The organism is Pseudoduganella sp. GW821-FHT05F09, assembly GCF_059419605.1.
In genome coordinates this window covers 224,777-449,453 of record NZ_JBWKSD010000003.1, presented here as the reverse complement: position 1 = coordinate 449,453, position 224,677 = coordinate 224,777, and the positions used below count along the sequence as shown (strand labels likewise).

Sequence of the window (224,677 nt, the reverse complement as noted above, 5' to 3'; positions counted from 1 at the left end):
TAGCGGTCCAGCGCCACGCCCACCGGCAGCTGCACCAGCGCGAACGAAAAAAAGTAGGCGCTGGTGAGCAGGCCCAGTTGCGCCGGCGTGAGCGACAGCTCGGCCATCAGCTGCGGCGCCAGGATGGCGTTCACATTGCGCAGCAGGCTGGAGATGTAGTGGCCCAGCGCGAAAGGCAGGAACACCAGGAAAAACACCTGCACGCCCGGCAGCGAACCGGGTGTGCGCACGCGGCCGATAACGGCAGGCACGCCATACGCCAGCCAGGACGGCGCCCTATCGGCAGCTCTCATGGCGTCAGGCGGCGTTGCTGTGGGAGCCGCAGCCCGAGGGCGGCAGCACCGCCTCGCCGCGCGCCGTCGCCAGGCGGATGATCTTGCGCGGCGCAGCTTCGCCCTCCTCGAAGAAGAACTTGTCCTTGCCGAAGGCCGGCACCAGGTCGTCCATCCAGGTCGCGTCCGGATCGTACTTGGCGTAGAAGGGCTTGCGCACCCAGTCCGCATTGCGCGCCTGCAGGAACTGCAGGGCAAACACCTTCTCGCCGGCGATGGTGGCCACGCCGTCTATCACCACCTTGCCCGGGAAGGCGCTCATCGAAGGCCCGCGCACCGTGCGCGACAAGCCGGACACCATCTGGTAAGCCTGCTGGAAAATCTCGTGCGCGCGCGCCAGCGGCAGCTGGAAGTATTCGCGCGGGCCGGTGTCGCGCTCCACGAACATGTAGTACGGGATCGCGCCCAGCCTCACGCCGGTGGTCCACAGTTCGGCCCAGCTTTTCGGGTCTTCGTTGATATGCCTGATCAGCGGCCCCTGCATGCGCAAGGTGGCGCCGGTGCCGACGATGCGCTTGACGGCCTTCTGCGCAATCTCCTGCCGCAGCTCCACCGCGTGGTTGTAATGCCCCATGATGGCCATGTTCTTGCCCGAGTTGACCACGCGCTCGAACAGGCGCAGCAAATCGTCCGCGTCCTTGTCGGACACGAAGCGCTGCGGCCAGTACGCCACCGACTTGGTGCCGATGCGGATGTTCTGGATGTGCGCCAGCTCCGGCGCCAGCAGCGGCTCGATGAACTCGACCAGCGAACGCGTGTTCATGATGAGCGGATCGCCGCCGGTGATCAGCACGTCCGTCACTTCCTTGTGCTCGCGCAGATAGGCCGCCAGCTGCGTGGTTTCCTTGGCGTCGAACTTCATGTCGTCCATGCCGACGAACTGCGGCCAGCGGAAACAGAAGGTGCAGTAGGCGTGGCAGGTCTGCCCCGCGCTGGGGAAGAACAGCACCGTTTCCTTGTACTTGTGCTGCAGGCCTTTCAGCGGCGCGTCGTTCACGCGCGGCACGTTGTGCGTCATCTGCCCTGCCGGGTGCGGGTTCATGCGCATGCGGATGCCGTGCACATATTTGGCGATGGCCGCGTCGTCCTTCTTCACCAGCACCAGGTCGCGCAGATGGGCGTACTCCTCCGGCGGCAGCATGTCGCGGTGCGGGAACACCAGCCGGTAGATCGGATCGTCCGGCACGTTGTTCCAGTCGATCAGCTGGTCCAGCACATATTCATTGGTGCGGAAGGGCAGCACGTGCGACACCACTTGCGTGGCTTCGCGCAGTTCCTCCGGCATCCATTCCCACTGGCGGGCCTGCTTGATGGTCTGGCGGGTGTAAGGCTTGAACTTCACGGGCATGGCGTCTGCGGTCATTGCGATCTCCTGTCTGAAGTGGTTGGCGGGCACTTCATCGTAGTTTTCAGGCGGCCATTCGCGTTGCCTTACATCAATTTGCAACCGGCTATTTTCTAGAAAGTAAGAAATCTTTGACGCATCTGCATGGCGCGAACATGACTTGCAGCAAGCTTGCGTTATCGCAATTCGGACTACGCCTGCCGAGCGTAAATTAATCCGACACACACACCCTTGGGAGTAAAGCCATGAAACGACTGATGAACACCGCCCTGCTCTGCCTGGGACTGGCCGCCGCGGCGGCTTCGGCTTCGGCCTGGGCCAGCAATGAACCCACCGAAAAAGACGCCATCGCCATGGCCGAACGCGGCGCCGCCTTCATGAAGGCGAACGGCAAGGAGGAAATGATGAAAAAGATCAGCGGCAAGGATCCGGAGTTCCTGCAAGGCTCGCTGTACGTGGACATGCGCGACATAAACACCGGCATCGTGCTGGCGCACCCGGTCAACCCCGCCATCGTCGGCAAGGACCTGACCGACGTGCCGGACGCCAACGGCAAGAAGTACCGCCGCGAGATCATCGAACTGGCCGCGAAGAAGGGCAAGGGCTGGGTCGACTATATGTACAAAAACCCCACCACCGGCAAGATCGAACCGAAGACCACCTACATCCTGAGGGTGGGCGACGTGGTGCTCGAAGCGGGCATCTACAAAAAATAAGCCTTGGAGGCAGCCATGCTGAACAAAATGCGGATAGGACCGAAACTGCTGCTGGCGCCCGGCCTGGTGCTGGTGCTGCTGGTGGCCACGTCGGCCAGCGCCTGGTACGGCATGGTGCGCCAGAACACGGCCATGGAGAACCTGGTGCAGGTGCGCGCCGCGCGCCTGCAGGCCACCGCCAGCGTGATGGGCGACGCCCGGCTGGCGCACGCCAACATCTACCAATTGCTGGCCTGGATCAACGGCAGCTTTGCGCAGGCGCGGCTGGACGCGCTGGGCGCGCAGATCAAGTCGCGCCATGCCGGCGTGGACAAACAGCTGGCCGCGCTGGCCGGCGTGGCCGATACGGCCGAACGCGCCATTGTCGACGCGTCCTCACAGGCGCTGGCGGCCTACCGCAAGCAGGTGCTCGAGACCATGGAGATCGCGGCGGTGGACCAGTCCATCGCCACCAACTCCATGGCCAAGGCCGAGGCCCAGTTCGTGCTGCTCAACGAGCAGCTGGGCAAGCTGGCCGCGCTGGAAAAGACGCTCAGCGTGCAGGCCCACGCGGAAGCGCGCGCGGGCTTCCATGCGCTGGGCGCGACCATGGCCGGGCTGGTGCTGCTGTCGGTGGCGCTGTCGCTGCTGGTCACGATACGGGTGCGCGCGGCGCTGCTGCGCGACGTGCAAGCCATCGGCGGGGCGGTGCAGGAACTGGCGGCGGGCAGGCTGGTGCTGGGCCGCCGCAACGAAGGCCGCGACGAGATCGCCGACACCGCGCGCGCGCTGGACCAGACCATCGCCAACCTGAACCAGACCCTGCTCACCGTGACGGGCGCGGTGCAGGCCATCGACACCGCCTCGCACGAAATCGCCAGCGGCAACCTGGACCTGTCCAACCGCACCGAACGCCAGGCCGCCTCGCTGGAGGAAACCGCCAGCGCCATGCAGAACCTGACGCAGGCGGTGCGGCAGAACGCCGACAACGCGCGCCTGGCCTGCGACCTGGCAGCCAGCGCCAGCGGCCTGGCCAGCAAGGGCGGCGAGGCAGTGGCGCAGGCAGTGCACAGCATGGATACGATACGGGCCAGCTCGCGCAAGATCGTCGAGATTATCGGCGTCATCGACGGCATCTCCTTCCAGACCAATATCCTGGCGTTGAACGCGGCGGTGGAGGCGGCGCGCGCCGGCGAATCCGGGCGCGGTTTCGCAGTGGTGGCGTCCGAGGTGCGCACGCTGGCGCAGCGCTCGGCCGGCGCGGCCAAGGAGATCAAGGCGCTGATCGCCGCGTCCGTGGCCACCATAGACAGCGGCAGCGCCTGCGTGAACCAGGCCGGCAGCAGCATGGACGACATCGTGGCCTCGGTGCGGCAGGTGAACGACATCATCACCCGCATCAGCGACGCCAGCGCGGAGCAGGCGCAGGGCATCACGGAGGTGAACCAGGCGGTGGAGCGCATCGACGACGTGACGCAGCAGAACGCCGCGCTGGTGGAGCAGGCCGCCGCCGCGGCAGCCAGCCTGCAGGAGCAGACCGCGCACCTGTCGCAGGCGGTGGGCGTGTTCCAGCTGGACCAGGGCGGCGAAGCCGGGGAGCCAGCGCCAGCACCCGCCGCGCAGCACGGCGAGCGCCGCGCCCCGGCCAGCCCGATGCGCGGCGTGGCGGTGGTGGCGCCCGTGCCGCGCCAGCGCCCCGCCGGCGGGTTGCGGGCTGCGCCCTAAGCCGCCATGCCCGCTACCGGAACGGCTTGCTGAGAAACCGCGAGCCCGCCTCGCCGAAGCGCCACGGCAACTCCACCGCCTTGGAAATACCGATGCGCGGCCCCACGGCCAGCGCCACCGGCCCGGCGGGCGGCAGCAGCGCGAACGGCGGCGCCGTCAGCGCCAGGCCGTTGTGCGCGCGCGTCACCGCCATCGCCTGGCACAGCTTGCCCGGTCCGGAGCACAGCATGCGCACGTCCTCGCCGCCGCGCCGCACCCGCATCGCGTCCAGCCCCGCCAGCGGCTCGATGGCCCGTATCAGCACCCCGGCCCCGTGCCCCGGCTCGCGGCACACAAAATTCAGGCACCAGTGGATGCCATGCGATAGATACACATAAGCATGCCCCGGCGGCCCGAACATGGAGGCGTTGCGCGCGCTCGGCCCGTTGTAGGTGTGCGCGGCCGGCTCGCTCATGTCGTAGGCCTCGGTTTCCACTATGCGCCCGCCCACGCCGTTCACCAGCACTGTCACACCGATCAGCTGCGGCGCCACCTCGTGCGAAGGTGCGCTAAAATCTATCCCGGCGATGAAAGTAGTCATATCGGCAATGGTAGCGCGCCACGCGGTGCCCAACTGCCAATATTTCAATGTAACAGCCCGCATTTACATTTTTTTTCTTGGAATTTTGCGCTATAGCAACGCGGAACAAGCGATAATCAAAGATCCACGCCGATCCGCCTTTGTCCTAAACATCATGACCTCAGTTGCAGCCCCCGCCCCGGTAATCGAAACGACGGTAGAAGACGCCCTGCTGCGCTCCATCCGCATACCGCCGCGCCCCAGCCTGCTGGTCGACCTGCAACGGGAACTGGCCGAGGCGGACCCGTCGCCGCGCCGCATCGCCCGCATTATCGGCAACGACGTGGGCATGTCCGGCGCGCTGCTCAAGCTGGCCAACTCGCCCTACTTCGGCGCCGCGCGCAAGGCCAAGTCGGTGGAACAGGCCATCAATTTCCTCGGCATCAACCAGTGCGCCGCGCTGCTGACGGGGCTGCTGGCGCGCCAGGCCATCGACGGCAAGGACGGCAACCTGGACAGCTTCTGGGAAGTCTCCGCGCGCCGCGCGCAGGCGCTGGTGTTCACTTCGCGCAAGCTGCGCATCGCCCCGCCGGACATCGCCCACACCTTCGGCCTGTTCTGCGACATCGGCGTGCCGCTGCTGATGAACCGCTTCGCCGACTATAAAGACACCTTCGCCCTAGCCAGCCGGGACGCCGAGCGCAAGTTCACCGCCATCGAAGACGCCCGCCACAGCACCAACCACGCCGCCATCGGCTGCCTGCTGGCGCGCAACTGGGGCCTGTCGCCGGACGTGTCATGGGCCATCCTGCACCACCACGACTACGCCGTCATGACGGACGACGCCACCGACGACGCGGTGCGTTCGCTGGTGGCGCTGTCGGTGCTGGCCGACAAGGGCATCCAGCGCTTCCACGGCAACAGCGCCTCGCTGGAATGGGACAAGGGCGGCGAGATCGCCTGCGCCCACCTGGGCCTGTCCGAAGACGAAACCGACGACCTGCTCGACGAGCTGCACGAAACCTTCCACATCGAACACTAAACACGCCTTACGCGCACACATGCCTAAAAATAAGCGCCCCGCTCCCCGCAAGAACAGCACGCCCCCCGAAGACAAAGAAGAATTCCTGGCCGAGGCGCTGTGCGCCGCCGCCCTGGAACTGGCCGAACAGGAAGACAGCGACCAGCTGAGCGCCGAGCTGCGCCAGAAGGCCGCCGAGTTCCCGCGCCAGGTGCGCAAATACGTGCAGCAGAAGAAGGACGAGCTGCTCTACAGCGCGATCGAACTGGCCCGCTTCGAGGACGTGGACGCCTACCGCCTGCTGCGCGACACGGTGGAAGAAGCGGCCGGCACGGTGCTGGTGCGGCGCGAAGGCCAGCCCGACGTCGAGATCAACGCCTTTGCCATTCCGCTGTTCGTGCGCAGCACGGGCGGCCTGGCGCAGGCGCAGGAATTCCAGGACGAGGCGGCCTTCGAGGCGCTGCTGCAGAGCTTCACCAAGGGCGGCCTGGAGAGCCCCAAGGCCAAGGTGGTGCTGGTGCAGCACGCCTACGACCTGGACGAGATCGACCGCGTCAGCTACAGCCAGCTGAACGCCATGGTGCGCGAAGCCACCACCTCGATGACGGACAAGAAAATGCACGCCGCGCCCGCGCTCGAGCGCAGCATGGGCGGCTGGGCCGCCACCGCCTTCGGCGCGGACGACACCGCGCTGGAGCTGCGCTTCCTGCTGGGCTTCGCCATGAAGCGCGCCGACGACCCGTTCTACCTGGCGCCGGAAGGCGAGCAGGAGCAGGACGACTACTACGCCGCCCGCATGGAGCGCTACCGCCAGTGGACGGTGGACGCCGCGCCGCTGGTGCAGCGCTGCCTGGCCGGCGCCCGCCCGCTGGAGCTGAACTTCCTGTACCAGGACCTGTTCTACGGCGCCAAGGAGCAGGCGCAATCCGAATACGCGCTGCTGGACACGATGGCCAAGCTGGGCCAGGCGCTGGCAGCGCATCCCGGCGCCAGCGCCGTGATCGCCCCGGCCGACGTGCGCGGCAGCATGGTGCTGCGCGTGAACCTGTACGGCGCGCCCGGCACGGCGCCGCTGCTGTCCTGCGACCAGCCGATCGACCTCGGCTGCGACCTGCAGCTGGAAGTGGACAATATCGCCGACGCGCTGGCCACCATAGGCTTGCAGGCGGTGTCCGTGGCGCAGCGTTTCGACGCCCAGGGCCAGCCGGTGGACGCCCGGCCGCTGGGCTGATCCGCAGCGCGGCGCCATGACGCGCCGCCGCATAATTGCCGTTTGACAGTCACAAAGCAGCCGAGGATACTTGTTTCATGGAGGTGTGCCATGAAACGCTTTGCTGCCCTATCGCTATTCCTGCCGCTGCTGGCGGCGCTGCTGTCCGGCTGCGCCACCGCACCGCCTCCGCCGCCGCCCCCGCTGTTCGCCGACCAGCTGTTCAGCCGCCCCAGCGAAAGCACGGCGCCCGAGCAGATCTTCGCGGTCAATCCGGAAATGCACGCCTACGCGGACGCGCTGCGCGTGGCCAACCACAAGCGCCCCATCCAGCAGGTGCTGTTCGACGCGCTGTACCGGAAAGAACAGCTGCAGCTCGAATACGACTCCACCATGACACGCAACGCCGCCCAGACCTTTGCCGCGCGGCGCGGCAACTGCCTGTCGCTGGTCATCATGACGGCCGCCATGGCGCGCGAAATGGGCATGACGGTGCGCTACCAGTCGGTCACCACGGAGGAAACCTGGAGCCGCAGCGGCAACCTGTATTTCGCCAGCGGCCACGTCAACCTGGTGCTGGGCAAGCCGCGCCTGAAAGACATCAACGCGGTGGACAACAACCACTACATGGTGGTGGACTTCGAACCGCCCGCCGAGGGCCGCAAGATGCTGGTGGAGGAGATCAGCGAGCAGCGCATCATCGCCATGTTCATGAACAACCGCGCCGCCGAATCCCTGTCGCGCGGCGAACTCGACAATGCTTACTGGTGGGCGCGCAAAAGCGTGGAAACCGACCCGTCCTTCCTCAGCCCCTACAACACGCTGGCCATCGTCTACCAGAAGCACGGCAACCTGCCGCAGGCCGAGGCCGCGCTGCGCTATGCCGGCGTGCTGCAGCCGGGTAACCTGATCGCCATGTCCAACCTGGTGACCGTGCTCGAGGGCATGGGGCGCCGCGACGAAGCGGCGGTGCTGCGCAGCGAGCTGGTGCGGCGCGAGCCCAATCCGCCCTTCCACTACTTCAACCAAGGCCAGCTGGCCATGCAGGCCGGCGACTACACCAAGGCGCGCAACCTGTTCGCGCGCGAGGTGGACCGTTCGCCCTACTACCATGAGTTCCACTTCTGGCTGGCGGTGGCGTCCTACAAGCTGGGCGACCTGCCCACCGCCGACAAGCACATGAAGCTGGCCATGGACAACAGCACCACGCGCGGCGACCACGACCTGTACGCGGCCAAGCTGGACCGGCTGCGCATCCAGGAGCGCCAGCGCAACGCCTATACCAATTGACGAGGCAGGCAAGGGGCGGGTTACACTGTCGGACTCAATCCCGACACGGTAACCGCCCATGACCGCATTGCGCACGCCCATCTCCGCCCTGGCCTTCGGCCTGCTGCTGGCCTACAGCGGCGCCCACGCCGCCGCCGCTCCCGCACCGGCCGCCGCCACCGACGAATACTCGGTGCGCGAGCACTACACCAAATACGAATACCGCATCCCCATGCGCGACGGCGTGCGCCTGTTCACCGCCGTCTACGTGCCCAAGGACACTTCCAAACGTTATCCCTTCCTGGTGCAGCGCACGCCCTACAGCGCCGGCGTGACCGTGGACGAGAAGCTGCGCTACGGCGTGGACTTCTATCCCAAGCACGTGGGGCCGTCGCGCGAATTCGAGACCAGCGGCTACATCTTCGTCAAGCAGGACGTGCGCGGCCGCTTCATGTCCGAAGGCAAATGGCAGGAGATGACGCCGCACGTCAATCCCGGCCGCAAGCCGGGCGAAGGCAATGAGAGCCAGGACATGCACGACACCGTGGAATGGCTGCTGAAGAACGTCCCCAACAACAACGGCAAGGTCGGCATCCACGGCATTTCGTATCCGGGCTTCTACACCTCCGCCAGCATCATCGATTCGCACCCGGCCATCAAAGCCGCCTCGCCGCAGGCGCCGGTGACGGACCTGTACATGAACGACGACTCCTACCACGGCGGCGCCTTCATGCTGGCCGCCAATTTCGACTTCTACGCCGCCTTCACCGAGGAGCCGAACCCCACGCCGCTGCCGGCCACCTGGACCGATTTCGACTACGGCGGCAGCGACGCCTACGACTTCTTCCTCAAGCACCGCACCCTGGAAAAAATCGGCGCCACGATGACGGACAAGCAGCGCGCGCTGTTCTGGCCGAACGTGGAGCACAGCACCTACGACGCCTTCTGGCAAAGCCGCAATATCGCGCCGCACCTGAAGAACGTGCGCGCCGCCGTGCTCACCGTGGGCGGCTGGTTCGACGCGGAAGACCCGCAAGGCCCGTTCACCACCTACCAGTCCATCAAGCGCAACAACCCGGCCATCTACAACGGCCTGGTGATCGGACCGTGGGTGCACGGCGGCTGGGCGGCCGACGAGGGCAAGCGCCTGGGCCATGTGCGCTTCGACGCCAAGACCTCGGACTACTACCGCCAGCAGATCCTGCTGCCCTTCTTCGAGCAGCACCTGAAAGACGAAAAAGGCCCGGCCCCGGCGAACGTGCGCGTGTTCGAAACCGGCAGCAACGTGTGGCGCAGCTACAGCGCGTGGCCGCCGCAGCAGGCCAAGGCGCGCACGCTGTACTTCGGCGCCAACGGCACGCTGGGCTGGCAGCAGCCGGCCGCCGCCAGCGGCGCGGGCTACGACGAGTATGTGAGCGACCCGGCCAAGCCGGTGCCCTATATCGGCTACCCGGCCACCGGCGTGCCGAAGGAATACATGGTGTCGGACCAGCGCTTCGCCGCCTCGCGGCCGGACGTGCTGGTGTACCGCAGTGAAGTGCTGGAGGAGGATGTGACGGTGGCCGGCACGGTGTCGCCCAAGCTGTTCGTGTCCACCAGCGGCACCGACGCGGACTGGGTGGTGAAGCTGATCGACGTGTATCCGGACGACTATCCGAAGCAGGAGGCGGGCAAGGACGAGGAGCACGACGTGGGGCCGCCGCAGGTGAACATGGCCGGCTACCAGCAGCTGGTGCGCGGCAATCCGCTGCGCGGAAAATTCCGCCGCAGTTTTGAAAAGGCCGAGCCTTTCGTACCGGGGAAAGTGGAAGCGCTGGACTACAGCATCGGCGAAGTGAACCACACCTTCCGGCGCGGCCACCGCATCATGGTGCAGGTGCAGAGTTCATGGTTCCCGCTGGTGGACCTGAACCCGCAAACCTTCATGGAGATTCCGCGCGCAAAGCCGGAGGACTTCAAGAAAGCCACGCAGCGCGTCTACCACGCGCCGGGCATGGCGTCGGGTATCGCGCTGCAGGTATTGCCGTAAAGCGAGCTGAGCCGCATTCGGGGGCTGACGGGGACGCCGAGTTCCCGAATGCGGCTCAGCTTGGTAGGCGCGCGCGGCTTAGCGGCGGCGCGGGAAGCTCTGCGTCGGCGCCGGGCCGCGTTTTTCGATGTGGCGGAAAATGATACGGCCCTTGCTCAGGTCGTATGGCGACAGTTCCAGCGTCACCTTGTCACCCGCCAGAATGCGGATGTGGTTCTTTTGCATTTTGCCCGAGGTGTAGGCGATCAGCTTGTGGCCGTTGTCCAGGTCCACGCGGAAACGCAGTTCCGGCAGCGCTTCGGACACCACGCCACTCATTTCGATCAGTTCTTCTTTAGCCATGCATTTACTCCTGTGTGGGCGCTGCTGCGCCAATTCGGGGACCAACGGGGGGAGGACGGGAAGGTAGGAAAAAAAAAGCCCGCTTGCTGCGGGCTTCGTTTCAATGTATTGCCAATAATGCTACAATCGCTGCTTGGCCCGTGCTATCTGCGCGGTGCCGGAGCTTCGGACGCCCATGCTATCTGCATAGTGCCTCCAATGTGTAAACCGACTATCGTATCTTGAACTACAATCCCCTCCGGCCTGATGAGCTTCGCTGCTTTACACACGCGGCACCGGCTGTCCCGTAGGGGGCGGCGGGGTTCAACTCCACCGAAGACGCAAGTGTAACACACATTTGTGCGCCGCACAAAACTATTTCTCAGAAAAAATCATGGATTCCTCCAGCAGCACCGAACTGCCCTTCCGGGCCACCACCGCCGAAGCCTGCGCCTGGCTGGCGCAGCAGACCGCCACCCCTTGGACGCTGGCCCTGCTGATCGAGCACGGGCTCACGCCCTACGTGTGGCTGGACTACGACGCCGCCTACCCCGAGCTGTTCGGCGACGCCAACGGCGGCTACGCCGCGCCGATCTTCTACGAGGGGGACACGCAGCGCCTGGCGGCGGGCAGCGAGGACGTGCTCATCACCATCACCAAGGACGCCTACAAAATCGTCACGCGCCTGCCGGAGCCGGGCTTCCGGCGCGCCTTGCACGAACTGCGCTTCCTGAAGAAGGAAGTGGAGAAGCTGGCGGGACGGATCAAGCACGAGGCCGAGGAAGCGGCCAGGCCGCCCAAGGTGGAAACCGCGCGCGAGTCGCAGTTCGGCATCCCCAAGGCCGAGGTGCTGGCCGCGTTCGGCCGCCTGGCCAAGCTGGATATGGACAAGGCGCTGGACGGCGCCATCGGCATCTTCGGCGACGACGGCGCGCGCGTGAAAGCCAGCGCCAGAAAGTCCAAGCGCAACGCGGTGTGGAATCCGGTCACCCTGGCGCTCGGCCTGCACGACGTGTACGGCGTGCCGATCGGCTCGCTGAAGCGCGCCTTCAAATCGCACGACTTCCTGTACGACTGGAGCGGCGACTGGGAGCAATCGCTGGCCTTGCTGGGCAAATAGCCTCTAACGCGCCAGCAGGCGGCGCAACTGGGCGGCCTGGTAGGCGCCGAAGGTGTCGCTGAACAGGCAGCGGACCAGGGGATCGTCGACCGCGTCCACCTCCTCCTCCTCCGCCAACTCCCGCTCGGTGGCCGCGTCGAACACGGCGTCGTTGATGCGCATATACATGGACGTCAGCGACTCGCCCAGCTCCAGCGCGGCGTACAGCTTGGCCGCCGGGATTTCCGTGGTCCAGCCCAGCGGCCCGGCGCCGCCGTCGGCCAGGGCCGCGCCGTCCGCCTGCAGCCGGTAGCGGAACTGCGCGCACTCACCGCCATGGCCGTAGACCGACAGCTGCCAGATGCGCGGCGCGTCGAAATACCCGGACGATGCTTCCACGTCGCCGTATTTCTCCACCAGGCCCACCCGGCAGTATTCCATCACCCGCGCGTGCTGCTCCGCCGTGAGCGGCGCGAAATGGCGCGCAATGTCGGCGGTGGCTGGCGGCGCGGCGTTGCCTTCATACTGGTAGTCCACGTCCTGCCCGCCCACCGGCGCAATCCAGGGCAGCGGCGGCGCGGCCGTCAGCGACGCGCCGTCCAGCAGCACCGACACCGAGGGATTGAGCCGCACCACCTGCGCCTGCGGCAGCGCCGCGCCCACCTCCTGCGTGAACTGGCGGTAGCTGATGGGGAAGAAGGCGCGGTTATACCAGGACCACGGCTCCTGCAGGAACTGGCAGGAACTGGGCACCACGTAGCGCGGATTGAGCACCTTCAGCTGCGCAATCCATTCCTCGGGCAGCTCGGGCGGCGCGGCGCTGCTGCGCGACGGCTGCAGGACTTCGATCTCGCGCATGGTCTGGAAGGGCCACAGCACCATATCCCACGGGCCTTCCCGCGCCAGCTGGGCCAGCGTGGCGTCGTCTATCCACGAGTCGACCACGTTGAGCACATTCATGCCGGCCGCCTTCACCTGGAACATGGAATCCACGTCCGCATCCATCGCCTCGCGCGGCACCACCTCGAACGGGCCGATACGCACCGGTACGTTCAGCCGCAGCTGCTGGACGTTGACAAAGCCGAGCTGGCGCACCATGTCGAACAGCTCGTCGAAGATGCAGTAGATGTACAGCGGCGTGGCGCGGTCCAGCAGGTCCAGGCTCTCCAGCGAACAGTGGTCGTCATGGAAGTGCGAGATGAAGACGGCGGCGAATTGCTGGCGCCGGATCTGCTCGTGGTCGAAGCGCACGTCCGGGAAGGCGTGGCAGTTGCGGCTGAAGGGATTCTCGAAGATGGTGTCGAACGCGATCTGCGTGCCCTCGCACTCGAACACATAGCCCGCGTGCAATATTCTCGAAATTTTCAGCATGCCACCCTCCTCAGTTGGCGGCATTCTACCTCCTCGCGCACCGCACAAAACCGCTTGACGCCGAATTCTTGCGGGCCTATATTAACCCTTATGGGTGAATATAAAACAAATCAGCTCGATGAACTGTTCGCGGCGGTGTCCGACGGCACGCGGCGCGCCATCCTGGCGCGGCTGGCGCAGTCCGATGCGCGCGTGACGGAGCTGGCGAGCGCGTTTCCGATTTCGCTTAATTCCACCTCCAAGCACATCCGCATCCTTGAACGCGCCGGGCTGGTCACGCGCAGGGTGCAGGGCCGCGAGCATGTGCTGTCGCTGAACGCCGCGCCGATGGCGGAAGCCGCCGAGTGGATGGAGTTCTACCGCCGCTTCTGGGAAGGCCGCCTGGCCGCGCTGGAAGACTTTGTACTCAAAAAACGCAGCACGGACAAACCCGGGAGCACACAATGAACCAATCAGCCCAAGGCAGCACCACTATCGTCGTCAAACGCACCATCGCCGCCACCGTCGACGAGCTGTTCGACGCCTGGCTGGATCCGGACAGCCTCGCACAATGGATGCATCCCGGCACGACTGCGCGCAGCACCGCCAGCGTGGATGCGCGCGTGGGCGGCGCCTTCGAAGTGCTAATGCACTACCCGGACCAGCCCCTGCGCCACCACGGCGTGTACCGCCAGATCGAGCGCAACCGGAAACTCAGCTTCACCTGGATTTCCGACGCCACGCACCACACGGAAACGCTGGTGACCGTGGAGTTCAACATCGCCGGCGCCGGCACCGAGATCGTGCTCACGCACGAGCGCCTGCCCGGCCAGGAGGCCTGCGCACAGCACACGCAGGGCTGGACGCTGGCGTTCGACCTGCTTGCGGACCTGGCCGCCAAGCCGCTGGTGCTCACCACCTTCGACTGGGTGCCCGAGATGCCGAGGGGCTTCGTGCGCGACATCCGCGTGCGCTGGGCGCTGGAAGAAGCCGGGCTGCCCTACCGCGTGCAGGGCGTGCCCTTCAGCGACAGGAATGCCGAGCACTTCTCGCACCAGCCCTTCGGCCAGGTGCCGTGGCTGACAGACGGCGACCTCTCCATCTTCGAAACCGGCGCCATCCTGCTGCACCTGGGCGAGCGGAGCGAGACCCTGCTGCCTGCCGCCCCGCGCGGCCGCGCCGAGACGCTGGAGTGGCTGTTCGCCGCCCTCAATTCGGTCGAGATGGCCAGCCTGCCCTGGTCCCTGCTGCAGTTCTCGGGCAACAATGACGGCACACCGGGATGGAACATGATGGACAGCTTCCTCAAAAAATCCCGCCTCGCGCACCTGGAGCCGGTGCTGGCCAGTCGCGAATGGCTGGCCGGCCCCTTCTCCATCGCCGACATCGTGATGGCCGACGTGCTGCGCCTGGTAGACCGTTTCGACGGCCTGGCCGACTATCCCGCCTGCCGCGCCTACCTCGCCCGCGCCACCGCCCGCCCGGCCTTCATCAAAGCCCACGCGGACCAGATGGCGCATTTCGCGGCAGCGGACTAGTCCTGGCTTGCAGCTGGCAATTGCATGGTTGGACTCCTTGGAAAAGGGCTGCGATCCTTGTTAGTACAACTCAGAGCAACCGTTTCCAATGCTCCAGCTTTTGTGCCAGCGTTAGCGAAGCATGAGCGGGAGAGGTCGAAGGCAGCACCAGCGTGCGGTAGCCCTCGGCGGCGAATTGGGGGGCGAATTTGCCCGAGGTTAGTCCGTTGAAGCCGACCGTTTCCAGCGCGGGGCACAGCTCGCGCAGACGGGCGAAGTCGTTGGCGGCGGGTTTGCGGATGGCCGAATCCAGGCTGCCTTCGCGCTCGCAGGCGCCCAGTACATCCCACAGGCCGAAACCGTGCGCCAGCAGGCGCGGCAGGCGCTCGGCGTATGGCAGCCCGGCCAGATCCTCCCCCGTCAGCGCCGACAGGATAGGCCACAACGCATTGCGCGGGTGGGCGTAGTATTGCTGCGCCGCCAGCGAGGCGGCGCCCGGGAAACTGCCCAGTATCAGGATGCGCGTGCGGACGTCGATTACCGGGGCCAAGCCGGCCAGCGCCGGGGTTTCTTGTTTGTTCGTCATGGCGTCTTGTGAGGGAGGGGTTACAGTGTAGAATCGAACGGTAGTACTGAACAATAACAATGCTGGAGATTCTGAGCATGAGTGAACCGCGTCCCATCGATGTCCTGCTGGCCAAGTATAGCGAAAGCCATCTGAACCACACCAACGAGATCATCCATTTCGTGTGCGTGCCCGCCATCGTGTTTTCCCTGCTGGGCCTGATCTGGTGCCTGCAACCCATGGCCGCGCTGGGCGTGGTGCTGCTGTCGCTGGCGTATTACGTGCGCCTGTCGATCCCCTTCGCGGCCGGCATGCTGGTCATGTCGCTGCTGATGCTGGGCGTGCTGTCGGTGTTGCCGCCACCGGCCATCCTGCCGCTGTCGGTCGCCATCTTCGTGCTGGCCTGGATAGGCCAGTTCATCGGCCACAAGATCGAGGGCAAAAAACCGTCCTTCTTCGACGATGTGCGCTTCCTGCTGATCGGCCCGCTGTTTGTGCTGGGCTTCCTGTACCGCCGCCTGAAATTGGCTTACTGACGCTATCTCCCAAGCAAGATGCAGCGAAAATCCGTATACTGCGCGGATGTCCTCGCCTATTCTCTTCGCCATCGCCTGCCTGATCTGGGGTTCCACCTTCTGGGCTATCACCTTGCAGCTGGGCGACGTCGCCCCGGCCGTCTCCATTGTTTACCGCTTCGGCCTGGCCTCGGCCACGCTGTTCGCCTGGTGCCTGCTGCGCGGCGACCGCCTGCGCATGCCGTGGAAAGTGCAGCGCTGGATGCTGCTGCAGGGCGTGGCCACCTTCGCCATCAGCTATGTGTGCACCTACACGTCGGAACAGTACCTGGTGTCCGCGCTGGTGGCCGTGCTGTTCGTGCTGATGGTGTTCTGGACCCCGATCTGCAACCGCTTCATGTTCGGCACGCCGCTGACCTGGCGCATGTGGAGCGCGGCGGCGGTGTCGATCTGCGGCGTAATCCTGCTGTTCTATGAGGCCATCCACCACGCCTGGAACGACATCCTGTCCGGCGGCAGCGGCCATTTCCTGCTTGGCCTGGCGCTCGCGCTGTGCGCCACCGTGGCCAGCACCATCGGCAATGTGGTGGTGGTGAAGGTGCGCGAGGAGTCCTCGAATGTATTCCTGACCATGGCCTGGGCCATGTTCTGGGGCACCCTGGCGGTGGCCTGCTGGGCGCTGCTCAACGGCCAGGAATTCCGCCTGCCGTCGCGCGCCAGCTACTGGGCCGGCCTGGTCTACCTGTCCCTGTTCGGCTCCGTGATCGCCTTCGGCGCCTATTTCACGCTGATCCACCGCATCGGCTCGCAAAAGGCCGTGTACATCGGCGTGGTGACGCCGGTGATCTCGGTGCTGCTGTCCATCCAGCTGGAGCACTACCGGCCCGGTGCCATGGAGTGGTTCGGCATGGTATTGTGCTTGTCCAGCGTGGTGTGGGCACTGAAGGCGCCCGCATCCTCCGCCAAACCCGTAAAAACCGTCCCTTTAGAAAACCAACTTGAAGCGCAATGAACTCTACTAGCCTGTCCATCCGCCCCGCCCTGCCTGAAGACGTGAACGCCATTTTCGGCATGATTTTTGAGCTGGCGGTGTTTGAAAAACTGGAGCACATGGTGGTGGCCAACGAGGCCAAGCTGCATGAGAGCCTGTTCGGCGACCATCCGGCCGCCGAGGCGATCGTGGGCGTGGAGAACGGCGAGGTGGTCACCTTCGCGCTGTTCTTCCATAACTTCTCCACCTTCCTGTGCCAGAAGGGCTTGTACCTGGAAGACCTGTATGTGAAGCAGAATTGCCGTGGCAAGGGCTACGGCAAGCAGATGCTGGTGGCGCTGGCGCAGCTGGCGGTGGAGCGCAAATGCGGCCGCTTCGAGTGGTCAGTGCTGGACTGGAACGAGAACGCGATCAAGTTCTACCAGGGTATGGGCGCCACCGTGATGCCGGACTGGCGCATCTGCCGCGTGACCGGCGACGCGCTGTCGCAGCTGGCCACGGATTGATTATCGGCCGGCGCGGCCCGCCGGCGCCGCCCAGCGTTCCAGCAGTTCAAACAGGCCTTGCGTCAGCAGGGCCAGCACGGCGGCGGGCAGCGCGCCCGCCAGCAGCATGTCGTTGTCGTTCAGCGCCAGGCCAATGGTGATGCGTTCGCCATAGCCTCCGGCGCCGATGAAGGCCGCTATCGTGGCCGTGCCCACGCTCATCACCGCAGCCGTTTTCACGCCCGCCAGTATCACCGGCATGGCCAGCGGCAGTTCCACATGCACCAGCTGGTGCCATCCTCCCAATCCCAATGCCTGCGCCGCCAGTTTCAGGCCGGACGGGACCTGGCCTATGCCGGTGCAGGTGTTGCGCACAATGGGCAGCAGCGCGTACACGAACAGCGCCACCAGCGCGGGCGCCGTGCCTATGCTGCCCAGCAGCGGGATCATCATGGCCAGCAGGGCCAGCGAGGGGATGGTCTGCAGCACGCCGGTCAGCGCGAGCACCGTCTGGCGCAGGCGCGGCACGTAGGCGGCCAGCACGCCGAGCGGAACGCCCACGGCGCAGGCCAGCGCCACCGCCAGCAGCACCAGGGTGATGTGCTGGCGTGTGAGCGTCCACAGGCTGGCGTCGAAGATTTTCGCGAGCAGGCCGGGACGCGCGGCCGGGGCCGGGGCGGCGGCAGGTCCGGCGCCGGCCGCGTGGGCGGCAAGCCAGGCGCTGGCGACCGAGGCGAAGCTCTTGCCCTCGACTTCGGCGGCGGCGTTCATGGCGATCATGCCGTCGGCGGAGATGCGGCCTTCGAGCTGCTCGATGGCGCGCCAGGCGGCGGGGAAGCGCTGCACGGCGTCCAGGCGGTAGAGCAGCACGGCGTCGTAGCGGGGGAAGTAGCCTTTGTCGTCCTCCAGCACGCGCAGGCCGTATTGGCTGATCTTGGCGTCCGTGGAGTAGATGTCGATGACGTCCACCTGCTTCTGCGCCAGCGCTTCGTAGGCCACGCCGTGATCCAGTCCCACCGGCTTCTGCGCCAGGCCGTAGCGCCGGGCGAGCCCGGGCCAGCCGTCGGCGCGGCCGATGAATTCGTGCGACAGGCCGAACTTGTAGCCGCCCTGCCCCGCCAGCGCGCTCAGTGTGCGCACGCCGCCGTCTCCACGCGTGGCCAGGGCGTAGGTGTTGTTGAAGCCCAGCGGCACCGCCACGCCCAGCCCCATAGCCGCCAGCTCGCGCCGCAGCTGCTCCAGCGGCGCGGGCGTGCTGCGCTTCAGGATTTCGAACGCGATGGTGCCCGTGTATTCGGGATAGACGTCGATCGACCCCGCCTTCAGCGCGGCCAGCACGATGGCGGTATTGCCCAGCCCTTGCTTGTGTTCCGCCGTGGCGTGCGGCGCGGCGGTCTGCAGCAGCACTTCGCCCAAGATGTAGGATTCGGTGAAACGCTTGGAGCCTATGCGCAGAACGCCGTCGTCCGGCGCAGCCATCGCCGGGGCGGCCAGCAGGGCCAGGCCGAGCGCCAGGGCGACGGCCACATACAGGAACGCGCACAGGCGGGCGTACAAGCAGGTCCGCAAATCAGACGCCCGCGCGCATCATGGGCGCTTTCAAGGCCTGGGTCAGCGTTTCATAGCACTCGGCCAGGTGGGCTCTCGCCTCGTTGCTGATGGAGCCGGCGCTGGACAAGGCGCCGCGTATATCGCGCTGCAGCGCCAGCGCCTGCTGCCGCTGCAGACTGCGCGCGTCGGCCCGCATGCCGGGCGTAACGCGCAGCAGCGACGAGGCCACCCGCTTCAGGTGTTCGCGCTGCAGATTGCGCCGCATGCTGTTGATGTCCTTGCCGGTTTTGAGCTCGCTCCACACGGCCGACTGCACCGTAGTGTAAAGCTCGTCCAGCGCCAGCGCCTTCTTCGGCTTGTCCACCTTTTCCTGTGAATCGAGCAGGCGGCCGGCCACCAGGTCGGACATCAGCTGGTCCAGCGCGGTCGATTGCAGCGACAGCACATAGCTGCCCACGGAAACGTCCGGCTTGAAACGCGCCGTCAGCTGGTCGCCACCCAGGCGGCTCACCATGTCAGGCGCGAACTTGAAGCTGTCGGCACGGAACAGGTTATTGGTCAGCAGCTTGAGCGCGGTGCGCTGGCGCTCCACGGACACCGGCGTGAACGTGGCGCGGCCGGTTCCCGCGTGGTCGCGCAGGTGCGTTACGCCGCCCACGTACTTCACCACCACCGGCATCACGCGCGCGAATTGCGAGAAGCCGAATTCAAAGCTGCGCCGCAGCGACTCGTAGCTTTCACCCGGCTTCAGGCGGCGGTTCTGCACGCGGTCCCACAGTTCGCGCGACATGGCCAGCCGGCGCTGGAAGTAAGCCAGCGGATCGTCGCCCAGGTCGAAGACATTCACGCCGGGATCGGACAGGCCGCCATAGGCTTCCTGGTCGGTGCCGAAGGCCAGCTGCGTTTCATTGGAGCGGCTGGCGATGCGCGCCAGTTCGTCCTTCTCCTGTTCCGGCGCGATAGGCTTGTAGGCGTATTCGATGGCCCAGTAGTCGTATGGCCCCAGCACGGAGGTGACGTACTCGCCCTGCTGCTCGCCCTTCACCGCCAGGTTGAAGGGCGTGTAGTCCATGACGGAGCCGGTCATGCCGTTTTTGGAGGTGAAGGCCTTGTCCTGCAGCTGCTTCAGGCTGTAGATGGTGGACGAACGGAAGTTGTGACGCAGGCCCAGCGTATGGCCCACCTCGTGCATGATGATGGAGCGCACATAGGCTTGCGCCAGCGCCTCGGCCTGCGGGCTGTCCATTTCAAATTCGCCGCGCGCTTCCATCAGGTCCATCGCGAAGCCCATTTCCTGCGCCGACGCCATGCCGTAGTCGCAGCGCGCTTCATTGTGCTCCTGGCCAAACTGCTCGGCGCCGAAACGCGTGTCTTCGCTGGCCATGCGGCGCGCGCTGCGGGCGAAGGAATCGCTCATACCGATGTCGGCATCAAGGATTTCGCCGCTGCGCGGGTCCACCTGGCTGGGGCCGATGGCGAAGCCCGCGTCCACACCCGCATACCAGCGCACGGAGGCGTGGCGCGCATCCATCGTGTCGAAGTTATCCGTGGCTTCCTGCTGCTTGACCACGATGGCGTCCTTGAAGCCGATGCGCTCGAAGGCCGCGTTCCACGCCAGCACGCCCTGCCTCACCGACTCGCGGTATTTCTCGGGAATGTTCTTGTCCAGCCAGTAGACGATGGGCTGCCGGGGTTCGGACAGCGCCAGTGCCGGCTCCTTCTTCTCCAGGCGCCAGCGGTTCACGGCATGGCTGGCCTGCTCGGGCTTGAGGTCGTCCGTGAAGTCGAAGCTGGTGCTGACGAAATGGCCGATGCGGTCGTCCGCCGCGCGGGCCGGCATGGGCTGCGCGGGCAGCGGCATGAAGCTGTAGTAGAAGCCGAGGAACATGCTGCGCGGGTCCGGCAGCGTGAACGGCGGCGGTGCAAAGAGCGCGGTGGGCAGGACCACCAGCGGCGTGGCCGCCACGCGCGGCACAAAGTAGTGCGCGTTCACGTGCAGGCCGGTCATGCCGTCGTCGCTGCGGATATTGCCGAAGCTGCTGTTGCGCGGGTCCAGGGTGTAAGCCATGCGGAAGGACGATTCCAGCCGCGTACTGTAGCCGGGAATGTCGGCGAACAGCAGCGCGTTCGCTTCCACCAGCACGCCCTTGCCTTGCGGGTTGGGCGCACTGGCCACCGGCGCGGCGCTCAGCAGGCTGTCCGAAAAGCCCTGCGCCACGGCCAGCGCCTGCGGCGTGCCCAGCTTGGCGCGATAGGTGGTGTTCACGGCGATCAGCTGCACCAGGCTGCCGATCTTGCGGAACATGACCACGGCGCTGCGCGTCATCTGCCCGCCGTAGACACCGCGTTCGCCTATGCCGCTGGCGGTGTTGACGGACATGAAGAAGGGCTGGTCGAACTGCTCGGGCTTCAGCTCCAGCCAGACCTTCTCGTCCTTCTGGTACAAGGCGAAAAAGCCCGGCAGGCGCTGCGCTCCCTTGATGACTTCAGCGAAGGGCTTGGGAGCGGCGGCGTCCGGACGGGGCGCACCCGGCGCGGTGGCGGGCACGGCAGGCAGCGCGGGCGTGGTGGCCACCAGCGGCACGTCGGGGACCGGCGGAGTCTGTGCGAAAGCGGAGGTGCTCAGGGCCAGCAGGACGGCAAGGCGGATCGGTCGCATGATGTGTGTGCCAATGGCGCAGATGGGATTGTATTAATGTACACGATCGGCAACTGTCCGGAAGGAAATTTACCGGCCTCGCATCAGCGCCGAGCCACCGCCTGCGGCAAGCGCCACACCCCGCCGTTGACCACGCCCCGGCACGGGTTATAGCCGAACGAATAGGACAGGTCCGCCGGACGCGCAATCTCCCACAGCGCGAAATCGGCGCGCTTGCCTACTTCCAGCGTCCCGATCTCGTCCTGCCGCCCGAGCGCGCGGGCGGCATGCACGGTGCAACCCGCCAGCGCTTCGAGCGGCGTCAGCCGCCACAGCGTGCAGACCATATTCATCGCCAGCAGCAAGGAGGTCATCGGCGACGTTCCCGGATTGTTGTCGGTGGCGACCGCCATCGGCACGCCGGCCGCGCGCAGCTCGGCCACCGGCGGCGGGACGGTGTCGCGCAGGAAGTAGTAGGCGCCAGGCAGCAGCACCGCCACCGTGCCGCCCTGCTTCATGGCAGCGATGCCTTCCGCGCTCAGGCGCTCCAGGTGGTCGGCGGACAAGCCGCGATAATGCGCCACCAGTTCCGCGCCGCGCATGTCCGACAGCTGCTCGGCGTGCAGCTTGACCGGCAGGCCCAGCGCAGTGGCGGCGCTGAACACGCGCGCGGTCTGCTCCAGGTTGAAGCCTATGCATTCGCAGAAGGCGTCCACCGCGTCCACCAGCCCTTGCTCAGCCAGCAGCGGCATCATGGCGCAGACCGCGTCCACGTAGTCGTCCGCGCGGCCCGCGAATTCCGGCGGCACCGCGTGCGCGCCGAGGAAGGTGGTGGCCACGTTCACGGGCAGCAGCTCACCCACGCGGCGCGCCACGCGCAGCATTTTCGCTTCGGATTCCAGCGTCAGCCCGTAGCCGGATTTGATCTCCAGCGTGGTCACGCCTTCGGCCAGCAGGCTGGCGATGCGCGGCAGGCTTTGCGCGTAAAGCTCCTCGTCCGACGCGGCGCGGGTGGCGCGCACGGTGGACATGATGCCGCCGCCGGCTTTGGAAATGTCCTCGTAGGTGGCGCCGTTCAAACGGGCCTCGAATTCGTCGCTGCGGTTGCCCGCGTGGACGATGTGGGTGTGGCAGTCGATCAGCCCGGGCGTGAGCCAGTTGCCGCCGCAGTCATGCACTGCCGCAGCTGTATCAGGCGCATCGCCCGCCGCGCCCAGCCAGGCAATGCGCCCGTCCTTCACGGCGATGGCGCCGCCGCGCAGTTCGCCGTACCCTTCCACCATCGTGGCCAGATGCACGTTGGTGTACAACACGTCCCAGGCAGCGCTCATTTACTCGTCTTCTTCGTCATTGGGGATGATATCGACGATAAACACCGTGGCGCTTGCCGCCTCCAGCGTCCATACGTCCTCGGTGCTCAGCACCACCGCGTCGTAGCGCACCATGGCCACGCGCTCGTCGGCGCTGATGATGGCCAGGCTCTCGCCCTCGGCCAGGAACACGATGGTGGTGGCGCTGCGCCGCTCCAGCGTGGAAAAGCCGCGCACCACGCGCCGCTCCAGCTGGTGGGTGCAGCGCGCGCGCCGCGTCATCACGTTAAAGTCGGTGGTGGGCGCGTCGCCCACGGTGGCCGATACAGCGGTCTCGCCCGGGAAGGCCACCACCGGCTCGCGTTCGCTGAGCGCCACCTTGCGCTCATTGCCCACGTCCAGCACCACGCACGGCCCGCTCACCAGCGTCAGCGTGCGGTCGATGCCGGGGAACAGCGAGAACGGCCCGCTGTGCGCGATCGTGGCCAGGCTGATGCGCCAGTCGAAGTTGTCGAACGTGGCGCCGTTGGGCGCGATGGCGATCTCGGTGGTGCTGCCGCCGCCGTTCTTCCATGGCGTGGCGTGCAGGCTTGCGTACTGTATCAGCTTGCTCATTACCGGAACTCCCGCAGTTCGGCCAGCGTCTGTTTGAAACGCGCGGCGATGGCCTGTTGCGCCGCGTGCTTCTGCTCGCGCACCACCCACTGGCCGCCAGCCAATACATGCTTCACCAGATTGTCGTTACCGCTGAATACCAGCGTGCCGAGGACTTCGTCCGCCGCCACGCCGTACAGATTGGGGTGGCCGTCGTCGAGCACGACGATGTCCGCCCGCTTGCCCGCCTCCAGCGCGCCCACCGCGCGCCCCGCCGCCTGCGCCCCGCCTTGCAGGGCCGCTTGCCACAGGAAGTCGCCCACGTTGCGCTGCGTGGCCGACACCGCGATATTGCGGCGCTGCTGCATCAGGCGCTGGCCGTATTCCAGCCAGCGCAGTTCCTCCACGGCGCTCTGCGAAATATGGCTGTCGCTGCCGATGCCGAAACGCCCGCCGTGCGCCAGGAAGGGCTCCAGCGGAAACAGGCCGTCGCCCAGGTTGGCTTCGGTGGTCGGGCACAGGCCCGCCACCGCGCCGCTCCGGGCGATGGACTGCACTTCCCCGTCCACCAGGTGGGTGGCGTGCACCAGGCACCAGCGGCTGTCCACCTGCACCTCATCATACAGGTATTGCACCGGGCGCCTGCCGCTGAAATCCAGCGACTGCCGCACTTCGCCCTGCTGCTCGGCGATATGGATGTGCACCGGGCGATTGTGCGGCAAGCTGGCCAGCACTTCTTTGATCTGGGACACGGAAGCGGCGCGCAGCGAGTGCGGCGCCACGCCCACTTCGGTCTGCGCGTCGCGCAGCGTTTCCAGCCCGCCGATAATCTTCAGCACATCCTGCGCGTCGGTCTTGAAGCGCTGCTGCTCGGGCTTGAGCGGCTCGCTGCCGAAGCCGGCGTAGCTGTACAGCACCGGCAGCATGGTCATGCCGATGCCGGCCAGCCTGGCGCCAGCGATCACGCGCTCCGCCGTTTCGGCCGGGTTGGCGTACATGGCGCCGTCCGGCGCGCGCTGCACGTAATGGAACTCGCACACCGAGGTGTAGCCATGGCGCAGGCATTCGCTGAACAGCTGCGCGGCGATGGCTTCCATGTGTTCGGGCGTGATGTTGCGGGCAAAGCGGTACATCAGGTCGCGCCAGGTCCAGAAGCTGTCCGTGACGTTGCCGCTTGCGGCGCCGGCCTTCTCGGTCAGGCCGCCCAGCGCGCGCTGGAAGCTGTGCGAGTGCAGGTTGACCATGCCGGGGATGGCGTATTCGGCCAGCTCCACGCCGGCCGGGTGCAGCGCGTTCGGCGTGACGTCGACCAGCTCGCCGCCCGCGTCCCATTGCAGCAGCACGTCCTGCGCCCAGCCGGACGGCAGCAAGGCGTTGCGGGCGAACAGCGCGCTGGCGGCGGCCCCGGATGCGGACGCGCCGCTCATTGCCCCTCCCCGCTGGCCCACGCCGCGGCGGCCTGCGTGAGCTGGCGCAGCAGCGGCTGCACCTGGGCGGCCAGGTCCGGACGGTAGCCGTAGGGCGCCGCCTCGTCCATATAAGTGGACTGGCACATCTCCAGCTGGATCGCGTGCACGTTCCGCGCCGGCTTGCCGTAGTGGCGCGTAATGTGGCCGCCCTTGAAGCGGCCGTTCACGGCCACGGTATAGCCGCCGTGCGCCAGCGCCAGCGAGGCGATGGCGTCCGCCATGCCGGGCGCGCAAGAGGCGCCGTCTGCGGTGCCGAAGTTCAGGTCGGGCAGCTTGCCTTCAAAGAAGCGCGGCACCACGGACGCGATGGAGTGCGCGTCCCACAGCACCACGCGGCCGTGGATGGCCAGCAGCCGGTCCAGTTCCGCGCGCAGTTGGCCGTGGTAGGGCTGCCAGTACAGCTTCAGCCGGCGCTGCACTTCCGCCTCGTCCGGCGCGCCGCCCTCGGGATACAAGGGCGCGCGGCCGAAGGTGTCGACCGGGCACAGGCCGGTGGTGTCCTGCCCCGGATACAGATTGGTGTTCTCGGGCGGACGGTTCAGATCGATCACATAGCGCGACCAGCGCGCCGACAGCGTGGACGCCCCCATCTCGCGCAGGAAACCGTACAGCTGCACCAGGTGCCAGTCGGTATCGGTCCTGACGGCGGCGGCGGGCGCGAAGCTGGCCGCGATATCGTCCGGGATGTCGGTGCCCACGTGCGGCATCGACACCAGCAAGGGCAGGCTGCCTGCCGTGAATTGAAAATCCATCTGCTCGTCCCTCCGGGCCGGTTAAGGATGCAGCGGCGTGAACAGGTGCTTGCAATTGGCGCTCAGGTCGCCCTTCAGCACCAGCTGCTTGGCCGCCTCGATGTCCGGCGCGAAGAAGCGGTCCGCGTCGAAGAACGGCACCTGTGCGCGCAGCTGCGCGTGCACATGCTCCAGCTGCGGCGAGGTCTTCAGCGGACGGTGGAAGTCGATGCCCTGCGCCGCCGCCAGCAGCTCGATGCCGAGGATGACAGCCGTATTGTGCGCCATGTCGTCCAGGCGGCGCGCCGCGTAGGTGGCCATGGAGACGTGGTCTTCCTGGTTGGCCGAGGTCGGGATGGTGTCCACGCTGCCCGGATGGGCCAGCGACTTGTTCTCGGAGGCCAGCGCGGCGGCCGTCACGTGGGCGATCATGAAGCCCGAGTTCACGCCCGGATCGCGCACCAGGAAGGGCGGCAGGCCCGACAGCGTGGCGTCGATCAGCAGCGCGATGCGGCGCTCGGAAATGCTGCCGATCTCGGCGATGGCCAGCGCCAGCGTGTCGGCCGCGAAGGCCACCGGCTCGGCGTGGAAATTGCCGCCCGAGACCACCACGGCGCTGTCGCCGTCCTTGAACAGCAGCGGGTTGTCGGTGACGGCGTTCGCTTCGATCAGCAGGGTGCGGCTGGCGTTGGCGATGATGTCCATGCAGGCGCCCATCACTTGCGGCTGGCAGCGCAGGCAGTACGGGTCCTGCACGCGCTCGTCGCCCACCAGGTGGGACGCGCGGATGGCGCTGTCCGTCACCAGTTCGCGGTAAATGGCGGCGGCGGCGATCTGGCCCGGCTGGCCGCGCACTTCATGCACGCGCGCGTCGAACGGCGAATCGCTGCCCTTGGCGGCGTCCAGCGACAGCGAGCCGGTGACCATGCCCGCTTCCAGCAGGCGCTCGGCCATGAACAGGCCGTGCAGCGCCAGTGCGTTGGACACCTGGGTGCCGTTGATCAGCGCCAGGCCCTCTTTTGCGGCCAGCACCACCGGGGCGATGCCGGCTTCCCTCAACGCGTCCAGCGCGGGCATCAGCTTGCCGTGGTAGCGCACCTCGCCCACGCCCAGCATGGCCAGCGTCATGTGCGACAGCGGCGCCAGGTCGCCGGAGGCGCCCACCGAGCCCTTGGCCGGGATGGCGGGCATCACGCCCTTGTTGTACAGCGCCAGCAGCGTGTCCACGATGAGCGGACGCACGCCCGAGTAGCCGCGCGCCAGGCTGCCGATTTTCATCAGCAGGATCAGGCGCACCACGGCGTCCGACAGCAGCTCGCCGGTGCCGACCGAGTGCGACAGGATCAGGTTGCGCTGCAGCTGCTCCAGCTTCTCGTCCGGGATGCGGGTCTTGGCCAGCAGGCCGAAGCCAGTGTTGATGCCGTAGGCGGCGTCGCCCTTGGCCACGATGGCGCGCACGGCGGCGGCCGACGCTTCAATGACGGGATAGGCTTCGGCGGCCAGCGCGACGGGCGCGTGCGCGGTCCATACGGCGCGCAGTTCGGCCAGCGTCATCTTGCCGGGGTTCAGGGTCCAGGTGCTGTTTTGTGCTTGAGTCATGTGGTGCTCGCTTACTTGATCATTGGGAGGTTGAGGCCATTGCGCTTGGCGCAGGCGACTGCCGTTTCGTAGCCCGCGTCCGCGTGGCGCATCACGCCCGAGCCGCTGTCGTTCACCAGCACGCGCGCCAGGCGCTTGGCGGCGGCGTCGGTGCCGTCGGCCACGATCACCACGCCGGAGTGCTGCGAATAGCCCATGCCCACGCCGCCGCCATGGTGCAGCGAGACCCAGGTGGCGCCGCCGGCGGTGTTCAGCAGCGCGTTCAGCAGCGGCCAGTCGGACACGGCGTCGGTGCCGTCCTTCATGCTTTCGGTCTCGCGGTTGGGGCTGGCCACCGAGCCGGTGTCCAGGTGGTCGCGGCCGATGACGACAGGCGCTTTCAGCTCGCCGTTGCGCACCATCTCGTTGAAAGCCAGACCGGCGATATGGCGCTCGCCCAGTCCCAGCCAGCAGATGCGCGCCGGCAGGCCCTGGAAGGCGATGCGCTCGCGCGCCATGTCCAGCCAGCGGTGCACTTGCGCGTGGTGCGGGAACAGTTCCTTGATCTTGGCGTCGGTCTTGTAGATGTCCTCCGGGTCGCCGGACAGCGCCACCCAGCGGAACGGGCCGCGCCCTTCGCAGAACTGCGGACGGATGTAAGCGGGCACAAAGCCGGGGAAGTCGAACGCGTTTTCCACGCCGTGGTCGAAGGCCACCTGGCGGATGTTGTTGCCGTAGTCGACCACTTTGGCGCCCAGCTGCTGGAACTCCAGCATGGCCTGCACGTGGGCGGCGCAGGAATCGGCTGCGGCGGCCACCAGGCGCGGGTGGCGCTCGGGGTCCTGCTGCGCGGCCTTCCAGTCCGCCACGCTCCAGCCGCGCGGCAGGTAGCCGTTGACCAGGTCGTGCGCCGAGGTCTGGTCGGTGACCATGTCCGGCACCAGGCCGCCCGCTTTCGCGCGCTTGACCAGCTCCGGCAGGATCTCGGCGGCGTTGCCCAGCAGGCCGATGGAAATCGCGTCCTTGCGTTCGGTGTGGTGCTTGACCAGTTCCAGCGCCTCGTCGATGGAAGCGGCCTGCTTGTCCAGGTATTTGGTGCGCAGGCGGAAGTCGATGCTGCTCTGCTGGCATTCGATGTTGAGCGACACGGCGCCGGCGAAGGTGGCCGCCAGCGGCTGCGCGCCGCCCATGCCGCCCAGGCCCGCCGTCAGTATCCAGCGGCCACCCAGGTCGCCGCCGAAGTGCTGGCGGCCCGCTTCGGCGAAGGTCTCGTAAGTGCCCTGCACGATGCCCTGGGTGCCGATATAGATCCAGGAGCCGGCCGTCATCTGGCCGTACATGAACAGGCCGGCGCGGTCCAGTTCATTGAAATGTTCCCAGTTGGCCCACTTCGGCACCAGATTGGAATTCGCCAGCAGCACGCGCGGCGCGTCCTCGTGGGTCTGGAACACGCCGACCGGCTTGCCGGACTGGATCAGCAGGGTCTGGTCCGCTTCCAGGTCCTTCAGCGATGCCAGGATCTGGTCATAGCACGCCCAGTTGCGGGCCGCGCGGCCGATGCCGCCGTACACCACCAGGTGCTGCGGGTTCTCGGCCACTTCGTTGTCGAGATTATTCTGCAGCATGCGATAGGCCGCTTCCGCGCCCCAGGTCTTGCAGACACGCTCAGGCCCGCGCGGTGCGCGGATATTGCGGCTGGCGTCGAAACGTGGATCGTTGGCGAGGGAAGTGCTCATATCGTCTCCTTGGTAGCAGGTGATGCGGAGGAGCATAGGACCGCCACGCGCCCTCCGCGCATCTTCCCAGCATAAGTTGTATAGACAACCAAGTCAACCCATTTCTAACACCTCAGACGGACTGAGCCGCATTCGGGGTCTGACCCCGAATGCGGCTCAGCTCGGCTTGCGGCGGGTTTGCTTAACGTTTGTATACTTGCTTGCCGGCGACCCAGGTTTGCAGGACGGTGATCTTGCCGATCGCCGTCGCCGGGACTTTGAACAAGTCGGCGTCGGTGACGATGAAGTCGGCCCATTTGCCGGCTTCCAGCGAGCCCACTTCTTTTTCCTGGCGCGCGGCGTAGGCGGCGTCCAGGGTGAAGCAGCGGAAGGCCTGGGTCAGCGTCATGGCTTCGTTCTTGTACCAGCCGCCGGCCGGCAGGCCGCTGCCGTCCTGGCGCGTTACCGCCGCGTGGATGCCGGCCAGCGGATTCGGCGATTCAATCGGGAAATCCGAGCCGCAGGCGATCTTCGAGCCTTGCTTGAGGAAGGTGTGCCAGGCATACGCGCCCTTGATGCGCTGCGGGCCGACGCGCTGCTCGGCCATGTTCTGGTCCGAGGTGGCGTGCGTGGGCTGCATGGACGGGATGATGCCCAACTCCTTGAAGCGCGGGATGTCGGCCGGCGTCACCACCTGCGCATGCTCGATGCGGTGGCGCTGCGCGGCGGCGGCCGGGTATTTCTTCAGCAGCGCGGCGTAGGCGTCCAGGATCTGGTGGTTGCCCGCGTCGCCGATGGCGTGCACGTTGACCTGGTAGCCGGCCTTCATGGCTTTTTCCATCTTGGCCAGCATTTCCTCGTTCTTGTAGAACAGCAGGCCGTGCGTGTGCGGCGCGTCGCTGTAGGGAGCGATCAGCGCGGCGCCCCGGCTGCCCAGCGCGCCGTCCGAGTACAGCTTCACCGCCGACAGCGCGTACAAGCCGTTGGCGTAGCTTTGCATCGGCCCCTGCTTCGACAGCTGGTCGAAGTCGGCGGTGGTGTCGCCTATCATGGCGTAGATGCGGGTGGTGAGCTTGCCGTGGTCGGCGTAGTCGCGGAACAAGCGGTCTTCGCGCACGCCTATGCCTGCGTCGTGCGCGCCGGTCAGGCCCATTTTGGCCATCAGCGCCAGCGCGCCATCGAGCGCACCGCGCGATTCGGCCTCGGTGGGCGCGGGCAGCACTTTGTTCACCAGGTCCATGGCGCCGTCGATCAGGATGCCGGTGGCGTTGCCTTGCGCGTCGCGCTCGATCTTGCCGCCGGCGGGGTCCGGCGTCTCGCGCGTCACGCCGGCCAGCTGCAGCGCCTTGCTGTTGACCCAGATGGCGTGGCCGTCCACGCGCTCCATGACGGCGGGACGGTCGGCCACCACGGCGTCCAGTTCCGCAGCGGTGGGGAAGCGGCCCAGCTTCCAGATTTCCTGGTTCCAGCCCTTGCCCATCACCCAGGCGCGCTGCGGATTGGCTTTGCTGAACGCGGCCACCGACTGCAGCGCCGCCGCCAGCGTGGCGGGGCTGTACAGGTCCGCGCTGGTGGCCACTTCGCCCAGGCCGAACACGTGGCCGTGCGCGTCGATCAGGCCGGGCAGCACGGTCTTGCCCTGCATGTCGATGCGCGCCGCGCCTGCGGGGGCCTTGGCCGCCACCGCCTTGCTGCTGCCCACTGCGATGATCCTGCCCGCATCGTCATACGCCAGCGCGGTGAACTTCACCAGTTTTCCGGCCGCGTTGAGCGTGTAGCCGTTGGCGTTGTCAATCACGGTGGCGGCGTTGGCGGCGGCAGGCAGGGCTGCGGCGAGGGCAAGCATCAGGGTGGTCAGGCGCATCAGGGCATCTCCATTGGATTCAAAAGCAAGATGGAGAGTGTAGCGAAGTTTTGCCCTGGCGGCCCTTCTTAATTGGCATCGTGGAAGATGATGCCGAGGGTGTGGCGCGAACCGCTGCGCAGGCGGGACACGCCGTGCCGCATGTTGACGCGGTAGCTGCCGCGCGTGCCGTTCACGGGGCGGTGGAAGACGGGGAAGATGACCATATCGCCCTGCTCCAGCGGCACCACTTCGGCGCGCGACTGCATGCGCGGGCGCTGCTCGGTGAGCACGAATTCGCCGCCTTCGTAGTCCGCGCCCGGCTGGGACAGCAACACCGCCGCTTGCAGGGGGAAGACGTGGTCGCCGTACAGGTCCTGGTGCAGGCAGTTGTAGTCGCCTGCGCGGTATTGCAGCAGCAGGGGCGTGGGACGGGTCTGGCCGGCGGCGTGGCAGCGGCCGATGAAGTCCGCATGCGCGGGCGGGAAGCGCGGCTCCAGCTGCATGGCTTCGTACCAGCGGTTGGCGATGTGCGCCAGCGGCGGGTACAGGGCGGCGCGCAGTTCGGCGATGGGGCCGGGCAGCGGGTAGGCGAAGTATTGGTATTCGCCCTTGCCGAAGCCGTGGCGCTCCATCACCACGCGGCTGCGGAACAGCTCGGGCTTGGCGTAGGCGCCGGCCAGGCGGACGCACTCGTCCCGGGCCAGCAGTCCGGGGACGAGGGCGCAGCCGTGGGCGTCCAGGTCGTGGGCGATGCGCGGCCAGTCCAGCGCTACGCAGCGCGCGCCCAGGCCGGTGAAAGCGCGCGGCGCGGGGCCGCCGGCATGGCGGGTCAACGGACCCGCCCTACGGGAGTCGGACGGGATGGAGGCGCTCATTTGGCGCCTTCGCGCTTGAGCAGTTCGGCCTTGCGCTCAACGCCCCAGCGGTAGCCGGAAATGCTGCCGTCGTTGCGCACCACGCGGTGGCAGGGAATCGCCACGGCGATGGCGTTGGCGGCGCAGGCGCCCGCCACGGCGCGCGCGCCGCGCGGCGCCCCCACGCGCTCGGCCAGTTCGGCGTAGCTGACGGTCTGCCCGGCCGGGATCTCGCGCAAGGCTTGCCAAACGCGCTGCTGGAAAGCGGTGCCGCGCACGTCCAGCGGCAGGGCCAGGCCGATGCCGGGCGCCTCCACCATGCCGATTACCGCCGCCACCACCTGTTCGTAATCCGGCTCGGCGCCGATCAGCTCCGCTTTCGGGAAGCGGTCCTGCAGGTCGCGCGCCAGCGCGTCCGGGTCGTCGCCGATCAGGATGGCGCAGATGCCCTTGTCCGTGCTGGCCACCAGGATGGCGCCCAGCGAGCACTCGGCCACGGCGAAGCGGATCGCCGCGCCGCTGCCGCCGGCCTGGTAGGCGGTCGGCGTCATGCCCAGGGCGCCGGAGGACTGCGCGTAAAAGCGCCCGCTGGAGTTGAAGCCGGCGGCGTAGATGGCGTCCGTCACGCTGGCCTGCCCGGCCAGTCCGGCCTGGATGCGGCGCTGCTTCACGCCGGCCGCGTAGGCCTTGGGCGTGAGCCCGGTGTGGGCCTTGAAGATGCGGTGGAAATGGAAGCGGCTGATGCCGCCCGCCTCGGCCAGGCTGGCCAGGTCCGGCTCGCTCTCGGCCTCGTCGATCAGGCGGCACATGCGCGCCACCAGGGCGGCCTGGCGCTCGGCCAGCGGCGGCTGGTCCGGCTTGCAGCGCAGGCAGGGGCGGAAGCCGGCCGCCTCGGCCTCCTGCGCCGTGGCGTGGAAGCGCACATTGCCGCGCAGCGCGGGGCGCGAGCCGCACGACGGGCGGCAGTAAATGCCGGTGGTGCGCACCGAATAGTAAAACTGGCCGTCGGCCTGGCCGTCGCGCTGCTGCACGGCGGCCCAGCGCTGCTCGTCATTGGTGAAGATGGGTTTCATGGCCTGCTCCGTCATGGTGTCATTATGGGGCCATGCTATCGGGCCGCCAAGGCTGCCGCACTCCGGCTCTTGCTTTTGAATTCATGCCCTGATGCCCCTGCGCAATGCTAAAATCACCACATGAACCAGCACACCAGCGAACAGGCAGCCGAAACCACTCCCATCTTCCAGCGCATCAAGGACCATTTGCTCGAGCAGATCGCCGCCGGCGTGTGGAAGGAAGGCGATGTCATCCCGTCCGAACAGGCGCTGGTCAAGCAGTTCGGCGTGTCGCGCATGACGGTCAACCGCGCCGTGCGCGAACTGACCGCCGAGCAGGTGCTCACCCGCCGCCAGGGCTCCGGCACCTATGTGGCGCAGCAAAAATACCAGGCCACGCTGCTGGAAATCAAAAGCATCGCCGACGAGGTGCGCGCGCGCGGCCACGCCCACCGCAGCAGCCTGCAGCTGCTCGAGCAGAGCAAGGCCGGCGACCTGCTGGCCAAGCAGTTCGAGCTGCCGCCCGCTTCGGTGCTGTTCCATTCCGTCATCATCCACTTCGAAAACGGCGTGCCCATCCAGGTGGAGGACCGCTGGGTCAACCCGGCCTGCGCCCCGCTCTATATGAGCCAGGACTTCGCCGCCGTCACGCCGAACGAATACCTGATGGCCGCCGCGCCGCTGCAAGGGGCCACCTACAGCATCGAAGCGCTCAGCCCGCCGCGCGACATCGCCGACATGCTGGCCATCGACACCCGCCAGCCCTGCCTGGTGCTCAAGCGCCAGACCCGCTCGGCAGGCCAGGTGGCGTCCACCGCCACCATGTGGCACCCCGGCCACCGCTACCAGTTCGCCGGCAGTTTCGCCTGACGCCGGAGGGCCACGGCTTGCATGCCGCTAGCCGGCTGCAAGCTTGTGCCCGGACGGCAAGAAGTAAACGCTTTTGTTAAAACTTCGATGCTATAGTTGACTGGACATGACGGGGCTGCTGCCCCGCTCCATTGTGAAAGGGAAGCTCTTGCCGCACCGCCGTCTTCAGCCCAGTTTGCCGCCCGGCCGGCGCCGCCTGCGTTGGGCGGCCGCACTGGCCTGCGCGCTGGCCGGCGCCCTGGCGGCGGGCGGCGCCGGGGCGGCCGAACCCATCACGGTGCAGCTGAAATGGCTGCACCAGTTCCAGTTCGCCGGCTACTACGCGGCGCAGGACAAGGGCTACTACCGCGACGCCGGGCTGGACGTCACCCTGCGCGAGGCCCAGCCCGGCACCGATCCGGTGCAGGCCGTGCTGGACGGCAAAGCGCAGTACGGCGTGGGCAACAGCACCCTGCTGCTCAAACGCGCGGCCGGCCAGCCGGTGGTGGTGCTGGCCTCCATCTTCCAGCACTCGGCGGCGGCGCTGCTGGTGCGGCGCGGCGAGGGCGGCAAGCCGTTTGACTGGCGCGGCAAGCGCCTGATGCTGGCCAATAGCAACGACGAACTGCGCGCCTACCTGAAGCAGCAAAAAGTCGACCTGGCCGCGCTGCACAACCTGCCGCACAGCTTCAACCTCGACGACCTGATCAACGGCAAGGTGGACGCCATGTCGGGCTACACCTCGGAGGCGCCCTATCTGCTCGACCGCAGCAATCTACGCTACGACATCGTATCGCCGCGTTCGGCCGGCATCGATTTTTACGGCGACAACCTGTACACCACCGAGAGCGAGCTGCGCGAGCATCCCAAGCGCGCCGCCGCCATGCGCGCGGCCACCCTGCGCGGCTGGCAGTACGCCATGGCCCACCCCGGCGAAATCGCCGACCTGATACGCGCCCGCTATCCCAACAGCCACAGCCGCGAGCACCTGATGTTCGAGGCCCAGCAGACCGGCGCGCTGCTGGAGCAGCGGCTCATCGAACTGGGCTACAGCAATCCGGCGCGCTGGCGCGCCATCGCCGACACCTACGCCAGGCTGGGCATGATGCCGGCCGGCTTCACGCTGGAAGGTTTCCTGTACCAGCCCCCGCCCAGCACGCTGGCCTGGCAGTACGGCGCCGGCCTGGCGCTGCTGGTGCTGCTGCTGGCGGTGGCCGGCTCGCTGCGCCTGCGCCGCCTGGGCCGCGAGCTGGCCGCGGCCGGCGAGCGCGCCCGCAAGGCCGAGCAGCTGACCAGCTTCGCGCTGGAAGGCACCGGCGACGGCGTGTGGGACTGGCTGCCGCAGGAGGACGAGCTGACGCTGTCGCCGCGCTACTGCGAGATCCTGGGCTACGACCCGGCCGAGTTCAAGCCCGACACCCAGGCCGTGATGGCGCTGGTGCATCCGGACGACCTGGCCCGCGTGGGCAACGAATTCATGCTGCCGGCGGCCGAACCGGCGCCCGACGCGGCCGAGCGCACCGCGCTGTCCTGCGAGTTCCGCATCCGCTGCCGCGACGGCAGCTGGAAATGGGTGCTGGCGCGCGGCATGGTGGTGGCGCGCGACGGCAGCGGGCGCGCGCTGCGCCTGACCGGCACGCTGGGCGACATCAGCGAGCGCACCGCCGCCGAGGAGGCGCGCGTGGCCGCCATCCTGGAGGCCACGCCGGCCGCCATGCTGCTAGCCGACCGCCACGGCCATGTGCGCCAGGCCAACGCCGCCTGCGCCCAGTGCTTCGGCTACGCCCCGGAACAGATGGCCGGCCTGTCGCTCGAGCAGCTGGTGCCCGACACCATGCGCAGCGCGCCGGGCCGCCCGCGCGAGCTGTTCAGCCGGCACGGCCTGCCCGGCCGCGTGCTGACCGCGCGCCGCCAGGACGGCAGCCATTTCCCCGCCATGGTGCAGCTGGCGCCGCTGCAAATGGCCGGCCAGGGCCTGGCCGTGCTGTCGCTGCGCGACATGACCCAGCGCCAGCGCGCCGAGGAGGCGCTGCAGGCCAATTCCGAGCGCTACCGCCTGATCGTGCAGACCGCCGCCGAAGGCATCTGGATGACCGACGCCAGCGACCAGACCACCTTCGTCAACCCCACCATGGCGCGCATGCTGGGCTATGAGACCGAGGAGATGGTGGGCCGGCCGATGAGCGCCTTCATGGACGAGGACGGCCAGGCCATGCTGCTGCGCCACCAGCGCCGGCGCAGCTCCGGCCAAGCCGAGCAGGGCGACGTGCGCTTTTTCCGCAAGGACCACACGCCGATGTGGGGCCTGCTGTCGACCACCCTGGTCAACGACGGCAGCGGCGCCTACGCCGGCACGCTGGCCATGATCACCGACATCAACGACCGCCGCCTGGCCGACCAGGCGCTGCGCAACTCCAGCCGCCGCATGGCCTCCGTCTTCAACGCCGTCACCAACGGCCTGGTGGTGCTCAACGGCGACGGCCTCATCCTGGAGAGCAACGCGGCCGCCGCGCGCATGCTGGGCACGGCCGCCCACCCGGGCGCCGGCCTGTGGCCCGGCGTGCACGAGGACGGCCAGCCCTTTGCGCGCGACGCGCATCCGGTCTACCTGGCGCTGGTGTCGGGCCAGTCGGTGCGCGGCGTGGTGATGGGGGTGCGCCAGGCGGACGGCGGCCTGAGCTGGCTGTCGGTGAACGCCGAGCCCATGCGCGACGAGCTGGGCGCCACGCCGATGGCGGTGGCCAGCCTGACCGACATCAGCTACCGCAAGCGCAGCGAGGACGCGCTGCGCCAGGGTGAGCAGCGGCTGCAGGAAATCATCAAGATGATGCCCACCGGCCTGTTCATCAAGGCGCCGGACGGCCGCTTCCTGCTGATGAACCCAGCCTGCGAGGCGCAATTCGGCTACCGCTTCGACGAGCTGATGGGCGGCGACGACAGCGCCTTCCACTCGCCCGACGAGCTGGCCGCCTTCCGCGCGCGCGACGCGGCCGCCTTCGCCGGCGGCGTGATGCTGGACTACGAGGAAACCGTGTGGAACCCCACGCTGCGCGACCAGCGCCACCTGCGCACCTTCAAGAACCCGGTGTTCGACGAGCGCGGCCAGCCGGCCTACCTGATCTGCATGTCGATCGACATCACCGACAGCAAGCAGGCCGAGCAGGCGCTGCGCGAGCTGAACGAGCACCTGGAGGAGCGCGTGGCGCAGCGCACCGAGCAGCTCGACCAGGCCAAGCAGGTGGCCGAGGAAGCCAGCCTGGCCAAGGGCCAGTTCCTGGCCAATATGAGCCACGAAATCCGCACCCCGATGAACGGCGTGATCGGCATGGCCTACCTGGCGCTGAAGACCGACCTCGACCCGCGCCAGCGCGACTACCTGGAAAAAATCCGCTTCGCCGGCGAGCACCTGCTGGGCATCATCGACGACATCCTGGACATTTCCAAGATCGAGGCCGGCAAGCTGGAGATCGAGCAGGTCGACTTCGCGCTCGACCATGTGATCCAGACCCTGACCACGGTGGTGGCGCCCAAGGCGGCCGGCAAGGGCCTGAACCTGCTGTTCGAGCTCGACCCCACCTTGCCGCCGGTGCTGCGCGGCGACCCGCTGCGGCTGGGCCAGGTACTCATCAACTACACCAATAACGCCATCAAGTTCAGCGAACAGGGCCACATCGTCGTGAAAGTGGTCAACGCGGTCAGCGACGCGGCGCACTGCCTGGTGCGCTTCGAGGTGCGCGACCACGGCATCGGCCTGTCGGAGGAGGAAATGGGCAAGCTGTTCCAGTCCTTCCAGCAGGCCGACACCTCCACCACGCGCGAATACGGCGGCACCGGCCTGGGCCTGGCCATTTGCAAGCAGCTGGCCCAGCTGATGGGCGGCGAGGTCGGCGTGCGCAGCGCGCCGGGCCAGGGCAGCACCTTCTGGTTCACGGCCAGTCTGGGCGTGTCGCCGCGCGCGGTGCCCGAAATTATCAACAGCGTGAGCGACGCCGCCGCCGAGCTGGTGGCCAGCGCGCGCAGCGCCGCCGTCATGGCCACGCTGAAGGACGCCCGCATCCTGCTGGTGGAGGACAACACCTTCAACCAGCAGATCGCGCTGGAAATGCTGGAGGAGGCGGGCAGCTCGGTATGCCTGGCCAACAACGGCGAGGAGGCGCTGGCCCTGCTGCGCCAGGCCAGCTTCGACTGCGTGCTGATGGACGTGCAGATGCCGCTGATGGACGGCCTGGAGGCCACCCGCCGCATCCGCGCCGACCCCGCGCTGGCCGAGCTGCGCGTGCTGGCCATGACCGCCACCGCCACCAGCGACGACCGGGTGCGCTGCCTGGACGCCGGCATGGACGACTTCATCTCCAAGCCCATCCAGCCGGCGCTGATGTACCAGACCATCGCCAACTGGCTGCCGGCCCAGCGCGCCGGGGAAGACGGCGGCCAGTCCGACGGCGGCGCGCCCGCCCCCGCGGCGGCGCCGCGCCCGCGCCCGCGCCCGCCGGCCTTCCGGCCCACGCTGGCGGGCGACCCGGCGGTGATCGATTTGTCGGTCCTGGCCCAGCTGCTCGGCTACAATCCGCAAAAGATACGCAAGTTCGCCTTCAAGTTCCTGCAGACCACGCAGGCCGGCTTCGAGGAGATCGACGCGGCGCTGGCGCGCGGCGACGTGGTGCGCTTGCGCGAACTGGGCCACCGCATCAAGTCCTCGGCGCGCACCGTGGGCGCCTTCGGCATGGCCGAGCTGTGCCTGGCGCTGGAACAGCTGCCATCGGTGCCGGGGCAAAGCCCGCAGGACGAGCTGGCCCAGGCGCGCGCGCTGTGCGCCGGCCTGTGGCCGCTGCTCGACCAGGTGACCGAGGTCATCATGAACAACACCACTTTCGCCAACGATAACTAAAAAGCGTGCAATGAGTAGTCAAGAAACAAGCCAAGAAACCAGCACCGCCCAGGCCACCCCGCTGCGCGTGCTGCTGCTGGACGACGACAGCTTCATGCTGGCCCTGCTGGAAGACATGCTCGACGAACTCGGCAGCTTCGACGTGGCCGGCGCCAGTTCCGCCAAGGCCGCGCTGGCGCTGCTGGCGCAGGCCCCGCCGGACCTGCTGATCTGCGACCTGTCCATGCCGGACATGGACGGCATCGAGTTCCTGCGCCTGGCGGCCGAGGCCAGCTACCGGGGCGCGGTGGTGCTGCTGTCGGGCATGGACGCGGGCGTGCTGCGGGCCGCCGAGCGCCTGGCCATGGCCCAGGGGCTGGCCATCCTGGGCGCTTGCAGCAAGCCGGTGGCGGTGGCCGAACTGGAGCGCCTGGTGGCGCTGGCGGCCGCGCACCGCCGGTCCGCGCCGGCCCGTTAAAGCGTTGCTGTGCAACAACAGCAGCATTTTCCGCACAGGCGGCAAAAATGCGTTATTATTTGAGCTATCTCCCGCCTGTTATCCTCTTGCCATCTTTTAGGGCATCTGTTGAATTCATGGAATACGTCTCCATCTGCGGCCTGTAACCCGGCAGCGTCCAGACGATATCCAGCGACAATGGCTAATCATCCAGGCGTAACTAACCCCTAGCTCCCATTGAGGGAAAAACATGAGCGAAAACATCAAACACATTTCCGATGCCTCCTTTGAAGCCGACGTGCTGAAATCCGACCGCCCAGTGCTGGTCGATTTCTGGGCCGAATGGTGCGGTCCTTGCAAGAGCATCGCCCCTATCCTGGAAGAAGTGGCCAAGGAATACGACGGCAAGCTGACCATCGCCAAGCTGGACGTGGACTCCAACCAGGCCATTCCGGCCAAGTTCGGCATCCGCGGCATTCCAACGCTGATCCTGTTCAAGAACGGCGTGCCGGCGGCGCAAAAAGTCGGCGCGATGGCAAAAGGCCAGCTGACCTCTTTCATCGACAGCAATATTTAAGTAAGATAGGCGGCGCTGCGCCCGCAGCACCGCCTGCTTGGCCGGGAAATGGGCCACACCAGTTCCCTCTTTGATCAACCCCACGCAGTTCCCTCCCCTACCTTTTTCTTCCCGTCACGGGACACTCACACATATGCATCTATCTGAACTCAAGGCCTTACACGTCTCCGCTCTGCTGGAGATGGCGATCGGCCTGGACATCGACAACGCGGCCCGCCTGCGCAAGCAGGAACTGATGTTCGCCATCCTGAAGAAGCGCGCCAAATCCGGCGAGCAGATCTTCGGCGACGGCGCACTGGAAGTGCTGCCGGACGGCTTCGGCTTCCTGCGCTCCCCGGACGCGTCCTACATGGCGTCGACCGACGACATCTATATCTCGCCTTCGCAAATCCGCCGCTTCAATCTGCACACCGGCGATTCGATCGAAGGCGAAGTGCGCACGCCGAAAGACGGCGAGCGCTATTTCGCACTGGTCAAGGTAGACAAGGTCAACGGCGAATCGCCGGAAGCCTCGAAGCACCGCATACTGTTTGAGAACCTGACGCCGCTGCACCCGAACGAGCCGCTGCGCCTGGAGCGCGAGATGAACGGCGCCGAGAACATCACCGGCCGCATCGTCGACCTGATCTCGCCGATCGGCAAGGGCCAGCGCGGCCTGCTGGTGGCCTCGCCGAAGTCCGGCAAATCGGTCATGCTGCAGCACATTGCGCACGCCATCACCGCCAACCACCCGGACGTGACCCTGATCGTGCTGCTGATCGACGAACGTCCAGAGGAAGTGACGGAGATGCAGCGCTCGGTGCGCGGCGAAGTGGTCGCCTCGACCTTCGACGAACCGGCCACCCGCCACGTGCAGGTTGCCGAGATGGTGCTGGAAAAAGCCAAGCGCCTGGTCGAGATGAAAAAAGACGTGGTCATCCTGCTGGACTCGATCACCCGCCTGGCGCGCGCCTACAACACCGTGATCCCTGCCTCCGGCAAGGTGCTGACCGGCGGTGTGGACGCCAACGCGCTGCAGCGTCCGAAGCGTTTCTTCGGTGCGGCCCGCAACATCGAAGAGGGCGGCTCGCTGACCATTATCGCCACCGCGCTGATCGAAACCGGCTCGCGCATGGACGACGTGATCTACGAGGAATTCAAGGGCACCGGCAATATGGAGGTGCACCTGGAGCGCCGCCTGGCCGAGAAGCGCGTCTACCCGGCGATCAACCTGAACAAGTCCGGCACCCGCCGCGAGGAACTGCTGATCAAGGCCGACCAGCTGCAGAAGATCTGGATCCTGCGCAAGCTGCTGTACTCGATGGACGAGATCGAAGCGATGGAGTTCATCCTCGACAAGATGAAGGCCACGAAGACCAATCTGGAATTCTTCGACATGATGCGTCGCGGCGGCTGATTCGCCACGCAGCAGCATGACAAAGCGGCAAGCACGCGGGGGCAACCCCGGCGGCTTGCCGCTTTTTTTTATCCGCTGTATAATCGACGGTTGTTTTTAACCACCGGCAAGTGAGCGGCAATCGGGTCAAGAAGCTGGACGACCGACGAAGTGCTGTTTGGCTACCCACACCTAGAGAGAAGCACATGAAACCAGAAATCCATCCAGACTACCGCGAAGTTGTGTTCCACGACCTGTCGTGCGACTTCAAATTCATCACCCGTTCGACCATCGGCACCCGTGACACCATCACGCACGAAGGCAAAGAATACCCACTGGTGAAGATCGAGGTTTCCTCGGAATCGCACCCGTTCTTCACTGGCCAGCACAAGATCGTCGACACCGCCGGCCGCGTGGAAAAATTCCGCCAGAAGTTCGGCAAAGTCGGTTCCAAGACCGCGATTGCAGCAGGCTAATCTGCCTCAATGCACGAAAAAAGGCAGCTACGGCTGCCTTTTTTTCATTCATACTCATTCCTTTTTGCGCCCCTGCCGATGAAGCCTGTCCGTCTGCCCGCCGCCGCCACGCTCGCCCTGCCCCGCTGGGCCATCTACGCCCTGTTCCTGCTCTACATCCTGCCGGGCCTGATCGGGCGCGAACCGTGGAAGAGCGACGACGCGGCCAGCTTCGGCATCATGTGGACCATGGCGCAGGGCGGCCTGCAGGACTGGCTGTGGCCGAACATCGCCGGCCTGCCCATGCCCGACGAAGGCCCGCTGGCGTTCTGGCTGGGCGCCGCCTGCATCAAGCTGTTCAGCTGGCTGCTCGGCGACGTGCTGGCCGCGCGCGTGTCGACCATTTTCGTCTTCCTGCTGGGCGTGCTGTCGCTGTGGTACGTCACCTTCGCGCTGGGCCGCCGCCAGGACGCCCAGCCCCTGAAACTGGCCTTCGGCGGCCAGCCCGCGCCGGACGACTTCGGCCGCACCCTGGCCGACGCGGCCAGCCTGATCTACCTGGGCTGCCTGGGCCTGCTGGTGCAGAGCCACGTCACCACCGCCGAGCCGCTGCAGGTGGCCCTGCTGTCGCTGCTGCTGTACCGCTCGGTGCGCTACATGGAACTGCCCTCGCTGCGCAACGCCGCCCTGATCGGCCTGGCGCTTGGCCTGATGGTGCTGGCGCGCGGCTGGCTGGCGCCGGCCTTCCTGCTGCTGGCCCTGTTCCTGTGCGCGCAATTCCTGGCCATGCCGGCCCGCCGCACCCTGCGCGACCTGGCCGTGGCCGCCGCCGTGGGCGCGCTGGCCACCCTGCCGTGGCTGCTGCCCGCCGTGCTCACCAACGGCGGCGAGCAGCTGGCCGCGTGGATGCAATGGAACTACGCCCAGATCAGCCTGCCGTCGCCGCAGTCGCTGGCCTATTTCCTGCGCGTGGGCGTATGGTTCTTCTGGCCGGCCTGGCCCTTCGCCGCCTGGGCCGTGTACGCCTGGCGCCGCCAGACCCGCGTGCTGCACATCGTGGTGCCGGTCACCTTCGCCAGCATGGCCGCGCTGCTGGCCCTGTTCCATCCCGCGCCCGAGCAGGGCCAGCTGCTGCTGCTGCTGCCGCCGCTGGCCATCATGGCGGCCTTCGGCCTGCTGACCATGAAGCGCGGCGCCATCAACGCCATCGACTGGTTCTCCGTCATGGTGCTGACGCTGTGCGCCGCCATCCTGTGGCTGTTCTGGAGCGCCATGCTGACCGGCTGGCCGGCCAAGGCGGCCCACAACGCGCTCAAGCTGGTGCCCGGCTTCACGCCCGAATTCCACACCCCGGCCGTGCTGGTGGCCTTCTGCGCCACCGTGGGCTGGTTCCTGCTGGTGCACTGGCGCCTGTCGCGCCAGCCCGCCGTGCTGTGGCGCGCCGTGGTGCTGTCGTCCGGCGGCCTGATCCTGGTGTGGGTGCTGGCCATGACCTTGTTCCTGCCGGCCGCCAACTACAGCAAGAGCTACGCCACCGTGGCGCGCCAGGCCGCCGCCGCGCTGCCGGCCGGCGTCGGCTGCGTGGAAACCAATGTGGGCCCGGCCCAGCGCGCCGCCTTCGTCTACTTCGGCAAGCTGCCGTTCGGCAAGCCGGGCGCGCATTGCCCATTGCTGTTGCTGCAAGACAACATCCGCATCGAGGACAGCCTGGAGCTGGCGCCGCAGTACCGCGCGCCGCACTGGGAGCAGATCTGGGACGGCCGCCGCGCCTCCGACCGCCAAGAGCGATTCAGGCTGTACCGCCGCGTGGAGTAAGGGCTCGCGCGCTGTTGCCGTGCTATGCTGTGCGCAATCACGAGAATCGTCATGGCAATAAGAGTTACTTTACTGGCAATGTGTTTCAGCGCCGCGCAAGCCTTCGCCGGCCCGCCGGAAACGTTGTTCATTGCTGGCGAGCATAGTCCGCCCGCCAGCTGGAAGGACGGCGAGCAAGTCACCGGCCGCGAAACGGAGAAAGTGCGCGAGCTGCTGGCCCGCGCCGGCGTGCCTTACCAGATCGACATCCTGCCCTGGAAGCGCGCCTACACCCTGGCGCAACGCCAGCCCAACACCTGCGTCTACTCCACCTCCCGCACGCCCGAGCGCGAACAGCAGTTCAAATGGATAGGCCCCACCGACGAGGCCGAATGGGTGTTCATCGGCCGCACCGACCACGCCTTCCCGCTGCGCACGCTGGAGGACGCCCGCCCGCTGCGCATCGGCACCTACAACGGCGACGCGCGCGACGAGTTCCTGCGCGCGCGCGGCTTCAACGTGGAGCCGGTGCAGAACGACGCCTCCAACCCCAAGAAGCTGCTGCTCAAGCGCATAGACCTGTGGGCCATCGGCATGCGCGCCGGCAGCAACGCGCTGGCGCAATTCCCCGAAATCGAGCGCGGCGAGCTGGCCCCGCTGCTCAGTTTCCACAAGGTTAAAGTCTACCTGGCCTGCAACCCGGCCCTGCCGGACGCGCTGGCCGACAAGATGAACGCGGCCCTGGACAGCATGCGCCGCGACGGCACCCTCAGCCGCCTGGAACGCAAGTACGCACAGTTGGAAAAACAAAAATAGTCCTTGTAATCAAGGCATTATCAAGCTGTCCACGTGTCGCCGCAGGCTGATATTTCTCGCGCAAACTGCACACAAAACAGGCAGAGCACGCTATAGTGCTGGCTAGCAATGCTGGTCACCGCCCCACCCTGCGCCCAGCCCCATACGACATCCCGGCCCCAGCCCGCCGGCAGTCCGCAGAGTCCAACACCATGTTCAACATCTACAAGCTTCAGCTCGCACTCAGGAACACCTGGGTCCGTGTCGCCCTGCTGGCCGTCATTGTGCTGGCCATCGCCATCGCCGCCTGGCGCAGCAATGTGGAGCAGGACGGCGCGCCGGTGCTGCGCTCGCAGAACATCGCCGAGATCACCGCGCTGGCCGGCCAGCGCGCGCGCCTGGACTACCTGCTGGTGGCCAAGCCGCTGTCGGACGCGCCGCGCTACATCTACAAGTTCAAGGACGCGCCCGAGCTGCACGTGGTGAAAGTGCCCAGCACCTCCCACCTGAGCCTGGAGCGCGAAGTGCTGCTGCGCAACGCCATTCCCTACGGCATCGCGCAGGAAGACTGGCTGGCCAGCCACAAGGCCGTGCTGCAGGACGACGGCGGCGCGCTCGCGCCCGCGCGCGACTTCCTGCAGCGCCACGCGTTCGACATCACCGTGGTGCTGCTGCTGTTGCTGGGGCTGAAATTCGGCCTGCCCGGCATGGGCATGAACGCCAGCGTGATCACGCCGGACCAGCTGAAGGGCAGCCTGGACGACCTGATCGGCATGGACGACATCAAGCAGGAAGTGCTGCACCTGGAGGACATGATACGCAACCGCCGCGTCTACCAGTCGCACAACATCGACAAGCCCTTCAACGTGATGCTGACCGGCCCGGCGGGCACCGGCAAGACCAAGCTGGCCGGCTACCTGGCCAAGCGCCTCAACATGCCGCTGATCCAGGCCTCCGGCTCGGCGCTGGAATCGGGTTATATCGGCGGCGGCTCCAAGGCGCTCAACGCGCTGTACAAGAAAGCCTGCGCGCGCGGCTCCTGCATCATCTTCCTGGATGAGGCGCAGGGGCTGTTCATGCCGCGCGGACGCGGCGAAAAGAAATGGGAAGACGACACCGCCAACACCCTGCTCGGCCTGCTCGACGGCGTGAAGAAGGAAGAAGGCGCGCACGTGATCTGGGTGGTGGCCTCCAACTTCGACGACAGCAGCTCGCAGATGGACGAGGCCATGCTGCGCCGCTTCTCGGTGAAGATCAACTTCCGCCTGCCGAACAAGAACGAGCGCGCGCAGCTGCTCGCGTCCTTCCTCAAGCGCAAGCAGGAAGGCTGCGTCGACTGGCCCAAGCTGGACCTGGACCAGGTGGCCGAGATCACCGCCAACCTCAGCCCCGCGCTGCTGGAAACGGTGGTGGAGCGCGCCAGCATGATCGCCATCCAGGAAGGCAAGATCATCGACACGGACCTGATGTTCCGCGCCTTCGAGCGCGCCACCATAGGCCTGACCGACCGCGCCACCACGGCCGAAAAAACCCGCCAACGCGAGCGCATCGCCTTGCACGAGCTGGGCCACTTCTTCATGCAGATCGACCCGTATCTGCGCCAGGGCCTGCCGCTGCACGAGGTGAAGGAAAAATCGCACCTGCTCAAGATCAGCACCGAGTCGGTGTCCAAGCTGGGCGCGCTGGGCTATGTGCTGTCGGCCGGCGACGACATGGCGCTGCGCACGCTGGAGGAACTGGAACAGGACGTGATCCAGCTGTACGGCGGCGTGGCGGCGGAAGAGCTGTTCTACGGCGCGCGCGGCATCTCCGTCGGCAGCCAGAACGACATCCAGAAAGCCACGCGCCTGCTCGACACCATGGTCAACCAGCTGTCGATGTACACGCGCTCCAAGCTGGACTACAGCCAGTTCAAGCGCGACAACAACGAGCACACGATGGCCGAAGTGGAAGCCAAGGCGGACCAGCTCTACAGCTACACGCTGGGCGCCATCGGCGACTACCGGGCCGCCATGGAGTCCATCAAGGACGAGCTGCTGGAGCGCTACGTGCTGTCGAAGGACGACATCTTCGCGCTGCTGGAAGAAAGGCTGGACACGGCGCCGCTGCAGCGCGCCGCCTGAGCCGGCGCCGCTAGCGCGACGCCATCATCACCGTATCGGCAGGCAGCGCGGCGCTGGTCGCCAGCCGTTCGTAATTGCGGATGGTGACGGCGGCGCCCTTGTTGCTGAACTCCACGCGCGTGCCCGCCGCGGTGGCAAACACACCCGGCGCGCGCGGCAGCATCTCCATCTGCGCCTCGCCATAAAGGTGCACGAAATAGCGCTGCCCGCGCGAGAAGAACGCAATGCGCTGGCCATTGCTCAAGTCGTAGGACGCGGCGTAATCATCGAACTCGCCGGGCGCCAGCCGCACGGTCTGCGGCGCCTTGATCTGCACGCTGTCCGCCTGCGGTTCCGCATACGCGCCGGGCATGCCCAGCCACAGGGCCGCGCACATGGCGGCGCCGAAATAGATTCTCATGGTGCACTCCAATCAGCGGATAGGCCGCTGCCGCATCACTCCATACTAGCAGTCATGCGGCGGAGCGTAACTTCCGATTGCACTGATTATTTCTATCCCGGCACACCCGCTGATAGCCCTTAGGTAAAGGCGCGCTTCAACGACGGGCCAGTACCGTCACACCGGTGGCGGGCATCTTGTGCGCCATCGGCAGGCGTTCCAGGTTGTCGATGGCGACCACGTCGCCGCCTTCGCGGAACTCGATGCGGGTGCCGGCTGCGGTCCGGAACACGCCCGGCGCCTGCGGGTACATTTCAGTGCGCGATTCGCCCGGCACTTCGGCGTAGTAGCGGTTGACGGTGCTGGAGAATTTGATCTTGCCGCCGCCGTCGAGCACGAACAGATTGGCGTACTCATTGAACTCGGCAGGCGCCAGCTTGTAGCCGTTGCGCTTGATCTGCACGCTGTCGGCGTTGTCGCCAACGACCTGCGGGCCGGCGATGGCGCCGCTGGCGAAGATGGAAAGGGCGGCAGCTGCTGCCATTGCGACGAATGCTTTTTTCATGATGCTTCTCCGTATGCTGGTTGACCTGGTGGTCACCGCTGTTCTCGTTGTAGCGGGGACAGGTTCACAATAGCAAAGCGGATTTTGCACCGCACGCGGCGCGCGACAAACGGCGGATTTGCGGGGGCGAACTGCAGTCCGCGCGGACAGGCGGTGAAGCGGCGGAGTAAGATAAGCGCATGCAGATCCGACCTTACCGGCGCGGCGAAGAAGCCCAGCTGCGCGCCATCTTCCACGCCTCCGTGCACGGCCTCGCCAGCCGCCACTACACGGCCGAGCAGCTGCGCGCGTGGGCGCCCGAGCAGTACGATGCCGCATTATGGGAACAGCGCATGCGCGCCAACCAGAGCTGGGTGGTGGAGCTGGACGGCGTGCTGGCCGCCTTCGCCGACCTGCAGCCGTCCGGTTATATAGACATGTTCTTCGTGGCCCCGCCGTATGCCGGGCGCGGCATCGGGCAGGCGCTGCTGCGGCATTTGTTCGGGCTGGCGGCCGAGCGCCGCATCGCCGTACTGCGCTCCGACGTCAGCCTGACCGCCGAGCCCTTCTTCACCCGCCACGGCTTCTCCGTCGAAACCCGCAACGAAATCCCCACGCGCGGCGAACTGCTCTCCAACGCCACCATGCGCAAGCTGATGCCCGCGCCATATACCAACTAAGCCAGCTCGCGCAGCACTTCGGGATACTTCAACGCTATCTTCAACAAGGTCTGCGCCGCGCCGGAGGGATTGCGGCGTCCCTGCTCCCACTCCTGCAGCGTACGCAAGGACACACCCAACAGCCTTGCAAACGCAATCTGCGACAAACCCGACTGCAGGCGCACAGCAATAACCGGCGACACCGGAATCGGCGTACCCTGCCCTGCCAGCATTTCCCGCACCGACTGTTCCAACTCCGCCGCCAAGTCCCTGGAGTTTTCCCAAGCCGCCAGCGCTTCAGCGTCCATAGGCTTTTTCGATGGCATTCCTCAACTCCCTTAACTTTTCCCCAGCGATCGCGTCAAATTCGTTTTTCGCATAAATGAACAGCAGTATGATCTGGCCGCTGGCGAGCCGGTTGTAATAGATCACTCTGACGCCGCCTGATTTTCCACTGCCTGCCTTACCCCAACGAACTTTGCGCACCCCACCCGAGCCTTTTACAACATCCCCTGCCTCAGGAAATTGTGCAAGATGAGCCGCAAACTCCGCCCGCTGGTCTTCAGTCCAGTATGAAGGCCAGAGGCGCTGAAACGTCGGAGTTTCGATTATCGTCAGCATGGCCCATTGTACGTCTTTGACGGACTTCGGAAATTACACCTTCATCGGCAGAATCACCATCTGCAAACCCTCCAGGTGCAGGCGGCGCTGGATGGCGAGGGAGGCCTGGTTGTGCAGGGCGCGGGTGAACCAGTTGTCTGCGGAGAAAATGAGCTTGCTGGTAAAGAAGATCGCGTTCGGGAATTCATTGCTGATTTCTTCGCACATGCGCGTCACCTCCTCCACCGCCTCGGTGCCGAAGCCGAGATAGGACGAGGACGCCATGCCGTGGCTGTGGCAGAAGTCCACAAAGTATTCCAGCGTGGTTTCCGCGTCGCTGCGCATCTGCTCCAGCGCGCCCTCGCCGCCGTAGGCGTGCGAGTCCACCGTGCGCGCATTGATGAACAGGAAGTTCTTGAAGTGGCCCGGGAACATGCGCTGCACCCACAGCAACGCGTGCAGGCCGCCGCCGCGCGAATTGCCGACGATGAAGACCGCCGTCTGGTCCTGCGGGTCCGGCTCCACCGCTTCGGTGTTGCTGCCGAATGGCTGGCTGGCGAACACCTCGTCCACCGAATGGATGGCGCGCTTGGTTTCGCGGTAATGGTTGCGCACCACCACGCACATGGCGGCGATGGCGCCGATAATCAGCGCCGTCGCCCACCCGCCCTCGGCAAAGCGCTCGATCAGCAGCAACGCCAGGATGCCCGCGCAAATCGTGAAGCCGACCAGCGACAGCAGGAAGCGCCCGAACCAGCGCCGGTTCTTCTTGCGGTTGCGCACCCAGTACAGGCACAGGCCGAACAGGGAAATGGCAAAGGTCAGGAACACGGAGATGGAATACAGCACCACCAGCAAGGTGACGCTGCCGCCGGTCCACCACAGGACGGCCAGCGCGGCCAGTCCCATGACCAGGATGCCGTTTTGCGTCACCAGCCGGGTCGACAGGTAGCGGAACTTGTGCGGCACCCAGGAGTCCGCCGCCATATTGGCCAGCACCGACGGGCCGCCCAGGAAGCCGGTGTTGGCCGCCACGAACAGCAGCCCCGCCTCGAACGCCAGCACCACCGCCAGCAGCAGCTGGTTCAGCATAGGCCCGCCCAGCCCCATGTGGTTGATGATGCTCTTGAAGGTGGACGCGTTCAGCGTTTCGCCCGCCACCGGCTGCGCGTCCCACAGCAGGTAGAGCATGATGATGCCGCCCGCCGTCACCGCCAGCGAGAGCGCCATGTAGAGCATGGTCATTTTGCCGGTGCGCACGCGCGGCTCGGCCAGCAGGTTGACGTTGTTGGACACCGCCTCCAGCCCGGTATAAGTGCCGCCGCCCTGAGAGTAGGCCAGCAGCAGCATGCCGGCCACGCCGGTCCAGCCTATGCCCTGCGCCAGGCTGACGGTTTCGTTCAGGGTGCTGGGCACCAGGCCGGGCAGGTTTTCCGCGTGCGCGTAGACGCCGTACACGATCAGTATCAAATGGGTGATGACGAAGCCGACGAAGATAGGCAGCAGGATCTGGATCGCTTCCTTCAGGCCGCGCAGATTCATCACGATCAGCAGGCCGATGAAGAACACCTCCGCCCACAGCTTGTAGGGCTGGAAGCCGAGCGGCAGGAAGGAGGCCAGCGCGTCCACCCCGGAGGCGATGGAGATGGCGATGGTGAGCACATAGTCGAGCACCAGCGCGCAGCCGGAAATGAGGCCCATGTAGGGGCCCACCAGCTTGGTGGCCACGCGGTAGCCGCCGCCCCCGGTCGGGAACAGTTCGATCACCTGGTTGTAGGCCAGCGCGATGATGAACACGGTGATGGCGGTGGCGACGGCCATATACAGGCCGAGGTGGGTGTGCGCGCCCAGCGCGCGGAAGGTCTCTTCCGGGCCGTAGGCGGACGAGGACAGGCCGTCCGCGCCCAGTCCCACCCAGGCCAGGAAGGCCACCAGCGCCATCGAGTGGCGGGTCTCGCTGCGCATCGGGTCGAGCGCCTTGCCGAGGATAAGTTCGCGTATCTTCTTGTTTTTCATGCCTTTGGCGCCCGCTGGGGGCGGTTTGCATCGGTAGCGGGAATGATGACACAGCCGGACCATGCGCAGGCTTACAATTTCAGCGGGGCTGGACTATAATGCATGCCTTGCGCGTACCGTGCCGCCCTGGTGGTGGAACTGGTAGACACAGCAGACTCAAAAGACGCCGCGTCGGCACTGTCGGCATGCGTTAAGTTGTTGAAGTATAAGAATTTTTACTGTCGAAAAATCTAAGGAAATGCTTGTATAGATTTGTATAGTTTTTGACAGAATTAGCAGCCACCTGAGCGTGCTGTATGATGTTGAAGTTGATGTAGCAAGACCCTGCCTCGGTGGTGAAACTGGTATACACAGGAGACTCAAAATCTCCCGCTGAAAGGCGTGTCGGTTCGATTCCGACCCGAGGCACCAAGATTGAGTAGAAAAGCACCGACTTGTTCGGTGCTTTTTTCATTTCCGGTCGCCGTATTTGCCGCCATACCTTCCGACCAAGTTGGTCGGTTTGGTCGGTTTGGTCAGCTACATTTCCGCCCTACTGCTTCCCCTGAATTTTCTGCTGCGCGTATTTCAGCGCAGGAGTCGGCTACGCGCTTTTTGTGCAGCACACCTGATGAGTGGGATTTGCCCAGACCGACCACAGGCGAACACACCAAAATCAGGATCAGGAAGGGCACATCATGTTTAGTCGTTCTGACATGATCTGGCAGCGCGTGTCATTTCAAGTCTAACTGGGCTTCGTTCGCAAATCCTTGATTGCCTCCATTAGCCGAGCGAGCTGTTTATATTTGGCATGCGCGATCCAGCCCTCTGCGCGCAACAATGTCAACTGACTAGACAAATATCCGGATAGCTCACGCCACTGCTCTCGTGCAAAGGCAACAGCATCCTCAGCATCCAAAGTCTCGGACAATAGGTATTCTGACCAGTCGTTCGCACAGCCCAAGCGATACTCTTGCAAGAAGCGAACAATCCCGAATAATGCAATGTCTGCAAAAGCGTTGCGGTCATATGAAACGCCGATCTTCATCTGGAAGACAGACGCGATGCGAGGCTGCAAAAATTCCGCGTCATCGAGCTGTTTGCGCGCATCCGGCTGATATGGAGGACCACCACCGCCATCATCGAAAGGCATCGACCGTCGATATACCTTCGTCAAAATTCCAAGCACCAGCGCGCAATCCGGGTCGAGAAACAATTGGTTATTGCGAATAAGGATTTGTACCGCTTGGTAGCTTTGCTCTGGGACCGGGCCAGCAATATATGTCTCTGGATCGTAATTTCCCCACCATTGTTCAATGGTGGCGGCGGTTTCATTTAGAACCGCCTTAAATGCTTGCTGTTGATGATCAAAGAAGAGCGACGTGCGAAGTTGACCGATCTCGTTAACATGCGTGATTTCCTGCAACTTTGCGTCTAGCATACCCTTTTGATCTTGCAACTTTGCGTCAAGCGCACCTTTTTGATCTTGCAATTTCTCGTCCTGCACGCGCTTGTGTTCCAAAAGTGCAGCGCCATATTCGTGCTTAATAGATTCACTAAGCCTTGCGGATATCCAAGTACGTGCCAACCAAACACCACCGAGACTGACGAAAGTGGAGAGCGCAATTGGTGGAATAAGATCAAGCAAACTAGACGGCATCGTGTGCATCTTTCGAAGAAGGAACAGCGACAGGCACGGCGCAGCCTCGCTTACTACTGCCGTCTCTGCCTGCGTTGCTGGCGGGTTAATGTAAAGAGCAAAGCTAACTGCAAGTCCGCCGACAGGACACTGCGAAGGAGAAAATAGACTTCAGTTACTTCTTTCCTGACTGTCTATTGTCTTCGACCAGAGAGCCGAATTTCTCTTTGAGGGCAGCGACCATGTCATCGTCGATCGGCATTCGGTTTTGTACCTCACTGGTGAGAGCCTGCTCGATCACATACTCGGGGACCGAATCAGCACCGAGGTTCTTTTGTAACATCCGCAAGAAGTCGATACCGCTAAACATCTCTTGGATTGATTCGAACCCTCCCACCCCGGAGGTGCCTTCATGCGAGGTATTGGCTGAAACCTCCCAACAGAAACCCATCACCGGGTCACGGCGTAAAAGTACGCTTACCTCCTGCCCCCGGCTATTAGCGCGCTTACCATCATGGCTCATCACTGCTCCAATTTATGAATGTGGTTGATCTCGGAACCATTAGCTAATCCATCCTTAGCCTCAGTGCTTTCCTCTGTTTTTATTGCGCTTGACCATTAAACAAGGGGAGTTGAGTTGTCTGCATCGCCCCCAGTTTTTCAAGGTAGAGTTCATCTAAATCGGGCGGATACTCCAGCCTACCCATTGCTGCGCTGATGTCTTCCAGTGTCAGCAAAGCCACTTGGTGTTGAGCCAAAAATTCGTTTTCGTTCACGATTGACGTAAGTGGTTGGTTGACAAGCAAGATAGCCATAACCTCACGGTTAATTCCGTACTTGCTTTCCGCCGCAATTAGCCCCTCCCTTCTCCCAACAAGTTTTCCGACCTTTTCGCGAATGTTCTCCACTTTGGTTGTACATTCGACCAGCGCGAGTTTCTTATTTGGCGTCTCAACGATAACATCCGGCGTATCGCTCCCCGGCGGATTCAAGCTCGTTGCACCTATCAGATGTAAGAGCGCAGCGGTTCCAACTTCGAGTTGGCGAGCATCCTTAGGCGAAAACAGATATTTGTTAAGCTGAGTTAAATTCGGGTCGAGGTATCGGTAATCGGTAAGACGAGGATTTAGACTCTTGTGCGGGTCAAGCACGAGCAGGCGGCGCACAGTGAATCCATCGACAGCAACCATCAATTGCGCTGTCGCGCAATCATCAAGATCCATTTCAAGTCGCCCAGACTCGAATCCTGGCCGATCAGCAGGAGTCCATGTGACCTGTGCACCAATTTGCCTACGACGTGCAGTGGTGGGGTTGGGAAATTGCCGCAATCCAATTGTGAGTTGTTCTGGTTTGAACACTGTCCGCTTGAGGACGTGCAGCTTTAAGTGATTTTCCTCAAGGCTGCAATCGCTAATAATAAGGTCAGCTGGCGGATGCAGCTTGATGGAGATTGTCGGGCGCATCGGAATATGGCCGGTTATCCCGAACCCGAACAAAGAAAGCAAGTCAGCAAGCCCGTCAAAAGGTATCGTATTGCAGCGGAGTTCTGCATTGGTCTGCGCATAATCAAATTGGTGACTGAGCATGATATTGCTGTTTGTCCTTACCTCCAGTTCGACAACACCGAATTCTGGCTCGTTTAGCGATATCGGGGCGTAGTTATAAATGCTCTCATCCCCTGGGAGTACCATCGCCAGACCAGCTATTTCAATCTTCCCCTGTCGTGCCTTACCCACGAATGACACTAGTTCAGCGGTATCAATCGGTATCGCAATTTGACCGACTTTAAGTTTGCTTGTAGAGACAATCTCCGTAATCGGGGTAGCGCATACGAATGGAAGAAGCTTTATCTCCGCAGATAGAAGCAACCACGAATCATTGACAAAAACGCAAAGGAATCGCATCTCAAGCTGCACGACAGCGGCCTTCCAGCTGTCGAAGATACGGTTGAAGTGTTCGACTTGAAAATCTGTTGGTGTATTCATGATGTTCTTGAACTGAGACGCTGACACAAATGCCCCTACAGCAGCAGCTTTTGGCAAAATTGCGGGCTACTGAAAATGTAATGAAATACACAATTCATTACATTCGCACGCAACCGCTTGAAATCATTGAAGAACATGGTGCGGATCATTCCGGTTGCCCGACCACAATATCAGAAAATACACTGTTGCTATAGAAAACATTAGATTTGGTGGCAGCAATGAAGCAAGCAAAGACCCTCACCCACGCAGAGCTGAAGCGTGTGCTGGCTGTAGCAAACGCTGAACGGCACGCTGAACGCAACAAGCTCGCCATCATGCTCAGCTACTACGCGGGCCTACGGGTCAAGGAAATCGCGGCGCTCACGGTCGGCGATGTGTTCACGGCAACCGGCGAAGTCAAAAGCTTCATCGCCCTTACCGCTGAACAGACCAAAGGCAGCCAAGGCCGTACTATCGTTTTCAGCACAAAGCTGATTGAGGCGTTGCGCGTCTACTTACGCACTTCCAAGCTCAAGCCACAGGATACAGGCAAGCCACTGCTGTGTTCACAAAAAGGCTCGGCTTTTTCGGCAAACTCGCTTTGCCAGTTGTTTGGAAGGCTGTACGCCGTAGCTGGACTTGAAGGAGCCAGCAGTCATAGCGGGCGAAGGACGTTCATCACGAACCTGGCCCACAAAGGCGTCAGCGCCAAAGTGCTGATGACGCTCGCCGGGCACAAACACATGTCGACGACGCAAAGGTACATTGACGTCAATGACGCTATGTTGGCGCAGGCTGTTGAGCTGGTTTGATCCAGTCGCCATACATCGTCGCTTGAAGCGACGCTACATGACGGCATTCATCAACCCGATGTAGGCCTGCTCCATTTCTTCCGTGAAGAGTTGACGCTGACTCTCGGTGTCGATCTGAACGTATGCGCTGCTGAAGTCCTTCAGGATGCGGCCTTCCATGTGAATCGGAAGGATGCCAAATCGTGTCGCCAGCGGTTTCGTCCACGTATCAATGTTGCCTAGCAATGGCACAACCCATTGATTGCTCTCAGCGCCATTGTCCAGCAACTCGATCAAGCCTCTGGCCGGATCGTAGCTAACGGGGATTGCGGACTCAACGCCGACAGCGGCTAACACGAGTCGCTTTGCAAATACGAAATGCCACTGTTGCTGTTCGCCCATTCTTGTGCTCCATGGTTCGGGATTTGCAAAATGCTACACCCATGGAGCCAAGCAGCTGCTTTCTTCAAGCAAGGAACCGTGCCAACGCCTTGATATTGCTGCCTATTTTCCCCTATCGTGTCAGATGTAGGCCATAATATGCTGCGATGCCACTGTGCAACTCGCTGTATGGCCTATACGGATAAATCTATGATTGACGACATTAAAAAAACACTTTGGGCGACGGCTGACAAACTCCGCGCCAACATGGACGCCGCCGAATACAAGCACTTGGTGCTCGGCCTTATCTTCGTTAAATATATCTCCGATACATTCCAGTCACGCCGCGAAGAACTAACGCGGCGTTTTGCTGACCAGAACGATGACTACTTCCTGCACGACGCTGATGCTGAGCTGCTCGTCGAAGAGTTAGAAGACCGCGACTACTACCGCGAAGTCAATGTGTTCTGGGTGCCAGAAGCTGCACGCTGGGAAAGCATACGCGCCAATGCCAAACAGTCCGACATCGGCAAACGCATTGATGATGCACTGTCGCTGATCGAAGTTGAAAATCCCAAGCTCAAGGGCATTCTGGACAAACGCTATGCGCGTGCTCAGCTGCCGGATGGCAAGCTCGGCGAACTGGTTGATTTGGTGTCGCAGATTGGTTTCGGCGTCGATGCCAGTACCGCTCGTGATGTGCTTGGACAGGTCTATGAATATTTCCTTGGCATGTTTGCCAGTGCAGAAGGTAAACGTGGCGGGCAGTTCTACACGCCAGCCAGCATCGTTAAAACACTGGTTGCTGTGCTCGCTCCGCATCACGGTAAGGTATATGACCCCTGCTGCGGATCGGGCGGCATGTTTGTACAGTCGGAGCGTTTCATTGAAGCGCATGGCGGTAAGCTCGGCGATGTCAGCATTTACGGCCAAGAGGCCAACCCAACAACTTGGCGATTGGCAGCGATGAACCTTGCCATTCGCGGCATTGACTTCAACTTTGGCCGCGAACCTGCCGACACATTCACTCGCAACCAACACCCAGACTTGAGAGCAGATTTTGTGTTGGCTAATCCTCCCTTCAACATCAGCGATTGGTGGCACGGCAGCTTAGAAGGTGATCCGCGCTGGGAATATGGCACGCCGCCGCAAGGCAATGCTAACTATGCGTGGTTGCAGCATATGCTGCATCACCTGAAACCAACAGGCCGCGCCGGTATCGTGCTCGCCAACGGCAGCATGAGTTCCAGCCAGAACAGCGAAGGTGACATACGCCGCGCAATGGTCGATGCCGATGTAGTAGAAATCATGATCGCGCTGCCCGGCCAGTTGTTCTTCAACACGCAAATCCCGGCTTGCTTATGGTTCCTTGCAAAGCAAAAAACGAAACGCCGGGGGGAAGTGCTGTTCATCGATGCCCGCAAGCTGGGCAGCATGATTAGCCGTGTGCAGTGCGAATTCACTGATGATGTAATTGATGAACGCATCGCGGCAACGGTTGCCGCTTGGCGTGGCGAGAGCACAGAAGGCTACAAAGATGTGGCGGGGTTTTGCCGCAGCGTGAAGCTTGCAGAAATTGCCGAGCACGGCCATGTTCTTACACCCGGCCGCTATGTCGGCGCGGAAGAAGTCGAAGACGACGACGAAGCAATATCCGACAAGATGCAGAAGCTCACTGAGAAGTTGGGCGAGCAAATGGCCAAGGGTGCAGAACTGGATGCTTTGATCCGCCAGAAGCTTGGAGGGCTTGGCTATGAGTTCTGAATGGACAGAAATCGCATTGGGAGAGTTCGCCGAAGTTAACCCTCGGCGCAGCATTCCGAAAAATGAGTCCGTGCCATTTGTTGAAATGGCCGCTCTTCCCACTAACAATAGGGACATCGATTCGAATGCGATAGCTGCAAAGGTATTCTCTGGCGGCGGTGCAAAGTTCAAGAACGGCGATACGCTCGTCGCGCGAATTACGCCGTGTCTAGAAAATGGGAAAACTGCATTTGTAGATAGACTGCCTGAAAATGTCTGCGCCTTTGGATCAACGGAGTTTATTGTTCTTGGACCAAAGTCTCCCGGTGACAAACTCTTCCTCTATTACTTAGCAAGAAGTGAGGAATTCAGAAGCTACGCAATTTCACGCATGGAAGGAACATCCGGGAGGCAGCGAGTACCGAGCTCTGCGGTTTCTGCTTATCGATTCGCTTGTCCCCCTGATGAAATCAGAACGGAAATCGGAAATATTCTCGGCGCACTTGACGACCGCATCACCCTACTTCGCGAAACCAACGCCACGCTTGAAGCCATCGCTCAAGCATTGTTCAAGTCATGGTTCGTAGATTTCGACCCAGTTCGTGCCAAGCTGCAAGGCCAACTGCCGGAAGGCATGGACGAAGCTACAGCGGCACTGTTCCCAAATACCTTTGAAGAGTCGGAATTCGGATTGGTGCCGAAAGGATGGCAGTTTTTACCGTTAGCAGATGCTTATCAACTCAATCCGACACGTAAACTCAAGAAGGGCGACGTTGCGCCCTATCTCGACATGGCGAGCGTCAATACAAACGGACACTCCGTCAGCGGCACAATTGCACGTGAATTCGGTTCTGGAACGAAGTTCATCAACGGTGACACGCTGCTTGCGCGCATCACCCCTTGCCTCGAAAATGGAAAGACTGCCTTCGTAGATTTTTTGGCAGGCGAGCAAACTGGTTGGGGATCGACCGAGTTTGTGGTGTTGCGACCGAAAGTGCCGTTACCGACATATCACGGTTATCTGTTGTCGCGTCATTCGGCATTCCGCGAGCATGCTATTCAAAGCATGTCAGGCACCAGCGGGCGGCAGCGAATTCAAAACGATGTTCTTGGTCGCTTTCCCGTCGCCGTTCCATGCACGGAAATTGGCACGGCCTTTGGTGAAATCTCTGAAGGGATACAGCTAAAAATTGCTGCGAGTCACGAGCACGCCCAGACACTCATCACCCTTCGCGACACCCTGCTTCCCCGCTTGATTTCTGGTCAGTTGCGCATTGCCGATGTCGAAGGTGCATTTGAAGCAAGCGAGGTGTTATGAAATGGCTTGAAGCAAGGTTCAAAGAGGACTTATCCAGTGAAGAAAACCTGAGCGTCAGCAATGGGCAGGTTTTCGTTCGTAGCCGCTCGTGGACAGCGGCTGAGCTTGTCGATTTCATTGGCATGCCAGATGACTCTGGCAAAAACTTACTGTTCGACGAGCTGTTTGATGACTGGCTTGCTGAATATAAAGAACGCCAAATCGAACTTGCCGACGACATTTTGCGCCAATTCGAATTGGAAGATCGCTTCCTTCTTCTCTCTGAGGCCCACCGCGCTCACACTGTCATGCCGTTCGTTGGTGCAGGTCTTTCAATGCCAAGCGGCTATCCGGGATGGACGCACTTCTTGCGCAAACAGCGAAGGCAAACTGCAATAGTAGAGGCTGACATGGAGGCGCTGTTGGCGCAAGGTCAATATGAACTTGCAGCACAACAAATCGCAAATGCACGGGGAGTCGCTTTCAACGAAGCCGTAGATAGCGCATTTGGTTGTTCCCGTGACTTATGTGGTCCGGTTGAAATGCTGCCGTATGTGTTCCCGGACAGCGTGGTGACGACTAACTTCGACAACACTCTGGATCGTTCATATCAAAACGCAGACAAGGCATTCACCGAAAAGCTAACTGGCGCAGACTCTCATCAGATTCGCCGCCGGATGTTAGCAGATGAGCGCATTCTGTTGATGCTGCATGGTAAGGCAACGTCTGGGCGCGACAGAATTTTGACGCAAGGGGAATACGACCAGCATTACACCAATGGTGCAACTTTGGCATCAACGATTCACGCTCTTTGCGACTCCCACAATCTGCTGTTCTTAGGTTGCAGCTTGACTGTTGATCGAACCTTGACGGCCATCAAGGCGAAAGTGGACGAAGTTGGACACGACAACTTACCGCGACACTATGCATTTCTGGAAGAGCCGGAGACTGAACAGATTCGGCTTCAGCGGCAAGATGAACTCGCTGAATGCCATATTTATCCGATTTGGTATCCAGCAAATACACATGATGAATCTATTGAAGCACTCTTAGTGAAGCTCCACGAGGCCAGTCAATGATGACCGAAGACCAATTAGAAAACGAAGCCTTGGGGTGGCTGCAAGAGGTCGGCTATCAATACCTGAATGGATACGCCATTGCGCCGGATGGCGATACTCCAGAACGCGATAATTATCTACAGCCGCTGCTGATTGAGCGTGTACGTGGTGCCATCAATCGTTTGAACCCTACCGTTCCGCTGGTCGCCCGCGATGATGCGTTGAAGCAGGTGATGGACTTGGGCGTGCCGGTCATGCTGTCCGCTAACCGTCATTTCCACAGCTTGCTCGTCAATGGCGTGCCGGTGCAGTATCAGAAAGATGGCGAAACACGAGGCGACTTTGTGCGCTTGGTCAATTTTTCCGATTTGGCTGCGAACGAGTGGTTGGCGGTCAATCAATATACGCTCAAAGGCCCCAAGCATACTCGCCGCCCTGACATCATCTTGTTCGTGAACGGCCTGCCGCTGGTGCTACTGGAACTGAAGAATCCAACCGACGAAAATGCCGACATCTGGAAAGCGTTCGACCAGATACAGACGTATAAAGAGCAGATACCGGATGTCTTCTATTACAACGAAGTGCTGGTCATTTCGGATGGCACCGAAGCGCGCTTAGGCTCCCTGTCGAGTAACGCTGAACGCTTCATGCAGTGGCGCACGATTGATGGCGTCACGCTTGATCCGCTCGGGCAGTTCAACGAACTGGAAACCTTGATTCGCGGCGTGCTCGCGCCAGCATACTTGCTGGACTACCTGCGCTTCTTCGTGCTGTTCGAGGATGACGGCGGACTGATCAAGAAAATCGCTGGCTATCACCAGTTCCACGCTGTCCGTGCCGCCATCGAACAAGTTGTATCCGCGTCACGACCTGGCGGTAGCCATAAAGGCGGTGTTGTATGGCATACGCAAGGCAGCGGCAAGAGCATCACCATGACCTGCTTTGCTGCGCGTGTAATGCGTGAATCCGCGATGGAAAACCCAACCATCGTTGTCATCACTGACCGCAACGATCTGGATGGGCAGTTGTTCGGTGTGTTCTCGCAGGCGCAAGACCTACTTCGTGAGCAGCCTGTGCAAGCGGAAACTCGTGGCGATCTGCGCGCCAAGCTCGGCAACAGGCCATCGGGCGGCATCGTGTTCGCCACCATCCAAAAGTTTATGCCCGGCGAGGATGAAGACAGCTTCCCTGTCCTATCTGACCGCAGCAATATCGTTGTGATTGCCGACGAAGCGCATCGCACACAATACGGCTTTGAAGCCAAATTCAAGGGTGATGCTAAGGGCTTTCAGGTCGGCTACGCCCAACACCTGCGTGACGCGCTGCCTAATGCAACCTTCGTCGCATTCACCGGCACTCCTGTTTCCAGCGAAGACCGCGATACCCGCGCAGTGTTCGGCAACTACATCCATGTCTACGACATGCAGCAGGCCAAGGACGACGGCGCAACGGTGGCGATCTACTACGAGTCACGCCTTGCCAAACTGGACTTAGAGCCAGCAAAACTTGATGACATTGACGCTGAAGTAGATGAGCTGGCAGAAGGCGAAGACGGCGACGAGCAGTCCAAGCTGAAAAGCAAATGGACTGCGCTGGAAAAGGTTGTTGGCGCTGAGCCCCGTATCGCTCGTGTTGCTGCCGACTTGGTCACGCACTTTGAAGAACGATCAAAAGCGCAAAGCGGTAAAGCGATGGTTGTGGCAATGAGCCGCGAAATCTGCGTCCACTTATACAACGAAATCATCAAGCTGCGCCCAGAATGGCACGACGACGACCCGGCCAAGGGTGCAATCAAGATTGTTATGACTGGCTCCGCCAGCGACAAGCCATTGCTGCGCCCTCACATCCATTCCAAGCAGATCAAGAAGGAACTGGAAAAGCGGTTTAAAGACCCGGCTGACCCACTACGCATCGTCATCGTGCGCGATATGTGGCTGACAGGTTTTGACGCGCCGTGTGTGCATACGCTGTATGTAGATAAGCCCATGAAGGGCCATAACCTGATGCAGGCCATTGCGCGGGTAAACAGGGTATTTAAGGATAAACAAGGCGGGCTGGTGGTCGATTACATCGGCATTGCCAACGACCTCAAGCAGGCATTGAAGGAATATACCGCCAGCAATGGCCGTGGTCGCCCGACTGTGGATGCACACGAGGCCTATGCCGTGCTGGAAGAAAAGCTGGAAGTGCTGCGGGCCATGTTGCACGGCTTTGACTACAGCAACTTCCTGAGCTGCGGTCACAAGCTGTTGGCCGGTGCTGCCAATCATGTGTTGACCGACAACGATGGTAAGAAGCGATGGGCTGACCATGCGCTGGCGATGAGCAAAGCGTTTTCCTTGTGTTGCACACTCGATGAAGCCAAGGCCGTGCGTGAAGAAGTCGCTTTCTTCCAAGCTGTGAAAGTGCTGCTCACCAAACGCGAAATTAGCACCAAGAAGAAGACCGACGAAGAGCGCGAACTTGCAATCCGGCAGATCATCAGTTCTGCCGTTGTATCTGATCAGGTAGTGGATATTTTCGATGCGGTCGGTTTGGACAAACCCAACATCGGCCTGCTCGATGCCGAGTTCCTGGCCGAAGTGCGGAACCTGCCTGAGCGCAATTTGGCGGTCGAACTACTTGAGCGCCTACTTGAGGGGGAAATCAAGAGCAAGTTCGGCGGTAATGTTGTGCAAAACAAGAAGTTTTCCGAACTGCTCGCCGACGTCATCAAGCGCTATCAGAACCGTTCCATCGAAACAGCACAGGTCATCGAAGAACTGATTCAGATGGCGAAGAAGTTCAAGGATGCTGCGAACCGCAGCGAATCCCTTGGACTGACCGATGATGAAATCCGCTTCTATGACGCTCTCGCCAATAATGAATCTGCTGTCCGTGAACTCAGCGACGAAACGCTAAAGCTGATTGCCCATGAACTGACTGAAAATCTGCGCCAAAATGTCAGCGTTGATTGGTCGCAGCGCGAAAGCGTCCGCGCCAAGCTGCGCCTGATGGTAAAGCGCATTTTACGGAAATATAAATATCCACCAGACCAACAGGAAGATGCAATTCAGATTGTCTTGCAGCAGGCGGAAAGCCTTAGCTCTGAATGGGCTTGAGCTGGCTGCCCGACTACAGAAGCGTCGCTTAAAGTGACGCTTCTTCTGGTACCACCATCGCATCAGAATAAACAGAGCATTCAGCTAATGCTATCCCAATCGAACAAATCAGACAGCACCGGCGCTACCGGCGAAATCAGTTTGAAGTTGCAGGACACAAAACTGGTAGCCGTATACCCGTCTTCGTCATCGAGAACGACCATATGATATGGCGATGAAAACTGTATAAACGATTTATCAAGAATTAGATCAATGATAGCCTGACTTCTCTCTGTCCATTGTTCATCTCCTTGCAGATTTTGAACCTCATCAAACATATCGGACAACCTTTCGGCACTCATCCTGGCCAGCATCCGAATATAGTTGTAGGCCAGACCTGACATATGTCCCTTATAAAACCAATCAACAGGACCTGCCTCCAAATACCAGCGCCGTTCAACAACTTCGACCGAGACCAACGGTGAGTTGGCCAGCAAGGAAGCATTCAAGTCTTCGCCGGTCACGCCGAGCTTTTTGTTGTTAGCCATGATCAGCCTCCAACAAAGGAGCGTTCAAGCTTGCAGCCTCGTCCATCTCCATTCGATAATTTCCAACGGCCGTATCCAGACGCATCAAATATCTCCGGTTATCACGATGATGCGCGACCTCCGTAAGTAAGCGCAGCACATCGTCGTCGCTCGCGTCGAAACCTTCCTGCTCCAGAATCCATTTGGCGCGAGGAAGGAACTGCGCTGGACTGGCCGCTTGGATTTCCAAGATTTCGCAGCGCGAGCGGATCGAGCGATCAATCTTCATCGGCGCATTGGTCGTGATGATGACCATGGAATCCTTCTGAATCCGTTCGATCTCAGTCCAAAATCGGCTACAGCTTTCGTGGCTGAACGCGAGTTCTTCAACGACTAAGTAATAGCGGCCGAACTTTCCACCCGCAAACGGCGCGTGGTTACGGTTTCCAGCAATTTTTGCGATCAGTTCATCGAAGTCCTTGATTGCCGATGCGTGAATTTTATGAATTGGAAAATCAACGCCTTCGATGATATTGGGCAGCAAGTTGGCAATCGAACTTTTTCCGCTGCCTTGTGCTCCCCAAAGCATCAGGTGCTCACTTTTGTAGCCCTTGGCGTAGAGGTTGATAATTTTCTCAGCATCAGGCGATGCGAAGACAATGTCGTGTAGCGACGACGGCGCATATTTTGTTAAAAATGGAACTGACATTATGTATCCTTAGAATAATTTTCTTGTTGGCGGGTGAGTCAACTGACGGATGAGATGAGCACCCGTCAGTTGATCAGACTCGCCGCTGGTTAGACTTGGTTGTTGTCTGCGTTGACTTGCAGCTTAGGCTCGTTCAGCGTTGCTGCCGGCACAGACAAAGACTGCGCAGCGCTGACACGCGGACGCAATTTCAGACTTGCGACCGGCACAGCTTGCGTGTCGATGCCAAGCGCTTGTGCTTTCTCGATGTTCTCGGCTTCGAGCTTGCCCATTTCCTGCTGCACGCGCTTGAGCAGGCCTTCGGCTACATTGGGCAGCACACCGACGATCCGCACTTCTCCATTCGGAGTTTTGTCGGCAATGAACAAGTTCACATCGCCAAGCTCGATTGGCTGGTTAAAAGAAGCAGTGCCTAATGCGTCAATACGAGCAGTGGTCAGATTTTCAGCGACGATTTGAACCGCTTCGGCCAAGGCTTCGCGCTTCTTCAGCGTATCGTCGGACAGCACAACGTTGCGCTTCACTTCTTCAACTCCACCAGCATCCTTGACCCATTGCGCAAAGGTCGCTTCGGTCTGCCCATCAGCAATTGCGGCACGCAGCACCGATGCATACTTGTCCGCACGCTTGCGGTCGCTGCCGAACACAAACTTGACGAACAGGTTGATGGTTTGGCTGGTGCGCTGAACTTTGATGCCAAGGCCGCCCAAATGCGCCGCGATGTTGGCGCGGATTTCCTTCTGCACGGTCTCAGTGCTGTTCTGGAAGGTTTTTACATATACGCCAAGGCAGCTTGCAAGCAGCCGATAAAGCGTTTCGTTTGCGCGTGCGTATTCACCTGCTTCCCAAGCCATGCGCTCACTCGAAAGCTGAGCGAGGGTATCGTTGATAGTTTTTACAGCGCGGTTATTAGTAAGATCTACTTTCATGATTTTCCTTTGCCCGATGCACTTGTTTAGATTTGCGCAGCAGGCGTTGACATGCACTACATGCAGTTGTCGCTCAGCTCCAATGCTGAGCGCAGAGATGTAAAGGGCATAGGGACATTGAATCAGATGAAAAATTCGGTGGCAACTAAGAGCAATTTGCAGCTATACGAATTTCGTGGAATTTTGGAGAGAAATAAAAATAGTTTTATGCAGCAATCAGATTCTTTGCTGACATGAGATTTTTACGCATTTATTGTGTAGTTTTGGCAGGTATAGATAGCGGGGCAATGGGGCGCCAGCGAAGCAGGAAACGCAAAGACGCTGGCCGACTGAATGCCTTTTTTGCAAAGTGTCGCTTTAAGCGACGATGCTACCCTGCGCAGTTGCGTTGCTGCATGGAACCGGGTAGCGAGCTGCGCTTGTAGGGCGTCTACACGCTGTCGTTGCAGCTCCGGGCTGGCATGGGTAGCTGGAATTTTCGAAAGCGCGCTGTAGGGCTGCTGTGGGAAGCTGCGCGAAAGGCGGCGTGTTTCGCGCTGGGTTCAGCAATGTCGCCGTTTCCAGTCAAATCAAACCTCGCACGTCCAAGCGCATCGTGCGGGATAGTCCGCTGCGGCTTTTTCCTGAATCTGCATAAACGCTTCGTGCTCGTTGTCCTTCTGCTGATATCTATTTCTAACAGTCCGCGATACATATTTGGATTGCTCCAACTGAATGAACGACTTGTCCGTGATGAACGGCAGGCGCATCAGCCACCAAATACTTTGATGATCGACTGAACAATCAAAGTAAGCACCATCGTGCAAGGGTAGCAACAACGTCGCACCTTGCGTTGTGGCTCCACAAACGAACTGATCCAGAATTACGCTTTCGAAATGCTGATAGATATGAGCCAGCAGTTGTTTCGATGTCATAGCTGGATCAATGCACGAATTGGTTTTCAAATAGTCGTTGAATTCGTCGTTGTGCTTATATGAAATCGCAACTACCTTCGCCGCCAGTTCGTATTCCGCGATGATGTCCTTCGCCAGCCTGTGGGTCAAAAACGCCTCGGCTTGGGTGCCAAGTATCTCTTTGAGTGATGATGTATGCCAATTTCCCGCAGCATCCTTCCACGAGCCGCCTACAGTCTGCCTTGCACCAAAGCCTATTGCTGTAAAGGCTTCCTTGACCTTTTGATAGCCGTAGAATTCCTTGATATCGTCGCAGTGCTTTGCATCCTTGTAGATATCTCGTGTAATCGCTGAGCGTATCTCATTGCGATGCTTAATGTATTCCTTGATGGCGTGGAATTTCAATTCGCCAGCAGTGAATCCATTTGCCAATGCCGCAAATACGCCCAAAGCGCCGCAGCGCATATCGTATGCGACTGACCGACCCAGTGCCGCGTGTCGGACCTCTTTTGGTGCCGTCTGCAAATTCACGCCCTTAAGATACAGGCGACCAGCGGCAGATGTGCTTGCTTCTTGCCATAGCTGGCCGTTGTCATCAATGCTGTTCACGATAGAACTTGCGTAGCCCAACTGGTATTCCAACTTTCGGCGCTTGTCCTCAATAATTCTGTCCATCGCTTCATCACTTATGTGCGTTGCCTTCGCCAGTTTCTTTCTCAACTCCGCTACATATGATTTCGTTCTGAGCTGCTTGGCAACGTCGCCAATGTAGTGGCGCAGTGATGACAGGTCGATACTGGTGACGCAGTAATTGGCGTCCTCATTCACGACCGCTTCAGCATCTGCCAGCTGCACTCCTTGCTCTCGGCAGACATATTCAAGAATCGCATTGACTACGACGGGCTTGGTGAATTGAACCGCCGACGCCGTCTGCGTTGTATTGCTGCCTATGTGCAGTTTCGTAAAAAGGTATCGTGACAGGAGCGCATTCAACCACCGCTGCTTGCCGTCGATCTCTATGCGTCCCCACCCACGCTCGATTGTTTTTGATAGCATTACCTTGATATCTGGATTGCTGGCAAACCAGTTATGTCGTGCCTGACTAAAATATACTTGCGTCAGATCGGCTAAGATGATTACGTGTTTTTTTTCGACACATCGTTCAATCTTGCGCTGATGTTCTTCTCCGCATTCGGCAATCAGTGCCTGCGTGATGTAAGCAACGAATGCGTCTATTGCTGTGGCTGGTGTTTCTGGTTCTTGCGTCATATCCTTTCCTGTTGTTATTCTGATTTTTTTGCATCACATCGGCAGCAACATCATTGCTGACATTGGTGTCTTTCGCCTTCGGCTTGTTTTTCTGTCGTTGCCTGCATCGGTTCGGCTACATATACGATATTAGCGCTACTATTTTTTTGTGCCACATAATAGTAGAGCTACTATTTTTTGCTCTTCTGTCGTTCCTGTTGCTGCCGTTGATCCTGAACTGGTGTAGAGACAGGCACGCACATTTTCCTGTCTTTAGGCATCGTCCTGTACGGCCAGTTGCGTCTGTAGCGCTACTACTATTTATGCCTGATCGTGACAGACCAGCGCGAATCTTGTTTGCGTAACGCCGCGATAAATAGTTGCTCAACGAAGGAGTGACGACGATGAAGATACAAGCGATTTATGAAGAACTGAAGCGAGAGCGACTGGTCAGGTCAGCATACGATTTCAGCCAAAACTATATGGGCCGTGACAGAAGCTATTTCGCAGTGCTCAAGGCGCGAGCAAAAGAGCCGAGCGTTGAGTCGTGGCAAATGCTGAGCTGCGCGCTACAGCAGCGAGCCATCGCATTCGGCAGAAGTGACTATCAGCCGCTGCGTGACAAGGGTGTGAAATTGGCGAAACTACAGACTGACATAGCAGCGGCCTTGATGAGCGAATGCGCTGAAAGGTTACGCTAACCAAGATGGCCTTTTTCGGTAGACGATGCTGGGATACGACCACATACTTACTCCATGACAACAACTTTTAGGAGTAAGAAATGAGCAAGTCGATCATGGGCAGTCTGAAAATTATCGCTATGCCAGCGAAAACCACCAGCACCGATCCAATCGTTGCGCGCCGTGAAAAGCTGCTGACCCGCTTGCTGGAACAAAAGGCAATGGCATTATGTTTTGTTGACGGTAAGCCGTATGTAGCCCCGGACAAGCAACGGGTCAAAATCAACAAGGAAACTGGCGAAAAAACCGTAGAATCTACGCCGAAGCGTGTCAAGGCTTGGTTCAGCGGTGACGCTGACAATATGCTGCTGGAGGTTCGCTACGGCAATGTGCCGATTGAGTTCGCGCCAGGTAAGACGGCGGTGGAAGTGGGAAAGGCTGCCCGACTGGTGCCGACCATCGACACAGTTCTTGAGGCCGTCAAGGCAGGTGAAGTTGATGAGCTGCTGAAGGCGATTAAGAAGCCCGCCAAGTCCTAACTATGCCTGCCTTAGACACAAGCCCGCCGCGTGCGGGCTTTTTGTTGACTGGCTGATCTGTACAGGCTCAGACTTCATCTGACATCGGCTGATAGATGAGTTAAAGTTCTAGGACGCAACGCCCCTCACTCACGATAACGTTAGGCTTCAAATGCCACTTCCCCTAGATTTCCTGCCTTCACTTTGCGCAGCCACGATTGAAGAGATTGTGGCCAAAACTGAACATGACCGAAGCGACGGCAATCAACGGGCTTTTCTTGAATTGCGGAATGAAGTGACGCCGCTTGAGCTGTTCTGCTATTTGGGTGCGCGTTTTGGCCCACCAAACGGCATCCAGAACCTACTGAGAAACGATCACTCGGATAACCTTGTCCACTGGGATTGGACACTTAAGTATAAAGACGTTCTGATTTTTCTCTGGGGAACCAACTTTCGCACCGATCTATTTATTATTGGAGACCTTCCATTTACCGACGTGGAAAAGAATGAGCTGGTCCAAAAAATTCGAGAAGATCTTAAAAACTTTGGCCCACAGATGAGCGAAGTTCGGAAAAAACTTGAACGTTGGACCGAATTTGTAAATCCACACTGGCGCCTCACCCGAGCTATAAATTCATTACAACGTGAGTTGGCGCAGTTGAATCTTTCGTCTGAACTTTCCGATGCCTTCAACACACCAACCACTGCCATCGACCAGTCCAGTCTCTGGCAAGAAGTCAGCAACACATATAGCAAGGCATTCGGGCTTTGCTTTGGACTCCGATCCATGCTGCCGGTATGGGCGGAGTCCTTCATCAATCTCTTGATTTTTGTTCAAGCACGCCCAGATATCAAAGCAGATTCCCGGCTTCTAGAAAGCATTTTTCGGCAACAGATTGATATCCGTGTAAAGAGCTTACACATAAATTGCCTTGGCTTTGAAAAAGCCGTGGACTATTCCAGTCCCGAATGTAAACGATTCCATACTCTTATCAATGAGCGCAATGATCTATTACATGGAAATGTAGTGCCTGAGAAGCAAAAATTCAATGAGGTCTATTTCCTGGGAAAAATCCCTGTGTTCAACGAATATAAATCCCTATGGGATCGAACTCTTGCTGTCGATAGCAACGCCGTTGGCATCGACCGGTTGGAAGCCGACACCACAGCAGTTACTGAGTTCGTTGAATACGTATTGTCGTGCTTGAAGCCTAAGGTCGGCGAACTCATGCGTAGCATTTCAAAGAAGCGTGACCTTGCCAAGAATCACGAAGATGGCCGATTCGGAATTTTGTTCCCAGACCATCTTATCGACTCACGTCCAGTATTTAAAGCAAAGGAAAACTAACGTTCACTATTCATCACCGAAGTCCACGATTTCGGAGTTGTATTGATGAATGAGCTTGCTGATCTTCGAGGTTTCCTTGATCAAATCGTCAGCAAAATCTGTCGCCGATACATGGCTATAGAACCGCTGAATCATTTCGATGCTGTTGCCGCACTGCTTGGCCAACGCATAGATGTCCATCTTCTCTTCCAGCTTGAACGTGATGTAGCTGTGACGCAAGCAGTAGAGTGTTCTTGCGCCATCAAGGCTGTCATACAAATCAGTCTCTTTCAGCAAAGCCGTGAAGTTGCGGGACAACTCCTTAGTCGGCAATCCATCAGGCAGCACGAACAGCGGCTTGTCGTTGTCCTCCAGCTCATTCCAGAGGATCATGTCAGACACGATCTTCTTCACCTTATCGTGACCGACAACGCGCCGCGTTCCGGTATAGAGCGTGGTTTTCCCTTTGCGCACCTTGAAGATAATGTGGTTGGCCTTGTCCTCGATATCGTTCACGGTGAGTTGGTCCAGCTCCTTTCCTGGGCGCATACCTGTATTCAGGGCAATCTGAACATAGTAGTACAGCAGCTTGCGGATGTCGCGTGTGATCGCCTTACGGCTGCTCCCAATAAACGCAGGGAATGCTTCAAGAATTTTGTTGATTTCTTGGTGGGTGAAATGGCTTCGGCGCAGGTTTGTGCTGCCCTGCGATGTGGTCAGGCGCGGCACCTGTGATTCTGTCATCCACTTGTTGATCATTGCCTCTTCAAAGACGCGTTGAAGCGCGGCATTGTGCGATTTCAGTGTCGATTGCGCCGGGTTCTTCCCCAGTTTTTTTGCGCGCCATTTGTCAAATTCGCCGAGCTTGTCGTAGTCGATGCTGGTGATGTAAGTGCGGTCGAAAAACGGGATATGGTACTTGTTCAGGATTTGCTCATAGTCTGTCATGGACACATAGCCCTTGGCCCCTTTGGGCACTGCGCGCATCCGCACAATCGCCCGCTGGGCCACATCCTTGAACGACTTGGTTTGGATGGCGATGCCGTGCTTGCTCAGGATGTCGCACTCGGCCTTGATGCGATATGCTTCCTGAACCGCTTCGTCACGGTCGCGCTTTTTTGTGGTGCGCGCCATCCACTTTCCGGCGATGCTGAATCGAGCAAACCAGCGGGTGCTATTCTTCAGTTTGTAGATGTACAAGCCATCGTTGATAACGTGTTTGTTGGGCGTTTCATTCATAGCGTAAAGGGCGAAATTGTTTTACGCATAGTAGCAGAGCGCAGCGGACTATTTTTGTATAGTTTTTGTATAGCGAAGAAACGGAAGCGTAAGCTATTGAATATAAAACACATTTGTAGACGCTACGTTCTCAAAATCTGCCGAAGAAATTCGTGCCGGTTCGATTCCGGCCCGGGGCACCATTACCGCACAGCTAACCGCAGCACCCCAACTCAGAACCCGCATGTCTTCCAGGCAGTGCGGGTTTTTTGTTTCTTGCACTGCATCACCCTATCCCATTGCGTCGAAATACCGTCATTTCGTACCTGTTCCGTTCCCGAACGGCGGCAAGCGTATGCGGAAGCGGCTAGCTAAATGATATTTGCAAATATTTGAAAATGTGGATTTTCGATAGAATTGCAACGCAATCCCTGCAGTACAGTTGCGCTGTAAACAACAATGCACATCTCCGCTCTTACATAAAATGGAATAAAAATGAAGAAAGAGTTGGCTATTTTCATTTCTGCGATCAATTTCTTGAACCCTGCGTTTTCGGCACCAGTGAAAGACGATACGATGCAAAGAGCGCAGCAGGCCGCAATGTGCAACTTTATTAACGCCCGCCTGCATGAGACAATTTCTGAATTGACAGATCAGAAAAAAAATGAAATCAAGCTCAACAACATACTCTCCTACGATACGGCAGCCATTCGTGTTAGCTTTATCAGAGGTGAAAAAGGCCCATTGATCGTATCAGTAAAATACTCAAAAAATTATTTTGATAGGAAAATACAAAAAAAGGATATTTTCCTCAAAATTTTACTAATGAACAGCTCTGACGCGAAAGATGAGATTGACAATGGATGTGACACCAATAATATAAATATTAAATTCCTTGATGATGAAGTTCAAGAAGTTACAATTACCTCGCACTACCTGGAGTAATTTATCCACTTGAAGTTACTCCGCAGTGTTGTCCGTTGAATGGGAAGTGCCCTGCAGGATATCCGACCCACCTGCACTCAAAGGACAAGCATGCATTCCCCCCCCTGGACAAGACCGCCCGCAACAGCGCGGCGGCGATGGCGCTGGCAGCGCTGGCGGCCTCGGCGCAAGCCGGCACGCTGACGCTGGACCTCAAAGGCGTGCAGGACGGCCAGGGCACGCTGGTGATTGCGCTCTACAACAACAGCGAGGACTTCCTGAAGAAGCCGCTGCGCAAGCTGACCGTGCCGGCCGCCAGCGCGGCCATGCGGGTCGAACTGCCCGATGTGCCGGCCGGCGACTATGCCGTGTCGCTGTACCAGGACCTCAACAGCGACGGCAAGGCCATCCCCATCGAGCTGCACAAGTAAGGCTTGCTGTTGTTTGCCGTGCGCGGCCGCCCCCCGCCCATTGGACAATACGGCATTGATGCCGCTATAGTCGGTCATCCGGTTTCCTTGGGTGTTTCGTGCTCCGCTTATTGACCGCCAGCTTGTGCCTGATCGCCTGCAACGCTTCCGCCCTGACGGTGCGGCTGTGCACGTTCGACCGTCCGTTCGCGCCCTACACCATGCCCGACGGCAGCGGCCAGACGCAGGAGCTGCTGCGCCGGGCCGCCAAGGGCGGCGAGATCAGGATAGAAAACACCTTCGCGCCGCGCGCGCGCTGCCTGGCGCAGCTGGAGCATGGCGAGACCGATGCGCTGATCGCCGCCTACGCGCCGGAGCGGGTGGGCTACGGCGTGATTCCCATGCAGGGTGCGCAGCCGGACGACGCGTATGCGCTGGCCATCACGCGCTTCATGGTGTACCGCCGCATAGGCAGCGCCGTGCAATGGAACGGCAAGCAGTTCAAAGGCCTGGGGCCGCAGCCGGTGGGCGTGCAGGCCAGCTTCATCCACGGGCCGCTGCTGCGCAAGCTGGGCGTGGCGGTGGACGACGGCGCCAAGAGCGCCGACCAGAACCTGAGCAAACTGGCTTTTGACCGTCTCTCGGCCGCCATCGCGCAGGAGGCGGAAGCGGGGTTTTATATCAACCAGGCCTACAAAGGCCGCATCGAGGCGCTGCCCACGCCCTTCCATCTCACGCCGCTGTACTTAATGGTGAACCGCGGCTTCTACAACCGCAACCGCGCCGCCATCGACGCCTACTGGCAAGCCATCCGCACAACCCGGCAAACGCCGGAATACCAGGCGTATTTGCGCCAGTGGCGCTAGCGAGCGCAGCCGTGGTAACAATGTGACTTATTTCCATGTGGAAATGTGATACTGTATGTAGCTATCCTTTTTTGCAACAGAGATTATTCACCAGCCAACTGCCATGAACACAAGCTCGCTGCTGCAATTGTTCTCGCCGCCGTCCGATCCGGCCCTGCTCACGTATGGCCAGTACGACCCCGCCCTGGTGGCGCTGTCCGTGCTGGTGGCGGTGTTTTCCTCCTGGATGGGGCTGCAGCTGGCGGGCCAGGCGCGCGGCGGCGGCAAGCGCATGCTGCGCACCGTGGCGCTGCTGGCCGGCAGCCTGGCGCTGGGCTGCGGCGTGTGGTCCATGCACTTCATCGGCATGCTGGCGTTCAGCCTGTGCACCAGCGTCAGCTACGACCCCTCGCTCACCATCCTGTCCCTGCTGCCCAGCCTGGGCGCGTCCTGCGTGGCGTTGGCCCTGGTGCGCCGCCGCCGGATGACCGGTGCCACGCTGGCCTGCGGCGGCCTGCTGGTGGGCCTGGGCATCGCCGCCATGCACTACTCGGGCATGGCGGCGATGGAGTCCACGCTGGTGCTGCGCTACGATCCGCTGATGTCGGCCGTGTCCATCCTGGTGGCGGTGGCGCTGGGCACGGCTGCGCTGTGGGTGCGCTTCGGCCTGCGCGGCGCCACGCGCCTGAAAAGCGGCGGCCGCCTGGCGCTGAGCGGACTGTTCATGGGCTGCGCCATCGCCGGCATGCACTACACCGGCATGGCGGCGGCGCGTTTCGTCGGCGTGCCGCCGCCCGGCTCGGCCGCCGGCCCCGGCAGCGGCTTCCTGGCGCTGGCCATCTCCGTTATCACGGTGGCGTTTACGGTGTTCGTCGCGGGCGCCTACGGCCTGCTGCGCTACCGCGAACTGTACCGCACCCTGCGCCGCAGCGAGAGCTCGATGCGGGCGCTGCTGACCACCACGGTGGACGGCGTGATCACCGTCGATGGCGACGGCGTGATCCAGGAATTCAACGCCTCGGCCGAACGCATCTTCGGCTGGCGGCGCAGCGAAATCGTCGGCCTGAACGTGGCCGTGCTGGTGGCCGATCCCGCGCGCTCGGAGCAGGACGGCCTGCTCTACCATCTGCGCCAGCGCAATGCGGTCGAAGCACCCACCAGTCCGGCGCACGCGGGCGCCGAACTGGTGGGCGTGCGCAAGGACGGCAGCCTGGTGCCGATCCGGCGCGCGCTGGGCCACACCAGCACCGGCGGCGAGGACGTGTTCGTGCTCTTTATCACCGATATCTCCGAGCGCCGCGCCATGATGCAGGCGCTGGGCGAAAGCGAGCAGCAATTCCGTTCGCTGATCGGGCACATACCCGGCATCTCCTTCCGCTGCCTGGCGGGCGGCGAGCATCCGCTGGTGTTCCTGAGCGACGGCGTGGAGCTGGTGGCGGGCTATCCGGCGCGCGACTTCACCGGCCCGGAAGCCTGCCGCACGCTCACCAGTTTGATCGTGCCGGCCGACCGCCAGGGCGTGCTGGACGCGCTGGAACACACCATCGCCAGCGAGCAGCCCTACCTGATCGAATACGCGCTGCAGCATGCCGACGGCGGCCTGCGCTGGATCTGGGAGCACGGCGCCGTGGTGCGCGACGCGCAAGGCCAGGTGCGCTGGATAGACGGCGTGATGCTGGACATTACGGAGCGGCGCCGGATGGAGCAGGAGCTGCGGCGCGCCAAGGACAACGCGGAGCAGGCGGCCGCCGCGCGCGCCAGCTTCGTGGCCAATATGAGCCACGAGATCCGCACGCCGATGAACTCCATCCTCGGCTTCACCGACGTGCTGCTCGACAGCGAGCTGCCGCCCGAGCAGCGCCGCCACCTGAACACAGTGCGCAACGCGGGCCGCTCGCTGCTGCGCCTGCTCAACGAAATCCTGGACACGGCCAAGCTGGACAAAGGCGCGGTGGAGCTGGAGCAGGCCGACTACGACTTCCTGGCGCTGGTCGACGAGCTGACCTCGAGCTGCGGCGCCAGCGCGCGCGCCAAGGGGCTGGCGATGGAGGTCAGCTATGCGCAGCAGCTGCCTGCGCGCCTGCACGGCGACGAGCTGCGCATGCGCCAGATCCTCACCAACCTGCTGGACAACGCCATCAAGTTCACCGCCCACGGCTCGGTGGCGCTGCATGCCGCGCTGCGCGATGGCCAGCTGCATCTGGCGGTGCGCGACACCGGCATCGGCATTGCGCCGGACCGGCTGGAGGCCATTTTCGATCCCTTCACGCAGGCCGACCCGTCGATGACGCGGCGCTACGGCGGCACGGGCCTGGGCACCACCATCAGCAAGCAGCTGGTGGAACTGATGGGCGGGAAGATCTGGGCCGAGAGCACGCAGGGCGAGGGCACGGTGTTCCACGTGCTGCTGCCGCTGCGGCCCGCGCTGGCGCAGGCGGCGCAGGAGGAACAGCAGCCGGGCGCGCTGCCGCTGCCGCCGCTGAAGATACTGGCGGCGGACGATGTGGCGCAGAATCTGGAGCTGCTGCGCCTGATGCTGGAAAAGCGCGGCCACAGCGTCGCCACTGCGGCGGACGGCGCCGCCGCTGCACAGCTGTCGGACAGCGAGGATTTCGATGTGATCCTGATGGACGTGCAGATGCCGGTCATGGACGGCCTGGCCGCCACCCGCGCCATCCGCATGCGGGAGGCGCAGGCCGGCCGGCGGCGCGTGCCCATCATCGCCATGACGGCCAGCGTGCTGGAAGCGCACCGCCAGGCCAGTTCGGCGGCAGGCATGGACGGCTTCGCATCCAAGCCGGTGGACTGGCCGCAGCTTTCGCGCGAACTGGCGCGCGTGCTGGCGCTGTCCACGGCGGCTAGTATGCCAGCCAGCGCGCCGGCCGGCGCGCCGGCCGAATTGTACGAAGCGCGCGCAGCCCTGGGCCTGCATGTGCTGAACCGGGCCGCAGGCCTGCGGCGCTGGGACGGCAGCGAAGCGGCCTACCAGGCGGCGCTGGCCCATTTCATCGCCGAGCACAGCGACGACGCGCAGCGCTTCGACGCCCTGTGCGCCAGCGGCGACCATGCCGCCATCCAGGCCCTGGCCCACCGCGCGCGCGGCGTGGCCGCCAACCTGGGGCTGGAGCAGCTGGCGCAGGCGCTGGCTGATATGGAGGAGCAGGCCGAACGCATCGAACCCGGCGCGGCCGGGATTGCGGCGCTGCCCACCATGCTGGAACCCGTACTCGCCAGCGCGGCGCTGCATCTGGCGGCGGCGCTGAAGGCGGTCCGCTCGCAGCTCAAGCTGCAGGAAAAACACGGACAGCACGCGGCGGCGGCCCCGGCCGCATTGGCCGCGCTGGCGCTCGACATCGAGGCGGCGCGCGGCGATGCGCAGCGGCTGCTGCAATCGCTGCGGCGCGGCGCGCTGGACGACGCGGCGCTGGCCAGCCTGTCGCAGCGCGTGCAGGCCCACGTCCCGCCCTCCACGCTGGCGCAGCTGCACCAGGCCGTGGCCGATTTTGACTTCTCGCTGGCGCAGGATAAACTGGATGCCGTCATGGCCGATGCGCTTCCCCCCAAACCAGAAAGCACGCAATGAACCAAGCCCTTTCGCTGCCGCTGATCCTGGCGGTGGATGATGAAGCCAGCAATCTGCAGCTGCTGCGCCACATCCTGCAAGACCATTACCGCCTGCTGTTCGCCAAGGATGCGGCGCGCGCGCTGGAGCTGGCGCGCCAGGAAACCCCCAACCTGATCCTGATGGACGTCATGATGCCCGGCATGACGGGCTACGAAGCCTGCCGCATCCTGAAGGCCGATCCGGCCACCGCCGCCATCCCCGTCATCTTCGCCACCGCCCTGAACGACCCGGACGACGAGGTCACCGGCTTCGAGGCCGGCGCGGTCGACTACATCACCAAGCCACTCAGCCCGCCAATCGTGCGCGCGCGGATACGCACGCATTTGTCGCTGGTGCGGGTGGACGAGCTGAAGGAAACGCGCTTGCAGATCGTGCAGCGGCTTGGCCTGGCGGCCGAATACAAGGACAACGAAACCGGCCTGCACGTGATCCGCATGAGCCACTACGCGCGCGTGCTGGGGCTGGCCGCAGGCCTGAGCGCCACCGCCGCCGAGGACCTGCTGCACGCGGCGCCGATGCACGACGTGGGCAAGATCGGCATACCGGACCGCATCCTGCAGAAGCCGGGCGCGCTGGACAAGGAAGAATGGGCCATCATGCAGTCGCACGCCACCATAGGCGCGGACATTATCGGCGAGCACGCGCACGGCATGCTGGCACTGGCGCGCAATATCGCGCTCACCCACCATGAGAAGTGGGACGGCAGCGGCTATCCGCGCGGCCTGGCGGGGCTGGATATTCCGCTGGAGGGGCGCATCGTGGCGATTGCCGACGTGTTCGACGCGCTGACCTCGGCGCGCCCGTACAAGGCGCCGTGGCCGGTGGAGGAAGCGGTGCAGTACCTGCGCCAGCAGCGCGGCCAGCATTTCGATCCGGAGCTGGTGGACCTGTTCCTGGCGCGCTTGCCGGAGATTGTGGAGATCAAGGAGCGCTGGGCGGAAGCCTGAGGCGGCTCCGGAGCTTAGCGAGCCGCGAGCTCGCGGTACAGCGCCACATAGCTGTGCGCCATCCGCTCCGCGGTGAACAATTCCTGATAGCGCTCGGCCGCGCGGCGGCCCATGGCGGCGGCCAGTTCCGGCTGCTCCCACAAGGTGCGCATGGCCGCGCCGAAGGCTTGCGGGTCGCTGGGCGGCACCACCAGGCCCGTCACCTGGTCCACGTTGATATAGGTGGTGCCGGTGCCGATCTCGCTCGAGATCATGGGCTTGCCGTACATGGCGCCTTCCAGCAGCGATATGCCGAACGCTTCCGAACGCAGGTGCGAAGGGAAAGCCATGGCGTAGCACAGCTCCAGCAGCGCCACCTTGTCCTCTTCCTCCAGCGCGCCCACGAACATCACATGCGTCAGCCCCAGGCGCTCGGCGTGCGCCTTGAGCTCCTGCTCCAGCGGCCCGGCGCCCACGATCACCACCGGATAGTCGGTGCCGGCCAGCGCGTCGAGCAGAATGTGCAGGCCCTTGTAATAGCGCAGCATGCCGATGAACAGGAAGAAGCGCTCGCCGCAGCGGGCGCGCCATTTTTCCAGCACCGCCTGCGGCGGCTTGGGATAAATGCTCTGGTCCAGGCCGTAGGTAATGGTGCGGGTCTTGTTCTTGTAGCGGCCCAGCACCGGCGACGAGGCCATATAGTTGGGCGAGGTGGCCACGATGGCGTCCACGCTTTTCAGGAAGCGCTGCTTGAGCGGCGTGTACACGCGCAGCAGGGTTTTCTGGCGCACGATGTCCGAGTGGTAGGTGACCACGCTGGGCTTGTCGATGCCGGCCATGAAGTGCGCCAGGTCCATGAAGGGCCACGGGAAATGGTAGTGGATCACGTCCGCGCTGCGGGCCAGGTGCTTGAGCTTGCGGATGGCCGCGAACGACATGGCGTTGGAGGCGATCTCGAAGTTGAGCGGCACGCGGTGCACCGTATGGCCTTCGATTTCCATTTGCGACGGGCCGCCGTTGCGGGTCAGCGTCAGCACTTCGTTCTGCACGCCCAGGCGCGTGGTGCCCACGCACATCTGGCGTATCACCTGCTCGATGCCGCCCCACGAATCGGGGTAATAAGTCTTGTAGAAATGAAGGACGCGCATAAGCTCAGGATAAAAGGGTGTGGTACACGGCGGCCGTCTTGCGGGCGGTTTCGGCCCAGGTCAGCTCGACGGCGCGCACGCGGCCGGCGGCGACGCAGCGCGCACGCAGCGCGTCGTCGCGCGCCAGCTCCAGCATGGCGGCGCTGATTTCGGGCACCGACAGCGGATCGACTTCCAGCGCCGCGCCGCGCGTCACTTCGGGCAGCGAACTGGTATTGGATGCGACCACCGGCACGCCGGAAGCGAAAGCCTCCACCACCGGTATGCCGAAGCCCTCGTACAGCGACGGGAACACGAACACGCCGGCGCCGGCGTACACGTGGCGCAGGTGTTCGGCGTCCGTCAGGCGGTCCAGCCACAGCACGTTTTCGCCGTTCTGCACCGCCGCTTTCATCTGCGCCTGCACTTCCTCGCTGCGCCAGCCGGGCGCGCCCACCACCACCAGTTGGCGCTTGGCGCGCACCACAGGGGGCAGCGCCAGGTAGGCCTCCACGATGCGGCCGACGTTCTTGCGCGGCTGCAGCGTGCCGACGAACAGGAAGTAGCCCGGCTTCAAGCCGTACTGCGCCAGCGTGGCGGACATGGCTTGCGGCGCCGGGGCGTCCAGCCATTCCGCGTCCACGCCGCAGGGCACCACGCTGATGCGTTTTTCGCTCACGCCAAAGCACTCCACCAGTTCGCGGATGGCGAACTGGGTGTGGGCGATCACGTGGTCGGCCTTGCGCGCAGCCTTGGCCTGCAGCCAGTTCTTCAGCCCCCGCAGGCGCGGATTGCACCATTCGGGATGCGATACCGGCAGCGCGTCGTGCAGCGTGGCCACCACCATGCAATCCATGCGCACGGTGCGGTAGTCGGTGGAGTGGAACAGGTCCACGCTGGGCATGTGCTCGCGCACCGCGCCCGGGGTGCACAGGTCGCGCAGCGTGGTGACGGGGAAGGAATGCGACAGGGCCGCGCCGACGCTGAGCGCCGCCGCGCCGCCCTGGCCGAACGGCGCAAAGGACATGGGCTGCACCGCGCAGCCGGCATGCGGCAGCTGGCGCAGCAGCGCCTGGCTGTACACGCCGATGCCGTCGAGGCGCCCGCCGGTCAGGACCGGTTCAACAGTAGTGGTGGAAAGGCCAATGCGCAAGACACTCAAGCCTCGTACATCCAGCGCAGCGTTTGCTCCAGCGGCACCGGCACGATTTGCCCAACCACGGAGGCCAGGCGGGTGTTGTCGCCCACCAGGCGCACCACTTCATTGGCGCGCACGAAGGCGGGGTTCACATGCACGTTGATCTGGTAGCCGGCGATGCGGCCCATCATGTCCAGCGCTTCGCCCAGCGAGTAGCCGGTGCTGGAACAGATGTTGAAAGTTTGTCCGGCCGGCGCTTTCGCCAGCAACTGGCGGTAGGCGGCGGCGACCATGCGCACGTCCGAGAAGTCGCGCCACACGTGCAGGTTGCCCAGCTCGATGTCGGCGGCCTTGCGGCGGAAGTGCGCAACGATTTTCGGCAGCAGGAAGTTCTCGTGCTGGCCCACGCCCGTGTAGTTGAACGGACGCGTGATAATGACAGGCAGCTTGTCCATCCACAGCCGCGCCATGTATTCCATGGACAGCTTGGAGACGGCGTAGTCATTGGCCGGAGCCGGCGCCGTGTCCTCGCCCAGCATGGGCAGGTCGGCGTTGCCGTAGACATTGGCGCTCGAGGCCACCAATACCGCGGACGGTTTCTTCGCCAGCGCGGCCAGGGCTTCCAGCAGATTGCGGGTGCCCACCACGTTGACGCGGTAAATCTGTTCGATGTCGGCATGCGCCACGAAGGCGATGGCCGCCAGGTGCACCACCACGTCCGGCTGCACCGCCTGCACCATGGCCGCCACGGCGGCGCGGTCGGTCAGGTCCACCGGCAGCATGTCCTCGGACACGTCCGCATGGCCCGGCACCGTGGTGCCGGTTACGCGGTAGCCGGCGGCGCGCAGCTCGGCCGCCACATAGCGGCCGGTGAAGCCGGCCAGCCCGGTGACGAGGGCGCGCTTGCCGGCGCCCTCGGTGGCCGGGGACAGCAGCGGCAACGCAGCGTGCGGCGGGTGCAGCGGCGCGTCCATCAGAAGGAGAAGCCGATCTCGTTGCGGCGCAGGTCGGCGTCCACCATCAGCTGGCACAGCTCTTCCAGGGTGGTTTTCGGCGCCCAGCCCAGTTCCTTGGTGGCTTTGGCAGGGTTGCCGATCAGCAGTTCCACTTCGGCCGGACGGTAGAACTTCGGATTGACGCGCACCAGCGTTTTGCCGGTCTTGGCGTCGTGGCCGGTTTCGTTCTCCGCTTCGCCCTTCCATTCGATGGCGATGCCGGCGGCCTTGAAGGCCATGGTGACGAAGTCGCGCACGGTTTCGGTGCGGTTGGTGGCCAGCACGTAGGTGCCTGGTTCGTCAGCCTGCAGGATGCGCCACATGCCTTCCACGTATTCCTTGGCGAAGCCCCAGTCGCGCTTGGCGTCCATATTGCCCAGTTCCAGCACGTCCAGCTTGCCCAGCTTGATCTTGGCGACCGAGTCGGTGATCTTGCGGGTGACGAACTCGCGGCCGCGCAGCGGCGACTCGTGGTTGAACAGGATGCCCGAGGAGCCGAAGATGCCGTAGGACTCGCGGTAGTTCACGGTCATCCAGTGGGCGTACAGCTTGGCCACGCCGTAAGGGCTGCGCGGGTAGAACGGGGTGTCTTCCACCTGCGGAATGGCTTGCACCTTGCCGAACATTTCCGAGGTCGAGGCCTGGTAGAAGCGGATCTTCGGATTGACGATGCGGATCGCTTCGAGCAGGTTGACCGGACCCACGCCGGTGATTTCGGCGGTGGTGATAGGCTGTTCGAAGGACACGCCGACGAAGCTTTGCGCCGCCAGGTTGTACACCTCGTCGAATTCGCCTTGCTGTATCAGGCGGATGCTCGAGCTGAGGTCGGTCAGGTCGTACTCAACCAGTTTCAGGTTGGGGTGATTCTGGATGCCCAGTTCTTCGATGCGCCAGAAGTTCACGGAGCTGGTGCGGCGATAGGTGCCGGTGACAATATAGCCCTTGCCCAGCAGCAGTTCCGCCAGATAGGCGCCATCCTGGCCGGTAATGCCCGTAACGAGCGCTTTTTTAGTCTTTTGCATGATATCCACGTTTTCCAACGAAACTTTGACAGCCGGGTATTGTAACAGAGACATGAGGCCCGCCCGATTTGCACCGGACGGGCCTTACAGAACTTACATCTTGTTACACAGCAACTTTCAGCGTCAAGCTTTACGCTGCGCCACCGCGTCCACCACGCACAGCGCCGTCATGTTGACGATGCGGCGCACGGTGGCCGACGGCGTGAGGATGTGCACCGGCGCGGCGCAGCCCAGCAGGATGGGGCCGACCGCGATGCCGTTGCCGGCCGCCGTTTTCAGCAGGTTGTAGGCGATGTTGGCCGAGTCGATGTTCGGCATCACCAGCAGGTTGGCGTCCGCCGTCAGGAAGGAATCGGGCATGATTTTCTGGCGCAGCTTGGAATCCAGCGCGGTGTCGCCGTGCATTTCGCCGTCCACTTCCAGGTCCGGCGCCTGTTCCTTGACGATGGCCAGCGCAGCGCGCATCTTCTGCGCCGAGGCGCTGTTGGACGAGCCGAAGTTGGAGTGCGACAGCAGCGCGGCGCGCGGCTGCAGGCCGAAGCGCTTCATTTCCTCGGCGGCCATCATGGTGATGGCGGCCAGCTGGTTGGCGTCCGGATTCTCGTTGACGTGGGTGTCCACGATGACCAGCTGGCGCTCGGGCAGCACCAGCACGTTCATGGCGGCGTACACGCAGGCGCCGGCGCGGCGGCCCAGCACCTGGTCGATATACTTCAGGTGCAGGTCGGTGGTGCCGAAGGTGCCGCAGATCATGCCGTCGGCGTCGCCCTTCTTGATCATCATGGCGCCGATCAGCGAGTGGCGGCGGCGCATTTCCAGCTTGGCGTATTCCTGCGTCACGCCGTTGCGCTTGGCCAGGTCGTAGTAGGCGGTCCAGTATTCGCGGTAGCGCTCGTCGAAGTCCGGGTTGATGACGTCGTAGTCGACGCCTTGCTTCAGGCGCAGGCCGAACTTGGTGATGCGGGTTTCCAGCACGGCCGGACGGCCCACCAGGATGGGGCGCGCCAGGCGCTCGTCCACCACCACCTGCACCGCGCGCAGCACGCGCTCTTCTTCGCCTTCGGCGTAGACGATGCGTTTCAGCTCGGCCGGGGTCTGCTTGGCCACCGCGAACAGCGGCTTCATGAAGGTGCCGGAGCGGTACACGAACTGCTGCAGGCTGTCGGCGTAGGCTTCCAGGTCCTTGATCGGACGGGTGGCCACGCCGGACTCGAAGGCCGCCTTGGCCACGGCCGGGGCGATCTTGGTCAGCAGGCGCGGGTCGAACGGCATCGGGATCAGGTATTCCGGGCCGAAGGACAGATTGTTCACGCCGTAGGTGGTGGCCACGATGTCGGACTGCTCGGCGTGCGCCAGCTCGGCGATCGCGTGCACCACGGCGATTTCCATTTCACGGGTAATCGTGGTGGCGCCGCAGTCGAGCGCGCCGCGGAAGATGTAGGGGAAGCACAGCACGTTGTTGACCTGGTTCGGGTAGTCCGAACGGCCGGTGCAGATGATGGCGTCGCCGCGCACCGCTTTCACGTCTTCCGGCAGGATTTCCGGATTCGGATTGGCCAGCGCCAGGATCAGCGGATTCGGCGCCATCTGCTTGACCATGTCCTGCTTCAGCACGCCGCCGGCGGACACGCCCAGGAAGATGTCGGCGTCCGGTATCACTTCGGCCAGGGTGCGGGCCGTGGTGTCGCGCGCGAAGCGTTCCTTGTCCGGGTCCATCAGCTCGGTGCGGCCCTTGTAGACCACGCCGGCCAGGTCGGTGACGAAGATGTTTTCCAGCGGGAAGCCGAGGTCGACGATCAGGTCGAGGCAGGCCAGCGCGGCCGCGCCGGCGCCCGACACCACCAGTTTGCATTCCTTGATGTTCTTGCCCACCAGCTGGATGCCGTTCAGCAGGGCCGCGCCGACGATGATGGCGGTGCCGTGCTGGTCGTCGTGGAAGACCGGGATCTTCATGCGGTCGCGCAGCTGGCGCTCGATGGTGAAGCACTCGGGCGCCTTGATGTCTTCCAGGTTGATGCCGCCGAAGGTCGGCTCCAGCGAGGCGATGATGTCGCACAGCTTGTCCGGGTCGGATTCGTTGATCTCGATGTCGAACACGTCGATGCCGGCGAATTTCTTGAACAGCACGCCCTTGCCTTCCATCACAGGCTTGGCCGCCAGCGGGCCGATATTGCCCAGGCCCAGCACGGCGGTGCCGTTGGTGATGACGGCCACCAGGTTGCCGCGCGCGGTGTACTTATAGGAGTTGGCTGGGTCGGCGACGATTTCTTCGCACGGAGCGGCCACGCCCGGGGAGTAGGCCAGCGCCAGGTCGCGCTGATTGGTCAACTGCTTGGTGGGGGTAACACTGATTTTGCCGGGTTTCGGGCACTCGTGGTATTCGAGCGCGGCCAGGCGCAGTTGTTGTCTCAATTCCTCTTTTTTATCAGATGACGAATCCATGCTGTACAGCCTTCCTGTTTGTCTATCGGGAAAGCTTCCGATTCTATCAGACCAATTCTTTCAGTTAGCTAGGTATTTTCACGAATAGGGCAGAATAACTATCGGGCTTTTCAAAATTATCAATTTTTTCTATGGCCCTTGCACCTTTCAGATTGCAACTATTGCGCATACTTACTCCTAAAGCAATTCGCCGAAAAAACATGGACTTAGGCCTTTAGTTCTCCTAGACAATGTAGCTTTCACGTAATAGACTGGGTTGATTGTCATCCTGGAAAGAAAGGCACATGATGGACACCCAGTTCTGGCACCACTGTTTCCGACTCTCCAGCATCGTCTTTCCGGCGGCCACGCTGATGCTGTGCTTTGCCGAACCCGGCACGCCGCAATCGGCCCTGCTGGCGGCCGTCGCCGTGGCGTCCACCGGCGTGTGGGGCTACAGCTTCAGCCGCCACAAGCGCCAGATGGCGCACGAAGACGAGATGACCGAGGGCGGCAACGCCTGACAGCGTCCTCCCGGCGGGCCTGCACGCTAGTACAATGGCGGCATGCTCTCCGAATTCGACCTCATCGCAGAATACTTCAACCGCCCCCGTCCCGTCCGCGCCACGCTGGGCATAGGCGACGACTGCGCCCTGCTCACGCCCGGCGCCGGCATGCAAACCGCCATTTCCTCCGACATGCTGGTGGAAGGCCGCCACTTCTTCGCCGGGGCCGATCCGCGCCTGCTGGGCCATAAAAGCCTGGCGGTCAACCTGTCGGATCTCGCGGCCATGGGCGCGCGTCCGGTGGGCTTTACCCTGGCGCTGGCGCTGCCCTCGGCCGAACGGGCCTGGCTGGCGGCGTTTTCCGCCGGCCTGTTCGCGCTGGCCGACGCGCACGGCTGCGAACTGATAGGCGGCGACACGACCAAGGGGCCGCTCAACATCTGCATCACCGTTTTCGGCGAACTGGCGCCGGGCGAAGCGCTGCGGCGCGACGCGGCGCTGCCGGGCGACGACATCTGGATTTCCGGCACGCTGGGCGACGCGCGTTTGGCGCTGGCGGCCTGCCTGCGCGAGCCGGGGGCCGGCGAGGCGCTGACGCGCGCGGAGGGCGCGGCGGATTTCGCGGCGGCGGCGGCGCGCCTGCATGCGCCCACGCCGCGCGTGGCGCTGGGCCGATTGCTGGCGCAGCAGCGCATCGCGCACGCGGCGATTGATATTTCGGACGGCCTGGTGGGGGATATCGGGCATATCCTCAAGCTGTCCAAAGCGGGCGCCACGCTGGACGTGGACGCGCTGCCCGCAGGGCCGGTGCTGTCCCGCTGCGCGCAGGCGTGGCGGCGCGCCTACGCGGCGGCGGGCGGGGATGATTATGAGCTGTGCTTTACGGCGCCGGCATCCCGGCGCGAGGCGGTGCTGGCGGCCGGCGCGCAAAGCGGCACGGCGGTCACGCGCGTGGGACGCATCGAGGCCGAGCCGGGCCTGCGCCTGGTGGACGCGCAGGGCGTGCCGCTCACGCTCGCGGTGCAGGGCTTCGACCACTTCGGCGGCGCATAGATGGCGGGTTACGGCTCCGCCTAACCCGCCAAATCAGGCCAGCGACGTATGGTCCTCGCCCGGATCGCCCACGCGGCGCCCGGTGCCGTGCATCAGCCAATAATGGTGGAAGGCCAGGCGGATATTGTCGCGCAGCTGGGTGTCGTCCCACGGCTTGGTGTAGAAGCGGTAAATCGCGCCCCGGTTGATCGAATCGAGCACCGCCTCCAGCCCGGTATATCCGGACAAAATAATCCGTATGGTATCCGGATACATCTCCTTCACCTTGCTCAGGAACTCCGTGCCGCTCATGATGGGCATGCGCTGGTCGCACACGATCACCTGCACCGGATACAGCGCAAGGAGTTCGAAACCTTCAGCCGGCGAAGCCGCCGTCAATATGCGGTAGCCGTCGCGCCGGAACAGCCGGTGCAGCGACGACAGCACATTCACGTCGTCATCCACTATCAGCAGCGTCTGCGGCGGCTCGGCGGCCTGGTTCGGGTCCGGCGGCAGGCTGCGCCCGCCTTCCACCAGCTGCCCCATCTCGTCGGCCGGCAAGGGACGGCTGAAGAAATAGCCCTGGATCTCGTCGCAGCGGTTGCGCCGCAGGTATTCCAGCTGCGGCCGCGTCTCCACGCCCTCGGCGATCACCCGCAGCTTCAAGCTGTGCGCCATGCTGATGATGGCCAGCGCGATGGCCGCGTCGTTCGGGTTGGTCGTGATGTCGCGCACGAAGGCGATGTCGATCTTCAGCTTGTCGATCGGGAAGCGCTGCAGATAGGCCAGCGAGGAATAGCCGGTGCCGAAGTCGTCGATCGAGCACTTGACGCCCAGCTCCTTGAGCCGTTCCAGCACCCCGATGGTGCGCTCGGCGTTGGACATCAGCGCGGTCTCGGTCAGCTCCAGCTCCAGCAGCTCGGGCGGCACCTTGTGGCGCGCCAGCGCGGCCCGCACCTCCCCTTCCAGGTCGCCCTCCACGAACTGGCGGCTCGACACGTTCACCGCCACCGTCACCGGCCCCACCATGGAGCGCGCCCAGGCCGCGATCTGGCGGCAGGCCGTGTCGATGATCCAGGCGCCCACCCGCACGATCAGCCCCGTGTCCTCCAGCACCGGCACGAATTCGGCCGGGAACACCAGGCCGTAATTGGGCCGCTGCCAGCGCAGCAGCGCCTCGGCGCCGCTGATGCGGCCCGTGGTCAGGTTCACCTTGGGCTGGTAGTACAGCAGCAGCTCGTTCTCGTCCAGCGCGCGGCGCAGCGCCAGCTCCAGGTCCAGCCGCGCCAGCACCTGCACGTTCATGCCGGCGGTGAAGAAGCGGTAGCCGTCGCGGCCGGCCTGCTTGGCGCGCTCCATGGCGGTGTCGGCGTACTTGATCAGCGTTTCGGGCTCGGTGGCGTCGTCCGGATACATGGCGATGCCGATGGACGCCGTCAGCGCGGCCGGGTGGCCGTCCAGGTCGAACGGCGCGCGCAGCGCCTCGCGCACCTCGTTGGCCACCAGCACGGCGTCCTGCTGGTTGCGCGTCATAGTCAGGATCAGCGCGAACTCGTCGCCGCCCAGGCGGCCCACGGTGTCGCGGATGCGCACGCACTGCACCAGCCGGCTGCTGAACTGGCGCAGCAGCTCGTCGCCGGCCGCCGCGCCGAGCGAGTCGTTGACGTTCTTGAAACGGTCCAGCGCAATGAACAGCACCACGATGCGCCACTCCTTGTCCTGCGCCAGCTCGATCGATTCGGCCAGCGTCTGGAAGAACAGGGTGCGGTTGGGCAGGCCGGTCAGGCTGTCGTAGTGCGCCATGTGCAGCAGGCGCTCCTGCGCCTGGCGGCGCTCGCTGATGTCGCGCGCCACGCAGATCAGCGTGGGCTGCTCGCTGCCCTGCTGCAGCTGCCAGTACAGCTCCACCGGCACCGCCGCCAGGTCCTGCCGGGTCAGTTCGGTCTCCAGCAGCTCGGGCGTGCGCACGGTGGCGGCCAGCACGGCGCGGCAGTGCGCCTGCAGCTCGGCGCGCTGGCCCAGGCCGATGCGCTCGGGCTCCAGCGCCAGCAGCGGCGCGCGCTCGTAGCCCAGCATGCGGCAGGCGCCGTCGTTCACGTCCACCAGCGCCAGCGTGGCCACGTCGATCAGGAAGATGGCGTCGGCGGTGGCGTCCATGGCGCTGCGGAAGCGCTGCAGCTCGGCGGTGCGCTCGCGCACGGTCTGCTCCAGCAGCGCGCTGTAGTTCTTCGACTCGCGGTGCATCAGCCGCACTTCCAGCATGTTGCGGATGCGGGTCAGCACCTCCACCGGGTCGAAGGGCTTGCTGACGAAGTCGCGCGCGCCGGCCTCCAGCGCGGCCAGCTTGTGGTCCGGCTGCGCGGTCACCACCAGCACCGGCAGGTAGGCGTCCGCCTCCAGCGGCTTGAGCGCGTTCATCACGTCGAAGCCGCTCATGCCGGGCATGTGCAGGTCCAGGATGATCAGGTCGTAGTTGTGCTGCTCGTGCCAGGGCGCCACCACGCGCGGGTCGGTGGTGGAGCTGACGGCCTGGTAGCCGGTGGTGGTGAGCAGATACTCCAGCAGCTGCACATTGACCGCCTGGTCGTCCACGATCAGGATCTTCGCGTTAAGGATGTCGGCCTGGGTAATCATGACGTTTCCTTGCTGGCGCGGCCCGCTTTGAGCTCGGCGCGTTCTGCAATATGGGCCAGCGTGCTGCTGATGGCTTCCCCGAATTCATCTATATTGATCGGCTTGATGAGGTAACGGAAGAATCCTGCCGCAACTCCTTTTTCTATGTCGCGCGGCATGGCGTTGGCGGTCAGGGCGATCACCGGAATGTGCTGCGTGCGGCTGTCGCTGCGCAGCACGCGCATGGCCTCCAGGCCGCTCATGCCGGGCAGGTTGATGTCCATCAGGATGATGTCCGGCTGGTGCACGCGCGCCAGCTCGATGCCGAGATGGGCGTCCGGCGCCGGCAGCAGGCTCAGATCGGGCCGGAAGCTGATGATTTCCTCCACCAGCTTCAAATTGGCCGGATTGTCCTCCACGTACAGGATGGAAGCCGGGGCTTCCGGGCCGCGCTCGCGGCCCGGCGCGCCCAGCGCGCGCGCCGCCTCGCTGCCGGCCAGCGAGGGCAGCGGGTCGATGGCGCGCAGCTCGATCCAGAACAGGCTGCCCACGCCCTGGCTGCTGGAGGCGCCGATCACGCCGCCCATCAGCTCCACCAGGCGCTTGGTCACCACCAGGCCGATGCCGGTGCCCTCCTCCGGCCCGCTCTCCTGGCCCAGGCGGTTGAAGGGCTGGAACAGCATGGCCACCTGCTCGGCTTTGAGGCCGGTGCCGGTGTCCTGCACCGACAGGCGCAGCAGGCCCGGCGCGCTGCTGCTGCAGTCCACCACCACCGCGCCGCCCTCGCGGTTGTATTTGATGGCGTTGGACAGCAGGTTGAGCAGCACCTGCTTGAGGCGGGTGCGGTCGGCGTCCACGCTGAGCGCGCAGGCGTTCGGGAACAGCATGCGGATGCCGCGCGCGGCCGCCAGCGGCTCGGTCATGCTCTGCACCTCCTGCAGGATCTCCTGCAGCGCCACCGGCTCCATCGACAGCGCCACCGCGCCGGACTCGATCTTGGCCAGGTCCAGTATCTCGTTGATCAGCGTGAGCAGGTGGCGGCCGGATTTCAGGATGTGATTGGCGAACTCCTTCTTCTGCGGCAGCGTGGAGGGCAGCTTGTCCGAGGTGAGTATCTGCGCGAAACCAAGGATGGCGTTGAGCGGCGTGCGCAGCTCGTGGCTCATGGACGACAGGAAGGCCGACTTGGCCTGGTTGGCGCTCTTGGCCTCCTCCATGGCCATGGCCAGCTCGCCGTTGGTGGCCTCCAGCTGCAAGGTGCGCTCGTGCACGCGCTGCTCCAGTTCCTGGTTCAGGCGCATCACCTCCTGCTGCGCCTGGGCGCGCTGCTCGGCCTCGCGCGCCAGCTCGCCGTTCGACTGCGCCAGCGCGCGCTGCCGGGTCTCCACCTCGCTCAGCATGGAGTTGAAGGACTCCACCAGCTGCGCCACCTCGTCCTCGCTGGTGCGGGCGGCGCGGCGCGAATAGTCGCCGGTCTGCACCACGTCGCGCGCCACGTCGCGGATATCGAGGATGGGGCGGGTGATGATGTAGTCGGCGCGGCGCATGATCAGGTAGGCGATGCCCATGGCCGGCAGCATCACCAGCAGCGCGATCACGCCGTAGTCCACGCCGCGCCCCAGCATCTCGTACTCGGCGCGCAGGTAGACGGAGCCGAGCAGCTCGCCGTTGTCGACGATGGGCTTGAACAGCGTGAGCTTGCCGTTCTCGAAGCGCATGCCCTCGCTCTCGGCCTGCTGCGGGAAATGCACGTCCTGGCCCGGCGCCACATAGCTGGCGAATAGCTTGCCCCTGGCGTTGTAGATGGCGCCGGCGTTCACCTTGGGCCGCAGCCGCAGCAGCGACAGGGTCTGCTTGGCCAGCGCCTTGTCGTCAAAGGCCAGCGCGGCGCTGCTCATATGGCCGATCAGTTCGGACTGCGTGCTCATGTCGCCGCTCACGCTCTGGTGGTAGGCCCGCAAATCGTAGGCCACGATCATGGCCAGCGACACCAGCAGCGCCACCAGCGTGGTGAGCATGACCACGCCGAGCAGCTTGCCGCGCAGGGAGCGCATGCGGATGATGGGCGGCTTGCTCATATGGCCCCCGGCGCCACGCGGTAGGCGGCCGACAGCATGCGCGCGCTGATGCGGATGCGGGCGGCGGCGGCCGGCTTGAGCGCCACCTCGAAGCGCAGCCGCTCGTCGGCCAGCAGGAAATTGACGATGCTGCCCATGGCGTGCGCCTCCTCGCTGTCGGACACGGTGAGCAGGGGCTGGCTGCGGCTGGCGGCCAGCACGTCCTGCAGGCTGGCCTTGTCGAGCGCGCCGACGAACAGCATATGCAGCTGGCCGGCCGGCTCGCCCTTCTTCAGCCGTTTCACCTGCAGCGGGTGGCCGTTGGCGCTGTGGCCGGCCACGCTGCGCTCGAGCTGCTCGGCCAGCGCGTCCGCGCCCATGACGCCGATCAGCAGCGGGCTGTCCGGGCGCACAAAACTGCCGTCGGGCCATTCCACAAAAGCGGCGAACTTGACCAGGTAGGCGGCCTTCACCTGCCGCTCCAGGCCGGGGTCCGCCGTGCCGGACTGCGCTTGGGCCTGCATGCGCAGATGGGCCGCCAGTATCAGCAGCACGAAAAACAGTTGCGGCAGCAGGCGTGGCAGGCTTGCAAACTGCATGTCTCCCCTCTCGTCGGTAAAGGCACAGGCCAAACGAGTGTACGCATTTTTGGCATTGCTGAGCAGGTTTTTTTGACCTTGCGCAAGACGCGGCGGGCTAGAATGTGTTCTCGCAAACCGGATAGGGAAGATGCAATGGGAGAGACACTGGACAAGGACGCGCTCGAGCGCTTGGCGGCCGAGGTGGGCCGTGTCCTGCACAGCAAGGGCCTGCTGCTGGCCACGGCCGAATCGTGCACCGGCGGCGGCGCGGCGCAGGCGGTGACGGACATCGCCGGCTCCAGCGGCTGGTTCGAGCGCGGCTTCGTCACCTACTCCAACGAGGCCAAGAGCGAGCTGCTGGGCGTGCCGGCCGAGCTGATCGCGCAGCACGGCGCCGTCAGCGAGGAAGTGGCGGCGGCGATGGCGTCCGGCGCGGTGGCGCACAGCGGCGCGCACGTGGCGCTGTCCACGACAGGCATCGCCGGGCCGGGCGGCGCGGTGCCCGGCAAGCCGGTCGGCACGGTGTGCTTCGGCTGGGCCGGACCGGGCGGCACGCGCACCGAACGGCTGGTATTCGGCGGCGACCGGCGCGCCGTGCGCGAACAGGCCGTGGCGCATTCGCTGCAAGGGCTGCTGCACTTTTTGGTATAGTGCGAGCCGGGCTGGCCGACTAATCACGCGCAATCAAGAGCACTTCACACGAGAACTCCATGCAGAACACGGTACATTTCATCCTTCAGGGCAAAGGCGGCATCGGCAAGACGCTGGTCTCCACAATCTTGGCGCAATGGCTGGCGGCCAAGGACGAAACGCCGCTGCGCTGCTACGACACCGACCAGGAGAACGCCACCTTCTCGCGCTACAAGGCGATGGACGTGAAGCACGTGCCGGTGATGACGGACGCGCGCACCATAGACCCCAAGCGTTTCGACGCGCTGATGATAGACATCCTGGAGGAAGACGGCAACTGCGTGATCGACAACGGCGCCAACACCTTCTCGCCGCTGGTGGCCTACCTGATCGAAAACGACTGCTTCTCGCTGCTGCAGGAATCGGGCCGCAAGGTCTACATCCACACCATCGTCGGCGGCGGCGACACCCTGCACGACACCGCCATGGGCTTCTTGTCGACCGCCAAATCGACCTCGGTGCCGCTGGTGCTGTGGGAGAACGAGCACTTCGGCCAGCTGGTATCGGCCTCCGGCAAGTCCTTCATCGAATCGCAGACCTATGCCGACAACGCCGCGCGCGTGGTGGGCCGGGTGGTGCTCTCGCAGCGCAACGCCGACACCTTCGGCGCCGACATCAAGAAGATGAACACGGCGCGCCTGACGGCCGAGGAAGTGAAAGCCAGCGACAAGTTCAACGTGATGGAAAAGCAGCGCATCAAGGTGGTGTTCCGCGACCTGTTCGAGCAGCTCGACAAAGTCAGCTGGTAAGAGGAGCGCGCCATGGACCAGCACAAGCTGCGCAGCCTCGTATTTGAAAAGACCGGCGTCAAGGTCGACATCGACGACCCCATCTTCGCGCTGGTGGCGCTGAACGAGGCGGTGCTGGCCGAGTCGGTCGAGCGCCATATCGCGCGCATCGACGCGGCCTCGCTGGAACTGGCCGAGCAGGTGCGCGCGGCGGGCGGCCTGCCGCCGGCCAGGGCGGCGGCCTACGAGCCCGCCCCGGCGGCCCCGGTCAAACCCATCGCCACCCAGTCCCCGCTGGTGACGCCGCGCGAACAGCGCCTGCTGGCCGCGGCGGCCGGCATCAGCCTGCTGACCGCCTTGCTGGTGTGCGGCATGCAAGCGCTGTTCAGCAAGCCCGCCGCAGCCCCGCCGGCGCTCACGCCAGAGCAAAGCGCCGCCCTCGTCCAGGCCGAAAAACTCACCCGCGCCATTAGCAAGCTGGACGCAAAAGCCCGCGACCAGATCCAGGCCGAACTGCAAAAGTAACCATGCCACACGACCACGACCACGGCCACAGCGGCCAGCACAAGCACGCGCCAGCGCACGGCCACAATCATGATCATGATCACGGCGAGGGCCACAGCCACGGGCACGGCCATGGGCACGACCACAGCCACGGCCACGGCGGCCATCACCACCACCACGGCGACCCGAACAGCCAGGGCCGCGCCTTCGCCATCGCCATCGCGCTCAACACGGTGTTCGTGGCCATCGAATTCGGCTACGGCTTCCTGGCCAACTCCACCGCGCTGATGGCCGACGCCGGCCACAACCTGTCCGACGTGCTGGGCCTGATGCTGGCCTGGGGCGCGGCCATCCTGGCCAAGCGCGCGCCCAACCAGCACTACACCTACGGCCTGCGCAGCAGCTCCATGCTGGCCGCGCTGTTCAACTCCCTGCTGCTGATGGCCGCCTGCGGCGCCATCGCCTGGGAAGCCGTGCAGCAGCTGATGAACCCCACGCCGGTGCACGGCCTGACGGTATCGGTGGTGGCGGCGGTGGGCATCGCCGTCAACGGCTTCTCGGCCTGGCTGTTCATGGCCGGCGCCAAGGACGACATCAACATCCGCGGCGCCTACCTGCACCTGGCGGCCGACGCCGCCATCTCGCTGGGCGTGCTGCTGGCCGGCCTGGCCGTGATGTGGACCGGCTGGACCTGGCTGGACCCGCTGGTCAGCATCGCCATCGTGGTGATTATCCTGGTGAGCACCTGGGCGCTGCTGCGCGAGGCACTGAAGCTGGTGCTGGCCGCCGTGCCGGACTCGGTGAACGCGCCCGAAGTGGAGCGCTTCCTGCGCGCCCGCCCCGGCGTGAACGAGGTGCACGACCTGCACATCTGGGCCATGAGCACCACCGAAACGGCGCTCACCGCCCACCTGGTCATGCCCGGCGGCCATCCCGGCGACGAGGCGCTGGACGACATCGCCGCGCGCCTGAAGGCCGACTTCTCGGTGCACCACTGCACGCTGCAAGTGGAAATGGGCACCACCGACCACGCCTGCTGCCTGAAGGCGCCCTGAAACGGCGCCGTCCTAGTCCGCCAGCCCCGAGAACAGCGCCGTGCTCAGGTAGCGCTCGCCGAACGAGGGGATGATGGTGACGATCAGCTTGCCCGCGTTCTCGGGCCGGCGCGCCACCTGGATCGCCGCCCACAGCGCGGCGCCGGAAGAAATCCCCACCATCAAGCCCTCCTGCGACGCCGCCGTGCGCGCGGTGGCGAAGGCGTCCTCGTTGGCCACCCGTATCACCTCCTGGTAGGCCTGCGTGTTCAGCACGGCCGGCACGAAGCCCGCGCCTATGCCCTGGATGGGATGCGGCCCCTTGGCCCCGCCCGACAGCACGGGCGACGCCTCCGGCTCCACCGCGATGCACTGGAAGGACGGCTTGCGCGCCCGCAGCACCTCGCTCACGCCGGTGATGGTGCCGCCGGTGCCCACGCCGGCCACCAGGATGTCGGCGCGGCCGTCGGTGTCGCGCCAGATCTCCTCGGCGGTGGTGCGGCGGTGCACGTCCGGATTGGCGGGGTTGTTGAACTGCTGCAGGATCAGGTAGCGCGGGTCCGCCTCGGCCATCTGTTCGGCGCGGCGGATGGCGCCCAGCATGCCCTCGCTGCCGGGCGTGAGTATCAGCTCGGCGCCGTAGGCGCGCAGCAGCATGCGGCGCTCGCGGCTCATGGTGTCGGGCATGGTGAGCGCGCAGCGGTAGCCGCGCGCGGCGCACACCATGGCCAGCGCAATGCCGGTGTTGCCGCTGGTGGGCTCGAGGATGATGGTGTCGGGGCGTATCAGCCCGGCGGCCTCGGCGGCCTGTATCATGGCCAGGCCGATGCGGTCTTTCACGCTGTGCGCGGGGCTGTAGAACTCCAGCTTGGCAAGGATCTGGGCCGGCGCGCCGGCGGCCATCCGGTTGATGCGAACCAGCGGCGTGTTGCCGATGAGTTCAGTCACATCGTTGGCAATATTCATGGCGTAGCTCCGCTCTCGTGGCTCGGAGCTTCAGTCTACGCCCACTACCAGCCGCGCGCCATAGGGGCGCACGGCCTGCCGCGCATTATTTCACGTCCAGCAGTTCCACTTCAAAGGTCAGCGCCGAATTCGGCGGGATCTCGCCGGCCGAACGCGGGCCGTAGGCCAGGTCCGCCGGGATGATCAGCACGCGCTTGCCGCCCACCTTCATGCCCTGCACGCCCTGGTCCCAGCCCTTGATGACCTGGCCTTTGCCCAGCGTGAACTCGAGCGGCTCGCGGCCGATGGAGCTGTCGAACTTCTTGCCGCGCTGGTTCTTGGCCAGCGGGCGGTACAGCCAGCCGGTGTAGTTGACGCGCACGATGTTGCCGGCTGCGGCTTCCTTGCCGCCGCCCACCTTGACGTCGTTGATGATCAGGGCATCGGCGGCCGGGCCGGGCTGGGCCGAACCCACCACCACCGGCGCCTCCGGTGCGGCGGCGGGAGCGGCTGCCGGAGCGGCGGCGGGTGCCTGGCCGGCAGCCTGCGCCATCGATGCCGCGGCGGCGAACAGGAATGCGAACAAAACGGAACTACGGGTCATGATGTATTCTTTCGTTGAGGTTTCAAGCGACGCACATGATAACAAATCAGCCATCCGATGCAATTATTCAGCCGTCCGGGCGCAAGCTTTTTTTCGCGCTGTGGCCGGACGAAGACACGCGCGCCGCGCTGGCGCGGCTGCAGCCGCTGGCGCCCGGCCGCGCCATCGCCCCCGCCAAGCTGCACCTGACGCTGGCCTTCCTGGGGCAGCAGCCGGCAGCGGCCCTGGCGCCGCTGCTGGACATCCTGGCCGGGCTGGACGTGCCTGAGCTGCCACTGCTGATAGACAGCCTGGGCTACTTCCAGAAACCGCGCATAGCCTGGGCCGGCATGTCCGATCCCCCTGCCGCGCTGCTGGCGATGCAGGCCGGGCTGATGGCGCAGCTGGAAGCGGCCGGCTTTTCCGCCGCCACGCACGGCCAGTTCAAGCCCCACGTCACGCTGGCGCGCGAAGCCAGAACCGCCCCGCCGCCGGCCGCTTTCGAGCCGGTGCTGTGGCACGCCGGTAGCGTGGCCCTGGTCGAATCGCTGCCCGCCGGCGACTACGTTCCCATTGCCGCAAAACAGGTCTAGGCGAATGCGGCTCAGGCTGCTTCGGCGGGAATGGCGACGGGGGCGGCCTGGGCGGCGAGCTTGTTGAGCAGGTGGCCGGCGGCGACCATGCCGAAGGTGGCGGTCACCACCACGGCCGAGCCGTAGCCGGCGCAGTTCAGGCCGGTGACGGCGCGCTCGTCGCCGTCGATCGAGCACGCTTCGCCGGTGTTGGGCAGCTGCAGCGGCTCCATCGAGAACACGGCGTCGATGTTGTACTTGTTCTTCATGCCGGGCGGGAAGCCGTAGTTGCTGCGCAGGCGGCGCCGCACCTTCTTCAGCAGCGGCTCCTGCTCGGTCTTGGACAGGTCGCGCACTTCGATCTTGGCCGGGTCGGTCTTGCCGCCGGCGCTGCCGATCACGATCAGCGGGATCTTGTTGCGGTGGCAATAGGCCACCAGCGCGGTCTTGGCCTTGGCGCTGTCGATGGCGTCAACCACGTAGTCGTAGCCCTGCGCGCCCACCATCTGGTCCAGATTGTCCTCGTCGATGAAGTCTTCGATCTGCGTGACCTGGCAGTAGGGGTTGATCAGCGCGATGCGCTCGGCCAGCGCGTGGATCTTGGCCTGGCCGACGGTGGAGGCCAGCGCCTGGATCTGGCGGTTGATGTTCGATTCGGCCACGTTGTCCAGGTCGATCAGCGTCAGGCGGCCGACCGCGCTGCGCGCCAGCGCTTCGACGATCCAGGAGCCGACGCCGCCGACGCCGATCACGCACACGTGCGCCCGGCGGAAGCGTTCCAGCGCCGCCTGGCCGTACAAGCGGCCGATGCCGCCGAAGCGGCGCTCGAAGTCGACGTCCATGCCGGCGTCTGTGCCAACTTCGGTGGCTAGGGGGGAAGTTAGTTGGTTCATGCCGCCATTTTAGCGGACGCGGCGGCAAAGATTATTCTAGAATGACTGTCTGAACTGACTGATAACATTGTAGACCACCCCGACCAAGCCCACCATGAGCGCCTCCCTGATCGACACCGCACCCGACTTCGGCCAGCCCATCGCCGTCCTGAAGCACTGCCACGACCGCATCCGCAAGCAGCTCGCCACGCTGCAGAAGCTGCTGGCCCACCTACCCCAGTTCGGCGCCGACGACCAGGCGCGCCAGGCGGCGCACGCGGTGCTGAAATATTTCAACAACGCGGCCCATCTGCACCACGAGGACGAGGAGCACAATCTGCTGCCCATGCTGGACGGCACGGCGCGGGAGGCCGACGCGGCCCTGCTGCAGGAACTGATGCCGCGCCTCCTTGCCCAGCACCGGCAAATGGATGCGGATTGGCTTATAATCAAATCACAACTTGACAAAATTGCCATAGGGACAGATACGGCCCTGTCCGCTGACGCGGTGCAGCAGTTCGTGGCCGACTACACGGCCCATATGGAGCAGGAAGAGCAGCATATCGCGCCCATGGCCAAGCGCCTGTTCAGCGCGGCGCAGATGCAGGAACTGGGCGACGCCATGCAGGCGCGCCGCGGCATCGCGCCAGCGGCAGCGCCGGCCGCACCGGCAGCAACGCCGGTGGCGGCCGGGGTCGACATCGCCGACCTGCGGCTCGATTACGGGCGCGCCAGCCTGGACGAGGCCGACACGCTGGACCACCCGGTGGACCAGTTCGCCAAGTGGTTCGGCGAGGCCATGAAGGCCGAAGTATTCGAGGCCAACGCCATGAGCGTGGCCACCGTGGGCGCGGACGGCAAGCCGAGCTCGCGCATCGTGCTGATCAAGCAGTATGACGAGCGCGGCTTCACCTGGTACACCAATTACGAGAGCCAGAAAGGCCGGCAGTTAGCGCAGAACCCGCATGCGGCCCTGCTGTTTTTCTGGCGCGAGCTGGAACGCCAGGTGCGCATCGAGGGCCGCGTGGAGAAAACCTCGGCCGAGGACAGCGACACGTATTTTTACAGCCGTCCCGTGAAGAGCCAGCTGGCGGCGGTGGCCTCGCAGCAGAGCGAGCACATCGCCAGCCGGGCCGAGATGGAAGAGAACTATGCGGCCGTGGAAGCGGCCAGCGGCGGCCAGCCGCAGCGCCCGCCGCACTGGGGCGGCTACCGCCTGGTGCCGGAGCGGGTGGAGTTCTGGCAGGGCCGCCGCTCGCGCTTCCATGACCGCATCGTATTTACGCTGCAAGCGGACGGCAGCTGGAAGAAGGAGCGCTTGCAGCCCTGATCATTCATGACCATGGGAGGCTACCTTGTTCGCGCAAAACCGACTGAGCGCCTGGATGGCGGGCGTGCGGCACCAGACCGCCATGCCGCTGCGCATAGAATTGTGGAACGGCCAGCAGTTCGATTTTTCGGCCGAACCGCCGCGCGTCACCATCCGCCTGCCGCGCGCGTCGGCGGCGCGCTACCTGCTCACGCCGTCGCTGTCCAACCTGGGCTCGGCCTATGTCGAGGGCCTGATCGAGGTGCGCGGCGCGGCGCGCGACATGATCGCGGTGGTGAACGCGCTGGCGCGCTCCACCCTCAAGGAACAGGGGCGCTTCGCCCGCATCGCCCGCAATTTCACGCATGACCGCAAGCGCGACGCCGAGGCGATCCGCTACCACTACGACGTGTCCAACGAGTTCTACCAGCAGTTCCTGGACCCGGCCATGGTGTATTCCTGCGCCTATTTCGAGCGCGGCGACGAGGACCTGGCCAGCGCCCAGGCCAAGAAGATAGACCACATCCTGCGCAAGATCCGGCTGCAGCCGGGGCAGACCCTGCTCGACATCGGCTGCGGCTGGGGCGCGCTGGTGCTGCGCGCGGCGCAGCAGTACGGCGCGCGCTGCGTCGGCATCACGCTGTCGCAGAACCAGCTGGAGCTGGCGCGCGAGCGGGTGCGCGCGGCCGGGCTGGAGCAGCTGGTGGAGATCCGCCTGCAGGACTACCGCGACGTGCGCGGCCAGTTCGACCGCATCACCAGCGTGGGCATGTTCGAGCACGTCGGCCTGAAGCACCTGCCGGAGTATTTCCGCGCCATCAACAGCCTGCTGGCGGAGGATGGCGTGGCCATGAACCACGGCATCACCGGCACCGATCCGGACAACGGCGAAACGCCGTATGGCGGCGGCGAGTTCATCGACAAATACGTGTTCCCGCACGGCGAGCTGGTGCACCTGGGCCAGGTGCTCAAGGCCATGCAGGAGGGCGGCCTGGAGGCCTACGACGTGGAGAACCTGCGCCGCCACTACGCCCGCACCTGCTCGATCTGGACCGACAATTTCGAGGCCGGCGCCGAGCGCATCAAGACGCTGGCGGGCGAGAAGCGCTTCCGCATCTGGCATGTGTACCTGGCGGGCTGCGTGTACGGCTTCGAGCAGGACTTGCTGAGCCTGTACCAGATCGTGTGCGGCAAGGCCGGCCGCAATCCGCGCGTGCTGCCCTGGTCGCGCGGCTATATGTACCCGTCCAGCGCGCCGTAGAGCTGCTGCAGCGCCGCCTCCATGGCGGCGACGGCGGCGCCGTCCGCGCCGGCGCGCAGCTGCTCGGCGGCGGCGATGGCGCGCGCGGCGCCGAAGTTGACCAGCACGCCCTTCAGGCTGTGCAGCGCGCGCTGCGCGCCTTGCTCGTCGCGCGCGGCCAGCGCCCGCAACACGTCGCGCCACAGCTGCGGCCCGTCGCGCACAAACAGCGCCGCCAGCTCGCGCAGCAGGTCCTGGTCGCCGTCCAGCCGCAGCAGCGAGCCCGGCCAGTCCAGCACCTGATCACCCGGCCCGGGCGCGCACCTGGCCAGCGCCTCGCGCAGGCGCGCCAGGCTGATGGGCTTGGACAGATAGGCGTCCACGCCCGCCTCCAGGCAGCGCTCGCGGTCGCCCGCCATGGCGCGCGCCGTCATGGCGATGATGGGCAGGCGGGCGCGCGCCCCGTTTTGCTCCCGGCTTTGCTCCCGGGTTTGCTCCCAGATGCGGATATGGCGCGTGGCAGACAGGCCGTCCAGGCCGGGCATCTGCACGTCCATCAGCACCACGTCGTAGCTGGCGTGGGTGGCGTATTCCAGCGCGGCCAGGCCGCTGTCGACCAGGGTGGCGCGGTGGCCCAGCTTTTCGAGCAGGCGCAGCGCCAGGCGCTGGTTGACCGGGTTGTCCTCCGCCAGCAGCACGCGCAGGCTGCCGTCGCGCCCTTCGGCCGGGTAGCCGGGACGGCCCGCCGCGGCCAGGTCGCGGCGGCGGTCGCGCCCGCTGCGCAGGTCGGCCGCGCGCGCGGCGGGCGGCGGCGCATCGACAACGGCATCGCCCTCGGCCATGACCAGCCCGCGCGCGGGCGGCAGGCTGGACAGCGGCGGCAGCGGCGCGGCCGGCGCCAGGCCGGTATGCCGCAGCGGCACCGTGAAGCTGAACACGCTGCCCTGCCCCGCCGCGCTGCGCACGCCGATCTGGCCCTGCATCAGGATCACCAGGCGGCGGCAGATGGTCAGGCCCAGGCCGGTGCCGCCGTATTCGCGCGTGGTGGAGCCGTCCACCTGCGCGAAGGCCTCGAAGATCAGCTTCTGCTTCTCCAGCGGGATGCCGATGCCGGTGTCCGCCACCGAAAAGGTGATGTCGCAGCGCTCGCCGTCCTCGCGCCCCAGCGCCACCGACACCGCCACGCTGCCCTCGGCGGTGAACTTGATGGCGTTGCCGATCAGGTTGATCAGCACCTGGCGCAGCCGGCCCGGGTCGCCCCTCACATTGCGCGGCAGCTGCGCCGACAGCTCGCAGTGCAGCGCCAGCCCTTTCTGGCGCGCGCGCAGCCCCATCACGCGCACGCTGTCCTCCACCATCTGGCGCAGGTCGAAGGGCACGTCCTCGATATCGAGCTTGCCGGCTTCGATCTTGGAGAAGTCCAGGATGTCGTTGACGATGGCCAGCAAGGCGTCCGCCGAGGCCCGCACCAGGCCGATATCGGCGCGCTGCTCCGGCGTGAGCGCCGATTCCAGCACCAGCTCCGTCATGCCCAGGATGCCGTTCATGGGCGTGCGCACCTCGTGGCTCATATTGGCCAGGAATTCGCTCTTGGCGCGGCTGGCCGCCTCGGCCGATTCCACCGCGCGCTGCATGGCGTCGCGCGCGGCGCGCTGTTCGCTGATGTCGATGAAGTAGCCCAGCATGTAGCTGCGCCCGCCGCTGTTGATGACGCTGCGGCTGACCAGCACGTCGCGCGGCGGGTCAAAGCTCATCAGGCGCCGCTCGCTGGTCACCATGCGGCCGCTGCTCCAGGCCAGGTCGTCCTCGGCGCGCGTGGCCTCGGCCCAGCGCGGCGAGGCGAAATGCTCGATGGTGCGGCCCAGGATCTCCTCGCGCGTGCGCTGCGTGAATTCCTCGAAGCGCTTGTTAAAGCGCAGGAAGTGGCCGTCGCGGTCCTTCAGGAACACGGGAATGGGCAGCTGGTCCAGGATTTGTTCGGTCAGCTCCTGCCGGTGGCGCGCGTCGTCGTCCGGCTCGCGCTGCTGCGCCAGGTCGGCCAGCATGGCGGCCAGGCGCTGCGCCGTCTCTTCGCTCGCGCCGCCTTCCGCCTGCGCGCCCGCGCGGCGCTGCAGCTCCCGGCTCAGCAGCAGATTGTCGGCGCGCACCAACGCCAGCTCGCGCTCCACCTCGCGCAGGCGCGGCGCCAGGCCGGGGTCGGCGCGCTCGCCCTCCTGCAGCAGCGCCTGCAGGCCGTTGGCCAGCGTGGTTTCGCCCAAGGCGCGCAAGGCCGCCAGCCGGTGCTCCACTTCGGCATCGTCCAGCGCGCCGAGCGCGCGCCGCACCAGTTTTTTCAGGCGGGCCGATTGCATGCGCGGCGCGGCCGGCCTCAGGCCGGCGTGCCCTCGTCGCGGTAGCGCGCGCTGATGGCCAGCACCTCGCCCCAGCGCGCCAGCAGCGCCTGCACGCAGCGCACGTCGAAATGGCTGCCGCAGTTGTCCAGCAGGTACTGGCGCGCCGCGTCCATGCTCCAGGCCTGCTTGTAGGGCCGCACGCTGGTGAGCGCGTCGAACACGTCGGCCACGGCCACGATGCGGCCCACCAGCGGGATCTGCTCGCCGGCGTGGCCGTTCGGGTAGCCGCCGCCGTCCCAGCGCTCGTGGTGGCTCAGCGCGATCTCGGCGGCCAGCTGCAGCATGGGCGCCTGGCTGCCCTTCAGAATGTCGTAGCCCATGCGCGCGTGCTGGCGCATGACCACCATCTCCTCCTCGTTCAGGCGGCCGGGCTTGAGCAGGATATGGTCCGGCGTGCCGACCTTGCCTACGTCGTGCATGGGGGCCGCGTTCAGGATGTCCTCCTGCTGCTGCTCGGACAGCCCCAGTTCGGCCGCGATCAGGCGCGAGTAGTGCGCCATACGCAGGATGTGGGCGCCGGTTTCCGGGTCGCGGTATTCGGACGCGCGCGCCAGCAGCATGATGGTCTCCTGCTCGCGCGCGCGCAGTTCGGCGGTGGCCTTGCGCACCTCGCCGCGCAGGCCCACGGTGGCGCGCCGCAGCTGCAGCATATTGCGCGTGCGGGCCAGGAATTCCACCTTGTCGATGGGCTTGATGAGGAAATCGCTGGCGCCGTTCTCCAGCGCGCGGTGGCGCACGTCGACGTCGGTGCTGGCGGTCACCATCAGCACCGGCGGGCGCTCGCGCGGGTCGGCGTGCACGCCGTCGGCCAGCGCGGCGATCAGCGCCAGGCCGTCCATGTCCGGCATCATGTAGTCGATGATGAGCAGGTCCCAGGCATTGCTGTTGCACCAGTCCAGCGCCGCCCGCGCGGCCTGGAAACCGACGGTCTCCACGCCTTCGAGCTTGCCGATCAGGCGCGACATCAACACCAGGTTGATGTGGGTGTCATCAACGATCACTACCTTCATGGGCAGCCACTTATTGTTATATGCGTTATGGGTACAGCGGGGTACAGCGGGGTGCGGCGCCTGCTTACTTCAATCTGTTGCTGTAGGTTTTGCGGAACTTGGCCACCTTGGGCGCCACCACGAAGGCGCAATAGCCCTGCAGGGGGTGCTGCTCGAAATAGCGCTGGTGATAGGCCTCGGCAGCATAGAAGGGCTGCGCGGGCGACAGTTCAGTGACGATGGGCGCGTCCCACACCACCGCCATTTCGGCGATCACCTGGCGCGCGGTGGCCTCCTGCTCCGGCGACTGGTAATAGATCACCGAGCGGTACTGGGTGCCGACGTCGTTGCCCTGGCGGTTCAGCGTGGTGGGGTCGTGGATGGTGAAGAATATCTCCAGCAGGTCGCGGTAGCTGACCACGGCCGGATCGAATTCCAGCCGCACCACTTCGGCATGGCCGGTGGCGCCGGTGCACACCTGCTCGTAACTGGGGTCGGGCTGCTGCCCGCCGGTGTAGCCGGACACCACGCTGTGCACGCCGCGCACCTCCAGGTAGACGGCCTCCGTGCACCAGAAGCAGCCGCCGCCGAACACGGCCACTTCAGCCGCCCCCGCATTGCTAGTCATACCGCGCCTCCCGCTCAGAGTATGCTGTCATGATGGCTACTGTAACGCAAAGCGCAGGCGCATGCACCTTCAAATGATATGCGCTCCTATTCTTTGGCATAATGTTGGAAATTACAGGTTTCCAATGAATATTAGCTCCCCCCGCGCCGACTCGCGTGAATTCGATACGCCGCATTTTCGCCAGGCGTTGTCCCAGTTCGCCACCGGCGTCACCGTCATCACCACCCGCCTGGCCGACGGCACTTTCCGCGGCCTGACCGCCAGCTCCTTCAATTCCGTCTCGCTGGACCCGCCGCTGGTGCTGTGGAGCCTGGCCAACGGCGCCAACAGCCTGCCCATCTTCACCGGCAACTCGCACTACGTGATCAATGTGCTCAACGCCGGCCAGGCCCACCTGGCCAAGCTGTTCTCCAGCCGGGGCGAGGACCCGTGGGCCAGCGCCGAGTACGAGCTGTCGCGCACCGGCCAGCCCATCCTGAAGGGCGCCGTGGCCTGGTTCGAATGCCACAACCGCAGCCGCTACCCGGAAGGCGACCACGTGATCTTCGTGGGCGAAGTGGAGCACTGCGAATTCTCGCCGCAGGCGCCGCTGGTGTTCCACGGCGGCGGCTTCCGCAGCCTGGGCTAAAAAACGGAAATTGGTGTCGCCATTTGAAAAGCCGGGCGCGGGCCGGCGTCTTAGAATGCTGGGATCATTCACATAACCCGAGACCAGGACACACCATGAGCCAATCCCGCGCGCAATTCCACTGGGACGACCCCCTGCTGCTGAACGACCAGCTGACCAGCGAAGAGCGCATGGTGCGCGACGCCGCCGCCGCCTACTGCCAGGACAAGCTGGCCCCGCGCATCCTGGAAGCGTTCCGCCACGAGCGCATGGACACCACCATCTTCCGCGAGATGGGCGAGCTGGGCCTGCTGGGCCCCACCATACCGGACCAGTACGGCGGCCCCGGCCTGAACTACGTCAGCTACGGCCTGATCGCGCGCGAAGTCGAGCGCGTGGACTCCGGCTACCGCTCCATGATGAGCGTGCAATCGTCGCTGGTGATGGTGCCCATCTTCGAATTCGGCACCGAGGCGCAGAAGCAGAAATACCTGCCCAAGCTGGCCACCGGCGAATGGATAGGCTGCTTCGGCCTGACCGAGCCCAACCACGGTTCCGACCCCGGCTCCATGATCACCCGCGCCAGGAAGGTGCCGGGCGGCTACGCCCTGTCCGGCGCCAAGATGTGGATCACCAATTCCCCGGTGGCGGACGTGTTCGTGGTGTGGGCCAAGGACGACGAAGGCGCGATCCGCGGCTTCGTGCTGGAAAAAGGCATGGCCGGCCTGAGCGCGCCCGCCATCCACGGCAAATTCGGCCTGCGCGCCTCGGTCACCGGCGAAATCGTGATGGACAACGTGTTCTGCCCGGAAGAAAACGCCTTCCCGGACGTGCGCGGCCTGAAAGGCCCGTTCACCTGCCTCAATTCGGCGCGCTACGGCATCGCCTGGGGCGCGCTGGGCGCGGCCGAAGCGTGCTGGCACACCGCGCGCCAGTACACCATGGACCGCCAGCAGTTCGGCCGTCCGCTGGCCGCCAACCAGCTGGTGCAGAAAAAGCTGGCTGACATGCAGACCGAAATCACGCTGGGCCTGCAAGGCTGTTTGCAGCTGGGACGCATGAAGGACGCCGGCACTGCCGCCGTCGAGATCACCTCCATGATGAAGCGCAACTCCTGCGGCAAATCGCTGGACATCGCCCGCGTCGCGCGTGACATGCTGGGCGGCAACGGCATCTCCGACGAATTCGGCGTCATCCGCCACATGGTCAACCTGGAAGTGGTCAACACCTACGAAGGCACGCACGACATCCACGCCCTCATCCTCGGCCGCGCCCAGACCGGCATCCAGGCTTTCCAATAAGAAAAAAGGGGTCAGGGTTAATTAATTTAGTTGCTAAATTAATTAACCCTGACCCCTTATTGGTTCAGAGCAACCGCCTTGACGGCGGTTTTTTTACGCGCTTAGAAGCCGGAGAAGTGGTAGCCGACCGTGACGCCGACGGCCAGCGGGTCCAGCGCGGCGTCCATGGTCTGGCCGGTGGAGTAGCGGGCCGAGGTCTTCAGCTTGGTCTTGACCACGTTGATGTCCGCAAACCATTTCTCGTTGATGGCCATCGACACGCCCAGCTGGGCGCTGGCGGCCCATTTGTTTTTCATCGAGAAGGTCGACGGCGGGCCGCCCGGGTTCAGCAGCGCGGTCAGCTGGCCGGAACCGGTTTCGCTGCGGAAGTAGGCGTAGGTCACGCCCAAGCCGGCGTAGGGACGGAACTTGGCGCTCGGCTCGAACAGGTGGTATTGCAGGAAAACGGTCGGCGGCAGCACTTCCGAGCTGGCCAGCTGGCCGGTGCCTTCCAGCGAACCCGAACCGTAGATCTTGTGCTTGTACGGCACGCCCAGGTCCAGCTCGACCGAGAAGTTGTCGGTCAGCATGCGGCCGATGGTGAACACCGGCTGGGTGTCGGCGCCGATGTCGGCACGGCTTTCCGGCAGCGCCGGGGCGCTCACGTTGCCGCTCTTGACCTTGGGGGTGATCTTGTTCAGGCCGGCCTTCACCACCCACTCGCCTGCTGCCTGCGCCGAGGCGCCCGACGCGGCGCCCATTGCGGCGGCCAGGGCCAGCGCTTTCACTGCGGTATTGATACGAATTTTCATCTTATTATGTCTCCAGGAATGCAGTGATTACAGCCAGCCTTTTACGACCATTTTTTCAGCCACGAAGCGCGCCAGCAGCGTGTGCAGGAACGGGGTCGGGTGGACGGTGTCGGCGTAGGCGTAGTGGCTGACGTCGCCAGTTTTCAGGTTGGTGGCGTTGCATCCCAGCGAGTTGCCCAGCGGGTTCTTCGTCAGGTCGCAGGCGGTTTCCTTGACATTGGTCAGGCCATAGGGCGCAGGATTGGTGGCCTGGTTGTGGTTTTCCGAGAAGGTGTCGATCAGCAGCACGGTGTCCATGCCGGCCAGGTCGGCGGCGATGACGTCGTTGAAGGCTTTCACCATGGCGTTGATCAGCGCGCGCGACGATTCGGACTGCGCCAGGCCGGACGGCGTGTTGGCCACGTCGGGAATGTTGTTGACCACCACGTATTTGGCGCCGTTGGCCAGCAGCTGGTTCTTCACCAGCGCCACCACGTCTTTGGCGGCGGTGACCATCAGCGGCACCAGCGCCGGGCCGTTGGCGGCGGCGTAGTCGGCGCCGGCTTTGGCGCCGGCGGCGGCGCCGTCAGCCTTGGCTTTGTCGACGATGGCTGCCTGGGTGGCCGGTACGGCAGCGCTCTTGTTGCCGGCCAGTACAGCGGCGGTCACGGCGGCGGTCACCACGGAGGTGTCGGTGTGGCCGGGACGTGCGCTTTCGGTGGCCAGGGCCAGGCCGATGGAGGCGGCGGCAGTTTGCGGATTGGTGGCGCCGGCGGCCAGCTGGCCGACCAGGCTGGTGCCGAAAGCCGTGTTGCCGGCGGCGGTACCGGCGGCGGTGGCGGCTGCCGACAGCGCGCCCAGGTTGACCAGCAGGTCGTTGTTGCCGCCCCACATGAAGACGATCTCGTCGCCCTTGAACTTGCCGCCCACTGCGGCCAGGTGGTTCTTCACCTGGGTGACGACCGGCACGGTCAGTGCGCCCAGTTCGCTGCCGGCGGCTTTGTTGCCTTCGCCGATAGGATTGGTGACGCGCGCGCCGCCCTGGCCGTAGGCGTAGCAGCCGGCGCGGTTGACGACAGGTACGCTGAAGCCCTTGGCGGCGTTGCCGTCCAGGCCGGTCTGTGCCGCGCAAGGCGCAGGCAGGCCGAATTGCGCGGCCAGCAGCTCGATCCAGATCTTGCCGGTCAGCGCAGGATTGGCCGCCGTGTTGTTGCCGTTGATGGTGAATTTGCCGCCGCCCAGCGCTTGCACGGTGCCGACGTTGTAGCTGCCCACGTCGGACAGGCTGTCGCCGAACGATACCTGGGATGCGAATTTGACTTTGAGGGTTTGGTCGCCGCCGGCTGGGCTGCCGCTGCCGCATGCGGCCAGAATTGCCGAGGCCATAACTGCCAGGGCGAGTTTGGTGTGACGCATTGTGTCTCCTGAAAAATAATGTTCTTGTTTTAAACGCACGGGCGTGCTATTCGCTACCCAACTAATATGCCAGCCCGAGCGGCGTATGTATAGCGCAATTTTGTAAATTGGGCAGTTTCGCCTAATGCACAAAAGCGTTATTTTCAGGCATTTTCAGCGGGCACGGAAGAAGTCGCGCGCGGCGCGCAGGCAGAACGGCGCCACCAGTCCGGCATGGTAGGCGTCGCGCACGGCGGCGTCGCCCGAGCCGCCGCTGATGGCGGCATTGGCCCGCACTGCGGCTTTGGCGGCGAGGAAGCCCAGTTTGGGCTGGGAGTAGTCGTCGCCGAACAGCGAGGGCGTGGAATCGACGTTGACCACGTGCAGCGTGCCGCCCGGATTTTTGGCCCGAAAATAGTCGGCCGCTGCGTTGGTGTTGTAGTAGGGAACCAGCGGATCGGCGTCGCCGCCACACAACAGTAGCGGCGCGGCCGGGGCGTAGCTGCGCAGATCGTTTTTTTTCAGCCACAGCCGCAGCGCGTGCGCCGGCGTGCAGGCCAGCGGATCGCTGCCGGCTATGTCGCAGGGACGCAACTGCATGTCGGCGGTGTAGCCGTCGCGGTAGCTGGTGCGTATCAGGTTGCCGTCGTTGAAGAATTCCTTGCTGCCGGCCGCTTGCGGGACCGAGTTCCAGGCGAACAGCGCGCTGGCGGGCAGTTTGCCCAGGCTGGCCAGTTCGCCCAGGCCCACGGTGCCCGGCAGCAGGTTCTCGATGCCGCTGGCGTAGCGCGTTTCGTAGATGTCGCCGGGGCTGGCGTACAGCGCCGCGCCGGCGTGCTGGCCGGCGTTGACCAGCATGGGCACGAAGGCGGTGGCGCCCAGCGTGGGCGCGCCGCCGAAGATGGTGTCGCCGAACTTGAGCAGCGCATAGGGGCCGGACAGTCCGGCCGCCGCCGTCACGCCGAACTCGGCGGCGTGGCGGGTCTGCATGGCGCGCTGGGTGGCCAGCGCCACGTAGCCGCCCTGCGAATAGCCGGTGACGTAGAGCTTGGCCGAGGCGTTGGCGCCGAGCTGGCTGAACACGGCGCGCGCGGCGCGCAGGCCGTCCACCATGTCGGCCGATTGCTGCTCGCCGTCCAGGTAGGCGTGGTAGGCCAGCGTGGAGCCGGCATAGCCCGCGTAGTTGGGCGCGACCACGATAAAGCCCTGGGCCGCGAAGATGGCGGCGATCAGGCGCGCCTCGGTGCCGTCGAGCTTGCTCATATCGTAGGACTTCAGCGGCGAGGTGCCGTGCGCGTAGAGCAGCACCGGGCGCGGGCCGCTGCAGGCCGGGTCGGCGCCGGAGGGCAGCATGACGGCGGCGCTGGCTTCGGTGTCTTCGCCGGCCGAGCCTATGGTGTGGTAGCGCACGGTGTGCACGCCGACGGCGCACACGGGCGTGCTGGTAATGCCGCTGGTGCCGCTTTGCGCGCTGTCGAGCAGTTGCTTGAGGGCCTGCGGCTCGTAGGCGGCGACGGCGGCCGGGCCGCCCACCAGGTTGCCGCGCAGCGAAGGCGGCGGAGCCGGGGGCGGAGGCGCGATCACCACCGGGCTGGTGCTGCCGGGCGCGGTCACGCCGCCATTGCCGGCGCTGCCGCCGCCGCAACCGGCGGCCAGGACCGCCAGTATTAAAGAGATGGTAACTTTCTGGTAAAACATCTGAACTCCGCTGATTCCGCCGTCAAATCAGCATAGCAGGTTCAGGGTATTGAAGACTGGAAAAAGCTGCGGGCGGCCATCAGGCAGTACTGCGCAGCCAGCCGGCTGTGGTAGCGATCGGACACTGCCTTGACAGCATCATTGCCCTTTTTGACAGCATCGGCCCGCATCGTGTCGCGTTCGTGCGCGAAAGCTTGTTTGAACGGCAAATACGCATCGTCCGGCTGCTGGCTTTCCAGATCGACCAGCACCGGCGCGGCGCCGTGGGCCTTGAAGTAGGCGTAGGTGGCGGTGGTGTTGGCGAACGGCACCACCGGGTCCCGCGCTCCGCCGCACAGCATCAGCGGCGAAGACGGCGTGTAGTTGCGCAGGTCGTTCCTGCGCATCCATTTGCGCAGCGTGTGCTGCGGCGCGCACGCCAGCGGCTGGGCCGGGTCCAGTTCGCAAGGATTGCTGGCCATGTCCAGCAGATAGGCGTTGCGGTAGCTGGTGCGCACCAGGTTGCGGTCGGCGAAGAAGGCGGAGGCGTCGGCCGCCTGCGGCTGCGAGTCGCGCGCGAACAGCGCGCCCTTGGGCAGCTTGCCTTTGCTGACCAGGTCGTCCAGCCGCACCTTGTTGGGCAGCAGGCTTTCTATGCCGCTGGCGTAGCGCGCCTCGTACAGGTCTTCCGGGGCGCTGTACAGGGCGGCGCCGGCGCGCTGGCCGGAGGTGGTGAGCAGGGGAAGATAGGAGGTGACGCCGGTGTTGGGCCGGCCGCTGAAGATGTCGTCGGCCATGTGGGCCAGCGCGTAGGGGCCGGACAGCGCGGCCGTGGCGGTCACGCTGAATTCGCCGCTGTGCTGCTGCTGGATGGCGCGCTGGGTGGCCAGCGCCACGAAGCCGCCCTGCGAGTAGCCGGTGAGGAAGAGCTGCGGCGCGGCCTGCACGCCCAGCATGGCGTAGGCGATGCGCGCGGCGCGCAGCGCGTCCACCATGTCGCTGGCTTGCTGGTCGGCGTTCAGGTAGGGGTGGTAGGGCAGGCTGGAGCTGCCGTAGCCCGCGTAGTCGGGCGCGACCACGATGTAGCCCTGGGCGGCGAACATGGAGGCGATCAAACGCGCTTCGCCGTTCAAGCGGGCCATGCTGAAGGTTTTGTCGAGCACGGTGCCGTGGGCGTACAGCAGCACGGGACGGGGGCCGCTGCATTGCGGGCCGGGGCCGGAGGGCAGCATGACGACGGCGCCGGCGTCGGCCGGTTCGCCCTGCCCGCCCACGGTCTGGTAGCGCAGGCTGTGGATGGCGATGGCGCAGCGCGGCTCGCCGGTGACGGCCAGCAGGCCGTCGCGCCGTTTCAGCAGGCTGCGCAGCAAGGCCGGTTCGAGCTTGTCGACCGTTTCGCTGATGATGTCGATGGGGACGGGGGTGGGACCGGCGAGCAGTGCGCCGCGCGGGGGCACGGCGGGCCCGGCCGAGGCTTGCGCCGGGGCCTGGGCCGAAACCAGCGCAGGTGGCAGCGCAAGGGGCAGCGCCAACGCCAGCGCCAGCCAGGCATACAAGGTTCGGGTCATGGCGACCTCCTCTACCCGTTATGCGCGCCGGACCAGCGCCGGCGTGGTTCCGTCAGGATTGCAGGAACGACTCAACAATACCAGAAGAACCGAATGCTGCGCGCCGTAATCGATCGTTGACGCCAAGCCATGCGTCGTGCTGTGGCGGCGTTTCCACCAGGATGAGTTCGGCGCCGGTCTGGTCCATCGCGCGCAGCGCGGCGTACAGGCCGAAGGCGTAGCCGGCGGCGTCGGACGGCATGTGCTGGTGCGCTGCTGCCTGGGGCAAGGCCGAGTAGTGAATGACGGCGGCTTTGCGGCCCTTGGCGGCCAGCCTGGCCAGCGTATCCGCCAGCGCGGCGCCGTCGCACAGGGCGACCGGGGCTTTGGGGGCGTAGTGCGATTCCAGCGTGCCGGAGGCGCGCGGGGCGGTCTGGTCTGGCAGGTTGGGCATGGCGCCGATCACGTCGGCAATGTCCTGCGCGCCGATGTGGCCGGGGCGCAGCAGCACCGGGCCGTGCGTGGCCAGGCGCGACAGGTCGAGGATGGTCGATTCGATGCCGACCTGGCTGGAGCCGCCGTCGAGCACGGCCAGGCGCAGCGCGGCAGCGGCGGCGGCACCGGTATGGCCCGCGCCAGCCTCGGCCTCGGCCGGATCGGCCATGCGCGCCGTGATGGCGGCGGCGTAGGCGTGGGCGGCGGCTTCGGCCGCTTCCGCCTCGTCCAGCACCATGGCGCCGAACTCGTCGCGCACGTGCTGCGCGGTGGTGGGGCTGACGTTGCCGAACTTGTTGGCCGACGGCGCCGCCACGCCGCCCTTGCCTCCCTTGAAGGCGCTCAGCAGGGCGATGGCAACCGGGTGCGACGGGCAGCGCATGCCCACCGTGTCCTGGCCGCCGGAGACGGCGTCTGGAATGTGGGCGTTACGCTTGAGTATCATGGTCAGCGGGCCGGGCCAGAAGGCCTCGGCCAGCTTGTAGGCTTCGGCCGGGATGTCGCTGCACCAGTAGCCGATGTCGGCGCCCGGCGCAATGTGCACGATGACGGGATGGTCCTGCGGGCGGCCCTTGGCGGCGTAGATGGCCGCCACGGCCTGCGGGTTTTCGGCGTCCGCACCGAGGCCGTACACGGTCTCGGTGGGGAAAGCCACCAGCTTGCCCACCTCCAGCAACACGGCGGCGGCGCGGATGGCCGCCACGTCGATGCCGGCCTCGCCGGCGGCAGCGCCGCCCGGGCTTACCCCGCCGCTCACGGCGCGATGCCCAGGATGGCGCAGGCGGCGTTCAGCTGCCGCTGCGCTTCCGCCAGCGTGGGCGCGACAAAGGTCAGGTGGCCCATCTTGCGTGCGCGGCGCGGGTCGTCCTTGCCGTACAGGTGCAGATTGGCGCCCGGCAGCGCCAGCACCTGGTCCCAGGCCGGCTCGCGCGTGGCCTCGGTATCGTCGGTGAACCACACGTCGCCCAGGATGTTGAGCATGACGGCCGGCGAATGCTGGCGCACGTCGCCCAGCGGCAGGCGCGCCATGGCGCGCACCTGCTGCGCGAACTGGCTGGTGACGCAGGCGTCCATGGTGTAGTGCCCGCTGTTGTGCGGACGCGGCGCCATTTCATTGACCACCAGCGAACCGTCTTCCAGCACGAAGAACTCGATGCACAGCACGCCCACATAGCCCAGCTCGGCCACGATGGCCTGCGCCGCCGCCTGCGCCTTCTTCGCGCAGTCGTCCGACACGTTGGGGCCGGGCACGGTGGTGGTGAACAGGATGCCGTCGCGGTGCACGTTCTCGGCGATCGGGTAGACCACCGACTGGCCGTCCGCGCCGCGCGCGGTCAGCACCGACACTTCATAGGCCAGCGGCAGCATCTTCTCCAGCAAGCAGGTCACCTGCCCCATGCCGTCGAAGGCGGCGCGCACGTCCTCGCGGGAGCGCACGCGCACCTGGCCCTTGCCGTCGTAGCCCATGCGCACGGTTTTCAGGATGCCCGGCAGCAGCTCGTCGCCGATGGCGTCGATATCCGCCAGCGAGGCGATCACCTTGTGCGGCGCGGGCTGCACGCCGGACTTGGCCGCGCAGCCGACAAAGAAGCTTTTCTCGGCGATGCGGTCCTGCGCCACCGACACGCCATGCGCGTCCGGCGCCACGAACACGTGCTGCGACAGCCGCGACAGGCTGTCGGCGGGCACGTTCTCAAACTCGGTGGTGACGGCGAAGCACTGCGCCGCCAGCACATCCAGGCCCTGGCCGTCGCTGTAGCCGGCGTTGATGAGGCGCTGCGCGACCTGCCCTGCCGGGCAGTCGTCGGACGGTTCCAGCACGGCCACCTGGTAGCCCATGCTTTGCGCGGCGTGCGCGAACATGCGGCCCAGCTGGCCGCCGCCCATCACGCCCAGCCAGGCTTGCGGATTGGCGCTGGGCAGGAAGGGCGTAAACTGCTGCGGTGAAGATTTACTCATTGTTTAGGCATTAATTCGCAAGCGGTAAAGTCATGGCCTTGGCGGCGTCGGTCTGCGTGGCGCGGAAGGCTTCCAGCTTGTCCGCCAGCGCGTCGTCGGTGCCGGCGATGATGGCCACGGCCGTCAGCGCGGCGTTGGCGGCGCCCGCTTCGCCGATGGCGAAGGTGGACACCGGCACGCCCTTGGGCATCTGCACGATGGACAGCAGCGAGTCTTCGCCGCGCAGGTATTTGGACGGCACCGGCACGCCCAGCACCGGCACGATGGTCATGGCGGCCACCATGCCGGGCAGGTGGGCCGCGCCGCCGGCGCCGGCGATGATGGCGCGCAGGCCGCGCGCGCGGGCGCTCTTGGCGTAGGCGTACATCTCGTCCGGCATGCGGTGCGCGGAAATGACTTGCGCTTCAAACGGCACGCCGAACTGCTTGAGGATGGCCACGGCATTCTGCATCACGTCCCAGTCCGAAGACGAGCCCATGATGACGCCAACCAGGGGTTTGTTCTGGTCGGCCATGCTTATACCTTCAGCTTCTCGCCGGTCAGGCGTTCAATGGCTTCGAAATACTTGGCCTGGGTCTTGTTGATGACGTCCGCCGGCAGCGCGGGCGCCGGTGCGGTTTTGCCCCAGGTCAGGGTCTCCAGGTAGTCGCGCACGAACTGCTTGTCGAACGACGGCGGCGACATGCCGGGCTGGTAGGAGTCGGCAGGCCAGAAACGCGACGAGTCGGCGGTCAGCACTTCGTCCATCAGGTGCATGACGCCGTTTTCGTCCAGGCCGAATTCGAACTTGGTGTCGGCGATGATGATGCCCTTGGTGGCGGCGTACTCGGACGCCGCCTTGTACAGCGCGATGCTGACGTCGCGCATCTTGGCGGCCAGTTCGGCGCCGATGCGGCTTTCCATGTCGGCAAAGCTGATGTTCTCGTCGTGCTCGCCCAGGTCGGCCTTGGCGGCCGGGGTGAACAGCGGTTCAGGCAGCTTCTCGGCCTGCTTCAGGCCGGCCGGCAGCTTGATGCCGCAGATGCTGCCGGTGTCCTGGTAGTCCTTCCAGCCCGAACCGATGATGTAGCCGCGCACCACCGCCTCCACCATGATGGGCTTGAGGCGCTTGGCCACCACAGCGCGGCCTTTGACCTGCTCCACCTCATCGGCGGCCACCACGGACTCGGGCGCAACGCCGGTCAGGTGGTTAGGCACGATGTGGCCCAGTTTCTCGAACCAGAAGTCGCTCATCTGGTTCAGGACCATGCCCTTGCCGGGAATCGGTTCGTTCATGACGACGTCGAAGGCCGACAGGCGGTCGGTGGTGACGATCAGAATCTTGTCGTCGCCGACAGCGTAGTTGTCGCGGACTTTGCCGTGGCCGAGCAGTGGCAGGGACTTGATGGAGGATTGGTAAAGGCTGTTCATAGCGGGGGGAGAGGAAAGATAACGCAAAGATAAAGCGAAACCGGCGCACGGGTATGCATGCCCGCCGGTCAAGAAAATCGGGCCGAGACATAAGCTCGGCCCGTTCCAGACAGAATTTTACTTCACAATCTGCGCCAGGGCGCCGGCCTTGTAACGCTCGGCCATTTTGTCCAGCGCCAGCGGCTTGATCTTGCCGGCCTGGCCTTCGCAGCCGAACGCCAGGAAGCGCGCGCGCACCACTTCTTCCGCAGCGGCGCGGGCCGGCTTGAGGAAGTCGCGCGGGTCGAACTTCGATGGGTTCTCGAACATGTACTTGCGCACGGCGGCGGTCATGGCCAGGCGGATGTCGGTGTCGATGTTGATCTTGCGCACGCCGTGACGGATGCCTTCCTGGATCTCTTCAACAGGAACGCCGTAGGTTTCCTTCATGTCGCCGCCGAATTCGCGGATGATGGCCAGCAGTTCCTGCGGCACCGACGAGGAACCGTGCATCACCAGGTGGGTGTTCGGGATGCGGGCGTGGATTTCCTTGATGCGGTCGATGGCCAGGATGTCGCCGGTCGGCTTGCGGGTGAACTTGTAGGCGCCGTGCGAGGTGCCGATGGCGATGGCCAGCGCGTCGCACTGGGTGCGCTGCACGAAGTCGGCGGCCTGGGCCACGTCGGTCAGCAGCATTTCGCGGGTCATGGTGCCTTCGGCGCCGTGGCCGTCTTCCTTGTCGCCCTTCATGGTTTCCAGCGAACCGAGCACGCCCAGTTCGGCTTCCACCGTCACGCCGATGGCGTGCGAGAACTTGACCACCTCTTTCGACACGTCCACGTTGTACTCGTAGGACGCGACCGACTTGCCGTCCGCTTCCAGCGAGCCGTCCATCATCACCGAGGTGAAGCCGGAGCGGATCGCGGCCATGCAGACCGCCGGCGACTGGCCGTGGTCCTGGTGCATGACGACAGGGATGTGCGGGTAGGCTTCGACGGCGGCGTCGATCAGGTGGCGCAGGAAGGCTTCGCCTGCGTATTTGCGGGCGCCGGCCGACGCTTGCATGATGACCGGGCTGTTCAGGGCATCGGCGGCGGCCATGATGGCCTGCACCTGCTCCAGGTTGTTGACGTTGAAGGCGGGGATGCCATAGCCGTTTTCGGCGGCATGGTCCAGCAGCTGACGCATGGATACGAGGGACATGGTATTACTCCAAACAATAAAAAAATCGGTACGGGGGCCGGCGGATTTTCAGGAAAATTCGCCTACCTTCACTATCTTCAATGCATTGGTGCCGCCCACCTGGCCCATGGGTTCGCCCCAGGTGACCACGATCATGTCGCCCTTCTTGACGATGCCGTATTCCACCAGCAGGTCTTCGGCCTGTTTCAGCACCACCGAACTGTCGGCGCCCTGCGCCAGTTCGTAGGCGCGCACATTGCGGTACAGCGAGGCTTTGCGGGCGGTGGCCACGCTCGGCGTGAGGGCGAAAATCGGCGTGTCGATGCTGTGGCGGCTCATCCACAGGGCGGTGGAGCCGGACTCGGTCAGCGCCACGATGGCCTTCACGCGCAAATGGTGCGCGGTGAACAGCGCGCCGTAGGCGATGGACTGGTCGATGCGGGTGAAGCGGACGTTGAGGAAATCGGCGTCCAGTTTGTTGTATTCGGATTGCTCGGCCTCGACGCAGATCGCGGCCATCATTTCCACGGTCTCGATCGGGTATTTGCCGGAGGCCGTTTCGGCCGAGGTCATGACGGCGTCGGTGCCGTCCAGCACGGCGTTCGCCACGTCGGACACTTCGGCGCGGGTCGGCACCGCGTTGACGATCATGGACTCCATCATCTGGGTCGCGGTGATGGCCAGCTTGTTCGATTCGCGCGCCATCTTGATCATGCGCTTCTGCAGCGCCGGCACGGCGGCGTTGCCCACTTCCACGGCCAGGTCGCCGCGCGCCACCATGATGCCGTCGGACGCGTCCAGGATCTCCTGCAGCGCGGGGATCGCTTCGGCGCGCTCGATCTTGGCGATCATCATCGGCTTGTGGCGGTAAGGCTCGCCGGCGATATTGGCCAGCTGGCGCGCCATCGCCATATCGGTGGCGTTTTTCGGGAAGGAGATGGCCAGGTAGTCGCACTGGAAGCTCATCGCGGTCTTGATGTCTTCCATGTCCTTGGCGGTCAGGGCCGGCGCGGTCAGGCCGCCGCCCTGGCGGTTGATGCCCTTGTTGTTGGACAGCTCGCCGCCGATTTTCACGGTGGTGTGGATTTCGCTGCCCGCGATGCGGTCCACGATCAGCACGATCAGGCCGTCGTTCAGCAGCAGCACGTCGCCGGAACGCACATCGGTCGGCAGCGATTTGTAGTCCAGGCCCACGCGCTCCTGGTTGCCCAGTTCGCCGTTCTCGCCCCATTTGGCGTCCAGGATGAACTGGTCGCCGTTGGCCAGTTCGATCTTGCCCTGTTCAAACTTGCCGATGCGGATTTTCGGTCCCTGCATGTCCGCCATGATCGCCACTTCGCGGCCGCACTCGGCGGCGGCGCGGCGCACCAGCGCGGCGCGGTCGATATGATCCTGCGCCTTGCCGTGCGAGAAGTTCAGGCGCACCACATCCACGCCGGCCCGTATCATTTTGACCAGGATGCCGAAGTCGGTGGAAGCGGGGCCGATGGTGGCGACGATTTTGGTACCACGGGACATAGAGTTCCTTAGCGAAGAGAGACGCGACGCACAAGCCCCCGCGCGGGCGGGGGCCGGGGGATTACTTGTTGAAACGCTGGGTCAGGATATCGACCGCCGGCAGGGTTTTGCCTTCCAGGAACTCCAGGAAAGCGCCGCCGCCGGTCGAGATATAGCCAATTTTATCGGTAATGTCATATTTTGCAATCGCCGCCAGCGTATCGCCGCCGCCTGCGATCGAATAGGCCTTGGAACCGGCGATGGCCAGCGCCAGCGTCTTGGTGCCTTCGCCGAACTGGTCGAACTCGAACACGCCGACCGGACCATTCCACACCACGGTGCCGGCCGCGGCGATCTTGGCCGCCAGCAGCTGCGCGGTCTTGGGACCGATGTCCAGGATCATGTCGTCGTCGGCCACGTCGGCCACGTCCTTGATTGTGGCGGCTGCGGTGGGCGAGAACTCCTTGGCGCACACCACGTCCACAGGAATCGGCACTTCGGCGCCGCGCGCGGCCATGATGCCGATAATGGCCTTGGCTTCGTCCACCAGGTCATTTTCCACCAGCGACTTGCCGATGTTCAGGCCCACGGCCTTCATGAAGGTGTTGGCGATGCCGCCGCCGACGATCAGGCCGTCCACTTTCTCGGACAGGGCCTTCAGGATGGACAGCTTGGACGAGACTTTCGAACCGGCCACGATGGCCAGCAGCGGACGGGCCGGGGCGCCCAGCGCCTTGCCCAGCGCGTCCAGCTCGGCCGCCAGCAGCGGGCCGGCGCACGCCACCGGCGCGAACTTGGCGATGCCGTGGGTGGAGGCTTCGGCGCGGTGCGCGGTGCCGAAGGCGTCGTTTACGTAGACGTCGCACAGCGCTGCCATCTTCTGCGCCAGCTCGTCCGCATTCTTCTTTTCGCCCTTGTTCACGCGGACGTTTTCCAGCAGCACCACCTGGCCGGCCTGCAGGCCTTCCAGGCCAGCGCCGTCCACCCAGTTCTGTTTCAGTTCCACCGGCTGGCCCAGCAGTTCGGCCAGGCGCTTGGCGACCGGCGCCAGGCTGTCTTCCGGCTTGAACTCGCCTTCGGTCGGGCGGCCCAAGTGCGAGGTGACCATGACCTTGGCGCCAGCGGCAACGGCGGCGCGGATGGCCGGCACGGAGGCGCGGATGCGGGTGTCTTCAGTGATGTTGCCGGCGTCGTCTTGCGGCACGTTCAAGTCGGCGCGGATGAACACGCGCTTGCCTTGCAGGGCTTGTTGGTCGATCAGATCTTGCAGACGAATGAAGTTCAGAACAGCTTGCATGGCTACCCAAAGGACGAAGGTTGGAAAGACCGCTATTCTACCGCAACGCCGGATGCGAATCCCTTAGAAAATATGCAACAGTCTCAGGGCGGTGAAGAAGGCCATGCCGAAAATGATGGTTTCCAGCATGTTACGGCGCACCAGGTAAAACGCGATGGCGACCACGCCGGACACCAGTTTCAGATTGTCCAGGCCGATATGCACCTGGCCGCCCGGCGCCAGCAGCAGGTCGGGCGCGACGATGGCCGCCAGCGCGCAGGCCGGCGCGTAGCGCAGCACCTCGTGCACCCGTTTCGGGATAGTGATATGGTGGCCGATCAGCCAGAACGAGGCGCGCGTGGCGGCGGTGGCCAGCGCCAGCGCCACGATGGTGAGCCAGATTTCCCAGTCAGCCATGCTTGCCGTCCTTGGCGCGCCCCAGGCCCAGTTTTTCCGTCAGTTCCTCGGCCGCCATGGCGGTCAGCATGCCCAGCACCACGGCGGCCAGCAGGCCCAGCTTGTACGGCAGGCCGACCCCGGCCACCGCCACCGCGCCGGCCACGATCACGCCGCACACGGCAGGCCGGCTGGCCGTCAGCGGCACCATGATGCAGATGATGGCCAGCGTGCCGGCAAAGCCCAGGCCCCATTCGGCCGGCACCGTGCTGCCCAGCAGCACGCCGGCGATGGAGCCGATCTGCCAGGCCGCCCAGTTGGGGTACATCAGGCCTTTCAGGTAAGAGACCTTGCCCGCCACCGGCGCTTCGCTGGGATAGCGCTGCAGGAACAGGGCGGCGGTCATGTCGCCGGAACAATAGCCGAGCAGGAAGCGCTGCCGCCACGGCAGGCCGGCGAAATGCGGCGCCAGCAGGACGGAGAAAATAACGAAACGCAGATTGACGGCGATGGCGGTCAGGAAGATGACCCAAATCGGCGCGCCGGCCGCGATCAGCGGCAGCGAGGCCAGCTGGGCCGAGCCGGCGAAGGCCATCAAGGTCATGCCCAGCGCCTGCGGCACCGTCAGCCCGCTCTTGACCATGGCCACGCCCACCACCAGGCCCCAGGCGCCGATGCCGAACAAAGTGGGAATGCCGCTCCTCAGGCCTTCGCGCCAGGAGGCTTCATCGTGGCGTGCAACATCGACAGTGGCGGGGGCTGGAGTGGCTTCGTTCATGTGGTTTTCCTGCCACGCGCGCGTTGTTTTAGTAGAAACGAACGCAGGCGGCCGGTACTGTAGATCAGGCGCTATTCTACCGATGATTCTGGGAATTGCGCGAATCCGTTAAAATCGGTGTTTTCAGCCTACGTTACACGGAGATCGCCAAGATGAGCAACACCACCCAGCCAGCAGCCGCCAACGCAGTAGAACTCGACGGCAAAGACCTGCCGGCCCACTGCCCCAACCCGGCCATGCCGCTGTGGTCCTCGCACCCGCGCGTGTTCCTGGAGTTCAATCACGACGGCGTCGCCAAGTGCCCGTACTGCGGCACCGCCTACCGCCTCAAGCCGGGCGCCGTGGTTGCCCATCACTGATCTTATTCCGGCCCGGAGTTCGCTATGTCAAAAAAGCAATTAAACGGTAGCGCCAGCGAAGTGGAAGCCGCCTTTTACGACGCGCTGAACCGGGCCGACGTGGACGCCCTGATGGCCCTGTGGGCCGACGACGAGGAAATCGCCTGCGTGCACCCGGGCGGTCCGCGCCTGGTGGGGCACCGCGCCATCCGCGAATCGTGGTCCATCATCCTCGAGCACGGCGGCCTGCACATCATGCCGGCCGTGCTGCACGAGACCCACAACCTGATGAGCTCGATTCACTCCGTGGTGGAAGGTGTGACCGCCGCCACCGGCGAGCCGGCCCACCTGGTGGCCAGCAACGTCTATATCAAAACGCCGAAAGGCTGGCGCATCGTATTGCGCCATGTGTCCGTGGCGCCCGGCCCCGTGCCCGTGGACAATCCGGCGCAGGTGCTGCACTGAGCCGCTGGCGATGAAGTACACCGCGCCACGGTGGCTGCCCAGCGGCCACCTGCAAACCATCTACCCCGCCGTCTGCATCAGCAAGCCGGCGGTGGCCTTCCGCCGCGAGCGCTGGCAGGCGCCGGACGGCGATTTCGTCGATGTCGATTTTGTCGACGGCCAGCCCGGCCAGCCTTTCGTGGTGCTGTTCCACGGCCTGGAAGGCTCGTCCGACAGCCACTACGCGCGCGCCCTGATGGCCGAAGTGCGGGCGCGCGGCTGGTCCGGCGCGGTGCCGCACTTCCGCGGCTGCTCGGGCGAGCCCAACCTGGCGCCGCGCTTCTACCATTCCGGCGACGCCGCCGAAGTCGACTGGGTGATACGCCGCCTGCACGCGCGCGCCATGGACGCGGCCTGCAGCCGCTTCTACGCCACCGGCGTATCGCTGGGCGGCAACGCGCTGCTGCGCTGGCTGGGCGAGTCGCAGCACCAGGCCGAGATCGTCGACGCGGCGTGCGCCGTGTCCGCCCCGCTGGATCTGGCGCGCGGCGGAGAATCGCTGTCGCGCGGCTTCAACCTGCTCTACACGCGCATGTTCCTGAACACGCTCAAGCCCAAGTGCGTGGCCAAGCTCAAGCAGTTCCCCGGCCTGTACGACCTGAACGCGCTGATGGCCGCCAAGGACTTGTACGCCTTCGACAACGTGGTCACCGCGCCGCTGCACGGCTACCGCAACACGGAAGACTACTGGGACCGCGCCAGCGCCAAGCATGTGCTGACCGACATCACGGTGCCGACGCTGGTGCTGAACGCGCAAAACGATCCCTTCCTGCCCGGCATCCACCTGCCGCGCAAAGCCGCGCCCGGCGTGCTGCTCGACTACCCGGAGCATGGCGGCCACGTGGGCTTTGCGGCCGGCGGACCGCCCGGGTCGCTGAGCTGGCTGCCTCGGCGGCTGATCCATTTCCTGGAAGGCGAAAACGCCAGCCGCGCGGCGGGCAAGGGCCGGATGTGCGAAGCTTGAAGCATGGATGACATCGTAAAACAAGCGCTGGCCAAATGGCCCAACGTGCCGCACTGCTACGGCTGGCTGGGCCTGGACGCGCGCGGCAACTGGCGCATGCGCGACGAACGCGCGCAGCACTTCGGCCTGCCGGGCGACAAGCTGGGCAACGCGGCGCTGGTGGGTTTTATCGTGCGCAACTACGCCAGCGACGAGCGCGGCTGCTGGTATTTCCAGAACGGGCCGCAGCGGGTCTATGTGAACCTGGAGACCACGCCGTTTGTGGCGCGCACCGATCCGGCGCAGGGCTGGGTGCTGCACACCGGCGAGGCACTGGGGCAGCCGGACGCGGCGTATCTGACCGAGGATGGCGCGTTGCTGCTGCAGCGTGGCGGCGTGACCGCGCAGCTGGACGACCGCGACGTGGCGCAGGCCATGGCCTTGCTCGAGAGGGATGGCCGCGCCGTGGACGACGAGGCGCTGATGGCCTGGCTGGAGGGCGGCGACGGCGCGCTGACGCTGCGCACGGGCGGCCGCGCGGTAGCGGTGCAGCGCATGCAGCGCGACCGCATCGCCGGGCAATTCGGCTTCATACGCCAGCCGCAGCCGGACGCGCCGGCGTGACGCCCGGCGGCTTACGCACTCCGTGCTAACCCGCCCTAAGGCTCCTTGTACTTATCCCCCATCGCATCCTTGCGCCGCTGCTTGAGCTCGCGCTCGCGCGCATCGATCTGCGCCTGGTCATAGAACGACGCATCGGTCGACTTGCGCGCCAGGTTGAGCTGGTCCAGCGCCGCCAGCGTGCCGCCCTGCAAGGTGTACGACTCCGCCAGCGCCATATGCTGCAAGGCCATCTTGCCCTGCTTGGAATACGCCTTGGCCAGCAAGTCATGCACCTCCGGCTCCTCCTTGTAGAACTGCGCCTGCTCGCGCAGGAAGCGCGCCGCTTCCTCGAGCTGGCCGGACGCAATCATCGCCTCCGCATACTGGTGCGCAATCCCGCGCGACAGCGGAAACTGCTGGTGCGCCGCCGACGCCTCCTTCAACGCCGCCGCGATCAGCGCCGCATTCGACTCCTGCGCCAGCTTGATATCGAGCGACAAGCTGGTGAACACCGTCGGCGCCGTGTCGCGCTGGCCCATGCCGAACACGCCCTTCGGCATGGGCGCCTCGATGGTGGCGCGCGCCTTGTCCAGCCAGCGCTGCGCCGCCACGAAGTCATTCTTCTTGAACATGGCGAACGCCATGCCGTACTGGCCCGCCGTCTTCTGCTGGCGGTTGTCCTGCTCCATCAGGCTCTCAAAATACTGCATCGCCTCGGCCAGCCCCTGCGTGCTCATATCCTGCAGCACCCGCGCGCGCGAACGCACCAGGTAAAAGGCCAGGCTGTCGAGCCGCTGCTTGTAAGGCTGCTCGCGGATGCGGGCCTGGATGTCGGCGATGCGCTCGGTGGTCAAAGGGTGGGTCAGAAGGTAGGCCGGCACCAGGTCGCTGTAGTTGCGGCTGGCCGTCTGCATGCGCTGGAAAAAAGCCACCATGCCGCTGGTGTCGAAGCCCGCCTCGCCCATGATCTGGAAGCCGACCCGGTCCGCCTCGCGCTCGGCGTCGCGGCCGAAATTGAGCTGCCGCTGGATGGCCAGGCCCTGCCCGCCCATCATCACGCCCATAGCCGCGTCCGGGCTGGACTTGGCCGCCAGGATGGCCAGGATCATGGCCGCCAGCGGTATCAGCGCGTCCTGCTTCTGCTGCCCCAGCTGGCGCGCAATATGGCGCTGCGCCACGTGGCCGATCTCGTGCCCCAGCACCGACGCCAGCTCGGACTCGGACTGCGCCGCCAGCAGCAGCGCCGAGTGCACGGCGATAAAACCGCCCGGCAGCGCGAAGGCGTTGAGCTGGCCGTCGCGCACGGCAAAGAAGAAGTAGTTGAAGCCGGCCTCGCCGCGCGCGCCCGGGTGCGCCGTCACCAGCGTGTTGCCCAGCGAGTTCAGGTATTCGAGGATGGGCGCGTCGTCGAGATAATCCTTGTTGCTGCGGATGTCATACATGATCTCCTCGCCCAGCTTGCGCTCGATCAGCGGCGACAGCTCCTGCCGCTCGGTGTCGCCGAGGCTGGGCAGGTTCAGGGGCTTGGACGGCAGCAGCTGCGCCTCGGCCACGCCAATAGGTGCGGCGAACAGCAGGGATGCAGCCAGGGGGAGCAAGCGCGGCAAAAAACGTTTTGATTTCACAATGATATGATACCTGTCGATACCTGCAACTGACTAACTATACCCCAATGACCAGCACTCCCGCCCCAGACCAGCTGACCCACTTCGACACCACGGGCCAGGCCCACATGGTTGACGTCGGCGCCAAACAGGAAACCCACCGCACGGCGGTCGCCAGCGGCAGCATCCGCATGAAGCCGGAGACGCTGGCGATCATTTTAGCGGGAAGCGCGAAGAAAGGTGACGTGCTGGGTATCGCGCGCATCGCCGCCATCATGGGCGCCAAGCGCACCAGCGACCTGGTGCCCCTGTGCCACCCGCTGGCGCTGACCCGCGTGACGGTCGACTTCACCACCGACGAAGCCGCCTCCAGCGTGCACTGCCGCGCGCAGGTGGAAACCTACGGCAAGACCGGCGTGGAAATGGAAGCGCTGACCGCCGTGCAAGTGGGCCTGCTGACCGTGTACGACATGTGCAAAGCCGTCGACCGCGGCATGGTCATGACAGACATCCGCGTAATGGAAAAGCACGGCGGCAAGAGCGGCGACTGGAGCGTGACGAGCTAAACTCCCAGGCCCGCAATGCCCGCTGCTTGGCGAGCATGCGCGCCTTGTGGTGGACAAAGGCTGATTTATTGCAATAGTGTAAAACTTTTACTGCCGGTATATAATTAAATTTATAGACATAGGCACAACAAAAGGGCGCACGAATGAGCAGTGGTACTCCGCCGGGCGAGGTCAAGCCGCAGGAATACGAGTTCGAGCAGATGAACCTGCAGGTGGGTGGCAGGATACAGTTCATCACGCACCGGACCGTGAAGCCTGTGCAGCATTTTTCCACCGTGATCGGCTGGGTGAAGGACGAGTATATGATCGTCAAGGTGCCGTTCGAGAACGGTGCGCCGATTGCCGTCAACGATGGCGACAAGCTGACCATACGCGTGTTTTCCGGCGTGAACGTGTGCTCGTTCGCGGCCATCGTGCAGCGCGTATTCGGACGGCCACTGTTCTATGCGCACCTGTCCTTCCCCGAAAAAATCCAGGGCACCAGCTTGCGCACCGCGATGCGGGTGAGAGTGGATATTCCCGCCCAGCTCAACTGCGATGCGACCGGCAACGTGTCGGTGTTCCTGGTGAACCTGAGCGTGTCGGGCGCGCTGATCGAATCGAAGCGGCCGCTGGAGTCCGGCGATGCAGTGGTGGGACTGTCGTTTACGCTGATCGCGCAGCCGGGCAACCGGCAGGTGCTGGTCAATGCGCAGGCCAGCATCCGCAATATCAACGTGATCAAGCCCGCCACGGCCGACAAGGCCGAAGTGTTCACCTACGGCGTGCAGTTCGTCAACCTCGATCCCACCCACTACACCTTGCTGCAAAACCTCACCTACGAGGCGCTGATCGCCGACCGGCAGAAAATTGTGTAAGCGATGGACGAAAAAAAACCTGGCCGAGGCCAGGTTTTTTGCGACGGCGCCGTAGCGCTGTTAGCTTAAGGAGTTGCTGGAGCAGCGATGTTGTTCTTCAGGATCGCAGCTTTTGCAGCGTCGTTGCTGACGGTGGTGGCAGCAGTCCAGATCATCGTGTTGCCGTTCATGGTTGGGGTGAAGGTGATGGTCTTGCTGTCCACACCGGTACCCAGGCCAGTACCCAGGGTCAGTTCGATTTCACCGGCGCCGGTCACTTTAGCGCTGGCGGTTTCTTTAGTCGCTTTGAAGTCAGCCAATGCTGGCACGCCGTTTTTACCGTTGTTGCAATCAGTCAGCACGCCGCCGGCTTCCTGACCGCACACTGCTACTGCGGTTTTCAGCGAGTCAACGGCGGTGAGGGCGTTGGCCACTTTGGCTTTGGCGGTGTAGTCGCTGTAGGCAGGAATGGCCACTGCTGCCAGGATGCCGATAATGGCCACAACGATCATCAGTTCGATCAGGGTGAAACCGGCTTGTGCTTGTTTCTTCATCATTTTCATGGATTTCATTTTATTGCTCCTCAAGAGGTGAACTGGTTGTTTGGTGCCACACTTGAGTTAGAGCAATTGCTGTGCCAGGCCCTAAAGTGCCCTTTTCAGCCGGATTTCTGCCAATTTTCGTCACTTTTGCTTCTGGGAACTGACGATTTTTGTCAGCTCAGCTGTCAAAGTTTGGCAGCTGACGATTTTTGTCAGGCGGAATCTTGTTTGAATGCCATTTGCGTGCCGCTCAGGTCGAGCACGTCGCCGTCCTGCAGGCGCTGCGCCTGCTTGCCCAGCGGCGCGCCGTTGACGGTGGCGATGGCCTCGCCTTCCGCCTGCGCCACCGAATAGCCGTCCGGCGCACGCGAAATGACGATGACTTGCACGCCCGGCCGGCCCAGCGTGGTGAGCGGCTTGGTCAGCGACAACTGCTTGCCGGCGTTGGCGCCGTTCAGCACTTCAATGCGGCCCAGCACGGCGGCCGGCTGGGGCATGGCTGCGGCTGCAGCCTGCGGCGGCGCAACGGGCGCCGGGCGCGGGGCGGCTACCGGGACGGTGGCGCCCTCGCTGGCCGGGGCAGTGCCGGGGACCGGGCGCACGCCGTCCGCCAGGTATTCAATGCGGTACTTGGCAATCTTGATGCTGTCCTGGTGCTGCAGGAAATGCTTGCCGACGCGCTGGCCGTTGACAAAAGTGCCATTGGTGCTGCGCAGGTCTTCCAGGAAGGATTCGTCGAGGATGGTGGTGATGACGGCGTGCTCGCCGCTGACGGCGGCATGGTTCAGCACGATGTCGTTGCGGCTGCGGCGGCCGATGCTCATGCGCTCCCGGCTCAGCGGGACTTCCTGTTCCACCACGCCGTCGCGCGAAATGATGATCTTCCCCAAATTTGGTCTCCGTGCGTGTTGTGGCTTCCGGCAATAAAAAACGGGGAGCCGCAGCTCCCCGTTATTATTCACTAAAAGCGTGAATTACAGCATTGCTTTCAGCAGACGCGCCATTTCGGACGGGTTCTTGGTGACGGTAATGCCGCAGGCTTCCATGATTTCCAGCTTGGCTTGCGCGGTGTCTGCGCCGCCGGAGATCAGCGCGCCGGCGTGGCCCATGCGCTTGCCCGGAGGAGCGGTTACACCGGCGATGAAGCCGACTACTGGCTTCTTCATGTTGTCCTTGATCCACAGTGCAGCGTTGGCTTCGTCTGGACCGCCGATTTCGCCGATCATGATGACCGCGTCGGTATCAGGATCGTCGTTGAAGGCCTTCATGATGTCGATGTGCTTCAGACCGTTGATCGGGTCGCCGCCGATACCAACTGCCGACGATTGGCCCAGGCCCAGAGCGGTCAGCTGTGCAACTGCTTCATAGGTCAGGGTGCCCGAACGGGAAACCACGCCGATGCGGCCCTTGCGGTGGATGTGGCCTGGCATGATGCCGATCTTGATTTCGTCTGGGGTGATCAGACCTGGGCAGTTAGGGCCCAGCAGCAGGGTTTTCGAGCCGGCTTTAGCCATGCGGTCCTTCAGGGCCATCATGTCGCGGACAGGAATGCCTTCGGTGATGCAAATGGCCAGGTCCATTTCGGCTTCCACGGCTTCCCAGATGGCGGCAGCTGCGCCTGCTGGTGGAACGTAGATCACGGAAACGTTGGCGCCGGTTTCTTTTTTCGCTTCGGTCACGTTAGCGAAAATTGGAATGCCTTCGAAGTCTTCGCCGGCTTTCTTCGGGTTCACGCCTGCGACGAAGGCATTTTTGCCGTTCGCGTATTCGCGGCACATACGGGTGTGGAACTGGCCGGTCTTGCCGGTGATGCCTTGGGTGACGACTTTGGTGTCTTTATTGATCAGAATGGACATGTTGATTCCTTAATTAAGCTTGACCGGCTGCAGCGGCGACGACGCTCTTGGCTGCGTCTTCCATGGTGTCGGCGGCGATGATAGGCAGACCGGATTCGGCCAGCATCTTCTTGCCCAGGTCTTCGTTGGTGCCCTTCATGCGCACCACCAGAGGCACTTTCAGCGAAACGGCTTTCGATGCGGTGATCACGCCTTCGGCGATCACGTCGCAACGCATGATGCCGCCGAAGATGTTCACCAGGATAGCTTTCAGCTCTGGGTTCTTCAGCATGATCTTGAACGCTTCGGTGACTTTCTCGGCAGTTGCGCCGCCGCCCACGTCCAGGAAGTTGGCCGGCTCGCCGCCGAACAGCTTGATGGTGTCCATGGTGGCCATGGCCAGGCCGGCGCCGTTTACCAGGCAGCCGATGTTGCCGTCCAGGGAGATGTAGGCCAGGTCGAATTTCGATGCTTCGACTTCAGCTGGATCTTCTTCGTCCAGGTCGCGGTAGGCGACGATTTCCGGCTGGCGGAACAGGGCGTTGGCGTCGAAGTTGAACTTGGCGTCCAGGGCGATAACCTTGCCCGAACCGGTCAGGATCAGCGGGTTGATTTCGGCCAGCGATGCGTCGGTTTCCCAGTAGGCTTTGTACAGGCCTTGCAGGTTGGTGACGGCGTCGGCGATCGACGCTTCCGGTACGCCGATCTTGGCGGCGATGCCGGCCGCTTCAGCGTCGGTCAGGCCGACGGCTGGATCGATGGCGATGGTGTGGATCAGTTCAGGGTGGGACTCGGCCACTTCTTCAATGTCCATGCCGCCTTCGGAGGAAGCCATCAGGACGACGCGCTGGGTAACACGGTCGGTTACCAGGGATACGTACAGTTCCTTCTTGATGTCCGCGCCTTCTTCGATCAGCAGGCGGCGTACTTTCTGGCCTTCAGGGCTGGTCTGGTGGGTAACCAGCTGCATGCCCATGATCTGGTCAGCGTATTCTTTGACTTGTTCCAGGGACTTGGCTACTTTCACGCCGCCGCCTTTGCCGCGGCCGCCAGCATGGATCTGCGCTTTGACTACCCAAACCGAACCGCCCAGCGTCTCGGCAGCTTTGACTGCTTCGTCTGCGGACAGGCACGGGATACCGCGCGGAACCGTCACTCCGAATTTTCGGAGGATTTCTTTGCCTTGATACTCATGGATTTTCATGCTGGCTTCCCTTTTGATTAAAACTGATGTTGAAAGTTGATATTTAAAAAACGAGGATGGTGCGTGCGCTAGGCCAACTCGGGCTTGCTCGCTACCCAGCGCGGGTAAAACCGGGCAACTGCCCCGCCATCGGTGCGCAGGGCGTGGCATTTGTCGAGCTGGAAAGGCTTTTCATGCGGAACGTCGTCGCTGGCCGCATCGTGCGTCGGCCAGACATCGTTAGCGAAGGCCTGGACTGCCGCCGTTGGCAGGATCTGGGCCAGTTCCGTCAGATGGGTGCACCCGGCGACGCCGTGCAGGCGCTGCTTGAGTTCATGCCGGAACCCCTTCATCAGGTTCAGTCCCACCAGGGCCGCGTAAGCCGGGCCGATGGTGTTGCAGAAACCAGGATAGGGAACCGCGTCAGAAACGGCTTCGGCGGCAACGATGGTCAGTTGGCGGTCTACCGTAATGCGCAAGGAGAGGTCGTGCAGGGGCGTGCCGCCTTCGCGCATGCCGGAGGCGAGCTTGGTGGCGTTAACTTTGATGTCGGTGATACGGGCGTCAAGATCCCATAGGCCATCCTCGCGCGCGAACGCCTGGATGTCTATAGCGCGCGTGTGCCGCAGCGCACGTCGGGAGACTGGAGTTGACAGGGACATAAGACCGATGCCGCTTGCGCGGCAAAAATTAGTAAGCAGCCTTGCACTATTCTCTTAACAAGAATGCACGTTGCCGCAGCTTCTACGGACAACCACCGCACCCGCGGTGCTGCAAAAACCCCAAAAGTGTAGCACACCCCGGCGCGAGTTGCGACGTGGCATATGTTAATTAGCGACTTTTCATGAGCCCGCGCGGGGCGCCGCCATGCTAGCCCGGGGGCTGTTCCCAGCCTTATTTCAGGCTCTCATAGGGAACACTGGGGCCGCTCAGTTCCAGCGTGACCGGACGCGGCCCGGGCTGGTACATGGGCGACGCAAAACTGGCGCGCGCGTCGCTGCCCTGCCACGCCACGGCGCCCAGTTCCAGCACCGAGGCGAACATGCTGGCGTGGCCGACCGGCTTGGCGCGGTTGGCCTGCAAGGCGGCCACCGCCGCCGGGTAAGCCTGGCGGTATGGCGCGTTCATCCACACCAGCAGGGGCACGTGGGTGTCGTAGCGGGTGGGGCCGGGCTGGGCGTGCATGAACAGCTGCCGCTGGTCGTCGAACAGGTTTTCGCCGTGGTCGGACGTAAACACCAGCACTGCCGGGCGCTGCTCGGCCTGCAGCACCGCAATCACGCGGGCCAGGAAGCGGTCTGTCTCGACCACCGTGTTGTCGTAGGAGTTGATGGCCTCGGCCTTGTTCTTCGGCAGCGGATTGCCGACGCCGGCGTCGCTCAGGGTGGGGTGGAACACGCGCGAGGCGCCGCTGTAGCGTTCTTCATAGGGGATGTGGCTGCCTATCATATGCAGCACCAGGAACTGGCGCGGTCCGGCCTGGCGCACGAAGGAGGTGAACATGGGCAGCAGGTTGTCGTCAGTGCGCAGGTGGAAGTCCATGGAGTTGCGGGCATATTCCTGCACCTCGGCGCTGGCGCCGTAGCTGGACTCCTCCTGATTGGACAGCCAGGCGGTGCGGAAACCGGCTTCGCGGAAGGTGGGCACCAGCGTGGCGCGCTGCTGGCCCGCAGCATGGGTGACGATGGCGGGCATGGCCTGGTTGGTCCAGTTGGCGGTGGACGCCACGTCGGTGAAGGACAGCAGTTGCGGCCCCAGCGCGGCCAGTCCGGGCGTGGTGTTGCGCGCGTAGCCGTTGATGCCGAGATGGTCGCTGCGCAGGCTTTCGCCCACCACCAGCACCACCAGCATGGGCGCATCGCCCACGCTGGAACGGCCCTGCACGCTGGCAAAACCGGCCCCGGCGATGGCGCGCTCGTAGCCGGTCACGCGCCAGAGCGAGGCCGCCAGGCCACTGGGGAAAGCCAGGTTGATGGTGGATTGTTCCAGCAGCGGCGGCAGGCGCAGGGCATGGCCCACCGCCTGGCGGGCCACCATGGCCAGCATCACCGGCATCAGGCAGCAGGCCAGCAGGCGCTTGCGCGCCGCCGTGTCCAGCCGCCAGCCAGGGCTGATGGAGAAGGCCAGCCACAGATAGAGCAGCAGGCTGAGCGGCACCAGCCACAGCTTCCAGCCAAAGGAAGCCAGCACTTGCGCGCTCATGGCCAGCCCGGTGTTGAGCGCGGAAGAGAGCAGCGCGTCGCCGGGCACGCTGCCGTAGGCCACGGTCAGATAGCAATAGGGGCCGGCCAGCAGCGCCAGCGGCGTCCACAGGAGGAAATAGCGGCGCACGCCGGGCACCAGCACCAGGGGCGCGGCCAGCAGCAGCAGGGAGAAGGCCAGCAGGGCCAGCGCGTCGTTGGCGCCTTGCACGTGGTCGGTGCTCAGAACGGCCCAGCTGGGCAGCCATAGCCAGGCCGCCAGCAGCAGGGCCTTCAGCGCGTCGCTAGGCATCACCGCCGTCGAGGCCGTCCAGCTCGTCGAGGTCCACGCCTTTCATGGCGGCCTGGATGGCGCGCTGGGAGAAGCCGCGCTGCAGCAGGAAGCGCATTTGCTTGCTGCGCTCCTGGGCGTCCTGCGGCAGGGAGCCGAATTTGCGGCGCCAGACTTCGCAGCAGCGCGCGGTTTCGTCTTCGGCCAGGCCGGCTTTCAGTTCGCTCAGCGCTTCGCCCTTGATGCCGTGCTGTTGCAGCTCGGCCACAATGCGGCTGTTGCCGTAGCGGGAGGCGCGGCGGTGTATCAGGGATTCGGAGAAACGTTCTTCGGATAGCCAGTTGTTTTTTTCGAGGAAGTCGAGCAGGGCGTCGATGTCGTCGCCCTCCTCCGCGTGGCGCGCCAGCTTGCGCGCCAGCTCCATGCGGCTGTGCTCGCGTGCCGACAGCAGGCGCAATGCGCGTGCTTTCAGGCTGATGGGAGGCATGGGCATGGTGGAGTTCGTTGGTGCGCCGCTTGGCGGGCTACGCGGCGTTGCCGCTAACCCGCCGCGCAAGCAGCTTACTCGACAGCTTTGAGCTTGGGCGCCGGCTCGGTGCTCAGGGCTGGCAGCGCGCGCACACCCAGGGAGGCGCGCACTTTGTTTTCGATTTCGTGCGCCAGCTCGGGACGCTCAACCAGGTAGGTGCGGGCGTTGTCCTTGCCCTGGCCGATGCGCTCGCCGTTGTAGCTGTACCAGCTGCCGGACTTCTCGACGATTTTCGCTTCCACGCCCAGGTCGATGATCTCGCCTTCGCGCGAGGTGCCGGCGCCGTACAGGATGTCGAAGTGCGCTTCCTTGAACGGCGGCGCGATCTTGTTCTTGACGACCTTGACCTTGGTTTCGTTGCCGATCACCTCGTCGCCCGACTTGATGGAGCCGGTGCGGCGGATGTCCAGGCGCACGGAGGCGTAGAACTTCAGCGCATTGCCGCCGGTGGTGGTTTCCGGCGAACCGAACATCACGCCGATCTTCATGCGGATCTGGTTGATGAAGATGACCAGGGTGTTGGTGCGGTTGATGGAGCCGGTCAGCTTGCGCAGCGCCTGGGACATCAAACGGGCTTGCAGGCCCGGCAGCGAATCGCCCATGTCGCCTTCGATCTCGGCGCGCGGCGTCAGCGCGGCGACGGAGTCGACCACCACCATGTCCACGGAACCGGAGCGCACCAGCGCGTCGCAGATTTCCAGCGCCTGTTCACCGGTGTCCGGCTGCGAAATGAGCAGCTCGTGCAGGTTCACTCCCAGCTTTTGCGCATAGCCCACGTCCAGCGCGTGCTCGGCGTCGATAAAGGCGCAGGTGCCGCCCAGTTTCTGCATCTCGGCGATGGTCTGCAGGGTCAGCGTGGTTTTACCCGACGATTCCGGACCGTAGATTTCCACCACGCGGCCGCGCGGCAGGCCGCCTACGCCCAGCGCGATGTCCAGGCCCAGCGAGCCGGTGGAGACCACTTGCACTTCTTCGATCGGCGCGCTGGCGTCCATGCGCATGACGGAACCCTTGCCGAACTGCTTTTCAATTTGTGCCAGTGCTGCTGCGAGCGCCTTGGCTTTTTCGCCTGCGGGTACTGCGCCTTTTTTGTCGTCCATGATGATCTTTCGGCAAGTGGTTTAGTCGATTCAGGTGGTACTGTATAAAAAACCAGTGCTTTTTGCAAGCATTGTTTTCAATCGGGTTTGAGGCGGATCAAAAGCTGGCTCCCTTGAGTAAAATGAAACACAATGGATGCTTCTGCAACCGGGTGACATTATGCGTATTTTACTTGCCGAAGACGACAGCGTCCTGGCCGACGGGCTGACCCGCTCGCTGCGCCAGTCCGGCTATGCGATCGATTATGTGAAGAACGGCCAGGAGGCGGACACCGCCCTGTCCACCCAGGAATTCGACCTGCTGATACTGGACCTGGGCCTGCCCAAGCTGTCCGGGCTGGAGGTGCTGCGTCGCCTGCGCGCGCGCTCCTCGCTGCTGCCGGTGCTGATACTGACGGCGGCCGACTCCATCGAGCAGCGCGTGAACGGCCTGGACCTGGGCGCGGACGACTATATGGCCAAGCCCTTCGCGCTGTCCGAGCTGGAGGCGCGGGTGCGCGCGCTCACGCGGCGCGGCCAGGGCGGCGGCGCCGCCATCATCAAGCACGGCCCGCTGAGCTACGACCAGGTGGGCCGCAGCGCCTATATCAACGACCAGATGCTGGACCTGTCGGCGCGCGAGCTGGGCCTGCTCGAGGTGCTGCTGGCGCGCACCGGGCGGCTGGTGTCCAAGGAGCAGCTGGTGGACCACCTGTGCGAGTGGGGCGAGGAGGTGAGCAACAACGCCATCGAAGTCTATGTGCACCGGCTGCGCAAGAAGATCGAAGTGGGCGGCGTGCGCATCGCGACGGTGCGCGGGCTGGGCTACTGCCTGGAGAAATTCAGCGACACGCCGCGCGGCGGCGAAGCCAAGTAAGCCGTGGGCGAGCGCGAGGCCGGAGCCGCCAGCCAGCAGGACCAGGACGACCTGTCCTGGCAGGAGCCGGCCGGCGCCGTCAAGGAGGACGACATCCAGCACTCGCTGTTCGGCGAGATCCTGGACTGGATGCTGGCCCCGCTGCTGCTGCTGTGGCCGATGAGCATCGCCATCACCTACCTGGTGGCCAAGTCCATCGCCAACCAGCCCTTCGACCATGCGCTGGAAGACAGCGTGACCGTGCTGGCGCAGCAGATCCATGAAGTGAACGGCAAGCTGGCGCCGCGCCTGCCCGGCTCGGCGCGCGACATCCTGCGCGCCGACGACGTGGACAGCGTGTACTTCCAGATCGCCGGCCCCGACGGCGCCTACGTGGACGGCGACCGCGAGCTGGCCGCGCCACAGGAGGAGGACAGGGCCAAGCCCGGCCTGGTGCAATTCCGCAACGGCAATATGCACGGCACGCCCATCCGCATCGCCTATTCCTGGGTGGCGCTGGAGGACCAGGGCGCAGAAGAATCGCGCGTGGCGCTGGTGCAGGTGGCCGAGACACTGGAAAAGCGCGCCAAGCTGGCCAATGAAATCATCAAGGGCGTGATCCTGCCGCAGTTCATCGTGCTGCCCATCGTGCTAGCCCTGGTGTGGTTCGCGCTGGCGCGGGGCCTGTCGCCGCTGGCCCAGCTGCAGGAGCGCATCCGCGCGCGCAGCTCGGACGACCTGAGCCCCATCGATTCGCGCCAGGTGCCGGAGGAGATCACGCCGCTGGTGCGCTCGCTCAACGAGATGCTGGCCCGGCTGTCGCTGTCGATCGAGATGCAGAAGCGCTTCATCGCCGACGCCGCGCACCAGATGAAAACCCCGCTGGCGGGCATGCGCATGCAGTCCGAGCTGGCCCTGCGCCAGACCGACCAGGGCGAAATCCACCGCTCGCTGGAGCAGTTGGCGAAAAGCTCGGAGTCGGCCACGCGGCTGGTGAACCAGCTGCTGGCCCTGGCGCGCGCCGAGAACCAGCCGCAGGCCGGCGCCGCGCTGCTGCCGGTGGACCTGGCCGAGCTGGCGCGCAGCGCCGTGCGCGACTGGGTGCCGGCCTCCTTCAATTACCGCATCGACCTGGGCTTCGAGGCGCCGGCCACGGGCGAGGTGCCGATCGAGGGCAACCCGACCATGCTGCGCGAAATGCTGTCCAACCTGATCGACAACGCGCTGCGCTACACGCCGGCCGGCGGCGCCGTCACCGTGCGCGTGCGGCGCTCCGAGCACGAGGGCGTGGTGGAGGTGGAAGACACCGGCCCCGGCATTCCGCCGGCCGAGCGCAGCCACGTGTTCGAGCGCTTCTACCGCATCCTCGGCAGCAGCGCCGAGGGCAGCGGACTGGGCCTGGCCATCGTGCGCGAGATCGCGCAGCAGCACGGCGCCGACATCGACATTTTCAGCAACCCGCGCAGCAACAACGCCAAGCTGCCCGGCAGCTTGTTCCGCCTGATCTTCCCGCTGCGCGCGCCGGACGACGAAGCGCCAGCAGACGAGCCCCATTATGGATGACACCACCAGCACCGCCGCCGCCGGCCAGGCCAGCGCCGCCGCAAGCACGGCGGCGGCGCTGCGCGCGCGCCGCGAGCAGCACTGGCGCAAGACGCGCCGCCTCACCGCCACCCTGCTGCTGCTGTGGCTGGCCACCAGCTTCTGCGCCGTTTTCTTCGCGCGCGAACTGGCCGGGCTGATGCTGTTCGGCTGGCCGCTGTCCTTCTACCTGGCGGCGCAGGGCGCCTCGCTGGTCTACCTGGCCATCATAGGCGGCTACGCCTGGCGCATGCGCCGGCTCGACCAGCAGTTTGCCGCCATGCAGGGAGGCCAGGCATGAACGCCAAGCCCAGCTACTTCCGGCGCCTGTCGCGCTACTACCTGCTGTTCTCGGCCGGCTTCGCCGGCTTCCTGATCGCGCTGTCCATGCTGGAAAAGGAAGGCATGCCGCGCGTGTGGATAGGCTATCTGTTCATGCTGGCCACCATCACGCTGTACGCCGCCATCGGCCTGGTCAGCCGCACCTCCAACGTGGCCGAGTACTACGTGGCGGGGCGGCGCGTGCCGGCCATGTTCAACGGCATGGCCACCGCCGCCGACTGGATCTCGGCGGCCAGCTTCATCAGCCTGGCCGGCACGCTCTACCTGCACGGCTTCGACGGCCTGGCCTACATCATGGGCTGGACCGGCGGCTACTGCCTGGTGGCGCTGCTGATCGCGCCCTATCTGCGCAAGTTCAGCCAGTACACCATCCCCGACTTCCTGGCCGCGCGCTACGGCGGCCCGCACCACGGGCGCTACGTGCGCATCATGGCGGTGGCGGCCACCATCATCATCTCCTTCATCTACGTGGTGGCGCAGATCTACGCGGTGGGCCTGATCGCCTCGCGCTTCACCGGCGTGGATTTCTCGGTCGGCATTTTCCTCGGCCTGGCCTCCATCCTGGTGTGCTCGTTCCTGGGCGGCATGCGCGCCATCACCTGGACCCAGGTGGCGCAATACATCATCATCCTGGTGGCCTTCCTGCTGCCGGCCATGTGGCTGTCGGCCAAGCACAGCGGCAACCCCATTCCGCAGGTGGCCTACGGCAAGCTGCTGCCCACGCTGGGCGCGCGCGAAGCCAGCCTGGCGCACGACCCGAAGGAGCAGGAGGTGCGCGCCATCTTCCGCCAGCGCGCCGACGACTACGGCCAGAAGCTCGACGCCCTGCCCGCCAGCTGGGACGCCGGCCGCATCGACGCGCAGCGCCGGCTGGACGCGGTCAAGCAGCGCAACGCCACGCTGCTCGACATCCGCGCGGCCGAAAAAGCCCTGATCAACTATCCGAAGACCGTGGAGGAAGCGGCCGCCGCCTGGGAAGACGCGCGCGCCTACAACCTGCGCCGCGCCGCCGCTCCCGCGCCGCACGCCGAGCCCTTCGTGGCGCCGGACCCGGCGCAGTCCGACCAGAAGCGCAACAACTTCCTGGCGTTGGTGTTCTGCCTGATGGTGGGCACGGCGGCCCTGCCGCACATCCTGATGCGCTCCTACACCACGCCGTCGGTGCATGAAACCCGGGTGTCGGTGTTCTGGACGCTGTTCTTCATCCTGCTGATCTACCTGACCATCCCGGCGCTGGCGGTGCTGGTGAAGTTCGACGTCTACACCGCGCTGGTGGGCAGCGACTTCTCGCGCCTGCCCACCTGGGTGTCGTACTGGGCCAATGTGGACAAGCTGCATCCGCTGATCAGCATCGTGGACGTGAACCACGACGGCCTGGTGCAGCTGGCCGAAATCGCCATCGACGGCGACGTGCTGGTGCTGGCCACGCCGGAGATCGCGGGCCTGCCCTATGTGATTTCCGGCCTGGTGGCGGCGGGCGGCCTGGCCGCCGCGCTGTCCACGGCGGACGGCCTGCTGCTGGCCATCTCCAACGCGCTGTCGCACGACATCTACTACCGCATCGTCGACCCCAGCGCCTCCACGCAAAAGCGCGTGACCATCTCCAAGCTGCTGCTGCTGGCGGTGGCCTTCATTGCCGCCTACGCCGCGTCCACCAAGCCGGCCGACATCCTGTCGCTGGTGAGCGCCGCCTTCTCGCTGGCCGGCTCCACGCTGTTCCCGGCGCTGGTGCTGGGCGTGTTCTGGCCGCGCGCCAACCGCCACGGCGCGGTGGCCGGCATGGTGGCCGGCTTCGGCGTGTGCCTGTACTACATGGTGCACGCCAACCCCATCCTCGGCGGCAGCGCGGCCGGGCAGTGGTTCCATATCGCGCCGGTCTCGGCCGGCATCTTCGGCGTGCCGGCCGGCATGCTGGTGATGGCCGTGGTCAGCCTGCTGACGCCCGCGCCGGGACGCGACACCGCCGCGCTGCTGGCCCACGTCCGCGCGCCGGAATAGCACCATCCTGCTAGTCGTTCGCGTTGTAGATCGCCGCTTCGACAAGTTCCCGTGGACGCAGCAGCGGAACCTTGTAGTCGAACTCGATAATCGCGTCGTTGCCCCACTGCTCACTCGCGATGGGCATCCGGTACATGTGGTTCTTGGGATCATCGTTGGCTTGCAAGGGCGCGCGCCGGCTCCCCTCGACTATCCACGCGCCGCTGGTAGCGGCCCAAGGCCGGTGCCAAATTATCTTGCTGGGCCGCTTGCAGCGGTTCCAGCGCCCCGTCCCCCGGCATTGGGGGTCGTATTGCACCGGATCGTCAAACATCGCAATGGCGGCGTTGATTTCATATCGCAGGCGAAGGTCCCCCAGGCGCAGCTTTTCAGGCGATACCGTGCGGGTGTGCACGAGTAGCCCAATACGCAAGGGGCCTCCCTTGAAATTGCTTACCAGGTCAGCCTCGCCTTCAAGACCGGGCAACAGCGGCAGTGTGAACAACTCGCCATGCTCAAGGCGTATCGGGAATTCCTGCCCTTGCTCCGTGCGCACACGCAGCGCGAAATTGGGCGGGAGCTTCATTCCCGCCGGCGGCATCACCGCGAAGCTGAATACCGCGTCGGGCGCGAGGGATTTGTATTTTTCGTAGGCCGAGACAGCCGCACGCATGGCGCCGTAGCTCTTCCAGGGTACGGCCCGCAAACCGGTCACGCGGACCAGGAACAGGGCTTCCCCGGCCTGGCCCTGGCTTTCCGCGAGTGGATGCTGCGGCTCCTGTCCCAACGCGGGAGACTGGCCAAGCGCTAGCCACATCAGGACCACGGCGCCATGCCCATATGCATTTCTACGCAAAGTTCCCTCCGGGACCGCCAAGTTTTAATTAATCAAAATAGAGTAACTCAACCGCCATGCTAGGCAAACCCAAAGACAAATGTTATTGTAGGGCAATTGATTAATTTGCAATTGTTCTTTTCGCCTATTTAACATTCATATGACCACTTCCCTGCCCCTGCGCAACGCCCTCGCCTGCCTCGTTTCCGCCCTGCTGGGCGCTGCCTGCATCGCCCCGGTCCACGCCGCCGCGCCGCCCGCCGGGCACTTCTTCGACAACCCCGCGTTCAGCGATCCCAAACTGTCGCCGGACGGCAAATACGTGGCCTTCAAGGGCAGCGTTGGCGGTGGCCGCACCGCGCTGTACGCGCTCGACCTGGCCAGCCGCAGCATCAAGGGCGTGGCCCAGTTCGGCGACGTGGACATTGACAACTTCGAGTGGGTCAACCACGAACGCCTGGTGTTCGACACGCGCGACAGCAAGGCGCCCGTCGGCGACCGCACCAACGCCCCCGGCATGTTCGCCGCCAATGTGGACGGCAGCGGCTACCGCATGCTGGTGGACCGCAGCTACACACCCGCCTCCGAGACGGGCAGCATGATCAAGCAGCGTTCGCTGCCCTACAACACCTTCCTGCTGGACCAGCAGGGCGCGCAGGACAGCGAATCGATCTATGTGCGCCGCGCCGAGTGGAACGAGGCCACCTGGGACCTGGAAAACTTCGACCTGCTGCGCCTGAACACCCTCACCGGCAAGGCGGACGTGGTGCAGCGCCCGGCCAAGGTGCTGGACTGGCTGCTGGACGCGGACGGCACGCCGCGCATTGCCATGTCGGACAAGGATGGCACCTCCAGCGTGCACCTGCTCGACCCCGCCACCAAGGCCTGGCGCCAGCTGGCCAGCTTCCCGTCCTACGGCAACGCGCCCAATGCCTTCTGGCCGGTGGGCATGAGTTCGGAAGGCAAGCTGTACGTGAGCAGCCGCGCCGGCAAGGACAAGGACGCGCTCTATCTCTACGACACGGCCAAGGGCCAGCTCGCCGCCGAGCCGGTGGTGTCGCTGGCGGACTACGACTATGAAGGCGAGATGATCTACAGCGGCGGCAAGATCGTCGGCCTGGAAGTGCTGTCGGACGCGCGCAGCACGGTGTGGCTGGACGAGCGCATGAAGGCGGTGCAGAAGATCGTCGACGCCAAGCTGCAAGGCACGGTCAACCTGGTGCGCCCGGCGCTGCGCCCGGCCACGCCGTGGATGCTGGTGACCGCGTATTCGGACCGCCAGCCCAAAACCTACTACCTCTACAACGCCGACACGCAGGAGCTGGGCAAGCTGGGCGCCGCGCACGCCAATATCGACCCGGCCGCCATGGGCCAGCAGGACATGGTGCAGATCAAGGCGCGCGACGGCCTGACCATACCCGCCTGGCTGACCTTGCCCAGCGGCGCGGGCAAGAAGCTGCCCATGGTGGTGCTGGTGCACGGCGGGCCCTTCCTGCGCGGCTCCGAATGGGGCTGGGACGCGCAGGCGCAGTTCCTGGCCTCGCGCGGCTACGCGGTGCTGCAGCCGGAATTCCGCGGCAGCACCGGCTTTGGCGCGCGCCACTTCCGCGCCGGCTGGAAGCAATGGGGCCTGGCCATGCAGGACGACATCGCCGACGCGGCCAAATGGGCCATCGCGCAGGGCTACGCCGATCCGCAGCGCATCTGCATCGCCGGCGCCAGCTACGGCGGCTACGCCACCTTGATGGGCCTGGCACGCAATCCCGAGCTGTTCAAATGCGGCGTGGAATGGGCGGGCGTGACCGACCTGGCGCTGATGTACAAGGACCACTGGAGCTTCCAGTCCGACATGAGCGCCCAGTGGAAGCAATACGGCCTGCCGCAGCTGGTGGGCGATCCGGTGCAGGACGCGCAGCAGCTGGCCGACACCTCCCCGGTCAACCTGGCCGCGCGCATCAAGCAGCCGCTGCTGATGGCCTACGGCGACGAGGACCGCCGCGTGCCGATCCCGCACGGGCGCAGCTTCTACGCGGCCGTCAAGGCCCACAACCCGGATGTGGAACTGGTGGTCTACCAGGGCGAAGGCCACGGCTGGTCGCTGCCGAAGAACCGCATCGACTTCTGGACGCGGGTGGAGAAGTTCCTGAACCGCCACATCGGCGCGCAACCTTGAGACACCTCACTGGAGCATCCATGCAAGGACTGCAACGCACGATCACCTCCGCCGTAGCCCTGCTGGCCGCGCTGGGCGCGCTGCCCTGCTCCGGCGCGCACGCGGCCGACGCGGCTGCGGCCGCAACGCCGGCCACCGCCCCGGCCGCGCTGCCGCCGGTGCAGGATTTCTTCAGCAATCCGCAATTCAGCACAGTGCAGCTGTCGCCCAGCGGACGCTACCTGGCGGCCAAGCTGGCCAGCCCCAACGGGCGCGAGCGGCTGGCGGTGGTCGACCTGTCCAACAATTCGGCGCAGTCGGTGGCCAGCTTCCACGACACCGACGTGGGCCAGTTCGCCTGGGTCAACGACGAGCGCCTGCTGTTCGACACCGTCGACATGCAGGTCGGCGTGGGCGACGCGCGCTACGGTCCCGGCATGTACGCGGTCAACCGCGACGGCAGCCAGTTCCGCCAGCTGGCCAGCCGCCGCGGCGACGCGCACGCGGTGCAGTCGCAGCGCCTGCTGCCCTGGCACACTTATATGCTGGGCCAGCGCGGCACGCAGGACAGCGACCAGGTCTACGTCATCAGCAGAAAGATCACCGGCCCCGGCCAGATGGAATATGCCGACCTGCTGCAGCTCAACACCAAGACCGGCTACAGCACCACCCTCAAGCGGCCCGGCGACACACATGAATGGCTGCTCGACAGCAAGGGCGAGCCGCGCCTGGCCACCGTGGTGGAAGGCGGCCGCAGTTCGGTGCACTACCGCGACCCGGCCAGCGGCGCCTGGCGCGAGCTGGCCTCGTTCGGCCAGTTCACCGGCGGCAAGGGCTCGTTCCGTCCGCTGGCCTTCGCGCCGGACGGCACGCTGTACGTGGTGACCAGCGCCTACCGCGATAAATCGGCCGTGCACAGCTACGACCTAGCGAGCGGCAAGATCAATCCGCAGCCGCTGGTGGAGCTGGAGCACTACGACTTCAGCGGCCGCCTCATCATGAGCCAGGACAAGCTGCTGGGCGTGCGCTACCTGGCCGACGCGCAAGGCACGCGCTGGCTGGACCCGGCCATGCAGGCCATCCAGCAGGAGGTCGACAAGCTGCTGCCCAACACCCTCAACCTGCTGACCCCGCCGTCCCGCCCGGAAACGCCCAACCTGCTGGTGGAATCGTATTCGGACGTGCAGCCGCGCGTGTTCATGCTGTACAACAGCGCCACCCGGCAGCTCAGCAAGATCGGCGCGTCGCGCCCGCAGATCCAGCCCGCGCAGATGGGCAAGCAGGATCTGGTGACCTACGCCGCGCGCGACGGCCTGAACATTCCCGCCTGGCTGACGCTGCCGCACGGCAAGGACAAAAACCTGCCCATGGTGGTGCTGGTGCATGGCGGCCCTTACGTGCGCGGCGGCCAATGGGGCTGGCGCCCGGACGCGCAATTCCTGGCCTCGCGCGGCTACGCCGTGCTGGAGCCGGAATACCGCGGCAGCACCGGCTTCGGCGAAGCGCACTTCAAGGCCGGCTGGAAGCAATGGGGCCTGAAGATGCAGGACGACATCGCCGACGGCACGCGCTGGGCCATCGCGCAGGGCATCGCCGACGGCAAGCGCGTCTGCATCGCCGGCGCCAGCTACGGCGGCTACGCCACGCTGATGGGGCTGGTCAATAATCCCGAGCTGTACCAGTGCGGGGTGGACTGGGCCGGCGTCACCGACATCCGGCTGATGTACACCGGCCACTGGAGCTTCCAGTCCGACCTGCCGGACGCGTGGAAGCAGTACGGCATGCCGCACCTGGTGGGCGACCTGGAGAAGGACGCCGAGCAGCTCAAGGCCACCTCGCCGCTGGAGCAGGCGGCCCGCATCACGCAGCCGCTGCTGCTGGCCTACGGCGGCTCGGACATGCGCGTCCCCCTCTACCACGGCAAAAAGTTCCGCGATGCAGTGCAGAAGACCAACCGCCAGGTCGAGTGGGTGGAATACGAGGAGGAAGGCCACGGCTGGGTGCTGCAGAAAAACCGCTACGACTTCTGGACCCGGGTGGAACGTTTCCTCAATAAACATATCGGCTCATCTCAAGGAGAAAAATAATGCATCGACGCCTGCGTGCTGTGGCGGCAATCTCACTCGGCCTGCTGGCTGGCCTGGCCCAGGCCGCCCTGCCAGCAATAGACAGCTTCTTTGGCAACCCCAACTTCAGCGCCGCCAAGCTGTCGCCCAACGGGCGCTATCTGGCTGTGCGCATCAGCAACAACAATGAACGCGACGGCCTGGCCGTAGTGGACCTGGCCAGCAGCGCCGTCAGCGGCGTGGCGCGCTTCTCGGATGTAGACATAGGCCATTTCCAGTGGGTGAACAACCGCCGCCTGGCCTTCGACACAGTGGACAACCAGGTGGCGCCGGGTGACCGCCGCTACGCGCCCGGCCTGTACGCGGCCAACCGCGACGGCAGCGACCTGCGGCAGCTGGCCGAGCGCGCCTGGTACGCGCGCGACACCTCGCAGACCAATATCAAGTCGCGCATCCTGCCGGCCAACACCTATATGCTGGAGCAGGAAGGTGCGCAGGATTCGGACTCCATCTATGTCATGCGCGCCAACTGGAACGAGGTGCGCAACGAAACGCGCAGCTTCGACCTGCAAAAGCTGAACACGGTGACCGGCGCGGTGGGCACGCTGAACCGGCCGGGCGAAGTGCAACACTGGGTGCTGGACCAGCGCGGCCTGCCGCGCGCGGCCTTGACACAGGAGGAAGGCAAGCTGACCGTCCAGTATCTCGACCCGGACAAGGACAGCTGGCGCCCCCTGGTCACCTTCCCGGCCTACGCCAACGCGCCGGGCAACTTCATGCCGCTGGGCTTCGGCGCCGAAGGGCAGATGTATGTGAGCAGCCAGGGCCGCTCCGACAAGCGCAGCCTGTACGTGTTCAACCTGGCCAAAGGCACGCTGGAGAAGGACGCCATGGTCGGCCTGGCCGACTACGATTTTTCGGGCGAGCTGGTGTACCGCAACAACCGCCTGGCAGGCGTCGAGCTGCTTTCCGACGCCCGCGCCATGGTATGGCTGGACCCGGCCATGGCGGCCGTGCAAAAGGCCGTGGACGCCCTGCTGCCCGACACGGCCAACCTGGTCACGCCGCCGCTGCGGCCTGAAGCGGCTTGGGTGCTGGTCACCTCCTATTCGGACAAGCAGCCCACCGCCTACCTGGTCTACAACACAGAGACCAAGGCGCTGAGCAAGATCGGCAGCCGCAATCCGGCCATCGACCCCGCCCAGATGGCGCAGCTGGACCTGCACCGTTTCAAGGCGCGGGATGGCCTGACGGTGCCGGCGTGGCTGACGCTGCCCAAGGGCGGCGGCAAGCAACTGCCCATGGTGGTGCTGGTGCACGGCGGACCTTTCGTGCGCGGCGGCGAGTGGCGCTGGAACCCGGAAGCGCAATTCCTGGCCTCGCGCGGCTACGCCGTGCTGGAACCGGAATTCCGCGGCAGCACCGGCTTCGGCGCGCGCCACGCCATGAGCGGCTGGAAGCAATGGGGCCTGGCCATGCAGGACGACGTGGCAGACGCCACCAAGTGGGCCATTGCGCAGGGCTATGCCGATCCGAAACGTATCTGCATCGCCGGCTCCAGCTACGGAGGCTACGCCACACTGATGGGCCTGCTCAAGACGCCGGATCTGTACCGCTGCGGCGTGAGCTGGGCCGGCGTGTCGGACCTGACCTTGATGGCCACGGAAGGCAACAGCGCCATCTCCGACCAGTCCGACACCTACCGCCAGTACGGCATACCGGAACGGGTGGGCGACCCGGTCAAGGACGCCGCGCAGTTCGCCGCCACGTCGCCGCTCAAGCAGGCTTCCCGCATCCGCCAGCCCATACTGCTGGCGCACGGCAGCGCCGACAAGCGCGTTCCCATCCAGCACAGCAAGGACTTCTACAACGCCGTCAAGCCCACGAATCCGGACGTGGAACTGGTGATCTACGACGATGAAGGCCATGGCTGGTCGCTGCCGAAAAACCGTGTTGATTTCTGGGGCCGGGTGGAGGTTTTCCTGGATCGCCATATCGGCCCCACGGCCAAATAAATCGGAGTAAGCTGGCGGCAGTCCACTCACAAGGAGATGCGCATGCCGTCGGGAAAAATTCTGGTCGCACAGGGAGGCGGTCCCACCGCCGTCATCAACCAGTCGCTGGTGGGCGTGGTGCTCGAGGCGCGCCGCTTCCGCCACGTCACGCGGGTGTACGGCGCACTGCACGGGGTGCGCGGCATTATCAACGAGGACTTCGTCGACCTGACCCAGGAAACCAGCCACAACCTGGAAATGGTGGCCGCCACGCCCTCGTCCGCGCTCGGCTCCACGCGCGACAAGCCGGACGCCGCCTACTGCGAGCAGATCTTCGAGGTGCTGCGCGCGCACGAGATTGAACACTTCTTCTACATCGGCGGCAACGACTCGTCCGACACGGTGCGCATCGTCAGCGAGCGCGCCAAGGCGGCCGGCTATCCGCTGCGCTGCATCCACATCCCCAAGACCATAGACAACGACCTGGTGGGCAGCGACCACACGCCCGGCTTCCCGTCCGCCGCGCGCTTCGTGGCGCAGGCCTTCGCCGGGGCCAACCTGGACAACGCCTCCCTGCCCGGCGTCTACGTGGGCGTGGTGATGGGCCGGCACGCCGGCTTCCTGACCGCCGCCTCCGCGCTGGGCAAGAAGTTCCCCGACGACGGCCCGCATTTGATCTACCTGCCCGAGCGCGTGTTCTCGCTGGAGCAGTTCCTGGCGGACGTGAAGGCCGCCTACGCGCAGTACGGGCGCTGCGTGATCGCGGTGTCCGAAGGCATACACGACGCCTCCGGCGAGGCCATCGCCTCGCTGCTGGCGAAGGAAGTGGAGCGCGATGCGCACGGCAATGTGCAGCTGTCCGGCACCGGCGCGCTGGCCGACCTGCTGTGCGACGAGATCAAGGCCAAGCTGGGCATCAAGCGCGTGCGCGGCGACACCTTCGGCTACCTGCAGCGCTCCTTTATCGGCTGCGTGTCCGACGTGGACCAGCGCGAGGCGCGCGAAGTGGGCGAAAAGGCGGTGCAGTTCGCCATGTGGGGCGACCGCTGCGGCTCGGTGGCCATCAAGCGCACCGGCTACTACTCGGCCGACTACGAACTGCTGCCGCTGGATGCGGTGGCCGGCAAGACGCGCACCATGGAGGACGAGTTCATCACCGCCAGCGGCACCGGCGTGACGGACGCCTTCCGCATGTACCTGCGCCCCCTGCTCGGCTCCGGCATGCCGGACGCGTTCCGTTTGCGCCCGGCGCCGGTGCCCAAGATACTGCGTAGGGCGGGTTAGGCGGAACGGCGCGCGCGCCTAAGCCGCCCTACGGGCCTGCAATATCTCTTGCAGCTGCTGCTCCAGTTTCCCCACGGCGGCGTAGCCGGGGCTGACTTCGTACAGGCCGTCGCCGGTGTCCAGCAGCAGCGCCGGGAAGCTGCGGATGCCCAGCGCGCGCACCTGCGTGAACTCGGCCGCCGTGACGGCGATCGCCGCCGCGCTGTTCCACTCCTCCAGCAAGGCTGCCGCCGATACCGCATGGCCGTCCCTGGCCAGCGCCGCCGCCGCCACGCCGGCCAGCACCGCGCCGTCGGTGGTGTCCAGGCCGTCCACGTAGAAGGCGTGCTGCAGGGCGCGGAACACGGCCAGCTGGTCCGCCTGCGGCGCCAGGCGGCGCGCCGCCACTACCGCGCGGCACACCGGTTCGGTGTCGTAGACGAAGTTCTCGCGCGCCAGGAAGGCGGCGCGGTTGAACGGCAGGCCGCTGGCCTGCTCCACCCGGGCCCAGTGGCCCAGGCGGAACTGCTTGCCGGTCTCGTCCAGCAGATCGGTGGCGCCGGCGCGCACGCCGCCCACCAGGATCTGCAGCTCCAGCTCGGGGTGGCGCTCGGTCAGCGCCGCCAGCTCCTTGCCGAAGCCGTAGCACCACGAGCACATCGGGTCGCCTGCGAAGACCAGTTTCATGACTTGTCCCCCAGCTTGGCCGCCGCGCGGGCCGCCGCTTCGCGCTTGCGCATGGTGACGACGTTTTCGCGGTTCACACCCCAACTGTCCATCTCCACTTCGTCGATGATGACGAAGGTGGTGGCCGGGTTCTTGTTCAGCACGCGCTGCAGCAGGTCGGTCACGCCTTCGATCAGCTCCAGTTTCTGCTCGGAGGTGGCGCCTTCCTTGGTGATGCGGATATTTACGTATGGCATGGTGATTCTCCTTGATGGGTGGGTGAATTGGCTTACCAGGTGCCGGCCGCTGCGCCGCCGTCGACCACGGCCACGGTGCCGCTGACGAAGGACGAGTCGGTCAGGTAGAGCACGGCGTTGACGATGTCGTCGGTCTCGCCGACGCGGTTGGCGGGCGACAGGCCTTTCAGGAAGTTCTGCGTGCCCTCGTCGGTGCCGTGCATCGGGGTGCGGATGATGCCTGGCGCCACCGCGTTGACCTGCACATTGGAGCCGGCCAGTTCAATGGCCAGGCCGCGCGTGGCGTGGTTCAGGCCGCCCTTGATCAGGATGGGCAGCAGCGCGTTGACCTTGGCGTTGGGCTGCTCGGCGATGCTGGCGGTGATGGTGACGATGTGGCCGGCCTTGTTGGCGCTCATGTGGCGCGCCGCCTGCTGGGATGGATAGAAGAAGCCCAGCAGGTTGGTGCCCACGATGGTGTTCACTTCTTCCTCGGTGTAGTCGGCCACGGCCTTGGGCAGGAAGATGCCGGCATTGTTGATCAGGATGTCGACCTTGCCGAAGGCGGCAATGGCCTGCTCGAACAGGGCCGCAGCGGTGGAGGCCAGCGCGATGTCGCCGGGCACTTGCAGGAAGTTGGCCGGGTTGCCCAGCTGGGCGGCGGCGGTCTGCAGGCCATCGGCGCTGCGGGCGTTGCCAACCACGTTGTAGCCGCGCGCCAGGTAGGCTTTGGCGATGGCGAAGCCGATGCCGCTCGAGGCGCCGGTAACGATGACGGTTTTGCTGGTGTTCATAATGTGCTCCAGTTCAGTTGTGTGGGTGACCGCTGGGTTTGTCTGCGGCATGGATCTCACTTTACTTATTCCATCCGAGCCAATAAATGGCTAATATGGAACATGACTTAATACATGGTGTAATGTATGCAGAGAAATTTCGACGAAATGCAGCTCGGCACGATAGAGCTGTTCTGCCAGGCGGCGGAGCTGGGCAGTTTTACGGCGGCGGCCAACCAGAGCGGCGTGACGCCGGCGGCGGTGAGCCGCTCGATTGCGCGGCTGGAGGAGCGGCTGGGCGTGCGCCTGTTCGTGCGCACCACGCGCCAGATCCGGCTGACCGACGGCGGCAAGCGCTACTACGAGCAGTGCCGCGCCGCGCTGGACCAGCTGCTGGAAGCCGAGCGCGAAGTGACGGGCGCACAGCAGACGCCGGCCGGGCCACTGCGCATCAGCGTGCCCACGCCCTACGGCCACTACCGGCTGCTGCCGCTGCTGCCGGCCTTCCGCGCGCAGTATCCGGACGTGACGGTGCAGGTCCACATCAGCAACCGCAATATCGACTTTGCCGAGGAAAGCTACGACATGGTGGTGCGCGGGCGCGACCCGGCCGATTCATCGCTGATTGCGCGCAAGCTGGAGGACGCGGAACTGGTGCTGGTGGCGGCGCCGGCCTACCTGAAGCAGGCCGGCGCGCCGGCCTCGCTGGACGATTTGCACCGGCACGAATGCATGCAGTTCGACCTGCCCAGCAGCGGACGCAAGATTCCGTGGCAGTTCAAGGTGGACGGCCAGCAGATCGACGTGATGACCAGCGGCGGCTACACCTGCGCCGAGGACGTGCTGGGCATCGTGACGCTGGCGCGCGCGGGCGCGGGGCTGGTGCAGACCTACCGCTACATCGTCGAGCGCGACCTGGCGGACGGCACGCTGGTGGAGCTGCTGCCGCAGTTCGGCGGCACCTCGCGGCCCTTCATCCTGCTGTACCCGCACGCGCGCCACTTGTCGCTGCGGGTGCGCGCCTTTGTCGATTTCATGACGGCGCGGCTGGGGAAGCGCTAGGACATCTTGCTGCCGCGCGCCGAGAAGATGGCCCACCAGAACAGCAGCACCGAGACCAGCACCGCGATCGACGAGACGCCGGCGGCCGGGCCATACTCTTTGTGGCCAAGGTGGATGGCGGTCACCGCCGCCAGCAGCACCGGCACGCCGGCCTGGAACAGCCAGAAGTGCCAGCGCGCCAGCGCGGACTGGGCCGCCGCCGGGAACACCCGGTACAGCAGGCCCGTCAGGGCCATGGAGGCCCAGCCCAGCAGGTTGATGTGGGCGTGCACCGGGTAGAGCGTGTGGTCCTGGCTGGCGCCCATGTACACGCCCAGGCTGATGCCGGCAACGAAGTAGGAGATGGCGCAAAGAAACCAGCGGCGCGACAAGGTATCAACGTTCATCAGTTCCTCCTGGAGAGAGTAAGACTTGGTCGAACTGAAGTCTACACCGAAAATTAGCTCCCGCGCCGTGCCGCGCAGCCTTAACGCACGGCGTCGGGCAGGCGCTCTTCGAAGAGAAAACGCTGATAGGCCTGGCGCAACACCTTGGGCAATCGAGCAATCGCTACCTTCTGGGAGCGCACTGCGGCCTTTAACCGCTCACGCCCGCCAAATGCTTCCGCCAGACGCATGATGTGATCCTGAGCCAATGCCAGCAATACATCAGCTGGAATTTCGTCCGCAAGGAAGGGCTCGAACATCGTGCGCGCCGCCTCTTCGAACACCTTGCATTCTCCGTCGCGAATCATAAAGATCACACCGCCGCCGTCCAGTTCAAACTCCGGCAGTTCCGGGGGACGAGGATGCGCGCGCACGGAATAGCCCCCGGCGACGTAGTAGCCATCGCCGGCACTGCTGGCTGCCTGGCCATAAATGTACCAGTTCCCTTGCATGTTTTCTGTATCCGCCAAGGTCGGGCATCGCGCCCGCAATTCCGTCGGCAAGGAAACAAAGTGGACCACCATACGATCATACTGCAACCCCAGCAATGGTTCCCGCAGCATGCGCGGCGGGGCTGCCCTGCCCCAAGAGTATGGCGAGGATACGCAGCATAGGCAGATGAGTGCCAGCTTAAGGACGGTAGACCACATAAGCAGGCTTCTCCTTCCGATAAACTGGCCCGGGCCAGAATCCAAGCAGCGGACCATAGCTTTTCGCAGTGCTGGGATGTCCTTGCGTATTCACGCCCCCAGCGGCCAACGCAAGGCGCAGATACTTGGCACATTGCCCCCGGCTGACTAAACGCGCATTCGCTCGCAATGCTTTGGAAAATTCATCGGTGTCAATCATGACGCTCCCCTATAAATCAGGATGAGTCATCAGTATCCGGTTTAGTTAGGCAGCACGTTATGCGATTACGCAAGCGACTGGAGCGCTGCTGTGCCCTGAACCCGGCTGCCGAACGCGTATACGGTCAGCAGCCAGGGCAAGGCCGACCGCAGCGTTTCGACTACTTCCTGCTCCGGGATCGCATTCATCCTGGCCCCAAAAATGACAAAAGCGGACGATGCCGGGGCATGGTCCGCTTTTTTTCCTGCTGGCGCGGATCAGGTCCGCGCGGCGCGCATTACACCACCACGCACTGGTGTTCGCCTTCCGCCGAGGCGCGGATGGCGCCGATGCGGTAGACGGTCTCGCCGGCCGCTTGCAGCTGGGCCATCGCGGCGTCCGCGTTCTCGGCCGAGACGATCACCGTCATGCCGATGCCGCAGTTGAACACGCGGTGCATTTCCGCGTCGGCCACGCCGCCGTGCTGCTGCAGCCACTGGAACAGCGGCGGCAGGGTCCACGATTTGCCGTCCAGCTCGCAGGTCAGGCCGGGCTGCAGCACGCGCGGGATGTTTTCCACCAGGCCGCCGCCGGTGATGTGCACCAGGCCTTTGACTTCCATCGCCGCCATCAGCGCCAGCAGGGGCTTGACGTAGATGCGGGTCGGCTCCATCAGCACGTCGGCCAGCTTGCGGCCGTGGAAGTCGCCTTCCAGGTCCGGCTTGGCCACTTCGATGATCTTGCGCACCAGCGAATAGCCGTTCGAGTGCACGCCCGACGAGGCCAGGCCCAGCACCACGTCGCCCGGGGTGATCTTCTTGCCGTCGATGATGTTGGCTTTCTCCACCACGCCCACCGCGAAACCGGCCAGGTCGTATTCGCCGGCCGGGTACATGCTCGGCATCTCGGCGGTTTCGCCGCCGATCAGCGCCGCGCCGGACTGCTCGCAGCCCAGGGCGATGCCCTTGATGACGTCGGTCGCCTGCGCCACGTCCAGCTTGCCGCACGCGAAGTAGTCCAGGAAGAACAGCGGCTCGGCGCCCTGCACCAGGATGTCGTTCACGCTCATGGCCACCAGGTCGATGCCCACGGTGTCATGGCGGTTCAGCTCGAAAGCCAGCTTGAGCTTGGTGCCCACGCCGTCCGTGCCGGACACCAGCACCGGCTCTTTGTACTTCTTGCTGATCTCGAACAGCGCGCCGAAGCCGCCGATGCCGGCCATCACGCCTTCGCGCATGGTGCGCTTGGCAAACGGCTTGATCGCATCGACTAAAGCGTCACCCGCGTCGATATCGACGCCGGCGTCACGGTAGGACAGGGAAACATTAGAAGTTTGGCTCATGGTGTATTTCGCAGCGGAGGCGGTAAAATAGAAGGCGGTGGCCGGAATTCGTGCAATCTGACGCAAAACCCGGCAAGTCCGCTATTTTATCAAAATGCCCCGTCAACCTGCCGTTTTTAAGAAAAACATCTTCCCCACATGCCATTTCCCCTCTCGGTCGAACAAAAACAAACGGCATTCTGGGTAGCATTGTGGCTGGCATTGGGCGTGCTGCTGGTGGCGCTGGGCCCCATCCTGACGCCGTTCCTGGCGGCGGCCATCATCGCCTACGCGCTCAATCCGGGCGTGGACCGCATCGACCATCTGCGCCTGGGTCGCTTCGACGTGCCGCGCCCGCTGGCGGTGGTCGTCGTGGTGCTGCTGTTCCTGTGCGCCATCCTGTCGCTGGTGCTGATCGTGGTGCCGGTGCTGCAGACCGAGATCCCGCTGCTGCAGGCGCAGATCCCCGCCTTCCTGGCCAAGGCCAACGACCTGCTGGGACCGCGCCTGCGCGAAATGGGCATCAAGGTGCAGCTCGACAGCGCCGGCATCAAAAAGCTGGTGTCGCAGCAGATGGTGAGCAGCGGCGACGAGATCTGGGCCGCCGTGCTGGCCTCGGCGCGCGTGGGCGGCACGGCGGTGCTGGGCTGGATCGCCACCGTGGTGCTGGTGCCGGTGCTGCTGTTCTACCTGCTGCTGGACTGGCACCCCATGCTGGCCCGCATCGCCGGCGCCGTGCCGCGCCGCTATATCGGCGCCACCGTGGCCATGGCCGAGGAAGTCGATACGCTGCTGGCGCAGTACCTGCGCGGCCAGCTGCTGGTGATGGTGGTGCTGGCGGTGTACTACTCGAGCTGCCTGGCCATCGCCGGCTTCGACGTGGCGCTGCCGGTCGGCATCCTGACCGGCCTGCTGGTGTTCATCCCCTACCTGGGCTTCGGCCTGGGCCTGGTGCTGGCCCTGATCGCCGCCGTGCTGCAGTTCACCGACTGGAGCGGCGTGGTGGCGGTGGCCGTGATCTACGGCGCCGGCCAGGTGATCGAGGGCTTTTTCCTCACGCCGCGCCTGGTGGGCGAGCGCATCGGCCTCAATCCGCTGGCGGTGATCTTCGCGCTGCTGGCCTTCGGCCAGCTGTTCGGCTTTGTCGGCGTGCTGCTGGCGCTGCCCGCCTCGGCCATCCTGATGGTGGCCTTCAAGCATCTTCGCGGCCACTACTTGCGCAGCAGCTTTTATAATGCGTAGTGTGAAGACGAATTTGCAAACTGTGGGGCGCGAGCCATGAAGCAACTGGTGCTGGATTTAGGCGCCGAGCCTGTGCTCACCCTCGATTCCTTCGAAGTGGGTCAAAACGCCGAGGTGGCCGCGCTGATGCGCGAGTTCGCCGGCCGCACTTCGCGCGAACACTTCGCCTACCTGTGGGGCGACGGCGGCGCGGGGAAAACCCATATCCTGAAGGCGCTGGGCGCCTGCGAACGCGCGCGCTACATCTCGCCGTTCTCGATCGAGTCGGAATTCGTGTACTCGCCGGAAGTGGACCTGTACCTGCTGGACGACTGCGAAAAGCTGTCGCCGCTGGCGCAGATCGACGCCTTCGCCCTGTTCAACGAGATCCGCGCCAACAACGCCTTCATGGTGTGCAGCGGCGCGGTGGCGCCGGCCGTGCTGCCGGTGCGCGAGGACCTGCGCACGCGCATGGGCTGGGGCCTGATCTACCGCCTGCACGGCCTGACCGACGATGAAAAGATTGCCGCATTGACCACGGCGGCGGCGGCCCGCGGGTTGACGCTGTCGCCCGGCGTGTTACCCTATTTGCTGTCCCACTACCGGCGCGACATGCGCTCGCTGTCGGAAATGCTGGACGCGCTGGACCAGTATTCCCTTGAAACCCAACGTCCTATTACCCTGCCGCTGCTGCGTGAATGGCTGCAGGCGGAAGCGAAAGAATGATGAACCTGGCCCTGTTTGACCTCGACCACACCCTGCTGCCCATCGATTCGGATTACGAATGGGGCCAATTCCTGTGCCGCATCGGCGCCGTCGACGCGCAAGCCTTCGCGGCCCGCAACCAGGCTTTCTTTGCCCAGTACCAGGCCGGCACGCTGGACCCGGTGGAATACCTGGAGTTCTCGCTCGGCACCCTGGCCGGCTTCCCGCGCGCCAAGCTCGACGAGATGCACGCCCAGTTCATGCGCGAAGTGATCGCCCCGGCGATCCGCCCGTCGGCGCGCGCGCTGCTGCAAAAGCACCTGGACCAGGGCGACCTGGTGGCCATCGTCACGGCCACCAACCATTTCGTCACCGCGCCCATCGCCGCCGCGCTAGGCATCGAGCACCTGATCGCGGCCATGCCGGAAGTGGCGGCCGACGGCAGCATCACCGGCAAACTGGTGGGCACGCCCACCCAGGGCGCCGGCAAGGTGGTGCACACCAAGGCCTGGCTCGAGAAACTGGGCAAGCGCCTGGAAGACTTCGAGACGGTCCACTTCTACAGCGACTCGCACAACGACATTCCGCTGATGTCGGTCGTCACCCACCCGGTGGCCACCAATCCGAACGCCGCACTGACCAGCCACGCCGCCGAAAAAGGCTGGCCAACGATAAATATATTCAATGATTAAGAAATTGATCCGCAAAATCCTCGGCGTCAAAGAAACTCCGGTACGCGACACCAGCGTGCCGGTCATCCTGGGCGCCCAGCAGCACGGCATCGAGCCGCGCCTGCTGTCCTCCAACGCCGTGCGCGTGACCAGCACCCTGCAGGACGCGGGCTACCAGGCCTTCGTGGTCGGCGGCGCCGTGCGCGACCTGCTGCTGGGCGTGAAGCCGAAAGACTTCGACATCGCCACCGACGCCACGCCCGAGCAGGTCAAGCGCCTGTTCCGGCGCGCCTTCATCATCGGCAAGCGCTTCCAGATCGTGCACGTGATGTTCGGCCAGGACCTGCTGGAGGTGACCACCTTCCGCGGCCCGTCGATCGAGAACGCGCCCAAGGATGAACACGGCCGCGTCCTGCGCGACAACACCTTCGGCACCATGGCGGAGGACGCCGAACGGCGCGACTTCACCATCAACGCCATGTACTACAACCCGGCCAACGAGGAAGTGTGGGACTACCACGGCGGCATCGAGGACATCCGCGCCAAGACGCTGCGCATCATCGGCGTACCGGAAGCGCGCTACCGCGAAGACCCGGTGCGCATGCTGCGCGTGACGCGCTTCGCCGCCAAGCTGGGCTTCCAGATCGAGCCGGGCACGCGCGAGCCGATCACCGTGATGGCGCCGCTGATCGACAACGTACCGCCGGCGCGCGTGTTCGACGAGATGCTCAAGCTGCTCATGTCCGGCCACGCGCTGGCCTGCTTGCAGCAGCTGCGCAAGGAAGGCCTGCACCACGGCCTGCTGCCGCTGCTGGACGTGGTGCTGGAACAGCCGCTGGGCGTGAAGTTCGTCACGCTGGCGCTGGATTCGACCGACCGCCGCATCCACGCCGGCAAGACCGTCTCGCCGGGCTTCCTGTTCGCGTCGCTGCTGTGGCACCAGGTGCTGGAGAAGTGGAACGCCTACAAGGCCGCCGGCGAATTCCCGATTCCCGCGCTGCACCTGGCTGCGGACGAAGTGCTCGATTCGCAGACCGAGAAGCTGGCCCTGCAGCGCAAGATCGGCTCCGACATGCGCGACATCTGGTCGATGCAGCCGCGCTTCGAGCGCCGCACCGGCAAGAACCCCTACAAGCTGCTGGAGCACCTGCGCTTCCGCGCCGGCTACGACTTCCTGCTGCTGCGCTGCGCCTCCGGCGAGATCGACGCCGAACTGGGCGAATGGTGGACCGCCTTCTACGACGGCGACGAAACCGAACGCGAACAGCTGGTTGCAGGCCTGAGCCAGAGCGGCGGCGCAGCGGGCGGCGCCAAGCGCAAGCGTCCACCGCGCCGAGGCGGCCGCAACAAGGGCGAAGGCGGCGGCGATGAAGGCGGCAGCGGCGACGCAGGCTACGGCCAGTCCGGCAGCGGCTACGCCGAAGCCGGACCGGCAGGCGGCGGCGCTGAAGGCGCACCGGCGCCGCGCGAACCGCGTCCGCCACGCGCGCGCGCTCCGCGCCCTCCCCGCAACCGCGCCCCCGCAGGCTCGGACTCGGGCAACGGCGGCGGCAATGGCGGCAATAGCGGCGAATGAACGCGGTATTGAATAGCATGAGCACCACCGCCTACATCGGCATCGGCGCCAACCTGGGTGACGCGCAGGCCAACGTGCAGGACGCCATCGCGCGCCTGCGCGCCCTGCCCGGCTGCACGGTGAGCGCCGTCTCCTCGCTGTACCGCACCGCCCCGATCGACTCCAGCGGCGACGACTACATCAACGCCGTGGCCTGCCTGGAAACGGAGCTGGGCGCGGAAGAACTGCTGCAAGCGCTGCAAGGCATCGAACTGGCGCACGGCCGCGAACGTCCCTACCGCAACGCTCCGCGCACCCTGGACCTGGACGTGCTGCTCTACGGCCAGCAGGAAATCAAAACACCAACGCTGCAAGTGCCGCACCCGCGCATGTGCGAGCGCGCCTTCGTCATCATCCCTTTGCTGGAAATCGACCGCAGCATCAACATCCCCGGCCGCCTGCGCGCCGCCTGCTTCGAATCCGCCGTCGCCGGCCAGGGCATCACCAGGCTATAAATCCATGCAAACACTCCTGCTCCTCGCCGCCTCCAATATTTTCATGACTGTCGCTTGGTACTGGCACTTGAAGGGCGGGATGAACAAGCCGCTGTTCATGGTCATCATGATCAGCTGGGCCATCGCGTTCGTGGAGTACTGCCTGGCGGTGCCGGCCAACCGAATCGGCTTTGCCAGCGGCTGGAGCGCCGGGCAGCTGAAGGTGACGCAGGAGGCGATAGCGCTGATCGTGTTCGGCATCTTCATGGTGACCGTGCTCGGCGAACCGGTGAGCTGGCGGCACCTGGCGGCGTTCGGCTGCATCATGGCGGCCGTGGCTTTCCTGTTTGTCGGCAAATAGTGGCCGCCGTCTATTTCGGTTTCCCACGATGAAAAGAAAGTTCGTTCGCGGGTAGAATACGCGGTCTGGCGCCCGGGATTACACTGGCGCCATCCTGGTCACACTATTTGAGGAATCCCATGTCTGGTTATTTGCAAGGTAACGAAATGGCGGGCAGCACTCCTGTGCCGGCCGCTGGCGCCACTCCTGCCGCGGCTCCGGCCGCCGCTGCGGCGAAACCCGTGGCGCAGAAAGCGGTCACCATGCCCGCGCTGAACGCGCGCAAGGCCGCCGGCGACAAGATCACCATGCTGACCTGCTATGACGCCAGCTTCGCTTCGCTGATGGACCGCTGCGGCGTGGAAGTGCTGCTGATCGGCGATTCGCTGGGCATGGTGTGCAACGGCCTGGATTCGACGCTGCCGGTGACGCTGGACGAAGTGGCCTACCACACCAAGGCTGTCGCGCGCGGCAACAAGTCGGCGCTGGTGCTGGCCGATATGCCCTTCGGCACCTACGCCAACCCGCAACAGGCCTTCGACAACGCGGTCAAGCTGATGCAGGCCGGCGCGCACATGGTGAAGATCGAGGGCGGCGCGTGGCTGGCCGAGACCGTGAAATTCCTCACCGAGCGCTCGGTTCCCGTCTGCGCGCACCTGGGCCTGACGCCGCAGTCGGTGCACCAGCTGGGCGGCTACAAGGTGCAGGGCAAGACCACCGAGAGCGCGGAGCTGCTGAAGGCCGATGCGCTGAAGCTGCAGGCAGCCGGCGCGGCGATGGTGGTGCTGGAGGCGATTCCCACGCAGCTGGGCAAGGAAGTGACCGAGCTGCTGACCATGCCGACCATCGGCATCGGCGCGGGTCCGGACTGCTCGGGCCAGGTGCTGGTGATGCACGACCTGCTGGGCGTGTTCCCGGGCCGCAAAGCGCGCTTCGTGAAGAACTTTATGGATGGGCAGACCAGCATTGATGCGGCGGTCAGCGCTTACGTCGCCGCCGTTAAAGACGGCTCGTTCCCGGCACCGGAACACTGCTTCTGATCGCGGGAATGGCGGGTTAGCGCTTGCGCGTAACCCGCCAAGCGTCACCCTATCTGTATCCAGGTGGTTTTCAGCTCGGTGTACTTGTCGAACGCGTGCAGCGATTTGTCGCGGCCGTTGCCGGACTGTTTGTAGCCGCCGAAGGGCACGGTGATGTCGTCGCCGTCGTACTGGTTGACGTGCACCGTCCCCGCCCTCAAGGCCCGCGCCACCTGGAGCGCCTTGCTCATATTGGCGCTCCACACCGCCGCCTGCAAGCCATACGGCGTGGCGTTGGCCTGCTTCACCGCGTCGTGCACGTCGCTGAAGCTGAGCACCGACAGCACCGGCCCGAATATCTCCTCCTGCGCAATCTTCATGCTGCTGTCGACCTGGTCAAACAAGGTCGGCGCGACATAGTAGCCGCCGCTTTGCGCGCGCTCGCGCCCGCCGCCCGCCAGCAAGCGCGCCCCGCCCTGCCTGCCCGCCTCGATATAGCCCAGCACCGTTTTCATCTGCACTTCGTCCACGATGGCGCCCATGACCGTGGCTTCGTCCAGCGGGTCGCCCGGCTGGTAGCGCGGCATCATGGCCAGCGCTTTCTCGATGAAGCGCTCCCGGATGGACTCCTCCACAAACAGGCGCGACGGCGCGTTGCAGCTCTCGCCCTGGTTGAAATAGATGGAGCCGACCGCCGCTTCCACCGCCGCGTCCAGGTCCGGACAGTCGGCGCAGACGATGTTGGCGGACTTGCCGCCCAGCTCAGTCCAGGCCCGCTTCAGGTTGGACTGCCCCGCCATCTGCATGATCTGCTTGCCGACCCGCGTGGAGCCGGTGAAGGCGATGCAGTCGACGTCCATGTGCAGCGCGAGCGCGCTGCCGGCCTCGTTGCCATAGCCCGGCAGCACGCTGAACACGCCGGGCGGAATGCCCGCCGCCAGCGCCAGTTCGGCCAGGCGCAAGGAGGTCAGCGGCGCCTTCTCCGACGGCTTGAGCACCACGCTGTTGCCCGCCGCGAGCGCGGGGGCGATCTTCCACGCAGCCATGATCATGGGGTAGTTCCACGGAATGACCGCGCCCACCACGCCCACCGGTTCGCGCGTGATCAGCGCCAGGCTGTTGCTGGCGGTGGGGGCGATTTCGTCGTACACCTTGTCTACCGCTTCGCCGTACCAGCGGATGCAGTTGGCGGCGGCGCCCACGTCCACGCTCTGGCTGTATTTGATGGGTTTGCCCATGTCCAGCGTTTCCAGCAGCGCCAGCTCGGCGGCGTTCTGCTGGATCAGGTCCGCGAAGCGTATCAGCACGCGCTTGCGTTTGGCGGGCGCCATGCCGGACCAGCGGCCGTCCTCGAACGCGGCGCGCGCTGCCTGCACGGCGGCGTCCACGTCGGGCGCGCCGCAGCGGGCCACGGCGGCCAGCTTACGGCCATCTATGGGGGAGTGTTTGTCGAACTGCTGTCCGGTGCGGGACCAGGCGCGCTCGCCGTTGATGAAGGCGCGGCCGTCAATGTTCAGCGCCAGTGCGCGCTCGTGCCAAAGTGCGTCTGCCATGCTGTGCTCCTTGTCGTGGGGCGCCCATCAGGGGCGCCTCACGATTTTACGCGCTTATGACTTGGCCGCGCCGGAGACTTGTTTCATGCGTGCGCGCTGGGAACGCGCCATGATGATGCTGGAGGCGATTACCGCGACCGTGACTACCAGGATGGTAATCGCCGCGACGGCGTTCACGCGCGGGTCCAGTCCCAGGCGGGCGCGCGAGAAGATCACCAGCGGCATGGTGGACGAGCCGGGGCCGGACAGGAAGGCCGACAGCACCACGTCGTCCAGGGACAGCGTGAACGTGAGCAGCCAGGCCGAGGCCAGGGCCTGCTTGATGTTGGGCAGGGTGACCAGGAAGAACACCTGGTGCGGACGGCAGCCCAGGTCCATCGCCGCCTCTTCCAGCGACTTGCTCATCTCCTGCAGGCGCGACTGCACCACCACGGTGGCGTAGGCCATGCCCAGCAGTGTGTGGCCTATCCAGATGGTGCCGAGGCCGCGCTCGGGGAAGCCGAACATCTTCTGCACCGACACCAGCATGAGCAGCAGCGACAGGCCTATGATCACCTCCGGCATCACCAGCGGCGCGCTGGCCATGGCCGAGAACAGCGTGCGGCCGGCGAAGCGGCGGTAGCGGTTCAGCACAAAGGCGGCGAAGGTGCCCAGCACCACCGACGAGCAGGCCGTCAGGAAGGCGATGCGCAGCGACAGTCCGAAGCCGGAAATGATTTCGGCGTCGTTCATCAATTCGCCGTACCACTGGGTGGAGAAGCCGCTCCACACCATGTCCTGGCGCGAGCTGTTGAAGGAGAACACCACCAGCACGATGATGGGCAGGTAGAGGAACAGGTAGCCGAGCGAAAGCCAGCCGCGGCCGAACCAGCGCGGGATCAGGGTGCCTTTCTGCTGTTGCGTCATTTGCGGCCTCCTTCGCTTTGTTCGGCCTGGTATTTGTTCAGGATGGCCATGGGCACCAGGATCAGCAGGATGACCACCACGGTGACGGAGGACGCCATCGGCCAGTCGTTATTGGTAAAGAACTCGTCCCACAGGACGCGGCCTATCATCAGCGTTTCCGGGCCGCCCAGCAGCTCGGGGATGACGTACTCGCCCACGGCGGGTATGAACACCAGCATGGAGCCGGCGATGATGCCGGACTTCGACAGCGGCACGGTGATGCGCCAGAAGGCCTGCCACGGCGTGGCGCCCAAGTCGGCCGCCGCCTCCAGGAAGCGCAAGTCCATCTTGGCCAGATTGGTGTACAGCGGCAGTATCATGAAAGGCAAGTAGGCGTACACCATACCGATCACCAGCGAGAACGAGGTGTTCATCATGTGCAGCGGCTCGGCGATGAAGCCCAGCGACATGAGGATGTGGTTCAGTATGCCCTGGTTGGCCAGGATGCCCTTCCACGCGTAGATGCGCAGCAGGAAGGAGGTCCAGAACGGCAGCATCACCATCATCAGCAGCACCGGGCGCAAGGAAGGCCGGGCACGCGCCATGAAGTAGGCGAAGGGGTAGCCGATCAGCAGGCAGCAGGCGGTGGTGATGGCCGCGTACTTGAGCGAACTGAGATAGGTTAGCACGTACAGCTCGTCGGCTGCGATGAACAGGTAGTTCGACACCTTGATCTTGATGTCGACGATGCCGTCGGCATAGGTGGCCAGCGTGCCGAAGGGATTGCCGGCGTCCACTTCGGTGAAGCTGATGCGCGCCACGATCAGGAAGGGGATCAGGAAGGCGCAAATCAGCCACGCGTAAGGCACGGAGATGACGGCGGTGCGGCCGTTCAGCCAGCGCAGCGTCAGCAGGTCTTTGAGGAACTTGGACATGGGTAGCCTCGGCAGCTCAGCGGGTCAGCACGACAACGTCGCTGCCGTCCCACCACGCATGCACGCGCTGGTCGCGCTGCAGGCCGGCCTCGGCGTGGCGGGCCGAGTTGGTGCGCGCCACCTTGATCTGCATGCCGCTGTCGAGCTTCACCAGGTAGTGGGTCTCGTTGCCGAAGTAGGAGATCGCCTTGATCACGCCTTGCACGCAGTTGTGGCCGTGCTCTTCCACCTTGGCGCGCTGCGACATGGTGGGCGCGTTCGGCTGCAGCACGATCTTCTCGGGGCGCACGGCCACCGTCACTTCCATATTGTCGGTGCCGGTGATGCCGTGGCTGACGTAGTGCTTGGTCTCGTCCGATTCAATGACGACGTAGCCCGGCTGGTCTTCGGTGACGCGGCCTTCGAACAGGTTGACCGAGCCGATGAAGTCGGCCACGAAGCGGCAGTTCGGGGTTTCGTAGATTTCGCCCGGCGCGCCCACCTGCAGGATGCGGCCTTCGCTCATGATGGCGATACGGGTGGCCATGCTCATGGCTTCGTCCTGGTCGTGCGTGACCATCACGCAGGTCACGCCGACCTGCTCGATGATGTTCACCAGTTCGACCTGGGTATGCTCGCGCAGTTTTTTATCCAGCGCGCCCAGCGGCTCGTCCAGCAGCAGCAGCTGCGGGCGCTTGGCCAGGCTGCGCGCCAGCGCCACGCGCTGCTGCTGGCCGCCGGACAGCTGGTGCGGCTTGCGCTTGCCGTAAGCGGTGAGCTGCACCAGCGACAGCATGTGGTCCACGCGCGCGGCCACCTCGTGCGCAGGCAGGCCGTCGCGGCGCAGGCCGAAGGCGATGTTGTCCCAGACCGAAAGGTGCGGGAACAGCGCGTAGGACTGGAACATCATGTTGATCGGGCGCTCGTATGGCGGCGTGCTGACGATGTCCTTGCCGTCCAGGGTGATGCCGCCGGAGGTCGGGGTTTCAAAGCCGGCCAGCATGCGCAGCAGGGTCGACTTGCCGCAGCCCGAACTGCCCAGCAGGGCGAAAATCTCGCCCTTGTTGATCGACACCGTAACATCGTTCACGGCGCGCACGCCGTCAAAATCCTTGACCAGATTGCGGATTAACAGGAAAGGCTGGCCAGCGTCGGCGGGTTGGGCTGTCGTCATATTGGCTAGTAAACAAACTTTATTAAAATGCACGCGCACGGCGAAGCCGCACGGCAAAAGACGTGATTATAAATGCAGCATATCCAGGAAGACTACCTAAATGCTGGCGAATTACAGCCAGCCGCGCCCGCGCACTTCCTCAAGGGTCAGATCCAGCGCGCGGCGGATCAGGGCCACCATCTCGTCGATCTGCGCGTGCGTCATGATGAGCGGCGGGGCGATGATCATGCGGTCGCCCACGGCGCGCATGATGATGCCGGTGTTGAACATGTGCGCGCGGCACAGCATGCCCACGCCCAGCGCTGGGTCGAAACGCACCTGGTAATGCACATTCTCCGCCTTGCGCTTGACCAGGTTGAGCCCCGCCACGAAGCCGCAGGTCTCGGCCGTGCCCACCAGCGGGTGGTCCGCCAGCGCGCCAAACACCTGCTTCAGGTAAGGCCCGGTGTCGTTCGCCACCCGCTCCACCAGCCCTTCATCCTCGATGATGCGCAGGTTTTCCAGCGCCGCCGCGCAAGCCACCGGGTGGCCGGAATAGGTGAAGCCGTGGTTGAAGTCGCCGCCCTGCCCTATCAGCACGTCCGCCACGCGGCTGCCCACCAGCACCCCGCCCAGCGGCACATAGCCGGATGTGACGCCCTTGGCGAAGGTGATCAGGTCAGGCTTGTAGGGCTCGGACGCGAACCAGCGCCCCAGCCGCCCGAAGCCGGTGATCACCTCGTCCGCAATGAGCAGGATGCCGTACTTGTCGCAGATGCGGCGGATTTCGGGCCAGTAGCTGTCCGGCGGAATAATCACGCCGCCCGCGCCCTGCACCGGCTCGCCGATGAAGGCGGCCACCTTGTCCGGCCCCACCTCCAGTATCTTCGCCTCCAGCCAGGACGCGGCGCGCAGGCCGAATTCGTCCGGCGTGAGGCCGGCCCCGTCGTCGTAGTAATTTGGCTGGCCGATGTGGACGATGCCCGGTATGGGCAGGCCGCCCTGCTCGTGCATGCCGCTCATGCCGCCCAGCGAGGCGCCCGCCATGGTGCTGCCGTGGTAGGAGTTGTGGCGGCTGATGATGACGTGGCGCTCCTTGAAGCCCAGCAGGTCCCAGTAGCGGCGCACCATGCGCACATTGGTGTCGTTGGCCTCCGAGCCGGACCCGGTGAAGAACACATGGTTGAAGCCCTCCGGCGCCAGCTGCGACAGGCGCGCCGCCAGCCGCACCGCCGGCACGTTGGTGGTGTTGAAGAAGCTGTTATAGAAGGGCAGCGTCTCCATCTGCTCGTACACGGCCTTGGAGATGCTGGTGCGGCCGTACCCCACCGCCACGCACCACAGGCCGGACATGCCGTCCAGGATCTTGTTGCCCTCCGAGTCCCACAGGTAGATGCCCTCGCCGCGCACCATCACGCGCGCGCCCTGCCGGCCCAGCGCCTGGTGATCCGTGAAGGGATGCAGATAGTGGGCGTGGTCCTGCTGCTGGATGGTCTTGGTGTCCGTCATGATGGTCTCCCGTTCAGACATGCAGCAGCAGGTGTTCGCGTTCCCAGGGGCTGATCACGGTCATGAATTCCTGGTGCTCCAGGTCCTTGATGGCCGCGTACACGTCGATAAAGCGGTCGCCCAGCACGGCGCGCAGCTTGTCCTCGCGGCGCAGCGCGGCCAGCGCTTCGGGCAGGCCTTGCGGCAGCTCGTAGCGCATGTCGTAGGCGCTGCCCGTGGTGGCGGGCGTGGGTTCGAGCTGCTCGGTCATGCCGAGATAGCCGCAGGCCAGCGTGACGGCCAGCGCCAGGTAGGGATTGGCGTCCGCGCCGATGATGCGGTTCTCCACGCGCCTGTCCTGCACGCCCGATTCCGGCACGCGGAAGCCCACGGTGCGGTTGTCCACGCCCCACTGGATATTGATAGGCGCGGCGGTGTGCCGCACCAGGCGGCGGTAAGAGTTCACATACGGCGCCACGATGGCCATGGCGGACGGCATGTAGCGCTGCAGGCCGCCGATGTAGTGCTTGAACACGGCGGCGGGCGAGCCGTCATCGTTGCTGAAGATATTGCGGCCGGTCTTTTCGTCGACCACGCTCTGGTGCACATGCATGGCCGATCCCGGTTCGCCCGCCATGGGCTTGGCCATGAAGGTGGCGTACATATCGTGCTTCAGCGCCGCCTCGCGCAAGGTGCGCTTGAAGAAGAACACCTTGTCGGCCAGGCCGAGCGGGTCGCCGTGCAGGAAGTTGATCTCCATCTGGCCGGCGCCGATTTCGTGGATCAGCGTGTCCACGTCCAGGCCCATCAGGTCGCAGTAGTCGTAGATGTCCTCGAACAGCGGATCGAACTCGTTCACCGCGTCGATGCTGTAGATCTGGCGGCTGGTCTCGGCGCGGCCGCTGCGGCCTATGGGCGCCTTCAGCGGCAGGTCCGGATCGATGTTCTTGGCGGTCAGGTAGAACTCCAGCTCGGGCGCCACCACCGGCTTCCAGCCGCGCTCCGCGTACAGCTTGAGCACGCGCCGCAGCACGGTGCGCGGGGCGAAGTCCACCAGCGCGCCGTCGGCGAAGTAGCAGTCGTGTATCACTTGCGCGGTGGGATCCGTGGCCCACGGCACCATGGTGATGGTGGTGGGGTCGGCGCGCAAGATCATGTCGCGGTCGGTGGATGAGATGGCGCGGTCGTAGGCCGCGTCGTCGGTGGGGTAATTGCCGGTGACGGTCATGCCCAGCACCGCCTCGGGGATGCGCATGCCGCGCTCCTGCGTGAATTTCCCGCGCGGCAGGATCTTGCCGCGCGCAACGCCGGTCAGGTCGGGCACCAGGCATTCAATTTCCGTGACCCGTTTTTCATTGAGCCACAAATCCATATCGGTGTAGGTGAAGTTTTCGCGTATAGCCATAATGAGCTCTCTAAAAGTCTTGATCTGGCACGGCCGATTGCGGACCGTGCGCCATGCGACTGCAATGAGAGCGCAGCTAAGGAATGCGTTCCTGGTAAGTACGGCACGCCTGCCCGAAGGCTTTGAATATTTTCATGGAATCCGGATTGGCGGCCAGCTGCCATTCGGGATGCCATTGCACCGCCAGCGTAAAGCCCGGTGCGGTGGAGACGGAGCAGGCTTCCACCAGCCCGTCGTCGGCGATGGCTTCCGCCACCAGCCCTGGCGCCAAACGGTCCACGCCCTGCCCATGCAGGGAGTTGACCATGATCTCGGCGGCGCCGCCGAGCATGCGCGCCAGCTTGCCGCCCGGCGCGATATGTACGCGGTGCGCCGGTCCGTACTGCTTTTCCAGCGGATCGAGCGGACTGTCGCGGTGGTCCATCATGCCGGGCACTTCCTGCACCGCCTGGTGCAGCGTGCCGCCCAGCGCCACGTTCAATTCCTGGAAGCCCCGGCAGATCGCCAGCAGCGGTATGCCGCGCTTGATGGCGGCGCGTATCAGCGGCAGCGTGGTGGCGTCGCGCGCGGCGTCCTGCGGCAGTTCCAGGTTAAGCACCTCCTGGCCGTAGAGTATGGCTTGCACATTGGAGGCCGAGCCGGTCAGCATCACGCCGCCGGCGGCGGCAAGCACGGTTTCAAAGTCGGTTTTCGCGCCCAGCGCGGGCAGGATCAGCGGCATGCAGCCCGCCCCCTGTACAACGGCGTCGATGTACTTGGAATGCACGGCGTGGTCGGGATGGGCTCCGATATGCCGCGTGCAGGCGGGGACGATGACTAATGGCTGGCGCATGGCTTCAGTCTCTATGCAGAGGCCTCCGTTTAAGCGATAAGCCAATTTATCACATTTCCGGATTTGCTATCATCACGGCTAACACAGCATTGCGAAAATACATTGAAACATCTGCCCTGGCGCGACTTCTTCGCGCTCATTCTCAGCATAGGCGTGGTCGGACTCGGCCTCGGTGCCACCATTCCCCTCACCGCCCTCACGCTGGACCAGCGCGGCGCGGGCGCGCACGTCATCGGCCTGGTGACGGCGGCCAGCGCGCTCGGCATCCTCGGTTCGGCGCCTTTCGTCACCGGCTGGGTGGCGCGGTTCGGCCCGCGCGGCACCATGATAGGCGCGGTGTGGGTGGCCGCGCTGTCCACCGCCTTGATGCAGGTCATGGACAACCTGTGGCTGTGGGGCGCGCTGCGCTTCGTGTTCGGCGCCACCATGGGCGTGCTGTTCACGGTGGGCGAGGCGTGGGTGAACCGGCTGGCGCCGGACAACTCGCGCGGCCGCGTGGTGGCCATCTACACCACCAGCTTCACGCTGTTCCAGCTGGCCGGGCCGGCGCTGGTGGCGGCGCTGAACGGCAAGGTGGCGTGGAGTTTCGCGGCCTGCGGAGGCTTGTTCCTGCTGGCCTTGCCGGGGCTGGGGCTGATCAGCGCGGCGCGCGCCGCCGGCAGCGATGAGCCGCATCCGCCCTGGCAGAGCGTGCTGCCCCGGATGCCGATGATCGTGATGGGGGCGGCCTTCTTTGCGCTGTTCGATACGCTGATACTGAGCTTCCTGCCGGTGTATGCGATCCGCCAGGGCATTGTGACGGAGCTGGCGCTGCTGTCGGCCACGGTGGTGCTGGTGGGCGATACGGCGCTGCAGTTCGCCATGGGCTGGCTGGCGGACCGCTACGGGCGCAGGCGCGTGCACATCGGCTGCGGCGTGGCGGTGTGTTTGCTGCTGCCGCTGCTGCCTTTTGCCGCAGGCACGCCGTGGCTGTGGTGGTCTTTGCTGGTGGCGCTGGGGGCGGCGGCCGGGGCGATCTATATGCTGTCGCTGGTGGCCTGCGGGGAGAAATTCAGCGGACCGTCGCTGACCACGGCCAGCGCGGTGGTCAACGCATCCTGGGGCGTGGCCAGCGCGGGCGGGCCGCTGGTGACGGGGGTGCTGATGCAGAGCGCCGGGATACAGGCGCTGCCCGCCGTGCTGTTTGCGGGATGCGCGCTGTTTCTCGCCAGCGCATGGTGGGAGCGGCGCGCCTAGCCGCCGGCCTCACGCCGGTGCGTGCGCCGCGATCTCCAGCCGCGTCTCGGCCAGCAGCTTTTTCAGCTCGGGCACGCAGGAGCCGCAATTGCCGCCCGCTTTCAGGCAGGCCGTCACTTCCGGCACCGACTTCAGGTCCTGCTCCCGTATCGCCGAGCAGATGGTGTTGCGTCCCACGCCGAAACACGAGCACACGGTCGGCCCCACATCCACGCCCTTCTTCAGCGGACGTCCGATCAGCAGGCTGGCGCGGTCGGCGTCGGCCAGCTGCGGCTCGGCGAACAAGCCCGCCAGCCAGCTGCGCGCCGGCAGGTCCAGGCGCGGCGACAGGAAAATGCATTGCTCGATGCGGTCGTCCACCACGTGCACGGCGCGGTACATGCCTTCGGTGCGGTCGGCATACTCCAGCCAGTCCGCGTCCGCATCGTGCACGCCCAGCAGCTCGCGCGCCCAGCCGCTGAAATCGCTGATGGTGTTGCGCCCGGCCAGCTCGTAGCGCGCGAAGTCCTTGCCCTGGATGCGGGTCCAGTGCGCCACGCTGTCCAGATCCAGCTCGCTGCGGCTCAGGATAAAGGCATGCCAGTTCACGCGGAACTGCTCGATGCGCACCGGCGTGTGCTTGAACTCCGGCTCGCCCGAGACCGGGTCCACCACCGGATTGACCACGCCGCCCACGCGCGCGTCCGACGACGTCTGGCCGCTCCAGTGGATGGGAATGAACACGCCGCCGCGCGCGATGCCGCCGCCGTGCTGCACGCGCGCCACCATCGAACCCCACTGGCTGGTCACGCGCGCCAGTTCGCCCTCGCGCACGCCGTGGATCAGCGCATCCTGCGGGTGCATGTCGATGAACGATTCGGGCACATGGTCCGCCAGCTTGGCCGAGCGGCCGGTGCGCGTCATCGTGTGCCACTGGTCGCGCACGCGGCCGGTGTTCAGCGACAGCGGGAAGTCCTCGTCAACCTGGTGCACCGGCAGGCGCGGCACGGTGGCGATGAAGCGCGCCTTGCCGTCCGGATGGGAATAACGGCCATCCCCGAACAGGCGCGCGGTGCCGCCGTCCACGCCCACGTGCTGCAGCACCGGCCATTGAACGGGCGCCAGGCTGTCGAAGGCGCTGCGGTCCATGCGCGACAGGCCGCCGATATTGAACACGCGCGGCAGATCTTCCGCGCTGTTGCGCCAGGCGCTCAGCTGCGCGTGCTCGTCGAACACCTCGTGCACGCCGGCGAAATCGAAACCGCTGTAGCCCATGCGCTGCGCGAACTGCGAAATAATCCACCAGTCGCCGCGCGCCTCACCGGGCGCAGGCAGGAAGGGACGCTGGCGCGAGATGCGGCGCTCGGAATTGGTGACGGTGCCGTCCTTCTCGCCCCAGCCCAGGGCGGGCAGCAGCACGTCCGCATAGGCGTTGGTGTCGGTGTCCAGGATGATGTCCGAGGCCACCACCAGCTCGCACTTGGCCAGCGCGCGCTTGACCTGGTCCGCGTTCGGCAGGCTGACCACAGGATTGGTGGCCATGATCCACACCGCCTTGACGCGGCCCGATTCGATCGCCTCGAACAGGTCCACCGCCTTCAGGCCCGGCTTGTCCGCCATGCGCGGCGCGTTCCAGAAGGTCTGCACCGCGTCGCGGTGGGCGCAGTTGTCCAGGTCCAGGTGGGCCGCCAGCATATTGGCCAGGCCGCCCACTTCGCGGCCGCCCATGGCGTTGGGCTGGCCGGTGATGGAGAACGGACCCATGCCCGGCTTGCCGATGCGGCCGCCGATCAGGTGGCAGTTGATGATGCTGTTGGCCTTGTCCGTGCCGGCCGACGACTGGTTCACGCCCATGGAGAAGGCAGTGATGACCTTGGCCGTGCCGGCGAAGGACTCGTAGAACTCCATCAGCGCGGCCAGGCTGATCTTGCAGGCCTTGGCGACGGCGGCCGGGTCGGCGCAATCGACTTCGGCTGCGGCCAGCGCGGCGTCCAGGCCGCTGGTGTGGGCCGCCACGTATTCCGGGTCCACCGCGCCGATGCGCGACAGATAGCTCAGCAGGCCGTTGAACAGCCACACGTCCGTGCCAGGTTTTACGGGCAGGTGCAGGTCGGCCAGTTCGCAGGTGGCGGTGCGGCGCGGATCGACCACCACCAGTTTCAGGTTGGGGCGCTTCTCGCGCTCGCGCGCAATGCGCTGGAACAGGATGGGATGGCACCACGCCATATTGGAGCCCACCAGCACGATCATGTCCGCCAGTTCCAGATCCTCGTAGCAGACCGGCACCAGGTCCTCGCCGAAGGCGCGCTTGTGGCCGGCCACGGCGGACGACATGCACAGGCGCGAATTGGTGTCGATATTGGCGCTGCCGACGTAGCCCTTCATCAGCTTGTTGGCGGCGTAGTAGTCCTCGGTCAGCAGCTGGCCGGACACGTACAGCGCCACCGCGTCCGGGCCATGCTCGGCGATGACGGCCTTCCATTTATCGGCCACCTGTCCCAGGGCCTCGTCCCAGGACACGCGGCGCAGCGACTTGGAGCCGCGCGCGTCGCGTACTTGCGGGTACAGCAGGCGGCCCTCCAGGCCCACCGTCTCGCCCAGCGCAGAACCCTTGACGCACAGCTTGCCCAGGTTGGCCGGATGGTCCTTGTCGCCGGCCACGGCCACCGTGCCGTCGCCCTTGGGCGTGGCCTTCACGCCGCAGCCCACGCCGCAATACGCGCAGGTGGTTTGTACCGACAGATTATCTTGAGACAGGTTCACGATGTTTCTCACTCAATTTTTACGCCGCGCACAGGGCTTGGCCGAACAGCAGGTGCTGGCGTATCGGGGTGATGTCGGTGCGGTTCTGGATCAGGTCATAGTACCAGGGGCCGTCCTGCACGTCGCCGTACAGCACGGCGCCGGTGACGCAGCCGTCCTTGAGCACCAGGCGCTTGTAGACGCCGCGCCTGGCGTCGCGCAGCACCAGGTCTTCGCTGCCTTCGCCGCCGATGAAGTCGCCCACCGAGTACAGGTCCACGCCCGTCACTTTCAAGCGCGTGGGGGAGCTTTGCTGTACGTAGCGGCGGTGCCCGGCGCCGGCCAGGTGGGCGCCGCATACGCGCGCCTGTTCCCATATCGGCGCCACCAGGCCAAAGGTGGCGCTGCGGTGCTGCACGCATTCGCCCACCGCGTAGATGCGCGGGTCGTAGGTTTGCAAGGTGTCGTCCACCACGATGGCGCGGTCGCAGTGCAGGCCGGCTTCTTTCGCCAGCGCGATGTTGGGGCGCACGCCGGCCGTCATCACCACCAGGTCGGCCGGGATTTCGCTGCCGTCCTTGAAGCGCACCGCCGTCACGCGGTCCGGACCGGCTATTTCGGCGGTCTGCGCGTTGAGCAGGAAGTTCAGGCCTTTGTTTTCCAGCGCTTTTTGCAGCAGCTGGGCGGCGGGTTTGTCGAGCTGCTGGTTCATCAGGGTGTCGGTCACGTGCACGACCGTGACCTGCATGCCCTGGCGCAGCAGGCCGTTGGCCGCTTCCAGGCCGAGCAGGCCGCCGCCGATGACGACGGCGTGCCTGTGGTTGCGCGCCGCTTCGACCATCGTTTCCACGTCCTGGATGTCGCGGAAGGCGATCACGCCGGGCAGCTGGTGGCCGGGCACGGGGATGATGAAGGGCTTGGAGCCGGTCGCCAGCAGCAGGCGGTCGTAGCGCACTTCCTTGCCGGACTGCGCGCGCACGATGCGCTTGCGGCGGTCGATATGCACCACCGGGTCGCCCGCGTGCAGCGTGATGTGGTGCTTCTCGTACCATTCGCGCGTGTGCAGCATGATGTCTTCAACCGTCTTTTCGCCCGCCAGCACCGGCGAGAGCAGGATGCGGTTGTAGTTGCCGTATGGTTCGGCGCCGAACACGGTGATGTCGTACAGGTCCGGCGCGAGCTTGTGCAGCTCTTCGACGGTGCGCATGCCCGCCATGCCGTTGCCGATGACGACCAGTGCGGGTTTCATTACGCGCCCACCCAGACTTTGCCGCCTTCGATGCGCGCCGGGTAGGTGGCCACCGAGTGCTCGGGGGCTTCCAGGCATTCGCCGGTTTGCAGGTCGAAGTGGTGCTTGTAGATCGGCGAGGCGACCACGATGCGTTCGCCCAGGCTGCCGACCAGGCCGCGCGACAGCACGGAGGCCTGCGAGTTGGGGTCGTAGTTGTGGATGGCGAACACGCGCTGCTCGCCGTCGTTCACATGGAACACGGCCACGTGCTCGCCTTGCAGCAGCGCGCACACGCCGGTGTTGGGGACGATGTCGTCCAGTGCGCAAACGGCGGTCCAGCGGTCGTTTTGGATATCGCGGTGCATGGTGCTTCTCCTCAAGCTACTTTGATCGGGATGACGACGGCTTTGCGCTCTTCCAGCGTGGCCGGACGGATCTGGCCGCGCTCTTCCATGAAGATGACGTTCGGGTCGGCCTGCTCGCTGTTGACGAAGTGGCGGAAGCGCTTGCGCGTTTCCGGGTCGTTGACGGCGGCTTTCCATTCGCACTCGTAGGTGTCGACCACGCTTTGCATTTCGGCTTCCAGCTCGGCGGCGATGTTCAGCTTGTCCTTGATGACCACGTCCTTCAGGTAATCGAGGCCGCCTTCCAGGTTGTCGCGCCAGGTGCTGGTGCGCTGCAGGCGGTCGGCGGTGCGGGTATAGAACATCAGGAAGCGGTCGATGTATTGCACCAGCGTGGCCTTGTCCAGGTCGGAGGCGATCAGCTCGGCGTGGCGCGGCTTCATGCCGCCGTTGCCGCACACGTAGAGGTTCCAGCCTTTTTCAGTGGCGATGATGCCGACGTCCTTGCCCTGCGCTTCGGCGCATTCGCGGGTGCAGCCGGACACGCCGAACTTGATCTTGTGCGGCGTGCGCAGGCCCTTGTAGCGGTTTTCCAGTTCGATGGCCAGGCCCACGCTGTCGTCCACGCCGTAGCGGCACCAGGTGGAGCCGACGCAGGACTTCACGGTGCGCAGCGACTTGCCGTAGGCGTGGCCGGTTTCGAAGCCGGCCGCGATCAGTTCTTCCCAGATGACGGGCAGCTGCTCGACGCGCGCGCCGAACAGGTCGACCCGCTGGCCGCCGGTGATCTTGGTGTACAGGCCGTATTTCTTGGCCACGGTGCCGACCGCGATCAGGCCGTCCGCCGTGACTTCGCCGCCCGGCATGCGCGGCACCACGGAGTAGGTGCCGTCCTTCTGGATATTGCCGAGGAAGTAGTCATTCGTGTCCTGCAGGCTGGCGTGCTCCTTCTTCAGCACGAAGTCGTTCCAGCACGAGGCCAGGATGCTGGCGGCCAGCGGCTTGCAGACGTCGCAGCCCAGGCCTTTGCCGTGCTGCGCCAGCAGCGCGTCGAAGGTGCGGATCTGGCCGACGCGGATCAGGTGGTACAGCTCCTGGCGCGAGTAGGCGAAGTGTTCGCAGACGTGGTTGTTCACGTCCATGCCCTGCTTCTTCATTTCGGCTTTCATCACCTGCGTCACCAGCGGCACGCAGCCGCCGCAGGCGGTGCCGGCCTTGGTGCAGGATTTGACCGCGCCGATGCTGGTGGCGCCGTCGGCCACGGCGGCGCAGATCGCGCCTTTCGAGACGTCGTTGCAGGAGCAGATCTGGGCGCTGTCCGGCAGCGCGTCCACGCCCAGGCCGGGCTTGGCCTTGCCGTCCGACTGCGGCAGGATGAGGAATTCGGGCGATTCAGGCAGCTCTATCTTGTTGAGCATCATTTGCAGCAGGGTGCCGTACTCGCTGGCGTCGCCCACCATCACGCCGCCCAGCAGGTAGCGGCCGCAGCTCGACACCACGATCTTCTTGTAGATCTGCTTGCGCTCGTCCATGAACTGGTACACGCGGCTGCCTTCTTCCTTGCCGTGCGGGTCGCCGATGGAGGCCACGTCCACGCCCATCAGTTTCAGCTTGGTGCTCATGTCCGCGCCATTGAATTCGGCCGCTTCGCCCAGCAGGTGCTTGGCCGCCACGCGCGCCATTTCGTAGCCGGGCGCCACCAGGCCGTAGACCATGCCGCCCCACAGCGCGCATTCGCCGATGGCGTAGATGTCGCGGTCCGAGGTCATGCAGTTGTTGTCGATGACGATGCCGCCGCGCGGGCCGACTTCCAGGCCGCTTTCCTTGGCCAGCATGTCGCGCGGGCGGATGCCGGCCGAGAACACAATCATGTCCGCGTCCAGGTGGCTGCCGTCGGCGAACTGCATGCGGTGGGTGCCGTCCACGCCGTCCACGATGGCGGTGGTGTTCTTCGCCGTGTGCACGGTCACGCCCAGCGCTTCGATCTTGGAGCGCAGCACGCGCGCGCCGCCGTCGTCCACCTGCACCGCCATCAGGCGCGGCGAGAACTCCACCACGTGGGTGTCCAGCTTCATGTCGCGCAGGGCCTTGGCGCATTCCAGGCCGAGCAGGCCGCCGCCGATCACCACACCGGTTTTCGAGCGCTTGCCGCATTCGAGCATGGCTTCCAGGTCTTCGATGGTGCGGTAGACGAAGCAGTCCTTGCGGTCCTTGCCCGGCAGCGGCGGCACGAAGGGGAAGGAGCCGGTGGCCATCACCAGCTTGTCGTAGCTGAGCACATCGCCATCGCTGGTGGTCACGGTCTTGGCGGCCGCGTCGATCGCCGTGGCGCGGGCGTTCAGGCGCAGCACCATGTCGTCACGGTCGAAGAAGCCCGGCTTGACCAGGGACAGGTCTTCCGCGCTTTTCCCGGCGAAGAATTCGGACAGGTGCACGCGGTCGTAGGCGGGACGCGGTTCCTCGCACAGGATGGTCACATTCAACTTGGCGTTGCCGCCGTGCGTGGCCAGGCTTTCGAGGAATTTGTGGCCTACCATGCCGTGGCCGATGACGATGATGTTCATTGCTTTGCTCCTAGATTCTTAAGCTGCGGCCAGGGCCGGTTCTTCTTGCGCTGCGCTGCCGAAGCGCGCAGCGATGGCGCACAGCGCCGATGCGCCGACCAGCACGCCGAGGATGCTCAGGGTTTGCTGCACGTCGCCGCCCATGCCTTTCATGAGGAAGCCCGCCGCCACCGCGCCGACGTTGCCGCCCGCGCCGATGATGCCGGCCACGCCGCCCAGGGCGCGCTTGTCGACGAAGGGAACCAGCGCGTAGGTGGCGCCGCAGGCCATGTGGGTGAACAGGCCGAACACCAGCATGGCGATCACCGCGAAGGCGACGCTTTCCGCGTGGGAGAACCACAGCAGGCCCAGGCCTTCGCCTATCATCATGATGAACAGCAGCGTGACGCGGCTATTCAGGTTGCCGCGCAGCGCGGCTTTGTCCGAGATCCAGCCGCCCAGGGCGCGGGCGAACAGCGCCAGCAGGCCGAAGCTGCCGGCGGCCATGCCGGCCTGGCCCAGCGACAATTTGAAGTGGTCGGTGTAGTAGACGGCGGCGATGTTGTGGATGAAGATCTCCACGCCGAAGCAGGCGCCGTAGGTGACGAACAGCAGCCACACGCGGTAGTTGGTGGCTGCCAGCTTGAAGCTGTCCCAGCCGCCTTTCTTGCCACCTTCGATCGCGATGCCGGCGGCGCGCAGTTCGCTGTAATTGCCTTGCGGGCAGTCCTGCGTGAATTTGTAATAGACCACGGCCATGACGAGCATCAGCACGCCCGGCACCACCAGGGCGGCGCGCCAGCCCAGCGTTTCGTTCACGCCCAGCATGACCATGGCGGCCATCAGCAGCGGCATCAGCGCTTGCGCGGCGCCGCCGCCGGCGTTGCCCCAGCCCGCGGCGGCCGCGTTGGCCGTGCCCACCACGTTGGAGGCGAACATCACCGAGGTGTGGTACTGGGTGATGACGAAGCTGGCGCCCACCGCGCCGATCAGCAAACGGAAAAATAAAAAGCTTTCGTAGCTCTGCGACGCGGCCACGCCCAGCACGGGGATGGCGCCCAGCAGCAGCAGGCCGGTGTAGGCCTTGCGCGGGCCGAAATGGTCGCACAGCGGGCCGATGATCAGGCGCACGATGATGGTGATGGCCACCGCCGCGATATTGATGTTGGCTACCTGCGCCATCGTCAGGCCGAATTCGCCTTTAATGACCGGCATCAGCGGCGCGCAGGCGAACCAGGCGAAGAAGCAGATGAAGAAGGCCATCCAGGTCAGGTGGAAGGCGCGCATCGGCGGCGTGGAGATCGTGAAGAGCTTGATGCTGTTAGCTTTGCTGGCCATTTTTTTATCCCGTCTAGAAAACAAAAAAGCGTCCGCGCAGCCTTGATCTAACTCAAGCTGGGCGGACGCCGTTGTCCTGCCAGTCCGTCGTTAGACCAGCGCATTTGTTTGGGGGATCGCCATTGATCCTGTCCTTATCCTTTGCAAGAGGCGTGCCAGACAGGGAGTGGGCGGTTTGCCGGGCTAGAGGCCGATATTATTTCTTCAACGAAATCAATTCAGGGTGCCGGTGGCATATTGCGGTGCAGCAGCGCACAGCGATGGTGCACCATTGCGTGCATCGGCCGGCCAGGCGTCGGCGCAGCGCACCACGTCGCCCACCACGATGATGCTGGGGCTGCCCAGGCCGCTGGCGGCCAGCGCCTGCGGCAGTTCGCCCAGCGTGGTGACGAGCTGGCGCTGCGCCTCGCGCGTGGCCGACTGCACCACGGCCACCGGCGTGTCCGCGCCGGCGCCGCCCGCCAGCAGCCCGGCCTGGATGGCGGCGCAGCGCGCCACGCCCATATAGATCACCAGCGTGAGGCGGCTTTGCGCCAGCGCCTGCCAGTTCGGCTCGGCCCCGGCGTCCTTGCCGTGGCCGGTGACGAACACCGCGCCCTGGCTCCAGGCGCGGTGCGTGAGCGGGATGCCGATGCTGGACGGCGCGGCCAGGCCGCTGCTGATGCCGGGCACCACGTCCACCTCGACGCCGTGCGCCAGCAGCTGCGCGCGCTCCTCGCCGCCGCGCCCGAACAGATAGGGGTCGCCGCCCTTCAGGCGCACCACGCTGTGGCCGGCGCGCGCCTCGGCGATCATCAGGCGCTCGATGAATTCCTGTGGCGTGGACTGGCAGCCGCCGCGCTTGCCCACCTGGATCACGCGCGCCTGCGGCGAGGCGCAGGCCAGGATGTCCGGGTTCACCAGGTCGTCCACCAGCAGCACGTCGGCGGCGGCGATGGCCTTGGCGGCCTTGATGGTGAGCAGGTCCGGGTCGCCGGGACCGGCGCCCACCAGGGTGACTTTGCCTTGCTTGTTCATGCCGTTCTCCTATCCCTGTGCTCTATGCGTTGGCGGCGGTCAGCGCCGCTTTCACCATGTCGTCGATTTCGCCGGTGATGTTGGACAGCACGCCCGCCACCACGGCGAACTCGCGCCCCGCGAAGCCGGCCCGCGCCGCCACGATGCGGGCGTTGAAGGACACCATCTTGGCCTGCTTGGCGATGGTCTCGATTTCCGTGATCACGCCGCGCAGCTGCTTCTTCATCAGCAGCGCGTGCTTTTTGGACTGCTCTTCATAGATGCCGGTGATCTGGTTGAGCAGCGCCAGCACCGGCGTGGTCATTTCCACCAGCTGCGCCAGCTGGGCGGCGGCGCGGGGCGAACCGGGCGCGCTCTCGGCCGCCTCCAGGGTGCGCTCGGCCAGGGCCATGAAGTCCTGGATCTGGCGGTCACCTCCGGCGCGGCCGAAATACACTTCCTCCAGCTCAGGGCAGAAGATGCCGGGCACCGTGTCGCTGCCGTTCACCAGCGCGTGGTGCGCACCGCGGAACAGCGCCAGCGCCTCGCGCGCGGTGGCGGCGGCGTTTTCCTGCCCCTGCCCGGCCAGCACCGCGTACAGCACCAGGCGCTGCGACGTGAAGCGGCGCCGGCCGGACAGGTTGATCAGTGCGCCGAATACTTCCCCGGACAGCGCGGGCGCCTCGTTTTTCATGGCCAGTGCGGCCGATCCGTAATTTGCCATCTGCACCCTCTTGGTGTTGGTTTACAGCCTCGCTACTGCCTGATGCTGAAGGACGCCGCATAGCGTTCCGGATTGCTGCCGTCCCACTGCTTGCCATCCATCAGCGTGGAGCTGCGCAGAACGCCTTGCGGCACGGGTGTCTCCGTCATTTCCGCTGCTTCGCGGTATAGCTTTATCTGGTGTACTGCGCTGGCCACGGCCAGGTAGTCGGGATCGGCCTTGAGCAGGCCCCAGCGCCGTTGCTGGGTCATGAACCACATGCCGTCCGACAGGAAGGGGAAATTCACCGCGCCCTCGTGGTAGAAGCGCAGCGGGTGCGGGTCTTCCCAGCTCTTGCCCAGGCCGTCCTGGTAGTGGCCGAGGATGCGGGCGCTGATCACGTCCTTGCTGGTGTTCACATAGGGCACGGCCGAAATAATCTCGGCCATGGCCATGCGGTTGGCGGCCGTGGCGTCTATCCAGCGGCTGGCCTCCAGCACGGCGGCGATCACCGCGCGGCAGGTGTTGGGGTGGGCGCGCGCGAACTCGGCCGAGGTGGCCAGCACTTTTTCCGGGTGCTCGGGCCAGATCTGCTGGCTGGTGGCGGCGGTGATGCCGATGCCGTCCATCACGGCGCGGTGGCCCCAGGGCTCGCCGGCGCAAAAGCCGTCCATATGGCCGGCGCCGAGGTTGGACACCATTTGCGCCGGCGGCACCGTGATCACGCGCGCATGGCGCATGGGGTCGATGCCGTGCGCCGCCATCCAGTAGTACAGCCACATGGCATGGGTGCCGGTGGGGAAGGTCTGGGCGAAGGTATAGGTGCGCGGCGCGCTTTTCATCAGCGCGGCCAGGCTGGCGCCGTCCACCGCGCCCTGCTCGGCCAGGCGGCGCGACAGCGTGATGGCCTGGCCGTTGCGGTTCAGGTTCATCAGCACGGCCATGTCGCGCTTCTGCCAGCCCACGCCGAGCTGGGTGCCGTAGACCATGCCGTACAGCGAATGGGCCGCGTCCAGTTCGCCGCTGAGCAGCTTGTCGCGCACGCCGGCCCAGGACGACTCCTTGCTCGGCACGATCTTGATGCCGTATTTTTCATCAAAGCCCAGCACCGCAGCCATGACGACGGAGGCGCAGTCGGTCAGCGGGTTGAACCCTATCCTGACCATTTGCTTTTCCGGTGCCGCATGCTTCGTCATCGCTCTTTTTCCTCTAAAAAATGCACTGTCTTGGTGCGGCGCACCAAATCAGCCTAGCAAATCCTCTACGTCGAGAATGCGCTGGGCGATCTCGGCGAGCTTCAAATTCTTGTTCATGGCCATGGTGCGCAGCTTCTGGTAGGCCGCGTCCTCGGTCATGCCGTGGCGCGTCATGAGCAGGCCCTTGGCGCGGTCGATGACCTTGCGCTCGGCCAGTTTGTGGCGGGTGTCGTCCAGTTCGGCGAGCAGCTTCTGCTCCTGCCTGAAGCGCGCCAGCGCCACGTTCAGCACCGGCTTGATGCGCTCGGCCTGCAGCCCCGCCACGATATAGGCGGACACGCCGGCCGCCATGGCCGCTTCCATGCTGGAGGTGGCGTCGTCCTCGGTGAACATGACGATGGGGCGGCGCTCGTCGCGGGTGGCGATGACGATGTGCTCAAGCACGTCGCGCGCGTCCGATTCGGCGTCGATGATGATCATATCGGGTTGCAGCAGGGCGATCTGCTCGGGCAGATGCATGTCGGCCGGGAGCGAGGCGACGATCTCGTAGCCCGCTTCCTGCAGGCCCACGTTCAGCGCCTGCGCGCGCAGCGCCGCGTCGGCCGCCTGGACCACCACGATACGGAGGGGGCGCGCCGGGGGCGCTGCTTGTCGCTTGGATGCCATCTTGGGGTGCTCTGATTCCATGCAGGGTTACTAGCAAGAATCAAACCACCCCCGAACGATCACTATTTTGACGGCAAGGCGGGCGGCAGCGCGGCGAGGGAGGGGGCGCGCTCTTTTTGCAGGCGGGCGGCGACCTGTTCAGCCTTGGCGAAGGCGCGGATGAGATTGCCGCCGGCCAGCTTGGCCAGGTCGGCGTCCTTCCAGCCGCGCTGGATCAGCTCGGCGAACAGGGCTGGATAGGTGGACACGTCCTGCAGGCCTTCGGTGGTGGCGCCGCCGTCGAAGTCGGCGGCCAGGCCCACATGGTCCACGCCGGCCACTTTGGCCACATGGTCGATATGGTCGGCCACCTGCTTCAGGGTGGCCTTGGGTGCGGGGCCGGCTTCCTTGATGTAGGCAGCCTCCACCACCTTGTAGGCCGCGCTGCCGTGGTCCATGGTCTTGGTGCGGGCAACCAGGCCGTCTTTCCACAGCTTGTAGGCGGGCGAGACGAAGGCCGGCACGAAGGTCACCATCACCACGCCGCCGTTGGCCGCCATGCGGGCCAGCACGTCGTCCGGCACGTTGCGCGGATGGTCCACCAGGGCGCGGGCGCTGGAATGGGAGAAGATGACGGGGGCCGCGCTGGTGTCGAGCGCCTGGCGCATCACGTCCGGGCTGGTGTGGCTCAGATCCACCAGCATGCCGAGGCGGTTCATCTCGCGCACCACTTCCTTGCCGAAAGCGGTGAGGCCGCCGTTGCGCGGCTGGTCGAGGGCGGCGTCGGCCCAGTCCAGGGTCACGTTGTGGGTCAGCGTCATGTAGCGGGCGCCCAGGTCGTAATAGGCGCGCAGCGCGCCCAGGCTGTTCTCCAGCACGTGGCCGCCCTCCATGCCGAGGAAGCTGGCCACCTTGCCGGCCTTGCGGGCCTTGGCGATGTCGCTGCTGCGGGTGGCCAGCACCAGACGCTCGGGGTAGCGCGCGATCATGCGCTTGGCCAGGTCGATCTGCTCCAGCTGGGTGCGCGCCCAGCCCTGCTTCAATTCGCCCGGCACATAGACACTCCAGAACTGCACCGCCACGCGGCCTTCCTTCAGGCGCGGCAAGTCGGTCTGCTCGGCGTTGAGCTTGCGCAGGTCGTAGGCGTCCACGTCCATCGGATGGGCCGCGTCGGCGCGTATGGTCCACGGCAGATCGTTATGGCCGTCGACCAGCGGCACCTTGTCCAGCAGCGCCTTGGCGTGCTTGAGCGCCGCATCGGCCGGTACAGCTTCGGCGGCGTGGGCGGCGGCGGTGAATCCGAGGGCAAGCAAGAGAGCATACGCATGGCGCATAAAGATGGCTTTCATGAATTGGCAAGACAGCCATCTTAACCATTTTTTTACCCAAGCATGACTTGGCACAAATTGCGGTGCTCGAAGGCCACCTGCCGCGTCGCGCCTTGGGAGTGAAAATGCACTGGGATGTTACCGAAGTCAGGCTTCAGGAAAACTATACGCTTTGGGTACGGTTCAAGGACGGCACCGAGGGTTCCGTCCAATTTTTGCCGTCCGCATTTCGTGGCGTATTCCAGCCGCTCAGGGACAAGGACCAGTTCAGGCTAGCCACCGTCGTCGATGGCGTGATAACTTGGCCCGGAGAACTCGACCTGGCGCCCGATGCCATGCATGAGCAGATAAAACGCAATGGACGCTGGGTTCTGGAATAAGCGGCGTCAGCGCTGCATGCCCCAGCGGCGGATGGTGAGGCGCTCCAGCGTGCGGAAGACCAGGCTGTCCACCAGCAGGCCGATCAGGATCACGGCGGCGAGGCCGGCGAACACTTTGTCGGTGTAGAGCTCGTTGCGGTTCTGGAAGATGTACCAGCCCAGCCCGCCTTTGCCGGACGAGACGCCGAACACCAGCTCGGCCGCGATCAGCGTGCGCCAGGCGAAGGCCCAGCCTATCTTCAGGCCGGAGACGATGGCCGGCAGCGCGGCCGGCACCAGGATCTGCACCACCAGCGGCAGCCCGCGCAGGCCGTAGTTGCGGCCCGCCATGCGCAGCGTTTCGGGCACGCCCTGGAAACCGGCATAGGCGCCCAGCGCCAGCGGCCATAGCACCGCGTGCACGATCACGAACAGCAGGCTGGCGTTGCCCAGTCCGAACCACAGCAGGGCGAGCGGCAGCAGCGCGATGGCGGGCAAGGGATTGAACATGGCGACCAGCGCTTCCAGCAGGTCGCGCCCCAGGCGCGTGGTGACGGCCAGCGCCGTCAGTCCAAAGGCGGCGATCACGCCCAGCACATAGCCCTGCAGCAGCACCGCCAGCGAGATGCGCACGCGTTCCAGCAGTTCGCCGCTGGCGATGCCTTCCACGAAGGCGCGCGCGGTTTGCAGGAAGGTGGGCAGCAGCAGGTCGTTGTTCTGCCAGCGCGCGATGGCTTCCCAGCCGGCGGCCAGCGCCAGCAGGATCAGCGCCTTGCGCAGCCAGTCCTGCTGCCAGGCGCGCTGCGCAAGCGGCAAGGGGCGCGCGACGCTCGCGGGCGCGGCCGGCGTGGCGGCGTATTCGAATTCCTGGCGGATCGGCGGTTCAAGCAGCAGGCTCATAGCGCCAGCCTCCGGCCGATGGCGTCGACAGCGTCGTAGCCGCCCGGCACCGGCACTGGAACCGGCAGTCCCGCCGCAGCGGCGATTGCAATGGCGGCGGCGGAGACAGCGATCTCGTCCGGGACAGCGGCGCGGACGGGAGCGGCGGCGCTTTCAGGTGCGGCGGCGTCCTCGTCAAACAGCAAGCGGTGGATGCGATTGGCGGCGGACTGGAATTCCGGGCTGCCGGTGCTGTGCAGGCCGAACTGGTGGCTGTTCAGTTCCGCGCGCACGCGGCCCGGATGCGGCGACAGCAGCAGGATGCGGTTGCCCACCACCAGCGCTTCCTCTATCGAGTGGGTGACGAACAGCAGCGTGAAGCGCGCCTCCTCCCACAGGCGGCCCAGCTCCTCCTGCATCTTGCGGCGCGTGAGCGCGTCCAGCGCGGCGAAGGGTTCGTCCATCAGCAGCACCTCGGGCTGCATGGCGAGCGCGCGCGCAATGGCCACCCGCTGCTTCATGCCGCCGGACAGCGTGTGCGGATACGCGTCCGCAAAGCCGGCCAGGCCGACTTTGCCTATCCAGTGCATGGCCCTTTCCTCGGCCTCGCTGCGCTTCAGCTTTTTGGAAGCGAGCAGCGGGAACATGACGTTCTGCTTCACGGTCTTCCACGGCGGCAGCTGGTCGAATTCCTGGAACACGGCCACCCGGTCCGGCCCCGGCCCGTTCACCGCCTGCCCGTTAATGCTGATGCGGCCCGCGCTGGGCGCGATGAATCCGCCCGCCGCCTTCAGCAGCGAGGACTTGCCGCAGCCCGATGGCCCCAGCAGCACGAAGCGGTCGCCTCGGTACACGTCGAAGCTCACGTCATGCGTGGCGCGCACCGTATGCGCGCGGCTGCGGTATTCAAGGCTGACGCCCTCGGCCCGCAGCAGCGGCTGCACGGCAGGCTGCTGGGCCAGCTGCGCCCCGGCGCTGGACTGGGTGTGCCACTTCGGCACGGCATGCAATTGCGGCGGCTGGCTCATGGCTGTCCTATCCGCCCTGGCCGATGGCCGGGTCGTCAAAGAAGTAGTCGCGCCAGCTGGCGGGCTGGTTCTTCAGCACGCCCACGCGGTGCAGGAACTGCGCCAGGCCGTAGGTGTTCTGCGGCGCCACCTTGAACTGCACCTGCGGGTTCTTGATGATCTTCAGCAGCAGCGCGCGGTCCACCTTGCTCTTGCTCACGCGCAGATAGGCGTCCGCCGCGCCTTCGGGGTTCGCGGTGGCATACTGCGCCGCCTCCGCCAGCGCGGCGGTGAAGGCGCGGTAGGTCTTCGGATTTTCGTTGCGGTACTTCTCGGTGGCGTACAACACCGTCGACGAACTCGGGCCGCCCAGCACATCATAGGAATTGAGCACGATGCGCGCGTTCGGATTCTGCGCCAGCTCCTGCTCCTGGTATGGCGAATTGCCGAAGTGCGCGTTGATCTCCGTGCCGCCCGCGATCACCGCTGCGGCGGCGTCCGGATGCGGCAGCGTTTGCGTAAGCTTGTCCAGGCGGCTGAACTCCTTGTCGCCCCACTGCTTGGCCACCGCCATCTGCAGGATGCGCGACTGCACCGACACGCCCGCCGCCGGCAGGCCGATGCGGTCCTTCTCGGTGAAGTCGGCGATCGTCTTCACCTTGGGATTGTTGCTGACCAGGTAGTAGGGGAAGTTGCCCAGCGAGGCCACGCCTTTCACGTTCTGCTTGCCGTTGGTGCGGTCCCATATCGTCAGCAGCGGGCCGACACCCGCGCTGGCGATATCGATATTCCCGGACAGCAACGCGTCATTGATGGCGGGGCCGCCGGAGAGCTGGGTGCGCTCGACCACGATGTCGATGCCCTGCTGCTTGCCGTGCTTTTCGATCAGCTTCTGGTCCTGCGCAATGTTCAACAGCAGATAGGTGACGCCGAACTGCTCGGCGATGCGGATGCGTCCTTCGGCCTGCGCCTGCGTGCTCAGGCCCAGCGTGGCGGCAGCGATGGCTGCGGCGATGAATTTCAGTTTGCTCATGCGTGCTCCGGAATGGGTTCAGAAAGGGACGTCGCCTTCGATGGTGGTGCGGTACAGCTTGCGGCGCATATGCGGCGGACAGCCGGCCGCCAGGTGCATCAGCGAGCGGTTGTCCCAGAACACCATGTCGTGGGGGCGCCATTGATGGCGGTAGATGTGCTCGGGCTTGACGCTGTGCGCAAACAGTTCCGCCAGCAGCGCCTTGCTCTCGTCCTCCGGCAGTCCTTCGATGCGGGTGGTGAAATGCTCGCTGACGAAGAGCGCGCGGCGGCCGGTTTCCGGGTGCACGCGCACCACCGGCTGCAGCACCGGCCGCACTTCGTCGATTTGCGCCTGCGTCAACGGCGGGCGGAAGGGATTGCGGCGGCGCAGCTCCTCGTACTGCGCCAGATAGCTGTGCTCCGCGCGCAGCCCCTGCACCGCGCGGCGCAGCGCCACCGGCAGCGTTTCGTAGGCCAGGTGCATATTGGCGAACAGCGTGTCGCCGCCCTCCTCCGGCAGCTCCTGCGCGTGCAGCAGGGAGCCCAGGCTGGGCTTGTCCTTGTACGACAGGTCGGAATGCCAGAAATGGCCGGCGTCGCCCAGGCCGGTGGGCTGGCCGTTCTCGATGATGTTGGAGATGATCAGTACTTCAGGCGCCTCGGCCAGCTGGAAATTGCGCAGCACGTGGATTTGCAGCGGACCGAAGCGGCGGCTGAATTCCACCTGCTGCTGCGGCGTGATGCGCTGGTCGCGGAACACCAGCACGTGGTGGTCCAGGTGGGCGCGGTGCAGGCGCTGGAAGTCGCGGTTGCTCAAGGGCTGGGACAGGTCGAAGTCCGTCACCTCCGCGCCCAGCGGGGCGTCGAACACCTTGATATCGAAAGTCGGGACGGGACTGGGAACGGCAGACATGGGGCGGGTCCTTGCGTTGAATATGCGCCCAGTCTATGCCGCCCGCTTCATGAAGAAAACGAAGCTTATCGGCTATTCATATGCGGTTTTCGTCCGCCAGCGCATGCGCTTTGCGCAGCGCCTCCACCATGGCGGCGAGGGCGCGGGCCTTTTCTGCGGCGCCGGGGACGCGCAGCACGTAGGCCGGGTGGTAGGTGGCGACGATCCAGCGCCCTGCGTGCTGCACCGGCGCGTCCATGTAGTCTTTCAGCGCGGCGTGGCTGTCTTCCAGCACGGCTTTCAGCGCGGTGCCGCCAAGCGCGACGACCACGTGCGGCGCCACCTGCTCCAGCTCGCCCTCCAGCCAATAGCGGCACGCCAGGATCTCTTGCTGCGCGGGCGTCTTGTGCAGGCGGCGCTTGCCGCGCGGCTCCCATTTGAAGTGTTTCACCGCGTTGGTGATGTAGACCGCGCTGCGCTCCACGCCGGCCTGCGCCAGCGCGCGGTCGAGCAGCGCGCCGGCGGGACCGACAAAGGGATGGCCCTGCAGATCTTCCTGGTCGCCGGGCTGCTCGCCCACCAGCATGATGCGCGCCTTCTCCGCGCCCTCGCCCGGCACCGCTTGCGTGGCGTGCTCCCACAGCCCGCAGCGGCGGCATTCGTCCAGCGTGTGCGGCTGCTGGCGCTCGGGCTGGGCTTTCCCGGGTGCGATGGGTATCGTGGTGCCGCTGCGGCGGCCAACGGCGCTGGCCTGGCCCACGCGGCGCGCACCGGCCGCCGCTTGCGACACCATCTCCGGCACCAGCGCGGCTTCCAGCATGTTCTTCCAGAAGCGCGCACGCACGTGGCTGTGCATGACGTCCGGATTCAGCCGGGCAGGGTTGAAGATGCTGCGGTAATAGGTCAGCCACAGCGCTTCGCCCGCATCCTCGATATCGGCGGCGCTGCGGGCGAGCGGACCGGCGGTGTGCAGCGCGGCGCCGTCCCACAGCACGGTGGCGTCCGGCGTGGCGATCAGCCAGGTGGCGCGGCCCATGCGGTCCGCGAAGTGCCGCGCCACCTGCGGCAGCACGTCGTGCGCGGGCTCGAACCAGGCCACGAAGCGCGGCGCGCCCTCGCCCGCCGGGCGTTCGCGGAAGCGCAGATAGGCGTGCATGTCGTGCTCCTCGCGGCGCACGGCGCGGGCCATGGTTTGCAATCGGTTGCCGTCTTCGTCCGCCATCGACATGACCTCCTGCTGTCCCTGCTGCCAGCGCCACAGTACCTTGTACAGGAAAGCCCAGCGGTCCTCGGCGCGGTAGCAGGATGCGGTTTGCAATAGCGCCATCAGCTCGCGCGGCACGCGCAGGGCGGCAAGCGCAGCGGCGCCCGGTCCGGGCACAGGTGGCGCAGGCACAGGCGACGGACTGGCAAAGAGATCGCCGCCGCCACCGGGCGCCATCCATTGTACGGAGCCGGGCGGCACGCGGCGCACGATCAGTCCCCGCGCCGCCGCGCGCCAGCCGTCGAAGTCCGCGACGCAGACCAGCTCGCCCTGCCCGTCCATCAGCCCGCCTGCAGCTCGGGCCACAGGTTCATCTGCTGCGGGGCGTCGGCCATGGCGCGGCGCAGCGTCTCGGACGGGATGGTGTCGCGCGCGGGCGCGTAGTCCGCCACGATGATGAAGGGGGCGATCTTCTTCATGCTGCAGCGCAGGCGCGACAGGTCGGCGTAGCGCACGCGCCGCATACGCCGCAGCTCGACTATGCGTTGCGCGTTGCGCAGGCCGATGCCCGGCACGCGCGCGATCATGCCGGCGTCGGCGCGGTTCAGGTCCATGGGGAAGTGCTCGCGGTTGGCCAGCGCCCAGGCCAGCTTGGGGTCGATGTCCAGGGCCAGGTTGCCGGGTTGCGTACTGTCACCCGGCAGCAGTTCGCTGACCTGGAAGCCATAGCTGCGCAGCAGGAAGTCGGCCTGGTACAGCCGGTGTTCGCGCTGCATGGGCGGCGGCGCCAGCGGCACGCTTTTGGGGCTGTCCGGTATCGGGCTGAAGGCGGAGTAGTACACGCGCTTGAGCTTGTAGCTGCTGTACAGGGTTTCGGCTGTGCCGAGGATGTGCTTGTCGTCGCTGGCGTCGGCGCCGACTATCATCTGCGTGCTCTGCCCCGCCGGCGCGAAGGCGGGCGCTTTGGGCTCCTCGGCCTTTTCGTCCAGCCGCAGACGGATGGCGCCCATGGCCAGCTTGATAGTGTGGACGTTCTTCTCCGGCGCCAGGCGCGCGATGCTGGCCTGCGAGGGCAGCTCGATGTTCACGCTGAGCCGGTCCGCATACAGGCCGGCGGCGGCGATCAGGGCGGGATCGGCGTCGGGTATGGTTTTCAGGTGGATGTAGCCACGGAACTGGTGCGTTTCGCGCAGCTCGCGGGCGATGGCGACCAGCTGCTCCATGGTGTAGTCGGCCGACTGGATGATGCCGCTGCTGAGGAACAGGCCGTCGATGTAGTTGCGCAGGTAGAAATCGACCGTGAGCTTGACCACTTCCTGCACCGTGAAGCGGGCGCGCGGCACGTTGGACGTGCGCCGGTTGACGCAGTACTGGCAGTCGTAGACGCAAAAGTTGGTGAGCAGGATTTTCAGCAGCGAGACGCAGCGCCCGTCCGGCGTGTAGCTGTGGCATATGCCCATGCCGGTGCTGGCGCCCAGGCCGTCCTTGCCGATGGAGTTGCGCTTGGGCGCGCCGCTGCTGGCGCAGGACGCGTCGTATTTCGCCGCGTCGGCCAGGATCTCGAGCTTGTCGGTGAGCTCCATGGTTCGCCTTTATACTGTATTTATGTACAGTATATCGTGGGCGGGCGGAGGGGGGGGCGGAGATTATCGGGTCAGGGGCGGGTCAGCATGGCGGGTTACGCGCTGGCGCGCTAACCCGCCCTACACGCCGATGCGAATCGGCGCTTGGCGCTTACGCGATGGCGGCGTATTTTTCCAGGCGGTTCTTGATGCAGGCGGCCAGTTCGTGGCCGGCGCTGACGGTCATCTCGAGGTCATGCAGGTGGCCGTCCTTCAGGCCGTAGACCCAGCCATGGACGGTCAGTGGCTGGCCGCGGTCCCAGGCGTCCTGCACGATGGTGGTCTGGCAGACGTTGACCACCTGCTCCACCACGTTCAGCTCGCACATGCGCTCGGCGCGCTGGCCCTGCGGCAGCACGTCGCCCAGGTAGCGCTCGTGCTTCTGGTGCACGTCCTGCACATGGCGCAGCCAGTTGTCGACCAGGCCGACGCGGGTGCCGGTCATGGCCGCGTGCACGCCCTTGCAGCCATAGTGGCCGACGACGATCACGTGCTTGACCTTCAGCACTTCGATGGCGAACTGCAGTACCGACAGGCAGTTCAGGTCCGAGTGCACCACCACGTTGGCGATGTTGCGGTGGACGAAGACGTCGCCCGGCGCCAGGCCCAGCAGCTCATTCGCCGGTACGCGGCTGTCGGAGCAGCCTATCCACAGGTACTCCGGCGAAGCTTGCTGCTCCAGGCGCTTGAAGAATTCGGGATCGCGCTGAACCATGGAATCGGCCCAGGCACGGTTGTTGACCAGCAGGTCCGCCAGTGGGGAAACGCTGACGTTGTCGCTTACGCTTAGTTCACTCATATGTCCTCTCATACGTGCGAAGACCGCCCGTTTGCCGGGTTGGCAAGGGGCGGTCCGGGATGTTGCTATCTTACCTGATTTGCTGCGGCGCATCATCTACGCCGGGCAATGATGCTTATTCGAAGAAGTCCTTCACCTTGTCGCGCCAGGTCTTGCTTTGCGGGCTGTGCTTGGAGCCGCCCTCGACCGTGGCACGGTCGAATTCGCGCAGCAGTTCCTTCTGCTTGTCGGTCAGCTTGACCGGCGTTTCCACCGCCACGTGGCAGAACAGGTCGCCCGGATAGCCGGAACGCACGCCCTTGATGCCCTTGCCCTTCAGGCGGAAGGTCTTGCCCGACTGGGTGCCTTCCGGAATGGTGAACGACACCTTGCCCGACAGCGTAGGCACTTCGATTTCGCCGCCCAGCGCCGCGCGCGCGAACGAGATCGGCATTTCGCAATGCAGGTCGTCGCCTTCGCGCTGGAACACCGCGTGCTGCTTGATGTGGATTTCCACATACAGGTCGCCCGGCGGTCCGCCGTTGGTGCCCGGTTCGCCGTTGCCCGACGAGCGGATGCGCATGCCGTTGTCGATGCCGACCGGGATCTTCACTTCCAGCGTCTTGTTGCGCTTGATGCGGCCCGCGCCGCCGCAAGGCGAGCAAGGATCGGTGATGATCTTGCCGGTGCCGTGGCATTTCGGGCAGGTCTGCTGGATGCTGAAGAAACCCTGCTGCATGCGCACCTGGCCGTGGCCGCCGCAGGTCGAGCACGTCACCGGCGCGGTGCCCGGCTTGGCGCCGGAACCGTGGCAGGTGTCGCACTTGTCCCAGGACGGCACGCGGATGGTGGTGTCGAAGCCGTGCGCGGCCTGCTCCAGCGTGATTTCCAGGTTGTAGCGCAAGTCGGCGCCGCGGTAGACCTGCGGACCGGCGCTGCGGCCGCGGCCGCCGCCGCCGAAGATGTCGCCGAAGATGTCGCCGAAGGCATCGCCGAAGCCGCCCGCGCCGAAACCGCCGCCGCCTCCGCCGCCCATGTTCGGGTCCACGCCCGCATGGCCGTAGCGGTCATACGCTTCGCGTTTTTCCGGATTGGTGAGCATCTCGTAGGCCTCTTTGACCTCCTTGAACTTCTCTTCCGATTCCTTGCTGTCCGGATTGCGGTCCGGATGGTATTTCATCGCCAGTTTGCGATAGGACTTCTTGATCTCGTCTTCGGACGCATTCTTCGCGACGCCGAGAATCTCGTAAAAATCACGCTTTGCCATGTGGAGGCACCTTGCTGTATCTACTGGTACTGATTATGCGAAAAAGCCGAGCCGGCCCCTTTCCAGGGATGCACGGCTCGGCGTCAGTCTTGCGGCCGCAGCCGGTGGACTAATTACTTGCTGTCTTTGACTTCCTTGAAGTCAGCGTCCACCACGTCGTCCTGCTGCGCCTTGGCTTCCTGCTGGCCGCCTGCCTGCTGGCCGCCTTCGGCGCCGGCAGCGCCTTGCTGGGCCTGCATGTCAGCGTACATCTTCTCGCCCAGCTTCTGCGAAGCGGTCGACAGCGCTGCCACTTTGGCGTCGATGTCGGCCTTGTCGCCGGCCTTGATCGAGCCTTCCAGATCGGTGATGGCCGCTTCGATCTTCTCTTTCTCGCCCGCTTCCAGCTTGTCGCCGTATTCGGTCAGCGATTTGCGGGTGGAGTGCACCAGCGCGTCGGCCTGGTTGCGCGACTCGGCCAGTTCCTTGACCTTTTTGTCCTCTTCCGCGTTCAGCTCGGCGTCCTTCACCATCTTCTGGATCTCGTCCTCGGTCAGGCCCGAGTTCGCCTTGATGGTGATCTTGTTTTCCTTGCCGGTGGCCTTGTCCTTGGCGCCCACGTGCAGGATGCCGTTGGCGTCGATGTCGAAGGTCACTTCGATCTGCGGCGTGCCGCGCGATGCCGGCGGGATGCCTTCCAGGTTGAATTCGCCCAGGCCCTTGTTGCCGGCCGCGATTTCACGCTCGCCCTGGTAGACCTTGATGGTCACGGCAGGCTGGTTGTCGTCGGCGGTCGAGAACACTTGCGAGAACTTGGTCGGAATCGTGGTGTTCTTGTGGATCATCTTGGTCATCACGCCGCCCAGGGTTTCGATACCCAGCGACAGCGGGGTCACGTCCAGCAGCAGCAGGTCCTTGCGGTCGCCCGACAGCACGGAACCCTGAATCGCGGCGCCCACGGCCACGGCTTCGTCCGGGTTCACGTCCTTGCGTGGATCCTTGCCGAAGAACTCCTTGACCTTTTCCTGCACTTTAGGCATACGGGTCATGCCGCCGACCAGGATGATGTCGTCGATGTCCGATACTTTCACGCCTGCATCCTTGATGGCGGTGCGGCATGGCTCGATGGTGGCGTTGATCAGTTCTTCAACCAGCGATTCCAGCTTGGCGCGGGTCATCTTCAGGGTCAGGTGGACCGGCGCGCCGTTCGCCATGGCGATGTAGGGCTCGTTGATCTCGGTCTGCTGCGAGGACGACAGCTCGATCTTCGCGCGCTCGGCCGAAGCCTTGATGCGCTGCAGGGCGATCGGATCTTTTTTCAGGTCCAGGCCGTTGATCTTCTTGAACTCGTCGATGATGTAGTCGATCACGCGCTGGTCGAAGTCTTCGCCGCCCAGGAAGGTGTCGCCGTTGGTCGACAGCACTTCGAACTGCTTCTCGCCGTCCACGTCCGCGATTTCAATGATCGATACGTCGAAGGTACCGCCGCCCAAGTCGTACACGGCGATCTTGCGGTCGCCCTTGTCGGTCTTGTCCAGGCCGAAGGCCAGTGCGGCTGCGGTTGGTTCGTTGATGATGCGCTTGACGTCCAGGCCAGCGATGCGGCCGGCGTCCTTGGTGGCCTGGCGCTGCGAGTCGTTGAAGTAGGCAGGCACGGTGATCACGGCTTCGGTGACTTCTTCACCGAGGTAGTCTTCCGCCGTTTTCTTCATTTTGCGCAGCACTTCAGCCGAGATCTGCGGCGGAGCCAGTTTCTTGTCGCGCACGCCGATCCACGCATCGCCGTTGTCGGCTTTGGTGATCTGGTAAGGCATCAGCGCGATGTCCTTCTGCACTTCTTTTTCTTCGAACTTGCGGCCGATCAGGCGCTTCACCGCGTACAGGGTGTTCTTGGGATTGGTGACCGCCTGGCGCTTCGCAGTCGCGCCAACCAGGATCTCGCCGTCTTCCTGATAAGCGATGATCGAAGGAGTGGTGCGCGCGCCTTCCGCGTTTTCAATGACCTTGGGTTGACCGTTTTCCATGACCGAAACGCAGGAGTTGGTGGTTCCCAGGTCGATACCGATGATTTTGCCCATGATTTATTTTCCTTGTGTTCTAAGTTTCAGATGCTGCTTATATGTGGGAAATGCTGTGTGATTTCAAGTGCTTGCGCGAAACCGTTTACTTCGCTTGCGCGGCCGTCACGATGGCCGGACGCAGCAGGCGGTCGGCGATCATGTAACCCTTTTGCAGCACGGACACCACGGTATTGGCTTCCTGCTCGGCGGGCACCACGGCCACGGCCTGATGCTTGTTCGGGTCCAGCTTCTCGCCCTGCACCGGCATGATTTCCAGCAGGCGGTTCTTTTCGAAGGCGGAATTGAGCTGCTTGAGCGTCATTTCCACGCCTTCTTTCAGCGATTCGAGCGACGGCGACTCCACTTTCAGCGCCATTTCCAGGCTGTCCTTCACCGGCACCATGGCCTCGGCGAAGCTCTCCACCGCAAATTTGTGCGCTTTGGCAACGTCTTCCTGGGCGCGGCGGCGGATGTTCTCGCCGTCGGCTTTGGCGCGCATGAAGGCGTCGTGCATCTCGGCCAGGCGGGCTTCGGTGCTGGCCAGCTGCTCTTCCAGCGAAGGCGCGCCGGCGTCGGCGGGAGTCGATGGCTGCGCTGGCGCTGCTTCCGCCTCGGGATTAGGGACTGCTTGATTTTCCTGATCTTGCATCTGAAAGACTCCTACAAATCGTATGTTAGACGTGACTCGGTACGGCACGGGCAGCAAGTGGGGCTATAACCTATCTTTTCAAGGGGTATAGGCGCGGCGTTGTTCTATATGTAACTACGCCGTTACAAACTGCCTCACAAGAGATATATTTTTTTGCACCGCAACAGCTACTATGTAATGAAGACGGCGCCGCCGTCGCTCAGCGTACTGGAGCGCATCATGAAGTTGCCACTCATCGCAGCCTCCGTCGTGGCCTACATCCTTTTGGCCGTCGCCTGGATCTGCTATTCCGAGTTATTACGATAGTTTTGCCGCCCGAAGACCGGGTATTGTAACAGGCTGGCACTCACCGCCGGCAAGTGCTGATTATCACTTGAACAGCCCTCGCCCACCGACTGTCAGTTTTCCGCACCAAGCTTGAGGGCGGCCGCGCGGGCGCTTTCACCGGCTTTTTTGAGGGCCTCGCGCTGCGGCTGCGCCATCATGGTCGGCCAGCCTATCATGTGCTGCTCGGCGATCTCGGCCATTGCGGCGATCCAGGCCGGCGTGGCGTTCAGGCAGGGAATGTAGTGGAACTCCTTGCCGCCCGCCGCCATGAAGTCATGCCGCACTTCCATTGCGATTTCTTCCAGGGTTTCCAGGCAGTCGCTGGTGAAACCGGGGCAGATCACGTCCACCCGGCGCGCGCCGTCGCGCGCCAGTTGCTGCACGGTGGGCGCGGTGTAGGGCTGCAGCCACTCGGCCTTGCCGAAACGGGACTGGAAGGTGACCACGTACTGCTCCGGCGCCAGCTTCAGCCTGGCGGCCAGCAGGCGCGCCGTTTTCAGGCATTCGCAATGGTAGGGGTCGCCCAGCAGCAGGGTGCGCTTGGGCACGCCGTGGAAGCTCAGCACCAGCTTGTCTGGACGGCCGTGCGCGTCCCAGTGCGCCAGGATGGACGCCTGCAGCGCCTCGATATAGCCTTCGTGGTCGTGGTAGTTGCGCACAAAGCGCAGCTCGGGCACGTTGCGGATCCGCTTGTAATGGGCGAACACTGCGTCGTAGATGGAGCCGGTGGTGGTGCCGGAATATTGCGGATAGGCGGGCAGGATGGCCACGCGCTCGCAGCCGTCCGCCTTCAGGCGCGCCAGCACGTCCGGCAGGGACGGCGAACCGTAGCGCATGGCCATGGCCACGGTGACGTTGCCGTGGCCGCGCTCGCCCAGCGCGGCGCGCAGCAGCAGCGCCTGCTGCTGGGTGTTGACCTTGAGCGGGGAGCCTTCGCGGGTCCAGATCGACGCGTACTTCTTGGCCGATTTGCCGGAGCGGAATGGCAGGATGATAAGGTTGAGGATAAACCACCACACTGCGCGCGGAATCTCCACCACGCGCGGATCGGACAGGAACTGCTTCAGATAACGCCGCACGGCCGAGCGCGTGGGCGCGTCCGGCGTGCCGAGATTCACCAGCACCACGGCGCTGCCGCCGGTGCTGCCGTGGGTGTGGGGGGGTTCTTTAAGGAAGGCCATGAATCTGCAATGACGAAATCGAAACGCCATTATAGATTAGTTGGCAATCCTCAAACTTTCAGAATGATTTTCATGGCGTGTACTCCGCTGCGTGTATGTCGATAAGGTAGGCCGGAACACGCGGCCTGTCAATGCAAGTGGTGCACGGCAACGCTCCAGGCGGACCTGGCGTTGTCCAGCGCCATGCCCCAGCCGCGCATATTGGGGAACACGGGGATCGGCGTGAGCGCGCGGATTTCCGCCTCCGTCATGACGCGGCCCGGCCGCTCGGGGTCCTCGGGCGTGAGCAGCAGCTGCAAGTCCTCGTGCGCAAACAGCACCAGCTCCACGCGGCCCACCACGCCGTCGGCGCGCTGCGGGTAGAAGCCGATCGCGTCCGCGTGCGTCTTGAACAGCTCTATCATCAGGTCCGTGCCGTTCTCCTGGAAGTCGATGCTGTACGGTCCGCTTCCGGCCGGCAGCGCCGGCGTGAAGAACAGGCACAGCTCGCGGTCGCCGTTGCCCGCTTCGCGCGGCGCGCGCTGCATGGCCAGCTGCAGGAAGTCGGGCCGTTCGCCGCCGGGACCTGTCACCGTGCAGCGCGCCGTTTCGCTGGAAAAAGCCGCCTCGTCGGACTGCTCGGTCAGCCCTATGCTCAGGCAGTGCAGCGCTTCGGCGCCGGTGCGGATCTGCAGGTGGAACTGCACCAGGTCGGGCGCGCCGGCGTGCTGGTCGCCCACCGGCCGGCCGCCGTTGGTGTAGACCGTGAGGCGGCAGCTGTCGTAGTGCAGCAGGCCGCCGCGCAGCTTGAAGTAGAGCTCGCCCACGTCGCGCATCATGCGCACGGCGGTGGGATTGGTTTCCTTCCAGGGATTGGTGACCGCGCGCCGCCGGGCCAGCGTGATGCGGTTGATGTGCTCCTGCAGCTGGCGGGCCGTGTCCTCCTTGATGCGCTCGTACTCCGCCTCGAATTCGGGCGCCAGCGCCTGCTCGAAGCTGAAGGTGGTCAGCGAGGTCTGCACTTCGATCAGGTGGCCCTTGAAGGCCTCCTTGGTCAGCGCGATGGTGGAGGCCATGGCGGAGTCGAGCAGGCTGGCGGAAAAGCTCAGGAAACCGTCCGGCCGGTCAGTGGCGGCCTCGGCAAAGGTGATGGCCAGCATTTCGCCATAGGCCGGATCGGACACCGTCAGCAGCTTGGCAGGCAGATTGTTGGAGATGCCGCCGTCCACCACCGTGGGCGCCGTGCTGCCGGCCCAGATCCGGAAAAAGAAGGGCAGCGCGCAGGAATCGACCAGGGCGTCGGCCAGCGTTTCGCCGGGCTGGGCCAGCACCGTGTCGCGGCTGCCCAGGTCGGTCTTGGTGATTTTCAGTCGCACGCCCCTGCGCTCGACGTCGCCCACCTTGGCCAGCTTCTTATGGGCGAATTTGTCGTTCAGCCAGCCGCGCAGGCCGGCCGTGTCGCGCAGCGATTTACTTTTCACCAGCAGGCAGTAGGCGGCGGCCAGCTTGCCCGGCATGGTCATGCCGCGCATCAGCTGCGCGCCTTTGCCGCCGCGCAGTTCGGCCATGATGGACTGCGCCGAAATGCCCGCCGCGACAAAGCTGGCGACGATGGCGCCGGCCGAGGTGCCGGCCACCTGGGTCACTTCGATTTTATGGTCGGCCTTGAAATCCTGGATGGCTTCGGCCACCGCAAGCAGCGCGGCTATGCGCGCGCCGCCGCCCTGGAATGCGAACTGCATTTTGACCGGCGTAGTCATGCGCCACCTCCGCAATGGATGCGCCGCGCGCCCAAGCGCATGCCCGGCTCTTCCATGCTACTGCGGCGCAATCCTGCCCGCGTTGAGAAAACGCAAATGAGCGCAAACGCAGGCAAACGCGCGCAAAGCCGCGCTAGGAGGCCAGCAGCTCGCGCGCGTGCTTGCGGGTGGTGGCGGTGATTTCCAGGCCGCCCAGCATGCGCGCCACTTCCTCCACCCGCGCTTTGCTGTCGAGCACGTCGATGCGGGAGGCGGTCTTGCCGTTGTCCAGCGTGCCCTTGGCCACCTGGAAGTGCTGGCTGGCCTGGCTGGCTACCTGCGGCAAGTGGGTCACGCACAGCACCTGGCGCGCCTGGCCCAGGCGCTTGAGCAGCCGCCCCACCACTTCGGCCACGCCGCCGCCGATGCCGCTGTCGACCTCGTCGAAAATCAGCGTGGGCGTGGTGGTGGCGTTGGAAGTGATGACGGAAATGGCCAGCGCGATGCGCGCCAGCTCGCCGCCCGAGGCCACCTTGGCCAGCGGACGCGGCGCCACGCCGGCGTGGCCGGCCACCAGGAATTCCACCTGCTCCAGGCCGCGCGCGCCCGGCTCGCAAGGGTTGAGCGCGATGTCGAAAGCGCCGCCCGTCATGTTCAGTTCCTGCATGGCCTGCGTGACGGCCGTGGCCAGGCCCCGGGCCGCGTCGGCGCGGGTGGCGGACAGCTGGCGCGCCACGTCCATATAGGCCGCTTTCAGCTTGGCCTCCTGCTGGCGCAGGCCGTCCAGGTCGCTGGCGTCGGCCAGCTGGCGCAGCTTGGCCGACAGCTGGGCGTGCTCGTCCGGCAGGTCGTCCGGCGCCACGCGGAATTTGCGCGCCGCCGAGTGCAGCGCTTCCATGCGTGCGTCCACCTGGCGCAGGCGCTCCGGGTCCAGCTCCACCCGGTCCAGATAGGTGTTCAGCGCGTACACCGCCTCCTGCAGCTGGATGCGGGCCGATTCGATCAGGTCCACCGTGGGCTGCAGCTCGGCGTCGATGGCGGACAGCTTGCCCAGCTTCTGGCTCAGCGAACCGAGCTGCGAAACAATGGGCTGCTCTTCCGATTCGGAAATGGCGGACAGCGTTTCCTGCGCCCCTTCCAGCAGGCTGGCGGCGTGCGACAGGCGGCTGTGCTCGTTGGAGATGTCCTGCCACTCGCCGGGCTTGGCGGCCAGCTTGTCCAGCTCGCCCACCTGCCACTCCAGGCGCTCGCGCTCGTAAGCCAGGTTGGCGGCGTTGCTTTCGTATTCCTCCAGCTGCCTGGCCAGCGCGCGCCAGGCCTTGTGGGCGGCGGCCACCGCTTTCAGGTTCGCTGCCGCCTCGGCGTCCTTGATGGTGGCCTGGTTGTCCAGCAGCTCGCGCTGGGCGTCCGCCTTCAGCAGCGACTGGTGGGCGTGCTGGCCGTGGATGTCCACCAGCATGTCGCCCAGCTCGCGCAGCTGCGCGGCGGTGGCGGCCACGCCGTTGATATAGGCCTTGGAGCGGCCCGCGTTGTCGATCACGCGGCGCAGCAGCGCGCCGCCCTCGTCGGCCGCGAACTCGTTGGCCGCCAGCCACTCGGCCGCCTGCGGCGTGACGGCGAAGTCGGCCGTGATGTCGGCCTTGGACGCGCCTTCGCGCACCACGCTGGCGTCGCCGCGGCCGCCCAGCGCCAGCGTCAGCGCGTCGATAAGGATGGATTTGCCGGCGCCGGTTTCGCCGGTGAACACTGTGAAGCCTGCGGAAAATTCCAGTTCGATGGTGTCGACGATGACGAAGTCGCGGATAGACAGAGTACGAAGCATAGGCGAGTGCGGAGGTGAGCGGAGTGAGGGTTAAACCAGTTTCCCGTCGCCGGACGGGTATTCGTTCCAGTGCAGCTTTTCGCGCAGGGTGTTGTAGTAGCTCCAGCCTTCCGGATGCAGGAAGGTGATGGCGTGCGGCGAACGCTTGATGATGATGCGGTCCTGCGCCTGCAGGCTGGCGAAGGTCTGCATGTCGAAATTGACGGTGATGTCGCGCCCGCGCACGATTTCAATCTGGATGGCGCTGGAGTCGGGCAGCACGATGGGGCGGTTCGACAGCGCGTGCGGCGCGATCGGCACCAGTACGATGCCGCCCAGCGTGGGGTGCAGCAGCGGGCCGCCGGCCGACAGCGCGTAGGCGGTGGAGCCGGTGGGCGTGGAGATGATCAGGCCGTCCGAGCGCTGGTTGTACATGAAGTGGCCGTCCACGTCCACGCGCAGCTCGGCCATGCCGGCGCCGGCGCCGCGCGACACCACCACGTCGTTGACGGCCAGGCCCACATGGATTTCCTTGCCGTCGCGCCGCACGCTGCCTTCCAGCAGGGTGCGCCGTTCGGCCTGGTAGCTGCCGGCCAGCATCTGCGCCAGTACCGGCAGCATGGCTTCGAGGGCGATGTCGGTCATGAAGCCGAGCCGGCCCTGGTTGATGCCGATCAGCGGCACGTCGTAGGGCGCCAGCTGGCGCGCCAGGCCCAGCATGGTGCCGTCGCCGCCCATCACGATGGCGGCGCTGGCGTGCTGGCCGATCTGGTCCGGCGTCATGGCCGGCAGGCCGGCCATGCCCAGGTGGCCCGCCGTTTCCGCCTCCAGCACCACGTTGTGGCCGCCCTCCTTCAGAAAAGCCAGCAGGCTGCGCACGGGCGCTTCGATGCCGGCTGTGTTCTGCCGGACTACCAGGGCGATGGTGTTGAATAAGGCGTGCTTGGCGGGCATAGATCTCTCGGTCTTGATTGGGGGTAGCAACACTAGTCAGAGTAACCGATAATGCAGCCTTCTGCCATGCATCAGCACGCGCACAAATACTGTATATGCACCCAGTATAAATCGGCGGACGGCGGAGCGCAAGCGCAGGCAGCTAACCTACAGGAGAATGGCATGGCAAAAGTATTGGGCGTGGGCGGCATCTTTTTCAAATCGCGCAATCCGCAGGCGCTGATGGCGTGGTACCAGGCCCACCTGGGCTTCCCTGCCGAGTCCGGCGACTACGCCTCCTTCGCGCCCGGCGCCATGCCGGCGGGCGGCAGCACCGTGTTCAGCCCCTTCAAGGACACCACCGGCTACTTTGCGCCGTCCAAGCGCGAGTTCATGTTCAACCTGGTGGTGGACAACCTGGACCAGGCCCTGGCCCAGGTGGTGGCCGGCGGCGCCGAACTGGTGGGCGATCCGCAGACCTTCGACTACGGCCGCTTCGGCTGGTTCATGGACCCGGACGGCAACAAGGTCGAACTGTGGCAGCCCACCGTCGCCGCCGAATAATTCCTCAGTGCCCGCTGGCGGCGCCGGCCATCATGGCGCCGGCTATGGCCAGCGACAGCGAAATGCCGTGCGCCAGCATCAGCACCGACCAGCGCGCCACGGTGGCCAGCTTGCCGCCGCCGTACACGCGCTTCATGGCCCAGGGCAGATAGCCAACCAGCCAGCACAGCAGCACCAGGTTGACGAAGGAATAGTCGTTGACCTTGATGGCGGCGAACATCACAAAGGCGAAGGCGCTCACGTGCAGCGCGAACAGCAGATGCTCGCCATAGCGCCGGCCTGAGCCGAGATAAAGCAGCTTCAGGTACAGCGCGAACAGCGGCATCAGCGCGAACATGGCGTATGGACCGTAGTGGAAGAAGCCGTCCGACAGCGCCTTGCTCTTGGCCTCCCTGGGCAGGCTGTCGAAGTGGTCGATGCGCTCGGCCAGGCCCGGCATCCGCGCGCGCAGGTCGTCGTCCAGTTCCACCACGTTGCCGTAGCCGCTCTTCACCTTGCTAAGCCCGTACTTCGCCTTGGCGCGCTCCTTGCCCACCTCCTCCGCGCGCTCGGCGGCCTGTTCCATCGACTGCGGCGCGTCGTTGCCCAGGTTGATCACTTCCGTGTTGGTAAATTTCAGCAGCGCAAAGAACAAAATGCTCAAGGTCAGGTAGAGCCGCAGCGGCTCCACGTAGCGCTTGCGGCGCCCGGCCAGGTATTCATTGGTCAGCGCGCCCGGGCGGAACAGCAGACGCGTGAACGTGCCCCACAGCCTCCCTTCCAGCGCCACGTAATGGCCGATGAATTCATGCGCAAACTCGGCCAGGCTGGGCGCATGCGTGCGCGTTTCCTGGCCACAGTTGTGGCAGTAGTTGCCGCTGACGGCGGCGTTGCAGTTCAGGCAGTTGGCGGGCGCGGCGTGGGAGTCGGCAAGTTCGGGCTTCACGGCTGGATTCTCTATGGAGGCGGCACAAGCGGGAATGTTACCTGAGTTCATGCCAAAGATGCACTATTTCAATAAAGTTCAATTGCGCGACTGCGCCGCGGCCACGGCGCTAAGATGGCCACTCGATGCTGACAAGTGAGGCCGAACATGGTTACCGAAGGCAAGGACCGCCAGGTCAACACGACCGTGCCGGTGGGCAGCGACGCCGGCAAACGCCTGCCGCATGAGCGCGACGAGTCGCCGGAAGGGCACACGCCGCCGGCCCGCAGCGTGATACGGCAAGCCGCCAGCGACCTGGAACAGGGCCTGGTGGACACCGACCTGCACGGCACGCGCGGCGTGGAAAAAGTCCAGCCGCACCCGCCCGGCAAGGCACAGCCGCAGCCCGGCAGCAAACGCGACTGACAAGGCCGCGCAAAGGCCGCGCAACATACCGCACACACGAAAGGGAATTCATGCGCCATCCCGTCCCACCGCGCACCGCGCCGCAGACCCACGCCACGCCGATCCGCCCCGCACTCGCGGTGATCGCCTTCGCCGTCGCCGCCCTGGTGGTGATGGCCAGCTCGGCCGACGCGCAAAGCTATCCGCCCGGCTTTGGCCCGCAACCGGCCCTGCCCGCGCCCGAGCGCTCGCTGGTGCCCACCGTCAATGTGGCGCCGGTGGCGCGCTGGCCGAACGGCGCCGCGCCCGCCGCCGCGTCCGGCTTCACGGTGCGCGCCTACGCCAGCGGCCTCGACCATCCGCGCTGGCTGCACGTGCTGCCCAACGGCGACGTGCTGGTGGTGGAGACCAACGCCCCGCCCAAGCCGGAGGACGGCAAGGGCATCAAGGGCGCCATCATGAAGTCGCAAATGAAAAAGGCGGGCGCGGTCACGCCCTCGGCCAACCGCATCACGCTGCTGCGCGGCCTGGACGCGAACGGCGCGGCGGCCACGCGCACCGTGTTCCTGAAAAACCTGAACTCGCCCTTCGGCGTGGCGCTGGTGGGCCAGGACCTGTACGTGGCCAATACCGACGCCGTGGTGAAATTCCCCTACAAGGAAGGCCAGACCGAAATCACGGCCGCGCCCGTCAAGGTGATGGACCTGCCGGGCGGCCCGCTGAACCACCACTGGACCAAGAACATCATCGCCAGCGCGGACGGCAAATACCTGTACGCCACGGTGGGCTCGAACAGCAACGTGGCGGAAAACGGCATGGACAAGGAGGACGGCCGCGCCGCCATCTGGCAGCTGGAGCTGGCCACCAGCAAGGCCAGGCTGTACGCCACCGGCCTGCGCAACCCGAACGGCATGGCCTGGCAGCCGCAATCGCAGGCGCTGTGGACCGTGGTGAACGAACGCGACGAGCTGGGCAACGACCTGGTGCCGGACTACCTGACCTCGGTCAAGGAAGGCGCCTTCTACGGCTGGCCATACAGCTACTTCGGCCAGCACGTGGACGCGCGCGTCAAGCCGTCCAAGCCGGAACTGGTGGCCAAGGCGATTGCGCCGGACTACGCGCTGGGCGGCCACACCGCCTCGCTGGGTCTGGCCTTCTACGACGGCAAACTGTTCCCGGCCAGCTACCGCGACGGCGCCTTCATCGGCCAGCACGGCTCCTGGAACCGCAAGCCGCACAGCGGCTACAAGGTGGTGTTCGTGCCGTTTGCCAGCGGCAAGCCATCCGGCCCGCCGCAGGACTTTCTCAGCGGATTTTTGACTGCGGACGGCAAAGCGCAAGGCCGTCCGGTAGGCGTGGCAGTGGACAAGAGCGGCGCGCTGCTGGTGGCCGACGACGTCGGCAACATCATCTGGCGCGTAACGCCGAAGGGTAACTGAAAGAGCGCGCACAACGGGCAAATTTGCCGGAGCAGCCCAGCCGGCCTTACACACTGGAGACGACAATGAGCTATCTGGACCGAGACACTTATGGCATTTACCGCGACACGGACGCCGGCCCCGGCCCGCGCCTGATGGGGGCCGACACGCTGATGGGCGAGGACGTGTACAACCGCATGGACGAGGACCTGGGCGACATCAAGGAATTCATGCTCGACATGCAGACCGGACAAGTGGCCTATGCGGTGCTGTCCTTCGGCGGCATCCTGGGCATGGGCAACAAGCTGTTCGCCGTGCCCTTCCAGGCGCTGGAGCTGGACACCGTGAACAAGCGCTTCATCCTGGACGTGAGCAAGGAGCGCCTGGAAAACGCCCCCGGCTTCGACAAGGACAACTGGCCGGACATGGCCAGCGCCGAGTTCAGCAGCGAGATCCACAGCTACTACGGCACCCAGCCGGGCGCCGGCTACCGCACCGCGACCGGCAGCGTGATGGGTTCGGGCACCAGCACAATGCAGAGCGGAGACATCGGCAGCAGCAGCGGCGGCGTGGGCAGCAGCAGCTACAACCCCGGCAACAAATCCTGAACGCCAGCGGGATTTAAGCAAAGCGCATAAAATTCCTGCTTTACCCAACCGGCAAAGAAGGATTTTTTATGCGCATACTACACACCATGCTGCGGGTCGGCGACCTGCAGCGCTCCATCGACTTCTACACCAAGGTGCTGGGCATGACGCTGCTGCGCACCAGTGACAATCCCGAATACAAATACACGCTGGCCTTCGTCGGCTACGGCTCCAACCCGGACCATGCCGAGCTGGAACTGACCTACAACTACGGCGTGGACAGCTACGAGCAAGGCACGGCCTACGGCCACCTGGCGATCTCGGCGGACGACATCGTGGCCGCCTGCGCGGCGGTCAAGGCCAACGGCGGCAACGTCACGCGCGAACCCGGCCCGGTCAAGGGCGGCAGCACCGTCATCGCCTTCGTCACCGACCCGGACGGCTACAAGATCGAACTGATCGAGCGCCAGTTCGACGCCCAGGGCGGCGGCCTGCGCTAAAAAAAAACCGGGGCCAGGCCCCGGTTTTTTACTTCACCAGCAATTCGTTGATCGGCACCAGGTCCGCTTCCTTCAGGGTGCCGGCCGCCGCTTTCAGGCGCAGGCCGTTCATGATGGTGTCGTAGCGGGCGCGGGACAGGTCGCGCTGGGTCGAGTACAGCTGGCGCTGCGCGTTCAGCACGTCGATGTTGATGCGCACGCCAACCTGGTAGCCCAGCTTGTTCGAATCCAGCGCCGACTTGCTCGACACCTCGGCCGCTTCCAGCGCACGTACCTGCGCCAGGCCGCTGTTCATGCCCAGGTAGGCGGTGCGCGCGTTCTGCGCGGCGGCGCGGCGCGTCGCTTCCAGATCGTTGCGCGCCTTGTCTTCCAGCGCGATCGATTCGCGCACCTTGCTGGTCACGGCGAAGCCGTTAAACAGCGGCACGTTCCACTGCACGCCGATGCTGTTGGTCTTGGTGATACCGGAGGCGGTCACGCTGTCGCGGCCCTTGCTGGCCACCAGGTCCAGCGTCGGCAGGTGGCCGGCGCGGTTGCGGTTGATGTCGCGCTTGGCGATTTCCAGGTTCAGCTGCGCGCCCATCACCGAGTAGTTCTGCTGCTCGGCCGACGAAATCCACGGCTCGATGGCGGCCGGCTGCGGCGCGGCGATGGTCACGCCGGTGCGCAGCGTGGACAGCGAGGCAGGCGCGGCGCCGATGATCTGCTGCAGCGCGTTGCGCTTGACTTCCAGGTCATTGATGGCGGCAAACTCCTGCGCCACCACCAGGTCATACGCCGCTTGCGCTTCGTGCGTGTCGGTGATGGTCTGCGTGCCGACCTCGAAGTTGCGCTTGGCCGAGGCCAGCTGTTCGGTGGTGGCCGATTTCTGCGCCTGGGTGGACGACAGATTGTCCTGCGCGGTCAGCACGTCGAAGTAAGCCTGCGCCACGCGCGTGATCAGGTCCTGCTGGGCCTGCGCGAACACGGTCTCGCTGGCGGCCTGCGACAGTTTGCTCTGCTGGTAGGATTCCCAGCGGTCCCAGCGGAACAGCGGCTGCGACAGCGACAGCGCCCACTGGTTGCGCGAATTGTCGCGCGGACCGCTTTGCGGGCCGAACACCGGGTCGTCCGACTTGGTTTCGAAGTCGCCGGTGATCTTGGTGCTGGAACCGCCCAGGCCGATAACCGGCAACAACTGGGAACGCCCTTGCGTCGTCCTTTCCTGACCCGCAGCAAGTGCAGCGCGTGCGCTGGCATAGGTGGCGTCGTTGGCGAGCGCCTGCTGGTACACTTGGATGAGGTCGGCCGCCTGTGCATTGATGGTCAACAGTGCGCTGCTGATCAGCAAGGCGATTAAGGGTTTCTGCATTGCGTTCTCCGTGGAATCATAACAATTAGTATTTTGGCATGGCGCTGTCGACCTGCACAGCCCAGGCATGGATGCCGCCCGTCAAATTCGTGATCTTGCCGAAACCGTTGCGCTCAAGGAAGGCAGCGACCTGCGTGCTGCGCGCCCCGTGGTGGCAGATGCAGACGATGGCCGCATCCTCATCGAGGTCGTCGATGCGGGCCGGAATCGAATTCATCGGCATCAGGGTCGAGCCGTCGATATGGCAGGTCTCGTATTCCCAGTTCTCGCGCACATCCAGCAGAAACGGGCTGGGGCGCGCTTCGTCGGCCAGCCAGTCGGCCAGTTCCAGCGCAGTAATATGTTGCATGCGGCGCTCCCGTCCGTTTAGAACGTGAACTGCGACGGCTTGGCGGCGTTTTGCAGCGGCTTGACGTCGGTTTCAAACAATTTCTTCTGCTCGTAGCCGTCCGAGGTGCGGGTCACCAGCACGCCCGACATGGACGGCGCTTCGCCGATGATGGCGAACACGCGGCCGCCCACTTTCACTTGCTGCAGGAAGGCTTCCGGCAGCAGCGGCACCGAACCCGACAGCACGATCAGGTCGAACGGGGCGCCATTGGCCCAGCCCTGCGCGCCGTTGCCCAGCTCCACGGTGACATTGGTGATGCCGGCGGCGGCCAGGTTCTGCTCGGCCTGCGCCTTCAGTTCCGGCGAAATCTCGACGGTGGTGACGTGGCGGCCCTTGTGCGCCAGCAGGGCGGCCATGTAGCCGCTGCCGGTGCCGATTTCCAGCACGTTCTCGTGTTTTTTCAGCTGCACGTCCTGCAGGATGCGCGCTTCCAGCTTGGGCGTGAGCATGAATTCGCCGTTGCCCAGCGGGATTTCCGTATCGACGAAGGCCAGGTTTTTATGGCTGGCGGGAACGAAGTTCTCGCGCTTGACCACGTTCAGCAGGTCCAGCACGTCCAGTTCCAGGACGTCCCATGGACGGATTTGCTGTTCGATCATGTTGAAGCGGGCTTGTTCGATATTCATCTTTAAACTCGGTGAAGGATTAAATAATCCGTCATTTTATCGTTGAACTGGTCAGGACGGCATATTAACGATATCGGCGACGGACTGAGTGAAATTGCGACAGTCTGCAGATTCGGGGGGCTGAACGTGCAAAAACCGCCCCGGGCTGCTTAATTTTATGGCACGCCGGGGGCGCCGTCCGGCCGCAGGCCGCGCAGGGCCAAGTCGAGGAAGGCGGCCATATACTTATCCGGGTCGATGCTGCCGCCGCCGCCGCAGGGCAGGAAGGCGTGGTTCCACATCATCAGCATCAGCACCGGGGCGCTCAGCACCGGCATCAGCACCTGCGGATCGTGCGGGCGGAACTCCCCGCGCGCCAGGCCGCGCTCGAGCACGCGCACGATCAGCGCATTGCCGCGCGCCACCACCTCGTCCTCATAGAAGCGCACCAGCTCCGGGAAATTGCCCGACTCGGCCATCATCAGCTTGGTGATCCCGGCCAGCTTGGTGGCGCCCACCTGGCCCCACCAGCGCATCAGCATTTCGCTCAGCAGCACGCTGCTATGGGCTTCCGACGCGGCCAGGTCCAGCTCGGCCTGGCCTATGGCCTGGCCGATGGTGGCGCGCACCACGGCCTTGAACAGTTCTTCCTTGTTCTCGAAATACAGATAGAGGGTGCCTTTGGACACGCCGGCGCGGCGCGCCACGTCCTCCAGGCGGGTGGCGGCGAAGCCGCGCTCGACAAATTGCTCCAGCGCCGCCGCCAGCAATTCCTGGGGCCGCGCGTCCTTGCGCCGTTCCCAGCGCGGTTTGGTGTCAGTCGGGGCTTGCATAGGTCTGATAACTACTTACTTTTGAGTCATTAATATTAGTCGTCAGACATCTGGCAGTCAAGCTTGCCCTGCCAGGCGCCTGAATTAGCTGGGCGGGGCACGCCGCGCTAGCGGAGGATGGCTTCCAGTTCGATACCGGCTTTTGCAAAGCGTTCGGTCAGGAAATCCAGCAGGGCGCGCACGCGCGGCGCCATGTAGCGGGTGCGCTGGTACAGCGCGTGCACCGGCGCGTCCGGCGTGCGCCATTCGGGCATCAGCACCTTCAGCCGGCCGGCCTGCAAGTCGGCGCCGATGTCCCATACCGATTTCATGGCGATGCCGTGGCCGTTGACCGCCCACTCGCGTGCGACGGCGCCGTCGTTGGTTTCGCGCGCGCCCGAGGACGGCACGAGGAACGAGGCCACTTCTCCATCGCGCTCGAAGCGCCACTCATTGGCCATGCCCGGCGCGGTGACCAGCGCGATGCAGTCGTAGCGGTGCAGGTCGGAGGGGTGGGCGGGCGCGCCGTGCGCCGCCAGGTAGGAAGGGGCAGCGCACAGCACGCGGCGGTTGAACGCCAGCGGCCGCGCCACCATGGAGCTGTTCTGCGGCACGCCGAAACGGATGGCCAGGTCCAGATCGTCCTGCAGCAAGTTGGCGACCGCGTCCCCCAGGATCAAGGCCAGCGTGATCTGGGGATACAGCTGGTTGAATTCTTCCAGCCATCCCTGCAGCACATGGCGGCCAAAATCGGACGTGGCGGCAATGCGCAGCTTGCCGCTGACGGCGCTGCGGCCGGCCTGCAGCGCGGCGTGGGCGTCGTCCAGCGCGCCCAGGGCGTGCCGGCAGTGTTCCAGGTAGAGGGCGCCTTCGGCGGTCAGGCGCAGCTGGCGCGTGGTGCGCTCGAACAGCCGCGTGTTCAGCGCCGATTCCAGTTTCAGCAAACGGGCGCTGGCGGCGGCCGGCGACAGGCCCAGCTTGCGCCCGGCGGCGGACAGCCCGCCCAGGCTGGCCGCTTCGACGAACAAGCGGATGTCGCCAAGATTGTCCATCATTATTCCAAATATTTTGATAATGGTTCAAATGTTAGACCAATTATCAATTCACTGCCTCATCCGCATAATGAATCCAGTCAAAACCTTTCTGGAGTCTTCCATGCAAGCAATCACGCAGCTTTCCGCTCCCCTCGCCCTGGGCGACATCACCCTGCCGCACCGCATCGTGATGGCGCCGATGACGCGCGCCCGCAGTTCGCAACCCGGCGACGTGCCGAATGCCTTGAACGCCGCCTACTACGCGCAGCGCGCCTCGGCAGCCCTGATCGTCTCCGAGGCCTCGCAGGTTTCGCCGCAGGGCAAGGGCTATTCCTTCACGCCGGGAATCTATAGCGAGGAACAGGTGAGCGGCTGGCGCCTGGTCACCAAGGCCGTCCACAAGGCCGGCGGCCGCATCTTTTTGCAGCTGTGGCACGTGGGCCGCATGTCCCATCCCGACTTCCACGACGGCGCGCTGCCGGTGGCGCCGTCCGCCGTGCCGTTCCAGGGCCAGATCTGGAAGGTTGATGCCGACACGGGCATCGGCGCCATGGTGGACTGCCCCACTCCGCGCGAACTGGACCGCGCCGAGATTGCCGCCATCGTCAACGACTTCCGCATTGGCGCCCGCAACGCCATCGCGGCCGGCTTCGACGGTGTTGAAATCCACGGCGCCAACGGCTACCTGGTAGACCAGTTCCTGCGCACCACGTCCAATGTGCGCAAGGACGAATACGGCGGCAGCCGCGAGAACCGCTTGCGCTTCCTGAAAGAGGTGGTCGACGCCGTTGCGGACGAAGTCGGCGCGCAGCGCACCGCGATCCGCCTGGCGCCCTTCCTGACCGCGCGCGGCATGGACTGCCCGGACATCCTGCCCACCATCCTGGACGCGGCCAGCTTCCTGCAGCAGCGCGGCATCGCCTACCTGCACCTGGTGGAAGCGGACTGGGACGATGCGCCCGAATTCACCGAGACCTTCCGGCAGGAGCTGCGCGCGCGCTTTGCCCGCCCCATCATCGTGGCCGGCAACTACGACAAGGCGCGCGCCGAGTGGGTGCTCGCCCACGGCTATGCCGATCTGGTCGCGTTCGGCCGTCCCTTCGTCGCCAACCCCGACTATCCGCGCCGCCTGCTGCAAAACCTGCCGCTGGCCGAGTTCGACGGCGCCACGCTGTTCGGCGGCACGGAGCGCGGCTATACGGATTACCCATCGCTGCCGCTGGCGGCGGCAGCTTAATTCAGGAGAACAATCATGAAAAATACGACAGTTGTAGTGATCGGCGGCTTGTCCGGCATAGGCCGCGCCGTGGCGGAACAGGCGGCAGCGGAAGGCGCGCGCGTGATCGCCGCCGGCCGCCGCGCGGCGCCCGCCGATTTCCCCGCACCGATAACGGCGGCCCGCGTCGACATCAGCGACGACGCTTCGGTGGCCCGCCTGTTCGACAGCATAGGCCCCTTCGACCACCTGGTGGTCACGGCCGGCCCCGTGATCGCGTCGGCCAAACTGGCGGACTTGAATGTGGCCGACGCCATCGCCGCCTTCAACGTCAAATTCTTCGGCCAGATGCGCGTTGCGCAGCGCGCCCTGGGCAGCATCAACCGCGCCGGCTCGATCACGCTGACTTCCGGCCTGCTGTCGCGCAAGGCGGTGCCGGGCGGCCTGGTGAAGGCGGCCATGAACGCCGCCACCGACATCATGGCCAAAACGCTGGCCAAGGAACTGGCGCCGCTGCGCGTCAACGCCGTCAGCCCCGGCATGGTGGAAACCGGCATGTGGGGCGACTTGAGCGAGGCGGACCGCAAGGCCATGGCGGCGCGCGCCGGCGCCAGCATACCGGTGGGCCGCGTCGGCCAGGGCAGCGACCTGGCGCAGGCTTACCTGATGCTGATGCGGAACGGCTTCATGACCGGCAGCGTGGTCGATGTGGACGGCGGCGGCTTGCTTTAAGCGGCCATGCAGCTCGATCACGTCACCATCGTTGCGCCGGACTGCGCGCCGCTGCACCGCTTCTTCGTCCAGGTCGCCGGCATGGAAGACGGCGCGCGGCCGGCCTTCGGTGTCGGCGGCCACTGGCTGTACCTGAACGGACGGCCGGTGCTGCACCTGATCGAGCGGCCCGACGCGCTATCCGGCCCGCGCATCGCCACTCCCCGGCCGCAGGCCCGCATAGACCATGTGGCGCTGCGCCTGGGCAGCGCCGCCGAGTGGCGGGCCTTGCTGCGGCGGCTGGATGCATACTCGGTGCCGTACCAGCTGTCCGATATGAAGGCGCTGCAGGAGCAGCAGCTGTTCGTCGCGCTGGCGCCGGGAGTCACGGTGGAGTTTGTGATAGCGGGCCGGCATTTGGGCTAGTTTCGGAAACGTGCTACTTTCGCATGTCGTGAAAATGCGTTTATCCTGAAATCGCCCACTAAGAGGAACCGGTATGCCTTCATTAAAGCTTTCCGTCATGGTATTGGCCTTAGCAGCGGGGGCGTGCGCGCCAGCGCTGGCCGACGATCAGCGCGACGCGGCGCTGTTCGCCAGGATAGACGCGATCTTCGCCGACTATGCGCTGGACCAGCACGTCCCTGGCCTGGTGTATGGCATCGTCGCCGACGGCAAGCTGGCCTATGTGCGCGGCATGGGCGTGCAGGACCTGGACAGCAAGCGGCCGGTCACGCCCGACACGCTGTTCCGCATCGCCTCCATGACCAAGGCCTTCACCGCGCTTACGGTGCTCAAGCTGCGCGACGACGGCAAACTGCAGCTCGATGCGCCGGCCGAAACCTATATCCCTGAACTGAAGACCTGGAAGTATCCCACCCAGGACTCGCCGCGCATCCGCGTGCGCGACCTGCTGAACCACACGGCCGGCCTGGTCACCGACGATCCCTGGGGCGACCGCCAGACGCCGCTGCCGGAAGCCGAATTCACCAAACTGCTGCGCGGCGGCGTCCCGTTCAGCAATGCGCCCGGCATCACGATGGAGTATTCCAACCTCGGCTACGCCATGCTGGGCCGCATCATCAGCAACGTCTCCGGCAAGCCGTATGCGGACACCATTTCCGCCACCTTGATGCGCCCGCTGGGCATGGCTTCGTCCGGCTTCGTGGCCGACGCCGCCCCGCGCGAACGCCGGGCGCAAGGCTACCACTGGGCGGACAACGCGTGGACGCTGGAGCCCACCATGGCGCACGGCGCGTTCGGCGCCATGGGCGGCGTGCAGACCAGCGCGGTCGACTATTCGAAATGGGTGGCCTACCTGCTGTCGGCCTGGCCGCCGCGCGACGGCGCCGACGCCGGCCCGGTGCAGCGCGCCACGGTGCGCGAGCTGGCGCAGGGCTCCAACTTCCCGCGCCTGCGCACGCGCTTCGGCCACAGTGGCGCGGACAGCTGCCGCCAAGCCTCGGCCTACGGCATGGGTATGATTGTCGCCACCGACTGCGAACTGGGCACGACGCTCAGCCACGGCGGCGGCTACCCCGGCTACGGCTCGCATGTGCTGCTGCTGCCGGAACAGGGCGTGGGCATCTTCGCCTTTACCAACCGCAGCTATTCGGGCTCGTCGGCGCCGGTGTGGGATGCGGCGGTGGCGCTCAGCAAGGGTGGCTTCCTCAAGCGCCGCGCAACGGCGGCCAGCGCGGACCTGGCCGCCGCCTACCGCGGCGCGGGCGACATTTACCAGCAGGGCGACGTCAACGCCGCCGCAGGCCTGCTGGCCATGAACTTCCTGATGGACGCCAGCGCGGCAAGCTGGGGCCGCGAGCTGGCCAGCCTGAAGGCCAAGGTGGGCAGCTGCGACACCTCGGCCCCGCTCAGCGCCAGCAGCGCGCTGGCCGGCGACTTCACCTGGCGCTGCGAGCATGGCCGGGTGGCCGGCAGCGTGCTGCTCACGCCGACCACGCCGCCGCGCATCCAGACCTTGATGCTGCAGCAGAAAACGCCATGACGGCCCCGGTCAGTTTCGGCGAAGCGCTGCGCTTCTGGCTAAAGCTGGGCTTCATCAGCTTCGGCGGCCCGGCCGGGCAGATCGCCATCATGCACCAGGAGCTGGTGGAGCGCCGCCGCTGGATCTCGGAGCGGCGCTTCCTGCACGCGCTGAACTACTGCATGCTGCTGCCCGGCCCGGAAGCGCAGCAGCTGGCCACCTATATCGGCTGGCTGATGCACCGCACCCGGGGCGGCGTGGCGGCGGGCGCGCTGTTCGTGCTGCCGTCGCTGCTCATCCTCATCGGCCTGTCCTGGATCTACCTGGCCTTCGGCGACCTGCCGCTGGTGGCGGGCCTGTTCTACGGCATCAAGCCCGCCGTCACCGCCATCGTGCTGCAGGCGGCGCACCGCATCGGCGGGCGGACGCTGAAAAACGGCTGGCTGTGGGGCATCGCGGCCGCCTCCTTTACCGCCATTTTCGCCGCCGGCGTCCCCTTCCCCGCCATCGTGCTGGCGGCGGCGCTGGCCGGCTACGCGGGCGGCCGCTATCTGCCGCAGCGGTTCCAGGCCGGCGGCGGCCACGGCGCGGCGCAGCAGTCCTATGGCCCGGCGCTGATCGACGACCACACGCCCACGCCGGCGCACGCGCGCTTCCGCTGGCGCGGGCTGGCCGCCGTCGCCGCCGCCGGCGCGGCGCTGTGGGCCGTGCCCATGGCGCTGCTGGCGGCCGGTTTCGGCTGGCAGCACACGCTGACGCAAATGGGCTGGTTCTTCACCAAGGCCGCCCTGCTCACCTTCGGCGGCGCCTACGCGGTGCTGCCCTATGTCTACCAGGGCGCGGTGGACCACTACGGCTGGCTCAGCGCCGCGCAGATGATGGACGGCCTGGCGCTGGGCGAAACCACGCCCGGCCCGCTCATCATGGTGGTGGCCTTCGTCGCCTTCGTCGGCGGCTACGCCAAAGCGGCACTCGGGCCGGACCAGCTGTTCCTGGCCGGCGCCGCAGCGGCCGCGCTGGTGACCTGGTTCACCTTCCTGCCGTCTTTCCTGTTCATCCTGGCCGGCGGCCCGCTGGTCGAATCCACGCACGGCGACCTGAAGTTCACCGCGCCGCTGACGGCCATCACCGCCGCCGTGGTGGGCGTGATCGTCAACCTGGCGCTGTTCTTCGGCTACCACGTGCTGTGGCCGCAGGGCTTTGCCGGCCGCCTGGACTGGCCGGCCGCGCTGATCGCGCTGGGCGCGGCGGTGGCGCTGCTGCGCTACAAGGCCGGCGTCATGCAGGTCATCGGCGCCTGCGCGCTGGCCGGGCTGGCGCTGCGGCTGGCGGGCTGGGCGTAAGTCTGCTCCTGGGCCTGGCCCTGCTGCCGCAGCGGCAGCGTGATGCGGAAGCGGCTGCCCGCCCCGGGCGTGGTCTCGACGTCGATGCGGCCGCGGTGGTTCTGCACGATGCCGTAGGACAGCGACAAACCCAGCCCGGTTCCCTTGCCGATGGCCTTGGTGGTGAAAAAAGGATCGAAGATGCGCGGCAGCACGTCGCCCGCGATGCCGCAGCCGTCGTCGGCCACTTCGATCCAGGCCTGCTGGTCCGCCACCCCGGTACGGATGGTGATCAGGCCGCGCTGCGGCCCCACCGCGTGGCTGGCGTTCACCAGCAGATTCATGAACACCTGGTTGAGCTGTGACGGCATGCACTCGACTTCCGGCAGCGGGCCGTACTCCTTGCGCACGTCGGCCACCTTGCGCACTTCGCTGGCAATGATGTTGAGCGTGGAATCGAGGCAGCGGTGCAGGTCGGCCCATTCCCACTGCTGCAGCGAGTCGGTGCGCGAGAAGTCCTTCAGCGACTGCACGATCTTGCTCACGCGGCCCATGCCGTCGCGCGATTCGGCCATCATGACGGGGATGTCGCCGCGCAGATAATCCAGATCCAGCCGCGCGCGCTGCGCCCGCATGCGCGCCGCCAGTCCGGGCACGGCCGCCATGTCCGGTTCGGCGTCCTGGTAGATGGACAGCATTTCGAATATGCGGTCCAGGTACTGCTCCAGCATGTCGGCATTGGAGGCCAGGAAGCCGAGCGGGTTGTTGATCTCGTGCGCCACCCCGGCCGCCAGCTGGCCGATGGAGGCCAGCTTTTCCGACTGCACCAGCCGCCCCTCCAGCTGCTTGCGCTCGGCCATCTCGCTTTGCAGCTGGCCGTAGGCGCCCTCCAGTTCGGCGGTGCGCTCGTGCACCGCCGCCTCCAGCCCCTCGTTGGCCTGCCGCAGCTGGCCGTTGACGCTGTTGATGATGGCGTGGCTGCGGATCAGCCGCCAGGCCGCGTACAGCAGCAGGGCCGCCAGCGCGGCCGACAGCAGCAGCAGACTGACCCTGTGCTGCTGCATCTGCAAGGCATTGCGCTCCTGCCCACGGTTGAGCAGGGTGCTGATGCGGTCCATATGCGCGGCGGTCGGCGCGGCGGCGATGCGGTCCAGCAGGTCCTGCACCTTCTGGCATTCGCGCAGCACGGTGCGCACGTGCACCACGAACAGGCGCAGGCCACCGGCCAGGTCGGCCGGCAGCGTGTCCTGGCCCGCCATCAGGCTGGCCAGCGCGCGCTCAAAGCCCGCCTGGTCGAAGCGGGCGCCGTCCTCGAACATGAGCACCTGCAGCAGCACCTTGCGGACCCCGGCCTCGGTGCGCATGAAACGCAGCGTCCCCGTCCGGCCCGACTGGCTGTAGCGGTCGGCCAGCGCGGCAATATCGTCGGCCACGACCGGCAGGAAGGCCATGGAGTTGCGCAGCACGGCATTGTGCGATTTGAACGACTCGATCAGCGCCGCCTTGCGCCCCAGTTCGCGCTCCAGCGCCGCCACACCGGCGGCCAGCTCTGCGCCGCCTTCCCGGTCCCGCGCACCCGGCCGCGCATGCAGCTGCTGCGGCAAGGCGTCCAGCTGCGGCAGCGGGTCGGCCAGCGCGTCGTAGCTTTGGTTGATGCCCAGCTTGGACTTCATCGCATCGAGTTCCCATTGCGCGTCCAGCTGCCGGATCTGGCGCAGCCGCGCCACGTTCTCGAAATAGGCCGGCGCGTCGTTGCCCGGCGCCTGCCGGTACAGGAACAGCAGCGCGCCGGCCAGCACCAGGCCCAGCGCCGCAAGAGGCAGGGCGGTTTTCATGGCTGGCCCGCCGGCTGTGCGTTCAGCGTGGCGAGGAACTGCGCGATAAGCGCCTTGTCCTCGGCACTGCCGGGCCTTCCCAGCTGGTACTTGAACATGATGTCGATGGCCTGTTCCAGGGTGGCGGCCGAACCGTCGTGGAAATACGGCGCGGTGCGCGCCACGTTGCGCAGGCTGGGCACCTTGAACACGTGGCGGTCCTCCTCGTTGCCGGTCAGCGCATAGCGGCCGCTGTCCTGGCGGGCAGCGGCGCCGCGCCGCGCCTCGTAGTCTTCCATCACGCCGAACTTCTGGAACATATTGCCGCCCACATTCACGCCCTGGTGGCAGGATACGCAGCCGTACTGCTTGAAGCGCGCGTAGCCGGCCTTTTCGGCCGCGCTCAGCGCGCCGTGCTCGCCGCGCAGGTAGCGGTCGAAGCGCGAGTTGGGCGTGATCAGGGTCCGCTCGAAGGAGGCCAGCGCATGCTCGATGTTGGCGCGCGTGACGCCGTCCTTGTAGGCGGCGGCGAAGCCGCTGCGGTAGTCCGCGTCCTGCTGTACCTTGCGCACCACGTCCGGCCAGCGCGAGCCCATTTCGGCCGGGTTCTCCACCACCAGGCCGATCTGCGCTTCCAGCGTGTCGGCGCGGCCGTTCCAGAACTGCTTGAAATTGAGCGCCGCGTTGAGCACCGTGGGCGCGTTCAGCGCGGCCGGCTTGCCGTCCAGGCCGAGCGACACGCCGCGGCTGTCGGCGCCGCCGCGCGCCAGGTCGTGGCAGCTGGCGCAGGACACCTTGCCGTTGACGGACAGGCGCGTGTCGCTGAACAGGCGGCGCCCCAGCGCGGCCTGGGCCGGGTCCTGGCGCAGCGACAGCGGCACCGGCTGGATCGGTTCGCCGGACGGGCCGGCCAGCGCCGGCGCCGGCGCCGGCGCGGCGCAGGCCAGGGCTAAGGCCAAGGTGGAACGGCAGGCAGGCATGGCGCTCTCCTGAGGCGGAGAAATCAGGCGCACAGCGCGTCGTCCGCGCGCGACAGCCCGTGCAGCTGCCAGTAATGGCGGAAGGCGGCGCGGATATTCTCGCGCAGCATATTGTTGTCCCAGGGCTTGGTGTAGAAGCGGTACAGCGAACCCCGGTTGATCGAGTCCATGATGGTGGCCAGGTCGGTGTAGCCGGACAGGATGATGCGGAAGGTGTCCGGATACATGCCCTTGATCTTGTCGAGCAGCTCGGTGCCGCTCATCTCTTCCATGCGCTGGTCGCATAGCACCAGCTGCACCTCATGGCGCGCCAGCAGCTCGAAGGCCTGGGCCGCGCCGTTGGCCGTCAGCACGCGGTAGCCGTCCTGGCGCAGCAGCCGCTGCAGGGCCGACAGCACGTGCGGCTCGTCGTCGATCAGCAGCAGGGTGCGCACCGGCGCGCCGCCCGCGTCCGGCGCGGCCAGGCTGGCGGCGTTCAGCAGCAGGTGCTGGAACTGCATGGCCGGCACCGGCCGGCTGAAGACGTAGCCCTGGATCTGGTCGCAGCGGCGGCGCGCCAGGTAGGCCAGCTGGGCCTCGGTCTCCACGCCTTCGGCCACCACCTCCAGGTCCAGGCTGTGCGCCATGGCGATGATGGCGTCCACCAGCGCGGCGGCGCCCGGGTCCACCGTAACCTCGCGGATGAAGGCGATGTCGATCTTGAGCACGTCCACCGGGAAGCGCTTCAGATAGGCCAGGCTGGAATAGCCGGTGCCGAAATCGTCGATGGCCACCTTGACCCCCATGGCGCGCAGCGCGGCCAGGGTCGTGGCGGTGCGGTCGGTGTCGTCCATCAGCGCGCTCTCGGTCACCTCCAAGGACAACAGCCCGGGCGCGATGCCGTGCGCCGCGATGGCCTCCGCCACGGTGTGCTGCAGCAGGTTGTCGGAGAACTGGCGGCTGGCCACGTTGACGGCCACCGGCACCGGCCCCCCGGGGCAATCCGACCACAGCGCGATCTGGCGGCAGGCGGTGTCGATGATCCAGGCCCCCACTTCCACGATCAGGCCGGTCTCCTCCAGCAGCGGGATGAAGGCCGACGGCGACACCGCGCCGTGGCCGGGACGGTTCCAGCGCAGCAGCGCCTCGGCGCCGGCCATGCGGCCGCTGGCCACGTCCACCTTGGGCTGGTAGTACAGTTCGAATTCGCCGTTGGCCACCGCCTGCCGCAACGCGCGCTCGAACTCGAAGCGGCGCTGCGCCTGCACGTCCATGGCGTCGGTAAAGAAGCGGCAATTGCCCTCGCCGCCCTGCTTGGCGTGGTGCAGCGCGGTGCTGGCGTATTTCATCAGGGTGGCGGCGTCGGCCGCGTCGGCCGGATGCAGCGCGATGCCGATGCTGGCCGTCAGCCGCGCTTCGCCCTGCGCCAGTTGGAAAGGCTGGGCGCAGCAGTGGCGCACCTGCTCGGCGGCCTGCTGCGCGTCGCACTCGGAGGCCAGGCCGCCCAGGGCCATGGCGAATTCGTCGTTGCCGAAGCGGCTCACCACGCTGCCGGCCGGCGCGGCCTGCCGCAGGCGCTGGGCGAACTGGCTCAGCAGCGCATCGCCCGCCGCGTGGCCCAGGGTGTCGTTGACGCGCGCAAACCCATCCAGGTCCAGCATCAGTACGGCGCTGGCCCGGCCGGCATCCGCAGCCAGCATTTGTTCCAGCGAGCGCTGGAACATGGCGCGGTTGGGCAGGCCGGTCAGCGCGTCGTAGCAGGCCAGGCGGACGCCATGGTCGCGCGTGCCGGTGTACAGCAGACGCACTTCCAGCAGGTTGCGGATGCGCGCCAGGATCTCGCCGTGGTCGAAGGGCTTGCAGACGAAGTCCATCACGCCGGCGTCCAGCGCGCGCTGCTTGTGTTCGGGGGCGGCCGTCACCGCCATCACCGGCAGGTATTCGCCGGCCTCCACCTCTTTCAGCCCCGCCAGCACCTCGAAGCCGTTCATGAAGGGCATGTTCAGGTCCAGCAGGATCAGGTCGTAGCGGTTCAGGCGGTGCAGCGCCACCACTTCGCACGGATCATTGGTGGAGGCAACGCGGGTGTAGCCGGCGTACTCCAGCATGGCCTTCAACAACAGCACGTTGGCGGGACGGTCGTCGACGATCAGGATGCCGGCCTGCTGCAATTCGGACAAGCTTGCCATGGTGTTCTCCAGTGCTGTTGTAGTTTTATTTCCAGCCGCTGCGGGCGGCGGCGATCGCCTCCAGCAGTTCCAGGTCGTTCATCGGTTTGAGCATGTAGGCCAGCGCGCTGCCGCGCTGCACGCGCGCCTGGATCTCCGGCGAGTGCTGGCCGGTGACGGCGATGACGCCGGTGCGCGGCGCCACTTCGGCCAGGTGCTGCTGGACTTCGAAGCCGGACATGTCCGGCATGTGCAGGTCCAGCACCACGCAGTAAGGGTCGCCGGCGCCGTCGTCGCGCAGCGCCGCCAGCAGCGCGGCGCCGCCGTCGTAGCCGCAGGCCGGGATGCCCGCCGCGCGCAGCAGCCGCAGCAGCGCCCGGCGGATGGAGGCTTCGTCGTCCACGACGGCTACCCAGGGATGTATTTTGGTGTCCATGAGTAGCAAGATAACGCGTCCGGGGGCGGCGCGATATTGGACCTTGGACCAACGTGGACCTTGGCCCAACGCGGCCGGTTTCCGGTTTCAGTCCTGCGCGCCGCGCAGCCTGTCGGCCAGGCGCACCAGCGCGGTCAGCGAGCGCACCTGCATCTTCGCCATCACGCGCGCGCGGTGCACCTTGACGGTCTTTTCCACCGTGCCCAGTTCGGCCGCCACCTGCTTGTTGAGCAGGCCCTCGATCAGCAGCGCCATCACCTCGCGCTCGCGCGGGGTCAGGCTGTCGTAGCGGGCGCGCAGCTCGCCGCGTTCGGCGTCCGCCGCGCGCCGCTGGGCATTGAGCGCCAGCGCGGCCTGCACCGCCGCCACCAGCTTGTCGCCGTCCACCGGCTTGGTCAGGAAGTCGAAGGCGCCGTGCTTCATGGCGCGCACGCCGCTGGCGATGTCGCCGTGGCCGGTCAGGAAGATCAGCGGCAGCAGGCTGCCCTGCCCGGCCAGCGCCTGCTGCAGTGCCATGCCGTCCATCTCCGGCATGGCCAGGTCCAGCACCAGGCAGCCGGGCGCGCCCGCGCTGCCGCTGGCGAGGAAGTCCTGCGCCGACGCATACGGCGCCACGTCGAAGCCGGCCGAGGCCAGCAGGCGCGCCAGCGCCTTCAGGATGGCGGGCTGGTCGTCGACCAGGAAGACCCGGCGCGGCGCGCCGCTCATGGCGCCGCCGTTTCAGCCGCCGCCAGCGGCAGCCGCACATGGAAGCTGGCGCCGCCGTCCGGATTATTCTCTGCCCACAGCTGGCCGCCGTGCGCCGCCACAATGCTGCGGCAGATCGACAGGCCCAGGCCCATGCCGCTGTCCTTGGTGGTGTAGAAGGGCGCGAACACCTGCTCCAGCGCGGCGGTGGGAATGCCGCTGCCGCAGTCGGCAACGCTGATGCGCAACCAGCCGTCGCCGTCCAGCGCAGTGCGCACGCCGATGGCCCTGGCGCCGGCCTCCGTCATGGCCATGGCGTCGACGGCGTTCATCAGCAGATTGATCAGCACCTGCTGCAGTTGCACGCTGTCGGCCCGCACCTGCGCGCCTTCCGCGCCCAGCACGGTCGACAGCGCCACGCCGTGGCTGAGCAGGTCGTTGCGCAGCAGGCGCAGCACCTCGATCACCAGCGGGTTCACGGCGGCCGGCTGCAGCGGCGCCTCGCGCTTGTCGAACAGGCGCCGCAGCCGGCGGATAATCTCGCCTGCGCGCTGGTCCTCGGCCACGATGTCGGCCAGGATCTCGCCCACCTCGTCCAGGTCCGGCGTGGGCAGGCGCAGGAAGCGCTGCGCCGCCTGGGCATTGCTCAGGATGGCCGTCAGCGGCTGGTTCAGCTCATGGGCCAGCGCGCCGGACAATTCGCCCAGCGTGGCCACGCGCGCCAGGTGCGTCACTTCGCGCTGCTTGTGCTGCATCTCCAGCTCGGCCAGCTTGCGCTGCGTGATGTCGAGCGCCACGCCGCGCACCAGCTGCGGCTTGCCGTCGCTGCCGGTCTCGCAGCTGCCGCGCGAGGCCACCCAGCGCAAGCCGCCCTGCGGCAGCTCTACCCGGTACTCGATTTCATAGCGCTCGCCGCTGTCGGCCAGGGCCAGCACGCGCCGCACGGCGGCGCTGTCGTCGGTGTGCACGCGCTGCAGCAGCGCCGCCACCGACACCGGCTCGGACGGGCCGAAACCGAACAGATCGCGCCAGGACGCCGACACCCAGACCCGTCCCTGCACCAGGTCGCGCACCCAGATGCCCAGGCGCGCCGCCTCGGCCGCCAGCGCCAGCTGCTGCTCGCTCTCGCGCCGCTCCGCCTGCGCGGTACGCACCGAGGCGGCGGCCTGCTGCAGGGCCAGGCCCAGCTCATTGGCTTCGCGCAGCGCCAGCGGCGGTATCTCCGGCACCACGCCGGCCGCCACCGCAGCCGCCGGGCCGGCCAGCGCCTGCACCGAGCGCGCGATGCCGCCGCCGATGCGCCAGGCCAGTCCCAGTCCGGCCGCCAGCGCGGCCACGGTGGCCAAAATCAGCCAGGCCAGCGAACGGCGCAAGCCGGCCGTCAGCTCGTCCAGCGGTATGCCCATCGCCACGCTCCAGCGGCTGGTGGCCGAGCGGCTGTACACGGTGTACACCGGGATGCCGTCCAGGGTGGTGGTCTCGAAGCCGCCCTCGTCGGCCAGCGCCAGCTGGCGCAGCAGGGCCGGCGTGGTGGGGCGGCCGATGAAGCGCGCGATGTCGTGGCTGCGCGCCGCAATCTTGCCGCTGGCGTCGACGATGCCGACGCGCCAGCTGGCCGGCAGCGGGCGTTCCGCCAACAGCCCCGCCAGCCGGGCCGGCGAGGCGGTGGCGTTCAGGGTCATGACGATGGCGCCGCCGCGCCGGATCGGCACGCCGATGGTGTAGATCAGCTCTCCGCCCACCGGGGCCGGGAACAGGTTGGACACGCCGGGCCGGCCGGTGGCCAGGATGCGCTTGAGCAGCGGCGTGCTGGCCAGCTTGGGCAGCGGCTCGCCGTAAGGGCGCCGGGTGGACAGCAGCAGGCTGCCATCGAGGCCGATCAGCACAATGCCGTCGGCCTGCATATCGGCCTGCGCCGCGACCGCGCGGCTGTGGAAGCCGGCCAGGTCGCCGCGCTGCAGCTGGTGCGACGTGCCGAGCGCCAGCAGCGCGGCCTCGGTGCGGGCAAAGCCGCTGTCGACTGCGGCCATGAGGGCGCGCGCCTGGCCTACCGTGCTGGCCAGCAGCTGCGCGCGTTCGCGGGTGTAGAAATCGACTATCAAGAATGCAGCCACTACGGCCATGGGCAAAATGCAGCCAAGGACAAGCAAAGCGAGGCTGGCGCGCACGCCGATAGCTTGCCTGAGAGGGGAACGCTGCTTGCGCAAGCGCATAGGTGGTGCACCTCCTGCTGGCGAAGACGACGTTCCGATTCTAGTGCAGAAGCGCCACGCTGTGCGGCTATATTGTGGCTATATCGCGGTTATATTCCGGCGCTGCGCCGCAGCGGCAAGGCCACGCGGAAGGAGCTGCCCTTGCCCGGTTCGGACTGCACGTCGATGCGCCCCTGGTGCTGCTGCACGATGCCGTAGGTAAGCGCCAGGCCCAAGCCCGTGCCCTGGCCAATGTCCTTTGTTGTAAAGAAGGGATCGAATATGCGCGGCAGCAGCTCGGCCGCCATGCCGCAGCCGTCGTCCGCCACTTCGAACCAGGCCTGGCCGTCCGCGCTGCCGGTGCGCAGCGTGATGCGGCCGCGCTGCGGCCCCATGGCCTGGCCGGCGTTGAGCAGCAGATTCACCACCACCTGGTTGAGCTGCGCGGGCATGCATTCAAGCGTCAGCGGCGCGCCGTATTGTTTGTCCACGACAGCGGCCTTGTCCACTTCGGCGGCGACCGAGTGGAGCGCGGCGTCGATGCAGCCGTGCAGGTCCGCCAGCTCCCAGCGCTGCTGCGCGGCGCTGCTGGCGAACTCCTTGAGCGCCAGCACGATCTTGCTGACCCGCCCCATGCCCTCGCGCGATTCGTCCAGCATGGCCGGGATGTCCTCGCGCAGATAGGCCAGTTCCAGCCGCTCGCGCTTTTCCTTCAGGCGCGCCGCCACTTCGGCCGAACCGGCCATGGCCAGCTCGGCCTCCTCATAGGCGGCCAGCATGTCGAACATGCGTTCCAGGTAGCGTTCCAGCATGGCCGCGTTGGCAGCCAGGAAGGCCAGCGGATTGTTGATCTCGTGCGCCACGCCCGCCGCCAGCTGCCCCACCGAGGCCAGCTTCTCCGACTGCACCAGCCGCCCTTCCAGCTGCTTGCGCTCGGCGATCTCGGTCTGCAGCTGGCCGTTGGCGCGCAGCAGTTCGCCGGTGCGTTCGCGCACCGCAGCCTCCAGCCCCTCGTTGGCCTGCCGCAGCTGCTGGTTGACGCGCTTGATGATGGCGTGGCTGCGCACCAGGCGCAGCGCCGCGTACAGCAGCAGCGCGGCCAGCGCGGCCGACAGCAGCAGCAGATACACGCGGTGCCGCTGCATCTGCACCGTGTCGCTCTGCTGCCGCGCGCTCAGCAGGTCGCCGATGCGGTCCAGGTGCAGCTCCACCGGCGCGGCCACGATGGCCGCCAGCAGGTCGCGCACGGCGCGCTGTTCGCGCAGCACCGTGCGCGCGTGCACGCCCAGCAGCTCGAGACGCTGCGCCAGCGGCGGCGGCACGCCGCGCGTAGCGGCGGACAGCACCGCCAGCGCCAGCTCCATGTCGAACAGGGTTTCGTCGCTGGCGTTCTCGTTGTGCACCAGCGTGGCCAGCAGCACCTTGTTGGCGGCCACGCCGGCCTGGCGCGTGCCGCCATGGCCGGCGCCGGACGCGCTCAGCTCGACAATGTCGCCGGTGGCGGCCGGCAGGTAGGCCAGCGAATTGCGCAGCACCGCGTTGTGCGACTTGAACAGCTCTATCATGGCCGCCTTGCCCGCCAGCTCGCGCTGCAGCGCCGCCACGGTGGCGGCCAGCGCTTCGGCCGCGGCGTCCCCCTGGCGCAGCGGCGGCAGGCGCAGCTGCTGCGGCAGTTCTTCAAGCGCGCGCTGGGTCGCCACCAGCGCGTCGTAATTCTGGTTCATGCCCATGCGCGACTTCATCACGTCCAGCTCCCAGGTCGCATCGAGCTCCTTGATCTGCCGCAGCAGCGCCACGTTGCCGGCGTAGCTGGACGCGTCGTAGTCCCTGGCATCCTGATACAGATAGAGCAGCGCGCCGGCCAGCAGCGCGGCCAGCAGGGCAAACGGCAGCCAGCCGCGCGCCGCGCGCCGCCAGCCCTTCATGGCTGCGCCCCCGGCGGCGCCGACAGCGTGGCCAGGAACTGGGCGATCAAGTCCAGGTCCTCCTTGCTACCGGGGCGGCCCAGCTGGTAGCGGAACATGATGGCGATCGCCTGCTCCAGCGTGGCGGCCGAACCGTCGTGCAGATAGGGCGCGGTGCTCGCCACGTTGCGCAGGCTGGGCACCTTGAAGCGCCGGCCGGTGGCGTCCCGGTCCGGGTAGGCCTCCATCACGCCCAGTTGCTGGTACATATTGCCGCCCACGTTCACGCCCTGGTGGCAGGCCACGCAGCCGGCCTGCTTGAAGCGCGCGTAGCCTTCGCGCTCGGCGGCGCTGATGGCGCCGTAGTCGCCGCGCAGGTAGCGGTCGAAGCGCGAACCGGGCGTGGTCAGCGTGCGCTCATAAGCGGCGATGGCCTGCTCGATATTGGCCCGCGTTACGCCGTCGCGGAAGGCGGCGGAGAAGCCGCGCCGGTAGTCCGCGTCCTGCTCCACGATGCGCAGCACGTCGGCCCAGCGCGCCGCCATTTCGGCGGGGTTCTCGATGGCGCTGCCGGCCTGCTGCTCCAGCGTGGCGGCGCGACCATCCCAGTACTGGCGGAAGTTGAAAGCGGCATTGAAGACGGTAGGCGCATCGGGCACGCCGGGGCGGGGCCGCGCGCCGGGCTGCGACTGGGCGGCGGCGGGATTGTGGCAAGCGGCGCAGGACTGCCGCTTGTCGCCGGACAGGCGCGCATCGCTGAACAGGCGCCGCCCCAGCGCAACCTTGGCCGGATCCTGCCGCGCGGCCTGGGGCAAAGGCAGGATGGCTTCGCCTGCCGGCGCCGCAGGCGCCGCCAGCGCAGCTTGCAGCCCCGCAAACACGCAGCACGCCGCCAGGCCGGCACGGAAACGGCTGGCTGGCTTGCGTTTGGAAAGCTGCTCTGATGGGCGCATATGCGGACGGCCTCCTCGCTGCCGGATCATCCGACCTCGATTGTAGTAACAAAATGCAGCATGTCGCAGATTAATTTCACAAATTTTGAATCCGATCCGCGCCCCCCTCCGTATATGCCTGTGCAGCACCTCGAAGACCACCTACATAAAGGGGAATTAGCATGGCAACTAACCAGAAGTACCCGCTGCGGGCCGCCCTGATCGGCAGCCTGATGGCCATTGCACTAGCGCCTGCAGCGTTCGCGTCCAGCCACCGGGAAGCGCCCTTCATCACCAAGCAGCCCAAAGTGGACGCCACCGATTTCTACATGTTCCGCAGCTATGAGCCGGGACGCGAGAAATTCGTCACCCTGATCGCCAACTACGTGCCGCTGCAGGATGCCTACGGCGGCCCGAACTACTTCGCCATGGATCCCGACGCCTTGTACGAGATCCACATCGACAACAACGGCGACGCCAAAGAGGATCTCAGCTTCCAGTTCCGCTTCAGCAGCACCAACAAGGACACGCAGTTGACCGTGGGCGGCAAAAAAATGTCCATCCCGCTGGTCATCAATGGCGGCGCGGTGAACGACGTCAACCCGGCCGGCCTGAATGTGCGCGAAACCTATACCGTGGCCGTGGTGCGCGGCGACCGCCGCGGCGGCGCCCGCTCATCGGTGACCAACGCGTCCGGCGGCGGCGCCACCTTCGACAAGCCGGTGGACAATATCGGCAACAAGTCGATACCCGACTACGCCGCCTACGCGGCCAAGCACATGTACGCGGTCAATATACCCGGCTGCGCCACCCCGGCCCGCATGTTCGTCGGCCAGCGCAAGGACCCCTTCGTGGTCAACCTGGGCGAGACTTTCGACCTGATCAACATCAAGGCGCCCGCCGTCGAGTTCCTGGCCAGCGCCGAAAAGAACGCCAGGGACGACCTGGCGCTCAAGAACGTCACCTCGATCGAACTGGAAGTGGCGGCCGACTGCCTGACCGCATCGGCCACCGGCGGCGACCCCGTCATCGGCGGCTGGACCACCGCCAGCATGCGGCAGGGGCGCCTGCTGAACCCCACGCCGGGCAGCGCTGCCGGATCCTCCAAGGAAGGCGGAGCGTGGACGCAGGTGTCCCGCCTGGGCGCGCCGCTGGTGAACGAGGTGGTGATCGGCCTGAAGGACAAGGACCGCTTCAACCACAGCAAGCCCTCGGGCGACAGCCAGTTCGCCGACTACGTCACCAATCCCACCCTGCCCGCGCTGGTGGAAATCCTGTACGGCAGCGCCGGCGCCAAGGCCCCGACCAACTTCCCGCGCAACGACCTGGTGGCGGCCTTCCTCACCGGCGTGAAAGGCCTGAACCAGCCGGCCACGGTTACCGCCTCCGAAATGCTGCGCCTGAACACCGCCATCGCGCCCACCCCCAGCGGTGCGCAGAAGCGGCTGGGCGTGATTGACGGCGACAACGCGGGCTTCCCCAACGGCCGCCGCCCCGGCGACGATGTGGTCGATATCGCGCTGCGCGTCATGATGGGCAAGCTGTGCACGCTCAACCTGGGCTGCACGCCGGCCGACGCGCCGGCCGGCGCATTGCGCTTCACCGACGGCGCCTACCTGGACGAGACCTTCGTCACGACCGGTTTCCCCTACCTGAAAACGCCGCTGGCCGGCTCGCCGCAGAAGTAAGGAGCGCATCATGAAAACATTTTCCCGTATCGCGCCCTGCGCGCTGGCGCTGACCCTGTTACTGGCCGGCTGCGGCAGCGGCGGTGGCGGCGGCGACTCCGGCAGCGTCACCACGCCGCCGGCGCCGCCGCCCGTCACCATGCTGGACGCGTTCTATTCGGCGGTGCTGGCCATTACCGCCACGTCCCCGGAAGACAAGGAGCCGGCGGAGATCGACAGCGTGGCCGTTACCGCGCCCGACAACACCGATCCAGTCGCCAATTAAGCCAGCAGTCCTCCCCGCGCCGTGCCCCAACCCCGCACGGCGCGGGGCTTACACAGAAATGGCAAGACCATGACCAGCATTCCCTACTTCCTGGGCGCCGCCCTCGCCGCCACGCTCTCGCTGCAAGCGCCGCCGGCACAGGCCACGCCCCGGCTCCCGAGCGCCGGGACCGAAGTCATCGAAACGCTGCCGCGCCGCAGCGACCCGCAGCAGCTCGAACTGCGCCGCCTGCGCATGCAGCTGATGGCCGCGCCGCGCGACGCCGAACTGGCCGCCGCGCTGGCGCAGCGCTATATCGGCATCGGCCGCAGCGAGTCCGATCCACGCTACTTCGGCTACGCGCAGGCGGCGCTGGCGCCGTGGTGGAAGGAGGCGGCACCGCCCGCCGCCATACGCCTGCTGCGCGCCACCCTGCTGCAAAACATCCACCAGTTCCCAGCCGCCATGGCGGACCTCGACGGCGTGACGGCCGCCGAGCCGTCCAATGCCCAGGCCTGGCTCACCCGCGCCACCGTGCAGACCGTGCTGGGACAGTACAGCGCAGCCACGGCCAGCTGCGCGCGCCTGTCCGCGCTGGCGGACCAGCTCTCCAGCATCACTTGCCTGACCAATGTTGCGGGCCTGACCGGCCGCCTGCTCAAAAGCGACATGCTGCTGGCCACCACCTTACAGCGCAGCACCAACGCGGAGCCGGGCCTGCAAGCCTGGTCCTTGACGCAGCTGGCGGAAATGGCGGCGCGGCGCGGCGACGCCCCGCTTGCGGAAACGCGCTACCAGGCGGCGGTGAAGCTAGCCCCGCGCGACAGCTACCTGCTGGGCGCCTACGCCGACTTTCTGCTGGACCGGCAGCGCTCCGCCGAGGCTGCCGCGCTGACCAAGGAACACCGCCGCATCGACGGCCTGCTGCTGCGCCATGCGCTGGCGCTCAAACAGGGAAAAAAGCAAGGACAGAGCGCCTCCCCCGAACTCCAGGACCAGTTGGCGGCGGACACCCGCGAACTGCAGGCGCGCTTCGACGCCGCCGCGCTGCGCGGGGACAGCGTGCACCAGCGCGAGCAGGCCCGCTACGAACTGCATTTGCGCGGCAATGCGAAAGCCGCGCTGGCGCTGGCGCAGCGCAACTGGGCGGTGCAGAAGGAGCCGGCCGACCTGCGCGTCCTGCTTGAGGCGGCGCTGCAGGCCGGAGACCGCGCCGCAGCCGCCCCCGCGCTGGCATGGATGGCGCAGACCGCGCTGGAAGACGCCGCCATCGCGCCGCTCGCCGCGCAGCTCGGGACAGTCCCCGCACCGGCGCCCGCCGGCCGGCCCGATGCGCCGCGCCTGGCGTCGAGGACGCAGCCATGATGCGCCTGCTGCTGGCCTGCCTGCTGCTGTGCTGCGCCGCCGGCCCGGCCGCCGCCCACAAGCCCAGCGACA

The 224,677-nt window shown here is 65.2% G+C and carries 204 protein-coding genes and 1 tRNA gene (2 of these 205 cut by a window edge); 85 read left to right on the top strand and 120 right to left on the bottom strand.

Features of this window, described 5'->3' with window-relative positions; genetic code table 11:
* Positions 1–293, bottom strand: partial view of an MFS transporter gene (locus AC07S4_RS11845; protein ID WP_494986839.1) — the beginning only. 1,102 nt of this gene lie to the left of the window's left edge; 293 of the gene's 1,395 nt are visible here — the first part of the coding sequence; its start codon is at positions 291–293; its stop codon lies off the left edge, out of view.
* Positions 294–297: 4 nt separating this feature from the next.
* The gene (locus AC07S4_RS11840; RefSeq protein ID WP_494986838.1) at positions 298–1,695 is read right to left on the bottom strand and encodes a KamA family radical SAM protein; all 1,398 of its coding nucleotides are present in this window, start codon (positions 1,693–1,695) and stop codon (positions 298–300) included.
* Between the two features lie 227 nt (positions 1,696–1,922).
* Here AC07S4_RS11840 and AC07S4_RS11835 point away from each other — a divergent pair, with 227 nt between their 5' ends.
* Together AC07S4_RS11835 and AC07S4_RS11830 are read left to right on the top strand one after the other, a co-directional pair.
* Positions 1,923–2,393, top strand: a complete 471-nt coding sequence (locus tag AC07S4_RS11835; protein WP_494986837.1) for a cache domain-containing protein — start codon at positions 1,923–1,925, stop codon at positions 2,391–2,393.
* Positions 2,394–2,408: 15 nt separating this feature from the next.
* The gene (locus tag AC07S4_RS11830; RefSeq protein WP_494986836.1) at positions 2,409–4,097 is read left to right on the top strand and encodes a methyl-accepting chemotaxis protein; all 1,689 of its coding nucleotides are present in this window, start codon (positions 2,409–2,411) and stop codon (positions 4,095–4,097) included.
* A 13-nt stretch (positions 4,098–4,110) separates the two neighbouring features.
* Here AC07S4_RS11830 and AC07S4_RS11825 read toward each other — a convergent pair whose 3' ends face one another.
* A complete protein-coding gene (locus tag AC07S4_RS11825) occupies positions 4,111–4,677 on the bottom strand; it encodes a DNA-3-methyladenine glycosylase (RefSeq protein ID WP_494986835.1) in 567 nt (188 codons plus the stop codon).
* A 154-nt stretch (positions 4,678–4,831) separates the two neighbouring features.
* Between AC07S4_RS11825 and AC07S4_RS11820 the strand changes: the two genes are divergently transcribed.
* From AC07S4_RS11820 to AC07S4_RS11805, 4 genes are all read left to right on the top strand, one after another.
* Entirely contained in the window at positions 4,832–5,698 is an 867-nt protein-coding gene (locus tag AC07S4_RS11820) for an HDOD domain-containing protein (protein ID WP_494986834.1), read from the top strand.
* A gap of 19 nt (positions 5,699–5,717) precedes the next feature.
* Positions 5,718–6,908, top strand: coding sequence for a hypothetical protein (locus AC07S4_RS11815; protein WP_494986833.1), 1,191 nt, complete (start codon positions 5,718–5,720; stop codon positions 6,906–6,908).
* Between the two features lie 90 nt (positions 6,909–6,998).
* On the top strand, positions 6,999–8,177 hold the full coding sequence (locus AC07S4_RS11810) for a tetratricopeptide repeat protein (RefSeq protein ID WP_494986832.1): 1,179 nt from the start codon (positions 6,999–7,001) through the stop codon (positions 8,175–8,177).
* Between the two features lie 58 nt (positions 8,178–8,235).
* Entirely contained in the window at positions 8,236–10,185 is a 1,950-nt protein-coding gene (locus AC07S4_RS11805; RefSeq protein ID WP_494986831.1) for a CocE/NonD family hydrolase, read from the top strand.
* 78 nt (positions 10,186–10,263) lie between these two features.
* Here AC07S4_RS11805 and infA read toward each other — a convergent pair whose 3' ends face one another.
* The gene (gene infA, locus AC07S4_RS11800) at positions 10,264–10,527 is read right to left on the bottom strand and encodes a translation initiation factor IF-1 (RefSeq protein WP_494986830.1); all 264 of its coding nucleotides are present in this window, start codon (positions 10,525–10,527) and stop codon (positions 10,264–10,266) included.
* Positions 10,528–10,900: 373 nt separating this feature from the next.
* Here infA and AC07S4_RS11795 point away from each other — a divergent pair, with 373 nt between their 5' ends.
* Positions 10,901–11,626 (top strand): hypothetical protein, encoded by a 726-nt coding sequence (locus AC07S4_RS11795; protein WP_494986829.1) that lies wholly within the window; start codon positions 10,901–10,903, stop codon positions 11,624–11,626.
* A gap of 3 nt (positions 11,627–11,629) precedes the next feature.
* On the opposite strand, the gene AC07S4_RS11790 is transcribed toward AC07S4_RS11795, so the two are convergent.
* A complete protein-coding gene (locus AC07S4_RS11790) occupies positions 11,630–12,976 on the bottom strand; it encodes an MBL fold metallo-hydrolase (protein ID WP_494986828.1) in 1,347 nt (448 codons plus the stop codon).
* A 90-nt stretch (positions 12,977–13,066) separates the two neighbouring features.
* On the opposite strand from AC07S4_RS11790, the gene AC07S4_RS11785 reads away from it, so the two are divergent.
* A complete protein-coding gene (locus tag AC07S4_RS11785; protein ID WP_494986827.1) occupies positions 13,067–13,423 on the top strand; it encodes an ArsR/SmtB family transcription factor in 357 nt (118 codons plus the stop codon).
* Positions 13,420–14,493: an SRPBCC domain-containing protein gene (locus AC07S4_RS11780; protein ID WP_494986826.1), complete on the top strand. Its 1,074-nt coding sequence runs from the start codon at positions 13,420–13,422 to the stop codon at positions 14,491–14,493. Before AC07S4_RS11785 ends, AC07S4_RS11780 begins: the two co-directional genes overlap by 4 nt.
* Before the next feature lie 70 nt (positions 14,494–14,563).
* On the opposite strand, the gene AC07S4_RS11775 is transcribed toward AC07S4_RS11780, so the two are convergent.
* Positions 14,564–15,058, bottom strand: a complete 495-nt coding sequence (locus AC07S4_RS11775; protein WP_494986825.1) for a DNA-deoxyinosine glycosylase — start codon at positions 15,056–15,058, stop codon at positions 14,564–14,566.
* Between the two features lie 77 nt (positions 15,059–15,135).
* Between AC07S4_RS11775 and AC07S4_RS11770 the strand changes: the two genes are divergently transcribed.
* From AC07S4_RS11770 to AC07S4_RS11760, 3 genes are read left to right on the top strand one after another with little or no spacing between them, the layout of a single operon-like run.
* Positions 15,136–15,573 carry an Mpo1 family 2-hydroxy fatty acid dioxygenase gene (locus tag AC07S4_RS11770; RefSeq protein ID WP_494986824.1) on the top strand — a complete coding sequence of 146 codons (438 nt, stop codon included), beginning with the start codon at positions 15,136–15,138 and terminating at the stop codon, positions 15,571–15,573.
* Between the two features lie 46 nt (positions 15,574–15,619).
* Positions 15,620–16,564, top strand: a complete 945-nt coding sequence (locus tag AC07S4_RS11765; RefSeq protein WP_494986823.1) for a DMT family transporter — start codon at positions 15,620–15,622, stop codon at positions 16,562–16,564.
* Complete coding sequence (locus AC07S4_RS11760) at positions 16,561–17,049, top strand: GNAT family N-acetyltransferase (RefSeq protein ID WP_161072839.1); 489 nt, start codon at positions 16,561–16,563, stop codon at positions 17,047–17,049. Before AC07S4_RS11765 ends, AC07S4_RS11760 begins: the two co-directional genes overlap by 4 nt.
* Here AC07S4_RS11760 and AC07S4_RS11755 read toward each other — a convergent pair whose 3' ends face one another.
* The 11 genes from AC07S4_RS11755 to ada form a co-directional block, all read right to left on the bottom strand.
* Complete coding sequence (locus AC07S4_RS11755) at positions 17,050–18,507, bottom strand: glycine betaine ABC transporter substrate-binding protein (RefSeq protein ID WP_494987137.1); 1,458 nt, start codon at positions 18,505–18,507, stop codon at positions 17,050–17,052.
* Positions 18,508–18,598: 91 nt separating this feature from the next.
* A complete protein-coding gene (locus tag AC07S4_RS11750; RefSeq protein WP_494986822.1) occupies positions 18,599–21,238 on the bottom strand; it encodes a zinc-dependent metalloprotease in 2,640 nt (879 codons plus the stop codon).
* Between the two features lie 83 nt (positions 21,239–21,321).
* Positions 21,322–22,548, bottom strand: coding sequence for an imidazolonepropionase (gene hutI, locus AC07S4_RS11745; RefSeq protein WP_494986821.1), 1,227 nt, complete (start codon positions 22,546–22,548; stop codon positions 21,322–21,324).
* The gene (locus AC07S4_RS11740; protein WP_494986820.1) at positions 22,549–23,142 is read right to left on the bottom strand and encodes a HutD/Ves family protein; all 594 of its coding nucleotides are present in this window, start codon (positions 23,140–23,142) and stop codon (positions 22,549–22,551) included.
* A complete protein-coding gene (locus tag AC07S4_RS11735; protein ID WP_494986819.1) occupies positions 23,142–24,548 on the bottom strand; it encodes a formimidoylglutamate deiminase in 1,407 nt (468 codons plus the stop codon). Before AC07S4_RS11735 ends, AC07S4_RS11740 begins: the two co-directional genes overlap by 1 nt.
* Positions 24,545–25,342 (bottom strand): N-formylglutamate deformylase, encoded by a 798-nt coding sequence (gene hutG, locus AC07S4_RS11730; RefSeq protein ID WP_494986818.1) that lies wholly within the window; start codon positions 25,340–25,342, stop codon positions 24,545–24,547. The genes AC07S4_RS11735 and hutG overlap by 4 nt, the downstream gene beginning before the upstream one ends.
* A 21-nt stretch (positions 25,343–25,363) precedes the next feature.
* Positions 25,364–26,920: a histidine ammonia-lyase gene (hutH, locus tag AC07S4_RS11725; protein ID WP_494986817.1), complete on the bottom strand. Its 1,557-nt coding sequence runs from the start codon at positions 26,918–26,920 to the stop codon at positions 25,364–25,366.
* Between the two features lie 11 nt (positions 26,921–26,931).
* Complete coding sequence (gene hutU / locus AC07S4_RS11720) at positions 26,932–28,635, bottom strand: urocanate hydratase (RefSeq protein ID WP_494986816.1); 1,704 nt, start codon at positions 28,633–28,635, stop codon at positions 26,932–26,934.
* Between the two features lie 181 nt (positions 28,636–28,816).
* A complete protein-coding gene (locus AC07S4_RS11715) occupies positions 28,817–30,478 on the bottom strand; it encodes an amidohydrolase (RefSeq protein ID WP_494986815.1) in 1,662 nt (553 codons plus the stop codon).
* A gap of 68 nt (positions 30,479–30,546) precedes the next feature.
* A complete protein-coding gene (locus tag AC07S4_RS11710; RefSeq protein WP_494986814.1) occupies positions 30,547–31,335 on the bottom strand; it encodes a 2OG-Fe(II) oxygenase in 789 nt (262 codons plus the stop codon).
* Positions 31,332–32,387 carry a bifunctional DNA-binding transcriptional regulator/O6-methylguanine-DNA methyltransferase Ada gene (gene ada / locus AC07S4_RS11705; protein WP_494986813.1) on the bottom strand — a complete coding sequence of 352 codons (1,056 nt, stop codon included), beginning with the start codon at positions 32,385–32,387 and terminating at the stop codon, positions 31,332–31,334. The genes AC07S4_RS11710 and ada overlap by 4 nt, the downstream gene beginning before the upstream one ends.
* Before the next feature lie 120 nt (positions 32,388–32,507).
* On the opposite strand from ada, the gene hutC reads away from it, so the two are divergent.
* The 9 genes from hutC (at position 32,508) to AC07S4_RS11660 (ending at position 45,658) form a co-directional block, all read left to right on the top strand.
* Complete coding sequence (gene hutC, locus AC07S4_RS11700) at positions 32,508–33,236, top strand: histidine utilization transcriptional repressor HutC (protein WP_494986812.1); 729 nt, start codon at positions 32,508–32,510, stop codon at positions 33,234–33,236.
* A gap of 148 nt (positions 33,237–33,384) precedes the next feature.
* Positions 33,385–38,103, top strand: coding sequence for a PAS domain S-box protein (locus tag AC07S4_RS11695; RefSeq protein ID WP_494986811.1), 4,719 nt, complete (start codon positions 33,385–33,387; stop codon positions 38,101–38,103).
* Between the two features lie 10 nt (positions 38,104–38,113).
* Positions 38,114–38,560, top strand: coding sequence for a response regulator (locus AC07S4_RS11690; protein WP_494986810.1), 447 nt, complete (start codon positions 38,114–38,116; stop codon positions 38,558–38,560).
* A gap of 229 nt (positions 38,561–38,789) precedes the next feature.
* On the top strand, positions 38,790–39,116 hold the full coding sequence (gene trxA, locus AC07S4_RS11685) for a thioredoxin TrxA (RefSeq protein WP_161072853.1): 327 nt from the start codon (positions 38,790–38,792) through the stop codon (positions 39,114–39,116).
* Between the two features lie 133 nt (positions 39,117–39,249).
* Entirely contained in the window at positions 39,250–40,512 is a 1,263-nt protein-coding gene (rho, locus tag AC07S4_RS11680) for a transcription termination factor Rho (RefSeq protein ID WP_057153038.1), read from the top strand.
* A 185-nt stretch (positions 40,513–40,697) separates the two neighbouring features.
* Complete coding sequence (locus AC07S4_RS11675) at positions 40,698–40,967, top strand: type B 50S ribosomal protein L31 (protein ID WP_161072854.1); 270 nt, start codon at positions 40,698–40,700, stop codon at positions 40,965–40,967.
* Positions 40,968–41,045: 78 nt separating this feature from the next.
* On the top strand, positions 41,046–42,761 hold the full coding sequence (locus AC07S4_RS11670) for an ArnT family glycosyltransferase (RefSeq protein WP_494986809.1): 1,716 nt from the start codon (positions 41,046–41,048) through the stop codon (positions 42,759–42,761).
* 78 nt (positions 42,762–42,839) lie between these two features.
* Entirely contained in the window at positions 42,840–43,556 is a 717-nt protein-coding gene (locus tag AC07S4_RS11665) for a substrate-binding periplasmic protein (RefSeq protein WP_494986808.1), read from the top strand.
* Positions 43,557–43,747: 191 nt separating this feature from the next.
* Positions 43,748–45,658: an AAA family ATPase gene (locus tag AC07S4_RS11660; protein WP_494986807.1), complete on the top strand. Its 1,911-nt coding sequence runs from the start codon at positions 43,748–43,750 to the stop codon at positions 45,656–45,658.
* Between the two features lie 10 nt (positions 45,659–45,668).
* Here AC07S4_RS11660 and AC07S4_RS11655 read toward each other — a convergent pair whose 3' ends face one another.
* Positions 45,669–46,058 (bottom strand): hypothetical protein, encoded by a 390-nt coding sequence (locus AC07S4_RS11655; protein WP_494986806.1) that lies wholly within the window; start codon positions 46,056–46,058, stop codon positions 45,669–45,671.
* Positions 46,059–46,194: 136 nt separating this feature from the next.
* Positions 46,195–46,602, bottom strand: a complete 408-nt coding sequence (locus tag AC07S4_RS11650) for a hypothetical protein (RefSeq protein WP_494986805.1) — start codon at positions 46,600–46,602, stop codon at positions 46,195–46,197.
* A 179-nt stretch (positions 46,603–46,781) separates the two neighbouring features.
* On the opposite strand from AC07S4_RS11650, the gene AC07S4_RS11645 reads away from it, so the two are divergent.
* Complete coding sequence (locus AC07S4_RS11645; protein ID WP_494986804.1) at positions 46,782–47,261, top strand: GNAT family N-acetyltransferase; 480 nt, start codon at positions 46,782–46,784, stop codon at positions 47,259–47,261.
* Here the strand turns inward: AC07S4_RS11645 and AC07S4_RS11640 are convergent.
* From AC07S4_RS11640 to AC07S4_RS11630, 3 genes are read right to left on the bottom strand one after another with little or no spacing between them, the layout of a single operon-like run.
* Positions 47,258–47,548 carry a helix-turn-helix domain-containing protein gene (locus AC07S4_RS11640; RefSeq protein ID WP_494986803.1) on the bottom strand — a complete coding sequence of 97 codons (291 nt, stop codon included), beginning with the start codon at positions 47,546–47,548 and terminating at the stop codon, positions 47,258–47,260. The two genes, AC07S4_RS11645 and AC07S4_RS11640, sit on opposite strands and share 4 nt — an antisense overlap.
* Entirely contained in the window at positions 47,538–47,861 is a 324-nt protein-coding gene (locus tag AC07S4_RS11635; protein ID WP_494986802.1) for a transcriptional regulator, read from the bottom strand. The genes AC07S4_RS11640 and AC07S4_RS11635 overlap by 11 nt, the downstream gene beginning before the upstream one ends.
* Before the next feature lie 33 nt (positions 47,862–47,894).
* Entirely contained in the window at positions 47,895–49,856 is a 1,962-nt protein-coding gene (locus tag AC07S4_RS11630; RefSeq protein ID WP_494986801.1) for an APC family permease, read from the bottom strand.
* A 326-nt stretch (positions 49,857–50,182) separates the two neighbouring features.
* On the opposite strand from AC07S4_RS11630, the gene AC07S4_RS11625 reads away from it, so the two are divergent.
* Positions 50,183–50,267: transfer RNA gene (locus AC07S4_RS11625), tRNA-Leu, on the top strand.
* Between the two features lie 313 nt (positions 50,268–50,580).
* Here the strand turns inward: AC07S4_RS11625 and AC07S4_RS11620 are convergent.
* The 3 genes from AC07S4_RS11620 to AC07S4_RS11610 all read right to left on the bottom strand — a co-directional run bounded on the left by AC07S4_RS11620 (position 50,581) and on the right by AC07S4_RS11610 (position 53,459).
* On the bottom strand, positions 50,581–51,504 hold the full coding sequence (locus tag AC07S4_RS11620; RefSeq protein ID WP_494986800.1) for a hypothetical protein: 924 nt from the start codon (positions 51,502–51,504) through the stop codon (positions 50,581–50,583).
* Positions 51,505–51,649: 145 nt separating this feature from the next.
* Positions 51,650–51,997 carry a hypothetical protein gene (locus AC07S4_RS11615; protein WP_494986799.1) on the bottom strand — a complete coding sequence of 116 codons (348 nt, stop codon included), beginning with the start codon at positions 51,995–51,997 and terminating at the stop codon, positions 51,650–51,652.
* A gap of 79 nt (positions 51,998–52,076) precedes the next feature.
* Complete coding sequence (locus tag AC07S4_RS11610) at positions 52,077–53,459, bottom strand: hypothetical protein (protein ID WP_494986798.1); 1,383 nt, start codon at positions 53,457–53,459, stop codon at positions 52,077–52,079.
* Between the two features lie 218 nt (positions 53,460–53,677).
* Between AC07S4_RS11610 and AC07S4_RS11605 the strand changes: the two genes are divergently transcribed.
* Entirely contained in the window at positions 53,678–54,250 is a 573-nt protein-coding gene (locus tag AC07S4_RS11605; protein ID WP_494986797.1) for a tyrosine-type recombinase/integrase, read from the top strand.
* Between the two features lie 33 nt (positions 54,251–54,283).
* On the opposite strand, the gene AC07S4_RS11600 is transcribed toward AC07S4_RS11605, so the two are convergent.
* Positions 54,284–54,631, bottom strand: a complete 348-nt coding sequence (locus tag AC07S4_RS11600) for a hypothetical protein (RefSeq protein ID WP_494986796.1) — start codon at positions 54,629–54,631, stop codon at positions 54,284–54,286.
* A gap of 189 nt (positions 54,632–54,820) precedes the next feature.
* Between AC07S4_RS11600 and AC07S4_RS11595 the strand changes: the two genes are divergently transcribed.
* The 4 genes from AC07S4_RS11595 to AC07S4_RS11580 are packed head-to-tail and all read left to right on the top strand — an operon-like array spanning position 54,821 to position 61,809.
* On the top strand, positions 54,821–56,374 hold the full coding sequence (locus tag AC07S4_RS11595) for a class I SAM-dependent DNA methyltransferase (RefSeq protein ID WP_494986795.1): 1,554 nt from the start codon (positions 54,821–54,823) through the stop codon (positions 56,372–56,374).
* Positions 56,364–57,671, top strand: a complete 1,308-nt coding sequence (locus tag AC07S4_RS11590; protein WP_494986794.1) for a restriction endonuclease subunit S — start codon at positions 56,364–56,366, stop codon at positions 57,669–57,671. The genes AC07S4_RS11595 and AC07S4_RS11590 overlap by 11 nt, the downstream gene beginning before the upstream one ends.
* Positions 57,668–58,729 (top strand): SIR2 family protein, encoded by a 1,062-nt coding sequence (locus tag AC07S4_RS11585; RefSeq protein ID WP_494986793.1) that lies wholly within the window; start codon positions 57,668–57,670, stop codon positions 58,727–58,729. The genes AC07S4_RS11590 and AC07S4_RS11585 overlap by 4 nt, the downstream gene beginning before the upstream one ends.
* Complete coding sequence (locus tag AC07S4_RS11580; RefSeq protein ID WP_494987136.1) at positions 58,729–61,809, top strand: type I restriction endonuclease subunit R; 3,081 nt, start codon at positions 58,729–58,731, stop codon at positions 61,807–61,809. The genes AC07S4_RS11585 and AC07S4_RS11580 overlap by 1 nt, the downstream gene beginning before the upstream one ends.
* Positions 61,810–61,889: 80 nt before the next feature.
* Here the strand turns inward: AC07S4_RS11580 and AC07S4_RS11575 are convergent, their stop codons facing one another.
* From AC07S4_RS11575 to AC07S4_RS11560, 4 genes are all read right to left on the bottom strand, one after another.
* A complete protein-coding gene (locus AC07S4_RS11575) occupies positions 61,890–62,336 on the bottom strand; it encodes a hypothetical protein (protein ID WP_494986792.1) in 447 nt (148 codons plus the stop codon).
* On the bottom strand, positions 62,329–63,024 hold the full coding sequence (locus tag AC07S4_RS11570) for a DUF815 domain-containing protein (protein ID WP_494986791.1): 696 nt from the start codon (positions 63,022–63,024) through the stop codon (positions 62,329–62,331). The genes AC07S4_RS11575 and AC07S4_RS11570 overlap by 8 nt, the downstream gene beginning before the upstream one ends.
* A gap of 89 nt (positions 63,025–63,113) precedes the next feature.
* A complete protein-coding gene (locus tag AC07S4_RS11565) occupies positions 63,114–63,953 on the bottom strand; it encodes a hypothetical protein (RefSeq protein WP_494986790.1) in 840 nt (279 codons plus the stop codon).
* 569 nt (positions 63,954–64,522) lie between these two features.
* A complete protein-coding gene (locus AC07S4_RS11560; RefSeq protein ID WP_494986789.1) occupies positions 64,523–66,115 on the bottom strand; it encodes a hypothetical protein in 1,593 nt (530 codons plus the stop codon).
* Positions 66,116–66,498: 383 nt separating this feature from the next.
* On the opposite strand from AC07S4_RS11560, the gene AC07S4_RS11555 reads away from it, so the two are divergent.
* The 3 genes from AC07S4_RS11555 to AC07S4_RS11545 all read left to right on the top strand — a co-directional run bounded on the left by AC07S4_RS11555 (position 66,499) and on the right by AC07S4_RS11545 (position 68,640).
* A complete protein-coding gene (locus AC07S4_RS11555) occupies positions 66,499–66,795 on the top strand; it encodes a DUF6626 family protein (RefSeq protein WP_494986788.1) in 297 nt (98 codons plus the stop codon).
* Positions 66,796–66,875: 80 nt separating this feature from the next.
* A complete protein-coding gene (locus AC07S4_RS11550) occupies positions 66,876–67,313 on the top strand; it encodes a DUF6641 family protein (RefSeq protein WP_494986787.1) in 438 nt (145 codons plus the stop codon).
* A gap of 151 nt (positions 67,314–67,464) precedes the next feature.
* Entirely contained in the window at positions 67,465–68,640 is a 1,176-nt protein-coding gene (locus tag AC07S4_RS11545; protein WP_494986786.1) for a hypothetical protein, read from the top strand.
* A gap of 6 nt (positions 68,641–68,646) precedes the next feature.
* On the opposite strand, the gene AC07S4_RS11540 is transcribed toward AC07S4_RS11545, so the two are convergent.
* Positions 68,647–69,753, bottom strand: a complete 1,107-nt coding sequence (locus tag AC07S4_RS11540; RefSeq protein ID WP_494986785.1) for a tyrosine-type recombinase/integrase — start codon at positions 69,751–69,753, stop codon at positions 68,647–68,649.
* Positions 69,754–70,332: 579 nt separating this feature from the next.
* Between AC07S4_RS11540 and AC07S4_RS11535 the strand changes: the two genes are divergently transcribed.
* The 5 genes from AC07S4_RS11535 to AC07S4_RS11515 all read left to right on the top strand — a co-directional run bounded on the left by AC07S4_RS11535 (position 70,333) and on the right by AC07S4_RS11515 (position 76,588).
* Positions 70,333–70,782, top strand: coding sequence for a hypothetical protein (locus AC07S4_RS11535; RefSeq protein ID WP_494986784.1), 450 nt, complete (start codon positions 70,333–70,335; stop codon positions 70,780–70,782).
* Between the two features lie 137 nt (positions 70,783–70,919).
* Entirely contained in the window at positions 70,920–71,192 is a 273-nt protein-coding gene (locus AC07S4_RS11530) for a DUF2141 domain-containing protein (RefSeq protein ID WP_494986783.1), read from the top strand.
* Between the two features lie 98 nt (positions 71,193–71,290).
* Positions 71,291–72,037 carry a substrate-binding periplasmic protein gene (locus AC07S4_RS11525; protein ID WP_494986782.1) on the top strand — a complete coding sequence of 249 codons (747 nt, stop codon included), beginning with the start codon at positions 71,291–71,293 and terminating at the stop codon, positions 72,035–72,037.
* A gap of 103 nt (positions 72,038–72,140) precedes the next feature.
* Entirely contained in the window at positions 72,141–75,599 is a 3,459-nt protein-coding gene (locus tag AC07S4_RS11520; RefSeq protein WP_494986781.1) for an MHYT domain-containing protein, read from the top strand.
* Positions 75,596–76,588 carry an HD domain-containing phosphohydrolase gene (locus AC07S4_RS11515; protein WP_494986780.1) on the top strand — a complete coding sequence of 331 codons (993 nt, stop codon included), beginning with the start codon at positions 75,596–75,598 and terminating at the stop codon, positions 76,586–76,588. The genes AC07S4_RS11520 and AC07S4_RS11515 overlap by 4 nt, the downstream gene beginning before the upstream one ends.
* Positions 76,589–76,602: 14 nt before the next feature.
* Here the strand turns inward: AC07S4_RS11515 and AC07S4_RS11510 are convergent, their stop codons facing one another.
* The 5 genes from AC07S4_RS11510 to AC07S4_RS11490 all read right to left on the bottom strand — a co-directional run bounded on the left by AC07S4_RS11510 (position 76,603) and on the right by AC07S4_RS11490 (position 83,291).
* Positions 76,603–77,715 carry a glycosyltransferase family 4 protein gene (locus tag AC07S4_RS11510; protein WP_494986779.1) on the bottom strand — a complete coding sequence of 371 codons (1,113 nt, stop codon included), beginning with the start codon at positions 77,713–77,715 and terminating at the stop codon, positions 76,603–76,605.
* A gap of 4 nt (positions 77,716–77,719) precedes the next feature.
* A complete protein-coding gene (locus AC07S4_RS11505; RefSeq protein ID WP_494986778.1) occupies positions 77,720–78,847 on the bottom strand; it encodes a glycosyltransferase family 4 protein in 1,128 nt (375 codons plus the stop codon).
* A 5-nt stretch (positions 78,848–78,852) separates the two neighbouring features.
* On the bottom strand, positions 78,853–79,806 hold the full coding sequence (locus AC07S4_RS11500) for an NAD-dependent epimerase/dehydratase family protein (RefSeq protein WP_494986777.1): 954 nt from the start codon (positions 79,804–79,806) through the stop codon (positions 78,853–78,855).
* A complete protein-coding gene (gene gmd / locus AC07S4_RS11495) occupies positions 79,806–80,849 on the bottom strand; it encodes a GDP-mannose 4,6-dehydratase (RefSeq protein ID WP_494986776.1) in 1,044 nt (347 codons plus the stop codon). The genes AC07S4_RS11500 and gmd overlap by 1 nt, the downstream gene beginning before the upstream one ends.
* A 123-nt stretch (positions 80,850–80,972) precedes the next feature.
* Positions 80,973–83,291, bottom strand: coding sequence for an NADP-dependent malic enzyme (locus AC07S4_RS11490; RefSeq protein ID WP_494986775.1), 2,319 nt, complete (start codon positions 83,289–83,291; stop codon positions 80,973–80,975).
* Positions 83,292–83,575: 284 nt separating this feature from the next.
* Here AC07S4_RS11490 and AC07S4_RS11485 point away from each other — a divergent pair, with 284 nt between their 5' ends.
* On the top strand, positions 83,576–83,794 hold the full coding sequence (locus tag AC07S4_RS11485) for a hypothetical protein (protein ID WP_494986774.1): 219 nt from the start codon (positions 83,576–83,578) through the stop codon (positions 83,792–83,794).
* Positions 83,795–83,836: 42 nt separating this feature from the next.
* Positions 83,837–84,829, top strand: coding sequence for a thiamine-phosphate kinase (gene thiL / locus AC07S4_RS11480; RefSeq protein ID WP_494986773.1), 993 nt, complete (start codon positions 83,837–83,839; stop codon positions 84,827–84,829).
* Between the two features lie 33 nt (positions 84,830–84,862).
* On the opposite strand, the gene AC07S4_RS11475 is transcribed toward thiL, so the two are convergent.
* The 3 genes from AC07S4_RS11475 to AC07S4_RS11465 are packed head-to-tail and all read right to left on the bottom strand — an operon-like array spanning position 84,863 to position 90,077.
* The gene (locus tag AC07S4_RS11475) at positions 84,863–87,442 is read right to left on the bottom strand and encodes an EAL domain-containing protein (protein ID WP_494986772.1); all 2,580 of its coding nucleotides are present in this window, start codon (positions 87,440–87,442) and stop codon (positions 84,863–84,865) included.
* Positions 87,439–89,499, bottom strand: a complete 2,061-nt coding sequence (locus AC07S4_RS11470) for a sensor histidine kinase, YfiR-like protein-associated (RefSeq protein ID WP_494986771.1) — start codon at positions 89,497–89,499, stop codon at positions 87,439–87,441. Before AC07S4_RS11470 ends, AC07S4_RS11475 begins: the two co-directional genes overlap by 4 nt.
* Entirely contained in the window at positions 89,496–90,077 is a 582-nt protein-coding gene (locus AC07S4_RS11465) for a TOL_0243 family YfiR-like periplasmic protein (protein ID WP_494986770.1), read from the bottom strand. Before AC07S4_RS11465 ends, AC07S4_RS11470 begins: the two co-directional genes overlap by 4 nt.
* A 135-nt stretch (positions 90,078–90,212) precedes the next feature.
* On the opposite strand from AC07S4_RS11465, the gene AC07S4_RS11460 reads away from it, so the two are divergent.
* Genes AC07S4_RS11460 through AC07S4_RS11445 form a run of 4 tightly spaced genes read left to right on the top strand, consistent with a single transcriptional unit; the run spans position 90,213 to position 93,036 of the window.
* Positions 90,213–90,710, top strand: a complete 498-nt coding sequence (locus tag AC07S4_RS11460) for a CinA family protein (protein WP_494986769.1) — start codon at positions 90,213–90,215, stop codon at positions 90,708–90,710.
* 59 nt (positions 90,711–90,769) lie between these two features.
* A complete protein-coding gene (locus AC07S4_RS11455) occupies positions 90,770–91,498 on the top strand; it encodes a P-loop NTPase family protein (RefSeq protein ID WP_494986768.1) in 729 nt (242 codons plus the stop codon).
* A 12-nt stretch (positions 91,499–91,510) separates the two neighbouring features.
* Positions 91,511–92,002: a hypothetical protein gene (locus AC07S4_RS11450; protein WP_494986767.1), complete on the top strand. Its 492-nt coding sequence runs from the start codon at positions 91,511–91,513 to the stop codon at positions 92,000–92,002.
* 2 nt (positions 92,003–92,004) lie between these two features.
* Complete coding sequence (locus AC07S4_RS11445; protein WP_494986766.1) at positions 92,005–93,036, top strand: cation diffusion facilitator family transporter; 1,032 nt, start codon at positions 92,005–92,007, stop codon at positions 93,034–93,036.
* A gap of 12 nt (positions 93,037–93,048) precedes the next feature.
* Here AC07S4_RS11445 and cysK read toward each other — a convergent pair whose 3' ends face one another.
* Complete coding sequence (gene cysK / locus AC07S4_RS11440; RefSeq protein WP_494986765.1) at positions 93,049–93,981, bottom strand: cysteine synthase A; 933 nt, start codon at positions 93,979–93,981, stop codon at positions 93,049–93,051.
* A gap of 85 nt (positions 93,982–94,066) precedes the next feature.
* A complete protein-coding gene (locus AC07S4_RS11435; RefSeq protein WP_494986764.1) occupies positions 94,067–94,564 on the bottom strand; it encodes an FKBP-type peptidyl-prolyl cis-trans isomerase in 498 nt (165 codons plus the stop codon).
* Positions 94,565–94,599: 35 nt separating this feature from the next.
* On the opposite strand from AC07S4_RS11435, the gene thpR reads away from it, so the two are divergent.
* A complete protein-coding gene (thpR, locus tag AC07S4_RS11430) occupies positions 94,600–95,136 on the top strand; it encodes an RNA 2',3'-cyclic phosphodiesterase (RefSeq protein ID WP_494986763.1) in 537 nt (178 codons plus the stop codon).
* Between the two features lie 11 nt (positions 95,137–95,147).
* Here the strand turns inward: thpR and tcdA are convergent, their stop codons facing one another.
* Complete coding sequence (tcdA, locus tag AC07S4_RS11425) at positions 95,148–96,008, bottom strand: tRNA cyclic N6-threonylcarbamoyladenosine(37) synthase TcdA (RefSeq protein WP_494986762.1); 861 nt, start codon at positions 96,006–96,008, stop codon at positions 95,148–95,150.
* A gap of 94 nt (positions 96,009–96,102) precedes the next feature.
* On the opposite strand from tcdA, the gene pdxH reads away from it, so the two are divergent.
* Both pdxH and AC07S4_RS11415 read left to right on the top strand, forming a co-directional pair.
* The gene (gene pdxH, locus AC07S4_RS11420) at positions 96,103–97,317 is read left to right on the top strand and encodes a pyridoxamine 5'-phosphate oxidase (RefSeq protein WP_494986761.1); all 1,215 of its coding nucleotides are present in this window, start codon (positions 96,103–96,105) and stop codon (positions 97,315–97,317) included.
* Positions 97,318–97,342: 25 nt separating this feature from the next.
* The gene (locus tag AC07S4_RS11415; RefSeq protein ID WP_494986760.1) at positions 97,343–98,557 is read left to right on the top strand and encodes a class I SAM-dependent methyltransferase; all 1,215 of its coding nucleotides are present in this window, start codon (positions 97,343–97,345) and stop codon (positions 98,555–98,557) included.
* On the opposite strand, the gene AC07S4_RS11410 is transcribed toward AC07S4_RS11415, so the two are convergent.
* The 3 genes from AC07S4_RS11410 to msrA form a co-directional block, all read right to left on the bottom strand.
* Complete coding sequence (locus AC07S4_RS11410; protein ID WP_494986759.1) at positions 98,530–100,887, bottom strand: PAS domain-containing hybrid sensor histidine kinase/response regulator; 2,358 nt, start codon at positions 100,885–100,887, stop codon at positions 98,530–98,532. The two genes, AC07S4_RS11415 and AC07S4_RS11410, sit on opposite strands and share 28 nt — an antisense overlap.
* A gap of 17 nt (positions 100,888–100,904) precedes the next feature.
* Complete coding sequence (locus tag AC07S4_RS11405) at positions 100,905–101,939, bottom strand: HD-GYP domain-containing protein (protein ID WP_494986758.1); 1,035 nt, start codon at positions 101,937–101,939, stop codon at positions 100,905–100,907.
* A gap of 64 nt (positions 101,940–102,003) precedes the next feature.
* Entirely contained in the window at positions 102,004–102,546 is a 543-nt protein-coding gene (gene msrA / locus AC07S4_RS11400; RefSeq protein WP_494986757.1) for a peptide-methionine (S)-S-oxide reductase MsrA, read from the bottom strand.
* A 124-nt stretch (positions 102,547–102,670) separates the two neighbouring features.
* Between msrA and AC07S4_RS11395 the strand changes: the two genes are divergently transcribed.
* Together AC07S4_RS11395 and AC07S4_RS11390 are read left to right on the top strand one after the other, a co-directional pair.
* Positions 102,671–103,174 carry a flavin reductase family protein gene (locus tag AC07S4_RS11395; RefSeq protein ID WP_494986756.1) on the top strand — a complete coding sequence of 168 codons (504 nt, stop codon included), beginning with the start codon at positions 102,671–102,673 and terminating at the stop codon, positions 103,172–103,174.
* Between the two features lie 95 nt (positions 103,175–103,269).
* Positions 103,270–104,454 carry an acyl-CoA dehydrogenase gene (locus AC07S4_RS11390; protein ID WP_494986755.1) on the top strand — a complete coding sequence of 395 codons (1,185 nt, stop codon included), beginning with the start codon at positions 103,270–103,272 and terminating at the stop codon, positions 104,452–104,454.
* 101 nt (positions 104,455–104,555) lie between these two features.
* Here AC07S4_RS11390 and AC07S4_RS11385 read toward each other — a convergent pair whose 3' ends face one another.
* The 13 genes from AC07S4_RS11385 to AC07S4_RS11325 form a co-directional block, all read right to left on the bottom strand.
* On the bottom strand, positions 104,556–105,245 hold the full coding sequence (locus tag AC07S4_RS11385; protein ID WP_494986754.1) for an OmpW/AlkL family protein: 690 nt from the start codon (positions 105,243–105,245) through the stop codon (positions 104,556–104,558).
* Between the two features lie 27 nt (positions 105,246–105,272).
* On the bottom strand, positions 105,273–106,640 hold the full coding sequence (locus AC07S4_RS11380; RefSeq protein ID WP_494986753.1) for an SGNH/GDSL hydrolase family protein: 1,368 nt from the start codon (positions 106,638–106,640) through the stop codon (positions 105,273–105,275).
* A gap of 153 nt (positions 106,641–106,793) precedes the next feature.
* Entirely contained in the window at positions 106,794–108,317 is a 1,524-nt protein-coding gene (locus AC07S4_RS11375) for an alpha/beta hydrolase family protein (protein ID WP_494986752.1), read from the bottom strand.
* 41 nt (positions 108,318–108,358) lie between these two features.
* Entirely contained in the window at positions 108,359–109,864 is a 1,506-nt protein-coding gene (locus AC07S4_RS11370) for an alpha/beta hydrolase family protein (RefSeq protein ID WP_494986751.1), read from the bottom strand.
* A gap of 52 nt (positions 109,865–109,916) precedes the next feature.
* Positions 109,917–111,095 (bottom strand): L-threonylcarbamoyladenylate synthase, encoded by a 1,179-nt coding sequence (locus AC07S4_RS11365; RefSeq protein ID WP_494986750.1) that lies wholly within the window; start codon positions 111,093–111,095, stop codon positions 109,917–109,919.
* Entirely contained in the window at positions 111,092–112,297 is a 1,206-nt protein-coding gene (locus tag AC07S4_RS11360) for a 5-(carboxyamino)imidazole ribonucleotide synthase (protein ID WP_494986749.1), read from the bottom strand. The genes AC07S4_RS11365 and AC07S4_RS11360 overlap by 4 nt, the downstream gene beginning before the upstream one ends.
* A 10-nt stretch (positions 112,298–112,307) precedes the next feature.
* On the bottom strand, positions 112,308–112,811 hold the full coding sequence (gene purE, locus AC07S4_RS11355) for a 5-(carboxyamino)imidazole ribonucleotide mutase (protein ID WP_494986748.1): 504 nt from the start codon (positions 112,809–112,811) through the stop codon (positions 112,308–112,310).
* Between the two features lie 2 nt (positions 112,812–112,813).
* Positions 112,814–113,707: a phosphoribosylaminoimidazolesuccinocarboxamide synthase gene (locus AC07S4_RS11350; RefSeq protein ID WP_494986747.1), complete on the bottom strand. Its 894-nt coding sequence runs from the start codon at positions 113,705–113,707 to the stop codon at positions 112,814–112,816.
* A gap of 117 nt (positions 113,708–113,824) precedes the next feature.
* Positions 113,825–114,889 carry a class II fructose-bisphosphate aldolase gene (gene fba, locus AC07S4_RS11345; RefSeq protein ID WP_494986746.1) on the bottom strand — a complete coding sequence of 355 codons (1,065 nt, stop codon included), beginning with the start codon at positions 114,887–114,889 and terminating at the stop codon, positions 113,825–113,827.
* Positions 114,890–114,937: 48 nt separating this feature from the next.
* The gene (pyk, locus tag AC07S4_RS11340) at positions 114,938–116,386 is read right to left on the bottom strand and encodes a pyruvate kinase (protein ID WP_494986745.1); all 1,449 of its coding nucleotides are present in this window, start codon (positions 116,384–116,386) and stop codon (positions 114,938–114,940) included.
* Between the two features lie 61 nt (positions 116,387–116,447).
* A complete protein-coding gene (locus AC07S4_RS11335) occupies positions 116,448–117,662 on the bottom strand; it encodes a phosphoglycerate kinase (protein WP_494986744.1) in 1,215 nt (404 codons plus the stop codon).
* Positions 117,663–117,725: 63 nt separating this feature from the next.
* Positions 117,726–118,058, bottom strand: coding sequence for an AzlD domain-containing protein (locus AC07S4_RS11330; protein ID WP_494986743.1), 333 nt, complete (start codon positions 118,056–118,058; stop codon positions 117,726–117,728).
* The gene (locus AC07S4_RS11325; protein WP_494986742.1) at positions 118,051–118,815 is read right to left on the bottom strand and encodes an AzlC family ABC transporter permease; all 765 of its coding nucleotides are present in this window, start codon (positions 118,813–118,815) and stop codon (positions 118,051–118,053) included. The genes AC07S4_RS11330 and AC07S4_RS11325 overlap by 8 nt, the downstream gene beginning before the upstream one ends.
* A 152-nt stretch (positions 118,816–118,967) precedes the next feature.
* On the opposite strand from AC07S4_RS11325, the gene AC07S4_RS11320 reads away from it, so the two are divergent.
* The 4 genes from AC07S4_RS11320 to AC07S4_RS11305 are packed head-to-tail and all read left to right on the top strand — an operon-like array spanning position 118,968 to position 121,224.
* Entirely contained in the window at positions 118,968–119,174 is a 207-nt protein-coding gene (locus tag AC07S4_RS11320; RefSeq protein ID WP_161070833.1) for a zinc-finger domain-containing protein, read from the top strand.
* 24 nt (positions 119,175–119,198) lie between these two features.
* Positions 119,199–119,618: a YybH family protein gene (locus tag AC07S4_RS11315; protein ID WP_161070834.1), complete on the top strand. Its 420-nt coding sequence runs from the start codon at positions 119,199–119,201 to the stop codon at positions 119,616–119,618.
* Between the two features lie 10 nt (positions 119,619–119,628).
* Positions 119,629–120,621: a YheT family hydrolase gene (locus AC07S4_RS11310; RefSeq protein WP_494986741.1), complete on the top strand. Its 993-nt coding sequence runs from the start codon at positions 119,629–119,631 to the stop codon at positions 120,619–120,621.
* Between the two features lie 3 nt (positions 120,622–120,624).
* Positions 120,625–121,224, top strand: coding sequence for a DUF2946 family protein (locus AC07S4_RS11305; protein WP_494986740.1), 600 nt, complete (start codon positions 120,625–120,627; stop codon positions 121,222–121,224).
* A 35-nt stretch (positions 121,225–121,259) separates the two neighbouring features.
* Here the strand turns inward: AC07S4_RS11305 and AC07S4_RS11300 are convergent, their stop codons facing one another.
* Positions 121,260–122,801, bottom strand: coding sequence for a beta-barrel assembly-enhancing protease (locus AC07S4_RS11300; protein ID WP_494987135.1), 1,542 nt, complete (start codon positions 122,799–122,801; stop codon positions 121,260–121,262).
* 74 nt (positions 122,802–122,875) lie between these two features.
* Between AC07S4_RS11300 and moaC the strand changes: the two genes are divergently transcribed.
* Entirely contained in the window at positions 122,876–123,373 is a 498-nt protein-coding gene (gene moaC / locus AC07S4_RS11295) for a cyclic pyranopterin monophosphate synthase MoaC (protein ID WP_494986739.1), read from the top strand.
* A gap of 143 nt (positions 123,374–123,516) precedes the next feature.
* Positions 123,517–124,230, top strand: a complete 714-nt coding sequence (locus AC07S4_RS11290) for a flagellar brake protein (RefSeq protein WP_494986738.1) — start codon at positions 123,517–123,519, stop codon at positions 124,228–124,230.
* 65 nt (positions 124,231–124,295) lie between these two features.
* On the opposite strand, the gene AC07S4_RS11285 is transcribed toward AC07S4_RS11290, so the two are convergent.
* From AC07S4_RS11285 to recA, 8 genes are all read right to left on the bottom strand, one after another.
* Positions 124,296–124,781 (bottom strand): pilin, encoded by a 486-nt coding sequence (locus AC07S4_RS11285; protein WP_494986737.1) that lies wholly within the window; start codon positions 124,779–124,781, stop codon positions 124,296–124,298.
* 182 nt (positions 124,782–124,963) lie between these two features.
* Positions 124,964–125,641, bottom strand: a complete 678-nt coding sequence (locus AC07S4_RS11280) for an FHA domain-containing protein (protein ID WP_494986736.1) — start codon at positions 125,639–125,641, stop codon at positions 124,964–124,966.
* Between the two features lie 84 nt (positions 125,642–125,725).
* Positions 125,726–126,607 carry a succinate--CoA ligase subunit alpha gene (gene sucD / locus AC07S4_RS11275; protein WP_161070841.1) on the bottom strand — a complete coding sequence of 294 codons (882 nt, stop codon included), beginning with the start codon at positions 126,605–126,607 and terminating at the stop codon, positions 125,726–125,728.
* Positions 126,608–126,620: 13 nt separating this feature from the next.
* Positions 126,621–127,790: an ADP-forming succinate--CoA ligase subunit beta gene (gene sucC, locus AC07S4_RS11270; protein ID WP_494986735.1), complete on the bottom strand. Its 1,170-nt coding sequence runs from the start codon at positions 127,788–127,790 to the stop codon at positions 126,621–126,623.
* A gap of 68 nt (positions 127,791–127,858) precedes the next feature.
* On the bottom strand, positions 127,859–128,431 hold the full coding sequence (locus AC07S4_RS11265; protein WP_494986734.1) for a DUF2889 domain-containing protein: 573 nt from the start codon (positions 128,429–128,431) through the stop codon (positions 127,859–127,861).
* Between the two features lie 232 nt (positions 128,432–128,663).
* Complete coding sequence (locus AC07S4_RS11260; protein WP_494986733.1) at positions 128,664–130,262, bottom strand: phosphoethanolamine transferase; 1,599 nt, start codon at positions 130,260–130,262, stop codon at positions 128,664–128,666.
* A complete protein-coding gene (gene recX / locus AC07S4_RS11255; RefSeq protein WP_494986732.1) occupies positions 130,255–130,734 on the bottom strand; it encodes a recombination regulator RecX in 480 nt (159 codons plus the stop codon). Before recX ends, AC07S4_RS11260 begins: the two co-directional genes overlap by 8 nt.
* Before the next feature lie 68 nt (positions 130,735–130,802).
* Positions 130,803–131,870: a recombinase RecA gene (gene recA, locus AC07S4_RS11250; protein WP_494986731.1), complete on the bottom strand. Its 1,068-nt coding sequence runs from the start codon at positions 131,868–131,870 to the stop codon at positions 130,803–130,805.
* A 160-nt stretch (positions 131,871–132,030) separates the two neighbouring features.
* Between recA and AC07S4_RS11245 the strand changes: the two genes are divergently transcribed.
* The 4 genes from AC07S4_RS11245 to AC07S4_RS11230 are packed head-to-tail and all read left to right on the top strand — an operon-like array spanning position 132,031 to position 136,626.
* Entirely contained in the window at positions 132,031–132,726 is a 696-nt protein-coding gene (locus tag AC07S4_RS11245) for a response regulator (RefSeq protein WP_494986730.1), read from the top strand.
* Between the two features lie 3 nt (positions 132,727–132,729).
* Positions 132,730–134,268: a sensor histidine kinase N-terminal domain-containing protein gene (locus tag AC07S4_RS11240; RefSeq protein WP_494986729.1), complete on the top strand. Its 1,539-nt coding sequence runs from the start codon at positions 132,730–132,732 to the stop codon at positions 134,266–134,268.
* Entirely contained in the window at positions 134,261–134,587 is a 327-nt protein-coding gene (locus AC07S4_RS11235; protein WP_494986728.1) for a DUF4212 domain-containing protein, read from the top strand. The genes AC07S4_RS11240 and AC07S4_RS11235 overlap by 8 nt, the downstream gene beginning before the upstream one ends.
* Positions 134,584–136,626, top strand: a complete 2,043-nt coding sequence (locus AC07S4_RS11230; protein ID WP_494986727.1) for a sodium:solute symporter family protein — start codon at positions 134,584–134,586, stop codon at positions 136,624–136,626. The genes AC07S4_RS11235 and AC07S4_RS11230 overlap by 4 nt, the downstream gene beginning before the upstream one ends.
* 10 nt (positions 136,627–136,636) lie before the next feature.
* Here AC07S4_RS11230 and AC07S4_RS11225 read toward each other — a convergent pair whose 3' ends face one another.
* Positions 136,637–137,431 (bottom strand): hypothetical protein, encoded by a 795-nt coding sequence (locus AC07S4_RS11225; RefSeq protein ID WP_494986726.1) that lies wholly within the window; start codon positions 137,429–137,431, stop codon positions 136,637–136,639.
* A 169-nt stretch (positions 137,432–137,600) separates the two neighbouring features.
* Here AC07S4_RS11225 and AC07S4_RS11220 point away from each other — a divergent pair, with 169 nt between their 5' ends.
* The 4 genes from AC07S4_RS11220 to AC07S4_RS11205 are packed head-to-tail and all read left to right on the top strand — an operon-like array spanning position 137,601 to position 144,936.
* Positions 137,601–139,613 (top strand): S9 family peptidase, encoded by a 2,013-nt coding sequence (locus AC07S4_RS11220; RefSeq protein ID WP_494986725.1) that lies wholly within the window; start codon positions 137,601–137,603, stop codon positions 139,611–139,613.
* Positions 139,614–139,633: 20 nt separating this feature from the next.
* Entirely contained in the window at positions 139,634–141,679 is a 2,046-nt protein-coding gene (locus tag AC07S4_RS11215; protein WP_494986724.1) for an alpha/beta hydrolase family protein, read from the top strand.
* Positions 141,679–143,673, top strand: a complete 1,995-nt coding sequence (locus AC07S4_RS11210; RefSeq protein WP_494986723.1) for an alpha/beta hydrolase family protein — start codon at positions 141,679–141,681, stop codon at positions 143,671–143,673. The genes AC07S4_RS11215 and AC07S4_RS11210 overlap by 1 nt, the downstream gene beginning before the upstream one ends.
* Before the next feature lie 42 nt (positions 143,674–143,715).
* Positions 143,716–144,936 (top strand): 6-phosphofructokinase, encoded by a 1,221-nt coding sequence (locus tag AC07S4_RS11205; protein ID WP_494986722.1) that lies wholly within the window; start codon positions 143,716–143,718, stop codon positions 144,934–144,936.
* Between the two features lie 18 nt (positions 144,937–144,954).
* Here AC07S4_RS11205 and AC07S4_RS11200 read toward each other — a convergent pair whose 3' ends face one another.
* The 3 genes from AC07S4_RS11200 to AC07S4_RS11190 are packed head-to-tail and all read right to left on the bottom strand — an operon-like array spanning position 144,955 to position 146,611.
* Entirely contained in the window at positions 144,955–145,602 is a 648-nt protein-coding gene (locus AC07S4_RS11200) for a DsbA family protein (RefSeq protein WP_494986721.1), read from the bottom strand.
* Positions 145,599–145,838, bottom strand: coding sequence for a tautomerase family protein (locus tag AC07S4_RS11195; protein WP_494986720.1), 240 nt, complete (start codon positions 145,836–145,838; stop codon positions 145,599–145,601). The genes AC07S4_RS11200 and AC07S4_RS11195 overlap by 4 nt, the downstream gene beginning before the upstream one ends.
* Positions 145,839–145,870: 32 nt before the next feature.
* The gene (locus AC07S4_RS11190) at positions 145,871–146,611 is read right to left on the bottom strand and encodes an SDR family NAD(P)-dependent oxidoreductase (RefSeq protein ID WP_494986719.1); all 741 of its coding nucleotides are present in this window, start codon (positions 146,609–146,611) and stop codon (positions 145,871–145,873) included.
* A gap of 126 nt (positions 146,612–146,737) precedes the next feature.
* Between AC07S4_RS11190 and AC07S4_RS11185 the strand changes: the two genes are divergently transcribed.
* Positions 146,738–147,652, top strand: a complete 915-nt coding sequence (locus AC07S4_RS11185) for a LysR family transcriptional regulator (RefSeq protein ID WP_494986718.1) — start codon at positions 146,738–146,740, stop codon at positions 147,650–147,652.
* On the opposite strand, the gene AC07S4_RS11180 is transcribed toward AC07S4_RS11185, so the two are convergent.
* The 4 genes from AC07S4_RS11180 to purM form a co-directional block, all read right to left on the bottom strand.
* Positions 147,649–148,038 (bottom strand): hypothetical protein, encoded by a 390-nt coding sequence (locus tag AC07S4_RS11180; RefSeq protein ID WP_494986717.1) that lies wholly within the window; start codon positions 148,036–148,038, stop codon positions 147,649–147,651. The genes AC07S4_RS11185 and AC07S4_RS11180 overlap by 4 nt on opposite strands.
* 80 nt (positions 148,039–148,118) lie before the next feature.
* The gene (locus AC07S4_RS11175; RefSeq protein ID WP_494986716.1) at positions 148,119–148,640 is read right to left on the bottom strand and encodes a hypothetical protein; all 522 of its coding nucleotides are present in this window, start codon (positions 148,638–148,640) and stop codon (positions 148,119–148,121) included.
* A gap of 67 nt (positions 148,641–148,707) precedes the next feature.
* Positions 148,708–148,926: a hypothetical protein gene (locus AC07S4_RS11170; RefSeq protein WP_494986715.1), complete on the bottom strand. Its 219-nt coding sequence runs from the start codon at positions 148,924–148,926 to the stop codon at positions 148,708–148,710.
* A 277-nt stretch (positions 148,927–149,203) separates the two neighbouring features.
* Entirely contained in the window at positions 149,204–150,247 is a 1,044-nt protein-coding gene (purM, locus tag AC07S4_RS11165; RefSeq protein ID WP_494986714.1) for a phosphoribosylformylglycinamidine cyclo-ligase, read from the bottom strand.
* Between the two features lie 138 nt (positions 150,248–150,385).
* On the opposite strand from purM, the gene AC07S4_RS11160 reads away from it, so the two are divergent.
* The 7 genes from AC07S4_RS11160 to panB all read left to right on the top strand — a co-directional run bounded on the left by AC07S4_RS11160 (position 150,386) and on the right by panB (position 156,252).
* The gene (locus AC07S4_RS11160; protein WP_494986713.1) at positions 150,386–151,468 is read left to right on the top strand and encodes an AI-2E family transporter; all 1,083 of its coding nucleotides are present in this window, start codon (positions 150,386–150,388) and stop codon (positions 151,466–151,468) included.
* Positions 151,469–151,504: 36 nt separating this feature from the next.
* Complete coding sequence (gene hda, locus AC07S4_RS11155; RefSeq protein WP_494986712.1) at positions 151,505–152,173, top strand: DnaA regulatory inactivator Hda; 669 nt, start codon at positions 151,505–151,507, stop codon at positions 152,171–152,173.
* A complete protein-coding gene (locus AC07S4_RS11150; RefSeq protein ID WP_228893916.1) occupies positions 152,173–152,844 on the top strand; it encodes a histidinol-phosphatase in 672 nt (223 codons plus the stop codon). The genes hda and AC07S4_RS11150 overlap by 1 nt, the downstream gene beginning before the upstream one ends.
* The gene (gene pcnB / locus AC07S4_RS11145) at positions 152,837–154,399 is read left to right on the top strand and encodes a polynucleotide adenylyltransferase PcnB (protein ID WP_494986711.1); all 1,563 of its coding nucleotides are present in this window, start codon (positions 152,837–152,839) and stop codon (positions 154,397–154,399) included. Before AC07S4_RS11150 ends, pcnB begins: the two co-directional genes overlap by 8 nt.
* 17 nt (positions 154,400–154,416) lie before the next feature.
* Positions 154,417–154,893, top strand: coding sequence for a 2-amino-4-hydroxy-6-hydroxymethyldihydropteridine diphosphokinase (gene folK / locus AC07S4_RS11140; RefSeq protein WP_494986710.1), 477 nt, complete (start codon positions 154,417–154,419; stop codon positions 154,891–154,893).
* Positions 154,894–154,897: 4 nt separating this feature from the next.
* Entirely contained in the window at positions 154,898–155,233 is a 336-nt protein-coding gene (locus AC07S4_RS11135; RefSeq protein ID WP_494986709.1) for a DMT family protein, read from the top strand.
* 119 nt (positions 155,234–155,352) lie between these two features.
* The gene (panB, locus tag AC07S4_RS11130) at positions 155,353–156,252 is read left to right on the top strand and encodes a 3-methyl-2-oxobutanoate hydroxymethyltransferase (protein WP_494986708.1); all 900 of its coding nucleotides are present in this window, start codon (positions 155,353–155,355) and stop codon (positions 156,250–156,252) included.
* A 44-nt stretch (positions 156,253–156,296) separates the two neighbouring features.
* Here panB and AC07S4_RS11125 read toward each other — a convergent pair whose 3' ends face one another.
* The 7 genes from AC07S4_RS11125 to AC07S4_RS11095 form a co-directional block, all read right to left on the bottom strand.
* Positions 156,297–157,784, bottom strand: a complete 1,488-nt coding sequence (locus AC07S4_RS11125) for an aldehyde dehydrogenase (protein WP_494986707.1) — start codon at positions 157,782–157,784, stop codon at positions 156,297–156,299.
* Positions 157,785–157,838: 54 nt separating this feature from the next.
* The gene (locus AC07S4_RS11120; protein WP_494986706.1) at positions 157,839–158,690 is read right to left on the bottom strand and encodes an ABC transporter permease; all 852 of its coding nucleotides are present in this window, start codon (positions 158,688–158,690) and stop codon (positions 157,839–157,841) included.
* Entirely contained in the window at positions 158,687–159,604 is a 918-nt protein-coding gene (locus AC07S4_RS11115) for an ABC transporter permease subunit (RefSeq protein ID WP_494986705.1), read from the bottom strand. The genes AC07S4_RS11120 and AC07S4_RS11115 overlap by 4 nt, the downstream gene beginning before the upstream one ends.
* A gap of 16 nt (positions 159,605–159,620) precedes the next feature.
* Positions 159,621–160,757 (bottom strand): ABC transporter ATP-binding protein, encoded by a 1,137-nt coding sequence (locus AC07S4_RS11110; RefSeq protein WP_494986704.1) that lies wholly within the window; start codon positions 160,755–160,757, stop codon positions 159,621–159,623.
* A 111-nt stretch (positions 160,758–160,868) separates the two neighbouring features.
* Positions 160,869–162,245 carry an aspartate aminotransferase family protein gene (locus AC07S4_RS11105; protein ID WP_494986703.1) on the bottom strand — a complete coding sequence of 459 codons (1,377 nt, stop codon included), beginning with the start codon at positions 162,243–162,245 and terminating at the stop codon, positions 160,869–160,871.
* Positions 162,246–162,258: 13 nt separating this feature from the next.
* A complete protein-coding gene (locus AC07S4_RS11100) occupies positions 162,259–163,629 on the bottom strand; it encodes a glutamine synthetase family protein (RefSeq protein ID WP_494986702.1) in 1,371 nt (456 codons plus the stop codon).
* 76 nt (positions 163,630–163,705) lie between these two features.
* Positions 163,706–164,461, bottom strand: coding sequence for a gamma-glutamyl-gamma-aminobutyrate hydrolase family protein (locus AC07S4_RS11095; RefSeq protein ID WP_494986701.1), 756 nt, complete (start codon positions 164,459–164,461; stop codon positions 163,706–163,708).
* 102 nt (positions 164,462–164,563) lie between these two features.
* On the opposite strand from AC07S4_RS11095, the gene AC07S4_RS11090 reads away from it, so the two are divergent.
* Positions 164,564–165,697 (top strand): MFS transporter, encoded by a 1,134-nt coding sequence (locus tag AC07S4_RS11090; RefSeq protein ID WP_494986700.1) that lies wholly within the window; start codon positions 164,564–164,566, stop codon positions 165,695–165,697.
* A gap of 9 nt (positions 165,698–165,706) precedes the next feature.
* Here the strand turns inward: AC07S4_RS11090 and AC07S4_RS11085 are convergent, their stop codons facing one another.
* The 10 genes from AC07S4_RS11085 to AC07S4_RS11040 form a co-directional block, all read right to left on the bottom strand.
* Positions 165,707–168,439: a molybdopterin-dependent oxidoreductase gene (locus AC07S4_RS11085; protein ID WP_494986699.1), complete on the bottom strand. Its 2,733-nt coding sequence runs from the start codon at positions 168,437–168,439 to the stop codon at positions 165,707–165,709.
* 19 nt (positions 168,440–168,458) lie between these two features.
* The gene (locus AC07S4_RS11080) at positions 168,459–169,667 is read right to left on the bottom strand and encodes an NAD(P)/FAD-dependent oxidoreductase (RefSeq protein WP_494986698.1); all 1,209 of its coding nucleotides are present in this window, start codon (positions 169,665–169,667) and stop codon (positions 168,459–168,461) included.
* Positions 169,667–170,014, bottom strand: coding sequence for a nitrite reductase small subunit NirD (gene nirD, locus AC07S4_RS11075; RefSeq protein WP_494986697.1), 348 nt, complete (start codon positions 170,012–170,014; stop codon positions 169,667–169,669). Before nirD ends, AC07S4_RS11080 begins: the two co-directional genes overlap by 1 nt.
* An 11-nt stretch (positions 170,015–170,025) precedes the next feature.
* Positions 170,026–172,557 carry a nitrite reductase large subunit NirB gene (nirB, locus tag AC07S4_RS11070; protein ID WP_494986696.1) on the bottom strand — a complete coding sequence of 844 codons (2,532 nt, stop codon included), beginning with the start codon at positions 172,555–172,557 and terminating at the stop codon, positions 170,026–170,028.
* Positions 172,558–172,575: 18 nt separating this feature from the next.
* Complete coding sequence (locus AC07S4_RS11065) at positions 172,576–173,874, bottom strand: MFS transporter (RefSeq protein ID WP_494986695.1); 1,299 nt, start codon at positions 173,872–173,874, stop codon at positions 172,576–172,578.
* A 213-nt stretch (positions 173,875–174,087) separates the two neighbouring features.
* Complete coding sequence (gene cobA, locus AC07S4_RS11060; RefSeq protein ID WP_494986694.1) at positions 174,088–174,891, bottom strand: uroporphyrinogen-III C-methyltransferase; 804 nt, start codon at positions 174,889–174,891, stop codon at positions 174,088–174,090.
* 22 nt (positions 174,892–174,913) lie between these two features.
* Positions 174,914–175,594, bottom strand: a complete 681-nt coding sequence (locus AC07S4_RS11055; RefSeq protein ID WP_494986693.1) for a type IV pili methyl-accepting chemotaxis transducer N-terminal domain-containing protein — start codon at positions 175,592–175,594, stop codon at positions 174,914–174,916.
* A gap of 32 nt (positions 175,595–175,626) precedes the next feature.
* Positions 175,627–176,769, bottom strand: coding sequence for a CmpA/NrtA family ABC transporter substrate-binding protein (locus AC07S4_RS11050; RefSeq protein WP_494986692.1), 1,143 nt, complete (start codon positions 176,767–176,769; stop codon positions 175,627–175,629).
* Positions 176,770–176,817: 48 nt separating this feature from the next.
* Positions 176,818–177,435 (bottom strand): ANTAR domain-containing response regulator, encoded by a 618-nt coding sequence (locus AC07S4_RS11045; protein ID WP_494986691.1) that lies wholly within the window; start codon positions 177,433–177,435, stop codon positions 176,818–176,820.
* A gap of 62 nt (positions 177,436–177,497) precedes the next feature.
* Positions 177,498–178,763, bottom strand: a complete 1,266-nt coding sequence (locus tag AC07S4_RS11040; protein WP_494986690.1) for a dipeptidase — start codon at positions 178,761–178,763, stop codon at positions 177,498–177,500.
* Between the two features lie 47 nt (positions 178,764–178,810).
* Here AC07S4_RS11040 and AC07S4_RS11035 point away from each other — a divergent pair, with 47 nt between their 5' ends.
* On the top strand, positions 178,811–179,122 hold the full coding sequence (locus tag AC07S4_RS11035) for a DUF2442 domain-containing protein (protein WP_494986689.1): 312 nt from the start codon (positions 178,811–178,813) through the stop codon (positions 179,120–179,122).
* 6 nt (positions 179,123–179,128) lie between these two features.
* Here the strand turns inward: AC07S4_RS11035 and AC07S4_RS11030 are convergent, their stop codons facing one another.
* The 14 genes from AC07S4_RS11030 to AC07S4_RS10965 all read right to left on the bottom strand — a co-directional run bounded on the left by AC07S4_RS11030 (position 179,129) and on the right by AC07S4_RS10965 (position 196,433).
* The gene (locus tag AC07S4_RS11030; protein WP_494986688.1) at positions 179,129–180,001 is read right to left on the bottom strand and encodes an ABC transporter permease; all 873 of its coding nucleotides are present in this window, start codon (positions 179,999–180,001) and stop codon (positions 179,129–179,131) included.
* Positions 179,998–181,008 (bottom strand): ABC transporter ATP-binding protein, encoded by a 1,011-nt coding sequence (locus tag AC07S4_RS11025; RefSeq protein WP_494986687.1) that lies wholly within the window; start codon positions 181,006–181,008, stop codon positions 179,998–180,000. Before AC07S4_RS11025 ends, AC07S4_RS11030 begins: the two co-directional genes overlap by 4 nt.
* Positions 181,009–181,015: 7 nt before the next feature.
* Positions 181,016–182,020, bottom strand: a complete 1,005-nt coding sequence (locus AC07S4_RS11020) for an ABC transporter substrate-binding protein (RefSeq protein ID WP_494986686.1) — start codon at positions 182,018–182,020, stop codon at positions 181,016–181,018.
* An 18-nt stretch (positions 182,021–182,038) separates the two neighbouring features.
* The gene (locus AC07S4_RS11015; protein WP_494986685.1) at positions 182,039–182,914 is read right to left on the bottom strand and encodes a TauD/TfdA dioxygenase family protein; all 876 of its coding nucleotides are present in this window, start codon (positions 182,912–182,914) and stop codon (positions 182,039–182,041) included.
* A 76-nt stretch (positions 182,915–182,990) separates the two neighbouring features.
* Positions 182,991–184,439 carry a UdgX family uracil-DNA binding protein gene (locus AC07S4_RS11010; protein WP_494987134.1) on the bottom strand — a complete coding sequence of 483 codons (1,449 nt, stop codon included), beginning with the start codon at positions 184,437–184,439 and terminating at the stop codon, positions 182,991–182,993.
* The gene (locus tag AC07S4_RS11005; protein WP_494986684.1) at positions 184,439–185,680 is read right to left on the bottom strand and encodes a putative DNA modification/repair radical SAM protein; all 1,242 of its coding nucleotides are present in this window, start codon (positions 185,678–185,680) and stop codon (positions 184,439–184,441) included. The genes AC07S4_RS11010 and AC07S4_RS11005 overlap by 1 nt, the downstream gene beginning before the upstream one ends.
* A gap of 151 nt (positions 185,681–185,831) precedes the next feature.
* Entirely contained in the window at positions 185,832–186,518 is a 687-nt protein-coding gene (gene can / locus AC07S4_RS11000) for a carbonate dehydratase (RefSeq protein ID WP_494986683.1), read from the bottom strand.
* 115 nt (positions 186,519–186,633) lie between these two features.
* Positions 186,634–187,764 carry a molecular chaperone DnaJ gene (gene dnaJ / locus AC07S4_RS10995; protein WP_494986682.1) on the bottom strand — a complete coding sequence of 377 codons (1,131 nt, stop codon included), beginning with the start codon at positions 187,762–187,764 and terminating at the stop codon, positions 186,634–186,636.
* 113 nt (positions 187,765–187,877) lie between these two features.
* Positions 187,878–189,821 (bottom strand): molecular chaperone DnaK, encoded by a 1,944-nt coding sequence (gene dnaK / locus AC07S4_RS10990; RefSeq protein WP_494986681.1) that lies wholly within the window; start codon positions 189,819–189,821, stop codon positions 187,878–187,880.
* Between the two features lie 85 nt (positions 189,822–189,906).
* Positions 189,907–190,452 (bottom strand): nucleotide exchange factor GrpE, encoded by a 546-nt coding sequence (gene grpE, locus AC07S4_RS10985; protein WP_494986680.1) that lies wholly within the window; start codon positions 190,450–190,452, stop codon positions 189,907–189,909.
* A 398-nt stretch (positions 190,453–190,850) separates the two neighbouring features.
* Complete coding sequence (gene hemH, locus AC07S4_RS10980; protein WP_494986679.1) at positions 190,851–191,960, bottom strand: ferrochelatase; 1,110 nt, start codon at positions 191,958–191,960, stop codon at positions 190,851–190,853.
* A gap of 128 nt (positions 191,961–192,088) precedes the next feature.
* Positions 192,089–193,699 carry a patatin-like phospholipase family protein gene (locus AC07S4_RS10975; protein ID WP_494986678.1) on the bottom strand — a complete coding sequence of 537 codons (1,611 nt, stop codon included), beginning with the start codon at positions 193,697–193,699 and terminating at the stop codon, positions 192,089–192,091.
* Positions 193,700–193,832: 133 nt separating this feature from the next.
* A complete protein-coding gene (gene recN, locus AC07S4_RS10970; protein ID WP_494986677.1) occupies positions 193,833–195,500 on the bottom strand; it encodes a DNA repair protein RecN in 1,668 nt (555 codons plus the stop codon).
* A 30-nt stretch (positions 195,501–195,530) separates the two neighbouring features.
* Positions 195,531–196,433 carry an NAD kinase gene (locus tag AC07S4_RS10965; RefSeq protein ID WP_494986676.1) on the bottom strand — a complete coding sequence of 301 codons (903 nt, stop codon included), beginning with the start codon at positions 196,431–196,433 and terminating at the stop codon, positions 195,531–195,533.
* 162 nt (positions 196,434–196,595) lie between these two features.
* Here AC07S4_RS10965 and AC07S4_RS10960 point away from each other — a divergent pair, with 162 nt between their 5' ends.
* Positions 196,596–196,976: a VOC family protein gene (locus AC07S4_RS10960; protein WP_494986675.1), complete on the top strand. Its 381-nt coding sequence runs from the start codon at positions 196,596–196,598 to the stop codon at positions 196,974–196,976.
* A gap of 4 nt (positions 196,977–196,980) precedes the next feature.
* On the opposite strand, the gene AC07S4_RS10955 is transcribed toward AC07S4_RS10960, so the two are convergent.
* Entirely contained in the window at positions 196,981–197,901 is a 921-nt protein-coding gene (locus AC07S4_RS10955; protein ID WP_494986674.1) for a DUF3667 domain-containing protein, read from the bottom strand.
* A 147-nt stretch (positions 197,902–198,048) separates the two neighbouring features.
* Here AC07S4_RS10955 and AC07S4_RS10950 point away from each other — a divergent pair, with 147 nt between their 5' ends.
* From AC07S4_RS10950 to gloA, 4 genes are all read left to right on the top strand, one after another.
* Complete coding sequence (locus AC07S4_RS10950) at positions 198,049–198,306, top strand: hypothetical protein (RefSeq protein WP_494986673.1); 258 nt, start codon at positions 198,049–198,051, stop codon at positions 198,304–198,306.
* Positions 198,307–198,458: 152 nt separating this feature from the next.
* Complete coding sequence (locus tag AC07S4_RS10945; RefSeq protein WP_494987133.1) at positions 198,459–199,724, top strand: PQQ-dependent sugar dehydrogenase; 1,266 nt, start codon at positions 198,459–198,461, stop codon at positions 199,722–199,724.
* 65 nt (positions 199,725–199,789) lie between these two features.
* Complete coding sequence (locus AC07S4_RS10940) at positions 199,790–200,311, top strand: PRC-barrel domain-containing protein (protein WP_494986672.1); 522 nt, start codon at positions 199,790–199,792, stop codon at positions 200,309–200,311.
* A gap of 68 nt (positions 200,312–200,379) precedes the next feature.
* Positions 200,380–200,790 (top strand): lactoylglutathione lyase, encoded by a 411-nt coding sequence (gene gloA, locus AC07S4_RS10935; RefSeq protein ID WP_494986671.1) that lies wholly within the window; start codon positions 200,380–200,382, stop codon positions 200,788–200,790.
* 28 nt (positions 200,791–200,818) lie between these two features.
* On the opposite strand, the gene AC07S4_RS10930 is transcribed toward gloA, so the two are convergent.
* The 5 genes from AC07S4_RS10930 to AC07S4_RS10910 form a co-directional block, all read right to left on the bottom strand.
* Complete coding sequence (locus AC07S4_RS10930) at positions 200,819–202,141, bottom strand: TolC family outer membrane protein (RefSeq protein ID WP_494986670.1); 1,323 nt, start codon at positions 202,139–202,141, stop codon at positions 200,819–200,821.
* Positions 202,142–202,166: 25 nt separating this feature from the next.
* On the bottom strand, positions 202,167–202,490 hold the full coding sequence (locus AC07S4_RS10925; protein WP_494986669.1) for a rhodanese-like domain-containing protein: 324 nt from the start codon (positions 202,488–202,490) through the stop codon (positions 202,167–202,169).
* A 17-nt stretch (positions 202,491–202,507) separates the two neighbouring features.
* Positions 202,508–203,158 (bottom strand): protein-L-isoaspartate O-methyltransferase family protein, encoded by a 651-nt coding sequence (locus AC07S4_RS10920; RefSeq protein ID WP_494986668.1) that lies wholly within the window; start codon positions 203,156–203,158, stop codon positions 202,508–202,510.
* Positions 203,159–203,313: 155 nt separating this feature from the next.
* Positions 203,314–203,970, bottom strand: a complete 657-nt coding sequence (locus tag AC07S4_RS10915; RefSeq protein ID WP_494986667.1) for a TetR/AcrR family transcriptional regulator — start codon at positions 203,968–203,970, stop codon at positions 203,314–203,316.
* A 107-nt stretch (positions 203,971–204,077) separates the two neighbouring features.
* Entirely contained in the window at positions 204,078–205,001 is a 924-nt protein-coding gene (locus AC07S4_RS10910) for a LysR family transcriptional regulator (RefSeq protein ID WP_494987132.1), read from the bottom strand.
* Between the two features lie 103 nt (positions 205,002–205,104).
* On the opposite strand from AC07S4_RS10910, the gene AC07S4_RS10905 reads away from it, so the two are divergent.
* From AC07S4_RS10905 to chrA, 5 genes are all read left to right on the top strand, one after another.
* Complete coding sequence (locus tag AC07S4_RS10905) at positions 205,105–206,220, top strand: alkene reductase (RefSeq protein ID WP_494986666.1); 1,116 nt, start codon at positions 205,105–205,107, stop codon at positions 206,218–206,220.
* Positions 206,221–206,235: 15 nt separating this feature from the next.
* Positions 206,236–206,931 (top strand): SDR family oxidoreductase, encoded by a 696-nt coding sequence (locus AC07S4_RS10900; RefSeq protein ID WP_494986665.1) that lies wholly within the window; start codon positions 206,236–206,238, stop codon positions 206,929–206,931.
* Positions 206,932–206,937: 6 nt separating this feature from the next.
* Entirely contained in the window at positions 206,938–207,336 is a 399-nt protein-coding gene (locus tag AC07S4_RS10895) for a VOC family protein (RefSeq protein ID WP_494986664.1), read from the top strand.
* A gap of 73 nt (positions 207,337–207,409) precedes the next feature.
* Positions 207,410–208,915, top strand: coding sequence for a serine hydrolase domain-containing protein (locus tag AC07S4_RS10890; protein ID WP_494986663.1), 1,506 nt, complete (start codon positions 207,410–207,412; stop codon positions 208,913–208,915).
* A complete protein-coding gene (gene chrA, locus AC07S4_RS10885) occupies positions 208,912–210,237 on the top strand; it encodes a chromate efflux transporter (protein ID WP_494986662.1) in 1,326 nt (441 codons plus the stop codon). Before AC07S4_RS10890 ends, chrA begins: the two co-directional genes overlap by 4 nt.
* On the opposite strand, the gene AC07S4_RS10880 is transcribed toward chrA, so the two are convergent.
* From AC07S4_RS10880 to AC07S4_RS10845, 8 genes are all read right to left on the bottom strand, one after another.
* Complete coding sequence (locus AC07S4_RS10880; protein ID WP_494986661.1) at positions 210,159–212,051, bottom strand: DAHL domain-containing protein; 1,893 nt, start codon at positions 212,049–212,051, stop codon at positions 210,159–210,161. The genes chrA and AC07S4_RS10880 overlap by 79 nt on opposite strands.
* Entirely contained in the window at positions 212,048–213,010 is a 963-nt protein-coding gene (locus AC07S4_RS10875; protein WP_494986660.1) for a cytochrome-c peroxidase, read from the bottom strand. The genes AC07S4_RS10880 and AC07S4_RS10875 overlap by 4 nt, the downstream gene beginning before the upstream one ends.
* Positions 213,011–213,033: 23 nt before the next feature.
* Complete coding sequence (locus tag AC07S4_RS10870; protein WP_494986659.1) at positions 213,034–215,178, bottom strand: EAL domain-containing protein; 2,145 nt, start codon at positions 215,176–215,178, stop codon at positions 213,034–213,036.
* Positions 215,179–215,203: 25 nt separating this feature from the next.
* The gene (locus tag AC07S4_RS10865; RefSeq protein WP_494986658.1) at positions 215,204–215,593 is read right to left on the bottom strand and encodes a response regulator; all 390 of its coding nucleotides are present in this window, start codon (positions 215,591–215,593) and stop codon (positions 215,204–215,206) included.
* A gap of 87 nt (positions 215,594–215,680) precedes the next feature.
* Positions 215,681–216,301 carry a response regulator transcription factor gene (locus tag AC07S4_RS10860; protein WP_494986657.1) on the bottom strand — a complete coding sequence of 207 codons (621 nt, stop codon included), beginning with the start codon at positions 216,299–216,301 and terminating at the stop codon, positions 215,681–215,683.
* Positions 216,298–218,382, bottom strand: a complete 2,085-nt coding sequence (locus AC07S4_RS10855) for a sensor histidine kinase (RefSeq protein WP_494986656.1) — start codon at positions 218,380–218,382, stop codon at positions 216,298–216,300. The genes AC07S4_RS10860 and AC07S4_RS10855 overlap by 4 nt, the downstream gene beginning before the upstream one ends.
* Before the next feature lie 200 nt (positions 218,383–218,582).
* Positions 218,583–220,397: a DAHL domain-containing sensor histidine kinase gene (locus AC07S4_RS10850; protein ID WP_494986655.1), complete on the bottom strand. Its 1,815-nt coding sequence runs from the start codon at positions 220,395–220,397 to the stop codon at positions 218,583–218,585.
* The gene (locus AC07S4_RS10845; RefSeq protein ID WP_494986654.1) at positions 220,394–221,329 is read right to left on the bottom strand and encodes a cytochrome-c peroxidase; all 936 of its coding nucleotides are present in this window, start codon (positions 221,327–221,329) and stop codon (positions 220,394–220,396) included. The genes AC07S4_RS10850 and AC07S4_RS10845 overlap by 4 nt, the downstream gene beginning before the upstream one ends.
* 161 nt (positions 221,330–221,490) lie before the next feature.
* Between AC07S4_RS10845 and AC07S4_RS10840 the strand changes: the two genes are divergently transcribed.
* The 4 genes from AC07S4_RS10840 to AC07S4_RS10825 all read left to right on the top strand — a co-directional run.
* Positions 221,491–222,996 carry a DUF4331 domain-containing protein gene (locus AC07S4_RS10840; protein WP_494986653.1) on the top strand — a complete coding sequence of 502 codons (1,506 nt, stop codon included), beginning with the start codon at positions 221,491–221,493 and terminating at the stop codon, positions 222,994–222,996.
* Positions 222,997–223,006: 10 nt separating this feature from the next.
* A complete protein-coding gene (locus AC07S4_RS10835) occupies positions 223,007–223,261 on the top strand; it encodes a hypothetical protein (protein WP_494986652.1) in 255 nt (84 codons plus the stop codon).
* 69 nt (positions 223,262–223,330) lie between these two features.
* Positions 223,331–224,605, top strand: a complete 1,275-nt coding sequence (locus AC07S4_RS10830) for a tetratricopeptide repeat protein (protein WP_494986651.1) — start codon at positions 223,331–223,333, stop codon at positions 224,603–224,605.
* Positions 224,602–224,677 carry the 5' portion of a HupE/UreJ family protein gene (locus AC07S4_RS10825; RefSeq protein ID WP_494986650.1) on the top strand. 1,097 nt of this gene lie beyond the right edge of the window, so the window shows 76 of its 1,173 coding nt (coding positions 1–76); its start codon is at positions 224,602–224,604; its stop codon lies off the right edge, out of view. The genes AC07S4_RS10830 and AC07S4_RS10825 overlap by 4 nt, the downstream gene beginning before the upstream one ends.

What these genes read in the sequence shown, in the direction of transcription:
- AC07S4_RS11840 (WP_494986838.1), bottom strand. Translation starts at nt 1,695, where the DNA reads ATGACCGCAGACGCCATGCCCGTGAAGTTCAAGCCTTACACCCGCCAG.
- AC07S4_RS11835 (WP_494986837.1), top strand. Translation starts at nt 1,923, where the DNA reads ATGAAACGACTGATGAACACCGCCCTGCTCTGCCTGGGACTGGCCGCC.
- AC07S4_RS11830 (WP_494986836.1), top strand. Translation starts at nt 2,409, where the DNA reads ATGCTGAACAAAATGCGGATAGGACCGAAACTGCTGCTGGCGCCCGGC.
- AC07S4_RS11825 (WP_494986835.1), bottom strand. Translation starts at nt 4,677, where the DNA reads ATGACTACTTTCATCGCCGGGATAGATTTTAGCGCACCTTCGCACGAG.
- AC07S4_RS11820 (WP_494986834.1), top strand. Translation starts at nt 4,832, where the DNA reads ATGACCTCAGTTGCAGCCCCCGCCCCGGTAATCGAAACGACGGTAGAA.
- AC07S4_RS11815 (WP_494986833.1), top strand. Translation starts at nt 5,718, where the DNA reads ATGCCTAAAAATAAGCGCCCCGCTCCCCGCAAGAACAGCACGCCCCCC.
- AC07S4_RS11810 (WP_494986832.1), top strand. Translation starts at nt 6,999, where the DNA reads ATGAAACGCTTTGCTGCCCTATCGCTATTCCTGCCGCTGCTGGCGGCG.
- AC07S4_RS11805 (WP_494986831.1), top strand. Translation starts at nt 8,236, where the DNA reads ATGACCGCATTGCGCACGCCCATCTCCGCCCTGGCCTTCGGCCTGCTG.
- infA (WP_494986830.1), bottom strand. Translation starts at nt 10,527, where the DNA reads ATGGCTAAAGAAGAACTGATCGAAATGAGTGGCGTGGTGTCCGAAGCG.
- AC07S4_RS11795 (WP_494986829.1), top strand. Translation starts at nt 10,901, where the DNA reads ATGGATTCCTCCAGCAGCACCGAACTGCCCTTCCGGGCCACCACCGCC.
- AC07S4_RS11790 (WP_494986828.1), bottom strand. Translation starts at nt 12,976, where the DNA reads ATGCTGAAAATTTCGAGAATATTGCACGCGGGCTATGTGTTCGAGTGC.
- AC07S4_RS11785 (WP_494986827.1), top strand. Translation starts at nt 13,067, where the DNA reads ATGGGTGAATATAAAACAAATCAGCTCGATGAACTGTTCGCGGCGGTG.
- AC07S4_RS11780 (WP_494986826.1), top strand. Translation starts at nt 13,420, where the DNA reads ATGAACCAATCAGCCCAAGGCAGCACCACTATCGTCGTCAAACGCACC.
- AC07S4_RS11775 (WP_494986825.1), bottom strand. Translation starts at nt 15,058, where the DNA reads ATGACGAACAAACAAGAAACCCCGGCGCTGGCCGGCTTGGCCCCGGTA.
- AC07S4_RS11770 (WP_494986824.1), top strand. Translation starts at nt 15,136, where the DNA reads ATGAGTGAACCGCGTCCCATCGATGTCCTGCTGGCCAAGTATAGCGAA.
- AC07S4_RS11765 (WP_494986823.1), top strand. Translation starts at nt 15,620, where the DNA reads ATGTCCTCGCCTATTCTCTTCGCCATCGCCTGCCTGATCTGGGGTTCC.
- AC07S4_RS11760 (WP_161072839.1), top strand. Translation starts at nt 16,561, where the DNA reads ATGAACTCTACTAGCCTGTCCATCCGCCCCGCCCTGCCTGAAGACGTG.
- AC07S4_RS11755 (WP_494987137.1), bottom strand. Translation starts at nt 18,507, where the DNA reads ATGGCTGCGCCGGACGACGGCGTTCTGCGCATAGGCTCCAAGCGTTTC.
- AC07S4_RS11750 (WP_494986822.1), bottom strand. Translation starts at nt 21,238, where the DNA reads ATGCGACCGATCCGCCTTGCCGTCCTGCTGGCCCTGAGCACCTCCGCT.
- hutI (WP_494986821.1), bottom strand. Translation starts at nt 22,548, where the DNA reads ATGAGCGCTGCCTGGGACGTGTTGTACACCAACGTGCATCTGGCCACG.
- AC07S4_RS11740 (WP_494986820.1), bottom strand. Translation starts at nt 23,142, where the DNA reads ATGAGCAAGCTGATACAGTACGCAAGCCTGCACGCCACGCCATGGAAG.
- AC07S4_RS11735 (WP_494986819.1), bottom strand. Translation starts at nt 24,548, where the DNA reads ATGAGCGGCGCGTCCGCATCCGGGGCCGCCGCCAGCGCGCTGTTCGCC.
- hutG (WP_494986818.1), bottom strand. Translation starts at nt 25,342, where the DNA reads ATGGATTTTCAATTCACGGCAGGCAGCCTGCCCTTGCTGGTGTCGATG.
- hutH (WP_494986817.1), bottom strand. Translation starts at nt 26,920, where the DNA reads ATGACTCAAGCACAAAACAGCACCTGGACCCTGAACCCCGGCAAGATG.
- hutU (WP_494986816.1), bottom strand. Translation starts at nt 28,635, where the DNA reads ATGAGCACTTCCCTCGCCAACGATCCACGTTTCGACGCCAGCCGCAAT.
- AC07S4_RS11715 (WP_494986815.1), bottom strand. Translation starts at nt 30,478, where the DNA reads ATGCGCCTGACCACCCTGATGCTTGCCCTCGCCGCAGCCCTGCCTGCC.
- AC07S4_RS11710 (WP_494986814.1), bottom strand. Translation starts at nt 31,335, where the DNA reads ATGAGCGCCTCCATCCCGTCCGACTCCCGTAGGGCGGGTCCGTTGACC.
- ada (WP_494986813.1), bottom strand. Translation starts at nt 32,387, where the DNA reads ATGAAACCCATCTTCACCAATGACGAGCAGCGCTGGGCCGCCGTGCAG.
- hutC (WP_494986812.1), top strand. Translation starts at nt 32,508, where the DNA reads ATGAACCAGCACACCAGCGAACAGGCAGCCGAAACCACTCCCATCTTC.
- AC07S4_RS11690 (WP_494986810.1), top strand. Translation starts at nt 38,114, where the DNA reads ATGAGTAGTCAAGAAACAAGCCAAGAAACCAGCACCGCCCAGGCCACC.
- trxA (WP_161072853.1), top strand. Translation starts at nt 38,790, where the DNA reads ATGAGCGAAAACATCAAACACATTTCCGATGCCTCCTTTGAAGCCGAC.
- rho (WP_057153038.1), top strand. Translation starts at nt 39,250, where the DNA reads ATGCATCTATCTGAACTCAAGGCCTTACACGTCTCCGCTCTGCTGGAG.
- AC07S4_RS11675 (WP_161072854.1), top strand. Translation starts at nt 40,698, where the DNA reads ATGAAACCAGAAATCCATCCAGACTACCGCGAAGTTGTGTTCCACGAC.
- AC07S4_RS11670 (WP_494986809.1), top strand. Translation starts at nt 41,046, where the DNA reads ATGAAGCCTGTCCGTCTGCCCGCCGCCGCCACGCTCGCCCTGCCCCGC.
- AC07S4_RS11665 (WP_494986808.1), top strand. Translation starts at nt 42,840, where the DNA reads ATGTGTTTCAGCGCCGCGCAAGCCTTCGCCGGCCCGCCGGAAACGTTG.
- AC07S4_RS11660 (WP_494986807.1), top strand. Translation starts at nt 43,748, where the DNA reads ATGTTCAACATCTACAAGCTTCAGCTCGCACTCAGGAACACCTGGGTC.
- AC07S4_RS11655 (WP_494986806.1), bottom strand. Translation starts at nt 46,058, where the DNA reads ATGAGAATCTATTTCGGCGCCGCCATGTGCGCGGCCCTGTGGCTGGGC.
- AC07S4_RS11650 (WP_494986805.1), bottom strand. Translation starts at nt 46,602, where the DNA reads ATGAAAAAAGCATTCGTCGCAATGGCAGCAGCTGCCGCCCTTTCCATC.
- AC07S4_RS11645 (WP_494986804.1), top strand. Translation starts at nt 46,782, where the DNA reads ATGCAGATCCGACCTTACCGGCGCGGCGAAGAAGCCCAGCTGCGCGCC.
- AC07S4_RS11640 (WP_494986803.1), bottom strand. Translation starts at nt 47,548, where the DNA reads ATGGACGCTGAAGCGCTGGCGGCTTGGGAAAACTCCAGGGACTTGGCG.
- AC07S4_RS11635 (WP_494986802.1), bottom strand. Translation starts at nt 47,861, where the DNA reads ATGCTGACGATAATCGAAACTCCGACGTTTCAGCGCCTCTGGCCTTCA.
- AC07S4_RS11630 (WP_494986801.1), bottom strand. Translation starts at nt 49,856, where the DNA reads ATGAAAAACAAGAAGATACGCGAACTTATCCTCGGCAAGGCGCTCGAC.
- AC07S4_RS11620 (WP_494986800.1), bottom strand. Translation starts at nt 51,504, where the DNA reads ATGCACACGATGCCGTCTAGTTTGCTTGATCTTATTCCACCAATTGCG.
- AC07S4_RS11615 (WP_494986799.1), bottom strand. Translation starts at nt 51,997, where the DNA reads ATGAGCCATGATGGTAAGCGCGCTAATAGCCGGGGGCAGGAGGTAAGC.
- AC07S4_RS11610 (WP_494986798.1), bottom strand. Translation starts at nt 53,459, where the DNA reads ATGAATACACCAACAGATTTTCAAGTCGAACACTTCAACCGTATCTTC.
- AC07S4_RS11605 (WP_494986797.1), top strand. Translation starts at nt 53,678, where the DNA reads ATGAAGCAAGCAAAGACCCTCACCCACGCAGAGCTGAAGCGTGTGCTG.
- AC07S4_RS11600 (WP_494986796.1), bottom strand. Translation starts at nt 54,631, where the DNA reads ATGGGCGAACAGCAACAGTGGCATTTCGTATTTGCAAAGCGACTCGTG.
- AC07S4_RS11595 (WP_494986795.1), top strand. Translation starts at nt 54,821, where the DNA reads ATGATTGACGACATTAAAAAAACACTTTGGGCGACGGCTGACAAACTC.
- AC07S4_RS11590 (WP_494986794.1), top strand. Translation starts at nt 56,364, where the DNA reads ATGAGTTCTGAATGGACAGAAATCGCATTGGGAGAGTTCGCCGAAGTT.
- AC07S4_RS11585 (WP_494986793.1), top strand. Translation starts at nt 57,668, where the DNA reads ATGAAATGGCTTGAAGCAAGGTTCAAAGAGGACTTATCCAGTGAAGAA.
- AC07S4_RS11580 (WP_494987136.1), top strand. Translation starts at nt 58,729, where the DNA reads ATGACCGAAGACCAATTAGAAAACGAAGCCTTGGGGTGGCTGCAAGAG.
- AC07S4_RS11575 (WP_494986792.1), bottom strand. Translation starts at nt 62,336, where the DNA reads ATGGCTAACAACAAAAAGCTCGGCGTGACCGGCGAAGACTTGAATGCT.
- AC07S4_RS11570 (WP_494986791.1), bottom strand. Translation starts at nt 63,024, where the DNA reads ATGTCAGTTCCATTTTTAACAAAATATGCGCCGTCGTCGCTACACGAC.
- AC07S4_RS11565 (WP_494986790.1), bottom strand. Translation starts at nt 63,953, where the DNA reads ATGAAAGTAGATCTTACTAATAACCGCGCTGTAAAAACTATCAACGAT.
- AC07S4_RS11560 (WP_494986789.1), bottom strand. Translation starts at nt 66,115, where the DNA reads ATGACGCAAGAACCAGAAACACCAGCCACAGCAATAGACGCATTCGTT.
- AC07S4_RS11555 (WP_494986788.1), top strand. Translation starts at nt 66,499, where the DNA reads ATGAAGATACAAGCGATTTATGAAGAACTGAAGCGAGAGCGACTGGTC.
- AC07S4_RS11550 (WP_494986787.1), top strand. Translation starts at nt 66,876, where the DNA reads ATGAGCAAGTCGATCATGGGCAGTCTGAAAATTATCGCTATGCCAGCG.
- AC07S4_RS11545 (WP_494986786.1), top strand. Translation starts at nt 67,465, where the DNA reads ATGCCACTTCCCCTAGATTTCCTGCCTTCACTTTGCGCAGCCACGATT.
- AC07S4_RS11540 (WP_494986785.1), bottom strand. Translation starts at nt 69,753, where the DNA reads ATGGCGCGCACCACAAAAAAGCGCGACCGTGACGAAGCGGTTCAGGAA.
- AC07S4_RS11535 (WP_494986784.1), top strand. Translation starts at nt 70,333, where the DNA reads ATGAAGAAAGAGTTGGCTATTTTCATTTCTGCGATCAATTTCTTGAAC.
- AC07S4_RS11530 (WP_494986783.1), top strand. Translation starts at nt 70,920, where the DNA reads ATGGCGCTGGCAGCGCTGGCGGCCTCGGCGCAAGCCGGCACGCTGACG.
- AC07S4_RS11520 (WP_494986781.1), top strand. Translation starts at nt 72,141, where the DNA reads ATGAACACAAGCTCGCTGCTGCAATTGTTCTCGCCGCCGTCCGATCCG.
- AC07S4_RS11515 (WP_494986780.1), top strand. Translation starts at nt 75,596, where the DNA reads ATGAACCAAGCCCTTTCGCTGCCGCTGATCCTGGCGGTGGATGATGAA.
- AC07S4_RS11510 (WP_494986779.1), bottom strand. Translation starts at nt 77,715, where the DNA reads ATGCGCGTCCTTCATTTCTACAAGACTTATTACCCCGATTCGTGGGGC.
- AC07S4_RS11500 (WP_494986777.1), bottom strand. Translation starts at nt 79,806, where the DNA reads ATGGACGCGCCGCTGCACCCGCCGCACGCTGCGTTGCCGCTGCTGTCC.
- gmd (WP_494986776.1), bottom strand. Translation starts at nt 80,849, where the DNA reads ATGCAAAAGACTAAAAAAGCGCTCGTTACGGGCATTACCGGCCAGGAT.
- AC07S4_RS11490 (WP_494986775.1), bottom strand. Translation starts at nt 83,291, where the DNA reads ATGGATTCGTCATCTGATAAAAAAGAGGAATTGAGACAACAACTGCGC.
- AC07S4_RS11485 (WP_494986774.1), top strand. Translation starts at nt 83,576, where the DNA reads ATGATGGACACCCAGTTCTGGCACCACTGTTTCCGACTCTCCAGCATC.
- thiL (WP_494986773.1), top strand. Translation starts at nt 83,837, where the DNA reads ATGCTCTCCGAATTCGACCTCATCGCAGAATACTTCAACCGCCCCCGT.
- AC07S4_RS11475 (WP_494986772.1), bottom strand. Translation starts at nt 87,442, where the DNA reads ATGATTACCCAGGCCGACATCCTTAACGCGAAGATCCTGATCGTGGAC.
- AC07S4_RS11470 (WP_494986771.1), bottom strand. Translation starts at nt 89,499, where the DNA reads ATGAGCAAGCCGCCCATCATCCGCATGCGCTCCCTGCGCGGCAAGCTG.
- AC07S4_RS11465 (WP_494986770.1), bottom strand. Translation starts at nt 90,077, where the DNA reads ATGCAGTTTGCAAGCCTGCCACGCCTGCTGCCGCAACTGTTTTTCGTG.
- AC07S4_RS11460 (WP_494986769.1), top strand. Translation starts at nt 90,213, where the DNA reads ATGGGAGAGACACTGGACAAGGACGCGCTCGAGCGCTTGGCGGCCGAG.
- AC07S4_RS11455 (WP_494986768.1), top strand. Translation starts at nt 90,770, where the DNA reads ATGCAGAACACGGTACATTTCATCCTTCAGGGCAAAGGCGGCATCGGC.
- AC07S4_RS11450 (WP_494986767.1), top strand. Translation starts at nt 91,511, where the DNA reads ATGGACCAGCACAAGCTGCGCAGCCTCGTATTTGAAAAGACCGGCGTC.
- AC07S4_RS11445 (WP_494986766.1), top strand. Translation starts at nt 92,005, where the DNA reads ATGCCACACGACCACGACCACGGCCACAGCGGCCAGCACAAGCACGCG.
- cysK (WP_494986765.1), bottom strand. Translation starts at nt 93,981, where the DNA reads ATGAATATTGCCAACGATGTGACTGAACTCATCGGCAACACGCCGCTG.
- AC07S4_RS11435 (WP_494986764.1), bottom strand. Translation starts at nt 94,564, where the DNA reads ATGACCCGTAGTTCCGTTTTGTTCGCATTCCTGTTCGCCGCCGCGGCA.
- thpR (WP_494986763.1), top strand. Translation starts at nt 94,600, where the DNA reads ATGATAACAAATCAGCCATCCGATGCAATTATTCAGCCGTCCGGGCGC.
- tcdA (WP_494986762.1), bottom strand. Translation starts at nt 96,008, where the DNA reads ATGAACCAACTAACTTCCCCCCTAGCCACCGAAGTTGGCACAGACGCC.
- pdxH (WP_494986761.1), top strand. Translation starts at nt 96,103, where the DNA reads ATGAGCGCCTCCCTGATCGACACCGCACCCGACTTCGGCCAGCCCATC.
- AC07S4_RS11410 (WP_494986759.1), bottom strand. Translation starts at nt 100,887, where the DNA reads ATGCAATCGGCCCGCCTGAAAAAACTGGTGCGGCGCGCGCTCGGCGCG.
- AC07S4_RS11405 (WP_494986758.1), bottom strand. Translation starts at nt 101,939, where the DNA reads ATGAAGGTAGTGATCGTTGATGACACCCACATCAACCTGGTGTTGATG.
- msrA (WP_494986757.1), bottom strand. Translation starts at nt 102,546, where the DNA reads ATGACTAGCAATGCGGGGGCGGCTGAAGTGGCCGTGTTCGGCGGCGGC.
- AC07S4_RS11395 (WP_494986756.1), top strand. Translation starts at nt 102,671, where the DNA reads ATGAATATTAGCTCCCCCCGCGCCGACTCGCGTGAATTCGATACGCCG.
- AC07S4_RS11390 (WP_494986755.1), top strand. Translation starts at nt 103,270, where the DNA reads ATGAGCCAATCCCGCGCGCAATTCCACTGGGACGACCCCCTGCTGCTG.
- AC07S4_RS11385 (WP_494986754.1), bottom strand. Translation starts at nt 105,245, where the DNA reads ATGAAAATTCGTATCAATACCGCAGTGAAAGCGCTGGCCCTGGCCGCC.
- AC07S4_RS11380 (WP_494986753.1), bottom strand. Translation starts at nt 106,640, where the DNA reads ATGCGTCACACCAAACTCGCCCTGGCAGTTATGGCCTCGGCAATTCTG.
- AC07S4_RS11375 (WP_494986752.1), bottom strand. Translation starts at nt 108,317, where the DNA reads ATGTTTTACCAGAAAGTTACCATCTCTTTAATACTGGCGGTCCTGGCC.
- AC07S4_RS11370 (WP_494986751.1), bottom strand. Translation starts at nt 109,864, where the DNA reads ATGACCCGAACCTTGTATGCCTGGCTGGCGCTGGCGTTGGCGCTGCCC.
- AC07S4_RS11360 (WP_494986749.1), bottom strand. Translation starts at nt 112,297, where the DNA reads ATGAGTAAATCTTCACCGCAGCAGTTTACGCCCTTCCTGCCCAGCGCC.
- purE (WP_494986748.1), bottom strand. Translation starts at nt 112,811, where the DNA reads ATGGCCGACCAGAACAAACCCCTGGTTGGCGTCATCATGGGCTCGTCT.
- AC07S4_RS11350 (WP_494986747.1), bottom strand. Translation starts at nt 113,707, where the DNA reads ATGAACAGCCTTTACCAATCCTCCATCAAGTCCCTGCCACTGCTCGGC.
- fba (WP_494986746.1), bottom strand. Translation starts at nt 114,889, where the DNA reads ATGTCCCTCGTATCCATGCGTCAGCTGCTGGACCATGCCGCCGAAAAC.
- pyk (WP_494986745.1), bottom strand. Translation starts at nt 116,386, where the DNA reads ATGTCCCGTGGTACCAAAATCGTCGCCACCATCGGCCCCGCTTCCACC.
- AC07S4_RS11335 (WP_494986744.1), bottom strand. Translation starts at nt 117,662, where the DNA reads ATGCAAGCTGTTCTGAACTTCATTCGTCTGCAAGATCTGATCGACCAA.
- AC07S4_RS11330 (WP_494986743.1), bottom strand. Translation starts at nt 118,058, where the DNA reads ATGGCTGACTGGGAAATCTGGCTCACCATCGTGGCGCTGGCGCTGGCC.
- AC07S4_RS11325 (WP_494986742.1), bottom strand. Translation starts at nt 118,815, where the DNA reads ATGAACGAAGCCACTCCAGCCCCCGCCACTGTCGATGTTGCACGCCAC.
- AC07S4_RS11320 (WP_161070833.1), top strand. Translation starts at nt 118,968, where the DNA reads ATGAGCAACACCACCCAGCCAGCAGCCGCCAACGCAGTAGAACTCGAC.
- AC07S4_RS11315 (WP_161070834.1), top strand. Translation starts at nt 119,199, where the DNA reads ATGTCAAAAAAGCAATTAAACGGTAGCGCCAGCGAAGTGGAAGCCGCC.
- AC07S4_RS11310 (WP_494986741.1), top strand. Translation starts at nt 119,629, where the DNA reads ATGAAGTACACCGCGCCACGGTGGCTGCCCAGCGGCCACCTGCAAACC.
- AC07S4_RS11305 (WP_494986740.1), top strand. Translation starts at nt 120,625, where the DNA reads ATGGATGACATCGTAAAACAAGCGCTGGCCAAATGGCCCAACGTGCCG.
- moaC (WP_494986739.1), top strand. Translation starts at nt 122,876, where the DNA reads ATGACCAGCACTCCCGCCCCAGACCAGCTGACCCACTTCGACACCACG.
- AC07S4_RS11290 (WP_494986738.1), top strand. Translation starts at nt 123,517, where the DNA reads ATGAGCAGTGGTACTCCGCCGGGCGAGGTCAAGCCGCAGGAATACGAG.
- AC07S4_RS11285 (WP_494986737.1), bottom strand. Translation starts at nt 124,781, where the DNA reads ATGAAATCCATGAAAATGATGAAGAAACAAGCACAAGCCGGTTTCACC.
- sucD (WP_161070841.1), bottom strand. Translation starts at nt 126,607, where the DNA reads ATGTCCATTCTGATCAATAAAGACACCAAAGTCGTCACCCAAGGCATC.
- sucC (WP_494986735.1), bottom strand. Translation starts at nt 127,790, where the DNA reads ATGAAAATCCATGAGTATCAAGGCAAAGAAATCCTCCGAAAATTCGGA.
- AC07S4_RS11265 (WP_494986734.1), bottom strand. Translation starts at nt 128,431, where the DNA reads ATGTCCCTGTCAACTCCAGTCTCCCGACGTGCGCTGCGGCACACGCGC.
- AC07S4_RS11260 (WP_494986733.1), bottom strand. Translation starts at nt 130,262, where the DNA reads ATGCCTAGCGACGCGCTGAAGGCCCTGCTGCTGGCGGCCTGGCTATGG.
- recX (WP_494986732.1), bottom strand. Translation starts at nt 130,734, where the DNA reads ATGCCCATGCCTCCCATCAGCCTGAAAGCACGCGCATTGCGCCTGCTG.
- recA (WP_494986731.1), bottom strand. Translation starts at nt 131,870, where the DNA reads ATGGACGACAAAAAAGGCGCAGTACCCGCAGGCGAAAAAGCCAAGGCG.
- AC07S4_RS11245 (WP_494986730.1), top strand. Translation starts at nt 132,031, where the DNA reads ATGCGTATTTTACTTGCCGAAGACGACAGCGTCCTGGCCGACGGGCTG.
- AC07S4_RS11235 (WP_494986728.1), top strand. Translation starts at nt 134,261, where the DNA reads ATGGATGACACCACCAGCACCGCCGCCGCCGGCCAGGCCAGCGCCGCC.
- AC07S4_RS11230 (WP_494986727.1), top strand. Translation starts at nt 134,584, where the DNA reads ATGAACGCCAAGCCCAGCTACTTCCGGCGCCTGTCGCGCTACTACCTG.
- AC07S4_RS11220 (WP_494986725.1), top strand. Translation starts at nt 137,601, where the DNA reads ATGACCACTTCCCTGCCCCTGCGCAACGCCCTCGCCTGCCTCGTTTCC.
- AC07S4_RS11215 (WP_494986724.1), top strand. Translation starts at nt 139,634, where the DNA reads ATGCAAGGACTGCAACGCACGATCACCTCCGCCGTAGCCCTGCTGGCC.
- AC07S4_RS11210 (WP_494986723.1), top strand. Translation starts at nt 141,679, where the DNA reads ATGCATCGACGCCTGCGTGCTGTGGCGGCAATCTCACTCGGCCTGCTG.
- AC07S4_RS11205 (WP_494986722.1), top strand. Translation starts at nt 143,716, where the DNA reads ATGCCGTCGGGAAAAATTCTGGTCGCACAGGGAGGCGGTCCCACCGCC.
- AC07S4_RS11200 (WP_494986721.1), bottom strand. Translation starts at nt 145,602, where the DNA reads ATGAAACTGGTCTTCGCAGGCGACCCGATGTGCTCGTGGTGCTACGGC.
- AC07S4_RS11195 (WP_494986720.1), bottom strand. Translation starts at nt 145,838, where the DNA reads ATGCCATACGTAAATATCCGCATCACCAAGGAAGGCGCCACCTCCGAG.
- AC07S4_RS11190 (WP_494986719.1), bottom strand. Translation starts at nt 146,611, where the DNA reads ATGAACACCAGCAAAACCGTCATCGTTACCGGCGCCTCGAGCGGCATC.
- AC07S4_RS11185 (WP_494986718.1), top strand. Translation starts at nt 146,738, where the DNA reads ATGCAGAGAAATTTCGACGAAATGCAGCTCGGCACGATAGAGCTGTTC.
- AC07S4_RS11180 (WP_494986717.1), bottom strand. Translation starts at nt 148,038, where the DNA reads ATGAACGTTGATACCTTGTCGCGCCGCTGGTTTCTTTGCGCCATCTCC.
- AC07S4_RS11175 (WP_494986716.1), bottom strand. Translation starts at nt 148,640, where the DNA reads ATGCTGCGGGAACCATTGCTGGGGTTGCAGTATGATCGTATGGTGGTC.
- AC07S4_RS11170 (WP_494986715.1), bottom strand. Translation starts at nt 148,926, where the DNA reads ATGATTGACACCGATGAATTTTCCAAAGCATTGCGAGCGAATGCGCGT.
- purM (WP_494986714.1), bottom strand. Translation starts at nt 150,247, where the DNA reads ATGAGCCAAACTTCTAATGTTTCCCTGTCCTACCGTGACGCCGGCGTC.
- AC07S4_RS11160 (WP_494986713.1), top strand. Translation starts at nt 150,386, where the DNA reads ATGCCATTTCCCCTCTCGGTCGAACAAAAACAAACGGCATTCTGGGTA.
- hda (WP_494986712.1), top strand. Translation starts at nt 151,505, where the DNA reads ATGAAGCAACTGGTGCTGGATTTAGGCGCCGAGCCTGTGCTCACCCTC.
- AC07S4_RS11150 (WP_228893916.1), top strand. Translation starts at nt 152,173, where the DNA reads ATGAACCTGGCCCTGTTTGACCTCGACCACACCCTGCTGCCCATCGAT.
- pcnB (WP_494986711.1), top strand. Translation starts at nt 152,837, where the DNA reads ATGATTAAGAAATTGATCCGCAAAATCCTCGGCGTCAAAGAAACTCCG.
- folK (WP_494986710.1), top strand. Translation starts at nt 154,417, where the DNA reads ATGAGCACCACCGCCTACATCGGCATCGGCGCCAACCTGGGTGACGCG.
- AC07S4_RS11135 (WP_494986709.1), top strand. Translation starts at nt 154,898, where the DNA reads ATGCAAACACTCCTGCTCCTCGCCGCCTCCAATATTTTCATGACTGTC.
- panB (WP_494986708.1), top strand. Translation starts at nt 155,353, where the DNA reads ATGTCTGGTTATTTGCAAGGTAACGAAATGGCGGGCAGCACTCCTGTG.
- AC07S4_RS11125 (WP_494986707.1), bottom strand. Translation starts at nt 157,784, where the DNA reads ATGGCAGACGCACTTTGGCACGAGCGCGCACTGGCGCTGAACATTGAC.
- AC07S4_RS11120 (WP_494986706.1), bottom strand. Translation starts at nt 158,690, where the DNA reads ATGACGCAACAGCAGAAAGGCACCCTGATCCCGCGCTGGTTCGGCCGC.
- AC07S4_RS11115 (WP_494986705.1), bottom strand. Translation starts at nt 159,604, where the DNA reads ATGTCCAAGTTCCTCAAAGACCTGCTGACGCTGCGCTGGCTGAACGGC.
- AC07S4_RS11110 (WP_494986704.1), bottom strand. Translation starts at nt 160,757, where the DNA reads ATGACGACAGCCCAACCCGCCGACGCTGGCCAGCCTTTCCTGTTAATC.
- AC07S4_RS11105 (WP_494986703.1), bottom strand. Translation starts at nt 162,245, where the DNA reads ATGACGGACACCAAGACCATCCAGCAGCAGGACCACGCCCACTATCTG.
- AC07S4_RS11100 (WP_494986702.1), bottom strand. Translation starts at nt 163,629, where the DNA reads ATGGCTATACGCGAAAACTTCACCTACACCGATATGGATTTGTGGCTC.
- AC07S4_RS11095 (WP_494986701.1), bottom strand. Translation starts at nt 164,461, where the DNA reads ATGCGCCAGCCATTAGTCATCGTCCCCGCCTGCACGCGGCATATCGGA.
- AC07S4_RS11080 (WP_494986698.1), bottom strand. Translation starts at nt 169,667, where the DNA reads ATGAAACCCGCACTGGTCGTCATCGGCAACGGCATGGCGGGCATGCGC.
- nirD (WP_494986697.1), bottom strand. Translation starts at nt 170,014, where the DNA reads ATGCACCGCGATATCCAAAACGACCGCTGGACCGCCGTTTGCGCACTG.
- nirB (WP_494986696.1), bottom strand. Translation starts at nt 172,557, where the DNA reads ATGAACATCATCGTCATCGGCCACGGCATGGTAGGCCACAAATTCCTC.
- AC07S4_RS11065 (WP_494986695.1), bottom strand. Translation starts at nt 173,874, where the DNA reads ATGGCCAGCAAAGCTAACAGCATCAAGCTCTTCACGATCTCCACGCCG.
- cobA (WP_494986694.1), bottom strand. Translation starts at nt 174,891, where the DNA reads ATGAACAAGCAAGGCAAAGTCACCCTGGTGGGCGCCGGTCCCGGCGAC.
- AC07S4_RS11055 (WP_494986693.1), bottom strand. Translation starts at nt 175,594, where the DNA reads ATGGCAAATTACGGATCGGCCGCACTGGCCATGAAAAACGAGGCGCCC.
- AC07S4_RS11050 (WP_494986692.1), bottom strand. Translation starts at nt 176,769, where the DNA reads ATGACGAAGCATGCGGCACCGGAAAAGCAAATGGTCAGGATAGGGTTC.
- AC07S4_RS11045 (WP_494986691.1), bottom strand. Translation starts at nt 177,435, where the DNA reads ATGGCATCCAAGCGACAAGCAGCGCCCCCGGCGCGCCCCCTCCGTATC.
- AC07S4_RS11040 (WP_494986690.1), bottom strand. Translation starts at nt 178,763, where the DNA reads ATGAAAGCCATCTTTATGCGCCATGCGTATGCTCTCTTGCTTGCCCTC.
- AC07S4_RS11030 (WP_494986688.1), bottom strand. Translation starts at nt 180,001, where the DNA reads ATGAGCCTGCTGCTTGAACCGCCGATCCGCCAGGAATTCGAATACGCC.
- AC07S4_RS11025 (WP_494986687.1), bottom strand. Translation starts at nt 181,008, where the DNA reads ATGAGCCAGCCGCCGCAATTGCATGCCGTGCCGAAGTGGCACACCCAG.
- AC07S4_RS11020 (WP_494986686.1), bottom strand. Translation starts at nt 182,020, where the DNA reads ATGAGCAAACTGAAATTCATCGCCGCAGCCATCGCTGCCGCCACGCTG.
- AC07S4_RS11015 (WP_494986685.1), bottom strand. Translation starts at nt 182,914, where the DNA reads ATGTCTGCCGTTCCCAGTCCCGTCCCGACTTTCGATATCAAGGTGTTC.
- AC07S4_RS11010 (WP_494987134.1), bottom strand. Translation starts at nt 184,439, where the DNA reads ATGGACGGGCAGGGCGAGCTGGTCTGCGTCGCGGACTTCGACGGCTGG.
- AC07S4_RS11005 (WP_494986684.1), bottom strand. Translation starts at nt 185,680, where the DNA reads ATGGAGCTCACCGACAAGCTCGAGATCCTGGCCGACGCGGCGAAATAC.
- can (WP_494986683.1), bottom strand. Translation starts at nt 186,518, where the DNA reads ATGAGTGAACTAAGCGTAAGCGACAACGTCAGCGTTTCCCCACTGGCG.
- dnaJ (WP_494986682.1), bottom strand. Translation starts at nt 187,764, where the DNA reads ATGGCAAAGCGTGATTTTTACGAGATTCTCGGCGTCGCGAAGAATGCG.
- dnaK (WP_494986681.1), bottom strand. Translation starts at nt 189,821, where the DNA reads ATGGGCAAAATCATCGGTATCGACCTGGGAACCACCAACTCCTGCGTT.
- grpE (WP_494986680.1), bottom strand. Translation starts at nt 190,452, where the DNA reads ATGCAAGATCAGGAAAATCAAGCAGTCCCTAATCCCGAGGCGGAAGCA.
- hemH (WP_494986679.1), bottom strand. Translation starts at nt 191,960, where the DNA reads ATGGCCTTCCTTAAAGAACCCCCCCACACCCACGGCAGCACCGGCGGC.
- AC07S4_RS10975 (WP_494986678.1), bottom strand. Translation starts at nt 193,699, where the DNA reads ATGACTACGCCGGTCAAAATGCAGTTCGCATTCCAGGGCGGCGGCGCG.
- recN (WP_494986677.1), bottom strand. Translation starts at nt 195,500, where the DNA reads ATGCTTCGTACTCTGTCTATCCGCGACTTCGTCATCGTCGACACCATC.
- AC07S4_RS10965 (WP_494986676.1), bottom strand. Translation starts at nt 196,433, where the DNA reads ATGCCCGCCAAGCACGCCTTATTCAACACCATCGCCCTGGTAGTCCGG.
- AC07S4_RS10960 (WP_494986675.1), top strand. Translation starts at nt 196,596, where the DNA reads ATGGCAAAAGTATTGGGCGTGGGCGGCATCTTTTTCAAATCGCGCAAT.
- AC07S4_RS10950 (WP_494986673.1), top strand. Translation starts at nt 198,049, where the DNA reads ATGGTTACCGAAGGCAAGGACCGCCAGGTCAACACGACCGTGCCGGTG.
- AC07S4_RS10945 (WP_494987133.1), top strand. Translation starts at nt 198,459, where the DNA reads ATGGCCAGCTCGGCCGACGCGCAAAGCTATCCGCCCGGCTTTGGCCCG.
- AC07S4_RS10940 (WP_494986672.1), top strand. Translation starts at nt 199,790, where the DNA reads ATGAGCTATCTGGACCGAGACACTTATGGCATTTACCGCGACACGGAC.
- gloA (WP_494986671.1), top strand. Translation starts at nt 200,380, where the DNA reads ATGCGCATACTACACACCATGCTGCGGGTCGGCGACCTGCAGCGCTCC.
- AC07S4_RS10930 (WP_494986670.1), bottom strand. Translation starts at nt 202,141, where the DNA reads ATGCAGAAACCCTTAATCGCCTTGCTGATCAGCAGCGCACTGTTGACC.
- AC07S4_RS10925 (WP_494986669.1), bottom strand. Translation starts at nt 202,490, where the DNA reads ATGCAACATATTACTGCGCTGGAACTGGCCGACTGGCTGGCCGACGAA.
- AC07S4_RS10920 (WP_494986668.1), bottom strand. Translation starts at nt 203,158, where the DNA reads ATGAATATCGAACAAGCCCGCTTCAACATGATCGAACAGCAAATCCGT.
- AC07S4_RS10915 (WP_494986667.1), bottom strand. Translation starts at nt 203,970, where the DNA reads ATGCAAGCCCCGACTGACACCAAACCGCGCTGGGAACGGCGCAAGGAC.
- AC07S4_RS10910 (WP_494987132.1), bottom strand. Translation starts at nt 205,001, where the DNA reads ATGGACAATCTTGGCGACATCCGCTTGTTCGTCGAAGCGGCCAGCCTG.
- AC07S4_RS10905 (WP_494986666.1), top strand. Translation starts at nt 205,105, where the DNA reads ATGCAAGCAATCACGCAGCTTTCCGCTCCCCTCGCCCTGGGCGACATC.
- AC07S4_RS10900 (WP_494986665.1), top strand. Translation starts at nt 206,236, where the DNA reads ATGAAAAATACGACAGTTGTAGTGATCGGCGGCTTGTCCGGCATAGGC.
- AC07S4_RS10895 (WP_494986664.1), top strand. Translation starts at nt 206,938, where the DNA reads ATGCAGCTCGATCACGTCACCATCGTTGCGCCGGACTGCGCGCCGCTG.
- AC07S4_RS10890 (WP_494986663.1), top strand. Translation starts at nt 207,410, where the DNA reads ATGCCTTCATTAAAGCTTTCCGTCATGGTATTGGCCTTAGCAGCGGGG.
- chrA (WP_494986662.1), top strand. Translation starts at nt 208,912, where the DNA reads ATGACGGCCCCGGTCAGTTTCGGCGAAGCGCTGCGCTTCTGGCTAAAG.
- AC07S4_RS10880 (WP_494986661.1), bottom strand. Translation starts at nt 212,051, where the DNA reads ATGAAAACCGCCCTGCCTCTTGCGGCGCTGGGCCTGGTGCTGGCCGGC.
- AC07S4_RS10875 (WP_494986660.1), bottom strand. Translation starts at nt 213,010, where the DNA reads ATGCCTGCCTGCCGTTCCACCTTGGCCTTAGCCCTGGCCTGCGCCGCG.
- AC07S4_RS10870 (WP_494986659.1), bottom strand. Translation starts at nt 215,178, where the DNA reads ATGGCAAGCTTGTCCGAATTGCAGCAGGCCGGCATCCTGATCGTCGAC.
- AC07S4_RS10865 (WP_494986658.1), bottom strand. Translation starts at nt 215,593, where the DNA reads ATGGACACCAAAATACATCCCTGGGTAGCCGTCGTGGACGACGAAGCC.
- AC07S4_RS10860 (WP_494986657.1), bottom strand. Translation starts at nt 216,301, where the DNA reads ATGAGCGGCGCGCCGCGCCGGGTCTTCCTGGTCGACGACCAGCCCGCC.
- AC07S4_RS10850 (WP_494986655.1), bottom strand. Translation starts at nt 220,397, where the DNA reads ATGAAGGGCTGGCGGCGCGCGGCGCGCGGCTGGCTGCCGTTTGCCCTG.
- AC07S4_RS10845 (WP_494986654.1), bottom strand. Translation starts at nt 221,329, where the DNA reads ATGCGCCCATCAGAGCAGCTTTCCAAACGCAAGCCAGCCAGCCGTTTC.
- AC07S4_RS10840 (WP_494986653.1), top strand. Translation starts at nt 221,491, where the DNA reads ATGGCAACTAACCAGAAGTACCCGCTGCGGGCCGCCCTGATCGGCAGC.
- AC07S4_RS10835 (WP_494986652.1), top strand. Translation starts at nt 223,007, where the DNA reads ATGAAAACATTTTCCCGTATCGCGCCCTGCGCGCTGGCGCTGACCCTG.
- AC07S4_RS10830 (WP_494986651.1), top strand. Translation starts at nt 223,331, where the DNA reads ATGACCAGCATTCCCTACTTCCTGGGCGCCGCCCTCGCCGCCACGCTC.